This is a genomic window from Herbidospora yilanensis (assembly GCF_001570565.1).
In the GTDB taxonomy this organism is placed as follows: domain Bacteria; phylum Actinomycetota; class Actinomycetes; order Streptosporangiales; family Streptosporangiaceae; genus Herbidospora; species Herbidospora yilanensis.
This window is the reverse complement of record NZ_BBXE01000032.1, coordinates 1-169,798: the sequence shown is the minus strand read 5'-3', so window position 1 is coordinate 169,798 and position 169,798 is coordinate 1. Positions and strand designations below refer to the sequence as shown.

The 169,798-nt window shown below is 70.2% G+C and carries 148 protein-coding genes and 3 pseudogenes; 75 read left to right on the top strand and 76 right to left on the bottom strand.

The window, feature by feature from the left end; genetic code table 11:
* On the top strand, positions 1–3,050 hold a 3,050-nt coding region (locus tag AW273_RS38125), incomplete at its 5' end, for a DUF7824 domain-containing protein (protein ID WP_083950056.1).
* Between the two features lie 637 nt (positions 3,051–3,687).
* Here the strand turns inward: AW273_RS38125 and AW273_RS37480 are convergent.
* Positions 3,688–3,828: a hypothetical protein gene (locus AW273_RS37480; RefSeq protein WP_157556150.1), complete on the bottom strand. Its 141-nt coding sequence runs from the start codon at positions 3,826–3,828 to the stop codon at positions 3,688–3,690.
* A gap of 73 nt (positions 3,829–3,901) precedes the next feature.
* On the opposite strand from AW273_RS37480, the gene AW273_RS25985 reads away from it, so the two are divergent.
* The gene (locus tag AW273_RS25985) at positions 3,902–4,189 is read left to right on the top strand and encodes a hypothetical protein (protein WP_062353300.1); all 288 of its coding nucleotides are present in this window, start codon (positions 3,902–3,904) and stop codon (positions 4,187–4,189) included.
* A gap of 205 nt (positions 4,190–4,394) precedes the next feature.
* Here AW273_RS25985 and AW273_RS25980 read toward each other — a convergent pair whose 3' ends face one another.
* From AW273_RS25980 to AW273_RS25970, 3 genes are all read right to left on the bottom strand, one after another.
* Complete coding sequence (locus AW273_RS25980) at positions 4,395–5,228, bottom strand: alpha/beta fold hydrolase (protein ID WP_063910101.1); 834 nt, start codon at positions 5,226–5,228, stop codon at positions 4,395–4,397.
* The gene (locus tag AW273_RS25975; RefSeq protein WP_062353297.1) at positions 5,225–5,794 is read right to left on the bottom strand and encodes a DJ-1/PfpI family protein; all 570 of its coding nucleotides are present in this window, start codon (positions 5,792–5,794) and stop codon (positions 5,225–5,227) included. The genes AW273_RS25980 and AW273_RS25975 overlap by 4 nt, the downstream gene beginning before the upstream one ends.
* Positions 5,795–5,881: 87 nt before the next feature.
* Positions 5,882–6,592 (bottom strand): GntR family transcriptional regulator, encoded by a 711-nt coding sequence (locus tag AW273_RS25970; protein ID WP_062353294.1) that lies wholly within the window; start codon positions 6,590–6,592, stop codon positions 5,882–5,884.
* Positions 6,593–6,985: 393 nt separating this feature from the next.
* Here AW273_RS25970 and AW273_RS25965 point away from each other — a divergent pair, with 393 nt between their 5' ends.
* The 7 genes from AW273_RS25965 (at position 6,986) to AW273_RS25935 (ending at position 15,208) form a co-directional block, all read left to right on the top strand.
* Positions 6,986–8,383 carry an extracellular solute-binding protein gene (locus tag AW273_RS25965; RefSeq protein ID WP_062353291.1) on the top strand — a complete coding sequence of 466 codons (1,398 nt, stop codon included), beginning with the start codon at positions 6,986–6,988 and terminating at the stop codon, positions 8,381–8,383.
* Positions 8,384–8,412: 29 nt separating this feature from the next.
* Complete coding sequence (locus tag AW273_RS25960) at positions 8,413–9,327, top strand: carbohydrate ABC transporter permease (protein ID WP_063910104.1); 915 nt, start codon at positions 8,413–8,415, stop codon at positions 9,325–9,327.
* On the top strand, positions 9,327–10,238 hold the full coding sequence (locus AW273_RS25955) for a carbohydrate ABC transporter permease (RefSeq protein WP_062353285.1): 912 nt from the start codon (positions 9,327–9,329) through the stop codon (positions 10,236–10,238). Before AW273_RS25960 ends, AW273_RS25955 begins: the two co-directional genes overlap by 1 nt.
* Positions 10,238–11,305 (top strand): ABC transporter ATP-binding protein, encoded by a 1,068-nt coding sequence (locus AW273_RS25950; RefSeq protein ID WP_062353282.1) that lies wholly within the window; start codon positions 10,238–10,240, stop codon positions 11,303–11,305. The genes AW273_RS25955 and AW273_RS25950 overlap by 1 nt, the downstream gene beginning before the upstream one ends.
* On the top strand, positions 11,305–12,381 hold the full coding sequence (locus AW273_RS25945) for an ABC transporter ATP-binding protein (RefSeq protein WP_062353280.1): 1,077 nt from the start codon (positions 11,305–11,307) through the stop codon (positions 12,379–12,381). The genes AW273_RS25950 and AW273_RS25945 overlap by 1 nt, the downstream gene beginning before the upstream one ends.
* A gap of 43 nt (positions 12,382–12,424) precedes the next feature.
* On the top strand, positions 12,425–13,885 hold the full coding sequence (locus AW273_RS25940; RefSeq protein ID WP_062353276.1) for an NAD-dependent succinate-semialdehyde dehydrogenase: 1,461 nt from the start codon (positions 12,425–12,427) through the stop codon (positions 13,883–13,885).
* Between the two features lie 87 nt (positions 13,886–13,972).
* Positions 13,973–15,208, top strand: a complete 1,236-nt coding sequence (locus AW273_RS25935; protein WP_062353273.1) for an iron-containing alcohol dehydrogenase — start codon at positions 13,973–13,975, stop codon at positions 15,206–15,208.
* Positions 15,209–15,223: 15 nt separating this feature from the next.
* On the opposite strand, the gene AW273_RS25930 is transcribed toward AW273_RS25935, so the two are convergent.
* Together AW273_RS25930 and AW273_RS25925 are read right to left on the bottom strand one after the other, a co-directional pair.
* On the bottom strand, positions 15,224–16,543 hold the full coding sequence (locus tag AW273_RS25930) for a hypothetical protein (RefSeq protein WP_062353270.1): 1,320 nt from the start codon (positions 16,541–16,543) through the stop codon (positions 15,224–15,226).
* 243 nt (positions 16,544–16,786) lie between these two features.
* Complete coding sequence (locus AW273_RS25925; RefSeq protein WP_062353266.1) at positions 16,787–18,340, bottom strand: FAD-dependent oxidoreductase; 1,554 nt, start codon at positions 18,338–18,340, stop codon at positions 16,787–16,789.
* A gap of 99 nt (positions 18,341–18,439) precedes the next feature.
* Here AW273_RS25925 and AW273_RS25920 point away from each other — a divergent pair, with 99 nt between their 5' ends.
* The 4 genes from AW273_RS25920 to AW273_RS25905 all read left to right on the top strand — a co-directional run bounded on the left by AW273_RS25920 (position 18,440) and on the right by AW273_RS25905 (position 21,249).
* Positions 18,440–19,096 (top strand): TetR/AcrR family transcriptional regulator, encoded by a 657-nt coding sequence (locus AW273_RS25920; RefSeq protein WP_062353263.1) that lies wholly within the window; start codon positions 18,440–18,442, stop codon positions 19,094–19,096.
* A gap of 66 nt (positions 19,097–19,162) precedes the next feature.
* Complete coding sequence (locus AW273_RS25915) at positions 19,163–19,909, top strand: methyltransferase domain-containing protein (protein WP_062353261.1); 747 nt, start codon at positions 19,163–19,165, stop codon at positions 19,907–19,909.
* Positions 19,910–19,957: 48 nt separating this feature from the next.
* The gene (locus AW273_RS25910) at positions 19,958–20,485 is read left to right on the top strand and encodes an RNA polymerase sigma factor (RefSeq protein ID WP_062353258.1); all 528 of its coding nucleotides are present in this window, start codon (positions 19,958–19,960) and stop codon (positions 20,483–20,485) included.
* Entirely contained in the window at positions 20,482–21,249 is a 768-nt protein-coding gene (locus AW273_RS25905; RefSeq protein ID WP_062353255.1) for a hypothetical protein, read from the top strand. Before AW273_RS25910 ends, AW273_RS25905 begins: the two co-directional genes overlap by 4 nt.
* A gap of 16 nt (positions 21,250–21,265) precedes the next feature.
* Here the strand turns inward: AW273_RS25905 and AW273_RS25900 are convergent, their stop codons facing one another.
* The 3 genes from AW273_RS25900 to AW273_RS25890 all read right to left on the bottom strand — a co-directional run bounded on the left by AW273_RS25900 (position 21,266) and on the right by AW273_RS25890 (position 26,355).
* Entirely contained in the window at positions 21,266–23,506 is a 2,241-nt protein-coding gene (locus tag AW273_RS25900) for a fibronectin type III domain-containing protein (RefSeq protein WP_157556146.1), read from the bottom strand.
* A gap of 180 nt (positions 23,507–23,686) precedes the next feature.
* Positions 23,687–24,334, bottom strand: a complete 648-nt coding sequence (locus AW273_RS25895; protein WP_198168356.1) for a response regulator transcription factor — start codon at positions 24,332–24,334, stop codon at positions 23,687–23,689.
* Entirely contained in the window at positions 24,331–26,355 is a 2,025-nt protein-coding gene (locus AW273_RS25890; protein WP_062353250.1) for a sensor histidine kinase, read from the bottom strand. The genes AW273_RS25895 and AW273_RS25890 overlap by 4 nt, the downstream gene beginning before the upstream one ends.
* Before the next feature lie 122 nt (positions 26,356–26,477).
* Here AW273_RS25890 and AW273_RS25885 point away from each other — a divergent pair, with 122 nt between their 5' ends.
* The 3 genes from AW273_RS25885 (at position 26,478) to AW273_RS25875 (ending at position 28,837) form a co-directional block, all read left to right on the top strand.
* Complete coding sequence (locus AW273_RS25885; RefSeq protein ID WP_062353248.1) at positions 26,478–27,047, top strand: hypothetical protein; 570 nt, start codon at positions 26,478–26,480, stop codon at positions 27,045–27,047.
* Positions 27,048–27,178: 131 nt separating this feature from the next.
* The gene (locus AW273_RS25880) at positions 27,179–28,093 is read left to right on the top strand and encodes a CPBP family intramembrane glutamic endopeptidase (RefSeq protein ID WP_062353246.1); all 915 of its coding nucleotides are present in this window, start codon (positions 27,179–27,181) and stop codon (positions 28,091–28,093) included.
* Between the two features lie 15 nt (positions 28,094–28,108).
* Positions 28,109–28,837, top strand: a complete 729-nt coding sequence (locus tag AW273_RS25875) for a helix-turn-helix domain-containing protein (protein ID WP_062353243.1) — start codon at positions 28,109–28,111, stop codon at positions 28,835–28,837.
* Positions 28,838–29,049: 212 nt separating this feature from the next.
* Here AW273_RS25875 and AW273_RS25870 read toward each other — a convergent pair whose 3' ends face one another.
* A complete protein-coding gene (locus AW273_RS25870) occupies positions 29,050–30,258 on the bottom strand; it encodes an alpha/beta hydrolase family protein (protein ID WP_062353240.1) in 1,209 nt (402 codons plus the stop codon).
* 132 nt (positions 30,259–30,390) lie between these two features.
* Here AW273_RS25870 and AW273_RS25865 point away from each other — a divergent pair, with 132 nt between their 5' ends.
* Both AW273_RS25865 and AW273_RS25860 read left to right on the top strand, forming a co-directional pair.
* Positions 30,391–31,503: a sensor histidine kinase gene (locus AW273_RS25865; protein WP_062353237.1), complete on the top strand. Its 1,113-nt coding sequence runs from the start codon at positions 30,391–30,393 to the stop codon at positions 31,501–31,503.
* Positions 31,500–32,174 carry a response regulator transcription factor gene (locus tag AW273_RS25860; RefSeq protein WP_062353234.1) on the top strand — a complete coding sequence of 225 codons (675 nt, stop codon included), beginning with the start codon at positions 31,500–31,502 and terminating at the stop codon, positions 32,172–32,174. Before AW273_RS25865 ends, AW273_RS25860 begins: the two co-directional genes overlap by 4 nt.
* 30 nt (positions 32,175–32,204) lie before the next feature.
* On the opposite strand, the gene AW273_RS25855 is transcribed toward AW273_RS25860, so the two are convergent.
* Positions 32,205–32,615: a RidA family protein gene (locus tag AW273_RS25855; RefSeq protein WP_062353231.1), complete on the bottom strand. Its 411-nt coding sequence runs from the start codon at positions 32,613–32,615 to the stop codon at positions 32,205–32,207.
* A gap of 377 nt (positions 32,616–32,992) precedes the next feature.
* Complete coding sequence (locus tag AW273_RS37475) at positions 32,993–33,418, bottom strand: hypothetical protein (protein WP_062353227.1); 426 nt, start codon at positions 33,416–33,418, stop codon at positions 32,993–32,995.
* A gap of 593 nt (positions 33,419–34,011) precedes the next feature.
* On the opposite strand from AW273_RS37475, the gene AW273_RS38120 reads away from it, so the two are divergent.
* From AW273_RS38120 to AW273_RS37470, 3 genes are all read left to right on the top strand, one after another.
* Positions 34,012–34,149 (top strand): hypothetical protein, encoded by a 138-nt coding sequence (locus AW273_RS38120; RefSeq protein WP_198168355.1) that lies wholly within the window; start codon positions 34,012–34,014, stop codon positions 34,147–34,149.
* A 319-nt stretch (positions 34,150–34,468) separates the two neighbouring features.
* Positions 34,469–38,731, top strand: coding sequence for a cation-translocating P-type ATPase (locus AW273_RS25845; RefSeq protein ID WP_157556144.1), 4,263 nt, complete (start codon positions 34,469–34,471; stop codon positions 38,729–38,731).
* A 358-nt stretch (positions 38,732–39,089) separates the two neighbouring features.
* Positions 39,090–40,808 (top strand): PQQ-dependent sugar dehydrogenase, encoded by a 1,719-nt coding sequence (locus AW273_RS37470; RefSeq protein ID WP_063910098.1) that lies wholly within the window; start codon positions 39,090–39,092, stop codon positions 40,806–40,808.
* A gap of 253 nt (positions 40,809–41,061) precedes the next feature.
* Here AW273_RS37470 and AW273_RS25835 read toward each other — a convergent pair whose 3' ends face one another.
* A complete protein-coding gene (locus AW273_RS25835; protein WP_232327592.1) occupies positions 41,062–42,672 on the bottom strand; it encodes an MFS transporter in 1,611 nt (536 codons plus the stop codon).
* Between the two features lie 96 nt (positions 42,673–42,768).
* Between AW273_RS25835 and AW273_RS25830 the strand changes: the two genes are divergently transcribed.
* The 3 genes from AW273_RS25830 to AW273_RS25820 all read left to right on the top strand — a co-directional run bounded on the left by AW273_RS25830 (position 42,769) and on the right by AW273_RS25820 (position 45,183).
* Positions 42,769–43,398 (top strand): TetR/AcrR family transcriptional regulator, encoded by a 630-nt coding sequence (locus AW273_RS25830; RefSeq protein ID WP_062353218.1) that lies wholly within the window; start codon positions 42,769–42,771, stop codon positions 43,396–43,398.
* Positions 43,399–43,535: 137 nt separating this feature from the next.
* Positions 43,536–44,390, top strand: a complete 855-nt coding sequence (locus AW273_RS25825; protein WP_062353325.1) for an enoyl-CoA hydratase/isomerase family protein — start codon at positions 43,536–43,538, stop codon at positions 44,388–44,390.
* A 4-nt stretch (positions 44,391–44,394) separates the two neighbouring features.
* Positions 44,395–45,183 (top strand): alpha/beta fold hydrolase, encoded by a 789-nt coding sequence (locus tag AW273_RS25820; protein ID WP_062353215.1) that lies wholly within the window; start codon positions 44,395–44,397, stop codon positions 45,181–45,183.
* 46 nt (positions 45,184–45,229) lie between these two features.
* On the opposite strand, the gene AW273_RS25815 is transcribed toward AW273_RS25820, so the two are convergent.
* The 3 genes from AW273_RS25815 to AW273_RS25805 are packed head-to-tail and all read right to left on the bottom strand — an operon-like array spanning position 45,230 to position 49,005.
* Positions 45,230–46,507 (bottom strand): metal-dependent hydrolase family protein, encoded by a 1,278-nt coding sequence (locus AW273_RS25815; protein WP_232327591.1) that lies wholly within the window; start codon positions 46,505–46,507, stop codon positions 45,230–45,232.
* A complete protein-coding gene (locus AW273_RS25810; protein ID WP_062353209.1) occupies positions 46,501–47,898 on the bottom strand; it encodes an L-serine ammonia-lyase in 1,398 nt (465 codons plus the stop codon). Before AW273_RS25810 ends, AW273_RS25815 begins: the two co-directional genes overlap by 7 nt.
* 51 nt (positions 47,899–47,949) lie before the next feature.
* Positions 47,950–49,005: an Lrp/AsnC family transcriptional regulator gene (locus AW273_RS25805; protein ID WP_062353206.1), complete on the bottom strand. Its 1,056-nt coding sequence runs from the start codon at positions 49,003–49,005 to the stop codon at positions 47,950–47,952.
* A 236-nt stretch (positions 49,006–49,241) separates the two neighbouring features.
* Here AW273_RS25805 and AW273_RS25800 point away from each other — a divergent pair, with 236 nt between their 5' ends.
* A complete protein-coding gene (locus tag AW273_RS25800) occupies positions 49,242–50,696 on the top strand; it encodes an MFS transporter (protein WP_062353203.1) in 1,455 nt (484 codons plus the stop codon).
* Complete coding sequence (locus AW273_RS25795; RefSeq protein WP_062353199.1) at positions 50,693–51,916, top strand: amidohydrolase; 1,224 nt, start codon at positions 50,693–50,695, stop codon at positions 51,914–51,916. Before AW273_RS25800 ends, AW273_RS25795 begins: the two co-directional genes overlap by 4 nt.
* Before the next feature lie 75 nt (positions 51,917–51,991).
* On the opposite strand, the gene AW273_RS25790 is transcribed toward AW273_RS25795, so the two are convergent.
* Positions 51,992–52,939, bottom strand: coding sequence for a helix-turn-helix transcriptional regulator (locus tag AW273_RS25790; RefSeq protein WP_062353196.1), 948 nt, complete (start codon positions 52,937–52,939; stop codon positions 51,992–51,994).
* Positions 52,940–53,001: 62 nt separating this feature from the next.
* Here AW273_RS25790 and AW273_RS25785 point away from each other — a divergent pair, with 62 nt between their 5' ends.
* Entirely contained in the window at positions 53,002–53,943 is a 942-nt protein-coding gene (locus AW273_RS25785) for an alpha/beta fold hydrolase (RefSeq protein WP_062353194.1), read from the top strand.
* 74 nt (positions 53,944–54,017) lie between these two features.
* Here the strand turns inward: AW273_RS25785 and AW273_RS25780 are convergent, their stop codons facing one another.
* A complete protein-coding gene (locus AW273_RS25780) occupies positions 54,018–54,449 on the bottom strand; it encodes a MarR family winged helix-turn-helix transcriptional regulator (protein WP_232327590.1) in 432 nt (143 codons plus the stop codon).
* A gap of 170 nt (positions 54,450–54,619) precedes the next feature.
* Here AW273_RS25780 and AW273_RS25775 point away from each other — a divergent pair, with 170 nt between their 5' ends.
* Entirely contained in the window at positions 54,620–55,606 is a 987-nt protein-coding gene (locus AW273_RS25775) for an NAD-dependent epimerase/dehydratase family protein (protein WP_062353188.1), read from the top strand.
* 102 nt (positions 55,607–55,708) lie between these two features.
* Here the strand turns inward: AW273_RS25775 and AW273_RS25770 are convergent, their stop codons facing one another.
* Genes AW273_RS25770 through AW273_RS25755 form a run of 4 tightly spaced genes read right to left on the bottom strand, consistent with a single transcriptional unit; the run spans position 55,709 to position 57,697 of the window.
* Positions 55,709–56,212: a GNAT family N-acetyltransferase gene (locus AW273_RS25770; protein ID WP_062353185.1), complete on the bottom strand. Its 504-nt coding sequence runs from the start codon at positions 56,210–56,212 to the stop codon at positions 55,709–55,711.
* On the bottom strand, positions 56,209–56,622 hold the full coding sequence (locus AW273_RS25765; protein WP_062353181.1) for an arsenate reductase ArsC: 414 nt from the start codon (positions 56,620–56,622) through the stop codon (positions 56,209–56,211). Before AW273_RS25765 ends, AW273_RS25770 begins: the two co-directional genes overlap by 4 nt.
* Positions 56,619–57,341 (bottom strand): aquaporin, encoded by a 723-nt coding sequence (locus AW273_RS25760; protein WP_063910097.1) that lies wholly within the window; start codon positions 57,339–57,341, stop codon positions 56,619–56,621. The genes AW273_RS25765 and AW273_RS25760 overlap by 4 nt, the downstream gene beginning before the upstream one ends.
* Positions 57,338–57,697, bottom strand: coding sequence for an ArsR/SmtB family transcription factor (locus tag AW273_RS25755; protein WP_062353178.1), 360 nt, complete (start codon positions 57,695–57,697; stop codon positions 57,338–57,340). Before AW273_RS25755 ends, AW273_RS25760 begins: the two co-directional genes overlap by 4 nt.
* A 75-nt stretch (positions 57,698–57,772) precedes the next feature.
* Between AW273_RS25755 and AW273_RS25750 the strand changes: the two genes are divergently transcribed.
* On the top strand, positions 57,773–58,231 hold the full coding sequence (locus AW273_RS25750; protein ID WP_062353175.1) for an ArsI/CadI family heavy metal resistance metalloenzyme: 459 nt from the start codon (positions 57,773–57,775) through the stop codon (positions 58,229–58,231).
* A gap of 7 nt (positions 58,232–58,238) precedes the next feature.
* On the opposite strand, the gene AW273_RS25745 is transcribed toward AW273_RS25750, so the two are convergent.
* The gene (locus tag AW273_RS25745; protein WP_062353172.1) at positions 58,239–59,414 is read right to left on the bottom strand and encodes a cytochrome P450; all 1,176 of its coding nucleotides are present in this window, start codon (positions 59,412–59,414) and stop codon (positions 58,239–58,241) included.
* 91 nt (positions 59,415–59,505) lie between these two features.
* On the opposite strand from AW273_RS25745, the gene AW273_RS25740 reads away from it, so the two are divergent.
* On the top strand, positions 59,506–60,099 hold the full coding sequence (locus tag AW273_RS25740; RefSeq protein WP_062353170.1) for a TetR/AcrR family transcriptional regulator: 594 nt from the start codon (positions 59,506–59,508) through the stop codon (positions 60,097–60,099).
* A gap of 237 nt (positions 60,100–60,336) precedes the next feature.
* On the opposite strand, the gene AW273_RS25735 is transcribed toward AW273_RS25740, so the two are convergent.
* From AW273_RS25735 to AW273_RS25720, 4 genes are read right to left on the bottom strand one after another with little or no spacing between them, the layout of a single operon-like run.
* Positions 60,337–61,161 carry a carbohydrate ABC transporter permease gene (locus AW273_RS25735; protein ID WP_062353167.1) on the bottom strand — a complete coding sequence of 275 codons (825 nt, stop codon included), beginning with the start codon at positions 61,159–61,161 and terminating at the stop codon, positions 60,337–60,339.
* Positions 61,158–62,051, bottom strand: a complete 894-nt coding sequence (locus tag AW273_RS25730) for a carbohydrate ABC transporter permease (protein ID WP_062353164.1) — start codon at positions 62,049–62,051, stop codon at positions 61,158–61,160. Before AW273_RS25730 ends, AW273_RS25735 begins: the two co-directional genes overlap by 4 nt.
* Before the next feature lie 35 nt (positions 62,052–62,086).
* The gene (locus AW273_RS25725) at positions 62,087–63,445 is read right to left on the bottom strand and encodes an ABC transporter substrate-binding protein (protein ID WP_062353161.1); all 1,359 of its coding nucleotides are present in this window, start codon (positions 63,443–63,445) and stop codon (positions 62,087–62,089) included.
* Between the two features lie 9 nt (positions 63,446–63,454).
* Positions 63,455–64,279: an alpha/beta hydrolase gene (locus AW273_RS25720; RefSeq protein ID WP_198168354.1), complete on the bottom strand. Its 825-nt coding sequence runs from the start codon at positions 64,277–64,279 to the stop codon at positions 63,455–63,457.
* 293 nt (positions 64,280–64,572) lie between these two features.
* Between AW273_RS25720 and AW273_RS25715 the strand changes: the two genes are divergently transcribed.
* Positions 64,573–65,208: a TetR/AcrR family transcriptional regulator gene (locus tag AW273_RS25715; RefSeq protein ID WP_062353155.1), complete on the top strand. Its 636-nt coding sequence runs from the start codon at positions 64,573–64,575 to the stop codon at positions 65,206–65,208.
* A gap of 222 nt (positions 65,209–65,430) precedes the next feature.
* Here AW273_RS25715 and AW273_RS25710 read toward each other — a convergent pair whose 3' ends face one another.
* The 11 genes and pseudogenes from AW273_RS25710 to AW273_RS38800 all read right to left on the bottom strand — a co-directional run.
* On the bottom strand, positions 65,431–66,327 hold the full coding sequence (locus AW273_RS25710) for a recombinase family protein (protein ID WP_232327589.1): 897 nt from the start codon (positions 66,325–66,327) through the stop codon (positions 65,431–65,433).
* Between the two features lie 825 nt (positions 66,328–67,152).
* Complete coding sequence (locus AW273_RS25705; RefSeq protein WP_062353152.1) at positions 67,153–67,986, bottom strand: alpha/beta fold hydrolase; 834 nt, start codon at positions 67,984–67,986, stop codon at positions 67,153–67,155.
* 27 nt (positions 67,987–68,013) lie between these two features.
* Positions 68,014–68,436: a DoxX family protein gene (locus AW273_RS25700; protein WP_062353149.1), complete on the bottom strand. Its 423-nt coding sequence runs from the start codon at positions 68,434–68,436 to the stop codon at positions 68,014–68,016.
* Between the two features lie 103 nt (positions 68,437–68,539).
* A complete protein-coding gene (locus tag AW273_RS25695) occupies positions 68,540–69,382 on the bottom strand; it encodes an ABC transporter permease (protein ID WP_062353147.1) in 843 nt (280 codons plus the stop codon).
* Entirely contained in the window at positions 69,379–70,344 is a 966-nt protein-coding gene (locus AW273_RS25690) for an ATP-binding cassette domain-containing protein (protein WP_062353145.1), read from the bottom strand. The genes AW273_RS25695 and AW273_RS25690 overlap by 4 nt, the downstream gene beginning before the upstream one ends.
* A 102-nt stretch (positions 70,345–70,446) precedes the next feature.
* Positions 70,447–71,040: a PadR family transcriptional regulator gene (locus AW273_RS25685; RefSeq protein WP_062353143.1), complete on the bottom strand. Its 594-nt coding sequence runs from the start codon at positions 71,038–71,040 to the stop codon at positions 70,447–70,449.
* A 151-nt stretch (positions 71,041–71,191) separates the two neighbouring features.
* On the bottom strand, positions 71,192–71,440 hold the full coding sequence (locus AW273_RS25680; RefSeq protein WP_157556142.1) for a hypothetical protein: 249 nt from the start codon (positions 71,438–71,440) through the stop codon (positions 71,192–71,194).
* Between the two features lie 416 nt (positions 71,441–71,856).
* Positions 71,857–72,498 (bottom strand): Tn3 family transposase, encoded by a 642-nt coding sequence (locus tag AW273_RS25675; protein WP_198168353.1) that lies wholly within the window; start codon positions 72,496–72,498, stop codon positions 71,857–71,859.
* Between the two features lie 139 nt (positions 72,499–72,637).
* Positions 72,638–73,564: a hypothetical protein gene (locus tag AW273_RS25670; protein WP_157556140.1), complete on the bottom strand. Its 927-nt coding sequence runs from the start codon at positions 73,562–73,564 to the stop codon at positions 72,638–72,640.
* 1,007 nt (positions 73,565–74,571) lie between these two features.
* A complete protein-coding gene (locus AW273_RS25665; RefSeq protein ID WP_157556138.1) occupies positions 74,572–75,957 on the bottom strand; it encodes a Tn3 family transposase in 1,386 nt (461 codons plus the stop codon).
* A 596-nt stretch (positions 75,958–76,553) separates the two neighbouring features.
* Positions 76,554–76,989, bottom strand: a pseudogene (locus AW273_RS38800) (DUF4158 domain-containing protein); the annotation flags it as partial.
* A 242-nt stretch (positions 76,990–77,231) separates the two neighbouring features.
* Here AW273_RS38800 and AW273_RS25650 point away from each other — a divergent pair.
* The 5 genes and pseudogenes from AW273_RS25650 to AW273_RS36570 all read left to right on the top strand — a co-directional run.
* Positions 77,232–77,420, top strand: a complete 189-nt coding sequence (locus AW273_RS25650) for a hypothetical protein (protein ID WP_062353128.1) — start codon at positions 77,232–77,234, stop codon at positions 77,418–77,420.
* 374 nt (positions 77,421–77,794) lie between these two features.
* Positions 77,795–77,926 carry a hypothetical protein gene (locus AW273_RS39200; protein ID WP_269750262.1) on the top strand — a complete coding sequence of 44 codons (132 nt, stop codon included), beginning with the start codon at positions 77,795–77,797 and terminating at the stop codon, positions 77,924–77,926.
* A 475-nt stretch (positions 77,927–78,401) separates the two neighbouring features.
* On the top strand, positions 78,402–79,694 hold the full coding sequence (locus tag AW273_RS39195; protein WP_083950045.1) for a pectate lyase: 1,293 nt from the start codon (positions 78,402–78,404) through the stop codon (positions 79,692–79,694).
* Between the two features lie 36 nt (positions 79,695–79,730).
* Positions 79,731–81,338, top strand: coding sequence for a pectate lyase family protein (locus AW273_RS25640; protein WP_062353125.1), 1,608 nt, complete (start codon positions 79,731–79,733; stop codon positions 81,336–81,338).
* A 156-nt stretch (positions 81,339–81,494) separates the two neighbouring features.
* A pseudogene (locus AW273_RS36570) lies at positions 81,495–81,716 on the top strand (integrase core domain-containing protein); the annotation flags it as partial.
* Here the strand turns inward: AW273_RS36570 and AW273_RS25635 are convergent.
* From AW273_RS25635 to AW273_RS25625, 3 genes are all read right to left on the bottom strand, one after another.
* Positions 81,706–82,257, bottom strand: a complete 552-nt coding sequence (locus AW273_RS25635) for an RICIN domain-containing protein (RefSeq protein ID WP_062353123.1) — start codon at positions 82,255–82,257, stop codon at positions 81,706–81,708. The pseudogene AW273_RS36570 and the gene AW273_RS25635 sit on opposite strands and share 11 nt — an antisense overlap.
* 51 nt (positions 82,258–82,308) lie before the next feature.
* Positions 82,309–85,974, bottom strand: coding sequence for an nSTAND1 domain-containing NTPase (locus AW273_RS25630; protein ID WP_062353119.1), 3,666 nt, complete (start codon positions 85,972–85,974; stop codon positions 82,309–82,311).
* A gap of 152 nt (positions 85,975–86,126) precedes the next feature.
* Positions 86,127–86,906, bottom strand: a complete 780-nt coding sequence (locus AW273_RS25625; protein WP_062353311.1) for a 2-keto-4-pentenoate hydratase — start codon at positions 86,904–86,906, stop codon at positions 86,127–86,129.
* 158 nt (positions 86,907–87,064) lie between these two features.
* Here AW273_RS25625 and AW273_RS25620 point away from each other — a divergent pair, with 158 nt between their 5' ends.
* The gene (locus AW273_RS25620; protein WP_062353116.1) at positions 87,065–88,726 is read left to right on the top strand and encodes an MFS transporter; all 1,662 of its coding nucleotides are present in this window, start codon (positions 87,065–87,067) and stop codon (positions 88,724–88,726) included.
* A complete protein-coding gene (locus AW273_RS25615) occupies positions 88,726–88,923 on the top strand; it encodes a tautomerase family protein (protein WP_062353113.1) in 198 nt (65 codons plus the stop codon). The genes AW273_RS25620 and AW273_RS25615 overlap by 1 nt, the downstream gene beginning before the upstream one ends.
* Before the next feature lie 46 nt (positions 88,924–88,969).
* Here AW273_RS25615 and AW273_RS25610 read toward each other — a convergent pair whose 3' ends face one another.
* Entirely contained in the window at positions 88,970–89,788 is an 819-nt protein-coding gene (locus AW273_RS25610) for an SDR family NAD(P)-dependent oxidoreductase (protein ID WP_232327588.1), read from the bottom strand.
* 48 nt (positions 89,789–89,836) lie between these two features.
* On the opposite strand from AW273_RS25610, the gene AW273_RS25605 reads away from it, so the two are divergent.
* The 7 genes from AW273_RS25605 to AW273_RS25575 all read left to right on the top strand — a co-directional run bounded on the left by AW273_RS25605 (position 89,837) and on the right by AW273_RS25575 (position 96,816).
* Positions 89,837–90,610: an enoyl-CoA hydratase/isomerase family protein gene (locus tag AW273_RS25605; RefSeq protein WP_063910096.1), complete on the top strand. Its 774-nt coding sequence runs from the start codon at positions 89,837–89,839 to the stop codon at positions 90,608–90,610.
* A 90-nt stretch (positions 90,611–90,700) separates the two neighbouring features.
* On the top strand, positions 90,701–92,131 hold the full coding sequence (locus AW273_RS25600) for an aldehyde dehydrogenase (RefSeq protein ID WP_062353107.1): 1,431 nt from the start codon (positions 90,701–90,703) through the stop codon (positions 92,129–92,131).
* A 38-nt stretch (positions 92,132–92,169) separates the two neighbouring features.
* Positions 92,170–92,586: a RidA family protein gene (locus tag AW273_RS25595; RefSeq protein ID WP_062353104.1), complete on the top strand. Its 417-nt coding sequence runs from the start codon at positions 92,170–92,172 to the stop codon at positions 92,584–92,586.
* Entirely contained in the window at positions 92,583–94,151 is a 1,569-nt protein-coding gene (locus AW273_RS25590; RefSeq protein ID WP_062353101.1) for an amidohydrolase, read from the top strand. The genes AW273_RS25595 and AW273_RS25590 overlap by 4 nt, the downstream gene beginning before the upstream one ends.
* A 24-nt stretch (positions 94,152–94,175) precedes the next feature.
* Positions 94,176–94,697: a 3-hydroxyanthranilate 3,4-dioxygenase gene (locus AW273_RS25585; RefSeq protein WP_062353099.1), complete on the top strand. Its 522-nt coding sequence runs from the start codon at positions 94,176–94,178 to the stop codon at positions 94,695–94,697.
* Positions 94,694–95,821 carry an AMP-binding protein gene (locus AW273_RS25580; RefSeq protein ID WP_062353096.1) on the top strand — a complete coding sequence of 376 codons (1,128 nt, stop codon included), beginning with the start codon at positions 94,694–94,696 and terminating at the stop codon, positions 95,819–95,821. Before AW273_RS25585 ends, AW273_RS25580 begins: the two co-directional genes overlap by 4 nt.
* A complete protein-coding gene (locus tag AW273_RS25575; RefSeq protein ID WP_062353093.1) occupies positions 95,818–96,816 on the top strand; it encodes an amidohydrolase family protein in 999 nt (332 codons plus the stop codon). The genes AW273_RS25580 and AW273_RS25575 overlap by 4 nt, the downstream gene beginning before the upstream one ends.
* On the opposite strand, the gene AW273_RS25570 is transcribed toward AW273_RS25575, so the two are convergent.
* Genes AW273_RS25570 through AW273_RS25555 form a run of 4 tightly spaced genes read right to left on the bottom strand, consistent with a single transcriptional unit; the run spans position 96,788 to position 101,161 of the window.
* Positions 96,788–97,609 carry an IclR family transcriptional regulator gene (locus tag AW273_RS25570; protein WP_062353089.1) on the bottom strand — a complete coding sequence of 274 codons (822 nt, stop codon included), beginning with the start codon at positions 97,607–97,609 and terminating at the stop codon, positions 96,788–96,790. The genes AW273_RS25575 and AW273_RS25570 overlap by 29 nt on opposite strands.
* A 20-nt stretch (positions 97,610–97,629) precedes the next feature.
* Entirely contained in the window at positions 97,630–99,006 is a 1,377-nt protein-coding gene (locus AW273_RS25565) for an MFS transporter (protein WP_083950041.1), read from the bottom strand.
* Positions 99,003–100,001 (bottom strand): NADPH:quinone oxidoreductase family protein, encoded by a 999-nt coding sequence (locus AW273_RS25560; protein WP_062353084.1) that lies wholly within the window; start codon positions 99,999–100,001, stop codon positions 99,003–99,005. Before AW273_RS25560 ends, AW273_RS25565 begins: the two co-directional genes overlap by 4 nt.
* Entirely contained in the window at positions 99,998–101,161 is a 1,164-nt protein-coding gene (locus AW273_RS25555; RefSeq protein WP_062353081.1) for a CaiB/BaiF CoA transferase family protein, read from the bottom strand. Before AW273_RS25555 ends, AW273_RS25560 begins: the two co-directional genes overlap by 4 nt.
* Before the next feature lie 118 nt (positions 101,162–101,279).
* Between AW273_RS25555 and AW273_RS25550 the strand changes: the two genes are divergently transcribed.
* Both AW273_RS25550 and AW273_RS25545 read left to right on the top strand, forming a co-directional pair.
* Complete coding sequence (locus AW273_RS25550; RefSeq protein ID WP_198168351.1) at positions 101,280–102,146, top strand: alpha/beta fold hydrolase; 867 nt, start codon at positions 101,280–101,282, stop codon at positions 102,144–102,146.
* Positions 102,139–102,987 carry an alpha/beta hydrolase gene (locus AW273_RS25545; protein ID WP_062353072.1) on the top strand — a complete coding sequence of 283 codons (849 nt, stop codon included), beginning with the start codon at positions 102,139–102,141 and terminating at the stop codon, positions 102,985–102,987. Before AW273_RS25550 ends, AW273_RS25545 begins: the two co-directional genes overlap by 8 nt.
* Here the strand turns inward: AW273_RS25545 and AW273_RS25540 are convergent.
* Genes AW273_RS25540 through AW273_RS25520 form a run of 5 tightly spaced genes read right to left on the bottom strand, consistent with a single transcriptional unit; the run spans position 102,944 to position 108,926 of the window.
* Positions 102,944–104,458, bottom strand: coding sequence for an ATP-binding cassette domain-containing protein (locus tag AW273_RS25540; protein WP_062353069.1), 1,515 nt, complete (start codon positions 104,456–104,458; stop codon positions 102,944–102,946). The two genes, AW273_RS25545 and AW273_RS25540, sit on opposite strands and share 44 nt — an antisense overlap.
* On the bottom strand, positions 104,455–105,261 hold the full coding sequence (locus AW273_RS25535; RefSeq protein ID WP_062353067.1) for an ABC transporter permease: 807 nt from the start codon (positions 105,259–105,261) through the stop codon (positions 104,455–104,457). Before AW273_RS25535 ends, AW273_RS25540 begins: the two co-directional genes overlap by 4 nt.
* Positions 105,258–106,163 carry an ABC transporter permease gene (locus AW273_RS25530; RefSeq protein WP_232327587.1) on the bottom strand — a complete coding sequence of 302 codons (906 nt, stop codon included), beginning with the start codon at positions 106,161–106,163 and terminating at the stop codon, positions 105,258–105,260. The genes AW273_RS25535 and AW273_RS25530 overlap by 4 nt, the downstream gene beginning before the upstream one ends.
* A gap of 13 nt (positions 106,164–106,176) precedes the next feature.
* Complete coding sequence (locus AW273_RS25525; RefSeq protein WP_062353063.1) at positions 106,177–107,355, bottom strand: hypothetical protein; 1,179 nt, start codon at positions 107,353–107,355, stop codon at positions 106,177–106,179.
* Positions 107,352–108,926 carry an ABC transporter substrate-binding protein gene (locus AW273_RS25520; RefSeq protein WP_157556134.1) on the bottom strand — a complete coding sequence of 525 codons (1,575 nt, stop codon included), beginning with the start codon at positions 108,924–108,926 and terminating at the stop codon, positions 107,352–107,354. Before AW273_RS25520 ends, AW273_RS25525 begins: the two co-directional genes overlap by 4 nt.
* A 104-nt stretch (positions 108,927–109,030) precedes the next feature.
* On the opposite strand from AW273_RS25520, the gene AW273_RS25515 reads away from it, so the two are divergent.
* Genes AW273_RS25515 through dmpG form a run of 3 tightly spaced genes read left to right on the top strand, consistent with a single transcriptional unit; the run spans position 109,031 to position 111,683 of the window.
* Positions 109,031–109,822, top strand: a complete 792-nt coding sequence (locus AW273_RS25515) for a 2-keto-4-pentenoate hydratase (RefSeq protein WP_062353059.1) — start codon at positions 109,031–109,033, stop codon at positions 109,820–109,822.
* A complete protein-coding gene (locus tag AW273_RS25510) occupies positions 109,819–110,679 on the top strand; it encodes an acetaldehyde dehydrogenase (acetylating) (RefSeq protein ID WP_062353056.1) in 861 nt (286 codons plus the stop codon). The genes AW273_RS25515 and AW273_RS25510 overlap by 4 nt, the downstream gene beginning before the upstream one ends.
* Complete coding sequence (dmpG, locus tag AW273_RS25505) at positions 110,676–111,683, top strand: 4-hydroxy-2-oxovalerate aldolase (RefSeq protein WP_062353053.1); 1,008 nt, start codon at positions 110,676–110,678, stop codon at positions 111,681–111,683. Before AW273_RS25510 ends, dmpG begins: the two co-directional genes overlap by 4 nt.
* Positions 111,684–111,855: 172 nt before the next feature.
* Here the strand turns inward: dmpG and AW273_RS25500 are convergent, their stop codons facing one another.
* Together AW273_RS25500 and AW273_RS25495 are read right to left on the bottom strand one after the other, a co-directional pair.
* A complete protein-coding gene (locus AW273_RS25500) occupies positions 111,856–112,353 on the bottom strand; it encodes a hypothetical protein (RefSeq protein WP_062353050.1) in 498 nt (165 codons plus the stop codon).
* Between the two features lie 124 nt (positions 112,354–112,477).
* Positions 112,478–115,174 carry an ATP-binding protein gene (locus tag AW273_RS25495; protein WP_198168350.1) on the bottom strand — a complete coding sequence of 899 codons (2,697 nt, stop codon included), beginning with the start codon at positions 115,172–115,174 and terminating at the stop codon, positions 112,478–112,480.
* A gap of 77 nt (positions 115,175–115,251) precedes the next feature.
* Between AW273_RS25495 and AW273_RS25490 the strand changes: the two genes are divergently transcribed.
* Complete coding sequence (locus AW273_RS25490; protein ID WP_062353044.1) at positions 115,252–115,494, top strand: hypothetical protein; 243 nt, start codon at positions 115,252–115,254, stop codon at positions 115,492–115,494.
* 16 nt (positions 115,495–115,510) lie between these two features.
* Here AW273_RS25490 and AW273_RS25485 read toward each other — a convergent pair whose 3' ends face one another.
* Positions 115,511–116,422: a TetR/AcrR family transcriptional regulator C-terminal domain-containing protein gene (locus AW273_RS25485; protein ID WP_062353041.1), complete on the bottom strand. Its 912-nt coding sequence runs from the start codon at positions 116,420–116,422 to the stop codon at positions 115,511–115,513.
* 83 nt (positions 116,423–116,505) lie between these two features.
* On the opposite strand from AW273_RS25485, the gene AW273_RS25480 reads away from it, so the two are divergent.
* Both AW273_RS25480 and AW273_RS25475 read left to right on the top strand, forming a co-directional pair.
* The gene (locus tag AW273_RS25480) at positions 116,506–117,348 is read left to right on the top strand and encodes an alpha/beta fold hydrolase (protein ID WP_062353038.1); all 843 of its coding nucleotides are present in this window, start codon (positions 116,506–116,508) and stop codon (positions 117,346–117,348) included.
* A gap of 260 nt (positions 117,349–117,608) precedes the next feature.
* On the top strand, positions 117,609–121,652 hold the full coding sequence (locus AW273_RS25475; RefSeq protein WP_062353035.1) for an nSTAND1 domain-containing NTPase: 4,044 nt from the start codon (positions 117,609–117,611) through the stop codon (positions 121,650–121,652).
* Here the strand turns inward: AW273_RS25475 and AW273_RS25470 are convergent, their stop codons facing one another.
* Positions 121,653–122,057: a hypothetical protein gene (locus AW273_RS25470; RefSeq protein ID WP_062353031.1), complete on the bottom strand. Its 405-nt coding sequence runs from the start codon at positions 122,055–122,057 to the stop codon at positions 121,653–121,655. It lies immediately after the preceding gene.
* A 458-nt stretch (positions 122,058–122,515) separates the two neighbouring features.
* Here AW273_RS25470 and AW273_RS25465 point away from each other — a divergent pair, with 458 nt between their 5' ends.
* From AW273_RS25465 to AW273_RS25455, 3 genes are all read left to right on the top strand, one after another.
* Positions 122,516–123,013, top strand: a complete 498-nt coding sequence (locus AW273_RS25465; protein WP_198168349.1) for an RICIN domain-containing protein — start codon at positions 122,516–122,518, stop codon at positions 123,011–123,013.
* A gap of 327 nt (positions 123,014–123,340) precedes the next feature.
* Positions 123,341–123,658, top strand: coding sequence for a hypothetical protein (locus tag AW273_RS25460; RefSeq protein ID WP_062353026.1), 318 nt, complete (start codon positions 123,341–123,343; stop codon positions 123,656–123,658).
* Positions 123,659–123,753: 95 nt separating this feature from the next.
* The gene (locus AW273_RS25455; RefSeq protein ID WP_157556132.1) at positions 123,754–124,161 is read left to right on the top strand and encodes a hypothetical protein; all 408 of its coding nucleotides are present in this window, start codon (positions 123,754–123,756) and stop codon (positions 124,159–124,161) included.
* A 374-nt stretch (positions 124,162–124,535) separates the two neighbouring features.
* On the opposite strand, the gene AW273_RS25450 is transcribed toward AW273_RS25455, so the two are convergent.
* On the bottom strand, positions 124,536–126,755 hold the full coding sequence (locus AW273_RS25450; protein ID WP_198168348.1) for an NACHT domain-containing protein: 2,220 nt from the start codon (positions 126,753–126,755) through the stop codon (positions 124,536–124,538).
* A 480-nt stretch (positions 126,756–127,235) separates the two neighbouring features.
* On the opposite strand from AW273_RS25450, the gene AW273_RS25445 reads away from it, so the two are divergent.
* Together AW273_RS25445 and AW273_RS38105 are read left to right on the top strand one after the other, a co-directional pair.
* Positions 127,236–127,715, top strand: coding sequence for a GNAT family protein (locus AW273_RS25445; protein WP_062353017.1), 480 nt, complete (start codon positions 127,236–127,238; stop codon positions 127,713–127,715).
* Between the two features lie 291 nt (positions 127,716–128,006).
* Positions 128,007–128,258 (top strand): alpha/beta hydrolase fold domain-containing protein, encoded by a 252-nt coding sequence (locus tag AW273_RS38105; RefSeq protein WP_198168358.1) that lies wholly within the window; start codon positions 128,007–128,009, stop codon positions 128,256–128,258.
* A 60-nt stretch (positions 128,259–128,318) separates the two neighbouring features.
* Here the strand turns inward: AW273_RS38105 and AW273_RS25440 are convergent, their stop codons facing one another.
* Both AW273_RS25440 and AW273_RS25435 read right to left on the bottom strand, forming a co-directional pair.
* Complete coding sequence (locus AW273_RS25440) at positions 128,319–128,981, bottom strand: response regulator transcription factor (protein ID WP_062353005.1); 663 nt, start codon at positions 128,979–128,981, stop codon at positions 128,319–128,321.
* A complete protein-coding gene (locus tag AW273_RS25435) occupies positions 128,978–130,045 on the bottom strand; it encodes a sensor histidine kinase (RefSeq protein WP_232327586.1) in 1,068 nt (355 codons plus the stop codon). The genes AW273_RS25440 and AW273_RS25435 overlap by 4 nt, the downstream gene beginning before the upstream one ends.
* A gap of 222 nt (positions 130,046–130,267) precedes the next feature.
* On the opposite strand from AW273_RS25435, the gene AW273_RS25430 reads away from it, so the two are divergent.
* On the top strand, positions 130,268–130,723 hold the full coding sequence (locus tag AW273_RS25430) for a hypothetical protein (RefSeq protein WP_062353001.1): 456 nt from the start codon (positions 130,268–130,270) through the stop codon (positions 130,721–130,723).
* Positions 130,724–131,212: 489 nt separating this feature from the next.
* Here the strand turns inward: AW273_RS25430 and AW273_RS25425 are convergent, their stop codons facing one another.
* On the bottom strand, positions 131,213–131,689 hold the full coding sequence (locus AW273_RS25425; RefSeq protein WP_062352998.1) for a nitroreductase/quinone reductase family protein: 477 nt from the start codon (positions 131,687–131,689) through the stop codon (positions 131,213–131,215).
* Entirely contained in the window at positions 131,686–132,465 is a 780-nt protein-coding gene (locus AW273_RS25420) for a glucose 1-dehydrogenase (RefSeq protein ID WP_062352995.1), read from the bottom strand. Before AW273_RS25420 ends, AW273_RS25425 begins: the two co-directional genes overlap by 4 nt.
* A 144-nt stretch (positions 132,466–132,609) precedes the next feature.
* Here AW273_RS25420 and AW273_RS25415 point away from each other — a divergent pair, with 144 nt between their 5' ends.
* Entirely contained in the window at positions 132,610–133,245 is a 636-nt protein-coding gene (locus AW273_RS25415; protein ID WP_062352992.1) for a TetR/AcrR family transcriptional regulator, read from the top strand.
* On the opposite strand, the gene AW273_RS36555 is transcribed toward AW273_RS25415, so the two are convergent.
* A complete protein-coding gene (locus tag AW273_RS36555) occupies positions 133,176–133,481 on the bottom strand; it encodes an FAD-binding protein (RefSeq protein ID WP_083950032.1) in 306 nt (101 codons plus the stop codon). The two genes, AW273_RS25415 and AW273_RS36555, sit on opposite strands and share 70 nt — an antisense overlap.
* A 101-nt stretch (positions 133,482–133,582) precedes the next feature.
* Between AW273_RS36555 and AW273_RS25410 the strand changes: the two genes are divergently transcribed.
* Positions 133,583–134,449 (top strand): leishmanolysin-related zinc metalloendopeptidase, encoded by an 867-nt coding sequence (locus AW273_RS25410; RefSeq protein WP_062352989.1) that lies wholly within the window; start codon positions 133,583–133,585, stop codon positions 134,447–134,449.
* A 99-nt stretch (positions 134,450–134,548) separates the two neighbouring features.
* Here AW273_RS25410 and AW273_RS25405 read toward each other — a convergent pair whose 3' ends face one another.
* Positions 134,549–135,694: a hypothetical protein gene (locus tag AW273_RS25405; protein WP_062352988.1), complete on the bottom strand. Its 1,146-nt coding sequence runs from the start codon at positions 135,692–135,694 to the stop codon at positions 134,549–134,551.
* Between the two features lie 130 nt (positions 135,695–135,824).
* A complete protein-coding gene (locus AW273_RS25400) occupies positions 135,825–137,633 on the bottom strand; it encodes a 3-oxoacyl-[acyl-carrier-protein] synthase III C-terminal domain-containing protein (protein WP_062352986.1) in 1,809 nt (602 codons plus the stop codon).
* Between the two features lie 135 nt (positions 137,634–137,768).
* Between AW273_RS25400 and AW273_RS25395 the strand changes: the two genes are divergently transcribed.
* On the top strand, positions 137,769–138,401 hold the full coding sequence (locus AW273_RS25395) for a pentapeptide repeat-containing protein (RefSeq protein WP_198168346.1): 633 nt from the start codon (positions 137,769–137,771) through the stop codon (positions 138,399–138,401).
* 146 nt (positions 138,402–138,547) lie between these two features.
* Here the strand turns inward: AW273_RS25395 and AW273_RS25390 are convergent, their stop codons facing one another.
* A complete protein-coding gene (locus AW273_RS25390; RefSeq protein WP_062352982.1) occupies positions 138,548–139,252 on the bottom strand; it encodes a winged helix-turn-helix transcriptional regulator in 705 nt (234 codons plus the stop codon).
* 87 nt (positions 139,253–139,339) lie between these two features.
* Between AW273_RS25390 and AW273_RS25385 the strand changes: the two genes are divergently transcribed.
* Positions 139,340–140,506, top strand: coding sequence for an acyl-CoA dehydrogenase family protein (locus AW273_RS25385; RefSeq protein ID WP_063910094.1), 1,167 nt, complete (start codon positions 139,340–139,342; stop codon positions 140,504–140,506).
* Between the two features lie 91 nt (positions 140,507–140,597).
* Here the strand turns inward: AW273_RS25385 and AW273_RS25380 are convergent, their stop codons facing one another.
* The 3 genes from AW273_RS25380 to AW273_RS25370 all read right to left on the bottom strand — a co-directional run bounded on the left by AW273_RS25380 (position 140,598) and on the right by AW273_RS25370 (position 144,228).
* Positions 140,598–141,548, bottom strand: coding sequence for a ferritin-like domain-containing protein (locus AW273_RS25380; RefSeq protein ID WP_062352978.1), 951 nt, complete (start codon positions 141,546–141,548; stop codon positions 140,598–140,600).
* Positions 141,549–141,996: 448 nt separating this feature from the next.
* Entirely contained in the window at positions 141,997–142,350 is a 354-nt protein-coding gene (locus AW273_RS25375; RefSeq protein ID WP_062352975.1) for a hypothetical protein, read from the bottom strand.
* 48 nt (positions 142,351–142,398) lie between these two features.
* Complete coding sequence (locus AW273_RS25370) at positions 142,399–144,228, bottom strand: M48 family metallopeptidase (RefSeq protein ID WP_062352973.1); 1,830 nt, start codon at positions 144,226–144,228, stop codon at positions 142,399–142,401.
* Positions 144,229–144,290: 62 nt separating this feature from the next.
* On the opposite strand from AW273_RS25370, the gene AW273_RS25365 reads away from it, so the two are divergent.
* From AW273_RS25365 to AW273_RS37460, 3 genes are all read left to right on the top strand, one after another.
* Entirely contained in the window at positions 144,291–145,232 is a 942-nt protein-coding gene (locus AW273_RS25365; RefSeq protein WP_062352970.1) for a tetratricopeptide repeat protein, read from the top strand.
* 291 nt (positions 145,233–145,523) lie between these two features.
* Positions 145,524–145,880 carry a NucA/NucB deoxyribonuclease domain-containing protein gene (locus AW273_RS38100; protein ID WP_062352967.1) on the top strand — a complete coding sequence of 119 codons (357 nt, stop codon included), beginning with the start codon at positions 145,524–145,526 and terminating at the stop codon, positions 145,878–145,880.
* 60 nt (positions 145,881–145,940) lie between these two features.
* On the top strand, positions 145,941–146,078 hold the full coding sequence (locus tag AW273_RS37460; RefSeq protein WP_157556130.1) for a hypothetical protein: 138 nt from the start codon (positions 145,941–145,943) through the stop codon (positions 146,076–146,078).
* Positions 146,079–146,385: 307 nt separating this feature from the next.
* On the opposite strand, the gene AW273_RS25355 is transcribed toward AW273_RS37460, so the two are convergent.
* Positions 146,386–147,321: a CU044_5270 family protein gene (locus AW273_RS25355; RefSeq protein WP_062352964.1), complete on the bottom strand. Its 936-nt coding sequence runs from the start codon at positions 147,319–147,321 to the stop codon at positions 146,386–146,388.
* Complete coding sequence (locus AW273_RS25350; RefSeq protein ID WP_062352961.1) at positions 147,321–147,884, bottom strand: RNA polymerase sigma factor; 564 nt, start codon at positions 147,882–147,884, stop codon at positions 147,321–147,323. The genes AW273_RS25355 and AW273_RS25350 overlap by 1 nt, the downstream gene beginning before the upstream one ends.
* A 437-nt stretch (positions 147,885–148,321) precedes the next feature.
* Here AW273_RS25350 and AW273_RS25345 point away from each other — a divergent pair, with 437 nt between their 5' ends.
* Together AW273_RS25345 and AW273_RS25335 are read left to right on the top strand one after the other, a co-directional pair.
* Complete coding sequence (locus AW273_RS25345) at positions 148,322–149,266, top strand: trypsin-like serine peptidase (RefSeq protein ID WP_062352958.1); 945 nt, start codon at positions 148,322–148,324, stop codon at positions 149,264–149,266.
* A 343-nt stretch (positions 149,267–149,609) separates the two neighbouring features.
* On the top strand, positions 149,610–150,008 hold the full coding sequence (locus AW273_RS25335) for a TIGR03618 family F420-dependent PPOX class oxidoreductase (protein ID WP_062352952.1): 399 nt from the start codon (positions 149,610–149,612) through the stop codon (positions 150,006–150,008).
* 4 nt (positions 150,009–150,012) lie between these two features.
* Here AW273_RS25335 and AW273_RS25330 read toward each other — a convergent pair whose 3' ends face one another.
* Both AW273_RS25330 and AW273_RS25325 read right to left on the bottom strand, forming a co-directional pair.
* Positions 150,013–151,167 (bottom strand): GDSL-type esterase/lipase family protein, encoded by a 1,155-nt coding sequence (locus tag AW273_RS25330; RefSeq protein WP_062352949.1) that lies wholly within the window; start codon positions 151,165–151,167, stop codon positions 150,013–150,015.
* Complete coding sequence (locus AW273_RS25325) at positions 151,164–151,751, bottom strand: TetR/AcrR family transcriptional regulator (RefSeq protein ID WP_062352946.1); 588 nt, start codon at positions 151,749–151,751, stop codon at positions 151,164–151,166. The genes AW273_RS25330 and AW273_RS25325 overlap by 4 nt, the downstream gene beginning before the upstream one ends.
* A 313-nt stretch (positions 151,752–152,064) precedes the next feature.
* Between AW273_RS25325 and AW273_RS25320 the strand changes: the two genes are divergently transcribed.
* The 3 genes from AW273_RS25320 to AW273_RS36550 all read left to right on the top strand — a co-directional run bounded on the left by AW273_RS25320 (position 152,065) and on the right by AW273_RS36550 (position 154,505).
* Positions 152,065–153,309 (top strand): hypothetical protein, encoded by a 1,245-nt coding sequence (locus tag AW273_RS25320; RefSeq protein WP_062352943.1) that lies wholly within the window; start codon positions 152,065–152,067, stop codon positions 153,307–153,309.
* 91 nt (positions 153,310–153,400) lie between these two features.
* Complete coding sequence (locus AW273_RS25315) at positions 153,401–154,123, top strand: neutral zinc metallopeptidase (RefSeq protein WP_157556128.1); 723 nt, start codon at positions 153,401–153,403, stop codon at positions 154,121–154,123.
* A 70-nt stretch (positions 154,124–154,193) separates the two neighbouring features.
* Complete coding sequence (locus AW273_RS36550; RefSeq protein ID WP_198168345.1) at positions 154,194–154,505, top strand: pyridoxamine 5'-phosphate oxidase family protein; 312 nt, start codon at positions 154,194–154,196, stop codon at positions 154,503–154,505.
* 76 nt (positions 154,506–154,581) lie between these two features.
* Here the strand turns inward: AW273_RS36550 and AW273_RS25305 are convergent, their stop codons facing one another.
* From AW273_RS25305 to AW273_RS37450, 4 genes and pseudogenes are all read right to left on the bottom strand, one after another.
* Entirely contained in the window at positions 154,582–155,355 is a 774-nt protein-coding gene (locus tag AW273_RS25305) for an IS5/IS1182 family transposase (protein WP_062352938.1), read from the bottom strand.
* Positions 155,356–155,620: 265 nt separating this feature from the next.
* Positions 155,621–156,106 (bottom strand): annotated as a pseudogene (locus tag AW273_RS39385) (RHS repeat-associated core domain-containing protein); the annotation flags it as partial.
* Positions 156,073–156,471 carry a SulP family inorganic anion transporter gene (locus tag AW273_RS25300; protein ID WP_439648642.1) on the bottom strand — a complete coding sequence of 133 codons (399 nt, stop codon included), beginning with the start codon at positions 156,469–156,471 and terminating at the stop codon, positions 156,073–156,075. The pseudogene AW273_RS39385 and the gene AW273_RS25300, both read right to left, overlap by 34 nt.
* A gap of 394 nt (positions 156,472–156,865) precedes the next feature.
* A complete protein-coding gene (locus AW273_RS37450) occupies positions 156,866–157,057 on the bottom strand; it encodes a hypothetical protein (RefSeq protein ID WP_157556126.1) in 192 nt (63 codons plus the stop codon).
* Positions 157,058–157,705: 648 nt separating this feature from the next.
* On the opposite strand from AW273_RS37450, the gene AW273_RS25295 reads away from it, so the two are divergent.
* The 4 genes from AW273_RS25295 to AW273_RS25280 all read left to right on the top strand — a co-directional run bounded on the left by AW273_RS25295 (position 157,706) and on the right by AW273_RS25280 (position 164,002).
* On the top strand, positions 157,706–159,865 hold the full coding sequence (locus AW273_RS25295) for a beta-propeller fold lactonase family protein (RefSeq protein WP_198168344.1): 2,160 nt from the start codon (positions 157,706–157,708) through the stop codon (positions 159,863–159,865).
* A 147-nt stretch (positions 159,866–160,012) separates the two neighbouring features.
* Entirely contained in the window at positions 160,013–161,398 is a 1,386-nt protein-coding gene (locus tag AW273_RS25290; protein WP_062352932.1) for a multicopper oxidase domain-containing protein, read from the top strand.
* Positions 161,399–161,495: 97 nt separating this feature from the next.
* A complete protein-coding gene (locus AW273_RS25285; RefSeq protein ID WP_062352929.1) occupies positions 161,496–162,245 on the top strand; it encodes a YcnI family copper-binding membrane protein in 750 nt (249 codons plus the stop codon).
* A 2-nt stretch (positions 162,246–162,247) separates the two neighbouring features.
* Positions 162,248–164,002, top strand: a complete 1,755-nt coding sequence (locus AW273_RS25280; RefSeq protein WP_062352926.1) for a copper resistance CopC/CopD family protein — start codon at positions 162,248–162,250, stop codon at positions 164,000–164,002.
* Between the two features lie 478 nt (positions 164,003–164,480).
* On the opposite strand, the gene AW273_RS25275 is transcribed toward AW273_RS25280, so the two are convergent.
* A partial coding sequence (locus tag AW273_RS25275; protein ID WP_062352922.1) for a LamG-like jellyroll fold domain-containing protein occupies positions 164,481–169,798 on the bottom strand: 5,318 nt, incomplete at its 5' end.

Sequence of the window (169,798 nt, the reverse complement as noted above, 5' to 3'; positions counted from 1 at the left end):
TTCTGGCGGAGATCTCCCACCTGCTCACCGGCAGGTCGACCACCCGGCTGGCCGAGCGGCTGGTCACGCTCACCGAAGGGGAGCGCGCCGAGCTGGGCGGCCACCTGCCCGGTCTGGTCAAGGACTCGCGCGCCCGCGACGAGCCGCTCGACGCCACCATGGTGCTGCTGGCCGGGGCCGGCGTGATCTACGGCCCGGCCGCCGCCGTGACGTGGATGACCGGCCGCGACGTCACCCGCCGCTGGGCCGCCCCCATCGACGTCGACCTGGTGTGCCGGGTGGCGGCCACCCGGCCGCCGGAGTGGCGGCGCGAGGTCGCCGTCCGGCTGGCCCAGCGGATCCGGCGGCCCGGTGACCGCATCGCGCCGCTGGCCGTGGCGCTGCTGCGCGAGTCCGGCGCGGTGCCGCCCGGCCACGACCCGCTGGTCGCCGCGTGGTTGTCCGAGCCGGGTGTGGCCGACGACCCGCTGGCCCCCGTTCTGCTGCCCCGCGTCTTCGACGCCGACGGCGCGGGCCGCGCCCTCCGGGAGGAGAGGCTGGAGCCCGAGCCGACCCACTGGCTGGCCGCCGCCGTTCGCGAACTGCCCAGAGACCAGGCACTCGACGGGTGCGTGAGCCGTTTCCTGCGCGGCGGCGACGCGCAGGACCTGCGGTTCTTCGTCCGGCTGCACACGCTTCTCGACCCCACGCCCGCCGAGTCGGCGCCCCGCGTGCGCGACTACCTGCGCCTGCTGCCGTCGGCTCCGGGTCCGGTCGCCGAACTGGCCGCCGCGCAGGTACGCACGGCGCTGCCGCTCGACCACGCCGACCTGGTCGAGGCGGTGGAGGCGCTGACCTTCCGCGCCGAGGCCAAGCTCGCCGCTCTGGGGCTGCGCTGGACGGACCAGACGATCCGGGCCATCCCTGAGCGTGCCGGGGATTTCGTCACCGCGCTGACGATGGCGTACGCGCACAAGTCCTTCGACGTGCGCAACCGCGCGGCCGAGCTGACCATGAAGCACGCCGGCCCGCTCGCGGGTCACGCCGAGGCGTTCCTGGCGGCGATCCCCGAACTGCCCGCCGGGCTCGGCTCCGCGCTGGCGACGCAGTTCGGCGGGGAGATCCCGGTCGAGGACCTGCTGGAGCACAAGGAGTTCCCGCCGCTCCCGGAGCCGCCGGAGGCCAAGCCGTTCCCCGAGCCGTCGATCGTGCCCTCCGGCCTCGACGAGTGGATCCGCCTGGAGCGCTGGCTGGCCGCCTTCGTCGCCGGGATCCGCGCCGACCGGGCGGACCTGCGCCGCGAGCTCACGCCCTACGTCGAGCAGCAGTCCCGCTACTGGCAGGGCGGCGACCGGCGCACCAGCGTCGACGCGTGGCAGACGGCGCTGGCCGCCGAGCTGATCTCACCCGGCAGCGTGCCGGTGGTGCCGCCGCTCGGGCCGGAGCGGTTCTGGGAAGGTGAGAGCTACTCGACGCAGGTGCTCGCCGTGACGCGGGGCGCGGAGATCGTTCTGCCGGAACGGGTGCACCGGGGAATCACCTTCAGCTTCGGAAGCCCGCAGCGGGGCCACTACCTGGACGACGACGCCCCCGTGCGGTCCATCTTCGTCACCTGGACGAGCGACGAGGGCCCGTCCATGGCCGAGGCCCGCGAGAACGGCGAGAAGATCCCCTGCTCGAACGGCTGGGTCTCCCTCACCGGGAAACCCGTCGAAGAGCCGGTCGTCGGCGTCGCCGAGATGTCGTGGCACCGTTTCGACGACGACGAAGAGAAGGACGCCGAGGTCGGGGACACGATGCCCGACTTCGTCATGGACGGCGTCTACGACCGGATGGCGGAACTCGGCGTCCACCCCGGCCGGATCGAGGCGATGCGCGCGGGTGGCCCGGTGCCCCCGCCGGGCGACGACGAGCCGTGTGTCGCGGTGACGGTGATCTACTTCCCGGCCCGGCGGCGCTCCTTCCAGCCCGACCCGCTCCCCGAGGCGGAGGAATGGCGGCGGCAGCACCTGCTTCCGCACCCGAACATGCTCTCCCCGCTCCACGACTTCCTGCTGCACCGTTACGCCGAGATCCTCGACGCCCTCCGCGCCGGCACGCTGCCGCCCGTGCTGCTGGCCACCCCCACCTGGTTGCGCGGCCACCTCGACCCCGCCGTGCTGGTCGACCGCCTGGAGACCTGTGCCGCCGCGGGCCGCGAGCCGCCGGAAGCCGACCTGGCCCAGGCGCTGCTCCGGCTCCCGAGGGGCAGCCACCCGGCCGAAGCCGCACGCGCCGCCGCGATCGAGTCGGCCGCCGCACGACAGGTCGCCGCCTGGCTGGCCGGGGAGGGCATGCCCGACCCGGAGTGCGGCGCCGCATGGCCGCAGACGACCGAATCCGGCGAGGGCCGGCTGACGCCCGTGCTCCGGGCCACGCCCACGGGCGTCCGCCTCATCGACGAAGTGGCGCTGCGCCAGCCGTTCGAGTGGACCGACGACGAGAAGGGCGGGGCGATGGCCGCCTGGCCCGCCATGTTGCCGTCCCACCGGGAGGTCGTGGCGGTCAACTTCCTGCCCTTCACGTTCCGCACCTACTGGACCACGAGCGTGGGCCAGCACGAGGTCTCCCGGATGGTCGCCGCCGACGGCCCCCTGGGCGACGCGACGGCGTTGATCGTCGCCTATCTGCTCGGCGCGGAGCCGGCCCAGACGATCCCGCTGGTCCTGCGCATGGCCGCGCGGGGCGACCTGCCCGCCGAGACGATGGGCCGGCAGCTCGCGCTGCTGATCCGCGACACCTGGCTGGAGACCCGGCCCGTGATCAGGGCCCTGACCGATCTGGCCGAGGCGGGCGGCCACCACGAGGTGTGGCGGATGTTGCGCGCCATGCTGCCGGAGTTCTTCGGCGAAGGCCGCCGCATCACCGTCCCGCAGGCCGAACTGGTCGCCTTCGCCACCGAGGTGGCCCGGTGGACGGGTGCGCGCGGGGAGATCCCGGTCGTCGCTGACTTCGCGAAGAGCCGCCGCACGATCCGCTTCGTCCACGAATGCAAGCGCCTCCACGCCCAGCTCACCGGAGCCGGGTCATGACCGCCTAACCACGACGCGCAGTGCTGATGACGGTGGGCGGGGCGACCATCCCAGGCCCGGCGGGGCGGCCACCTGGCTGGCCGACTCCCGCCGGTCAACCGCGCCGGGGCCCACCGGCTGGTGAGGTGCTCTGGCGGTACGGCTCGCGCGCCAGCGTTCGCCGGGACCCTTCGACCTGGTCGGGTTCGCCGTGCTCGACCGGCACCCCACCTGTCGACGTAAAAGAGGTCTCTATTGCGCTCTGGAGCGTCCAGGGGAATCACGCGAGGAAGACGGTCTGTGCCGTCCGGGTGCTGGTCGTCGGCCATCGTCACCGGTGCGGCTATCCGACTTCACCCAACGCGGGGCACATCGGAGCCTCCGTCAGGCCGGGATCGCTTCAACACCGCGATCACGTCCCCCTGATCTCAGATGTCCGTCACGGGTCAAGCCCAGCGTCGGCCGGGCCGTCGAGCGTCGCCACTACGACAGCGATCGAGTTTCCAGCGAACCGGACAGGAAGCCCAAGAATCAAGACACGCCGTTGCCGCACCGTTCCGGCAATGACTCCTGGCGTGTTCTCGTCTGTTGGCGCAGAGAACCAGACGCGAATCGCCGCCGGCGAACAGAACTGACAGTCAGGAGAACTGATGGGAACTCACCACATGCCCAGCCCCAGGCGCGCGCTCAGGGCACGCGCAATGCTCTTCGGGTTGGTATTGGCGGTGCCGACCGTGATCGCCGCATCGCCGGCGTCGGCGACGGCCGCATCGACGACCATCGTCTCCAGTTCGGTCACGACTGCGGCCTGGGTCCCTCGGGTCGTTCCGCTTTACTCCAGCGAGCCGCGCATCAACCTGACTTTCGCTGAAATGCGCAAGGACTTCCTGGATATCTGCGAGACCGAGGACTTCAACGGTTTCGCCTGCATCACCGTGGGAAACGGCGATGGAACACACACCGGCTTCCCCATGTACAAGTGCGGCTGGCGGAAGGTCTACAACTTCATCAACGCGGGCGCTCTCGTGAACAACCAGTACGGCGGCGTAAGGGTGAGACTCTACAACGCTTCACAAACGGAGATCGCGTCCTACGGCAACGGCAGGCACGGCATCCCCAACGAAATCCTGTACGCGACGGAGTGGATCAGCATCTGCTGAACCGGCCTCCTTGGCACGACGACCTACGCCCTCACCCCGCCGGACACCATGTGGGGGCGTAAGTCGTTCGGGCCGACCCTGGCGGATCTACGGCGTCCTCATCCCCGCGCCGCTCCGACTCGGCCCGGCTCGACGACGAGCGCGAGGCCGCTGCCTCGTCGTGGCCCGGTCCGGGGGAGCACGGGCTGCGGACCCGTCGCGGCGATCAGTGGCCGAGGAAGCACGCCAGGAGTCGCCTGAAGTCGTGCGGGTGCTCAAGCGCCGGCACGTGCCCGCATCGGCCCAGCACGTGCAGACGCACATCGGCCAGGTGTTCGAGCAGCGGCACAGCCGCCGTCCCGAGTGGGGTGACGCGATCTTCGGCGCCGTGGACCAGCAGCACGGGCGCGCGGATCCCTGCCAGGGTTTGCGCCGAGAGGGTGAGGTCGTCGGCCCAGCGTGCCCTGGGCGGAGGGAACAACGACGCGAATGCGTCCGCCCCGGCCAGCATCGCGTCCGCACGGGCGGCGACGGCCGACTCGGTCACGAGTGCCTGGTCGAGGACGAGGCGGCTCAACATGTCCCGTGCCCCGAGCGGGCCGGCGGGGGCGGCCCAGATCGCGTCGAGCTCGGCGGACAGCGGCGCCCCGGGGGCGCCCATCGTCGAGACCGCCACGACACGGGTGACCTGCCGGGGACGCGCGGCCGCCAAGGCCAGGGCCACGGCACCGCCCATGGAGTGGCCCACCACGGCGTAGTGCTCAATACCGAGAGCGTCCATCAGGCCCGCGGCCTGCTCCGTCCACAACCGGAGCCCACCTCTGGAGTTCGGCGGGATGGGCGTCTGGCCGAACCCCGCCTGGTCAGGCGCCACCACGTGCAAGGACGTGCCCAGCGCCTGTGCCGTCGCCGCCCAGGCGCCGGATCCGGTCGTGCCGGGGCCGGAGCCGTGCAGCATCAGCACCGCGGGCCCGGTGCCGCCCTCCATGACGTGGACGGGGGAGCCGTCGACTGTGACGGTCCGAAGTGCCGTCACAGTCGACAGGTCCGGTGTGCTCATGCCGACGCGGAGTTGACGGACTTCGAGAAGAGTTCCATCATCGCCCGGCCGAACTTCGGCATGTCCGGCCAGCCGCGGCAGGAGACGAGGTTTCCGTCCACCACGTCGGGAGCGTCGATGACCGTCGCGCCCGCGTTCTCCATGTCACCGGTGATGGGGGGGAAGCACGCCGTCTTCCGGCCCTTCAGCAGTCCGTACACAGCCGGCACCTGCGCGCCGTGGCACACCAGCGCGATCGGGAGGTCGCGCGCGAAGAAGTGCTCGGTGATGCGCCTGACGTCGGGGTCGACCCGGATCCACTCGGGGGCGCGTCCACCGGGGATGATGAGGGCGTCATAACGCTCGACGTCGACCTCGGCCCAGGTCACGTCGACCGGCAACTTCCGGCCGTTCTTCTCCACGTAGGCGTCGGAGTTGGGGTCGAACTCGTGGATGACAAGCTGAATGTCACGCAGCGTCCGGGACGACACGTCGACGTCCCATCCCCCCTCCTGCACGCGATAGTAGGGATACATCGTGTCGAGCTCCTCGGCGGCGTCGCCGGCTAGAAGCAGCGCTCTGGGCACCTACTTCTCCTCGCATCTGGGGCAGGTGAGATGGATCAGATCCAATCCGATCCGGTTGGGTTAGCATTGCTCGGCCCGGCCCGCCCGTCAAGCCTTTGCGGCCATTCCGTGCGCGTCCTCCGCCTCGTCGAACAAGCGCCGGAACCGCTCGCCGGACCGCAGGATGTGTCGCCGCATGGCGTAGGCGGCGGCGTCGGGGTCGCGCGCGGCGATCGCGGCCAGGACGTCCTCGTGCTCGGCCATGGCCAGGTAGGTGACCTGGGTGTCGTGGACGAGCCGGAACAGGTGGACGTGCGTGTGCAGGCGGGCGAGCGCTTCGCGGATGACCTCGTTCTCCGCGCTCTGGGCGATGAGATCGTGGAAGGCGGCGTCGCGTAGCCCGAAGGCGCCGTAGGCCACGGGCCCGTCGCCCCCCTCCAGCTCCGCCATCTCCTCCAGCATCCGCCGCAGCCCGGCCACCTGCGTGGAGGAGGCGCGTTCGGCGGACCTGCGCGCCGCCGCCGGCTCCAGGAGCAGGCGGAGCTCAAGCATGTCCTCGAACCGGTGACGGGTGATCTGAGGGGGAATGCGATAGCCGGCGTGCGGCACCCGCACGACCAGGCCCTCGGCCTCCATACGGTTCAGCGCGTCTCGGATCGGCGTCTGGGAGACCCCCAGCTCTCGCGCCAGGACGTCGATCGTGACGCGGGAGCCGGGCTCGATCCGCAGCGACATCAGCTGGCCGAGCAGCGTGTCGTACACCTCGTCGGCGAGCCGGCCGCGCGATCGGCGCCGCGCGATCGTCGCTTCGTCGTCCATCGTGACCCGAGGTCCTTTCTTGGGTTTTCTGCATCCTGTTGATATCGGTCCAAACTTTGCGGGATGTTGACGCCCCAACCCGGATCGTATAGGAAAGGTGGCGGATGTCACCCATCCTTAACCCAGGCGAAACCGCGCACCTCCGCTCCGATTCGATCAGTCGGAGCACCCCCTGAGCATGCTCGACGTCCTCCTCGGTCCGCCACCTGACCGAATGAGGACCGATGAACCTCTCGACTGATTGAAAGCCCCATTTCCGTCGCGGCGTACCCGTGACGCCGGTCTGCGGGTCAGCCCCTGCGGCAGCCGGCAACACGCCTGAACAACCCCCCAACTGCTCGGCGAAGTACGCAGCAAGGCTCCAGTGGTCTCCCCCCAGAAAGCAGGCAAGATATGCGGTACCCACGGCGAATAGGACAACTGGCGGCGGCGGCCCTGTTGGTGGCCACGTCCCTGACGGCCTGCGGCGGGGACGACGGCGCGAACGCGAACGCGCCCAAGGCGCCGGCGGACATCCCGGAGCTCACCAAAGACCCGTTGACCCTCAGCTTCATCTGGTTCGACTGGCCCCCGGCCAAGGCCCTGGAGGCCTTCGCGAACGCGGAGTACACCAAGGAGCGGTCGAACGTCACCATCAAGGTCAACGTCGTGCCGAACGCGAACTGGCACGACGCCATGTTCACCCAGTTCGCCGCGCACAAGACCGACTTCGACATCCCGATCCTGGACTCGCAGCACATCGGTGAGGCCGTGACCAACGGCAACATCCTCGACATCACCGACTTCGTCAAGAAGAACATCGACGTCAACGCCTACAACCCGTACCTCCTGGCGGCCTACGGCCAGTTCCCCCAGGCGGAGACCGGGCAGCGCGACGAGAACGCCAGCCTGTACGGACTGCCGCTGCTCGGCGACACCTGGACCATGATCTACCGCAAGGACCTGATCGGCGACACGCCGCCGGCGACCTGGGACGAGATGATCGCGGCCGCCCAGAAGTGCCAGACGGAGAACCCCGGCGTCAGCGGGCTGGCCTTCCACCAGGCCAACGGCTCCGATGCCGCGGCCGTCACCTACAACACGGTCAACGGCGTCTACGGCGGCAACCTCTGGGACTCCAAGGCGCGCAAGATCGAGGGCGTCATCAACGACGCCGCGGGCCAGGAGGCGATGGACGTCCTGGTCAACAAGATGAAGCCGCTGACCGCGGCGGGCTCCGGCAACTGGTTCATCGACGAGGTGAACGCGGCGGTCGCCCAGGGCAAGGCCTGCATCGCGTTCAACTGGATCGCCGCGAGCGGCGGCCTGCTCGACCCCGAGCAGTCGACGCTCGGCAAGACGCGCGACGAGATCCTCGGCAAGCTGGGCTTCGCCACCCTGCCGAAGCAGAAGACCGACCTGGTGCCGCTCGGCGGCATGGGCATGCACGTGTCGGCCTACTCCTCCCCGGAGAAGCAGGCGGAGGCGCTGAACTTCATGAAGTGGTTCGAGCAGGCCGACATCCAGAAGAAGTGGGCCGCCGCCGGCGGTGTGCCGGCGCGTACGGACGCCCTGTCGTCGCCCGAGTTCCTCAACGCCGGGCCGTTCAACAAGGTGTACGCCGACTCGGTCTCCCGGATGCGGGACATGTGGAACGTCCCCGAGTACGCGCGTCTCATCGACATCGAGAACACCAACGTGAACGCGGCCCTCAACGGCGCGAAGCCGCCGAAGGACGCGCTGAACGACATCGCCAAGGAGCAGCAGGCCGTCCTCGACTCCGCCGGCAAAAAGGGCGGCGGCGGACTGTGAGTGACCCCGTCTCTCTGACGGACCACCCGGTGCAGGAGGCGTCCGCGACGCCGCCTGCACCGGGGCGGTCCCGCCACCTGAGCGATCGCTGGCTCACGGTGGCCTTCATCTCCCCGGCGCTGCTGCTGCTGCTCGCGATGTCGGTGTTCCCGCTGCTGTGGGCGCTGTACCTGTCGTTCACCGACTACTCGGCCACCCGCGGCGGACCCGCCACCTTCGTCTGGTTCGAGAACTTCACCGCCATCCTGACGTCGGCGCAGGTCCACATGAGGGCCTTCACGACGTTGCTCTACGTGGTCGGCGCGGTCACCCTGCAGACCGTGCTGGGCTTCTCCATCGCCTATCTGATCTCACGGCGCGTGCGCGGGCGGGGAGTGCTCACCACGCTGTTCCTGGTTCCGATGATGCTCTCGCCGGTCGTGGTCGGGCTGTTCTGGCGGTTCATGCTCGACGCGCAGTTCGGCGTGATCAACAGCATGCTCGGGTCGATCGGCCTGGGGCAGGTGGAGTGGCTCACCAAGCAGAACACGGCGCTGATCTCCCTGATCGTGGTCGACACCTGGCAGTGGACGCCGTTCATCATGCTCATCGCGCTCGCCGGCCTCACCGCGGTTCCCAAGTATCTGTACGAGGCCGCCTCGATCGACCGGGCGTCGGAGTGGTTCCGGTTCCGCACCATCACCCTTCCGCTGGTGTGGCCGCTGCTCCTCATCGCGGTGCTGTTCAGGGCCATCGAGGCGTTCCGGCTGTTCGACCTCGTCTACATCCTCACCAGCGGAGGTCCGGGGGTCTCCACCGAGACGCTGTCGTTCCACGTCTACAAGGTGGCGTTCCTGGGCTTCAACACCGGGACCGCCTCGGCGTACGGGATCCTCATGGTCCTGATCGTCATCGTCCTCGCGCAGCTCTACATGCGCTACCTGAACAAGCTGAAGGAGGACTGATGGCCGTCTCCGTCGACAAGGCCGTGTCCCCGGGTCCCGTCAGGGACCACCGGCCCCCCGGGCGGCGCCGCCGGGGCCGGGGCCGCGTGGTGATCGAGGTCGCGGTCCTGGCCGTGCTGGCCGCCGTGATGCTCTTCCCGGTGCTGTGGATGATCGAGACGTCCATCAAGGAGAACCGGGACGTCTACGCGATCCCGGCCAAGTTCTTCGACTTCACGATCACCCTCGACCACTTCAAGGACGTGTTCGTCGCCTCCGGCGGCGGCCCGACGACCTTGTCCGGCTCCTTCCTCAACTCGGTCGTCGTCGCCGGGGTCTCCACGGTGCTGGCCACGGTGCTGGGCGTCCCGGCGGCCTGGGCCTACTCGCGCTTCTCCGTGAAGGCCAAGAAGGACCAGCTGTTCTTCATCCTGTCGACCCGGTTCATGCCGCCCGTGGTGGTGGTGATCCCGATCTTCCTCATGTACCGCCAGGTGGGGCTGTTCGACACCAAGCTCGGCCTGATCCTCATCTACACCGCCTTCAACGTCCCGTTCACGATCTGGATGATGAAGGGGTTCGTCGACGAGGTGCCCGCGGAGTACGAGGACGCCGCCATGCTCGACGGCTACACCCGCTTGCAGGCGTTCTGGAAGTTCACCCTTCCGCTGCTCCTGCCCGGCATCGCCGCGACGGCGGTCTTCGCGCTCATCTTCTCCTGGAACGAGTTCGTGTTCGCCATCTTCCTCACCTCCAGCGACGCCGTGCGGACGGCCCCGCCCGCCATCGCCGGCCTCATCGGCGGAACCACCGTGGACTGGGGTCTCGTGGCGGCCGCCTCCATCGTGTTCGCCCTTCCCGTTCTCGTCTTCTCCTACCTGGTGCGCAAGCACCTCGTCGCCGGTGTGACGCTCGGGGCGGTGCGACGCTGATGGCCGGCATCGAGGTGACCACCCTGCACAAGCGCTATCCCGACGGGACGGTCGCGGTCGAGCACGTGGACCTGTCGATCGGCGACGGCGAGCTCTTCGTGATGCTCGGCCCCTCGGGCTGCGGCAAGACGACCACGCTGCGCGCCATCGCCGGTCTGGAGAGGCAGACGTCGGGCGACATCCACATCGGCGACACGCTGGTCAACGACCTGTCTCCGGGCGAGCGCGACATCGCCATGGTGTTCCAGTTCTACGCGCTCTACCCGCACCTGAGGACCCGCGACAACCTGGCCTTCCCCCTGCGGGCCGAGGGCCTGCCCAAGGCGGAGGTGGAGGAGCGGGTCGCGGAGGCCGCCCGGCTGATGCGGCTCGGCGAGCTCCTGGACCGGCGGCCCCACCGGCTGTCCGGCGGCGAGCAGCAGCGCGTCGCGCTGGCCCGCGCCCTGGTGCGGCGGCCGCGCGCCTTCCTCATGGACGAACCCCTCACCAACCTGGACGCGGAGCTGCGCGCCGACATGCGCACGGAGATCAAGCACCTCCAGGGGGAGCTGGGGACGACGATGGTCTACGTCACCCACGACCAGGTCGAGGCGATGTCGCTCGGTCACCGGATCGCCATCCTCAACAAGGGCCGCGTCGAGCAGATCGGCACGCCGCTGGAGGTCTACGACCGTCCGGCGAGTCTCTTCTGCGCCGCGTTCATCGGCTCCCCGCCGATGAACCTGATCGAGGTGGAGGTGGCCGACGGGAAGCTGCGCAGCAAGAGCGGACTGGCCCTCACGCCGCCGCCGAACGTGCCGCGTGACCGTTCCCTGGTCGCGGGCGTCCGGCCGGAGGCGCTGGAGGTCACCGAACCGGGGGCGGAAGGTTCGGTCCCGGCCCGCGTGGTCTCGGCCGAGTGGCTGGGCGACGAGATCATCTACGTGGTCGACCACGGCGACCAGCGCGACGTACGGGTCCGGATGGAGCCGACGGTCCGTTTCGCCGCTGACGCGCCGGTCGGGCTGCGGCACACCGGCGGGCCCCCGCCGGTCTACGACGTGAGCACGGAAGAGCTGGTGGCCTGATGGGAACCGTGGCAGTACACGGGCTGCGCAAGTCCTTCGGCAAGGTCCAGGCCCTGGACGGGGTGACGCTGGACGTCCCGCACGGCTCGTTCTTCGTCGTGCTCGGCCCCTCCGGCGCCGGCAAGACGACGACCCTGCGGGCGATCGCCGGCCTGGAGAAGCTCGACGCCGGATCGGTGCATCTGGACGGCAAGGACGCGACCGGCGACGCCCCGGCCGACCGCGACCTGGCCATGGTCTTCCAGAGCTATGCCCTCTACCCGCGGCTCACGGCGTACGAGAACATCGCCTCGCCGCTGCGGGCCCGCCGCCGCTCTTCGAGCGAGATCGCCGCCGCCGTCGAGCGGATGTCGGGCCTGCTGCACATCGAACGTCTGCTGCAGCGCCGTCCCGCGCAGATGTCGGGCGGTGAGATGCAGCGTGTCGCCCTGGCCCGTGCGCTGGTCCGCAGCCCGCGCGCGTTCCTCATGGACGAGCCGCTGACCAACCTCGACCTCAAGCTCCGCGTCGAGATGCGCACCGAGCTCACCCGCATCCACCGGAGCCTCGGCGGAACCTTCGTCTACGTGACCAACGACCAGGTCGAGGCCCTGTCCATGGCCGACTACGTCGCGGTCCTGAAGGAGGGGAAGGTGCAACAGGTCGGGACGCCGACCGAGGTGTACGAGCGTCCGGCCAACCAGTGGGTCGCCGGCTTCGTCGGGAGCCCGCCGATCAGCCTGCTCGCCTGTCACGCCGAAGGGGATCGTCTGGTCGGGGCGGACGGCTGGACGTTGCCGCGGCCCCGCTGGACCACGGCCGAGGACGGCCGTCCGCTGATGCTGGGCCTGCGCGCCGAGGACCTGTCCGTCGAGAAGCGTGGGGACACGTCGTTGTCGGGTGAGCTCTACGGCCTCGAACCGCTCGGTGACCGGACCGTGGTGGACGTCCGGGTGGGGACGGAGATCCTCAAGATCAAGGCACGACCCACCGTCACCGGCACGCCGGGCGAGCGGGTGCAGGTCACGGTCGACCTGGACCGCGCGCACCTCTTCGACGCGGGCACCGGGCTGGCGCTGTCCCAGGCCGGTCGCTGAGCCCACGTTGAACATCACCGAGAACACCCCAGGAGGGGACACAGTGAGTGACCCGATGAACGTCCTGGCCCCCGAGCACCGGCGGCTCCGGATCGGCGACGCCTGGCGCGACGCCGCCGGCGGCGCCACGTTCGCCGTCGAGGACCCGGCCACCGGCAAGACCATCGCCGAGGTGGCGGACGCCGACGTCGCCGACGGGCTCGCCGCTCTGGACGCGGCGAGCAAGGCGATGGCGGAGTGGGCGGCGACCCCGCCGCGGAAACGGTCGGAGTTGCTGACCGCGACGTACCGGGCGCTGAAGGAGCGATCCGAGGAGGTCGCCCGGCTGATCACGCTGGAGATGGGCAAGCCGCTCGCCGAGGCCCGGGCAGAGGTGGCCTACGGCGCCGAGTTCTTCCGTTGGTTCGCCGAGGAGGCGGTGCGCGTCGAGGGGCGCTACAACACCGCTCCCAACGGGGGATATCGCATCCTCACCGTGCCGAAGCCGGTCGGACCGTGCGTCTTCGTGACGCCCTGGAACTTCCCGCTGGCCATGGGCGCCCGCAAGATCGCTCCCGCGCTGGCGGCGGGCTGCACGACGATCACCAAGCCGGCCGCCCAGACGCCGCTCACCATGTTGTTCCTGGCCCGCATCATGGAGGAGGCCGGCGTTCCCCCGGGCGTCGTCAACGTCGTGACGACCAAACGTTCCGGCAAGGTGGTCTCGGCACTGCTGGCCGACCGCCGGACCCGCAAGCTTTCGTTCACCGGGTCGACCGAGGTCGGGCGCGTGCTGCTCCGGCAGGCGGCGGACAACGTGCTGCGCACCTCCATGGAACTGGGCGGCAACGCGGCCCTGATCGTGTGCGCCGACGCCGACCTGGACGTCGCGCTCGACGGCGCCATGGTGGCCAAGATGCGCAACATCGGGGAGTCCTGCATCGCGGCCAACCGGATCTACGTCGAGGAGCCGGTGCGCGAGGAGTTCACGGCGCGCTTCGCCGAGCGGATGGGCGCGCTCTCGATGGGCCACGGTCTGGACGACGGCGTGGACGTCGGGGCGTTGATCGACGAGGCCTCGGTCGCCAAGATCGACGAGCTCGTCGCCGACGCGGTCGATCGCGGCGCCCGGGTCCTGGTGGGCGGCGCGCGTCCGGACGGGCCGGGCCACTTCTACCCGCCCACGGTCCTCGTCGACGTGCCGGAAGACGCGCCGATCCTGGAGGAGGAGATCTTCGGCCCGGTGGCGCCGATCATCTCGTTCACGTCCGACGACGAGGTGCTGGCGAAGGCCAACGACACCGAGCACGGCCTGGTCGGATACGTCTTCACCCGTGACCTCCAGCGGGCGCTCCGGTTCGCCGAGGGGCTGGAGACCGGGATGGTCGGCATCAACCGTGGTCTCATCTCGGACCCGTCTGCTCCGTTCGGAGGCGTGAAGCAGTCGGGGATCGGCAAGGAGGGGTCGCACGAGGGCATCCTCGAGTACCTCGACGTCACCTACGCGGCGATCGACCTGCCGTGACCGACCTCGCCGACGCCGTCCCGGTCTCGCAGGCGACCTGGACGTCCGCCCCGCACATCACCGCCGACGTTCCAGAGAGGCACTGACATGCTTGAGACCGTCCGCGGACCACGCCAGTTGATCGTGGGCGAAGGAGTCGCGCAGAACATCCCGCGCGTGGTGGCCGAGTGCGGCTCGCGCGTCCTCGTCGTGACCGACCGGGTTCTTCTGGGACAGCCGGGCGTGGCCGAGATCGTGGCCGGCGTGCGGGAGAAGGTCGAAGTCGTCGGGGTGTTCGCCGACGCGACTCCGGACGTGCCGCTCACCGACGTCGCCCTGGCGGTCTCGGCCGCCGCGGAGGTGGACGCCGACGTGATCCTCGCCATCGGGGGTGGCACGGTGATCGACCTCGCCAAAATCGTCGGCGTCATCCGGCGCCACGGCGGGACGCCGCGCGACTTCTACGGCGAGTCGAAGGTGCCGGGGCCGACGATCCCTCTCGTCGCGGTCCCGACGACGTCGGGCACCGGCTCCGAGCTCACGCCCGTCTCGGTGTTGACCGACCCCGACCGCCTGCTGAAGGTGGGCGTCTCCAGCGTCCACATCGTGCCCGACTTCGCCATCGTCGACCCCGAGCTCACCTACAGCTGCCCTGCGACCGTCTCCGCCTACTCCGGCATCGACGCGTTCTGTCACGCGGTGGAGAGCTACACCGCACGACCCCGGGTCTACGGACCGCGCGACACGGTGGAGCAGGTCTTCCTCGGCCGCAACCCGGTCACCGATCACTACGCGCTCCTGGCCGCGGAGCGGATCGCCCGCAGCCTGCCCCGTGTCGTCAGGGACGGAGGCGACAAGGAGGCGCGCGCGGACATGTCCTACGGGTCGATGCTGGCCGGGATCGCGTTCTCCCACGCGGGCAACGCGGCCCCGCACGCCCTCCAGTACCCCATCGGCGCAGCCACCCACACACCTCACGGCCTGGGCGTCGGGCTGCTGCTGCCCTACGCGCTGGACGCGGCCAAGGACGCCATCAGCGACCGGTTGGCCGTCCTCGCCGAGGTGTGCGGGCTCGACGTGACCGACGCCTCCGACGCCGAGGCCGCGGACCTGTTCCTCACCTGGCTCGACAGGCTCCTCGCCGACATCGGCATCCCCGCCACCTTGGCGGACATCGGCGTGGCACGCGCCGACCTCCCGCGTTTCGCGGAGATGGCCGGTGGCGTCACCCGCTTGATCCAGAACCATCCGGGCCCGACCGACACCGCCAGCCTGACCGCGATCCTCGAAGCGGCCTGGACGGGGGACCGGACCCGGCACGTCCTGACTCCGGAACAGAGGTAGTGCCGGGTCGGTGGTCTACGGCTTGGTCTGGCTCAGCAACCAGCGGAGGATCGAGCCGTTGCCCTCTTCATAGGTGGGGCCGTACGCCGCGTGGTAGTCCGGGAGCGAGAAAGCCGCGTCCTCGTACTCGGTGTACTTCAGCAGGGTGTCGATCTGCTGGGGGGTCTTGCCCCGGGCGGTGTACGCGTTGGTCAGCAGGTTCCGCGTGTTGCGGGCTCCGCTGACGTTCAGCAGGTGGTCGTGCACACCGTGGGTGATCCACAGCGGGATCTCCGCGGTCGCGATGGCCGTCGCCTGCTGGGAGTTGACCGCGAAGCCACCGGTCACCAGCCCGCCGGCCCACATGCCGGGCCGCGCGGCGAACGCGTTCCACAACAACTGGGCGCCGTAGGAGACGGTGGTGGCGTATACCCGCTTCTTGTCGACGGAGAAGTCCTTGAGGAACTGGTCGAGCATCTTGACCAGCAGGTCGGCCTCGGCCGGGCCGCCCACACGCTGGTTCTGGGGCGCGACCACGATCACCTCTTCGTCGCCGCCCGTCCACTCCGGCTGCGACCACGCGGTCGCGGGGATGTCCGCGGCCACCTGGACCAGCAGGTTGTCGCCGTCCCAGCCCATGCCGTGTCCGGGCAGGACGACCATCAGCGGATACGTCTTCGCCGGGTCGTAGTTCTCCGGCAGGTGGTAGTGGTACGGCAACACCATCCCACCGGACAGGAAAGAGCCGTACTCGAAGTCGTCGACCAGCGGGTTGACCGGCTCTCTCGTCATCTTCCGCGGGGTCTCCGGCGTCGCTGCGGCCAGTAGCGGGCCCCGGCCGTTGCCGTTGCCGGGCTGCGCGAACACGTCCTTGAGCTGCGTCACCTGGGTGGGCAGGTCCGGGTTGATCTTCACCGAGCACAGGAACGTCGGGCACTTGGAGACGATCACCGTCCAGCCCGCGTTCTGGTCCGGGTCCAGCTCGATGATGACGTACCGGCCCCGCTGTGAACTGTGGTCGGCACGGGTGGCGACGGCGTTGTTGGTGTAGGTGTGGGTGACCGTACGTTCGGTCAGCTTGGGCAGGTCCCCGATGGGGTTGAACCGGAAGTTGTAGAGCGTGTCCTGCACGGAGAAGGTGGAATTGTCGAGCCGGCGCGGGTTGACGTCCGCGTTGTACTCGACCGCCACCGCGGACACCTTCTGACCGTAGGTGTAGACCGTTGTGATCGGGGTGACGCTCAGGATCGCCGTGTCCGGGTCATGGCCCGGGCCGGCATACGCGCCGGACGCCAGTCCCGAGGTCGTCAGCGTCAGAACCGAGGCGAACGCCACGACCCACTTGCCAATCTTCATCCTGTTTCCATCCTTGGCGTGGTCCGGCAGGGAAGTTACGGTCTGGTCGGAAGGTGCGGCGCCGAGGCCATGGATCCGATGGGATTCTCGGCATGGTCGCAGGGCGATTCGGCAACGGCGCCCGCCTGCCCTGATGGGCGGCTCGTCCGATGGCACCTCCTCCGGGCCGACATTGTTACGCGCATGCTAAATCGTATTAGCGCGTACTATTACGGCCGGTTTCATACATGTCAAGACTCGCGATCAGGTGCGGGTGACTCCGAACCACGACCGCAGGGTCGCCCGGAGGGTTTCGATCTCCGTGGGGCCGGGCCGGGGCGACGAAGAGGCCCAGGCCACATAGCCGTCCGGGCGAAGGAGCAAGGCGGTGGGTGCGGGGAGGTGGGAGCGCGCCGTGACGACGTCGACCTGGTCGTGCCGCAGGGCGGGTGTCTCCGCCAGCGACGCGTCTTCGGTCAGGTCGAGCAGCAGTGGGCGGGCGTTTCTGGTCAGCTCGGCCAGGCGGACCGGTCCGGCCGGGGTGTGCAGGTCCATGTCCGGGGCGAACCGGCCGGTCAGCGGGTGCGCCTCGGGGCGGCCCATGTCGTAGCGCACGTCGGCGCCGGCGAGGAGGCCGGCCAGGCGTTGTACGGTGCTCTGGTCGCGGAGCAGTTCGGTGAACACCTCGCGCAGTCCGGTGACGTCGCCGCCAGGGGCTATCAGGGCCGACTGCGCCTGCGCGTTCAGCACCATACGCCGGGCGGCCGATCGCCGTTCCGTCTCGTAGCTGTCCAGCAGTCCGGGCGGGGCGCTTCCCCGGATCTCGGCGGCGAGTTTCCAGCCGAGATTGACCGCGTCCTGCAGGCCGAGGTTGAGCCCCGGACCGCCTCCCGTGGCGGCGTACACGTGCGCGGCGTCGCCGATCAGGAACACCCGGCCGTCGGCGAACCGTTCGGCGATCCGGGTGTTGCCGCCGGTCAGCCGGCGCAGCACGTGCGGTCCCGGGCCGTCGGGCGGATCGAGGGGCACGTCGACGCCGAGCACGCGGCGGATGCTCGCCCGTAGTTCCTCCAGGCTCATGGGCGCGTCGGTCGCGGGCCTGTCCCATTCGGTGGTGCTGATCAGCGGTGGGTGGCCGGGCATCGGGGCGTACGAGAACCCGCCGTGTTCCGTGCGGAGGGGCAGGAACGGCAGGACGGCGCCGTGGCCGGGCACGTTCAGCGCACCGGTCGCGGGATCGACCCATTCCGCCGGGACCGTCGCGTGCGCCGAGCAGACGGTCATGCGGTCGTAGGTGACGCCGGGGAACGCGATGCCGGAGAGCTTGCGCGTGGTGCTGTGCGCGCCATCGGCGCCGACGAGGTACCTGGCCCGCAATCGGCGGCGCTCGCCCGGGCTCGCGACGTCGACGGTCACCGCGTCGTCGTCCTGCGACAGGCCGACGACCTCGTGTCCCCAGCGGATCTCCACGCCCAGTTCGGCGGCGCGTTCCCGCAGGACCTGCACGATGCGTCGCTGGGGGACCGGCAGGGCGTAGACGGGGCTGTCCCGCAGCAGGCTCAGGTCCAGGCCCATCGCGCCGAACATGAAGTACCCGGAGTTCGGCTGTGGCGGTCGCGGGCTGCCGCTGAGGCGTTCGTGCAGCCCACGGTGGTCGAGCATCCTCACGACCTGGCCGAGCAGCCCGTTGGCCTTCGGTTCCTCGCTGGGCTCGGTCAGCCGTTCCAGCACGATCGGCCGGACCCCGGCCAGGCTCAGTTCGCAGGCCAGCATCAGCCCGTTCGGGCCGCCGCCGGCGATGACGACGTCTGTGATCACGGGTTCTCCTCGGGTTCGTACGTGAAGGGCGAGGACAGGCTAAGCAGAAAGATGCGTACACGCAAATTTGCGTGCACGCAGCTAGGCTATGCTGGGACCGTGACGACGAGGCGGACGGGCCTGCGCGAGCAGAAGAAACAGGCCACCCGGGAGGCACTGCGCGCGGCGGCCCTGCGGCTGGCTCTTGAGCGCGGACCGGACAACGTGCGCGTCGACGACATCGCCGAGGCGGCCGGCGTCTCACCGAGGACGTACAACAACTACTTCTCCAGCCGTGAACAGGCGATCGTCGCCGCCGTCACCAGCGAACGAGAGGCACGGGTCGCGGCGGCGGTGGCCGACCGGCCCGACGGCGTCGGCCTCGCCGACGCCGTCGTCGAGGCCGTCGTGGATCAGTTCACCGCCTCGGCCGAACCCGGCCGGGAGGCGCTGCTGCTGCTGATCACCACCCGCCCCGCGCTGCGCGAGGCGTTCATCGGCACGACGGCCGCGATCGAACATCCCCTCGCCGAAGCCGTCGCCGGGCGTCTCGGCGACGGCGAGCCGCACACCGCACGGGTGCTCGCGGCGAGCGTGGCCGCCGCGGTCCGCGTGGCGCTCGAACAGTGGTTGCGGACGACCGTCTCGTCCGCCACGGCCGGCGGGCTCGTCGTGCCGGCCGGCTCGCTGGCGGACCTTCTGCGCACCACGCTCGCCCCCCTCAGGCCCGCACTCGACGCCGCGGAACAACGCGCACGCCGCCACCGGCAGCAGTGACCTGCCTCAGGAAACGGCCGACCACGTCCGCGGAAGAATCCCCCCATCTCAAGGCAGGAACCGGTCATGGACCTTCCCCGTATCTTCACCATCCGTGAGAGCAGCCACCGGATCCACAACCCGCTGACGGCGGGCAAACTCGCCGCCTTGGGCGCGTCGCTCCACCTCGCCCCCGGGACACGGGCGCTCGACCTGGCCAGCGGCTCCGGCGAGCTGTTGTGCACCTGGGCGCGTGACCACGGGATCACCGGCACCGGAGTCGACATCAGCACGGTCTTCACCGCGCGGGCCCGGGCCCGCGCCGCCGAACTCGGCGTCGCCGACCGAGTCGAGTTCGTCCATGGTGACGCGGCCGGCCATGTCGCGGACCAGCCGGTCGACCTGGCCGCCTGTGTCGGCGCCACGTGGATCGGCGACGGCGTCGCCGGCACGACCGAACTGCTCGGCCGCAGCCTGCGGCCCGGCGGACTGATGCTGATCGGCGAGCCGTTCTGGCGGCGGACCCCTCCGGACGAGGAGACCGCCAAGGCGTGCCACGCCACCTCCATCGCGGATTTCGTGCTCCTCCCCGAACTGATCGAGCGGTTCCAGGAGCTCGGGTACGACGTCGTGGAGATGATGCTGGCCGATCAGGACAGCTGGGACCGCTACGCCGCGGCCCAGTGGCTCAACCTGCGCCGCTGGCTCGACCGGAACCCGGACGACGAACTCGCCCCCGAAGTACGGGCGGAACTCACCACCGAGCCCGTTCAGTACGCACGTTACGGGCGTGAGTATCTGAGCTGGGGGGTCTTCGCCCTCATGAAGCGCTGACACCACGTCCCCTGTAACTTCGCGCGGGATCCGGACACTCATCAGGTTGTGACGGCATTCGACGAGTTCTATCTGGCCCATTACCCGGCGGTGATGGGCTACATCCGACGCCGTACGGCGTTACCCGACGACGCCGCCGACGCGATCGCGGAGACCTTCGCCACCGCGTGGCGCAAACGCGACGCGATTCCCGCCGAAGCCCGCCTGTGGTTGTTCGGCGTGGCCCGGCGGGTGCTGGCCAACCAGCGGCGGGCCGACGACCGGCACACCGCGCTGGCCGAACGGCTGCGCGGCGAACTGGCGACGCGACCGCGCACCGAACCCGACGGTGACACGGCGGCCGTGCGCGCGGCCTTCGCCCGGCTCAGCGACCTCGACCGCGAGGTGTTGTCGCTGGCCGGGTGGGAGGGGCTGACCACCGCCGAGATCGCGACGGTGCTCGGCTGCCCGCAGGGCGTGGCCCGGGTGCGCCTCCACCGGGCGCGCAAACGCCTCGCCCGGCTGCTCGCCGCGGCCGACCTCGATCTGTCCCGCTACGGCTCCCGCGCCGCATCCCTCGCGAAAGGACGCCCATGAACATCGACGAGATGGTGTCCCACATCAACCCGGCGCCTGGCGACGCCCCGGTCACCCCGGGCGCCCTGGCCCTGCTGGAGGAGGTGAAGAGACTGCCCGCGCCGAAGCGCCGCCGGGTCCGGGTGGCCGTGCCGCTCGCGGCCGTCACCGCCGCGGCCGTCACCTGGGCGGCGTGGCCGAGTTCGGCGGCGGCGCTCGACATCCGGCGCGACGGTGACTCCTATGTCGTCACCGTCAACGACCTGACCGCCGACCCGGAGACGTACCGGAACCTGCTGCGTGGCGTCGGCCTGGACATCGACCTGCGGTTCGTGCCCGCCGCGCCGAGCCTGGTCGGCACCGCGGTCCCGGTCGGCGGCCCGGACGCCGCGGACGCGGTCGGCTTCCTGTCGAAGGAGGGCGACTGCGTGCTCACCGACTGCATCGTCGGCCTGCGCATCAAAGTCGGCCATCCGGGCGAGATCGACATCCGGCTCGGCCGGGAGGCCGCCGCCGGAGAGCGGTACGCCATGCCCGGCCAGATCGACGCACCCGGTGAGCCGCTGCACTGCGTCGACTTCCGCGGCCTGCGCTTCGCCGAGGTGAAGGCGCTGCTGGCCGGGAAGGGTGTGCCGAACGTGTCGGCCGCCGGTGGCGCCGCCGAGGACGACTGGTTCGTCCACGACGGCGTCATGTGGGCGGCCGACACGGCGCTGCTGCTGGCCGGGCCGACCAGGGACGTGCCCCAGGACGTCGGCCCGGTGAACACCGGCGGCAGGTGCTGAAAGCCCTGGCGACGGATCAGTTGGCCTGGCCGCCGATGGCCTCGGCGTTGTCGTGGCCGATGATGAAGCCGGTGGTCCAGGCCAGTTCGACCCTTGGCGGCGTCGGAGGCTCGGTCGGGCTGGGGCTGGGGCTGGGGCTCGGGACGGGGTACACCCGGAAGATCCTGATGTCGCCGATCTCGCAGCGGGCCGGGTCATGCGACCAGACCTGGCCCGGCGCGATGGTGCCCAGGTCCTTCACCGGGTTGCTGAACCGGTCGAAGAGCCGGGCGACGAGCATCCGGTCGCCGGTGTTGGTCACGATGACCTTGCTGGCCGCCTTGAAGGGCGCGTTCCGGGTGATCTGCCTCGTCTCGGTGTCCGGCGAGCCGGTGAGGCCGTGGGCGACCAGCGTGTAGGCGACGTGGCCGTCGTTGGTCCCGACGGCGAGCGTGCCTTCCCACAGGTCGGTGTTCTGCTGGGTGAGGGTCTTCAGCACCACGCCGTTCTGCTTGATCTCGAGTTTGGTGGCGCCGGTGACCTTCCAGGTGACCTCGACGTCTCTGGGATCGCAGATGTCGATCACGCGATAGTTGGTGGTGAAGGACTCGATCTCGGGCTCGATGTTGCCCGCCGTGGCCTCGGCGTAGGTTCCGGACTCCACGTGGTCGGGGTGGTAGGGCGTCACGCGGAACAGATACTTGATGCCGGGCCTGAGGCCGGAGAAGGTGTGGGTCATGGTGCCGCCCCGCCCCGGGCTCGCGGGGATCTCGGTGTGCTCGGGCACCTCGCCGTGGCCGCCGACCCGTATGCGGTAGAGCTTGTAGAGCTCTTCGCGGTCGGTGTTGTCCGTCCACTGCCAGGTGATGGACGTGTCCGTCTGGGCGACGATCCTCATGTCGGTCGCGCCGGGCAGGTTGACGTCCTTCGTCTTCGAGCACCACGTGGTTTCGGTCTGACTGGGGCGGTGGTTGTACGCGGTGACGCGGAAGCAGTAGACCGTCGCCTGCTTCAGGCCGGTGAACTGCTTGGACGGCGACTCGGCCGCCATCTCCGAACCGGCCTCCACCCACTGCTCGGAGGTGGCTTCCCGCACGGCGTACCTGTATCCCTCGGCGTTCCCGACCGGCTTCCACCAGAACGTCGCGGTGGACGTCGTGACGTCCTGCTTGACCCACTGCGGTTCGCTGGTCACGGGAGCTGCGATCATGTAGTCCCGGCAGCCGAGTTCCCTGTCGGCGACCGTCCCGGCGGCCAGGTTACGGGCTCTGACACACACGGTCCGCCGGCCGGTGTCGAACACGCCGCCCTTGGGCACGACGAAGTCGAAGCCGTGGTGGTAGCCGTATTCGGGCAGGTCACGGCCGACCTCCTCGCGATACTGGTTCGCGACGGCGGTGTGCACGACCTTCCCGTCGGCGACGACGTCGACCGTCACCGGGCTCGTCTTGGCGTCGTCGTCGACGACCCACCCGACGACCCGCAGATCCACACCGGTACGGATCGACTCGTCCAGCGAACCCCACGGCAGGTGCCGCACCGAATAGGGCTTGCACCCGCTGTCGACGTGGGCGCCCGGACCCTTGTTGATGAAGACCAGGCAGACCCGGTGCTCCCCGTCGGCCGGATCCGCCGGCACCAGGGCGTCGAACCCGTGGTGGTTCCCGTAGCCGGAGTTGTCGTCCCCGACATCGGTTCGCGGCGTGTCGGCCGTGATCGAGCCCAGGAACTTGGTGGTGTCGTACACGTCGATCTGCACCGGGGCAGTGGAGTCGGGGTCGATGACCCAGCCCTTCACCCGCAGCTTGTCACCCTCGCGGGTCACCGACTCCCAAGCCCCGAACGGATCGACCTTGATCGTCTTGGTGACGCAGCCCACCTTCTTGTGCGCCCCTGCGCCGATGTTGCGCACCGTGGCGCAGACCTGGCCGCCGGCCCGAGGCGGGACGAGGCCGTCGAACTTCTGCGACCGGTTCTGGTTGGCCGTCACACTGCCGACATCGGTGCCGTCGACGGAGATGTCGACCGTGACCACCGCGGTGGGGTCGCTGGGGTCGTAGGCGGTACCGACGACCTGGATCCCGTTGAGCTGGCGGATCACCGCGGAGAGACCGCCGACGGGGTCGTGGGACCCCGGCTCCTCCGGGTCACCGGTGCAGATCGGGCGGGTGTCGCCTTCCCTGCAGCCGGGGTCGGCGGCGGCGGGCGTGCCGCCGGTCACCACCAGGGGGGCGAGTATCAGGGCGAAGGACAGGACCGTCCTCGTTAAGCGCCGCACAGAGGCTCCTCCTCGGGCCGTGGGCGGGGCGGAGCGGAACCCCGCCCCTGACTCGAAGATCGTTTCTGATGCGTCTTGGGTCTTGGTTGCGCCTCGTCCGGGTGTCTTGGACCTCGGTTGCAACCCACTGGTCGGCTCGGTGAACCCGCACTGCCGTGGCGGTCGAGCCGCCCCCGGCACCTACGGCTGACGGCCCAGACCCGCCTCCCTGGCCTGGACGATGGCCTGCGCCCGGTCGGCGACCCGGAGTTTGGCGAACACGTTCGACACGTTGTTGCGGACCGTCTTGGGGGCCAGGAACAGGCGCTCGGCGATCTGCCGGTTCGACAACCCGGCCGCGATCAGTTCGAGCACCTCCCGCTCGCGGGTGGTGAGCTGCGGGAACGGCTCCGACTCGGGGACGACCGGCAGGCGGGCGAAGAACCGGGTCACCCGTGAGGCCAGCGCGGGGCCGAAGATGACCTCGCCGCTCGCGACCGCCTTGATGGCGCGCAGGATCTCGGTCTGGTCGGCGCCCTTGACCAGGTAGCCCCGGGCTCCCGCGCGCATCGCGGCGAACACGGTCTCGTCGTCGTCGTGCATCGTCAGCACCAGCACGCCGATCTCGGAGGTCTCCGCGACGATCCGCTGCGTCGCCGTCACGCCGTCCATGACGGGCATGCCGAGGTCCATCACGACCACCTCCGGGCGCAGGCCGAGGGCCTTCTCGACCGCCTCCCTGCCGTCGGCGGCGGTGGCGACCACGTCGACCTCGCCGGTCGAGGCGAGCAGCATGCGCAGCCCGTCGCGGTAGACGGGATGGTCGTCGGCGACCAGCACCCGGGTCACGCGGGCACCGCCAGCGGCAGGACCGCGTGGACCCGCGTCCCGGCGGCGCCGGCGGTGATCGTGCACCGGCCGCCCAGTTCCTCGGCGCGTTCGCGCATGGCCAGCAGGCCCACTCCCGTCACGTCCCCCGTCTGTCCCGCGCGGCCCAGGCCGCGCCCGTCGTCGACGATCTCCACCTCAAGTGTGCCGCCGGTCGCGATCAGCCGCACGTCGCAGCGGCCCGCCCGCGCGTGGCGGGTCACGTTCACCATCGCCTCGCAGCCGATCCGGTAGGCCGCCACCTCGGCCGCCGCCGGCAGCCCGGTCAGGTCTCCCGCCGTCGTGACCACGATCGACAGCGACCCATCGCCGAACCGTTCGGCCGCGTGGCGGAGGGCTCCCGCGAGGCCGAACTGGTCGAGCGCCGGCGGGCGCAGGTCGTGGACCAGCCTGCGCACGTCGGCCAGGACCGTCGACAGGTCGCCGCGCACCTGGCCCAGCGCCTCGCGGGCCAGCGCCGGGTCGCGCTCCATCAGGTTCCCGGCCGCCTCGACCTTCAGCGCCGCCGCCGCCAGCGTCGGGCCGAGACCGTCGTGGAGGTCGCGGCGCAGCCGCCTGCGCTCCTCCTCGACCCCGCCGACCAGGCGTTCGCGGCTCTGCTGCAACTCCTCGGTGAGCGCGGTGGCGCGCACGGCCGCCGCCGCCTGTCGCACCACGTCGGCGAGCAGCCGCTGGTCGGCCTCGGCCAGCCGGGTCCCGGCCCGGGGGACCAGGGTCAGCCGGCCGATCTCCACGTCGCGGTAGGCGAACGGCAACACGACCACCCCCTCGTCACGCCTGGCGCCGTGTTCGACGGCCATCACTCCGCCGCCGGAGCGGTCGAGCTCGACCCGTACATAAGGAGACCGGAACGCCGACGCGACCGCCGAGGCGACCGCGAGCAGCAGCTCCTCCGGGCCCGCGCTCTCCTCCAGGCGGCGGGCCAGCGCCGACACCACGTCGTAGGGCTCGCCGCGCAGCAGGCCGCCGACGCGCTTCTGGATCCACGACCGCAGCGGCGCGTAGAGCACGGCCACCACGCCCGCCGCCAGGACGGCCGCCATCGGCTCCTCGACCAGCGCGCTCATGCCCGCGAAGACCGCCACGTCGACGACGACGACGGCGGCGGCCAGCGCGCCGTAGACCAGCGTCCAGCCGAGGACCGGGTCGATGTCGTAGAGCCGGTAGCGGCCGACCGCGATCAGCACCGCCGCCGCCAGCGCGACGGTCCCCGCCACGAACACCACGTCGGCGGGCAGCCAGCCGGCCACCAGGGGAGCGGCCAGCAGCACCACGTTGAGCAGCCCGGCCAGCAGCATCCACCGCAACTGCGCCCGCCGCTCACGGCCCGCACCCCCGAACCGGACGGCGAACGCCGCCAGCGCCGGCACCAGCGTCACCACGATCAGCACCGGCGCGAGCCCGAACAGCGACCGCCACACGTCGTCGGGCAGGCTGACCAGCGGCGGATCGAGACCGGGCCACGGGCCGCCCGGCTCGACGACATGCCACGGGACGGTCAGGAATACCAGCACCGCGAGCCCGGTCCCGCCCAGGCTCAGCCACGCCGGACGCCGCCAGCGGGCCGACGGCAGCCTCCCGTCGGGGAAGAACAGCAGGATCAGCGGTGGCAGCAGGTTCATCAACGGCCCCAGCCGCGCCCCCGCGTAGAAGGCCGGCGCGGTCAGCGGCAGCGCCCCGCCGTGGCGGGTCAGCGAATAGGCCGCCCACGCCGCCCCCAGCCCGTTGAGCGCGCCGACCAGCCCGCCCCCGAGCAGGATCCACGTCATCGCGTGGCGCGGCAGCCGCAGCGCCAGCACCGCCCCCGCGAGCGCCAGCGCCACCGCCGGCACGGTCGACGACCACGGCGAGAACGAGATCGGCCCCGGCCGGGTCACGGTCCCCGTCTCGATCTCGGCCCACGTCGTCGGCACGGCCGCGATCAGGCAGAACGCCGCGATCGCGAGCGCGGCGACGGTGGAACGCGAGACGGAGGACAACATCCGGACAGCGTGGCACACCTCCGGATCCGCCCGGCAGGGACCGGCGTCCCGGCAAGAACGGGACATCTCTCCGGTCTCCGCTCCCTGGGCGCCCGGGACGCCCGGTCGGGACGGTGGCCTCCATGGAAACCACCCTCACCACACCGGTCCGCACGTCGGGCCTGCTGCTCACTCTCGGCGCCACCGCGTGGGCGATCGGCACGTTCATCGTCGGCGACGACATCTACCAGGGCATCCAGACCCTCGACACGGTCACCGGCATGCTCTTCGTCGTCGGCGTCTTCGCCTGGATCCTGACGGTGTCGAAGAAACGCCTCGCGGGCGACGGGGTGGCGCGCTTCGTCCCGTACGCGCTGATGGTCACGCTGCCCTGCGCGTTCCTGCTGAACGCCCTGTCCTTCGGCTACGCCAGGCACGAGGACTTCCCGCTCTGGCTGGCGATCCTCGACGCGAGCTGGCCGCTCAGCCAGTTGCTCCTGCTGGTGCTCGGCATCGTGATGGCGGCCGGGAAGCGGCTCGACGGGGCGCTGCGCTGGCTGCCGCTGCTGGCGGGGATGTGGTTCCCGGTCACGATGGCCGCCTCGATCGTCGGCGGCGACACCGTCAGCACGATCGTCAGCGGCATCTGGCTGATCGGCACCTTCGGAGCGCTGGGCGTCCTCGTCGCCGCCCAGCCCCACCGACTCCCTTAGGCCGTGACGCCGTCAGCCGGGATGGCTTGGCTGCCAGTGGTGAGCCTCTGGTGACGACTTGAGTGTGCCCCAAGGGCATGGTGTTCGCTCTTGAGCGCGGCAGCCGATTCGAACCTGAGAGGACCGTGCCCATGGATGCGAGGAGTCGCGCGCAAGCCGCGGCATCGAGGCCCCTGACGCGGGAGGGCTCCCGGCCGTTCGGCGCGCACCTGCGCATGAGCTGGTGGAAGGCGCTCGTGGTCGTCATCGTTCCGTCGCTGGCGATGCTGGTCATGCAGATCGTGTTCTACCAGCTCGTCGGCGTCATCGAGGGCAGCGACGATCCGCTGGCGGCCACCTTCACGCCGTTGAAGTTCCTCGCGGTCAACGTGAGCGTGGGCGCGGCGGGTGTGCTGGCGATCGTGCTCCTGGTGTGGATGGCGAAGGTGCCGTGGCGCAGTCTGATCAGCGCGCCGCGGGCGTTCGACCCCCGCCGGTTGACGGAGTATCTTCTCGGCGCGGCGCTGCTGGTGGGCACCGGGATCGGTGTCGTGGCCCTGGTCGCCCCCGACGCGCCGGGCTGGACCGCCTTCGGTGTGAGCGCCACGACGATCGCCATGCTGGTGCTCGTCTTCTTGACCACTCCGATCCAGGCCGCCGGTGAGGAGCTGATGTTCCGCAGCGCCGTGCTGCCCGCCGCCGCATCGTGGGTGCGCGCGGTCCGCCCGGCTCTGGTCGTCGGGCTCGTGGTCGCCGGCCTGGCCTTCGCCGTGATGCACGGGTCGACCGACCCCTGGTTGTTCGGCTACTACCTGGTGTTCGGCATCTGCGCCGGGCTCATGGCGATCATCAGCCGGGGCGTCGAGGCGCCCGTCGCCTTCCACGTCGCCAACAACGTGCTGGCGACGACCGTGAATACACTGATGGCGGACGGCGAGGCGTTCCCTCTCGATCGATCCACCGACACCGGTGACGCGTCCCTGCTGATCCTCGCCGCCGTCAACGTCGGCATGGTCGTCCTGGTCCGGCTGCGCGAGCGGCGTCGCCGGACCCGCCGAACCGCGTGAGGAGGCGAGCAACCCATGACCTGGAGCACCCGTGAGCTGGCCGAGCTCGCGGAGACCACGGTGAAGACGGTGCGCTACTACCACGAGATCGGCCTGCTCGACGAGCCCGACCGCGAACCCAATGGATACAAACGATACGAGGTCCGCCACCTGACGCGGCTTCTGCAGATCAGACGACTGACCGGGCTGGGCGTGCCGCTCACGCAGATCGCCGCGATGGAGACCGGCGCCGAAGGTCAGGCCTCGATCTTCCGGACCATCGACGCCGAACTGGAGGCGACGGTGGAGCGACTCCAGCACATCCGGAGGGTGCTGGCCACGCTGTCCGAGCCGGGCGCGGCGACGGACGTGCCGACCGCGTTCAGCGGCGTCGCGGAGCACCTGCGCGGCAACGATCGCGCGCTCCTCATGATCTACGCCCAGCTGTTCTCCGATGAGTCGATGGACGCCGTACGCCGGACCCTGGAGGCGCGCCCCAACGTCGCACTCGACGAGGAGTTCCGCGACCTGCCCGAGGACGCCGACGACACCACACGGCAGGCCCTCGCCGAGCAGCTCGCACCGTTCATCGACGGAGCGACTTCCGATCACCCGGTCACGCTGGAACTCAAGGCCTCCGCGCCGCGGCAGGCCCGAGCCGCCCTCGGCCACGCTCTCGAAGCCCTCTACAACCGCGCCCAGCTCGACGTGCTGCGCCGGGCACAGATGATCAGCGCGGTGTCCCGGGGGAAACCGGTCGCGTAGGGGCCACCGCTGCGTGCCGGATCCCCCCAAGGCCGACGGATGAGCCACAAGATCGGCTTCTTCGGATCGGCCGCATGGACCTGCCACGGGAAGAGATCGTGCACTGTCGACGCTCACCGCACCGGCGGCCGCGACCGGCGCCGTAGACATCCGGCCGCGACTCGATCGCCTCATGCGGCCCTACCCGGCGGGCTTAACGGAGGCCACCCCGGTCAGGGGATGAGGGCGACCTCGGGGAAGCGGGCGTCGGGGCCGTCGAACAGGCGGGTCGGCCGGCCGCGCAGGTGCAGGTCGAAGAAGGCCCCGACGTAGGCGCGCTGGGCCGCCACCGAACGGCCCGGATCGATCGTGCCCACGAAGTCCGCGAGCGGCACCGTGGGCAGCTTGGCCGCGATCTGCGGCAGCAGTGGTTGCAGGTCGGTGAACGAGCCGTGGGCCGCGCCCGTGAAGCGCAGCTCCCGCTTCCAGCCGGTCGAGGCCCGCCAGAACGACTTCCAGCTCGGCTCGCCGTCCCGTGTCTGGGTTTCCGCCGCCAGTTGCAGGAACGGCTTGGTCACGCCACGGGTGGCCACGGGGCCGACGTAGGCGCCGTCGAGGTTGACGCCCGCGTCCACACGGGCGTCGTCTCGGGACAACTGGGCGGCGACCGACCCGCCCAGCGACTGGCCCAGCACCCCCACCCGCGAGACGTCCGGCGCGCCGAGCATGCCCCGGGGCAGCCCGCCGCCGATCGGGCGGCCCTGGGCCAGGGTGGTGACCTGGTCCAGGACGTGGCGCAGGTCGGCCAGGCGGGCCCGCGAGTGTTCGGCCAGCAGCTTCTCGATGACCTTGGGCGTCAGCTTCGTGGGCAGCGGCAGGGCGCGCACGAGGCGGCGGCCGGGGAACTCCACCTGGTCGGCCTCGTAGGTGTGGTCGACGGTGACGACCAGGTAGCCGCGCGAGGCCAGGTCCTCGACCAGGGCGGTGCCCAGCGTGCGTGGCCCGCCGTCGCCCGAGCCGAACAGCACCACCGGCAGCCGGCCCGCACGCCGCTCGACCGGCGCGCCCACCCGGGCATGGGTGCGGGTGCCGGCCCAGTCGACCGCGCCCTTGGGCACGCCCAGGGGCGGCGCCGAACGGCGATCCCAGTCGGCGGCGGCCAGCGGCGCCATGTGCGGCGCGACCGGCCCGCCGCCGCTCGCCGGGTACCACAGGCTGACCATCAGCTCCCGGTACGGCCGGGCCGCCACCAGCGGATCGGGCCGCGAGCGGTCGACCAGCCGCAGGGCCACGGTCCCGACCGGATATCGGCCGCCGGGCGCGGGCAGGCGCACGCCGATCGGCGTCCCGGCGTCGGCCGAGGCGGCGGGCGGGGAAACCGGGGTCAGCGAGACCGCCAGAGCCAGCACGGCCACCCCTGCGACATTCGTGATGAAGGACATGCGAATGAGGCTGGCAGCCCGGCCTGCCCACGGACGAGCGGCGGAGGTCGCGTCCGCGCGTGCGACTTTCGGATGACGGTCGTCCTCGCGGAGGAGCGGGAGCGAACCCGCACGCCAATTAGGGTGAATCGCATGAAAGCAGGCGACCGTCTCCGAGGGTCGGCAGTCCCCGCGGACGCGCTCCTGGCCGCCGCGCTGTTCCTGACCACGCTCGGACCCGGCCAGGTGCCGTCCGGCCCCCCGTGGCTGCTCGCGCTCCAGACGGCGCTGGTGGCCCCGCTCGCCTGGAGACGGCGCGCCCCGATGGCGGTCCTGGGCGCGATCGGCGTCGCCGCCGCCGTCCAGTGGGGGCTGGACGTGCAACTGCCCGCCGACGCCTCCCTGCTGGTGGCCCTGTACACGGTCGCCGCGCACCGCCCGTGGCGGCACACCCTGTTCGCGGCGCTCGCCCTGGAGGCCGGGGTGCTGCTGGCCGCCGCCCGCTGGGCACCGCCGGGCCGGTTCCCCTTCACGGTGGCCGCGCTGACCGCGATGGCCGCCGCCGCCCTCATGGCCGGTCTGTGGACGCGGGCACGGCGGGCGTACGTGACCTCCCTGGAGCGCGACCGCGAGCAGCGGGCCCGGCTGGCCGTCGCCGGGGAACGCGCGCGGATGACCCGCGACATGCACGACATCGTCACCCACAACCTCTCGGTCATGGTCGCGCTGGCCGACAGCGCCGGCCACGTCCGCCACAGCGCGCCCGGCCAGGCCGCCGTGGCGCTGGAGCACATCGCCGCGACCGGACGCCAGGCCCTGGAGGACATGCGCCGCGCCCTGAACCCGTCCGACGCCGTCTCGGACGAGCTGCTTCAGCCCGCCCCCGGAATAGCCGAACTCGGCCCGCTGGCCGAGCGCATGCGCGCGACCGGCCTGACGACGCGCGTCCGGACGACCGGCGACACCGGCGCGGTGCCCGCCGCCGCCCAGCTCACGATCTACCGGCTGGTCCAGGAGGCGCTGACCAACACGCTGCGGCACGCGCCCGGGGCCCGCGCCGAGGTGCGGATCGACGTGTCACCGGGCCGGGCCGAGGTCGAGGTGACCGACGTCCTCGGCACCCCGGCGTCGGGGACCCGCGACGGGCGCGGGATCACCGGCATGCGCGAACGGGTGGCCGCCTACGGCGGCACTCTGGACGCCGGGCCGGTGACGGGCGGCGGATGGCGGGTGCTGGCCGTGCTGGACCTCGGAGCGCCGCGATGATCCGGCTGCTGGTCGCCGACGACGAGTCGCTGCTGCGGATGGCCTTCCGCATGGTCTTCGACGCCGAGCCGGACATGGAGGTGGCGGGCGAGGCGGCCGACGGCGAGCGGGCGGCCCTGCTCGCGCGGCGATTGCGCCCGGACGTGGTGCTGATGGACGTGCGCATGCCCGGCATGGACGGCATCGAGGCCACCCGCCGGATCGTGCGCGACAGCCCGCGCTCGCCCGTGCTCGTCCTGACCACCTTCGACCTGGACGAGTACGCCTTCGCCGCGCTGAAGGCCGGAGCGGCCGGGTTCCTGCCGAAGAACGCCCGGCCGGAGGAACTGCTGAGCGCGATCCGCGCGGTCGCGGCGGGGGAGGCCGCGCTGTCGCCGAGGGTCACCCGCCGCGTGCTGGAGCGCTTCGCGCCGCAGATGACGCCGCCGCCTGCCCTGCGCGACGACCGGCTGGCACGGCTGACCGCACGCGAGCACGACGTGCTGGCGCAGGTGGCGCGCGGCCTGTCCAACGCCGAGGTCGCCGCGGCGTTGCGGCTGGCCGAGGCGACGGTCAAGACGCACCTGAGCCGCGTCCTGGTCAAGCTCGGCCTGCGTGACCGCGCCCAGGTGGTGGTCTTCGCCTACGAGAGCGGCCTCGTCCGCCCCGCCGCCGACCCGCCGGAGGCCTGACCGAGGACGTCGGCGAAGGGCCGGGTCACCTCAGGAGTCGAGCACAGCGGCGATGGCTTCGATCTCCACGAGCTGGTCTTCATAACCCAGCACTGTGACGCCCATCAACGTGCTGGGAACGTCGTGATCGCCGAAGAAGGCCCGGACCACCTTCCAGACGGTCCCCAGGTCCTGCTGCCTGCTGGACGCCACGAGAACCCTGGTGCTGATGATGTCATGCAGGGATGCACCGGAGTCGGTCAGGGCGGTCTGCATGTTCTCGAGAGCCTTCGCCGCCTGACCTGCGTAGTCTCCAACCGCCGCCGTGGATCCGTCCGTGTTCAGCGGGCAGGCCCCGGCAAGGAAGATCAGGCGAGATCCGGCAGGTGCCGTGGCCGCGTAGGCGTACTCGGCGATGTCGGACAAGGAGGACGAACGGATCAACGTAACTGCACGGCCCATGGTCGTTCCCCTTCGAATCAGGCAAGAACGGGGCCACGATGTCAAAGGATCTTTCGTTACGCCACAGGTTATCCGGCCTGGGAGCATTGTCGCCGAGCCTGCCGTTCAGCCGGTTCGGCGCGGTTTGAGTCCTTCTTGTGGTGGGGGAGGAGAGCGCATGCCTCCCGGTGGCCAGGACGCGTCCCCCGTCGTGGTGGGTTGCGTGGCGGCGATTCTTCTAGCCGGGTAGAGCGCCCGTGCGTACTGCGTGCGTCGCTCGCGCCGAGCGTCGCGGCAGTTTCGGAGTCTCAGCCCTGGGATCGTGAGCACGGTAGATGAACGGGCGATCAGGCCGCGCGAAGGCGGCCTGATCGTTTCGCTCGTGTCTCCGGCAGTGGTCAAGCCTGTCTGCGGGCGCGCCTCGGGCCTTCCTTCGACGCGGCGACCCGCGGTGCCCGCACCCTTGCCGGCGTTGCCGGCTTCTCGGCTGGCTTATCCCTCTTGGCGGCGGCTTTGGCCCGTGCCGCGATCAGCGTGCCAACCCCGATCGCGGCCGCGATCGGCCATTCGATCACACCGACAGCGGCCAGCGCGCCCAGTCCGCCGTAGTAGACGACCTGCTCCACCGACCTCGACCTCACGGCCCGCCGCATGGCGTGACCTGCCTCCTCCTTGTCCAGGTGCGGAAGATGCATGTGCGGCTGGTGCACCTGAAGGCTGACCATCGGCAGGTCGAGCCTGAGCATGTCGTCCTGCTCCTCCGCCACCGAGGTCTTTTCGGTAGGCCCCTTCACAGGCCGGTTCTTGGTTTCGGTGACAGTCATAGCCCTCTCTTTCCCCATCGATTCCCCATCGCCTCAGCACCCTCCCGTCGTCGTGACGGAGAGCACTTGCGGGGTAACCCGTTCGACCAACCGCTGCGAGGATCGCCGTACTCACGGCGTCCCGCTCTGCGGCGGTTCGGGAACCTCGACTTCGCGTCGTTCCCGCCTGGGCCGGAGGGAAGCATGCAGCGGTAACTCTTGAGGTCGTATATGCCGAAATGTCGGGTTCCAGTGACCCGGGCAAGCCTCGAACTGTTGAGGAAGGCGGGCCTCGTGCTCGGCGGCGACATCGGGGAGATCGTCCGCCCGCCGGGTTCCCCTTCGCCGGGCCGGCGGAGCGCGGCCCGGTCGACCTGGTCACCGACAGTGCCGCGTCGGGCGCCGAGCGTGCGAAGGTTTCCCGCGGACTGGGCATCCACCTGGGACATCTAGACTCCAGACGCCACCTCTGGCCGACTGTTCGGCTACCGGCCCGGCGGGCCGGCCGACCAAGAGGTCATCAGAAGTTCATTGAACGGACAGCGGTATGACGCCCATGTCCTTGAAGGTGGACTGTAGGAAGAAATAACACTTTTTGTCGCTGGAGGTACCCAATGTCCGGTTTCCTTGGTTCGATGCTCGCCAAGGCGGCGGTCTTCGCGATCGAGGCGCTCGTCGCCCACCTGGTACAGGTTGTGATCCAGACCGCCACGCGGCGGTTCTCCACGCGGCAGGGATTCGCGACCGCCTGAAGCCGCCCCCGCTCAGATGGCGATTGGCCGGGTGCCCACGTGGCACTGTCGCGAGTTCCCATCCCTCACCCGGACACGATGTCCGCTTCAAGGGCATGGGTGACCAGTGTCATTATTGTGCTAACTCCGGATGATCCGCGAGGTAGAGCGCCTCGCATGCCCTAGCATCAGAGCCTGAATTATCCCCCCGTACGAAGATACTGGCGCCTTGGGGGATCGCGGCATGTACGGGCGGATACTGGCTTTGGCCACCGGAATGCTTAGATGCCTGCCGGTTCCCGAGCTGGTCCGGTGCGAGGCGGACAGGGCTGACGCGAGGGTGGATTCCCCGGTCGCCCCGAGTTGGCGGCGCGGGCGGCGTAGCTGGCGGGCCGGAGCGAATGGCCTGTGCGTCGAAGTACGGGGACTTCACCTGTCCGGCAAGGAGGCCGCGGCCGACGCCCTCGAACAGGACCTCATGGCGACCGACGGGGTGACGCGGACCGAGGTCAACCGGGCTCTGGGATACGTGTTCATAGCGGGTGAGGCACTCGACGAAGACACACTGGTCGCGTTGGTCGAGGCGGTGGAGCGCAAGCACGATCTGGACGGCACGCCGTACGCCAGCGCGGTGACACTGCCGGACGTGCCGACGGTGATGCTCGGATTCGGGGTACGGCTGGCCGGGCTGGGCATGTCGGCGGCCGGCCGACTGGCGGGAGTACGCGGGCTACCCCCGGTCGTGGCGATGCTGGTCACCCTGGCCGACTCCTACCCGTGGCTGCGGAGCGTGGTGGAGCGGCGGCTCGGGGAGCCCGCCACTGACGCCCTCTTCGGGATTTCGACCACGATCGCCAACGTGCTGTCGTTCCGCCCGGTGGGCCAGTTGATCGACACCGCCTCCGCCGGTCTGCTGCTGGCCGAGTCCCGTGCCCACAACCACGCCTGGGCCAGGGCCGCCACCGGCACGGCCACGCACCGATCCGCGCCGTGCGAGCGGCTCAGCCGGCCGGCTCCGCTTCCGCCGGGTCCGATCGAGCGCTACTGCGACCAGGCCATTCCGGTCGCGGTGGGGGCGTACGGGCTGACCGCCATCCTCGCCCGCACTCCGGAGCGTGACCAGGCCCTCCTGGTGGCGGCCGCGCCGAAGGCCGCGCGGCTGGGCCGGGAGGCCTTCGGCGCCGAACTCGGCCGGGGCCTGGCCGAGCGTGACGTGCTGGTGTTCGACCCGCGGGCGCTGCGCCGCATGGACCGGATCGACACCGTGGTCATCGACGCCGACGCGCTGCTGACCGGGCGCTGGACGATCCACCACGTCGACGTGACCGGCGAACTCGGCTCGAACGAGGATCCCGCGGAGGCGCACGCGATCGTCCACGAACTGGTCGATCCGGCCGATCCATGGCAACGGCGCGAGCAGGCGGCCTGGGCCATCGAGCCGAGCCCCACGGGCGACGGTACGCTCACGGTCACCCGGGACGGGCGCCCCGTCGCCCAGGTGATTATGATCGCCGAGCTGCATCCCCTGGCCAGGCCGCTGATCGAGGCGGCCGAATCGGCGGGGACCGTCCTGCTGGCCGGCGGACCCCCGGACGCGGGGGAGCGCCTCGGCGTGACCGGCACCGTCGCGGGCGGCAGACGGCTCGCCGCGGAGGTGCGCGCGCTGCAGGCCGAGGGGCATGGCGTGGCGGTCGCCTCCGCCTCCGGCAGAGCGGCGCTGGCCGCCGCGGATTTCGGCGTCGGCATCGGCTCGGCGGAGCGCAAACGGTGGACCGCCGATGTGAGCTGCGACCTGTCCGGGGCGGTGCTGCTGCTCGGCGCGATCGGCGCGGCCCGGCAGAACAGCAGGCGCAGTGCGCAGCTCGCGTTCGCCGGCTCGTCCTGCGCGGCACTGCTGGCCGTGGCGGTGCCCCAGGGCGTACGCACCGCCTTCGTGTCGGTCAACCTGGCGGCGGTGATCGCCGCCGGGGCGGGTGTCTGGGCGGCCCGGTCGGTGCTCCGCCGTCCCGCGCCGATCCCGTATGACGCCACCGCCTGGCACGCCATGCCGGTACGGGCCGTGCTCAACCGATTGACCACGACCCCCGACGGGCTGCCCGACGGCGAGGCCGAACGCCGCCGGGTCGTCGCCCCTTCCGCCGACGGCTCTCCACGGCTGTTGAGGGTGTTCATCGAGGAACTGGCCAATCCGCTCACTCCGATCCTGGCAGCCGGCGCGGCCGTCTCGGCCCTGGTGGGCTCGGCGGCCGACGCCGCGCTCATCGGCGGCGTGCTCGGGATGAACGCGCTGATCGGCGGTGTGCAGCGGCAGGGCGCCGACCGCGCGCTCCACGATCTGCTGACCACCACCGCCATACGGGCACGACTACGCCGCGCGGGCCAGGTGCGGGAGACGGCCGCGGACCAACTGGTCCCCGGGGACGTGATCGAGCTGGCGGCGGGCGACGCCGTACCGGCCGACTGCCGGCTGATCGAGGCCGACAACCTGGAGGTCGACGAGTCCTCCCTCACCGGGGAGTCGCTGCCGGTGCCCAAGACCGCCCAGCCGGTGGCCGCCGAAGCCGTGGCCGACCGGCATTCCATGGTGTACCAGGGGACGGTCGTCGCGGCCGGATCCGGGGTCTGCGTGGTCGTGGCCACCGGGGCGGCGACCGAGGCCGGACGCAGCGCCCGGACGGCCGCGGACGGTCCGCCGGTCGGGGGCGTGGAAGCCCGGCTGCGCGAGCTCACCCGTCTCGTTCTGCCGTTGTCGGTCGGCGCCGGAGGCGTGCTGATCCTGCTGGACCTGCTGCGCGGTCGTCCGGTCGGCGCGTCGCTCGGGCAGGCGGTGAGCCTGGCGGTGGCCGCCGTGCCCGAAGGACTGCCGTTCGTCGCCACGGCGGCCGAACTGGCGTCGGCGAAACGCCTGTCCAAGCGCGGGGTGCTGGTGCGCAACCCCGGCACGATCGAGACGCTGGGCCGGGTGGACGTGCTCTGCTTCGACAAGACCGGCACTCTCACCGAGGGACGCATCCGGCTGCGCCAGGTCGGCGACGGGCGGGTCCATGAGCCGATCACCCGGCTCACCCCGGAGCTGCGCCGCGTGCTGGTCACCGCCGTACGCGCCTGCCCGGCGGCCGGCGACGTGCTGCCGCACCCGACCGACCGGGCGGTGGTGGACGGCGCGGCGCGCGCCGGGATCGGCACCGCCGCCGACAACGGCGCCTGGCGACTGGTCGATGAGATGCCGTTCGAGCCCGGACGCGGCTACCACGCCACCCTCGGCCGGGTACCCGACGGGCAGGTGCTGAGTGTGAAGGGCGCACCCGAGATCGTGCTGGAGCGGTGCGCGCGCTGGCTGATCGACGGCACGGAGGTCCCGCTCGACGAGAAGACGCGTGCGGAGGTCTACCAGAGGGTGGACCGGCTCGCGCGTCAGGGCTACCGGGTGCTCGCGGTCGCCGAGCGCCCCGCGTCCGACCGCCGCGACCTGGACGAGGCACGCGTCGACGGGCTGACCCTGCTCGGGGTGCTGGGCCTGGCCGATCCGGTCCGGGCGACCGCCGCCCCCGGGGTGGCCCGCCTGCAGCAGGCCGGGGTATGGCCCGTCATCATCACCGGGGACCATCCCAGCACCGCCGAGGCGATCGCGGCCGAGCTCAACATCCTCAACAGCGGGCGGATCGTGACCGGCGCCGAACTCGACGCCATGGACGACCAGGCACTGGCGGAGGTGCTGCCGAGGGTCGCGGTGTTCGCCCGGGTCACCCCCGCCCACAAGGTGCGCATCGTCAAGGCGTTCCGCGACGGCGGCCGGGTGGTGGCGGTCACCGGCGACGGCGCCAACGACGCCCCGGCCATCCGACTCGCCGACGTGGGCATCGCACTCGGCGCCGAGGCGACCCCGGCCGCCCGCGGCGCGGCCGACGTGGTGCTCACCGACGACCGGATCGAGACCATCACCGACGCGATCGCCGAGGGCCGCGCCATGTGGACCTCGGTACGCGACGCCCTGGCCATCCTGCTCGGCGGCAACCTCGGCGAGGTCGCCTACACCGTCGGCGCCGCCGGTACGCTGGGCGGCGCGGCCACCCTCAACGCCCGCCAGTTGTTGCTGGTCAACCTACTCACCGACATGCTGCCCGCGATGGCGGTGGCGGTACGGCCCCCGGCCGGGACCACTGCCGAGCAGTTGCTCGCCGAGGGGCCCGAGGCGTCCCTGGGCAAGCTGCTGGGCCGCGACATCATGCTCCGCGCGGGCGTCACCGCCGCGGCCGCCACCACCGCCGCGCTGATCGACGGCCTGACCGGCCCACGGTGGAACATCAGCACCGTCGCCCTCGTCTCGCTGGTGTCGGCGCAGCTGATGCAGACGATGGCGGTCAGCCGCGGCGACCGCACCGTCCTGGCGGCGGCCGCCGTCTCGCTGGCCGCCCTCGGGCTGATCGTCTCCATCCCGGGCGTGAGCAACGTGTTCGGCTGCCGTCCGCTCGGTCCCAAGGGATGGGTGATCGCCATCGGCTGCGCCGCGGCCGCCACCGCCGTCGGCCTGCTGCTGTCGCGTACCCGGCAGAGCGGCGCCCCGCTCGGCGAACTGCGGTCCGCCGCTCTCACCTCCGGCTGACGATCGGCGTCTCGATGCCGTCCCCCAGCCGGGCCAGGCCGAAGTAGGCGCCGTGCGCCTCCCCGGCGACGGCCGCGGGGCCTCTCGACGCGTATCCCGCGATGGCGCGCTGACCTGCGAGATGAACTCGATCACCCAGATGATCACCGCGCCCGGCCACTCGACGGTGCCGGCTGCGGCAGGGTGCCGCCGACCCATGGTGCCTTGCGCCCGGTCGTGAAAGTTTCCCGTCCCGGGGGCGCGGCGGGCGGTATACGCGCAGATCGGCGAGCGGGCACGCGCCCGACGATTGCCCCGGACGCCGTCGGCGCTTTCGATGGGGATGAGCCGGTAGCCCCCTCCCGCCCCGGAGCGTGCGATGCCCAAGCATCCGTCCTCGGCACTCTCCATCGTCCTTTGCGCCGTGATCGCCGCCACGGCGCTCGTCGTGACCCAGCCTGCCGCCGCGGGCGCGGTGACGGGCGGGTTCGACTTCTCCCGGGCACAGGTGGCCACTGTGGGGCTGCGGGTGCCCTGGGGCATGGCCTTCCTCCCCGACGGCAGCGCGCTCGTCTCCGAACGCGACACCGCGACCATCGCGCGGGTGCGTCCCGGCTCCTCGCCCGTCCAGGTGGCCACGGTCCCGAACGTGTACCCCGGAGGTGAGGGGGGCCTGCTCGGCATCGTGCTCTCTCCCACGTTCGCGCAGGACCAGTTTGTCTACGCGTACATCAGCTCCGCCTCCGACAACCGGGTGGTCCGGTTCCGGCTCGGCGCTCCGTCGAGCCAGCAGGTGATCCTCGCCGGCATCCCCCGGGGCCAGTCGCGCAACGGCGGGCGCATCGCGTTCGGCCCCGACGGCATGCTGTACGTGGCCACGGGCGACGCGGGCTACCCCGCGTACGCCCAGAGTACGAACCTCGGCGGCAAGATCCTGCGCGTCACCCGCGACGGCGCGGTCCCCTCGGGCAACCCGTTCTCCGGCTCACCGGTCTACAGCTACGGCCACAGCAATGTTCAGGGGCTCGCCTGGGACGAGGCCGGCCGGCTGTACGCCACCGAATTCGGCCAGAACTCCACAGACGAGATCAACTACATCCGGCCGGGTCACAACTACGGCTGGCCCGCCTGCGAGGGCATGTGCAGCAGCCCGAGCTACACGAACCCCCTGGTGACCTGGAGCGATACCGAGGCGTCCCCCAGCGGCCTGGCGTACGCCAACAACACGCTCTTCGCCGCGGCCCTCGCCGGTAAGCGCCTGTGGACGGTGCCGGTCAGCGGCGGCAACAGGGTGGGCACTCCGGTTGCCGAGCTGCAAGAACAGCTGGGCCGGCTGCGCACCGTGGCGGTCGGTCCGGACGGCTGGCTCTGGGTGGCGACGAGCAACCGCGACGGCAGGGGGACGGCGGGCCCCGGCGACGACTTGATCATCCGGATCCCGCCCGTCGGCCCATCCGGCCCGTCGCCCTCACCGTCCGGCCCGGGGGTCTCCCCGTCGGCCGGCCCGTCGCCGGGCGGCCCCTCGCCGTGCCCCTCTCCTGCGTTCACCCCTTCGCCGTCACCGTCACCGTCGCCCAGCCCTTCGCCGTCGCCCAGTCCCTCGCCGTCACCCAGTCCCTCGCCCTCACCTAGTCCCTCGCCGTCGCCGTCGCCCAGCCCTTCGCCGTCACCCAGCCCACCGCCCTCGCCTAGCCCATCACCGTGCCCTTCACCAACGCCCAGCCCCTCACCCTCACCCAGTCCCTCGCCCTCACCCAGCCCCTCGCCGTCGCCGTCGCCCAGTCCGTCGCCGTCCGCGGGTACGCGTTCCTGCGAAGCGACGATCCGGTTCTTTCTCCAGTGGACGACGGCCTCCTGGGGCGAACTCACGGTGCGCAACACGGGAACGTCGCCCATCACCTCGTGGACCGTCAGCTTCAAGGTTCCCAACGGGCTGACCTACCTGCAGTTGAACGGCTACAACCTGCCGGGAGCCACGGTGACCGTCACCCAGAACGCCGTACTGCCGCCGGGCAGTTCGGTGACGGTGCCATTCGCGATCGGCTGGTCCGGCGGCACTGTCGCGGCTCCGTCGCCCATCACCTGCACGGCCAGGTAACGCCTCGGCTACGGGATCCGCCGCGCCCGCCCATCCGGGCTCCTTCCCTCCATGGGGTCCGGCTGCTTCGACAACGCCGTCATCGAGCCCGCCTGGGGTCGCGTGCAGGTCGAACTCCGCACGCCACATCCCCCTGGGAATGCGTAGACCTGTCGAATACGAGTCCAGCAATCCGGCTGCACCCGACACGGACGCTGCCGCGGCAGACCTGGTGACGTCCGCATCTCCGAGGCCGCTCTCGTCGCGGGGGGGCTCAGACGGGCTGAGCCGCGTTTCCGCGTGTCGCGCCACGGTCACGTGGCCGGCGGCGGGAGATCGCGAGCGCGACGACGGTCGCGATGGCGAACAGCACGAGCGCCATGAGGATGTAGAGGGAGACTCCCGTCGCGGAGTTCACCGGCTCGCCGTTGCCGGTGAGTGAGGTAGCCCGGAGGATGCTTCCTCCGATGATGTTGAGGATCACCGCGCCGACACCGAGCATCACCTGGACCAGGGCGGCCACGATGCCCTGTTTCTCCTCGGACACCAGTGTCGTCGACAGATTGAAGCCGGAGGTGATCACGGCCCCGGCGGTGAAGCCGAGGAGTCCGGCGGAGATGACGGCGGGGAGGAAGGCGGAGGTGGAGAACAGCAGCCCGAGTGTGGCGAAGGTGCCGATGACCATTCCGCCGGCGAGTGTGCGGGCCGGGCCGATCCGTCCGGCGAGCCAGCCGGCGAGGATCCCGCCTGTCATGGCGCCGAAGGACGGCACGGCGAAGAGCAGGCCGAGCGCACCCGACGCGCCGGCCAGCCCGTACCCCAGCCCTTCGTCCACGGAGGTCTGGGCGATCAGCCCGACCAGTTGAAGGAGCGCCTGGTAGGCGCCGGCGCCGAGCACGACGACCACCAGGGTGGCGACGACGGGGCGAGTGAGCATCCGCAGATCGATGACGGGTTCGGGCAGGCGCAGCGCCGTCAGGACCCATGCGCCGAGGAGGACGATCCCGACGACGAGCAGGGCGATCATGCCGGCGCTCAGCCAGCCCAGGTCATGGCCCAGGCTGATGTACGCCAGGATGCCCGCGAGGCCCGCTCCGAGGAGAACGGCGCCGGTGACGTCCACGCGGCTTCTCACCGTGACCGGCGACTCGGGCAAGAAGACACGGACGGTCAGCGCGGCGAAGAACGCGAGCACGGCGGAGACGACGAAGACCGAGCGGAAACCGTACGCGGCCACGACGATCTCGAAGAGGAAGGGCGAGACGATGCCAAGGACCGCGGAGCCAGAGGTGACGATGCCGACGGACGTCATGCTGACGCGAGGCGGGAAGACCTGGCGGATGAACACGACGGTGATGAACACGGAGCCGACGGCGGCGCCTTGGATCACGCGGCCGGCCAGGAAGATCCCGATGTTGGGGGACAGGAGGCAGACCAGCGCGCCGACGCCGCCCACGAGTAGTGCGAGCACGAGCATTCGGCGTTTGCCGAAGACATCGGCGCTCTTGCCGAGGAGCGGCGCCCACATCGCGCCGGCGAGGATCGCACTGGCGTTGAGCCACGCGCTCTGGTCGGTCCCGAAGAACTCCGACATCTGCGGCAGCACGAGCAATGGTGCGACGATGACCGTGTCAACCAGCGTGTTGGCGACGATTAGGATGGTGATCCACCAGATGATCCGACCGCTCCACCCGCTGCCTGAAGTCTCGGTATCGGAGGGGGTCGCGGGAGTCTGAGTCATGGCCACTTCCCTGAATCTGAGATTCCGGACATTGTCGGCCTGCCCGGCCGGCACCCCTAGCGATTGCAGGAAAATGGCTGTGGTCGGCGACTCGACGCGTGAAGCTGCCGCGATGAAGCGTCTTGCGAACGTTTCGGTCGACATCGTCTCATGATCGTCCGGTCACTACGATCGGGAGTCGCCGACGAGACGCGGAGGGAGAGTCATCGATGCGGCCGTACCGGTCGGCCGGAAACGCAGGTGGGCCGGATCCGCGTCGATGCGACGAGAATGAGCGCAGAACCACAACCGGCACGCCGGCCGGGGGGCCGCACGCGGCTGGTCAGCGAGCGTCTGTGGGCGGCCACGCTCGAGATCCTGGCCGAGAAGGGGGTTGACGGCCTCCAGTACGAGGACCTCGCCGCGCGAGCACAGGTCGCTCGGGCGACGGTCTACCGACGCTGGCCGAATCGAGGGGACCTGTTCCGCGACATACTCGCGCGGTTCGCGGAGACCTTCGTCCCCCTCCGCGACTCCGGTGACATCCACGACGATCTGGTCGCGTTCGTCCATGCCTTCGCCGAGGCCTCCGCCACTCCGGAAGGTCGCGCGGTCCTGCAGATCCTGATGCGGAGGGCCGAGGAGAGCGACGGCCTGCGCGAGATAGGCCTGGAACTCCTTGAGCGGCGCACGGATGACCTGCAACGCCGGCTCGACGCGGCGGCGGCCCTTGGTCAGCTTCCGGCCGTCGACGCGCGTTTCGTGAACATGATGCTCGCCGGACCTGTGCAGTGGTTCCTCGTCCGCCGGACTCGGCCATTCGTCAGAGACGACGCGGACAAGATCGTCGCCATCGTCCTCGCCGGTTTGCGGCATGGAGATGCCGCGTAGGTCTCGAAATCTTCGCGAGCGCATGCTCGGGTGCCGTTCCCTGCGCGCGACGGGATTGAGACCGACTCACCGCAGTTAAAGAGATACTTTGTCTCATTAACGAGCGAGGTCGGCTCGCTTCGGCGAAAGGAGCCATGATGGCGAACGCGTCCAGCTTCGGATGGGCCGGTCACGTGCCCCCCGCGACGCTTGAGGAGTACTCCGAGAAGTACGCGGCGTTCTTCAAGATGTATAGGGAGAACGGGATCATCGAGCTGCGGCTCCACACCGACGGCGGCCCGTACGTCCACAACTGGGCCGCCCACAACGCGTGGAGCCGCGTGTGGCAGGACGTGGGCAACGACCCCGAGAACCACGTGCTCATCATCACCGGCACGGGCGAGACCTGGTTCCAGGGCGACCCGCGACAGACGTGGCCGAAGCCGCTGGTCGAGGAGGAGCCCGACTACATCTTTCAGCAGACGATCGACGCCTGGAAGCTGATCGAGAACTTCGTCAACAACATCGACATCCCCACGATCGCCGCGGTGAACGGGCCGGGCATTCACACCGAGTTCGCGCTCATGTGCGACGTCACCCTGGCCGCCGAGGACGCGGACTTCATGGATCCCCACTTCATGGCCGGCACCGCCCCCGGTGACGGTCTCGCGCTCGCGCTGCAGCACCTCATGGGGAGCAAGCGCGCCGCCTACGCGATCTACGGGGGCAGCTCCATCCCGGCGCCCAAGGCGCTTGAGTACGGGCTCGTGAGCGACGTCCTGCCCCGCGAGGAACTGCTGCCCAAGGCGTGGGAGCTCGCGCGCGACATCATGAAGCGGCCGCGATTCGCACGATGGGCGACGCACAACATCGTCAACCGCCCCTGGCGCAAGCTCGTCGCGGAGGACTTCGGTTTCCACTTCTCGCAGCAGTCGCTCGCGACGGTCGGGTCGAAGGCGTTGATCCCCGACCCTGATCTGGTCGCGGACGCCCGCCGGCGCAGGGTCTGGTGAGACGGTGACCGGAGGTGAGGGCGCGGTCGCCGTTACCAACGGCGGCCGCACTTCCTGCCGGATCGACGGAGCGGGGCCCCCGGTCGTCCTCGTCCACGGACTGCAGATCGGGCAGTCCCTCTTCGACGCGTTCCGCCGTCACCTCACCGACACGTTCACGGTCGTGACGTACGATCAGCGCGATCGGGGTGCCAGCGTCTTCGCCCCGGAGCCGTACACGATCGACGATCTCGCCGACGATCTCGCCGCGCTGATCTCGGCTCTCGGCTTCGGCCGGGCCCACGTCCTGGGCACCTCCTACGGGGGAATGATCGCGCAGGCGTTCGCGCTGCGGCATGCGAATCGGTTGGACCGGCTCGTCCTCGGCTCCACGAATCGGTTTCCCTTCGATCCCGACCGGCTGCCTGACGGCGTCCGCGCCCTTCTCGGGGCGCTCGAAGCGGGCGATCACGCGCGAGCCCGAGATCTTCTGGCTCGGCTCGCCCCCGCCGCCGCGAGATCGGGGGATCCGGAAGAGGAGACGCCGGAGTCCGCGAGCGAGCGGCTCGTGCGGCGGTTCGCCGCCGCACGCGGGTTCGACACGCGTGGCCTCCTCGGCTCCGTCGCGTCGCCGACCCTCGTGGTGCACGGTCGACGGGACGCGACGATACGGGTCGCCGACGTCCTGGCGATGGCGGAGGAGATCCCCGGCGCCGGCGTTCTGCAGCTCGCGGACGCGGGTCACGCGTGGGAGAACGAACGGCCCGCATCGGCCGCCGCGCTGATCGCAGCGTTCCTGACCGGCTCGGATTAGTACCGGGAACGGGTCCCCGGCGGGGACCCGTTCCCGGTACGCGCACTCAGCGGACGCGGGCACCCGCGAGCCACACCTGACGGATCCGGCCGCGAAGGCCTCGGAGATCGAGCAGGTCGCCGTCCACGACGACGATGTCAGCCAGCGCGCCCGGCTCGATGACGCCGAGATCGTCGTGCCCGAGCAGCTTCGCCGCGCTCGACGTCGCGGTTCGCCACGCCTCGATCGCCGACATGGAGGACGCCTCGGTCATGAGCCCCAGCTCGTCCAGGTTGCCGGCGGACGGGCTCCAGTACGGCGGGGTATCCGTGCCCATCGCGACCTTCACGCCGGCGTTGACCGCCAGCGCGAAACTCGCGCGGTGAGCCTCGAGCGCCTCTTGGGCGAGCGCGAGACTTTCGGCCGGTATCGGCACCCCGCCTGCCGCCGCGTCGATGATGGCGCGCGTCGCCGAGAGCGTCGGGACCAGCCAGGCCTCGTGCTTCAGCATGAGGGCGACCGCCTCGTCGTCGAGGTAGTAGCCGTGCTCGATCGAGCGAACCCCGTGACGCAATGCCGCTTTGATGCCCTCGGTCCCCTGCGCGTGAGCGAAGACGTAGGTTTCGGCTGCCGCGGCCTCCGCCACGATGGCCGCGAGCTCGTCGTCACGGAAGTGTGAATGCCGGGGATCGTCTCCCAGCGACATGACCCCGCCAGTCGTAGCGATCTTGATCACGTCGGCGCCGGCGCGCAGGACCTCCCGGACGCCACGCCGAACGCCGCCGGGGCCGTCCACCCCGTCGACGATCGAACGTGGCCGGCCGGGATGTTCGAGCATCATCGGCACCGAGCGTTCTCCGCCCGACGGGAGATGCAGATCGCTGTGCCCTCCGGTCTGCGACAACATCACGATGGCGATCTGCAGCCGCGGCCCCTCGATGAGCTTGTGCTCGATCGCCTGCTTGACGCCGAGGTCGGCCCCCGCGGCGTCCCGCGCGGAGGTGATGCCCTGGTCCAGTAGCAGGGACAGATTGCGACCGGCCTCGAAGTACTGAAGCGAGAAGGCCTGCTGTTCGGTGCGCGCGACGTTCAGATCGCGCGCCATCACGTGGACGTGACAGTCGAACAGGCCCGGAACGACCGACATTCCGGTGCAGTCGATGACCTCGTCGCCGTCCAGGTCCACGCCTATTTCGACGACGCGGTCACCTGCCACGGCGACATCGGCGTCGGAGACGGACGTGCCGTCGAAGACGACGCCGTTCTTGAACACGGTACGGGAGTGCATGTGGGCTCGCTTCTCCTGGACTGATCCGGCTGGGACGTAGGGGGCGTCGATCAGCATTCGACGACGTTGACGGCGAGGCCCCCGCGGGCGGTTTCCTTGTATTTGTCGCTCATATCCGCGCCGGTCTCCCGCATCGTCGCGATGACCTGGTCGAGGGAGACATGGTGTTCGCCGTCCCCCCAGAGCGCCATGTTCGCGGCGTTGATGGCTTTGGCCGCGGCGATGGCGTTGCGTTCGATGCACGGGATCTGGACGAGTCCGCCGATGGGGTCGCAGGTGAGGCCAAGATTGTGTTCCATGGCGATCTCGGCGGCGTTCTCGACCTGCTGGGGGGTGCCCCCGAGGATCTCGGCGAGGCCGGCGGCGGCCATCGACGAGGCGGAGCCCACCTCGCCCTGGCAGCCGACCTCTGCGCCGGAGATGGACGCGTTCGCCTTGTACAGGGTGCCGATCGCCCCGGCGGTGAGCAGGAACCGCTGGACGATGTCGTCTTCGCTCGTGGTCGTTGATCGGCTGGCCGGGGTGTAGTGCAGGGCGTAGTACAGCACGGCGGGGATGATGCCCGCGGCGCCGTTCGTCGGTGCCGTGACGATACGCCCGCCGCTCGCGTTCTCCTCGTTCACGGCGAGGGCGACGAGGTTGACTCGTTGCTGCCAGTACCGGTTGGCGTGGTCGGGGTCTTCCGCGGCGAGACGGGCGGCCCATTCCCCGGCGCGGCGACGTACGCCGAGGCCGCCGGGCAGAACTCCGTCGCGGGCGATCGACGAGCGGACACACGACTCCATGACATCCCACAGACCTCGCAGCAGGTGCCGGATGTCGGTTTCCGAGCGCAGGACCCGTTCGTTCGCCATCATCACCTCGGCGATGCTGAACCCGGTCTCCTCACAGACGGCGAGCAACTCGGCCGCGGTCCGGAACGGAAAGGGCCGGCGCGCCGCCGGCGGTCCGGCGTTCTCCTCGTCACCATCACGCACGACGAAGCCGCCACCGATCGAGTAGTACGTATCCGTGGCGAGCTCCGCGCCGGTGGAGTCGAACGCGGTGAAGGACAACGCGTTGTTGTGCCGGGCGCGGACCGTCAGGGGGCGGAGGATGAAGTCTTCGACGCGGCAGTGGACACGATGACGGCCGCCGAGGGCGACAACGCCTGTCTCTTCGATCACGGCGAGCTTCGCGGTGACCTCCGCCGGGGTCACCGCATCGGGCCGGACTCCCTCCAGCCCGAGGAGCACGGCAGTGAACGTGCCATGTCCGGCACCGGTCGCGGCGAGGGAACCGAAGATCTCCACGCGTACCTCGTGCACCCGATCGATGATCGTCTCGCCGGTGAGACGATCGACGAACTCGGCGGCGGCTCTCATGGGGCCCACCGTGTGTGAACTCGAAGGACCGATACCGATCGTGAAAAGGTCGAACACGCCGACAGTCGGCTCCGGGACAGTCATGAATGACGACCGTACGCACCATGACGGCCCAGATCCATACGATGCAGGTTTCTATCGCAGAGGCGCTCCCGCACGCGTGAAAGACATCAGAAGCGGCACAAAATCGCCGGTTGCGTTCCCGTTCGCGTCGAGGTGGCGGCCCTCCTTCTTGAGCGTCCGCAGCACCAGCGATCGATCCGCGATGGCCACTTCCGGGATGTTCTCCTCGATCGCCACCTCAAGCCTCTGAACGTCCGCCAGCGTCTTCATCCAGACGGAGAGGACGAGATTGCACGGGCCGATCGTCGAGACGGCGAGGCGGACCTCGCTGATGCCGGCGAGGGCGGCCCCCGCCCGAGCGGTCAGCCTGGCGGGGACCCGCAGGAAATACCATGCGTGCACGGGCCAGCCGGAGTGCGCCCGCGCGAGGTCGAGACGAACCACCAGGCGGCCGCCGCTCGCCAGCGAAGCCATGGTCTCCCGCACGCGCCGCTCACTGACGTCGAGAACCCTCGCCATCGAGGCGATGGTCACCCGCCCGTTCACACCGAGCAGTTTCAGGAGCTCACGCTCAAGCCGGGGGTCGATGCGCACCGATTCGGGCGCGTCGGCCGGGACCGTGCGTTTGACCGCGGCGACCTCGGCGGCGCTCAGCGAGCGGAGTCGCCACTGACCCGCGTCGGTGAACGGCGAGGACAGGAGATGCGTCCGCGTCGCCCGGACGCCCTCAAGCCGACGCATCCGGGTCATGACGTACTCGCCGAGGGCGTCCAGGCTCTCGGCGCCCGCGATGACCAGCATGTCGCGGCCGCCTGCGGTGAGGTCGACGGTGAACGCCTCCCGATCGGCCGCCAGCGCCTGAGCGATCTCCAGGGTCGAACCAGGGTGGGATTCCACTTCGAGGATCGCGCAGGGTCCGCGGGCGTTCGCCCCCGGATGCCCGGTGATCCAGGCGAGACCGTCGCCGGACAGGCGTTCCCAGCGGCGGGAGAGCGTCACCGAATCCACCCCCACGATCGGTGCGATCGCCGCCCATCGCGCCCGGGGATGGATCTGAAGCGCGTGGATCAGTCGCCTGTCGATCTCGTCCAGGCCGCGAATCTGCGGATTGTTGTCTTCTTCGTCCATGAACTGTCACCCTAGTGCCGTCGGCGTACGACTATCAGCACATGACTCGCTTGAAATCGCCTGATCACGGCCTCGGCGATACGGTCGGCGCGAGGACGTGGAGAACCTCGGCGGCGCGCTCGTCACGCCGGGCGTGATCGACGCCCGCACCCACCCGAGCGTGACCACCGCGGCCGGTGGCGGCACCGGCTCCACCGTGACGCGCGTCCGTGCACGCGCTGACATTGGAGTCATTGATGATGCGATTCGCCTTCCGCTCCCGATCGCCGTTCGGCGTCGTGGGCTTCCTGGTCGTCATGGAGCTGGGGAGCGGCATGCTGCAGGGGTGGTTCTCGCCTCTGCTCGCGGCGATCGGGCAGCAGTTCTCCGTCAGTGCGGGCTCCCTCAACTGGGTCAACGCGATGTACATGCTGGTCACGGTCGCGTGTGTGCCGATCCTGGCGAAGCTCGGGGACATGTTCGGTCACAAGCGGCTCCTCGTCGCCGCCGCGGCACTCGTCGCCGTCGGCTCGCTGGTCGTCGCTCTCGCGCCGACCTTCGAGTTGTTCCTTCTCGGTCGCGCGCTTCAGGCGCCGCTGGCGGCTTTCCTGCCGCTTGAGTTCGCGATCGTCCGCTCCCGCGACGCGAAGTCGGCAGGCAGGAACATCGGCGTCCTGGTCGGTGCCCTCACTCTCGGCGCGGCCGTGGGCTCGCTCGCCTCTGGCCTGCTGTACGCCTCGACGCAGAACCTGAACGTGGTCCTGCTGTTCCCCGCGATCTTCATCGCCCTGTGCGTTCCAGTGGTGATCTTCCTCGTGCCCGAGACGACCGTACGCAAGACGGGCCGCATCGACTGGGCAGGCGCGATCCTGCTCACTGTCGGTCTCCTCGCCACCCTCACGGGAATCTCCAACGGCGGCGCCTGGGGCTGGCTTGAGGCGAGGACCCTCTCTCTGGTGCTCGGCGGCGCCGCCGTGCTCACGCTCTGGGTGTTCGTGGAGCGCCGGGTGGAGAACCCCCTGGTCGATCTGTCGATGCTGGCGAAGAGCGGCATCGGCCTGCCGATCGTCGTATCCGCACTCTTCGGAGCGCAGACCTACGGCGGGCAGACCGCGAGCTTCCTCTGGCTTCTCAGCGATCCGGCCCGGGAGGGATACGGACTCGGTCTGCCCCCGGCCGGCGCCGGCGCCGTCATCGTGCTCTACGCGATCGCCGCGTTCGCCGGGACGCTGCTGGGCGAACGCCTCGCACGGTGGATCACCCCGCCGAGAGCCGTCGCGCTGGCCGGTGTCGTCGCGGGGGCGAGCTTCGTCCTCATGATCGTCTTCTCCGGGTCGACGGCGATGTTCATCGCCTGGATGGCCATGGGCGGTCTTTCCGCCGGTGTCCTCCTCGCCGTCCTCCCCTCGATCGTGGTGCGCAACGCACCCGCCGATTCCGTGGGCATCGCCTCGGCGTTGTTCAACACCGCGCGCACGGCGGCGGGCGCGGCCGCGGGCGCCGTCTTCGCGCTGGTGATGTCCCTCTTCGTCACCACGCGGAACGTCGAAGGATCGACCGCGGTGAGTTCGACGCCACTGTCGTTCTTCGCCGTCTGGGGGATCTGCCTGGCGATCTCCCTGACGCTCTCCGCCCTGGCCCTGCGGATGCGCGTGGCGAGAGAACCCGACACCGACGAGACATCCACCGCCGAACCGATCGAGGAAAGATGACCACCGCAGCACGCCCCTCCCACCCGGAATCGTCCGACTCCGTCCGGGAGGCGGTCCTCGCCTCCCGGACGGAATGGGAGGAGTCCGCGATCGCACTCAGCCGAGAGATACACCGAGTCCCCGAGATCGCCTTCCAGGAGCGCCACGCGTCGGCCCTCGTCGCGCGAGAGCTCGAGGCCGCGGGCTTCGACGTCGCGATCGGCGCGTATGGACTCGACACCGCGGTCGAGGCGACCTACGGGAGCGGCGACGTGACCGTGGCCATCTGCGCCGAGTACGACGCGCTCCCCGGCATCGGTCACGCGTGTGGTCACAACATCATCGGCGCGGCAGCGGTCGGCGCGGCCATCGCGCTGACGGCCGTCGCCGATCGAATCGGCCTCCGTATCAAGCTGCTCGGCACCCCCGCGGAGGAGCACGGCGGCGGAAAGGTGATCATGCTGGACGCGGGCGCGTGGGACGACGTCACGTTCTCCCTCATGGTGCACGGTGCTCCCGGCGAGGACGTCCGCTGCCTCGATGTCCGCACGCAGGCCGTGTGCCGAATGCACATCATGTTCCAAGGCCGGCCGGGACACGCGGGCGGGCCTACGCCGACCAGCGACAACGCCTCGAACGCGGCGACGATCGCACTCGTCGCCCTCGGTCTGCTCCGCCAGCATCTCCCCGACGGCGTTCGCGCCAACGCGTTCGTCTCCGAGGGCGGGCAGACGACCAATGTCATCCCCGCCGCGGCCGCCGTGCAAGTCGAGGTTCGCGCCGACACCCTTGAGGACCTGCAAGAGACACGACGACGAATTCTCACCTGCTTCGAGGGAGGAGCGACCGCGGCGGGATGCACATGGAGCTGGGATGAGGCGGAGCCGACCTACGCCGACATGCGCCAGGATCCGATCCTGGCGGCCGCATGGGACCGCAGCCTCGCATCGCTCGGCCGCGAAATACACGAACGGCCGCGCCCTCCGGCCGGGTCCACCGACATGGGAAACGTGTCGCACGTGGTGCCGTCGATCCACCCTCTCATCGCGGTCCTCGGGAGTACGTCCTGGCCGCACACCCCCGAGTTCGCCGCAGACGCGACAGGCCCGGCCGCGGAACGCGCCGCCATCGACGGCGCCTTGGCGATGGCTCTCACCGTCGTCGACGTCGTCACGGGACCTCACCTCGGTCAACTCTCACCTGAGGCGTCGCGCGCGGGTCTGGAGCCCACCGGGGCGTGAGCCGGCGGCAGAATGTCACACGCTCGACGGATTCCCCGCGTGGGTTCGCAGGTCACGCCGCGAAGCGCCGGCGCGTCAGCTATATCGCTCGACGAGGGCGTTGCCGATCGAGGCCAGGTGGTCTCGCACACCCGGGGGGCCGGTCACTTCGAGCCATTCGACCAGCCCGGCGAGTTCGCCGGCGAGGGTGTAGTCGTCGTGGCCGCGGATCACGACGTCGATGCGTCCGTCGGTCGTGGTGCCTCCGACTTCGAGTCGGTCGCCGAACCCGATCCGGAGAATGCCCATGGCGTGGGGCGCGCAGACGGCCTGGGCCTCCAGAGGGGTTCGTTTGCGGTCGATCTCGTCGGCGATCTCGTGCCAGCTCTCGGCGAGGTCGAAGTCCTCGGGCCGGTGCACGGGATCGCCGGTCGGGTCGGCGGATGTCACGCGGTCGATCCGGAAGGTCCGTCGGCCGGCCTCGGTGTGGCAGACGAGATACCACACCGGGCCTTTGGCGACGATGCCCAGCGGGTGGACGGTCCTCTCGGTTTCGGCGTCTTTGCCATCGACATAGCCGAGCCGCACCCGGACGCCGCGGATCACCGCGTCCTGGAGGTCGTCGAGGAAACGAGGTGGTCGGTGCTCGACCCGGCTCGACCCCCATCGTCGCGGGTCCATGACCAAGGATGATGCTGCTGCCTCGGCTTGGGCGCGGAAGGGTTCCGGCAGGGCTTGGACGAGTTTGCGCAGGGCTGCTTTCACGGCCGGGGTCGCGGCCGAGGCCGGGCCGGCGACCAGGAACAGGGCGCGGGCCTCACCCGCGGTCAACCCGGACAGGTCGGTACGGGCGCCGCCCACCAGGCGCCAGCCGCCGCCCCGTCCTTGCGTGGAGTACACGGGCACCCCGGCCATGGCCAGGGCGTCGAGGTCGCGGCGGGCGGTGCGCTCGGAGACCTCCAGCTCCCGGGCGACCTCTGCCGCCGTCACCTGCTCGCGCCGTTGCAGCATGAGGAGGACGGCCACCAGCCGGTCGGTTCGCACGCCCGCAAAACTCCCACACAAACCGGTCATGAGGTGACCGATTTCGGCGTCAGGATGGCGACGTGATCTCAACCGATTTCCCCAAGCCAACCCTCATTCCGGTCAACGGGGTGGAACTCGAAGTCTTCGAAGCGGGCCGAGAGAACGCGGGAAGGCCCATCGTGCTCTGCCACGGCTGGCCCGACCACGCCTTCACCTGGCGCCACCAGATGCCCGCCCTCGCCGCGGCCGGCTACCACGTCATCGCCCCGAACCAGCGCGGCTACGGCAACTCCTCCCGCCCGGCCGAGGTGACGGACTACGACATCGAACACCTGTCGGGTGACCTCGTCGCGCTCCTGGACCACTACGGATACCAAGACGCCACCTTCATCGGCCACGACTGGGGCGCGTTCGTCGTCTGGGGCCTGACCCTGCTGCACCCCACCCGTGTGAACAAGGTGATCAACCTGAGCTTGCCCTACCAGGAGCGCGGGGAAAAGCCGTGGATCGAGTCCATGGAGGACATGCTCGGCGGCGACTTCTACTTCGTCCACTTCAACCGGCAGCCGGGCGTCGCCGACGCCGTGTTCGAAGACAACACCGCCCAGTTCCTCCGCAACCTGTACCGGAAGAACCAGCCGCCGCCGGAGCCTCAGCCGGGCATGGCACTGATCAACCTCGCCCGAGCGCGAACACCCCTCGGCGAACCCATCATGAGCGACAACGAACTGGCCATCCTCGTCTCCGCCTTCGAAACATCCGGATTCACCGGCGGTATCAACTGGTACAGGAACCTCGACCGCAACTGGCGTCTCCTGGCGGACGTGGACCCGATCATCCACCGGCCCGCCCTCATGATCTACGGCGACCGGGACCCGGTCGCGAGGTCGGAGAACCTGGCAGAGTTCGTGCCCGACGTGGAAGTGGTCTGCCTGGACTGCGGCCACTGGATCCAGCGGGAAAGACCCGAAGAGACAAACCAGGCCATTCTCACATGGCTGGATAAGCGGGACGACGCCTGACGTCTCGTGATCCCGGCCTGCGAAGACGCCTGGCCACTGAGGATTCTGGGCTCAACGCTCCGGCGACGTCTTCCTCAGCCGCCGGCGGGCGACGCCTCGTCGGCGCTGAGGGTCCGCAGTATGTCGACCAGCGTCGACAACTGCTCGGGGGTGAGTGGCCTGAACAGCTCTTCCGCCGCCAGTTCATAGCCGGCCGTCCAGTCCTGGGCCAGTGCGGCCCCTTGCGCCGTCACTCGAAGGAGGACGGACCGGCGGTCGTCGGCGCTGGTCTGGCGTTCGAGCAGTCCGTCACGGACGAGCGCGTCGACCAGGGTGGAGGCGGTCCCCTGGGCGATGCCGACCGCGAGAGCGAGCTCGGTCAGCCGAACCGGCTGCGAACGTGCCACCTCCACCACCAGGCGTGACCTCGGTGTCGACACCCCGTGCTCGCCCAGACGCTCGTTGAAGTGACGTACGAGCACCTTCGCCGTTCGACTGAACTCGTCGGCGACCTGTGCTGCGGTCACGCTCTTCCTCGCCTGCGGCATCGCCCACCTCCACTTGACGCACCCATCGTACGGGAGGTTACATAGGCGTCGATGCATTGATGTCGAACTATTTGATGACTATGCATCTGGAGGGCATCGACAGCCGGGCGCGCACCAGAAGTGCGTACTCAATTACAAGGAGTGCAAGCATGAAGGTCTTTGTCACCGGCGGCAGCGGTTTCGTCGGCGGCGTTCTCGTCCATCGCCTCCTCGCCGAAGGGCATGAGGTCACGGCGCTTGCCAGATCGGGCTCCAGCATTCAGCGGGTACGCGCGGCCGGAGCCGATGCCGTTCCCGGCGATCTCGCCGAGCTCGGCCGGGCCGGTTCCCCGGCGCCGATCTGGCTCGCCAGGCTGTGCGAGGCCGACGCGGTCGTGCACGTCGCGGCCCACATGGAGTTCTGGGGGCCCGACTCCCTCTTCGAGCAGGCCAATCACGTGCCGACCGTCGCCCTGCACGCCGCGAGCGCCGCGGCCGGGGTGCGGCGCTTCGTGCTCATCAGCGCCGCGTCCGTCTCCACGGGCAGTCAGCGTCGTCCCGTCGTCGACGAGTCGACGCCGGAAGGCCGGCCGAACATCGCCTACAGCCGGGTCAAGCTGGCCACCGAGCGCGCGCTGTTGAAAGCCCACAACGAGAACACCGAGCTGGTCGTGCTCCGGCCTCCGTTCATCTGGGGCCGCGGAATGACGACGATCGACGAACTGGTCAAGGTCGCCGAGACGGGACGGTTCGCCTGGATCGATCACGGCAAGCACATCGTCGACTTCGTGCACGTCGAAAACCTGGCCGGTGCCGCGATCCGCGCGCTCACACGGGGCCGCCACCGCGGGGTGTACTACGTGACGGACGGCACGCCGATGCCCATCCGAGACTTCCTCACCCCCCTGCTGGCGACCCGCGGCGTGGATCTGTCCAAGAGCCGCAGCGTCCCTCTGGCGATCGCGGCGCCCATGGCGGCGATGATGGACCGCACGGCACGCCTGCTCCGCCGCGGAACGGCGCCCCCGCTGACGAGCTGGCTGGTGAGCTTCACCGGCCGTGACCGTTCCTACGACATCACCGCCGCGCGGAGGGAACTGGGCTACTCGCCTGACGTGACGGTGGAGAAAGGTCTGGCGGAGATGAGCTTCTCGTGAGGTGACGACCTCGCCGTGGATACGGTGGCGCCGGTTCCTCTGTTCCCAGGCGCCGCGGAAGAGCAAACTCTGGGTCGGCGTGCTCGACCGGCCCGTCCGGATTCAGGTGATGATCGGGCTGCGGCGCTCGACGAGGACGACGTCGCGCCACACCCCGTGGTGCCGGCCGATGCGCTCCCGAATGCCGATCACGCGGAATCCGGCGCGCTCATGGAGGACCAGGCTGCCGGTGTTCTCGGGGAAGATTCCGGACTGGACGGTCCAGATCCCGGCGGCCTCGGTGGAGGAGACGAGCGCGGCCAGCAGGGCGGAGCCGACGCCGCGGTTGCGGGCCTCGGGGTGGACGTAGACGGAGTGCTCGACGACCCCGGCGTAGGCGCACCGGTCGGAGACCGCGACCGCCGCGACCCAGCCCAGGACGCGCCCGGTCGTGTCGACGGCCACGTGGCGGTGGCCGGGCAGTTTGGCGGCGTCGAACCCGGCCCAGGTGGGAGCCTGGGTCTCGAAGGTGGCCTGACCTTCCTCGATGCCGAGCCGGTAGATGTCCAGCACCTGGTCGGCGTGCCCCGCCGTCATGGCGGCGATCCGCACGGTGTCGCCCGTCATGACGGTTCCCGGAGGAGTTCGCCGATCAGCGCGCGGACGCGGGCCTCGATCTCGTCGCGGATGGGCCGCACGGCGGCGACGCCCTGCCCGGCCGGGTCGGCCAGTCGCCAGTCTTCGTAGCGTTTGCCGGGGAAGATCGGGCAGGCGTCCCCGCAGCCCATCGTGACGACCACGTCGCTGGACTGGACGGCCTCGACGGTGAGCACCTTGGGGATCTCGGCGGAGATGTCGACGCCGGCTTCCTTCATCGCCTCGACCACGGCCGGGTTCACGTGGTCGGCGGGGGCCGATCCGGCCGAGCGGACCTGGATCCGGCCGCCGGCCAGATGGCTCAGGAAGGCGGCGGCCATCTGGGAGCGGCCCGCGTTGTGTACGCAGACGAACAGCACCGACGGAACAGGAGTGGTCACGCGTTTCCTTTGCTGATCAGGGCGGATACGCCGTCTTCCGCCGGCCGGTCCCCGGCGGCGGCCCGGGGGAACAGGATCGCGGCCAGGCCGATGCCGATGAATCCGCCCACCATCTGGGCGGCGACGAAGGGGGCCACCGAGCCGGGGGCGATGCCGGCGTAGGTGTCGGTGAAGGCGCGGCCGATGGTGACGGCGGGGTTGGCGAAGCCGGTGGAGGAGGTGAACCAGTAGGCGGCGCCGATGTAGGCGGCCACCGCCGGTGCGGCGAGCCGACCCCGGTCGGCGCGGGCCAGGCCGGTGACGAGCAGGATCAGCCCGGCGGTGGCGACCGCTTCGGCCAGCCACAGATGGGCGGCGAACCGCTCATGCCCCGACCAGGTGACCGGCGGCAACCCGAACATGGCGTTGGCCAGCACGGCCCCGCCGATGGCCCCGGCGACCTGCGCGCCCACATAGCCGATGGTCTCCGCGGAGGCGCGGCCGTGCCACCAGGCGGCGGCGGTGACCACCGGGTTGAAGTGCGCTCCTGAGACCGGCCCGAACAGGGCGATCAGCACGCCCAGGCCGAGAACCGTGGCCAGGGAGTTGGCCAGCAGCTCGACCCCGCCGTCGCCGCTGAGCCGGTCGGCCTGGACGCCCGAGCCCACCACGACGGCCACCAGGGCCGCCGTGCCGACCGCCTCGGCGGCCAGCCGCCGCCCCAGTCCGGTGCGGTTCACGCCGGGACGGGGGCCTGGAGCAGGCCGGACAGCCGGTTGAGCGCGGCCGGGACGACCCAGTAGTACACCCAGGTGCCGCGCCGTTCCGACCCGACCAGCCCGGCTTCGCGCAGGACCTTGAGGTGGTGGGAGATGGTCGGCTGGGACACCTCGAACGGACCGGTCAGGTCGCACACGCACGCCTCGCCGCCCGCGAAGGAGGCGATCAGCGACAGCAGCCGCAGCCGGACCGGGTCGGCCAGCGCCTTGAACATCCGGGCCAGCTCGGCCGCGTCCTGCTCGCCCAGCGGTTCGCGGACCATCGGCGCGCAGCACTCCTCCGCGGCCTGGACGACCGGCAGTTCTTGTTTCGGCATGCGTCTATGTTGACATTCATCGAATCAGCATGGCAAGTTCCACTGTATCGACATTCGTCAATACAAGGAGACGTCATGTCCCGTGTCCAGCTCGCGCTCCGCGTCGCCGACCTCGAAGGCTCGATCGCCTTCTACACCCGGCTGTTCGGGGTCGAACCGGCCAAGCGCCGCCCCGGCTACGCCAACTTCGCCGTCACCGAGCCCCCGCTCAAGCTGGTCCTGCTGGAAGGCGAGCCAGGCCAGGAGACCGTCATGGACCACCTGGGCGTCGAGGTCGAGACGGGCGAGGAGGTCGCCGCCGCCACCCGGCGCCTGGCGGCGGCGGGGCTGGCCACCTTCACCGAGAACGACACCTCCTGCTGCTACGCCCTGCAGGACAAGGTGTGGGTCCGCGGCCCCGGCGCCGAACCCTGGGAGGTGTACGTGGTCAAGGCCGACGCCGACACCTCGGCGGGCCCCTCCCGTGACGGTGCGGCATGTGTGTGCGGGCCGTCCGCCGGGCGGAGCACGCCGGGTGCCGCCACCTGCTGCTGACGTAAGTTCACCAGGTGACCGGCAGAGCGGTCAGCCCGCCGGTGAGGGTCTTCGGGTCGAAGGTCATCTCTTCCAGTGGGCGTCCCAGCCGCATGGTCGGGAAACGGGTGACGAGCTGGGCGAAGACCACACTCAGCTCGATACGGGCCAGGGGTGCGCCCATGCAGTAGCGCGGGCCGTGGCCGAAGCTCAGGTGGGCCGCCACGGGGCTGCCGGGGTCGAAGCGCTCCGGTTCGGGGTAGGCGGCGGGGTCGTGGTTGGCCGCGCCCGTGTCCAGCAGGACCAGGTCACCGGCGCGTACCGGGACGCCTTCCATGTCGAGGTCGGTACGGGCATAGCGCACCAGGCCGCCGCCGCCCAGGCCGAAGCCGCGCAGGATCTCCTCCACCGTGGCGTCGACGCGGCTGGGGTCGGCGGCCAGGGCCTGCCACTGGCCGGGGGTGGACATCATCCACAGGGTGCCCATGCCGATCGCGGTGACCGTGGTCTCGTGACCGGCGAACAACAACGACATGCCGAGCATGGCGGCCTCGTCGTCGCCGACGCCCTCGGTGGCGGCCAGGCGGGAGATCACGTCGGCGTCCGGGTCGCCTTCGGCGCGTTTGCGGGCGACCAGGTCACGGCCGTACCGGAACAGGTCGGCCAGTCCCTGCTCCGAGCGGGCGCGGTCGGTGACGTCCGCGGCGGCCTGGCTCCAGGCGCGGAACCGGTCGCGGTCGTCGTAGGGCACGCCGAGAAGTTCGCAGATGACGGCGATCGGCAGCGGCAGCGCCAGAGCGCTGTGCAGGTCGGCGGGGGAGCCGGCGGCCTCCATCTCGTCGAGCAGCGATGCGGTGAGGGCCTCGATCCGGGGCCGCAACGCCCGCATGCGCTTGGGGGAGAAGTGGGGCTGCAGCAGGGCACGCATGCGGCGATGGTCGTTCTGCTCGGTGTCGAAGTCGCCGAGCGGGCCGCCGAAAAGGGCCGACTCTCCGCTGCGGGAGGCGCGTTCCGGCTCGGGATGGGCCCGGCCGAAGCGATCGTCGGCGAGCAGCCGGCGTACTTCCTCGTATCCGGTGACGAGCCAGGCGGGGTCGCCGACCGCCGTGGTCACCGCGTGCACCGGACCCTGTTTCTGGAGTTCGCGCAGCTCAGGAGCGCGGCGCAGCGGGCCGTCGGACTGTTTGAACGGAAGTGTGGACATGGGACCTCCCGATAAGTAGACACTCCTTTGTATACTCCGACGTATAAGAATCTAACTTGTACACTTTGGGGGATACAAGAGGAGAATCCGAATGGTCGACCAGGCGGCCCCGGTCCGGCGGTTGCGGCGCGCCGAGCGGCGCGAACAGATCCTCGACGCGGCCACCCGCGCCTTCGCCCGCAACGGGTTCGCCGACACCGGCCTCGACGACATCGCCGCCGAGGCGGAACTGACGCGGGCCATGCTCTACCGGCACTTCGAATCCAAGGCCGACCTCTACCGGGCCGTGCTCGACCGGTCCTGCGCCCGCCTCATCGAGGCCACCGGCTCCGGCGACTACGACGATCGCGCGATCCCCGCGCTGATCGAGGCCGCGAGCGCCGACCCTGACGGGTTCCGGTTGTTGTTCCGCCATGCCGCGCGCGAGCGCGAGTTCCGCGACCTGACGAACTTCATGGCGGTCGCCTCCCGAGAGCTCGCCCATCGCAACCTGGCCCGCGTCATCCCTCCGGGCCCGTGGCTGGAGTGGGCCGCCGACCTGATTCCGGTGCTCACCGTCGAGGCGGTCATCGCCTGGCTCGACGCCGGCCGACCCGATCCCGACCAGGCCGCCGACCGCATCGCCGGGGTGGTGCACGGTGTCATGGCCGCAGCGGGAGCACCCTCGCGACCGACCGCGCCCTGAAGGACCTGACCATTCGGGGTCTTCCTCCAGGCCGACCGGCTGGACAGGACGATGGCACTGATCTCCAAGGGCGACCTCGGCAAGCGGGACTCCGGCGGCGTTCCCCACCACTTCAGCGTGCGGGCCGACGGTAAGGTCGTGCGCTTCGGCGCGTTCAACGCGGGCTTGGCCTGTCGGTTCGTTGAAGCAGTCAGTCGACCAGATGCGATGGGACCTCCAGGTGCGAGACTCGGACGGTCACTTGACGGCTCCTTGCATCAGCGCCTTGACGAAGTTGCGCTGGAAGATCAAGAAGATCACCAGCGAAGGCAGGATGATCAGCAGGGATCCGGCGCAGAGCAGCACGATGTCGGTGCCGTACTGCCCCTGGAAGGCGCCCAGCCCGCCGGCCACGGTGCGCTTCGTCGGGTCGTCGACAAGGACGAGGGGCAGCAGATACTGGTTCCAGCTGGAGAGGAAGAAGAGCACGGATAGTGCGGACCACGCCGGGGTGGCCAGCGGCAGGTGGATGCGGCGGAACGTCTGCCAGGTGTTGGCGCCGTCGACTTTCGCGGCTTCGGCGAGCGCGGGCTCGGTGCCGAGGAAGTGTGCGCGCATCCAGAAGACGCCGAATGGCATGAGCAGTCCGATGAGCGGCAGGATGATCGCCAGCCGCGTCCCGAGCAATCCCATGCTGCGCAGGTCGTAGTACAACGGTGTGATCAGCGCCTCGAACGGCAGGGTGAGTCCGACGAGGAGAAGACCGTAGATCGCCTTACCGAAGGGCACGTTCAGCTGGGCGAGGGCGTAGCCCGCGGCGGTGGCCATCGCGACCGTGGCCGGTACGACGCCGAGCACGATGAGGGTGCTCGAGCGGAACAGCGCGACGAAGTTCGCCGCGCTCCACGCATCGACGAAGTTGTGCCAGTGCGGGTCGCTGGGCCAACTGAGGCCTTGCGGCGTGCTGCCCGGCGGTGCCAGTGCCGTGGTGAACATGCTCAGCAGCGGTACCACGGCGAACAGCATCAGCGCGAGGAGGATCCCGGTGCGCGTTACCCGATGGGCGAGGCCCGATCTGGTCATTTCTCCCTCCCGAGACGCTGGATCGGCCAGATGACCACCAGCACGACGACGGCCAGGAACACCGCGAGCGCCGAGGCCTGGCCGACGTGCTGCTGCAGGAACGTCAACCGGTAGATCTGCACGCCGGGCACCATCGTCTGGTAGCCGGGACCGCCTTGCGTCGCGACCTGGACGACGTCGAAGCTCGCCAGCGCGGCGATGATCGTGAACGTCGTGCACACGACGAGTTCGCGCCGCAACCCGGGCAGCGTCACGGCGAAGAACTCACTGACCCGCCCGGCCCCCTCGAGCCGGGCCGCCTCGTACAGCGCCGGGTCGATCTTGCCGATGCCCGCCAGCAGCAGCACCGTGCAGAAGCCGAGCATGACCCAGACCCCGATCACACCGACCGCGGGCAGGGCGAAAGTGAAGTCGCCGAGCCAGGCCCGCGTGTACCGATCGAGGCCGACCGCGCGCAGGACCTGATTGACCAGGCCGTCCGAGGAGTACATCCACGTCCACGCGATACCGGCCGCGACCAGCGGAAGCACCTGCGGGACGAACAGTACGACCCGGGCGGTGGTGCTGAACGCGCCGGGCTTCAGTTCGCGGATGAACGACGCGGCGACCAGACCGAGCCCGACCGGCAGGACCGTGTAGAACAGGACGAGGACGAACGCGTGCACCACCGATTGCAGTAGCTCCGGCTGGGTGAAGATCGCTTTCCAGTTGTCCAGTCCGGCAGGCGTCGCCGGGCCGATGCCGTCCCAGTCGTAGAACGAGTACTGCACGGACTGGAGCATCGGGAACAGCACGAAGACGCCGTACATGCCGAACGCCGGCACAACCCAGAGCAGCGCGCTCCAACTCCGCCGCCGGCGTGCCGCGGGAACGCTCGACGGGTCGGTCACAGCCGCCGCATCACCCCTGGGTCGGCTCGCCGCGATCATCGCCCGAGATCGCGTTCGTAGTCGGACTGCACCTTGGCCGCGAACGCCTCGGGCGTCGTCTTGCCGGCCAGCAGCAGCTGCGTTTGCGGGACGAGGCTGTTGACGTGGATCGAAGCCGTCGCATCAGCCATGAAGCCGACCAGCCCGTTGCTCTTCAGCAACTCCTGGAACGCGTTGACGGTGGCGGCGACCGCCGACCCCTCGGGCGTGGTCGGAGCCGGCGCGTCGGTCGGGCCCGCCGGTACCAGCCCGCCGAGGGTGACCGTCTCCTGCCGCGCCTGCGGGTCCGTCTGCACGAAGTCCAGGAACGCCGCCGCCACGTCCGCGTTCTGTGACTTCGCCGGAATGCCCAGGTTGGCGGCGGCGGTCATCGCGTACGACGGCCCACCGGCGACGTCGGGCGGGAACAGGAAGAAGCCGAACTGACCGGGTGCGGTCTTGTCGAGGTTCGGGGCCTGCCAGTTGCCGCTCGGGAAGAACACGCCGTTGCCCTTGATGAACTCGGCCGGTGCCCGGGTCTGGTCGATGTCGTTCGCGTCGGCCGGCAGATATCCCGCCTGTCCCCAGCGTTGCAATGTCGTGGCGCCCTTGACCGTCGCCGCGTTGTCGATGCTCGCGCCGGGCTTGGTGTAGTTCCAGTCCTGGACGGCTTGCGCGTCACCGGCGTAGGAGATCATCAGATTCTGCAGCGGATAGACGCTGCCGCCGTCCTTGCCGTTGGTCATGATCGGCTGGAGCCCGGCGTCCTTCGCCTTGGCGAGCAGCTGCTCGAACTCGGCGACGGTCGCCGGTGGCCGCGTCATCCCGAGCCGCTGCGCGAGCGCCTTGTTGTAGTAGACCCCGGTCAGGCCGAAACCGGCACCCGCGGCGTACAACGAGCCCGTCCCCCGTTGTGTGCCGTCCGGGCCGACACGGGTGGAGGCGAACTGCGACTGCGGCCACGCGTTCCACCCATAGGCCTCCGCATACGGGTCGAGGCTGAGCAGCAGGTGGTCCTTGGTCAGGTTGCCGAGCTGCGGCACGCGGACGAGGTCGGGCACGTTGTCCCCGGCGAGAGTGCGCGCGATGGTCGTGGTCAAGGTGGCGTAGTCCTGGTTCTCGACCTTGACGGTCACGTTGCCGTGCTTGGCGTGGAACAGCTTGCCGAGTGCGGTGTAGAACGGGACGTCGACGCCGCTGGTGACGAGCAGCTTCAGGGTGACCGGTTCGCTTCCGATACCGGTGGAGACCGGCTTGGACGGTACCGGGCCGGCTTCGGAGGTGCCGCCGGGTGCGCAGGCGGCCAGCAGCAGGGCGGCCGCCGCGGCGACCCCGGTCGCCCGGAGGTTCCGGCGGTAATGGATCAGCGATCGCACGGGAAGTCCTTAAGGCTCGATGGTGCGGGTTGACTGGAACGCGCGGCGTATCGCGTCGCCTGCCTTGCCGGCGGCGTGGTGCGCGTCGGTCATCACGGCGAACATCTCGAAGAAGCCATGGATCTGCCCCGCGTACTCGATCAGCTCGACCGGCACGCCGGCCGCCCGCAGACGCCGGGCATAGTCCTCGGCCTCGCCACGGAGGAAGTCGTGCTCGGCCGTGATGATCGTCGCGGGCGCGACACCGCGCACGGATTCAGCGTGCAGGGGGGATGCGTACGACGCCGTGCGGTGTGCCGGGTCGGGAACGTACGTCGCCCAGATGTGCTGGAGCCGTCGGTAGGTGTTGGGGCCGAAACCCGGCAGGCCCGCGAAGGTCTCGTACCGCCGCCGGAACGCGACCTTGTAGTCGGTGTTCTCGAAGCTGTCGAGTACCGGGTAGACGAGGAGCTGGGCGGCCAGCCGGACACCTTCGTCACGTGCTTTGAGCGCGACAGCCGCGGCGAGGTTGCCGCCCGAACTGTCTCCGCCGACAGCCACGCTGCCGAAGTTGCGGCGTGCCCATGCGACGGCCGTCCAGGTGTCGTCAAGGCCGGCCGGAAACGGGTGTTCGGGCGCGAGCCGGTAGTCGATGGACAACACCCCGCACCCGGCCCGGTTCGCGAGTTCCCGGGCGACGCCCTCGGCGGTGTCGAGGTCTCCGTGAATCCAGCCGCCGCCGTGTGCCCAGACCAGCACCTCCTGTTCCCCGCCCTTGGGCCGGTAGAGCCGGGCCGGTACGCCGTCCGCGTCGACCGACTCGACGGAGGCGACCGGCGCAGTCTCACCGGTCACGGCCAGCACCTTCGCACGTGCGTCCGCCCGCACGGCCGCGATGTCGGCGGCCCACGGGTCGGGCGATGATCCGGAGTTGTCCAGGAAGGCCTGAACCTGCTTGTGCGGCCGTGGCGGAGTGTCTCCCCCGCGGACGGCCGGGATTCCCCGCCGGGAAGCTGTACTCATTCGATCGGGCCTCTCGCCAAAGTTAAGACTGAGCACTCAGTCGGTTTCGCAGAGGTTACCGAGTGCTCAGTCGGTTTGTCTATGCTTGCCTATGACCCGTTCCGACCATCGTGAGGAGATCAACCGTGTCCCCTGCCCAGAAGCCCAAAACCTCAGCGAAGGGCCTCGAGACACGGGATCGCATCGTCGACGTCGCCGTACGATTCATCGCCCGCAACGGAGCGCGCGGCACGAGCCTCGCCGACATCGCGGCCGAGGCCGGCGTGTCACAGACCGGGCTGCTCTATCACTTCCGCAGCAAGGAGGCCCTGCTCAACGCCGTCATGGATCGGCACCTGGCCTTCTCCGAGCAGTGGCTGTGGGGCGAGGGACCCGACCCCGGCATCAAGATCGTCGACATCATCGCCAAGCACATGGCCAGCTGGCCCAGCCAGCACGACAGCAAGGTGGCCAGCCTGCTCGGCATGAACACCGTCGTCCTCGGCGAAAACGTCAGCCCCGACACCGAACTGCACCAACGGCTGGTCGATGGCTACCGAACAACGATCGACCGCGTGACGGCAACCCTGCGGTCCGCACAGGAACGCGGCGAGATGCGGGAGGACATCGACCCGCAGCTCAAAGCAATGGAGATCATCGCTTTCTGCTCCGGCATCGAGGCCGCGTGGCTGGTGGACCCGAATATCCCGGTCGCCGCGGCAGCCGCCCAATGGGCCGCACAGCAGACCAGGCAGTTAGCGACCGGGCCGGCGACGTCCTGACGACACGCCACCGGGGCCGCGCTGCCGGCGAGCGAGGCCCCACTCTGTTCTCCCGGACTGCGGCCAGTGTGGGTGCCATCAGGGGTCCCGGTAGCAATGAAGAAATTTCCAACGAAGTAGCGCCTGACCTGCGATAACGCGAGAGCCGCCGCCTGGCGTCTCGGTTTGATCACGACGTTGGATCATGGCCAAGGAAGTTCGGGCTCGGGTACCGGCCAGGGATTACGGCCGTTGCTTCGCATCGTCGGCTCCGGCGTCCACCTCGGTGATGCTGGTGTCGTGGTCGCGCAGCATGCGCAGGACGGTCGCGGCCGAGGGGTGACGTCCCTTCTTCTTGCCGCTGGTGATGACGAGCCGGGCGGCGATGTCGCGCAGGCTGAGGTCCTGGCCGCGCAGGTGCAGGGCCATGGACAGCATGTTCTCGTCGGTGACGGCGGCGCCACCGATATGTTTGCCGCGGGCGCGGGCGGATTCGTGGCCTTCCAGGGTGCGGTCGCGGATGTACTCGCGTTCCATCCCCGACAGGGCGGCGAGCACGGTGAACACCACGCCCGAGGGGTCGTGGGAGCCCTGCAGTTCGCCGGTGAGGAACTCCAGGCCGATGCCGGCCGCCTTCAGTTGCTCGGCGAGGGCGGCCAGGTCCAGGCCGCGGCCGAGCCGCTTGTGCTCATGCACCACGAGCGTGACCGCCACCCCGGCCGCGCGCAGTTCCCGGGCCAGGGTGACAGCCTTGTCGAGCTCGGGCCGCACCGTGGCGCGGGTGGAGATCTTCTCGGCGAAGACGCGGGTGACGCCGGCGGCCTTGAGCGCGTCGAGCTGGGTGTCGAGGGATTGGCGGAGCGTGGAGGCGCGGGCGTAGCCGATCCGCGCGTGCCCGGCCGGTTCGGCGTCGGCCGCGACCGGGCGGGGCAGCTCGATCCACAGGGTGCCCGGCTTGCGCAGGGCCGGAGTGGGGACGTTGAGCGCCTTGGCGAACTCTGGCACGAGCCGGAAGCGGGCGGTGTGGTACTGGACGGCCACCTTGCCCCGGCCGGTCCGGCAGGGCGAGCCGGCCGGGGCGGCGCAGGAGGTCATCGGGCAGGCGTGGGCCTCCACGCGGAGGAAGTCGTCGTCGATCACCCCGAGATCGTTTCATAGGAGTGTTTCAGGCTGCCACCCGTTTGCACCGACTCATGAAACGGTGTTCGCCCAGAACGCGTCCGGCTGAAAGCGCTGTTTCATAGATGTTCGCCTATGAAACAGCAGTGCCATCAGCCCGCAGGCATGTCGGCGCCGGCCGACGGCCAGCCGAAGTCGGCCGGCCGGGCGATCGAGGCGGGAACTGCGGTCGGCGGAGGTGGCGGTCACGCTCGTGGTGCACGAGCACAAGCGGCTCGGCCGCGGCCTCGACCTCGCCGCTGTCGCGGGGTCGGACGGCGGCCCGCCGGTCAGCTGCCCTGGAACTGCAGCGCGCGGTTGGACATCCCAGATCGGGCATCCCGTCGGATCGCCGCGTACAGGTCGACCCGGGAACGCGGCTGCGTCATCGGTGGCACTCCTGACGTGAGCACGCCGTGGGCACGACTTTCGGCACCGGGCCACCGCCCGGGAACGGTGACCGCATGCGACCACAGCCCGGAATCACTGGCCCTACCGAGGTGTCTGGTCATGTGCTGCGCAGGGCTTCGGTGGGCGGTACTGAGTCGGCCCGGAGTGCGGGGTACGACCGACGACGGAACCGATGAGCAGCGAGTAGGCCAGGTCGAGTCCCACTGAAGCCCAGGTCAGTACGGCGGCCCGACCTTGCGTGACGAAGACGTTGGTGACGCGCACGCCCAGGATCAGGCCTGTGATGCCGCCGACGACATCAACCTCGACACCACCTGTCCGCCCCGTGTCCCTGGCGCGACGAAGATCTGCTTGCGCGGTGCCTAATCGGTCTTCCCGCAGCACCTCGCGGGCCCCTCAGCGTTCGCTGCTGAAGAACCGTAGCAACAGCGGGCCGACGGTCTGTGGGTCGACGACGTGATCCGGCCCCTCGAGGGTCTCCCGTTGAGCGTGGGGTAGTAGGTCTGCGAGCTCGTCGGCCGCGCGGTCGAAGAAGTCCGAGGGCAGGCCTGCCATGTAGGGGACCGTGATCGGTCCTCCGGTGGTGACCAGGACCGGTTGGGTGACCGTTGCCAGTCGATCGGCCGGCAATTGGTAGCGGTTGAGGAAGACGCTGTCGTGGACCAGCGTGGGCGCGAGGGCGACCGAATCCGCCCAATGCGCCGTCTGCTTGCCTGCCGCTTTCCTGGCCGCGATGTTGTCGTCGGAGGCGCCGGTCACGCGCATGAACAGTTCGAGAACCTCCTCGTCTCGCCCGGCGTCGAAGGCGCGTCGGGTGTCCGCGATGTACTCCTCGAATCGCGGGCGTATGTCGTCCCCGACCACATAGGGCACCTCCCACACGGCGATCGTGTCGATGGCTGACCCAGCCGCGGCGGCTTCCAGCGCCAGCGCGCCACCAGAGGACGCCCCGAACAGGTGTGCCGAGCCGCCTGCCTCCGCGATCAACGCATCCAGGTCCTCGATCTCCCTTTCCACGGCGTAGGGCTCGGTGAAGCCGCTAGCGCCGCGTCCCCGACGGGCATAGTTGTAAACCGTGAAGCGCTCGGCGAGAGCCGGCGCCAAGGGCGCATTCTCCACCCCGTCGTCGAGTCCCCCGCCCACCAGAATGACGGCCGGACCGCTTCCCTTCCGGTCGTAGGCGATGGTGGTGCCATCGTTTGACGTCACGCGAAAGGCCATCTCGTTCATCTCACATCTCCGTTCGAGAGGTTTGTCTCAGCGCCTGAGCAGCGTGCCGACGACGGCCTCGGTGCGCGACCAGCGCGCCTTTGCGATCACGGCCGCCACCACCAGGAATGCCAGCGGATGCCAGGGGCTCTGCTCGAGCACGAATTGATTGGTGATGGTGGCACCCGCCAGCAGCGCGACCAGCCCGAGACCGGCCATGCCCGCCAGTGCCGGGATCAGAAGTCCAACCCCTCCCGCGACCTCCAGCGCTCCGACCAGGTACCGGAGCCACTGGCCAGCCCCGATGTCGGCGAACATGTCCACCATGACCGGGTCGCCGGCGAGCTTCGAGATTCCGCCGCCGGCGATTATCGCCGCCAGCACGACTTGCAGAATCCAGACCCCGATGCTGCTCGCCCGCCCGGGCGTGTGCGCAACGGTTTCCGAGTTGTTCTTGGGGATGGCGCTCATTCGGCTCTCCTTGTCGTGTCCGGGTCTGGTGGCGGTGATGGCGTTGGCCGAGTGGGCCGGGTTGTCGGAGTTGATTTCGACCAAGTGCTCGCGGTAGCGGCATCTACTTCTTGTTGCGGTAGAGGACCATGGTGATGGGACCGAAGACCGCGACGAGAAGTACGGACGAGGCGAGCACCCAGCCGATTTCCCCGGCGGGCACCGAGCCGTGCATCAGGCCGCGTACCACGGTCGCCAGGTGGGTGATCGGGTTGACCTCGACGACCGCCTGCATCCACCCGGGCATCGTCTTCGGGTCCACGAAGATGTTGCTCACGAACGTCAGTGGGAACATCACCATCATGCTGACTCCCGCCACCGAGTTCGGCGTGCGCAGGATCAGGCTGAGCATCGTCCACAGCCACGACAGGCAGAACGAGAACACCAGCAGCAGCGCGACCGACAGCACCACGCCGACGGCGCCACCCTCCGGCCGGAACCCTAGGACCAGTCCGAGCGTGATCACGATCGCCGACCCGATCGAGTAGCGCATCACATCGCCGAGCAGGGCGCCGACCAGCGGCGACGGTCGCCACACCGGAAGTGACCTGAACCTGTCGAACACCCCCTTCTGGATGTCGGTGTTCAGCGTTATGCCGGTGTTCATGGTGATCATGACGTTCGCCTGCACCAGGATGCCGGGCAGCAGGAACTGCAGGTACTCCTGAGTCGACCCGGCGAGCGCGCCACCGAACAGGTAGGTGAACATCAGTGTGAACATGATCGGGAACATGGTCACGTCGACGAGCTGCTCCGGGACGTGTTTGATCTTCAGCAAAGCGCGCCAGCCGAATGTCAACGAGGTGAGCACCGGGCCGGGGCTAGACGGCCGCTCGCCGGCCAGCACACTGCGCAGCGCGTCCTCGGTGACCGGCGCCGACGCCTGCTCCGCGGACGTGGCATTCATGTGGCATCCTCCTGGGGTGTCTCCTCGGCGGCGTGTCCGGTCAGGGCGAGGAACACCTCGTCCAGGCTCGGCTGACCGAGCGCGAACTCGGTGACGTCGATGCCGCTGCGGGATAGCTCGGCCAGGGCGCGGGCGACCCGCTCGGGGTCGGAGATCCGCGCGGACAGCGCGACCGGGTCGGCGGACGGTTCGGCCGGCACGTCGAGAGCGGCGGCAAGGACCCGCTCGGCCTCGGCCCGCTGCTCGGGACTACGGAGGCGTACGTGCAGCGAGCCGGCGCCGACCGATGCCTTGAGCTGGCCGCTGGAGCCCTCGGCGATGACCTTCCCGTGGTCGATCACCGCTATGCGGTCGGCCAGCTGGTCGGCCTCGTCGAGGTACTGCGTGGTCAACAACACGGTCGTGCCTTCGGCGACCAAACCCCTGACGATCTCCCACACCTGGTTCCTGCTGCGCGGGTCGAGCCCGGTGGTCGGCTCGTCGAGGAAGATCAGTTCCGGGGGGACGACCAGGCTCGCTGCGATGTCGATGCGCCGGCGCATCCCGCCGGAGTACTTCTTCACCTGCCGGTCGGCGGCATTGGCGAGGCCAAACGCGTCGAGCAGGTCGGCCGCTCGCCGCCTGCCCCGCGGGCGCGAGTAGCCGAGCAGCCTGGCGAGCAGCAACAGGTTCTCCACCCCGGTGAGATCCTCATCGACCGACGCGAACTGCCCGGTAAGGCTCACCCGGGTCCGTACCGAACGCGCATCACGCACGACGTCGTAGCCGAGCACTTGCGCCTCTCCGGCGTCGGGGCGCAGGAGCGTGGCGAGTATGCGGATCGTGGTGGTCTTGCCCGCCCCGTTCGGGCCGAGCACGCCGTACACGCCACCGGCGCTCACGGCCAGATCCACACCGGCGACCGCGTGGGTCTTGCCGAAGCTCTTCTTCAACCCTCTCGTCTCGATCGCGAGCTTTCCCATGGGTTCGAGTCCTTCTCTCGGTGTTGCGAACGGATTGGTTGAGCTAGTCAAGTTTGACTACTTGGCCAGAGTGCACGAGGAGGAACGTCTAGTCAAGGTTGATTAGAAGCGCATCTTGAGGGGATCGTGGACCGTTCGCCACGAACCCGGATCATCGGCCATGGTGTAGGCGCCCTCAGACAGTCGTTTGCTCAGGCTCTTCGCCCACTCCAGTTCGGTGCGTGCGTGTCCCGCCCACAGTTCGGCCTGATCGCGGACGTGCTCGGGAATGTCGGGGTTCGGGTTCTCCCACCCCTTGGCCTGCCCTACGAGCTCCGCTTCCAGGCGCGCGACCCGCTCGTTAACCTGCGCGATGGCATCTGTCCTGGTCAGCATGGGCAACATGGCGATGGACGCGTTGAGCATGTCCGCGTCGTGGGTGCGCCGCAGACCGTCGCGGACCAGTTCGACCATCTCGTCACGTCCCCGAGCTGTCGCGCGGTACAAAACGCGCTCCGGCCCGGAGTTGCCCGGCTCGGCGTGTTCGGTGAGGAGGCCATCAGCCGCCGCCTTCTTCAGCGCGTGATAAATCGAGCCGGGCTTGATCTTGGCCCAACTCTCCGCACCCCAGCTCTGCAGTTCGGACCGCACCTGGTAGCCATGTGCGCCGCCGGAGAGGTGCACGATACCGAGTACCAGGAGCTTCGTCGCCGACATACGCCCACCTCCGCTCAACCCTCTCGTCTCGATCGCGAACTTTCCCATGGGTTCGAGTCCTTCTCTCGGTGTTGCGAACGGATTGGTAGAGACTATTCCAATTTGACTACTTGGCCAGAGTGCACGAGGAGGAACGTCTAGTCAAGGTTGATTAGAAGCGCATCTTGAGGGGATCGTGGACCGTTCGCCACGAACCCGGATCATCGGCCATGGTGTAGGCGCCCTCAGACAGTCGTTTGCTCAGGCTCTTCGCCCACTCCAGTTTGGTGCGTGCGTGTCCCGCCCGCAGTTCGGCCTGATCGCGGACGTGTTCGGGAATGTCGGGGTTCGGGTTCTCCCACCCCTTGGCCTGCTCTACGAGCTCCGCTTGCGCGCCCGCCAGGGTGGTGTCAACTCCCACCAACACTAGGGTGCCCTCCTGGTCTGGGTGGTGTCAGCACTGACCTACAAGCGGTGCTGGTGGAGACCTCCAAAGCCAACCAACCGAGCGATCCCGTCGCTCACCAGCGTCAATCCCCCGATCCGTCCTTAGCGTAGCTACCCGTCAGTAGAGTCCCGGAGCCCCGGGGGGGGGTGTTGTCGGCGTCGATCAGTACCGCCAGTTTCGCCGTGGCGTTGTCGGTGGTGCTCTCTGCGGCCATGCGCTGCGCCTTTCGACCTGATCGGCTCACGGATGGGTGTCGATCGCCCAGGCCCACTATCGCACCGACGCGATGTCGCCTTCGACCTAGCCCGTTCGCCGCCCGCCCGCTGCCGATGGCCGACACTATCGTCGGCCATCGGCGTAGACCAAGGTTCGCCCGAGGGGTTTGGCCCTTAGGGCGTCAGACCCAGCTCGCGCAGCTGCGCCGGCCGCAACGGCCGCCAGCCGCTGGTGTCGAGCTTGGCCAGTTCCGCCTCCACGTCCACGTTGATGACGCCGAAGAAGTTGATGTTGTCGCTGTGGCCGGGCGAGATGTGCGACAGGATCTCGTCCGGCACGTCCCGACCCTGGGAACGCAGCTCCAGCACCGCCCTGGAATAATATTCGGTCGTCCAGGCGACCACCGCGTTGGTCAGCAGGGTCAGGCACCACGCCTGCTCGGTCTGCTGCTCCAGGTGCGGCCGGGTGATGGTGCCCTGCTGGGCGTAGTGCAGGTCACGGCGGAGCGCGTGCAGGCTCTCGCCCTTGTTGAGCTGGCGGGAGATCTTCCTTCTGAAGACGGGGTCCGACAGGTATTTGGCCAGGTGGACGGTCCTGCGCAGCATGCCCCACTCCTTCAGCGCGGCGGCCAGGGTGTTCTGCCGCGAGGCGGCCGACCACTTGCCGACGATCAGCGAGGCGGTGGCCTGGCCGTACTTCAGCGACCCGGCCATCCGCAGCAGATCCGGCCAGCAACCGGCGATGAGGTCTTCATTCCAGCGCGCGCCCAGCAGCGGCCCGGCGTGCGGGTAGGGGTGTCGGTAAGAGTGGTGCAACCAAGTACATGCGTTGGCGTTATGCCTGTTCAGAGCCTCGCCAGCAAAGGGCGCCGAGCTCAGCCCGGCTGAGCTGGGCGAACGTCACCGCGCGGCGAAGCCCCGGACCGACCGGGCCCGGGGCTCCTGAAGCCGTTTGCTAGCAGTTCACGACGTTGCTGTAACCGAGGATCGCCGGGATCGCCGGGTAGGTGAACCGGATCTGCAGGCACCGCCCCGAGTTGTAGGCGTTCCTGGCGCTGTCGATGACGGTGTAGAAGATCAACGCGACACCTGCCTTGCAGGCGATCTTGACGGGCGCGCTCGGAATCCCGCTGCACAGCTCGGCGGCGCCGGCCGCCGCGCCGATGCCCCAGGCGATGGAGTTGTACGCGTTGATCGTCTCCTGCCGGTTGTACGTGATGCACATCGCCGGGTACCACCCGCCGATGAGACAGCCGGACACCCTCGGGTCGGCGACGATCGGGTAGACCGCGTCCGCGTCCGGCGTGACGACCTGGGTGACGGTGCTGCCGGTCACGACGTACTCCGTGGCGACCTCCTTGCCGTTGGCGTCGACGGCCCACGGGGTGGCGAACGAGGCGACGCCGAGGTCGACGCTGCCGTCGGACTTGAGCTTCGGCGTGACCCCCGCAGGCAGGCCGAGTTCGTAGGTGATCGAGTGGTCGGCGTCGGCCGAGTTCAGCACCGACGCGATGCGCAGCCCGTCGGGCAGGGCGTCCACGACGAACGAGGTGTCCTCACCAGTGACGACGGCGTCGCCGCCCACCAGTTCGGTCGCGCCGGTGGCCGGGAGGTTCACCGCGAGCGGGCCGAGGGTGATGGCCTGGCTCGCGTCGGCCGGGACCTTGAGGTCGCCGAGCGAGGTCGAGACCGACCCCGACGCCGTCAGGCTGGTCTGCTCCGACTCGGCACCCACGGCCACCGCGACGGCGTCGGCCGTCACGGCGGACGCGTCCCGCGCGTCGGCACTGGCACCCGCCGTGAGCAGGGACGGCGCCCACGTCGCCACGGTGACCGACAGCGTCACCGCGAGCGTGGCGAGGACCTTGCTTCCTGTTTTCATCGCTTGCTCCTTAGGAGAGGGACGGCTCCGCCCTGAGCGGTGGGAACGCCGGGCGGGAACCGGTTCCAAGCTCCGGCAACCCGCTATACGCGAGGTATATGCGCAGGTCTCAGAGCCAGCCGCGCGACCTCGCCACGCTGACCGCCTCGGCCCGGTTGCGGGCGCCCGTCTTCCCGATCGCCGACGACGGGTAGCTCCGCACCGTCCCCTGGGTGAGGAGGGGTGTCGGTAAGACTCGTGCAACCAGGTACACGCGATTGAGTTCGCCCGGCTCCGCGACGGTGCTCAGGTGGCGGTGAGGGATCTTTCCCGATCGTCGGGCATCGGTGATCGCACGGGGTCAGTATTGATCCGGATTCGTGGGATTTGCGGCGGCTGGGCTGCCCGCTTCGTGAGAGAGCCGGATGCCGCGTGGTGCGTGTGCTGGACGAGCACGAGCTCGTGGGGAACTGGACGCTGGTCGGGGAGGAGTTTGAGCTGCTGTCAGGTCGGCGGGGCGCGACAAGCTGGGGTTCGCTCTGCTGCTGCGCTTCTACGCGGTGCATGGCCGGTTCCCGGCGGGCCGTGCGGAGATCCCCGATCAGGCGGTCGCCTACGTGGCGCGGTTGGTGGATGTTCCCCCTCAGAGCTGGGGCTGTATGAGTGGGACGGCCGGACGATCAAGGCGCACCGCGGGGACATCGGAAAGTACTTCGGGTTCCGGGAGTGCTCACTCGCGGATGCCGACAAGGCCGCGCACTGGCTGGCCGTCAAGGTGTGCGACAAGGAGCGGCAGGCGGACCGCGACCGGATCCGGCGGATCATCGGGACGGCGCTGCGGCAGGCCGAGCGGTCGCAGACCGCCCACATCTCCAGCCGGCTCCGAGGCGATCCCGCTGCTGCTGGCCCTGATCGCCAAGAGCGCCGACCCGGGCGGAGAAGCCGAATCGCAGGCCGAGGATGACGGGGCGCTGTTCGACGTCGCGGAGGCGGCGGGGCTCAATCGCGTGTACCTGGTTGCACGAGTCTTACCGACACCCCGGGTAGCGCTTGGCGATCTCGGTCGGGGTGTCGTCGCGCACCAGGGTGACCCGGGTCAAGTCCCGCATCCGCGGCGTTAGGGCCTTGCCGACCAGGTCGAACAGCGCAAAGTTGATCAACGTGGCGCCGTGCGTATCCGTTGCGTGCTCGGTGATCGGAAGGTCGGTGGCGTTGCCGAGGAAGTCGTCCAGCACGTAGTGCGCCTCCCGCGCCGTCGGCACGATGATCTTCGTGCCGTACGTGGACCACTGGTCGGAGACGTGAGTGTAGGTGGACAGCACCTGACCGCCGTGAATGACCATGGTCCGGCCGGTCAGCGTCTTGCCACGGACCGGGAAACGCTGGCCGTCCGAGCTGGACATGGTGCCGCCACCGAACACCTTGGCCAGCTCCAGGCCGTAATGGTGGTCGACGATGGCCGTGTTGGCCTCGCGCAGCGTCTCCTCCCGTACGTACCACTCCATCGTCCAGGCCAGCACGTCGTAGGACACCCCGCAGGCCTCCGACATCCGGGCCAGGCCCAGGTTGGTGGACATCGCGATGAGCACGGCCAGGATGTTGCGCTTGGTCTCCGCCGACGTGCTCAGCTTGCGCCCGCCGGCGTGGGTGAAGCAGTCCAGGAAATGCGTGCGCGCGTCCAGCTCGATCAGCAGCGAGGCGATCGGCGCGAACGGCAGCATCGCGGCCAGCTCGTCCTTCAGCGCCTTGGCCTCGGCCGGCACGTCCTCGGCCGACAGCGGCGGCACCACCAGATGCTCGTCCTCATCCAGCCGGACCATGCCGGTGTCGCCCGGAGCGGCACCGGCCAGCGTCGTCTCCAGCTCTTCCAGGGCGGCGTGCAGTTCCTCCTTGCCCTGTTCCAGCGCGTCCGCCGCGTTCGGCGGCTTGCCCACCAGGCGGCAGTACTCGCCGCGCCGCGGCGCCCACTGCTCGGGCGTGTACAGGTAGGTGGCCGGGTCGGCGTAGCGGCGCGAGCCCGGCACGAAGACGTCCCCAGAGCGCAGCCCGTCCCGCAGGCACAAGATCACGCACAGTTCCCAGAAGTGGCGGTAGGCGGTGTCCTCACCGGACTTGCGGGCCTTGGCCAGGTAGTCGGCGTACTTGGCGGGCACGAACCCGGTCGGCGCGCCCGCGGGCACCTTCCGGCCGCCGAGCCGGTTCATCTCCTTCAAGATGGCCACGGCCTCCATCAGCTCGTCGGTGCCCGGTCCGCCCTGGAAGTCGATCGCGGCCAGCACGTTCGGGGTGAACTGGCGCAGATAGGTGTAGGAGGAGTCCAGCTCCGACAACCGGCCGTGATCGCGGGGCAGCGGATTCCACACATCAGAGGTGATCTCCCGCAGCCGCTGCATGCCGATCCGCTCGCGCAGCATCCCGCCCACCTCATCATCGGGGATCGACGGGTCGCCAGCACCGGCAGGATCAGCTCCATCACCAGCTGCCGGGCCTCGCCCTTCTTGGCCCGCTCGACCAGCGCCTCATCCGTCTTGGATTTGGCCCGCGACTCCCGCGCGCTGACGGCCTGGTCGAACAGGGCCACCACCTCATCCAGCTGGTCGACCGCGGCCTGGGCGACAAACGCCAGCAGGATCGGGAACTTGCGCTCCTTGCGCCGCTCCAGCCCCTGGTTGGTCGAACGGCGCGCGACCTGCGCCAGGAACCGGCGCCGCTCGTTCGGCAGCACCGACACATCCATCTGGTGCGCGTCGATCGCGCGCAGCCAGGCCAGCTTGTCGATCGCCGTCTTCACCGAGGTCGCCGACGCGTCCCGGGCCGGGCTGACCAGCCACTCCAGCCGCGTCATCCCCAGCCCCGCGTCCACCACCAGCATCCGTTCCAGATCGGCGCGGAGCTCCTTCGTCAGCAGGTGCCCCACCAGTTGCGAGGTCAGATCGGCGGCGCCCTTGCGGGCCGTGCCGACCATCTTGGCCAAGATGAGCGCGCCGGGCCGGATCACCTTGGCCGCCATCAGATACTCGCGCGCCAGGTTGAACAGCAGCGTCGGCGAGTCGTGCTCCATCGCCCGGTCCAGCAGGAACTGCTCCAGCTCCTTCATCGCCTGGCTGCCCGCCGGGGCGCTCTGCCACTCCAGATACCTGGCCACCTGGCCCAGGTGGTCCGAGCGGGTCTGCTCGCGCTTACCGTACAGCCGCCGGCGCCACGCCCAGCCGCTCCGCGACCCGGGCCACGGCCGCCGACGGTGCCGAGGCCACATCGTCGGGCACGAACCCCAGCCAGGGCAGCGTACAGAGCTGGACCAGCATGCCCAGCCGGTCGACAGGGCCCCGCCCGCTTGGACTCACGAACGCCACGTCAGCCGCCGTCGGCGTGAAATACCGGATCAACTCATCCGCGCTGATCTCCGGGAACGAGCACAGCTGGCCCAGCTGCTCCTCGGAGAACATCTTCTCTGACAATGCACCACTCCACGTGCCGTACCGGACAAAACCGGAACGACCGTAGCGGCAGTGATCATCGGCACGCCACAGAAGGTCAACTCCGCCGTTACCGCAGGTCAGGCGCTACTTCGTTGGAAATTTCTTCATTGCTACCGGGACCCCCATCAACGAACGTGTCACCAGCCCCAACCACGGATGATCACGACTGATTGTGTGCCTGTAATGGCAACTTCGCCGGGATAGATCACTTGACCGGGAACGCGCGCCCTTACCTGGGCCGGGGTCGTCTCCGTCGCGTTCGTGGGCTGGTCGGCGGCGATGACAGGCGGGCCGAACTCGTCCTGGACGCCCTGAAGCGGTTCGGCGACTTCCTCGCCAAGAAGGTGCGGCTCGGAGTCGACCAGTGGGGGAGTGGCGGCAAGGGCGTCGCCGAGTGACCGGCCCGTACTACAAGATGATCGCCGACGAGTTCCCGTACTTTACCCCCTACCCGAGGGGCCAGTACGACGGGGTGCGGACCCTGCTGCCGAACCTGACGGTGGCGCAGCCGCCCGGCCTACGAGTACGCCGAACTGTTCCGCGACCTGACCGACGACGAGCTGATCGCGCTGGCAACTGCGAAGTGCGGACGATCCTGCGCGACCAGCTGATGACCGGCCAGAAGACCCGAGGGCCGAGACGGCACCAGCAGCGTCGCGGCTCTCGAACCAATAGGAAATATACTTTGTAAAGGCGCCGGGCATTTGCCGCAAAACAACCGCCCCCACTAGCAGCTCACCAGCCTGAGAAGACGGCCCGCGTCCCCGGGACCATGCGGCGGGCTGCCAGCCGGGAAGCCAGCGACAACAGCGGAACTGGGGCGGCTATTCCTGCTGCTGGACGGCAGAAGGACCTGCACGCCTACCTGGCCGACCACCTCGGGCAGATCGACGACCAGGAGTGATCGTCTTCGGGTTTCTTGCAAGCGGTTGTTGCAGAAATCGCGACGCGACCAGGCGAAACCTCCTGCGGCAGTTGCAGTTTTACCTGGACGTATTGACGTTTCCTCCATGTAACGCGACTGTGTCTGCAACCGGTTGTTTGGCTGAACAGCCCAAACAACACACTCCTGACCGCTGCGTCGAAGACGCCCCGACCCGCCGGGGACTCGCCTCAAGGAGGTACATCCCGATTCAGGGACAAGCGGCCGGCCCCACCCGTGGCCGCCTGTGCCTTGCCGTGCGCTGCCGCCGGCATTCACCTCACCTCAAGGAGCTCCGGCCGACCCCGCACGCCACCCAGATCGCCGGACCGGGGCCGGGCTTCTCCAATTCACCCCTCAGGTAGCCACCTCCGACCGCACCGAGGCCGCTACCTCTGTTCGCCATGTCCGCAATCCCTCACATTCGCCCCCGCGATCGAGAAAAAGGGAGCTCGTCGTGCACCACAAGGATCATCTCGGCAGGAGAATCGCGGTCGTCCTGACCGCGGGCCTCACCACCGCCTTCGGGCTGGCGGTCGTGCTCGACACGCCCGCCTCGGCGGCGCCGTCCAACGGCGACTACACGCTGGTCAACGCCGGCAGCGGACTGTGCGCCGCGGTACCCGGGCAAAGCACCGGCGACGGTGTCCAGTTGACCCAGAACGCCTGCGCCACCGCGGCAGGACAGGTCTTCACCCTCACCGCCACGGGCAGCGGCTACCAGATCAAGGCCGGCCACAGCGGCAAGTGCGTCGGTGTTCGCGATGCCTCCACCAGCGCCGGCAAGGCGGTCCAGCAGGAGTCATGCACGGGGGCCGCTTCGCAGACCTGGCAGCTCACCGCGTCGGGATCCGACTACCGGGTGGTCAACGCCAACGGCGGCAAGTGCATCAACGTCAAGGACAACTCCACCTCCAGCGGCGCCCTGTTGCAGCAGAACTCCTGCGACTCGGTGGCGACCAAGCAGTGGACGCTGCGGCCCGCCGGCGGCGGCAACCCCAGCCCCAACCCGACTCCCACCGTCACTCCTACCGTGACGCCCACCCCGACTCCGACTCCGACCAGCGGCGGCGGGGACGGCAGCGGCCCCTGGCCCTCCGACACCGGCAGCGTGCACCAGACCACGACCCGCAACGTCGGCACGTTCTTCGACGGCGGCATGAAGCGTTACTACGGCATCGGCGACGGAGGCCAGGGCGAGAGCCAGGACCCGATGTTCGTGGTGGCCAACGGCGGCACCATCCAGAACGTCATCCTCGACGCCCCGGCCGGTGACGGCATCCACTGCGAGGGATCCTGCACCATCCGCAACGTGTGGTGGAACGACGTCGGCGAGGACGCCGCCACGTTCCGGTCCTCCAGTTCCTCCGCCACCTATCTGGTGGACGGCGGCGGCGCCAAGTCCGGTGCCGACAAGGTCTTCCAGCACAACGGCGCCGGCACGGTCACCATCAAGAACTTCCAGGTGCACGGCTCCGGCAAGCTGTACCGGGCGTGCGGCAACTGCTCCACCTCCTACCAGCGCCACGTGGTGATGGACGGCGTCACCGCCCGCTCCACCAAGGTCCTGGCCGGCATCAACTCCAACTGGGGCGACACCGCGCGCTTCAGGCGGATCACCGTCTACGGCAGCACCACCATCTGCGAGCGCTACAAGGGCGTGCCCAAGGGCAGCGAGCCCAGCAAGATCGGCGAAGGGCCCGACGGCACGTACTGCCTGTACTCCGAATCCGACATCACCCGCCGCTAGAGCCGCCGGACAGGCGCTGACGAAAGAGAGACGAGCATGAGACGAACAGCCGTCTTACGATTTCAGGCGGTACTGGTCACGGCGGTCACCGCGGCCGCGGTCGGCGTGGCCGTTCCCATGATGCAGGCGTCGGCGGCGGCCGGCACCGCCACCGGATACGCGAGCGTCAACGGCGGGACCACCGGCGGCGCGGGCGGGCAGACGGTGCGGGCCACCACCGGGACCGCGATCCACGCCGCTCTGTGCGGCCGGGCCAGCAGCAGCACCCCGATCACCATCGAGGTCGAGGGCACCATCAACCACGGCAACACCGGCAAGGTGTCGGGCGCGAGCTGCAACACCGCGGCCGGCGTGATCGAACTCAAGCAGATCAGCAACGTCACGATCATCGGGGTCGGCAACGGCGCCGTCTTCGACCAACTGGGCATCCACATCCGCGAGGCCCGCAACATCGTCATCCGGAACGTGACGGTCCGGAACGTCAAGAAGTCGGGATCGCCCACGTCCAACGGCGGCGACGCCATCTCCATGGAGAGCAGTGTCCGCAACGTCTGGGTCGACCACGTCACCCTGGAGGCCTCGGGCGGGGAGCCGGAGGGGTTCGACGGCCTCTTCGACATGAAGGACGACACCCAGTACGTGACCCTGTCCTACAGCATCCTGCGGAACTCCGGCCGGGGCGGGCTCATCGGGTCGAGCGAGAGCGACCGCTCCAACGGCTTCATCACCTTCCACCACAACCTGTACGAGAACATCGACTCCCGCACGCCCCTGCTGCGTGGCGGCATAGCTCACATCTACAACAACTCCTATGTGAACCTGCACGAGTCCGGCATCAACTCCCGGGCCGGAGCCCGCGCCAAGGTGGAGAACAACCACTTCAAGGACTCCAAGGACGTGCTGGGCACCTTCTACACCAGCGAGGCCGGCTACTGGCAGGTCGGCGGCAACGTCTTCGACAACGTGACCTGGTCAGCCCCCGGCAGCGAGAACCAGCCCGCCGGTCCCAACCCGCAGTCGAACACCACCGTCAGCATCCCCTACTCCTACAGCCTCGACGGGGCGGGCTGCGTCCCGGCCATCGTCCGCCAGACGGCGGGCGCCCAGAAGGGCCTGCAGGTGTCCAACGGCAACTGCGCACCCCAGACACCCACGCCGACACCCACGCCGACACCCACGCCGACACCCACGCCGACACCCACGCCGACACCCACGCCGACACCCACCGGCCCCACGCCGACGGCCAGTCCCACCCCGACGGCCAGCCCCACGCCCGGCGGGAACAACCTCAGCATCGGAGCGGGTTCCGACGGCTCCAGCAAGGGCGGCGGGACGAGCTACGGCAACGTGCGGGACGGCGACATGAGCACCTACTGGTCGCCCGCCGGTTCGACCGGTGACATCTCGATCAAGTGGAGCTCGGCCCGGCAGGTCTCCAGGATCGTCATCCGGGAGGCGGCGGGCTCCACGGGCGTCATCGGATCCTGGCAGACCCTCGACGGCACCACCGGCGCGGTCCTGAAGACCGGCAGCGGAGCGGGCGTCGTCACCTTCGCCCCGACCTCGCTCAGCAAGATCACCTTCAGGATCGTCGGCTCCACCGGCACGCCGAAGGTCGCCGAGTTCGAAACCTACGCCGGCTAGCGGCTCCCGATCGGGAGACCCTGGTCCTGCGGATGCACAACGAGGGCGCCCGCCGCGACGCGGATCGCGAACGTCACGCTACCGGCCCGGTAGCGGTCGTCCGACCACTCCGCCGGGCGCCCTTCCCACGTCGTCGCCGCACTGGACGCCCGGCGGAAGTTCACCCGGCCACATCGCCCCCGGACCAACGGCAAAGCCGAACGCCTCAACCGCACCATGGCCACCGAATGGGCCTACCGCCGGCCTTACGCCAGCAACCAGCACCGCACCCAGGCATTGAAACCCTGGCTGGAGTACTGCGACACCAGCCGCCCTCACTCAGCTTTCGGCGGTAGGCCACCCATCAGCAGACCGTCACCAAGTTCATCTAGGCGTTGATCCACCACACCTGCTCGCCGCCGCCGTGGCAGCGCCACTGGGTGATGTCGGTCCATTCCGCGGTGTGCCGGGCATCCAGGCACTTCTTGCCCGCCAGGTTCTGGAACTCGTAGTAGCCGTCGTCGCGCGGCCAGATCAGCCAGATCTGGTTGGTGCCCTTGTGACACGACCACGTCATCGCGGTCGCGCCGTCCACGCTGGACCAGCCGCCGATCTCCAGGCACGCCTTGGTCTTGCTGTTGATCACGAAGTACTGCCTGGCCACCTCGTTGCCGGCCGCGTCCCTGACCTTGACGAGATCCCAGCGGTCGGAGCCCCAGCCCGAGTTGCAGTTGAGCACCAGCACGTTGCCGCCGTCGACGCCGGGGCCGTTGACGCAGCGCCGGTCCCGGATGTTCCACAGCAGCACGTTGCGCCGTTCGCCAGGCGCCTCCGCGAGGGCCGCCCGGCCCGCCGAGGCGGCGGTGGCCGGGGCGGCGGAGAGGACGAGCCCGGCCGCGGCCGTGGCGAGGGTCAGGGCGGTGGCGGTCAGTCGCTTCATTTCGAGTCTCCCTGCGTCGGGTGATGTCCGGACGACCGTCACATGGGGCGTCTACGCAGGTCGAGGCGCGCGGGATCGTCCGTACAAGCCCGTACAGGACGGACTGGGGGGAAGAGCGGGGAAGTGGTGCGCCCACTCGGCCGGGCCGAGCTCCCCGGCGCGGGCGCAGACCTCGGCGGCCACCTCCTCCGGGTCGAGCCGCCACAGGCGGGCGGTGGCGTCGCCGCTTCCGGTGACCAGCGTGCGGCCGGTCGCGGCGACCGCGTAGAGGGTGTCCGTGTGGGCGGTCAGGATCGTCGGGGTGTACGGCTCGGCCGTGGACCACAACCGCAGGGTGCGATCGGCCCCGGCGGTGGCCAGGGTTGTGCCGTCCGGGGTGAAGACCAGCCCGTTGACGTTCTTGGTGTGGCCGGTCAGAACAGTGAGCCGGCGTGGTCTGCCCGGATCGTGCACGTCCCAGAGCCGCACCGTGTGGTCGGTGCCCGCGGTGGCCAGGGTCCGGCCGTCGGGGGAGAACCGGACCCGCAGCACGCTCGCCGTGTGGCCCCTCAGCGTGGCCAGCGGCCGGGTGAGGTCGGCCGGGTTCCAGAGGTGGACGAGGTGGTCGGCGCCCGCCGTGGCCAGCACCTTCCCCGACGGGGCGTACATCGCGGCCATCACCGGGCCGGCGTGCGGGCGGAATGTGGTCACCGGGCGGGGGTCGCCCGGCGCCGTCACGTCCCAGATCCGGACGGTCTCGTCGGCTCCGGCGCTGACCAGCGTGCGGCCGTCGGGGGAGAAGTCGGCGGAGAAGACGTTGTCGGTGTGGCCCGTCAGCGTGCCCGCCGGGCGGCCGGTGGCCTCCCAGAGGCGGACGGTGAAGTCGAGGCCCGAGGTGGCCAGGTAACGGCCGTCCGCCCGGAAGTCCACCCAGGTCACGCCGTCGGTGTGGCCCTTGAGGGTGGCCAGGAGGGTGCGGTCGGCCACCCGCCACAACTTCGCGGTGCGGTGGCTGCCGGTGGCCAGGAGCGTGCCGTCGGGGCTGAACTCGGCGGCGGTGACCGCGCCGGTGTGGCCGGTGATCACGTCGCCGGGCAGCTCCCAGAGCCGCACCACGTTGTCCTGGCCGCCGCTGACCAGCGTGCGGCCGTCGGGGGAGAAGGCGACGGTGTAGACGACGTCGGTGTGGCCCTCCAGGGTGGCGGGCGCACCCGGCAGGTCCTTGTCCGCGACGTCCCACAGCTTGACCGTGGTGTCGTAACTGCCGGAGGCGACGGTCCGGCCGTCGGGTGAGAACGCGACCGCGACCACACCGTTGCGATGCCCGTCGAGCACGGTCACGCCGTCGCCCCGGAGATCCCACACCCGGACACTGGCGTCGAAGCTGCCGGTGGCCAGGTATCGGCCGTCAGGGCTGAAAGCGGCCGACAGCAGCCGGTCGGTGTGTCCCTTCAGACGCCGCAGCTCGCGGGGGTCCTCGCGGTCGCGCACATCCCACAACACGATCTCGTCCACGCCGTGCCTGGCGGCGAGGGTGTGCCCGTCGGGGCTGAACACCACCGGTCCGGTGTTGCCCTCCTCGCCGTCGATCGTGGTCAGCGAGGACGGGCGGTAGGGATCGGTGACATCCCACAGCCGCACGGTTCCGTCGTAGGACGAGCTGGCGAGGGTGCGGTCGTCGGGGCTGATGGAGATGCGCCGGACGCCCAGGGTGTGACCGGTGAGCGTGGCGATCCTCTTCGGTTCGCGGGGGACGGCGAGGTCCCAGATTCGCAGGGTCGCGTCGTCGGACCCCGTGATCAGATACCGGCCGTCCCGGGTGAAGCCGGCCGCGGTGACACCCTTGGCGTGGCCCGGGATCGTGGAGAGGTGGCGGTGATCACCGCCGTCGTAGAGGCGGATCGTGCCGTCGAGCGCGCCGGACAGGAGCAACCGGCCGTCGTGGCTGAACCCCGCCGCGTACACGGGGAGCGTGTGTCCGGTGAGCCGGGTGTTGTAGGGCACGGCGAAAGAGCTGAGAAGCGAGCCGAGAGCCTCGGGCGCGGGCGTCATCCGGTAGGCCGCCAGGCTGAGCCGCGCGGACAGCGCGGGGTCGGCTGCCCGGAGCGCCGTGGCGTCCTGCGCCACCTTCGCCGAGAAGGCGAGATCGAGCCGGTCCTGCTGCTCCCGCAGGTCCAGCTGTCCCCGGTAGGCGGCGACGCCCGCCCCCGCCGCCAGCAGCACGAGCACGGCCAGCACCGCGACCAGGCGCTGCAATACGCGGGTGCGCCGCCGCTCCGCCGCGTGTTCGTCGTTCTCGCGGCGGGCCGAGGCGTGCAGGAACTCACTGGCCAGTGCGCTCAGGTCGGCCGAGGCGGGCGAGGTCTCCACCCACTCCAGCGCCGAGGCCAGCCGCGTCCCCCGGTAGAGCGCCGCCGGGTCGCGCAGCTCGCGCCGCCACGTCCCGGCCGCCGCCTCCAGCCTGCGCCCGACCACCAGTGCGGCCCGATCGGCCTCCAGCCAGGAGCGCAGCAGCGGCCACGCCGTGAGCAGCGCCTCGTGGCTGATGCGCACGGTGTCGGCCTCCACCGTGATCAGCCGCTGGGCGACGAACCGGTCGAGCACGTCCTCGACGTCGTCCCGCCCCGCCAGCAGTTCGTCGGTGCGCAGGTGGCGGCGGGTGTCGGCGGTGTCGTTGGACACGTGGACGAGATCGAGGAAGAGCCGACGGGCCAGCTCGCGCTGCCGGGCATCCAGCTCGTCGTACACCTTGGCGGCGCTGGCCGCGACCGCGCCGTCGATGCCGCCCGTGTCGCGGTAGTCGGCGATGGTCAGGCGCCGTCCTTTGCTGCGCGACCAGGTGGCGTAGAGGGCGTGGGAGAGCTGCGGCAGCGCCGCCGGGTCGCCGCGCCCGTCGCGCAGCAGCAGCTCGACCAGCCCGTCCTCCAGCTCGATGCGGGCCTTGCGCGCCGGTTCCTGGATGGCCAGCCGCAGTTCGGCCTCTCCCATCGGGCCGACCGCGAGCTGCTCGGCCGCCACGAGTTCGGCGTACCGGAGCAGCTCGCCGTAGAAGTCGGCCCGCAGCCCGAGCACCACGACGACCCCGCCGCGCGCCGCCGCGCACACTCGCGCGATGAACGCGCGCCGCTCCTCTTCGGTCGCCTCGACGGTGAACAGTTCCTCGAACTGGTCGACCACCACCGTCGGCCGCCCGGTGAGCGGCAGGTGGGCGAGCGGCTGAGATCCGGGCGTACCGAGAAGGGTGTTCTCGACCCCGAGCGACGCGACGAGCCCCGCCCTGAGCAACGAGGACTTACCGGAGCCTGAGGCCCCGACCACGACCTGCACCCCACCACCGGCCGCTCGCAGCTCCTCCACCCGGGCGACCAGCACCTCCACGAGCCTGGCCCGTCCGAAGAACCACTCGGCGTCACCGGGTTCGAAACAGTTCAGTCCCTTGTACGGCACCGCCCCAGCGGGCCGCCTCCCGGGCACCCGCCGCACCCGCAGCCAGGCGCTCAACCAGGGATCCGGCGCCACCTCGCAGAAGTCGAGCAGCCGCACGAACAGATCGCGCATCGCCGGGGAGGGCAGCCCCCGCCCGGAGAACCAGTCGCCCAGGGTGCTGTGTGCTCCCTGGACGTCGAGCCGGACCGCGATCTGCCGCACGGTCAGCCCGGTGCGTTCGCGGAGAAGAGTGAGGCCGCGGGCGAATTCCTGGCGGGTGACGATGAGCGCTGGGTCGGGGAGATCATCCACGTGTCCTGATTCTCAGGCCGTCTTCCTCCCCACTCCAGTGCCCGGAACGGCATAGCTGGAGGCACAACTTTCGTGGTGTGTGAGGTTCTGTGTGAGCTCCGCCCGACAGGGTGTTCACCTCGGGCGCCGGAATCGGCCCCGGAACCCCCAGGTCAGGACCACACAGTGAGAGTGCCCAGGTGGGTGAACTCTCCGGTGATCGGGCGGCCCGGTTCCAGCGGGACGGCGTCGGTCATTCCACCGGTGAGGACGATCCAGCCCTCCTCCAGGGCCAGTCCCCGTTCGGCGAGCGAGTTCGCGGCCAGTGCGAGCGCCCGCGCCGGATGGCCTTGGACGGCCGCTCCTGTCGCGGTGTCCACCACCGCGCCCGCCACCCCCAGCACGCACGCCTCCAGCGCGAGGTCCAGCCCGGCGGGGTCCGCCTCCACGTCACCCACGACGAAGCAGGCCGACGACGCGTTGTCGGCGACCACGTCGGCGAGGGTGAACCGGAAGTCGCGGTAGCGGCTGTCGATCACTTCGAGGCCCGCCGACACGCTCCGCACCGCGGCCATCGCGGACGTCGGGGTGACCCCGGGGCCTTCCAGCCGCCGCCCGAGTGTGAAGACGATCTCGGGTTCCACTCTCGGGTGGATGAGCCGGTCGACCGGGACGGGTGTGCCGGCGTCGAGGGCCATGCCGTCGGTGAGCCAGCCCGTGAGCGGCGCGTTCACGCCCATGCGCCGCTGCTTGGCTCGCGAGGTGAGGCCGAGCTTGACCCCGACGATCCTCTCGCCGTCGGCGACCCTGGCCGCCACCAGGTCCGACTGCACCCGGTAGGCGGTGCCGAGGTCGAGGCCGGGCCAGTCGTCGGTGAAGGGGTGGCGCGCGGTGCGGGCCGATTCCGCCGTGCGCAGTTCCTCGACGGCTCTTTCGACCGTCCATGTGTTCATGGTGGCCACCGTGGACGGCTCCGGGCACGAGTTCCACCCGGCATTCCCACACACCGGGAATCGACGTGGTTGCTTCCGTCACCACCGGTCCTACGGTCGCTCCAACCCGCCGTCGAGCCCGTGGCGGGCATAGCACTCCTGGCTGGAGGAATTCGTCGATGAACAAACAGGAATTCAAGGTCGTCGGCGCGTCTGCCGTCGGTACGGCGTTCGAGTGGTACGACTTCTTTCTCTACGGCGCGCTCGTCCCGGTGATCGGCAGCAAGTTCTTCGGCGATTACAGCCCCTCCGCGCAGACCGTGTTCGCGCTGCTGACCTTCGCCGCCGGGTTCATCGTCCGCCCCATCGGCGCGCTGCTGTTCGCCCGGATCACCGACATCCTCGGCCGGAAGATCGTCTTCCTGGTGACGCTGGTGCTGATGGGCCTCTCGACGGTCGTCGTCGGGCTGCTGCCCACCTCCGAGGAGATCGGCATCCTGGCGCCGATCCTGCTGGTGACCTGCCGCATCCTGCAGGGTCTGGCGGTCAGCGGTGAGTTCGGCGCCGCGGTCACCTACGTCTCCGAATACGCCCCGGCGCGGCAGCGCGGCTACTTCATCGGCTGGCTGACGGGCACCACGGCGCTCGCTTTCAGCCTGTCGGTGGGGGTGCAGCTGCTGGTGCAGGCCATCGTGGGCGCGGACGCCTTCGAGGACTGGGGCTGGCGGGTGCCGTTCCTCATCTCCGTCGTGCCGCTCGCGTTCTCGGTGTGGATCCGCAGCAAGCTGAACGAGAGCCCGCTGTTCCAGAAGATGAAGCAGGAGGGCACCCAGACCAAGGCGCCGCTGCGCGAGGCGTTCGGCTCACGGGCCCGGGTCCGCATGGTGGCGATCGTGTTCGTGATGGCGTCGGCGCAGTCGTTCATCGGCTACCTGTCGACCGTCTACATGGTGACCACGATGAGGACCTACCTCAAGGTCGACTCCTTCACCGTCAACGCGATCTTCATGGTGATCCTGCTGATCGGGTTCTTCCTGTGCGTCTTCGCGACCTGGTTGTCCGACCGGATCGGGCGCAAGCCGGTGCTGTTCGCCGGGCTCGGGCTCGCCGCCCTGCTGGTGTTCCCGATCACCGCCGGCGTCATCTCGAACGCCAACCCCGATCTCGCCCGCGCCCAGGACACGGTGTCGGTCACCATCCAGGCCGACCCGGCCGAGTGTTCCTTCCAGTTCAACCCGGCGGGCACCGCGACCTTCACCTCCGACTGCGACGTGGCGCGGAGCGTGCTCCAGTCGAATTCGGTCTCCTTCGACCGGGAGGACGTCACCGGCCCCACCAAGATCATTGTGAACGGCGCCACGGTGACCGGCGGTCCGGCGCTGAAGGACGACCTGTCGGCCGCCCTCAAGACGGCCGGATATCCGGTCGGCGGTTCCGCGAACACCATCAGGATCAGTGGAATCGGTGACTTCTTCAGCGGGCCCGTCATCACCGTGGCGCTGCTGCTGCTCGCCCTGGTCGCGTTCGCGCAGATGGCCCAGGGCCCGGCCTCGGCGGCGATGGCGGAGGTGTTCCCGACCCGCATCCGGGCCACCGCGCTCTCGATCCCCTACCAGTTGGGCGTCGGCGTGTTCGGCGGGCTCCTGCCGGCCACGATGGTCGCGATCGGCGCGGAGATAGGCAGCACCACCGCCGCACTCTGGTATCCGGTCGGCGGGCTGGCGCTGGGCCTGCTGATCCTGCTGTTCACGCTGCCGGAGAGCAAGGGCGTGGACCTCGCCGACGTCCGCATCCCCGGTGACACCGCCGAAGAACCGGCCGTCGTCCGCCAGGACGTCTGATGCCGATCATCGACGTGTCACTGCTGACCGGCCGTACCGAATCGGAACTGCGCGAGATGATCTCGGCCGTGCACGAGGCGGTCGTGCGTTCCCTCGGAGTGCCCTCGGCATCCGTGCGAATCCTGGTACGGGAGGTGCCACCGGCCCGCTGGACCGCGGGCGGCGAGACGATCGCGGAGCAGCGGGCGCGTTCGTGACAAACAGAAAGGCCGGAGCCGTCCAGCGGCTCCGGCCTTTTCACGATCAGTCGCGGAAGTGGGTGCTGCTCCAGCCGCCGTCCACCGGGACGGTGAGGCCGGTGACGAAGTCAGCCTCGTCGGAGGCCAGGAACGCGATCACCCGCGCGACGTCGATCGGCTGCCCGACCCTGGCCAGCGGGCGCGACCTGGTCACCAGGTCGTCGAAGGTCCCCGTCGCGATCCTCGCGGCGGTGGCCGGGGTCTCGATGAGGCCGGGCGCCACCGCGTTCACCCGGATGCCGCGCCTGCCGTAGTCGGCCGCCATCTGGCGGGTGAGGCTGGAGACCGCCCCCTTGGCCGCCGAGTACGGCGCCGACCCCGCGACCCCGGTCAGCGCGAACGCCGAGGACGTGTTGACGATGGCCCCGCCCGCCTCGCCGAACGCGATCACCGCCGCGCGGCTGAGCGCGAACGTCGTGCCGAGGTTGGTCCGCAGGAACGCGTCGAAGTCCTCGTCCGTGGTCTCGGCGGCGGAGCGGTCGCCGGCCCGGCCCGCGATGTTGGCGAGCACGTCCGGCACGCCGACGACCTCGGCGCAGTGGGCGAAGACCCGCTCCGCCGCGCCCGCCGTGGTGAGATCCACGGCCAGCACGGAAACGTCCCGCAGTTCCGACAGGCCCTTCTCGTCGCGGTCCACGGCGAGCACCGCCGCGCCTCGGGCCGCGAACAGCGCGGCGGTCGCGCGTCCGATGCCCGACGCCGCGCCGGTGACGATCGCCGTCTTGCCGCGCAACTGCCCAGTCACCATGTCCTCCAAGAAATCGGTGTACGACCCGATCATGCTCGGCGGCACGCCACCCGCCACCTGCGGGCTTCCGCTCAATGAGAACCGTTCCTGGCAGCCGGGGCCCGCGTCCGGTCGGCTGGGGCCATGGACGTACCTGGACTGCGGCTGACGCACCCCTCCGACGGGATCGTGCTGCTGGAACTCGATCGGCCGCACCGCCGCAACGCGCTGGATCGGGCCCTGCTCGACAGGCTGCCCGGGGTGCTGCGCGGGCTGCACGGCGACACCGATGTGCGGGCCCTGGTGGTGACCGGACGCGGCGGCGCGTTCTGCGCGGGCGGGGACCTGGACGCGATAGGCGACCTGGGGAACGAGACACCCGAAGACGCACGGGAGCGGATGACCCACGAATTCTCCATCGCCGAACTGATCCTGGACTTCCCCGCCCCGACCGTCGCCGCCGTGGACGGCCCGGCCGTCGGCGCCGGGATGGCCCTCGCCCTCGCGTGCGACCTGCGGATCGGCTCACCCGGCGCGCTGTTCGCCAGCACCTTCGTCAAGATGGCGCTGGTCCCCGACTTCGGCGTGCCGTGGCTGCTCACGAGAGCGGTCGGCGCGGCGCGGGCGACGGAACTCGCGGTGTCGGGACGCAAGGTCACGGCGGCGGAGGCCGCCCGGATCGGCCTGCTCGACGTCGTGACGGATGACCCGCTCGCACAGGCTCTCGATCGCGCCGGGCAACTCGCGGCGGCGCCCCCCGAAGCGGCCAGGGCCACCAAACGCCTGATCGCGGCGGCGGCCGAGGGCGGGTTCGCCGACGCGGTGGACCGGGAGATCGCCGAGCAGATCCGGGCGACGAACTCGCCCGGGTTCGCCCTGCGCTGGGCGGAGTGGTCGCACGCGGTACGAGGCCGCTGACCGCGATTCCCGGCGAATGGAAACCGTTCGTTGAGCGTGCGCTGGTCGCACGCCGAAAGTTACCTGCACCGAGACATGAGGAGGACCAGGGTGGAATCGTTCGGGCACGTCATCGCGGGTGAGGAGGTCGCCTCGGCCGATGGGACGGGGTTCGAGTCGGTGGACCCCTGGACGCGGGAGCCGTGGGCCACGGTGGCGCTCGGCTCGGCCGGTGACGCCGACCGCGCCGTACGCGTCGCGCGGTCGGCCTTCGACGAGGGGCCCTGGCCCCGGATGAACTTCGCCGAACGCGGCGCGATCCTGCACCGCCTCGCCGACCTGCTGGAGGAGCACGTCGGTGAACTGGCGGCGGCCGACACCTCGGACATGGGCAAACCGATCACCCAGACGGCGGGCCACGACGTCCCCCGCGCCGCGCGGAACTTCCGGTTCTTCGCCGACCACGCGCAGCTCACCCCCAACGAGACGTTCCCGATGCCGGCCGGGCACCACGCCTTCACCCAGTACGACCCCGCCGGGGTGGTGGCCGCCATCGCGCCGTGGAACTTCCCGCTCATGATGGCGAGCTGGAAGGTCGCGCCCGCGCTGGCCTGGGGGAACACGGTCGTGCTCAAGCCCGCCGAGCAGTCGCCCGCCTCGGCCACCATCCTGGCGCGGCTGGCGCTCGAGGCGGGTCTGCCGCCGGGTGTGCTGAACGTCGTCCACGGATTCGGGCCGGACTCCGTCGGCCAGGCGCTGACCGAGTCGCCGCTGGTCGACCGGATCACCTTCACCGGCGAGTCGACCACCGGCCGCCTGATCTCCCGGGCGGCCGCGGCCAACCTGACCCCGGTGAGCCTGGAACTGGGCGGCAAGGGCGCGAACATCGTCTTCGCCGACGCCGACCTCGACCACGCGGTCCGCTGGTCCATCCAGGCCGTGTTCAGCAACAGCGGGCAGGTGTGCCTGGCCGGAAGCCGGCTCTACGTGCAGCGCGAGGTCTACGACGAGTTCCTCGCCAAGTTCACCGCGGCGGCCGACGCGCTGGTGATCGGCGACCCCAAGGATCCGGCCACCGAGGTCGGCCCGCTGTCCTCGCGGGAGCACTTCACCAAGGTCGCCGGTTACCTCGACATCGCGACCGGGGCCGGCGCGCGGCTGCACACGGGCGGCGTGGGCGAGGGCTGGACCGTCCGGCCGACAGTGGTGGTCGGCGCCGGGCAGCACGACCGGGTCACCCAGGAGGAGATCTTCGGGCCGGTCGTGGTCGTGCTCCCGTTCGACGGCGAGGCGGACGCGGTGGCGTTGGCCAACGACACGCCGTACGGCCTGAACGCCATGTTGTTCACCCGGGACCTCTCCCGCGCCCACCGCGTCGCCCGCGCGCTGCGGGTCGGCACCGTCTGGGCGAACTGCTTCTTCGTCCGGGATCTGCGGGCTCCTTTCGGCGGGGCCAAAAACTCGGGTGTCGGACGTGAAGGCGGTACGTACAGCCGGGAGTTCTTCACCGAGCCCAAAGCCGTCATCATGGAGATCTCGTGACGGGCGTCATCGCACGTCCGACTCGCAAGGAGCAGAGCATGACCGAAATCCGAGCCGTCAGCACCCGCAACGCGCCCACGGTGGGCTTCTCCACGGGGACGGCCGCGCCGCTGTCCCAGGCGATCGTGCACGGCGGCACCATCTACTGCTCGGGCACCGGGCCGCTCGACCCGGAGACCCGCACCATCGTCTCCGACGACTTCGCCGCCCAGGTCAGGCAGACGCTCGCCAACCTGGTCGCGGTCGTCGAGGCGGCGGGCGGCGGCCGGGAGACCATCCTCAAGTGCACCTGCTTCGTGGCCGACGTGGCGAACTTCCCGACCTTCAACGCCGTCTACCGCGAGTTCTTCGAGGGCAACCCGCACTTCCCCGCGCGGACCACGATCATCGCGACCCCGCACCGCACCGGCGTGCAGGTCGAGGTCGAGTGCATCGCCGCCGTCAGGCAGCCATGACCGACCTGATCCTGCTCGGCGGCCGGGTGCTCGTGCCGGACGCGCGCGGCACGGCCGCCGAGGCGATCGCGGTGACCGGCGGCCGGATCTCCGCCGTCGGCACGACCGCCGACGTCGCCCGCCTGGCCGGGCCGTCCACCCGAGTGGTCGACCTGGCGGGCCGGACCGTGATCCCCGGGCTGATCGACTCACACGCCCACTTCGAGAACGCGGGCATGGACGGCCACACCGTGTCGTTCGCGGGTGCGCGCACGCTCGGCGAAGCGCTCGACCGCGTCGCCGCGCTGGCCGCCACCCGCGAGCCTGGCGCCTGGGTGCAGGGACAACCGTGGAACCCCGCGCTCCAGCTCGCGGAAAGGCGCGGGCCGGACCGGCACGAGCTGGACCGCGCGGCGGGTGGACGCCCGGTCTACCTGCCGGAGGGCCACGCCGCGACGGTCAGCACCGCCGCGCTGGAGCGGGCCGGAGTCGACCCCGCCGGGCACGACGGCAGGCTGGTGGAGGGCGCCATGCAGGCCGTCGCCCTGGTGGTGCCGCGGTGGACCCGCCAGGAGCGGGCGGCCCAGCTCACCGCCGCCATGCGGGCGCTCAACCGGCGCGGGATCACCTCCGTCGTGGCGGGCGCGCTGCCGCCGCCCGACGTCGAGTCGATCCGTGAACTGGCCGCGGACGGAAGATCGACTCTCCGGGTGGCCGCGATGGTCATGCCGACCGGCGAGCTCAACCCGTCGATCCCGCTCGCCGACTGGGAGTCGCTGCTGGCCGGCGGGCCGCCCGCGCCCGTCGGCCGCCACTACCTCACCCGTGGAGTCAAACTCCAGGTGGACGGCGGCATGACACTCGGCACCGCGGCCACCCGCGAGCCCTACCTCGGCCGCCCCGGCTACCACGGCGAGCTGTTCACCGACCGCGCCCGGCTGGGTGAGCTGGTCGGCGCGGCGCACCGCGCGGGCTGGCCGGTCGGCACCCATGTGGTGGGCGACGCCGCGATCGACCTCGCGCTCGACGTCTACGAGGCCACCCGGCACCCGGGTCTCCTCCCGGACGTGCTCATCCACGCCAGCCTCATCACCCGCGACCAGATCGCCCGCGCCCGCGCGCTCGGCGTGCAGGTGGCCGCGCAGATCCCGTTCCTGTGGCGCAACCGGAAGGTCATCGCCGGCCATCTCGGCCCGGCCCGCGCCGAGGCCGCCGTGCCGCTGCGCGACCTCGTCGACGGCCTCGGCCCCGACGGCGTCGCGGCCGGCACCGACTATCCGATCAACGACCTCGACCCGTTCCAGAACATCCACGCCATGACGACCAGGCATGACGCGGCGGGCGAGGTCGCCGGGGCCGCGCAGGCGATCAGCCGGGCCGAGGCCCTGCGCCTCTACACCGCCTCGGGCGCCGCGCACACCGGCGAACAGGAGGTGAAGGGCCGGCTCGTCGTGGACGCCCTCGCCGACCTCGCCGTCGTCGACGCCGACCCGCTCACCGCGTCCGGCGACCGGCTCCGGGCGACCGAAGTGCTGATGACCGTCGTCGACGGTCAGATCGTGTACGACACCGGCCGGCTCGGCTGACCGGCAGATTCAGGAGGCAACGAGATGCACCCCAGCCAGATGCCCATCGTCGAACTGCTCAAGGCGACCGTCGAACTCCAGGAGAGCGGCAAGCGGGTCAAGGTGCTGTGGCAGGAGAGCGAGTCACTCGCCTTCCTCGCCCGTGGCCGCGAGTACCGCAGTGAGTTCCACCTCAACCCGAGCGACGAGGTGATGTTCATGGTGCGTGGCTCGATGAACCTGCACTACCGCAAGCCGGAGGGCGGCTCGGACATCGCGGTGATCCCCGAGGGCGGCACCATCTTCACCCCGACCGGCATCGCCCATTCGCCCCGGTTCGCCCCCGACTCGTTCGTGCTGGTCATCGAGCGCCTGCGACGGCCGGGCGAACTCGACCGCTTCCACTGGTTCTGTCCCTCCTGTGATGAGTTCCTGCACGAGGTGGCCGTCCACGTGAGCGATTACCGCACCGACCCGGTGGGCGCCGCCTACCAGCGCTTCTACGGCGACGTCGACGCCCGGACCTGCAAGTCCTGCGGCACGGTCATGCCGGACGAACGCCTGTGACCGCGATCGGCGGGCTGGTCCTCGACGCGCTACGCGCCCGCTCCGACGAGATCGCCTTCCGGCAGGGAAGAACCGAGCTGACCTACCGGCAGGCGGAACGGCTGCTGCTGGACGTGGCGGGGGCCCTGGCCGAATCCGGCCTGCGGCCGGGTGACACGGTGCTCCAGATCCGGCCGAACGATCCGCTCCAGTGGCTGGTGAACGCGGCCTGCTACGTGGCGGGCCTGCGGTCCGCCGCGGTGCCGCCGGGGGCCCTGCGCGGCGATGCGCTGACCGGACGGCTCGACCTCGTCGGGCCGGACGCCGTACTCACCGAGCCGGGCGACCCCGATCTCGACGCGTGGCTACGGGCGCACCCGAAAGTCCGTGTACTGACCGACCGTGACCTGACCGCCGGGCGGGAGCCGCTCACACCTCCTGCCGCGCCCGCGTCGGCGGTGGTGCGCCTGGCATTCACTTCCGGTACCACCGGGCCGGTCAAGGGCGTCGAGCTGACCGGCGGCGCGCTGGGCGCGGTGGCGGCCGCGCTGCGTGACACCCTTCCGTGGCCCCGAAGACCACGCGTGCTCTGCGGGGATTCGGTGTCCGGCGGTTTCGGCAACATGGTGCTGCCGACGCTGATGCTGGGTGGCGCCTTCGTCATCCCGGAAGGCCCCGGCCCCGGCGGGCTGCTGGAGGCCGCCGCCGAGCACCGCCCGACCGTGCTGCTGGCGATGCCTCCCACGCTGCGCGCCCTGCTCGAAGGGCCTCACTGGTCCGGCCTGGAGTTGGTGGTCTACAGCGGCACCTCGCTCACCGCCGCCGAGGTCGACCGCGCGCACGCGCTGTTCGGCGAGGTGCTCTGTGGAGTGTTCGGCCAGGTCGAAGCGCCCAAGACGATCGCATGGACCGGCCCGGCCGACCACCTCCACCCGCTCCGCCGCTTCTCGCTCGGCCGGCCGTTCCCCGGGACGGAGATCCGCCTGGGCGACGGTGGAGAGCTGTGGGTGCGTGGCCCGGCCATCGCGCGCGCCTACGCCTTCCCGCCGGGCACCCCGGTCGTGGACGGGTGGCTGCGCACCGGCGACGTCGTCCGGCGCGACAGCGACGGTTATCTCTACTACGTGAGCCGGGTGGCCCCATGAGCGAGGTCGTCGACGTCCACACCCATGCGTTGCCGACGGCCCTGCTGACCTGGTTGTCCGATCGCGGCCTGGCCGACCTGTCCGGCCTCGCCGACGGCGTCGTCACGATCGACCCGCTGGTGTCCGGGATACCGGCGGGCGCGCCGATCCCGCTGCCGCCCGCCCAGTACGACGTCGCCAAACGGCTGGAAGACCTGCGCAAGACGGGCGTGACCCGCCAGCTCGTGTCATTGCCACCCTTCGTGACGTGCGCCGACGCCACCGACGAGCAGGACCTCCTCGCCGTGGTCCGCCGCGGCAACGACGCGCTCGCCGAGCTCCTCGCCGGGCACCGCGAGGTGCTCGACCCGCTCGGGCAGGTCCCGCTCGGCACCCCCGTCGCCGTTGAAGAGGCCCGTCGCTGCCTGGACGAACTGGAATGCGCCGGCCTCGCCATCGGCACCCGTGGCCTCGGGAGGGAGCTGGACGATCCCGTGCACGAACCGCTCTGGGAGTTCCTCGCGGACCGGCGGGCATTCGTCTTCCTGCACCCCAACAGCGTGCCCGGTGGGTCCCGGCTGGCCGACTACTGGCTGCCCCAGCTCGCGGGCTTCCCGATGGAGACCGCGCTCGCCGTCTCGCGGCTCGTGCTCGGCGGCGTCCTGGAACGGCACGCCCTGCGGTTGTGCCTCGCGCACGGCGGCGGCTGCCTGCCGTCCCTGCTCGGCAGGCTGGACCTGGGCTGGTCGCGCAAGCCGGTGGCCCGCACCACGCCGCACCCGCCGAGCGACTACCTGCGCCGCCTCTACTACGACACCGCCACGTTCTCCACCCCGCTGCTGCGGCGGCTGGTCGAGGACTACGGCGTCGACCACGTGCTCGTCGGCACGGACTACCCCTTCGAACTCGCCGACACCGACCCCGTGGGCGCGGTCGCGGCGCTCGGGCTCGCGCCCGGCGAGGCGGCGGCCATCAGGGCCGGGACGATCACCGCGCTGCTGACCGGATCGTTGTGACCGTGCCGGCGGAGTCGGCCGCGTAGCCCTTGGCGAGCTCGCGCGAGATCGACTTGGCCGCCAGTCGCAACGCGGGCTCCACCGCCGCCAGCGACCGCGTGTGGGTGACGGTGTGCGAGACGACGGAGAGCGCGGCCACCACCCGGCCGTCGGGTCCGTGGACGGGGGCCGCCACGGACACCGTGCCCAGCGACAGCTCCTCGGCGCATCGGGCGATGCCGGTGGCGCGGATCTCCTGGAGCGAGCGCATCAGCAGGCCGGGCATGACGATCGTGTGCGGGGTGTACCGCTTGAGCGTGGCCGCGAGCACGGTCTCCTGGAACTCGCGGGACGCGTGGGCCAGCAGGATCTTGCCGACCCCAGTGGCGTGCAGCGGCGAGCGGCCGCCGACGCGGCTGACCACGTCGACCGAGCGGCGCCCCCAGACCCGCTCGACGTAGAGGACCTCGTCGCCGTCGAGCACCGCCAGGTGGATGTTCTCCTCGGTGGCCTCGTAGAGGTCGTGGATGAACGGCAGTGACACGTCGCGCAGCGTGCGGGGCTGCGGGCACAGGGCGCCCAGCTCCCACATGCGCAGCCCGATCCGGTAGACCCCGTCGCGTTCCTTCTTCAGCGCCCCCAGCTCGACCAGTTCGGCCGCGATGCGGTGGACCGTGGAGACCGGCAGCCCGGTGATGGCGGTCAGCTCGACGAGCCGGAGTGCCGGGCGCTCGGGGGAGAAGGAGTTGAGCAGGGCGAAGACCCGGCTGGACACGCTCTTGCCGGGTTTGTGGGCATCGCGGGGCGGGGCCATGGGGAGAATCATGGGTCGGGTCATCGGTGATCAGCCGTCCGGTTCGCTGAGAATATCGCATCATTTCTGGATCGCCGCAGGTCATGGGCGAGGACGACGACCACGACGGCCGCGACGAAGGTCATCGCCACCGCCAGCGCGCGCACGTCGATGGGGGCGAACACGCCGACCAGCCCGACCGCGAGGATCGCGCCGACATATCTGGCCGACTGGAACAGGCCGCCGACCACACCGGACATGCCGGCGGGCGCCCGCTCGTACATCAGCCGCTGGAGACCGAGGTTGCACAGGCCGTAAGGGACCCCGAGCACGACGCCGTCGACCACGACGGCCCAGACGGGGGTGGCCGGGGTGAAGGTGGTGATCGCGGCGACCCCGGCCAGCAGCATGCCGCCTCCGCCCAGAAGGGTGCGGCCGACGCCGAGCCGGCGCATGAGGGGACCGCCGAGCACGGTCGCGACGACACTGGTGGCCGCGATCGGCATGATCAGCAGCCCCGCCTGGGCCGCGTCGAAGCCGCGCACGTTCTGCAACCACTGCGGCAGGCCATAGAACGCGCCGTAGTAGGCCAGATTGAACAGCACGAACGTGCCCAGCACGAGCACGATCCCGGGGGCGGCGCACAACGCGCGGACGTCCACGAAAGGCCTGGTGGCCCGCCGTTCCCACCACAGGAACCCGGTCCCGGCGGCGAGCACGGCGCACAGGCCGGGAACGGAGATCCCCGGCGCGGCGAGCATCAGATCCAGCAGGCCGACCACCGCCACCGCGAACAGCACGATCCCGGCCGGGTCGATCGCGCGGAGCAGGCCGCCGCGTGCGGGCCGCCGCTCCTCGGGGCCGATGGCGCGCCACGCGATCACCAGTGCCCCCGCCATGATCGGCAGGTTGACCCAGAAGATGGCCTGCCACCCCGCCCACGAGGTCAGCAACCCGCCGAGCACCGGGCCGACCGCCCCGGCGGTCGTGTTGACCGTCGCGACGGCGGCCAGCCCCGTCGTGTCACCGCTCCGCCGGATGACGATCATCGCGCACGGGAACGCGGCCGACACCCCCGCCGCCTGCAGGCCTCGGAAGAACACGAGCAGTGGCAGCGAGGGGGCGACGGCCGCCGCGGCCGAGGCGAGCGCCGCCACCGCCATCCCGGCGGTGAACAGCGTGCGCGGGCCGATCCGGTCGGCCACCCTGCCCAGCACCGGCTGGCAGACGCAGGCGGTCAGGTAGAAGACCGTGACGACCCAGGTTGCCGTGGCGAGCGGCTGCGCGAAGTCACGCTGGATGGGCGCGAGCGCGACGGCGACCATCGAGGAGTTGAGCGGCGCGAGCATCGTGCCCGCGAACAGCGCGGCCAGAGCCAGCCGCGGCCGGAGCATGGCCCCGTCGAGCCGTCGCGTCATCCCGCCGGACCGCCCGCACGAAGCAGCAGCTTGCCCCGGACCCGCCCGTCGGCCAGTTCGCGCAGCGCACGCGGCCCTTCTTCAAGCGGGAGCACGTCGTGGATGTGGTGGCGCAGCCGCCCCGCCCCGGCCCAGTCGAAGATCTCGTGGAGGTTCCGCTCCTGGGCCGCCCGGTCGCGCCGGACGAACTCCCCCCAGAACACTCCGACCACCGAGGCGCCCTTGACCAGCGGGATGTTCAGCGCGACGCGCGGAATGCCCCCCGAGGCGAACCCGACCACGAGATACCTCCCGCCCCACGCGACGGCCCGCACGGCGGACTCCGCGACCGCGCCGCCCACCGGGTCGAACACCACGTCGGCGCCCTCGCCCCCGGTCAGCTCCTTGATCGTGGTCTTGGCGTCGCGGGGGTCGTCGTAGGAGAAGGTCGCGTGCGCGCCGTGCCGCCGGGCCGCCTCGGCCCGCTCCGGTGTCGACGCGCCCGCGATCACCCGAGCGCCGAGAAGCCTGCCCACGTCCACGGCGGCGGAGCCGACCCCGCCCGCCGCGCCGAGCACGGCGAGTGTCTCACCGGCCCGCAGTCCGGCCCGCTGGACGAGCGCGTGATAGGCGGTCGAGTAGGCGACCAGGATCGCCGCGGCCTGCCGGTCGGTGACGTGGGCGGGAAGCAGGCTGACCCTGTCGGCCCTCACCACCACGGCGTCACGGGCGCAGCCGAACTCCTCGTTGCCCGCCACGCGGTCGCCGGGCCGTACGGACAGGACTCCTTCGCCGACGGCCGCGACCGTGCCGGCGTATTCGCTGCCGGGAGAGAACACCGGCTCCGGCTTCACCACATGAGTGCCCGCGATGATCAGGGTGTCGTGGAAGTTCAACCCCACATGGCTGACCGCGACCACCACTTCCCCCGGCCCCGGCTCGGGGGTCGCGACGTCGGCCAGCTCAAGATCTTCGGGCCCGCCGAGCCGGGTGCAGACCAACGCCCGCCCGCTCACGCGAACACCACGCCGGCGGCGAGGAAGCCGTCGACCTCGGCAGCGGAGAACCCGGTCGCGCGCAGCACCTCCACGGTGTGCGCGCCGAGCTCGGGGGGAGCGGTGCGCAGGCCGGGATACTCGCCGTCGTAGCGGACCGGGTGCCGCAGCACCGTCGCCCGCTCCTCTCCCACGGGGAACTCGGCGAGCAGCCCTTCGGCCGCCACCTGCGGATCGTCGCGCACGTCGTCGTAGGAGGCCACCCGCTCGATCCAGAACCCGCGCGGCTCCAGCCGGGCGGCCGCCTCCGCGTAGGTCATCCCGGCGAGCACCCCGGCCAGCGCGGCCGTGTACTCGTCGCGCCGGGCCCGCCGGTCGTATTCAGCCAGCTCCGGGGTCCCGAGCGCGTCGCCGAGGTCGTCCTCGGACCCGTTCAGGGCGATCACGATCGAGGCGTCGAGCAGCCGGTAGACGCCGTAGGGCGCGTCGATCGACCAGCAGGCCGTCTCGGCCGGGCGGCGCACGTCCGTCGCGGTCCTGCGGCCCGAGAAGTACAGCGCGAGCGATTCCGCCTGGAGGTCCAGCCCGGCGCCGAGCAGGCTCGACTCGACCCGCGTGCCCTCGCCGGTGGCCAGTTTCCGCGCGTACGCCGCCAGCACCCCCATCGCGAGCAGCGCCGCGCCGTGCTGGTCGACCACGGGCGTGCCCGCTGCGGTGGGGCGGTCGCCGGTGACGTCCACCAGACCGGTCCTGGCCTGCACGAGCAGGTCGACCCCCGGCTTGCCGGCCATCGGGCCGCGCGCCCCCCAACCGCTGGCCGAGGCGTAGATGATGTCCGGCTTGACGGCGCGCACGGCCTCGTACCCGAGACCGAGTTTCTCCAGCGCGCCGCCCCGGTAGTTCTCCAGCAGCACGTCCGCCTGCTCGATCAGCGGGCGGAGCACAGTGAGGGCGTCCGGGTGCTTGAGGTCGACGGCGATGGAGCGTTTGTTCCGGTTGACCGCCAGGAACGTCACACTGCGCCCGGCGACCCTGATTCCCGCGCTGCCGATCCTGCGCTCCCACGACCCGCCGGGCGGTTCGACCTTGACGACGTCGGCGCCGAGATCGGCCAGGTACTGCGAGGCCGCGGGCCCCTGCACGAAGTGCGAGAAACTCAGCACCCTCATCATGTCGATCATGCAATCTCCCATCGGTAGGAAGACCGTAGGAACAGATGGCCCCCACCCCAACGCCGCGTTCCCACTGAGTGGAAACGCGTCCCCCCTGAGCAGGCCCCGGCCCGCCACCATGGTCGTCATGATCTCTCCGCGAAGGGTCCGGCTCCCGGGTCACGTGATCAACTGCGTGGTCGCCGGGCAGGGACCCCCGGTCCTGCTGCTCCACGGATGGCCGCAGACCGCCCACGCCTGGCGCGAGGTGGTGCCGCTGCTCGCCGGCCGGTACACCGTCGTGGCCCCCGACCTGCCCGGATTCGGGGCCAGTTCGCGGCCCGACGGCGGATGCGACAAACGCACCGTGGCCGCCACCCTGGCCCGGCTGATGACCACCCTCGGCCACGACCGCTACCACGTCGTCGGCCACGACGTCGGCGGCCAGGTCGCCTACCCGCTCGCCGCTCTGCACCCGCAGGCGGTGCGCAGCCTGACGTTCGTCGAGGCGGGCATCCCCGGGCTCGGCGGCAGCCTCGCCGCCGGGAACCCGTTGACCGGCGGGTCCTGGCACTTCGGTTTCAACATGGTTCCCGACCTGCCGGAATTCCTGCTCGCCGGACGTGAGCGCGGCTACCTGGAGTTCATGTTCCGCCGCGACACGATCGGCCTGTACGTGACCGACGCGATCGACGACGCGGCCCTGGACGTCTACGCGCGCGCCCTGGCCGCCCCCGGCGCGGTGCGCGCCACCATGGGCTACTACCGGGCGCTGCCGGCCGACATCGCCGACAACAGGGAACTGTCCGCCGCCGGGCCGCTGCGGACGCCCGCGCTGGTGGTGGGCGCGCGACACGGCGTCGGGCTCGGCTGGCTCGACACGGTCCAGGAGGCCGTGGCCGAGGTGTCGTCGCGCTGGATCGAAGAGTGCGGGCACTACGTGCCGGAGGAGCGCCCCGCCGAACTGGTGCGGCTGCTGACCGACAACTGGCAGGAGGTCGAGCAGGGTGAATGACGTCGTACTGATCCACGGAGCCTGGCACGGCGCCGGGCACCTCGCGGCGCTCGCCGGAGAGCTGACCGCCAGAGGCCACCGCGTCCTGGCCCTCGACCTGCTTGGCCACGGCACCCGGGCCCGCTTTCCGGCGAGCTATCTGAGCAGGGACCTCGCCGCGCTGCGTACCGAAAGGTCCCCGCTCGCCGGCCTGAGCCTCGACGAGGTCGCGGCCGATGTGGTGGCCACGCTGCGCCGCTTCCCCGAGCCGCCGGTCGTGGCCGCGCACAGCATGGGCGGGACGGTCGCCACCCGGGTCGCCGAACTGGCCCCCGAGCTGGTGGCCGCGCTGGTCTACATCACCGCGTTCGTCCCCACCACACGCGGCCCGGCGGGGGCCTACCTGGCGCTGCCGGAGGCGAAGACGGCGCTGGGCGGCGGCCTCTTCGTGGCCGACCCGGGGGTGATCGGCGCCGTGCGCCTCGACCCGCGCAGCACCGACCCCGCCTACCAGGACGAACTGCACGCGGCCTACTTCAGCGACCTCGACCGGCCCGATTTCGAGGCGCTGGCCGCCTCCCTCACCCCCGACCAGCCGCTGTCGTTCCTCTCCACCCCGACCGGGGCCACGGCGGGGCGCTGGGGGAGCGTGCCGCGCACGTACATCCGTACCCTCCACGATCGCGCCCTGCCGATCGAGCTCCAGGACGTGATGATCCGGGATGCCGACGAACTGGCCCCTGTGACCGCGTTCACCCAGGTCACCCTCCACGCGGGGCACGCCGTCTTCGCCGCGGCGCCGGCCGGGGTGGCCGAGGTCATCGGCCGCGCCCCGGGATCGCGGCGAGCAGATCACGGGTGAACGACGCCTCGGGGGAGGCCAGCACGTCGGCGGTCGGGCCGGATTCGACGATCCGGCCGTCCCGCATCACCGCGAGCCGCTCCGCGACGGCCGCCACCACGGCCAGGTCGTGCGAGATGAGCAGCGAGCTCATGCCGCGGCTGTCCCTGAGCCGGCGCAACAGGGCCAGGATCTGCGCCTGCGTCACCGCGTCCAGGGCGGAGACCGGCTCGTCGAGCACGATCAGGTCGGGTGAGGGCGCCAGCGCACGGGCGATGGCGACCCGCTGGCGCTGCCCCCCGGACAGCGCCGAGGGCCGCCGCCGGGCGACCTCGGGCGGCAGCGCGACCTCCTCCAGCAGGCGGCGCACCTGGGCCCTGCGGTCCGCCCCACCGGTGGCGCGCAGCGGTTCGGCGATGATCCGGCCCACGCTCCACAGTGGGTCGAGCGACGTGTAGGGATTCTGCGTGACGAACTGCACCCGCCCGGCCCGCACCGGAGCCCCGTCCAGCAGCACGCTCCCGGCGGTCGGCTCGATCAATGCGGTGATCATGCGGGCGACGGTCGACTTGCCCGACCCCGACGCGCCGACCAGCCCGAACGCGCCCGCCCTGGTCAGGGAGAACGACACACCGTCGACCGCGACCTTGCCGTCAGGAAACACTTTGCGCAGGTCGCGGACCGCCAGCAGCGGCTCGCCCTCGGGCGGCGCGGGCCCGGTCAGCGGCCGGGGCGCCGAGTCGAGAAGCAGTCGGGTGTACGCGGCCTCCGGCCGTCCGAGCACCCGCCCCGCCGGGCCTTCCTCCACCACCCGGCCCTCGGTCATGACGGCCACCCGGTCGGCGCGGTCCGCCGCGACCCCCAGGTCGTGGGTGATCAGCAGGATGCTGGTGCCGTCCCTGACCGCGACCTGCTGAATCAGGTCGAGCACGGTCTTCTGCACCGTGGTGTCGAGCGCGGAGGTCGGCTCGTCGGCGATCAGCAACTCGGGCCGTCCGGCCAGTGCCATGCCCAGCAGCACCCGCTGCCGGAAGCCGCCGGAGAGCTGGTGCGGGTAGCGGCCGAGCACCTCCGCCGGGTCAGGGATGCCCACCCGGGCGAGCGCGTCTTCGAGTGCGTCCCGGCCGGGCCGCGGCGTCCCGGCCAGCCGCAGCGCCTCGGCGAGCTGGGCACGCACGGTCATCAGCGGGTTGAGCGCGGTTCCCGGGTCCTGCGGGACGAACGCGATCCGCCGTCCGCGCAGCCGCCGCCACCCGCGTTCCCGCAGGCCATCGATCCGCTCGCCGCCGAAGGTGATCACACCGCCGGTCGTCGTGGCCGTGTCAGGCAGCAGGCCGGCCAGTGCGTGCGCGAGCGTCGACTTGCCCGACCCCGACTCGCCGACCACCGCCACGATCTGCCCCGCCTCCACCGTGAGATCGGCGCCGGCCACGGCGGGCCGGTCCCGCCCGTAGCGCACGGTCAGGCCGTGGACGGCCAGCAGGGGTGTCATCGTCGCTCCGATCGGGTGCGCAGCACATGTCCGAGGTGGTTGACCGCGAGCACCACGGCGACGATGACCAGACCCGGCACGGTCGTCAGCCACCACGCCGAGGCCAGGTAGGGACGCCCCGCGCTGATCAGCGATCCCCATTCGGGCGCCGGGGGCAGCGCCCCGAAACCGAGGAAACCCAGCGACGCCACGGTCAGGACGGCGTTGCCCAGCTCCAGCGTCGCGAGCGCGGCGAGCGGCCCTGACGCGTTGGGCAGCACGTGGGTCAGCAGAGTCGCGGCCCGTCCGGTCCCGCTCACCGCGGCGGCCTCGACGTATGCCGACCCGCGTACCCGGACGACCTCGGCGCGCATGACGCGGGCGAACACCGCCGCCGCCGACACGCCGACCCCGACGGCCACCTCCCGGGTGCCCGGACCGAGCACCGCCACCACGACCAGGACCAGCAGGAACGACGGCACAGCGAGCAGCACCTCCACCCCGCGCATGATCAGGCCGTCCAGCCGCCCTCCGGCGGTCCCCGCCACCAGCCCGATCATCGCGCCGGTGAGCACCGCGATGCCCACCGCGATGGCGGCGGCCTGGAGCGAGGCGGCCGACCCGTGGACGACTCTGCTGAACAGGTCCCGGCCCAGCTCGTCCGTACCGAACAGATGCCCGGCCCCAGGCGGCAGCAGCCGTTCGCCGAGGTCGCCGCGCACCGGATCGGCGGTCGAGAACAGGCCGGGCGCGAGCGCCGCGACCGCGGCCGCCAGCAGCACCAGGGCGGACGGCAGGACGCCGAGCCGCCGGGCGAACCTCACGCGGCACGCTCCCGCAGCCGGGGGTCCACCAGCGGGTGCGCCACGTCCACGGTGAGCGTGAGCAGCGTGACCGCCGCCGTCGCCGCCACGACCAGGCCCTGCAACAGGGGCAGGTCCCGGGTCGCGACCGCCGACTCGATCAGCCGGCCGAGCCCGTTGCGGGCGAATACCGTCTCCACCACGACCGACCCCGACACCAGCCAGCCGACCAGCAGCGCGGCCATCGTCAGCGCCGGCATGGCGGCGTTGCGCAGCGCGTGCGCCGTCACCGCCCGCGCCCGCGACGCGCCCTTGGCCCGCGCGGTCTCCACATAGGGCTGCCGCATCTCGGCGGTCAGCCGTTCGAGCAGCACCTGCGCCACGAACGCCGACGACGGCACCGCCAGCGTCACGGCGGGCAACACCAGACCACCCCGCGCGGGGAACCACGGCAGCCCGAACGAGAACGCCTGCAACAGCATCAGCCCGAGCCAGAAGGTCGGCACCGACAACGACAGGCCGGGCAGCGCCGCGAGCAGGCGGCGCAGCCACAACCGCCGGGTGTGGGCGGCCGTCCAGGCGATCAGGAAGCCGGCTGGTATCGCCAGCGACAACGCGGCCCCCGCCAGCGCGAACGTGCGCGGCGCCGCCTCGGCGATCGTCGCGCCGACGTCCCGCCCGGTCTGGAACGACGTGCCGAGGTCACCGCGCAGGATGCCGAGGACCCCGTCGGCGTAGCGTTCGGCCACGGGGCGGTCCAGGCCGTATTCGGCGCGCAGCGCGGCCACCTGCGCTTCGTCCCGCGTGTTCTCCGGGCCCATCATGATCCGTACCGGATCGGCGGGAAGAACCGAGAACACGGCGAAAGTCAGCGTGTACGCCGCCAGCACCACCGCCACCGCCTGCAGCAGGCGGCGCGCCACGAACCGGACCATGTCAGCCCCGGATGTCCAGCAGGATCGGCTGCCCGCCGACCTCCTGGCCGGTGTAGAGCACCACGTTGCCCGGCCGGAGCCGTCCGAGCAGCGCGAGGGTCAGGGCGCGCTGACCGCCGGTCGGGATGACGCCGCCCTCGGGCACCGCCACCTCCCCGTCCTGTTTCAGCACCGCGCACCCCGACCAGGCGCCGGCCACAGCGGAACCGGCCGGTCCGTCTCCCGGAGCGGCCGGGCGACCGGCGTACCGGTGGCCGCGCAGCGCGCGCCCGAGATCGGCCGCCCACTCGTGGCCGTCGAAGCCCACCACCAGGCTGAGCGTGCGGGTGGCGCCAGGACCCGCCGGACCGGGCACCAGCCGGTCGGTCAGGCTGACCACCTCGATGTCGCCGAGCTCCCGGGTAGGAGCGGACAGCGGGCCCGAAGCCTCCTCGCCCCCGTACACGAAATAGGCGACGTCCTCGGGGACCAGCGTTCCCTCACGCCGATCCAGCAGGTAGGCCGGGCCGAGAAGATCCCCGTCGAAGGCGATCGGTGGCAGCACCACCGCGCCGCCGTGCTGGAACCCGTAGGCCTCGGCGGCGGGCCTGCCCGTCACGGCCTCGGCCGCGAACCGCACGATCGCCGCATGGGCGATCCTCCTGGTCATCGCCTGGACGGCGAACCAGTCGCGGGCGTCCTGGAGCCTGGTCAGCCCGTCGGCGTCGGCGAGCAGCCGCACCCGCGCCGGGTCGATGAACGGGATGAGGGCGTCCCGCAGCAGGACGAGCTGCCAGAGCCACTCGTTGTAGAGGTTGCGCGCGCCATGCAGGTTCGCACCCCCGATGAGCCGTTCGGCCACCGGGGGAGTCCAGGAGTAGCCCACGCAACTGCTGTGGACGTCCAGCGGTCCCGGCGTGCCGGACGTGGTCCGCACCAGGTCCAGGACCACCTCGGACACCGCGTTCGTGTTCTCGCGCAGCTCGGTCCTGACGTCCTGGTCGACGAGACCGGCGTCCAGGCGCAGCGTCGCGTAGGGACCGGACGTGCTGAGGCTCGCCTCGAGCCCCGCGACGAAGTCGGCCCGGGTGGCCTCGCCGCCGCCGGTGGCGGCGATCGCGGATTCCAGCAGCGTGGCCGCCGCCGCGACGAAGGCCGCGGGGTCCACCGCACGGCCCGTGCCGAAGTCGTTCCAGGTCATGCCCCGACCTCCGCGTCCTGGAAGATGGCCCGTCCCGACGCGTCGAGACGGATGCCGGTCACCTTCTCCGCGATCCCGATCGACGCCGCCTGCTCGAAGAGCGGGATCCCGTGCCCGGCGGACAGGATCGCCTCCGCCGCGTCCGACACGGCTTGGGCGCGCTCGGCGGGGTCGACCACGGTGGCGATGCGGGCGATCGTGCTGTCCACCCCGTCCGGCTTGGCACGCCGCAGCGGGTTCGCGCTCTTCACCGGATACACGCTGGCCAGGACCGAGGGGTCGCCCCGGGTCACCGCCCAGGAGACGAAGTCGTAGTCGCCCTCGCCCTGCCGGGCGCTGTTGGTGGCGTCGTCGAGCGGCGTCGGCTTCAGCTCGATCCCGACCTCGGCGAGTTGCTGCGCCATGAGCTGGTATACCGGGCCGTACACCTCGCTGGCCGAATAGACCAGATTGAACGACAGGCGCTCGGAACCCTTGGCGCGGACGCCGTCCGGGCCGATCTTCCACCCGGCCTCCTCGGCCAGCCTGGCCGCCTCTTCCGGCTTGTACGACAGCGCGGCCGACCGGTTCGCGTAGCCGGGCGTGGTCGTGGCGATCACGTCGGTGGCCGGGCGTTCCCCCGCCGCGAGCAGTGGCGCGAACTTCGTCCGGTCGAGGGCGGCGCCGATCGCCAGCCGGACGGCGGGATCGCGCAACGCGGGCCGCGTCTCGTTGGGCAGCAGCGTGTAGACGATGCCGGGCCGGGTTCCGGACAGCAGCCGGGGACCCGTCTCGCCGAAGGACGCCTGGTCCTGCTGGAGCACCTGGAGGTCGGCGTCGATCTGTCCCGACACGAGGCTGCCGTGCCGCGCGCTCGGATCGGTGACGATGGCGAAGTTCAGCGCCCGCACACGCGGGGCGCCCTGGTTGGTCGCCAGCTTGCTCGGCCAGGCGTATCCGGCGCGTGCGGTGAACCGCACCTCCTCGTTGAAGGCGATCTTGCCGAGCACGTACGGGCCCGAGCCCACGAGCTCGCCCGCGCAGCGCTCATCCGGCGTCTTCTTCAGCGTGGCCGGGGACAACATGCCGATGGTCACCATCGAGGTGGCCTGGAGGAACTGCGCGCTCGGGGCGCCGAACCGCACCTCGAAGGTCCGCGCGTCGATCGCGGTGGACTTCTCGTACCCGGCGAAGTAGCCCGAACCGAGCGCGGACTTCGCACCGAGCCGGAAGATGTCGTCGAAGTTGGCGACGACCGCGGCGGCGTCCAGCGGCGCGCCGTCGCTGAAGGTCACGCCGTCACGCAGGGTGAAGGTGAACCGCTGGGCGTCGTCGTCGACCTTCCAGGACGTCGCGAGCCACGGCACGATCTCGCCGGTCTCCGGGTCCTGGTCGGTGAGCGAGTCGACGAGCTGGCGCGACACGTTGAGGTTGGGGGTCTGCGGGGTCTGATGCGGGTCCAGGCAGCTCACCGGTGCGGCCAGGGCCACGGTGAGGGCGGCCTCGGCAGGCCGGTCGGCGGCGTCAGGGGTGGTCGCGCAGCCCGCGAGCACCATCGCGCCACCCGCGAGAACAGAGGTCAGTCGAAGCACCGCTTCAGTCTGGGAGCCCACCCCTGAGATCACGGAGCTCTCGTTCCCGCTCAACGGAACCCGGGCGTTGAGGGCGGTGCCACCGAGGCGGGACGGTTCCTGACATGGACACACGGGAGCGTGACTCACTCGTCGACGAGTTGCTGACGGCGTACCGGACCCGAGAACCGGTGGAGCCGCCGACCGATCGGTTCGCCGGGCTCACGATCGACGACGCGTACGCGATCCAGCTCGGCCAGATGGACCGGCTGCGCGCGGACGGCGCGGTCGTGAAGGGCCACAAGGTCGGCCTGACCTCCGCCGCGATGCGGCGGCAACTCGGTGTGGACGAGCCCGACTACGGCCACCTCACCGAGGCGATGTTCCACCCGGAGGGCAGCCCGATCGACGTGTCGCGGTTCCTCCAGCCGAGGATCGAGCCGGAGATCGCCTTCGTGCTCTCCCGGCCGCTGCGCGGACCCGGCGTGACCGTCGCCGAGGCCGTGGCCGCGGTGGACTTCGTCCTGCCCGCCCTGGAGATCATCGACTCCCGGGTCAGAGACTGGCGGATCACCCTGCTCGACACGATCGCCGACAACGCCTCCTCCGGCGGCGTGGTGCTGGGCGGCAGGCCCACCCGGCTGTCCGACGTGGACCTTCGCCTGACCGGATGCGTGCTGCGGCGCAACGGCGAGATCGCCGGCACCGGCGCGGGCGCGGCGGTGCTCGGCTCGCCGCTGAACGCCCTCGTCTGGCTGGCCAACACGCTCGGCGCGCACGGCGTCACGCTGGAGGCCGGCCACACGATCCTGCCCGGCTCCCTCACCGCCGCCGTACCGGTGGCCGCCGGCGACGTGATCCAGGCTCAGTTCGCCGGACTCGGCTCGGTGACCGCGACATTCGGGGAGGAACGATGAGGGTGCCCGCCGCCATCGTCGGGCCGGGCAACATCGGCACCGACCTGCTGGTCAAACTGCTCCGCAGTGACGTCCTCGACGTGCGCTACATGGTCGGCGTCGATCCTGCCTCGGAGGGCCTGGCCCGCGCCCGCGCCCTCGGCGTCGAGGCGAGCGCCGGGGGAGTCGACTGGCTGCTGTCCCGGCCGACCCCGCCGGAGATCGTCTTCGAGGCGACCTCGGCCAAGGCCCACCAGGTCAACGCCCCCAGATACGCCGAAGCGGGGATACAGGCGGTCGACCTGACCCCGGCGGCGGTCGGCCCGTTCGTCTGCCCGCCCGTGAACCTGCCGGACCACCTCGACACTCCCAACGTCAACATGATCACCTGCGGCGGCCAGGCCACCATCCCGATCGTCCGCGCGGTGGCCGACGTGACGCCGGTCTCCTACGCCGAGATCGTCGCCTCGATCGCCTCCCGATCGGCCGGTCCGGGCACCCGCGCGAACATCGACGAGTTCACCGAGACCACCGCGCACGCCATCGAACGGGTCGGCGGCGCCGCCCGGGGCAAGGCCATCATCATCCTCAACCCCGCCGATCCCGCGATGATCATGAGGGACACCGTGTACTGCGCGATCGACCCCGACACCGACACCCACGCCGTCGCCGAGTCGATCCACCGCATGGTCAAGGAGGTTCAGACCTACGTGCCCGGCTACACCCTGCGCGCCGAACCGCAGTTCGACGAAGGCCGGGTCGCGGTCTTCCTGGAGGTACGCGGCAACGGTGACCACCTCCCGCCGTGGGCCGGCAACCTGGACATCATGACCGCCGCGGCGGCCCGCGTGGGCGAACTCCTGGCGGTGTCCCGATGACCGTGGACGTCCGGATCACCGACACCACGCTGCGCGACGGCAGCCACGCGATGGCCCACCGCTTCACCGCCGACCAGGTCAGAGCCGTGGTCCACGCCCTGGACACCGCAGGGGTCCAGGTCATCGAGGTGACCCACGGCGACGGACTCGGAGGTTCCTCGTTCAACTACGGCTTCTCCGCCGTCGACGACGTCGAACTGGTCCGGGTGGCCGCGGAGACGGCCTATGAGGCGCGGATCGCGGTCCTGCTCCTGCCCGGCCTCGGCACGGTCGCCGACCTGCGCCGCGCCCACGACGCGGGCGCCACCATCGCCCGGATCGCCACCCACTGCACCGAGGCCGACATCTCGGTCCAGCACTTCGCCGCCGCCCGTGACCTCGGCATGGAAACCGTCGGCTTCCTGATGCTCTCCCACATGAGCACCCCCGAGGCCCTGGCGGCGCAGGCCCGCATCATGGCCGACGCGGGCTGCCAATGCGTCTACGTGGTCGACTCGGCAGGCGCCCTCCTGCCCGACGACACCCGGTCCCGGGTGGCCGCGCTCGTCGCCGAACTCGGCCAGGACGCGCAGGTCGGCCTGCACGGTCATCAGAACCTGTGCCTCGGCGTGGCCAATTCGCTGGTCGCCTACCAGGCGGGCGCCCGGCAGATCGACGGCACGCTGTGCGCACTCGGCGCGGGCGCGGGCAACTCCCCGACCGAGGTGCTGGCCGCGGTGTTCGCGAAGATGGGCGTACAGACAGGCCTCGACGTGCCCGCACTGCTGGACGCGGCGGCGGAGGTGGCGCTGCCCTTCATCCCCCGGCTCCCGTGGGCCGAACGCAACACGATCGTCCAGGGCTACGCGGGCGTCTACTCTTCGTTCTTGCTCCACGCCGAGCGAGCCGAGAAGCGGTACGGCGTGCCGGCCCACGAAATTCTCCGCGAGGTCGGCGCGGCCGGCTACGTCGGCGGCCAGGAGGACATGATCATCGATATCGCGATCCGCCTTTCCACCGTCTAGCGTGCTGCGGCAGAAATTCGTCGGCAATATCGGGCTGACGATTCGAGGATCTCCCCGGCGGTCTGTCGAGACCGTGAGTGCGCTCGCGGCCCTCCAGGTCCGCGCCAGGACGTCGACGCCCGTCCTCGTCGACCCGGCGTCGACACGCTTCCCGCGTGTTCACCGGCGTCGGTCAGAAGGCTGTGTCGGGATAGACGTAGCCTTCCACCCGCACTCGGACATAGCCCGCGCTCTCCGCCGACGCGATGCCCTCCGCCGAGGCTGCGACGAAGTTGTCCTGACGTCCGGGGTGCCGGTATTGGTAGAGCGGCACCATGCCCTGCTGCCGGCTGGTCCAGACGTTGCCCAGGAGACCGTGGGACGTGTAGCCAGCGCTCGTTGCCGAGTCGAGGCCCTCCTTGGTGGCCGTGCTCATGAAGTCGCCTCGCGCGATGTTGTACAGCAGGTAGAGGGATCGCTGGGTACCTGAGTTGTCGGTGCGTTGGGGGAGCAACCACGCCTCTTCGCGACGGATGAGCTCATATCCGGCGGCTTCGGCGACGGAGGTCTGGGTGGCGGTGGCAACGCTGAAGTTGTCCTGCCGGCCCCAGTGATACCAGGTGGCCAGGCTTCGGTAGTCGCTTGCGGCGGCCGGTGGGGCGGTGGCTGCGGCGAGGCCGGTGAGTAGCATGAGCGCGGCTCCGGCCGCGAACGACCTGCGGGGACGTGACATGTGCAACCTCCGGGGGCGTGAGTCCGACGTACCCAGGATCGGATCGCGGCGTTCGCGCGGGCATCGCGGGAAGCACTGATGTTTAAGGCGTCACACCACGCAGGATGAGGTCGCGCCGGGACACCCCCAGCTTCGTGTACACCCGGCTCAGGTGGGTCTCGACCGTTCTGACGGTGACCGACAGCCGCTCGGCGATCTCGGCGTTGCTCAGTCCCTGAGCGGCCAGGGAGGCGGTACGGGTCTCGGCGGGGGTCAGCGACCGGGGGTCGGTGGTGCGGCGGCGGCCGTCGGCGCGGCGCAGTTCCTCGTGCGCCCGTTCGGTGAGCCACCGTGCCCCGGCGCGGGCGGCCGTGGTCGCCGCGTCGGCGAGCATCGGCCTGGCCCGCGCCGGCCGGCCGGTCCGGCGCAGCCAGGCGCCGTAGAGGAGCTGGGTCTCCACCTTCTCCAGGGGGAGTTCGGTGGTGTCGTGCAGGGCGAGCGCGGTCTCGAACTCGGCCTCGGTCACGGAGCGGTCGCGGGCCAGGAGGGCGCGGCCGATCGCCGCCGCGATCCTCGGCCAGGCGCAGGGGAGCCCGGCCGAGACCTCGTCCAGCCGCGAGACCAGGCGCTCGGCGGCCTCACGCCGTCCGATTCTCGTGTACGCCACGATCGCGTCCCGGCCGAAGGGGACCAGGCAGGGTTCGCGGATGCCGGCGCGTTCGGTCGTCTCGTCGAGCAGGTCGAACAGCGCGCACGCTGTGGCGAGGTCGTTCTCGAAGAGGGCGCGGCGGCCCCGGACGTACCAGATCGCGATCAGGGTGCCGACGTCGCTCAGCCTCGACGCGCTGTGCTCGACCTGGGCGCAGCGCCGCTCGCACTCCTCCAGGTCACCCGACAGCAGCAGGAGCCAGGCCTCGCCGGCGGCCACGTAACGCTCCGACATCGGAGCCAGGACCTTGACGGCCCGGGCCTGCGCCACGCTCGCGAAGCCCTCGCTGAGCCGGCCGACGCGTGCCAGGAACTCGGCGTGGGAGGCGTACAGCATGCTCAGCGTGCCGATCGCCCCGGCGCGCTCGGCGGTGGCGATGACCAGGGCGAAGGCCTTCTCGCATGCGGCGAAGCGCTCGGCCCACTTGGCGGCGAAGGCGTGGTTGCTCAGCGCGCCCCAGGTGCCCTGGACGTCGGCCGCCTGGGCCGCCGGGTCGTCCTCGATCTCCCGCGCCGCCCGAGTGACCTCCTCCAGCCCCGCGAGGTCGGCGCCGAGAAAGGCGATGTACCCGTGCATCGAGGTGACCCGGCGGCGGAGAGCCGGATCGACGCCGACCGCGTGCTCCAGGGCACGGGCGGCGAGGGGGAGCGCCCGGCTCCCCTCGGTCAGGTGCCGGAAGTTGGCATGGTCCAGCAGCGCCTCGACGGCGATCGCCGGAACCTGCTCCGCGGCCAGGCCGGCGGCCCGCACGAGGTCACCTTCGCCCTGCCGGTGGTCGCCCGCCTGGTAGGCGGCCCGTCCGGCCATCCACGCCGCCTGCGCGGCGGTCGCCACGTCGGCGGCCTCATGCCGGGAGACGGCCCCCAGCATCGCGACCGCCTCACTCGCCCTGCCGACCGCCATGAGCGCCCGTCCGGCCACCAGTCCCAGGCCCGGCTCGGCGTGATCCCCCGCCAGCCGATGGGCGCCCGCCAGGTAGCGCGCGGCGGTCTCGGTCGCGCCGACGGCCAGCGCGTCGCGCCCGACCCGCTCCAGCACCTCGACGGCCCGCCGGTCGCCGGCCATGTTCCCGCGCAACGCGTGCTCGGCCGCCTCCGCCCGCGAACCCTGCCGCACCAGCAGGCCGAACGCTCGAGTGTGCAGCAGCAATCGGGTGGAGGTCGGCATCTCGTCGTAGAGGATCTGGTGAAACAGCGGATGGACGAATTCGACCCGGCCACCGGGGGTCTCCCGGATGAGACGGCCACGCTGGAGCCCCGCGACCGCCTCGTCAGCCTCCACGAGGTCGAGGTCGGCCAGTTCCATCGCGATCCCCGGCTCGAAGGACAGGCCCAGGACGCTGCCCGCCCGCGCGCAGCGCATCGCCTCGGGCGTCGCCCCGAGGAATCGCCGGACCAGCAGTTCCCTGCGCGCGAGATCGGGCGGCCGCGTCCCCAGCCGGCCCAGGTCGGCACCTGCGGTAAGCAGCCCCGCGGCGTGGTCGAGCAGCAGCGGATTGCCCGCGCACATCGTCTGCAGCGTGCGTACCGTCTCGGCCGGAAACTCATGGCCCGCCCGCCGCGCCAGCAGCGCGGCCGATGACCGCTCGCCCAAGGGCTCAAGCTCGACGGTACGCCCGCAACCGCTCTCCTCCAGATCACGCGCGAGGTCGAGAGCGGCAGGTGGCCACGCCCGCAAGGCCGCCACAACCGCCACCCGAGAGGTGCCCAGGCGACGGCACAGGAACGCCAGGATAGTGAGCGAGTCGGCGTCGGCCCAGTGGAGATCGTCGATGACCAGCACCGCCGGAGCACCCGACCACGACCGCAGCGCCTGCCACACGCGGTAACACCGGCCCGCCATCGTGTCAGCCGACAGATCGTCGACACCAAGGCCGGACAAGGCCTGCGTCATCACGTCAAAGGGCACACCCGACCCGATGGGGGATCCGTAGGCCCGCCCGACGTGAAGACCGGCACCGGCGACCTCGCCGAGCAGCCAGGTCTTCCCCATCCCCGCGTCCCCATGGACGAACACCGCCCCGCCGCGCCCCGCCCGGGCCTCCGCCAGCCGCTCACGAATGGCGTCGGCCGCAACCTTCCGCTCCCGCACAAATTCACAGTGTCGCAAAAAGCAGGAAGGATTCCGTTGCATCGGGTGGCGCGTCAGTCGGGGAGATCGACTGTCCGGTGCTCCTCTCGCAGGCCGGTCGTACCGCTTCCGGACTTCCCTGTACTCACCTCGCCTTCGAGGGCGAGAGCCACGGGTTCCACCGGACCGAGATCAGAACCGCCGAGCTCCCGTTGGTGACCATAATCGCCGACCTGGACCGCAGAGAGCGCGCCGCCGGGGCGATCGTCGGCTCCGCCGTGGGCGACGCGCTCGGCGCCCCCGGTACGCCTCTGCTCTGCATGCCGCCCGGGATCTGGTGACCGAACCGGGGATGGGCTACCCCTTCCAGCCCTGGACGGCCCGGCGGCGGGCGTCGAAGCCGTCGAGGAGGCGTTGGAGGCCGTAGTCGAAGACGGTGTCGAGGTCGAAGGCGAACTCCTCGCTGACGACGTGGCCGAGGCCGGGATGGTCCGGCGAGGCGGCCCAGCGGCGCAGGCCGCCGCCCTGGTGGCGCATCCAGTCGTCGGCGGTCATGCCCGTGTCCTCCTCGGCGCGGGTCTCGGCCAGGCGGACCAGGGCCATGCCGCGAACGTGGCCGAACAGGTTGATGTGCGCGCAGAGCGTGTCGTGGGCGTCGAAGCCCATCGCCCTCAGCGTGGTGAGCGACCATTCGGCGAGGGGCAGCATGTTCGGCATCATCTGGGGGCGGCTGAGTGAGAACACCTCGGCGGCCCAGGGGTGGCGGGCGAAGGCCGTCCAGAACAGGCGGGCGGTGGCTTCCAGGCGGGGGCGCCACTCCGTCAGCGGCATGTCGGGGAGCCGGGCTCCGGCGAAGACGTGGTCGGCCATGCGGAGCGTGAGGTCGTTCCGGTTCGGCACGTGGCGGTAGAGGCCCATCGTCGACACGCCCAGCGACACGGCCACCCTGCGCATCGTGACCAGCGGCAGCCCTTCGGCGTCGGCGATCTCGATCGCCGCCTCGACGATCTCGGTGACCGACAGTCTCGGCCGCGGGCTCTTCGCCGGGGTGCCGCGCCGGCGCACGATGGTGCCGCTGCCGGGGACCGTCTCGACCAGGCCCTCGGCCCTCAGCGCGCCGATCACCTTGGTGGCGGTGGCCATCGCGACGCCCCAGTCGCGGACGATCGCCCTGGTCGACGGCGCGGGTCTGCCCTCCGCGAGGCGGCCGCTCCGGATGTCGGCGGCGATCTCGTCGGCGATCTGCAGATAGCGGGGGCGGTCGGACACCGGCACCTCCAGTGCACTAGTGCGGTCACTGCACTGTACTACTCAGCCTATTGTGTTTTCCTGCTTTTGCGTACGTTGTAAACATGACTCAATTTGCCATGTCGGCGGATGGCACGCCGATCGAGTACTCCACCGTGGGGCAGGGGTCCCACGTCATCGTCGTCCCCGGGGCGCTCGCCCTGGCGGCCGACTTCTCCGGGCTCGCCGGGCTGCTGGCCGACCGGCACACCGTCCACGTCGTGCAGCGGCGCGGCCGTGGCCTCAGCGGGCCGCAGGGGGAGCACTACGGGATCGAGCGGGAATGCGAGGACGTCGAGGCCGTCCGGGCCGCGACCGGGGCGCGGCTGATCTTCGGGCACAGCTTCGGCGGGCTGGTGGCGCTGCGGGCGGCGTGCGGGAACCCGGGGTTCGACGCGGTGGCCGTCTACGAGCCCGGGGCGTCGGTCGGCGGGTCGATCCCGGCCGGCTGGATCGACCGCGCCCGCCGCGAGATCGCCGAAGGGCGGAACCTGGAGGCGTTCCTGACCTTCGTCCAGGGGACCGGCCCCTCGCTGGTCGGACGGCTGCCCCGGTGGTACCTGAAGGCCGTGCTGCGGATGGCGATCCCCCGCGACGAGATGCGGCAGAAGCTCACCCTCATGCCCCAGGCGGTCGCCGAACACACGGAGGTGGGCCGCCTCGACCCTCACGTCGCCGACTACGCCGCCATCCAAGCGGCCACCCTGATCATGCGCGGCAAGGGACGTCCCGGTGACCCGCAGGACCTCGCCCACACCCGCCTGGCCGAGACGATCCCCGACGCCCGCAGGGCGGCCTTCCCCTCCCTCGACCACTTCGCCCCCGAGAAGAAGCCCGGAGCGCTCGCCGACGCGATCCTGACGTTCTTCGCCACGCACGCGCAGCAGGACGCCCAGGTCGAGAGGTGACCCGGGGAGAACGCCGTGGATCCGGCTCGGCGGCGGCCGGGTCCTCCGGACTTTCGGTGGGAGCGGCGTCCTGGCCGTCGGTGGCGAGCTCGGGGTGGCGGGCGCGCATCGCGCTCAGACCGTGCACGTGCCCCGTTCGTTCAGGCCCGATGACCGGGCAGGCCGGACTCTCGTCCGGGCACGGCACTTGATCAACGCCCCGGGGATCGGCTTTGATGGACCGACCCCCGACCGGGGCTGGCCCGACAGGCAGGAGCCGGGTGGAGTTCAATGTCCTGGGAACGTTGCAGGTCATCCGGGACGGGCGTGCGGTCCCTCTCGGGGACGGCCGCAAGCTGCGGCTGACGCTCGCCGTGCTGCTGGCCGGCGCCGGGCGGCCTCATTCGGCCGAGGCGCTGGTCGACGCGGTCTGGGGCGACCGGCCGCCCGCGTCGGCGCGGCACAACCTCTATCTGTACGTCCACCGGCTGCGCCGGATCCTGGGCGACGACGTGCTGACGCGCGGGCCCGGCGGTTACACCCTCCACGCCCCGGCGCTCGACGCCCGCCGGTTCGGTGACCTGACGGCTCAGGGCGTGGCGGCGCTGGCCGCCGGGGAGGCCGAACTGGCCGTCAAGAGACTGAGCGAGGCCCTGAGGACCTGGCGGGGGGAGGCGTTCGAGGGGTTCACCGACTGCCCGCCGGTCTCCGAGGCCGCGCGGGTTCTTGAGGAGGCCCGGCTCGCCGCGGCCGAGTCGTGGGCGGCCGCCATGCTGCGGGCCGGTCGTCCCGGCGACAGCGTCGCGGAGCTCACCGAGCTGGTGCGGCGGCATCCCTTCCGCGAGGGGCTGCGCGGCCGGCTGATGCTGGCGCTCTACCGTTCCGGCCGGCAGGCCGAGGCGCTGGAGAGCTTCCACGAGGCCAGGGAGGTGCTCGACCGGGAGCTCGGCGTCGGGCCGGGCCTCGAACTGCGGCGGCTGCACGAGGCGATGTTGCGGGGGGACGAGGAGCTGATCCCCCTTCCCGCCGACAGCGGCGAGTGCCCGTACCGGGGACTGGCGGCCTTTCAGGCGGCGGACGCCGCCTGGTTCTTCGGACGGGAGGCGCTGCGCGACCGGCTGGTCGAGCTGTCGGACCGGCTGCCGCTCGTGGCGGTGTTCGGCGCTTCGGGCAGCGGCAAGTCGTCGCTGCTGCGGGCCGGGCTGGTCGGGGCGCGGCCGGGCAGCGTGCTGGTCACGCCGGGGGAGCATCCGCTCGCCCAGGTGTCGGCGGAGACCGGCGTCCTGCTGGTCGTCGACCAGTTCGAGGAGGTCTTCACGCTCTGCGCCGACGAGGCGGAGCGGCGCGCGTTCGTGGCCCGGCTGCTGGAGCCCGGGCGGCGGGTCGTGCTGGGTGTGCGGGCCGACTTCCTGGGGCGGCTGACCCGCTATCCCGACCTCGTCGAGGCACTCGGCGGCGAGGCCCAGGTGCTGGTGGGGCCGCCGTCGACGGCCGAGTTGCGGGACATCGTCGTCGGCCCGGCCGCGCGGGCGGGGCTGCGGGTGCAGCCCGAGCTGCTGGCCGAGATCGTCGCCGCCGCCGTCGACGAACCGGGCGGGTTGCCGCTCGTCTCGCACGCCCTCCTGGAGACCTGGCGGGCCCGCGAGGGCACCCTGCTCAGCCTCGACGCCTACCACGGCACCGGCGGCGTCGCCGGTGCCGTCGCCCAGACCGCCGAGCAGGTGTACGCCGGCCTCGGCCCCGAGGAACGCCAGGTCGCCCGGCGCATCTTCCTGCGGCTGTCGGCCCTGGGGGAGGGCACCGAGGACACCCGCCGCCCGGTCTCCTCCGCCGAACTGGTCGGCCTCGCCGCCGAACCGGTGGTCACCGGGGTGCTGCTGCGGCTGGCCGCCGCCCGGCTGGTCACGCTCGGCGACGGTTCCGCCGAGGTCGCGCACGAGGCGCTGATCCGGAACTGGCCCCGGCTGCGTGGCTGGCTCACCGACGACCGCGCGGCGCTGCTGGTGCACCGGGGCGTCACCGACGCCGCCCGGCTCTGGGACGGCCAGGGCCGCGACCCCGGCATGCTCTACCGGGGGGCGCGGCTCTCGTCCGCCCGTACGTGGGCGGAAGAGCACCCCGGCGAGCCGAACGCCCTGGAGACCGCCTTCCTGAACGCGTCCCGGGAGGCCGAGCAGGACGAGATCGTCGCGGTGCGCCGCCGCAACCGGCTGCTCAAGCGGATGGTCGCCGGGATCGCGGCGCTGCTCCTGCTGGCCTTCGTCAGCGGCGGCGTCGCGGTCGGCCAGGGCCGCGAAGCCGAGCGCCAGCAGCACATCGCGGCCTCCGGCCGGTTGTCGCTGACGGCCCGGTTCCTGCTCGACACCGACCCGAGCCTGGCCGGCCTGCTCGCGGTCGCCGCCCACCGCCTCACCGCCGACGCCGAGACCGTCGGCGGGGTGCTGAGCGTCGCGGCGGCGGCCCGGCGGCGCGTCGAGGTCAAGCCTGACGGCTCCGGCGTCTACGCGCTGGCCTTCAGCCCCGACGGCGGGATGATGGCCGCCGCCGGGGTCGACGGCACGGTCGCCGTGTGGGACCGCGACCATCGCCGGATCGCCACGCTGAAAGACCACCTGGGCGAGGTGAACCTCTACGCCAGGACCGTGGCGTTCAGCGGCGACGGGCGCTACCTCGCCTCGACCGCCCGTGCACCGGCCGTGGACAAGGCGCGCGGCTCGATCGTCGTCTGGGACACCACCACGATGAAGGCCGTCTTCACCCGACGGCTCACCGACCTGACCCCCGCCATGGCGTTCTCCACCGACGGCCGCACGGTCGCGGCCGGCCACGACGACGGCACCATCGACCTGTGGACACTGCCCGGCGGCGCCCACCGCACGATCGACACCCGCGGCCCGTCGATCGGCTCCCTGGCCTTCGCCGCGGGGAACTCCCTACTGGTCGCCACCGGGCCCGACGAACCGGTCGTGTGGGACGTCGGCACCGGCCGCCGCCACGCCACGGTGCCCACCCGGCACGTGCACCGGGTGATCGTGTCCGGGGACACGCTGGTCACCGCCTCCGACACCGGCGGCGCCCGGTTCTGGAGACTGACCCGCGACGAGGTCACCGCCGAGTTCACCCTGCCGACGAACGGCCCCTACGCCTGGGAGGTGTCGGCCCCCGCCGGCGACCGGGTCGCGGTGGCCGACGAGGACGGGATGATCACCATCTGGGACCTGACCCGCCGGCAGCCCGTGGAGACCTACCTCGACCGCAGCAGGGCCGAGACCCGGGCCCTGGCCCTCAGCGCCGACGGCTCCCGCCTCGCCTCGGGCGGCATGGGCGCCTCGATCGTGGTGCGCGAGCACGCCGTCCCGCTGTTCGGCGGCCACAGCGGGGCCGTCAACGACCTCCAGATCAGTCCCGACGGGACGACCGCGGCCTCGGCCGGAAGCGACCGCACCGTCCGCCTCTGGGACCTGACCGGACGCCCCCTCGCCGTCCTCGACGGACATTCCGACCAGGTCAGATCGATCGCCTTCAGCCCCGACGGACGGCTGCTGGCGGCCGTCGGCCGCGACCACAGCCTCACCCTGTGGGACGTGCCCACCCGGCGGCGGCTGAGCGAGACCCGTTACGCGGGCACGGGCGCCACCACCAGCGTGGCGTTCGACCCGTCTGGCCGGTCGCTGGTGACGACCGCGCTCACCCGGTTCCGCTGGGACGTCACCGACCCCGCCGAACCGAAGCAGACACCGTTCGACGCGTCCGCGTACCTGTCGACGGTCGTGGCCTACAGCCCGCGCGACCCGCTGCTGGTCTCGGCCGGCCCGTCGGACCTGCTGCTGCTCTGGAACACCGGCACGGACCAGGAGATCTCCCGGGTACGACCGGGCCACGGGTCGATCCTGGACGTCGCCTTCAGCCCCGACGGGGCGACGATCGCCACATCGGGCTCGGACCGTACCGTCAAACTGCACGACCCGGCCGGCCGGACCTTCGACACCTTCACCGGCCACACCGCCCCCGTGCACGCCGTCGCCTTCAGCACCGACGGACGGCTGCTCGCCTCGGCCGGGGAGGACCGCACGATCATCGTGTGGGACCTGGCCAGCCGACGCCCCTTCGCCCGGCTGACCGGTCCCACCCTGCCGATCAAAACCCTCGCCTTCACCCCGGCGGGCGAACTGATCAGCGGCGACGACTCCGGCCGCATCATCCGCTGGCCCCTCGACCCCGCCGAGGCGGTCACCCGGTTGTGCCGGGCGGCCGGACGCGACCTCACCCCCGCCGAGTGGGACACCTACGCCGCCGGGCTCCCCCGTCAGGCGACCTGCGGCTGATCAGCAGGCACGCAGGCCCAGCGTGTAGTTGCCGATGTCGTTGTTGATCGAGCCGTAACGGACGGGCTCGCCGTCCAGACGCAGCTTGTAGCTGCCGTAGAGGCCGGACACCTTGGCGTACCGCGCGTAGCCGTAGGGGACGGACGAATGCCAGAAGTACTGTCCGGTGCCCACGTCCTGGAGCTTGATGGCCAGAGTCTTGCCCCCCAGCGGGCCTGGGCAGTTCGTGGCGATGATCATGAGGTCGTGGGTGGAGGAGTTGGCCGACACCGTTCCCGTCGTGCAGGTGGTCCAGGCCGGCGGGATATAGCAACTCGAACTGGCGGCCATGGCCGGCGGTGCTGCTCCGAGGACGAGCGCCGAGATCGACCCCGCGACGACGGCCAGCTTGTGGATCTTTCGCATTCCGCTCCTTCATGCCGGTTGACCTGACGGGCAGAACGCTGGGCCATCGGGTTATACGCGAGCTATATCGGCTGGTCAGGCCGCTACGAGAGGTTGTCCGAGACGGACGCTTTTGGGGCCGGGCACGGATCATCCGCGGTCCACGACGGTTCGCCACTGCCGCTCGTCCACGGATCGGGATCCTCCAGCGGCACCCGACGGCCGGTGGCCATCGGCACGGGAGCGGCGGGGTCGCGATCGACTCCACAGAGGCATCTGCAGCAGTGCAGCCTGATCGACTTCACGGACGGTCACATCGAGCAGAACGCACATCGGCGTCGTCGCATCGCGTACCGGCCCTGAGGAATTTACCTGCCGTGATTCGTCGACGACCCTGACGGTCACGAGACCGTCAGGAGGTATGTGAAATGCGTTTCCCGCGGAGAACCGCAATGTCCTCAATCGCCGTCATAGTGCTGATGCTCGGTCTGATAGTGCCGTCCGCTCCGGCGTCGGCCGACGTGATCGGCGCGTTCGTCCTCCGCGCCCGGCACAGCGACATGTGCCTGGAAGTGGCCGGTTCCTCCACCGCCAACGGCGCGCCGATCCAGCAGGCTCCCTGCACGAACGCGCCGAACCAGCTCTGGAACATGAACCGGCCGTGCGGCGCCAACTGCTACGTCCAGTGGATCAACCTGAACAGCGGCAAGTGCCTTGAGCTGCTGACCACGCCCACCAGGGTCAACGGTAGCTGGATGATGCAGTGGGACTGCGATTTCGCCAACAGCACCACCCAGCGCTACCAGGTCCTGAAGATCGGCAATCTGGGCACCAAGGACCTGTACAACATCCGCGTCATCTGCTGCCCGGTCCTGTACCTCAACGTCGAGGGCGGCTCGTTGTCCTCGGGTGCCCGGGCGGCGGTGAACAGCTCCTCCGTCGCCAGTTCCTTCCACGCCCAATTCACGCTCGCCTGAGAATTCGCCGAGACCTGGCCGGACGAATCTCGGGCCGAGTGGAGTCCGGTCAGGTGCGGGCGATGAACGTTTCAACGCCGCCGCCGTGCGCGAGCCCTTCTTCGGGGCCGTGTCAGGTCTGGCCGTAGTCGCGGACCGTAACCACAGCCGATCGGGGACGCCGGCAGGGGGTGCGCGCGATGACCGCTTCACGGCGCGACGTCAGCCGGCATCCTCGTCGGAGGTATTGACTTGACCAAGATCTCCAGTAGCCCGCTGGCGGAGCAAAGGATCATGGAATACCAGTGATGCCGGCCCGATACGCGGGCCCTTTTCACTGGAGCACGGATGTCTTCGAAGTCCCGGCTGGGGTTCATCGTTTTGGCGGCTGCGAGTTCCGTCGTCAGTGTGCTGGGCGCTCCGATCCCCGCCCACGCCGCCACCGGCCAGGTGGTCGTGTTCAGCACCGAGTTCACTCCGCTGTCGATTTACAGCGACCCCGCGGGCTGTCACAGACTGCCGCTCGCCAGCCATCAGCTGAACAACCAGACCGACATGCCCGTCCGCGTCTATCTCGATCCGTTCTGCATGACCCAGAGCATCACGATCCAGCCCGGTCACGGCAGCCACGTTCCGCCCCTCACCGGGAGCTTCTCCGTGGACTAGAGGCAACGCCGTTCAATTAGGGCGGTGGTCTGTTCGTCAAGGGCTGATACCCGCAGCTTCGCCTCACCGCGCTGGTGGCGTGCCGGACACGGGTGGTGATCGACACGGGGCGGGTGGGTGAGCTGGAGTACGCGCGCCGGCTGGCTGTGGATCTGCGGGCCGGGATGCTGCTGCCGGGCGACCGGAACTTCGCCGCCGCCGGCGTGCCCGGCCATCGTGCGGCCGCGGCGCCGATCTGCTGGTGCGCTGCAAGTCCGGCCGGTCGCCGCCGCCGCTGCCGCGACGGCTCCACGCTGGCCCGTCTGGGCGCGCTGACCGTCAGGGTCATCGACGCCGAGATCGGCATCCGCACCGTCCACGGCGCCTGCACCGGCCGTTACCGGCTGCTGCCCACTCTCACCGACCCCGGCCTCTACCCGGCCCTGGAACTGGTCCGGCTCTACCACGAGCGCTGGGAGATCGAACTCCGCAGGGAGTCGAGCAGGAGGTCTGGGCCCTGCTGATCGCCTACCAGGCGCTACGGACCGCGATGACCGACGCCACCGATCCCGTCCTCGGGCACCGACCCCGACCGGGCCGCTTTCGCCACCGCTCTGGCCGCCGCACGCGACCAGATCGTCCTGGCGGCCGGTGTCATCACCGGCACTGAGGTCGATCTGGTCGGCACCATCGGCCGCCACGTGCTGGCACAGCTCCTGCCGGCCCGGCGGGTCCGTACCAGCGACCGCGTCGTCAAACGCGCGATCTCCAGATACAACGCACGGGGACCCGCCATCGATCGGACCACCTACAAGGCCACTATCGGCATCACCATGCTCGAAAGCGGTCCATGAACACCACCGGCCCCGCCTTAACTGAACGGCGTTGCCTCTGGACCTCAACCTCCGCTCTTCATCGCGGGGGAGAGGTCTGCGGCCAAGTGATCCTGGAGGTCGGCGTGCCGGAATTGGTAGATGGGCCCGACAGTGCGGAGGAGGCCGAGCCGGTGGGCGTCATCGAGAAACGCCATCAGGTTGCGGGGCAGTTTTCTGCGTAGATTCAGCACACTGAGCGCGACGAGGTAGCTCCAGGACACTCCGCCCGGGTGTTTGAGCCTCAACGCGCTCACGAGTCCGCTCACGAGCCCGATCAAGAGACCGAACAAGAGCCCGGCCGATGGCCCGGCCGGGGGTCCGACCGAGGACCCGATCCAGGGTCCGATCAAAGGTCCGGCCAAGGACCCGACCACGAGCGCGTATGTGGTCGCCCGAAGGAGGACTAGGGTGCGGTCACCGCGCAATGACTTGGCCGGCGTGCTCACGCGATCCAACGGCGCAGGTGATGCCGCCCAGCCGATAAGTCCGATCAAGAAACCGACCAAGAGCCCTCCTGCGAGTCCCCCCACGAGCCCTCCCACGAGCCCATCCACAAGAGCTCCCAGAAGCCCTCCGCTGAGCCCGACCGTGAGCACATTCACCGCGGCGCCCATGACACCGCCCCCGAGCCCGGAAAAGAGCCCGATTCCGATTCCGAGCCCGAGCCCGCCTGTGAGGCGTTTAACCAGTTCTATCCCTCGGTGGTGAAGGGAGAGGTTGGCGTAGCCGGGCTCCAGCAAACTTGGATCTTCTCCACCTCCGCCTACTACCGCGAACCCGAATACGCCCGCGAAAAAGCACCCAAATGTGAGCCCGATCCCCCATCCGAACGCGAGTCCAAGGACAAGCCCGAACCCGAGCCCGAGCATCACCCCCACGGCCGCCGCCGCCGCGAATATGGCCTCTGTACGCACGCCATCATCGAGGGTGTGGCGGGCGAGGTGCCACCAGACGAAGTCGCGAGTGCGGGGGCGGCCGTCGGGGGTACGGGGATGGGTGAGGTGGCAGGCGAGCCAGGTGAGCCAGCGGGTGGCGTCTTGCGGGTTGTGGCGGCGGCGAGGCCGGAATAGGTGCCCGGGGTCGGTGCTGAGGGGTCGCCGGCGTATGAGGGCGGGGATGAGCTGGTCGAGCAGGTGGCCGCGCAGCTGGTCAGGGCCGGGGAAACGGTCGGGGTCCAGCAGCGGCTCCGGATCGGCGCGGCCGTCGATGTAGACGACGCGCAGGAGCCACAGACCCAGGGCGGTCCCGACGACCGCGGCTAGCGTGGCGCTGGGATTCTGTGTGGCGATGTCGGCGGGTGTGGCGCGTAGCGCGGCCAGGGTCTGCTCCCAACCGGCCGGCGGCTGGGGTGGCAGGCATCGCTTCAGGTAGGCCGCGGCGGTCTTCGGGGTGATGGGCTGGGGTTCGATGACCATGGCTGAGGTGAGTACGTCTCCCGCGCCGTCAACGGCGCGGCTGAACTCGGTGGTGCGGCTGGTCACGATCAGCTGATCGGTGTCGGCCAGGGACTGGTTCAGCGCCACGATGACGGCGTGCTGCGCTGCGGGAGGCAGTTCGTCCAGCCCGTCCAGGACCGGCAGGATGTGCCCGCGCGCCGCCAGCGTCTCCGCCGTCCCGGTGGGCAGGTCAGGCGCGCGCAGCGCGGGATAGTCCTGATCGAGCCGGATGGCCAGCCACTGGTGCAGACGGGGGAAGGCCTCGGTATCCCAGCCGGCCACCGACATCAGCACCGGCACCGGTTCGCCGGGATGTGCGGTACGGGTGGCCAGCAGTTCGCGGACCAGCTGGACGGCCAGGGTGGTTTTGCCGGTGCCGGGGCCGCCGAGGATGACCAGGCGGCGGCGGCGCATGCTGCGGAATTTTCCGGTCAGGGTGGCGATGTCGTCGCTGGAGGCGGTCAACCGCTGCACCCCGGGAGTGAGGTTGGCCGGCTGATCCATCACCGCCGCGGTGGCGGTCTGGCGCCAGATCACCGGGATCGGGTCGGGGTCATCCAGCGAGCGCAGTGTCGCTTCGGTCTTCCACTGCTGTTCCACCAGCCCGGCCAGCACGTCTTTTGCGTGGTCGACGTGTGCGGAGGTGACCGCTGGCCGTACCGTCGAGCGCCGTCGCCATAGCCATAAGGGCACCAGCAGCGTCGGGACGACCAGGAGGACGCCGACCAACTGGGCCAGGTTCGCCGCCGTCTGCAGCCCTTCTTCACCGCTCAGGCCCCAGCCGATCAGCGCCAGCAGCCCGGTCACGCCGGCCACTCCGGCCCACCAGGTCAGCGCATACCGCCACGAACCACCCCACCTCGCCATGACCGCATCCTGAACGCTTGAGCGGCAGCCCACCCGCGACAGAAACGAAACTGTGACCAACCCGCATCGCGAGACACGCCACGAACACGACACCGTCGAACGGGCCGGACAACCAGCTTTCATCCAGTTGTCGGCGGCGGCACGTCCATGGGCGCGTTTCCGGAGTGGGCGCTGGCCTGATTGTCATGGGGTCGTCCACGAGATAACCGGAGAGCGGCCCGAAGTCCAGTCGAGGCCGATTGATGGGGACTGGCTGAACCCGGCTCTTGGTCGGGCGATGAAGCTGCGAGGGGTGGGGTCGGAAGATCTGCGGCTGTCATTCGCAGCGAATCGTAGTGCCGGCGCCGCCGCACTGGCCGAGCACGACCCCGGCCGCCGACGACACTGACCTCCCCCCACACCGCCCAGCAGGGTGATCGCATGCCTCGTGACCGAAGCCCCATCCGCGTCCCGCGGGTCTCCCGCCTGCGTTGGTGGTGGACCCGCATCACCACACCCCACGCCCCGCTGCGCTTCGTCTACCACCCGCCCGCACTTCCGGCCGGCCTGCGCGAAATCTACGTCTACGATCCCGGCGACTACGACATCGCCCGCCTCGTCTGGCAGGTCTGCGACGCCTGCCGCTGCGGCAGCATCAACAAGATCTCCATCGACCAGGAATGGCAACGCCAAGGGCTCGGCCGCCGCCTGATCCACCGCGCCCTGCGCGACGGCCCCGCGTACGCCTGGGTCACCTCAGGACAGTCCCCGGAAGCCGAGAAGTTCTTCCCGATCATGAGCATCGAGACGGGAGCGGCATTCACCGCGCACGGCCGGTCGTGTCCCCACACCAAGCTCGACCGGAAAAGCCTCGCCGCCGAACGCATCCCACCGCGCGCGGTCATCGAACACGACATCTGACAACGCCATGGACAACGCCGACCACCAGTCCGCCGCCTCCTCCCCGGCCGAGGCGGCCGCGCCCGACTACACCGTGCCTCAACGTCAAGACTGCTGGCCCAACTGGCTCGGCCGCTGCCCTATTCGCAGTTCCGACCGAGCGAAAATCCGTGAAGCGCTCGAGACCGGGCTACCCGACGGACCACTCACCGTTCCCGGCCCCTTCCTGTGCTACCTCACCATCGACGGCCTGAACCGCATAACCGACCAACGCAAGCTCATCCGGGGCCCACCAGATTTTGATCATGCTCGATCGCTGCTCGGCGGGGTCGCCGGTGGACCCGGTGTCCCGCCGCTCCGGCCCGGCTCGAAGACGCCACCGGCCTTCCGCCCGCCTGCATCGAGGTGGGCCGGCTAGACGTCCTCCGCGATGAGGACCTCGCGTACGCGGCCAACCTGAGCCGCGCGGGCGTCTCGGAGCCCCGCACGAGTTCGATTCGATCGCCTTCAAGGCCGACGTCGCTCACCGCGCTACCGCCGACCGCATCCGAATCGGCGACATAGCCCGCGCCGTCCTCGTCCTAACCCATTTAGTGAGATCACCTCGGTGCTCAACGACAAAAGTCATTCCGGCGTGGAGAGGCCGGAGCGGTGGGCGATGACCGCCAGCTGGGTGCGGTCGCGGGCCTGGAGCTTGGCGAGGAGGCGGCTGACATACGTGCGGGCCGTTGCCGGGCTGATGAACAGGGCCTTGCCGATCTCCTGGTTGCTCTCGCCGAGGCCGACGCGTGCCAGGATCTCGCGTTCGCGTTCGGTCAGGTCGTCGAGGCGCGGGTCGTGGACCTGGGACGAGGGCCGGCCCATTTCGGCCACGCGCTTCATGAGGTGGGCGGTGACGGCGGGGGAGAGCATGTTGCCGCCGGCCGCGACGGTGCGGACCGCCTGGCGGAGGAACTCCGAGTTGATGTCCTTGAGCAGGTAGCCGGCGGCGCCTGCGCGGATGGCCTGGTCGATCTCGCCGGGGTCGTCGAACGTGGTGAGGATCAGCACGCGGACGTGACCTAGCTCTTCGTCGGCGGCGATGCGGGCGGTCGCGTCGATGCCGTCGCCGCCGGGCATGCGGATGTCCATCAGCACGACGTCCGGACTGTGCCGGCGGACCTCCTCGAGAGCGCGTACGCCGTTGTCGGCCTCGGCCACGACCGTGATACCGAGGTCGTTCTCGAGGAGGCTGCGCAATCCGGCGCGGACCAGTTCCTGATCGTCGACCAGCACGACCCGGATCATGCGGCCCCCCCGAGCGGCAGGTGGGCGTCGACGACGAAACCGTCGGCCCCGTGCCGGGTGCGCAACGAACCACCGAGCGCCGTGGCGCGTTCGGTCATGCCGGCGATCCCGTGCCCACCACGCCGCGGTTTGGCGGGCGGGGCGCCGTCGTCGGCGACCGTCACCCGCAGCCGCCCGCCGTTGACCGCGACGAGCACGCTGACCCGGCTCGCCTGAGCGTGACGTACGACGTTGGTCACCGCCTCCTGAATGATCCGGTACGCCGCCGCGTCGATGGTGCGGGGCAGCGTGCCGGACTCCACCTCGACGCGCTCCTCCACGTCGAACCCGGCCGACCGGGCAGTGTCGAGCACCGTCGTGAGGTCGCTCAGCGAGACCGACTTGGGGCCGGCCGACTCGGCCGAGCGCAGCAACCCCACCGTGGTCCGCAGCTCGCGCATCGAGGCCGAGGAGGCCTCCTTGATCCGTTGCAGGGCGGTGTCCAGCGCGGGGTGGCCGGACGGCGCGGCCTCCCGGGCAACCTCGGCGTGCAGGGAGATCACTGAGACCGTGTGGCCGATCGAGTCGTGCAGTTCCCGGGCGATCGCCAGCCGCTCCTCGCGGACCCGGCTCTCCGATTCCTGCTCGTGCTGACGGGCCAGCAGCACCGTCATCTCCCGTTGTTGCCGGCGCTGGACGCGGCGGCTGCGCACGCTGTCGCCCAGCGCGATCGCCATCGCCATGGAGGCCACGTGTGTCGCCAGGTCGTAGCCCAGCACGTAGGAGGCGCTCTGGCCGGAGAGCAGCCGGAAGACGAGCGAGAGCGCGAGCACCGCCGAGGCGGTGACGATCGCCGACGTCAGCCGGCCCGCCTCGGCGGCGGAGAACAACGCGGCGGCCAGCGGGATGCCGACGCCGACGGCCGGATAGCCGCCCACGTAGTATGCGATCAGGCCGAAGGCGCTCACCAGCAGCACCGCACGGGGGTGCTGCCGGCGGGCGAGCATCAGGGCGCCGAGGCCGGCGGCCCAGAGGTAGGCCAGCGCGTCCGGCTCTTTCGTGCCGCCCTGCCGGGACGAGATCACGGCAGTCAGCGTGGCCGCCACCGCTAGGCCGATGACGATGTCCACAAGCCAGGGCGGAAGCCGGCGCGTGCGCCCATCCATGCGCCTAGGCTAGGTCCTCCGGCGGCCCGGCGAGTCCCTGACGATGTAGTCGCGGGGCGACTGTGCGATCGCTTCTCGACGTACGCCAGCCGCGACGCCAGACCGATGGCACGGGCGGCCCGCCCCCCTAGGTTCGAAACCATGGAGAAGCAAGGATCCCGCGCTCTCGGACTGCCATGGATCGCACTGATCGGTCTGGCCCTGCTCGCCGTGCCCCGCGTCGTCCTGCACGACCTGGACGCCATCCAGGAGGGCGACTTCGTCAATCTGCTGCTGGTCTTCGTGCCGCTGCTGGTCTGGGTGGTGGTCGCCGTCATGGCCCGGGTGCCCAAGCCGTTCCTCACGCTGCTCGTGGTCGGCGGTCTCTACGGCATCTTCCTGGCCCTCGGTCACCAGATCCTCTGGGACCGCAGCGTCGGGGACGACGTGACGCTCGGCGGCAACCTCGAGGGCCGATTGTCCCCGGGCGTCGAGGAGTTCGTGATCCGTACGTTCTCGGTGTTCAGCAGCCTTTTCACAGGTCTGCTCGTCGGTGCCGTCACCGGGCTCGTCGCTTGGGGCGCCGGCAAATTACTGCGCAGCAGTACGAAGGTCTGACAAGCGATTTGAGAGAAAGTCGCCCCCAATGCCTGCTCTTCAGAATCGCCGAATCTGTCGCGAATAGAGCGCACGATGCGTGCTGCGCCGGACCGGGACAGCGGCGGCGCGGGCGAACATGGCTTGTTCGTCTGCGGCGAGCGCGGTCTTCGCATCTGGGTGCATCCACGAGTGAAACACGATTCCCACTACGGCTGGTGCACACCGACCTTGGGACCAAGTCCATGCGATGCGGGCCCGGTGGGGGAGGGGAGCGCGGCATCCGGTGATCGGTCTGATGTGTGCTCGGGTGTTCGTCAGACCTCCAGGAACTCCCCGCACCGGCCCGGAGGTACGCCCGCTGAATGCGTACCTTCATGTGGGTCCGGGATCGAGTCAGAAATCTCGCTTATAAATCTACTTAGTAAAGGCGTCGGGCAGAGTGCAGGCTCACCACCACCAGAATCACAACTCTCCACGACAAGCAGGGCTTGTTTGCCAGCGGGGCGATCACGGCCGATGGGGGAAGCTGATGCGCATCAGCCGGCTGTTGGCCCAGTCTTCGAGCCGAGTCGGCCGGATGGTGCCGGGGTCGTGGGGCTGATTGAGATCCGCGACGATCTCCGCCAGCACGGCCTGACGTTCAGCTGGGGCGGTGACCGGCGTGGCCAGTGCGGGCAGATCTGCGCGGATCCCGTTTTTGAGGTGGAAGGTGAAGGAGGGGTTGGCGAGAAGGTTCGCATACCAGTCGGTAGCGCCTCCGCCGGCGCCGCTACACAGGTAGGTGGTGCCCGCAGCTCGGTAGAAGAAGATCTCGATGCGGCGTGGGCGGCCGGTTCGGCGCCCCAGCGTCGTGATGTCGATGATCCGTTCCCTGGTGCCTGCGGCGGGTGTGATCTCGATGGCTCGCCGGATGTGATCGGGCAGGTGCGACAAAGACGCGTCTCGTACGGACTCGTTCGATCCGGTCGTGTCTGGACTGCTCATGCGGTCTCGATCTGAAGGGCGGGCCCGAGGAGGAGTCCACCGTCGATGACGTACTCCGACCCCGTGATGAACGACGCGTCTGATGACGTGAGGAACAGGAGAAGCCGGGTGACGTCGGTCGGCTCTCCAAGCCGGGGGATGGCGAACGGCTCGGGTGAGTAGAAGTCGGCGATCGCCGCGGTGGCGCCGGCTGCTGGTTCTTGGATGAAGGAGGTCGCGATCACGCCGGGGTGGATGGTGTTCACGCGGATGTGGTCCCGGCCGAGCTCCAGCGCTGCCGTTTGGGTGAGACCGCGCACGGCCCACTTGCTGGCGACGTACGGCGCGTAGTGTGCGGTGCCGCCCAGGCCCATTGTCGAGGCGATGTTGACGATGGCTCCCCCTGTTGCGCGGCGCAGAGCAGGGGCGGCGGCCTTGATACCGAGGAAGGTCCCTGTGAGGTTGATGTCGAGGATGCGCGACCACGTGGCCTGGTCCGTCTTCTCGATCGGCGCTGGCGGGTTCTGGACGCCCGCGTTGTTGACGAGCACGTTCAGGGCGCCGAAGGTGCTCTCGGCGGCTAGCACGGCGGCGGACCACGAGCTCTCATCGGTGACGTCGAGGCGGGTGAAGCGAGCACGGGTCCCAAGCTCGGCGGCGAGAGCGGTGCCGCGTTCGGCGTCGATGTCGCCGATCACCACGTTCGCTCCCTCCGCATGAAAGGCACGTACGTGGCTCGAGCCTTGGCCACCGGTCCCACCGGTCACGAGCACGGTCTGGTTGTCGAAGCGGCGCATCGGATGTTCCTTCGGTATGTGGGTGACTGACCGGGGTCATCGGTGATGGACGGCGGCCGATGGTGAGCCGAGTGACTCACCTCTGCGCCGACAGTAGGCGGGTGGCGGTGGCGAGTCAAGCCACTCACCTCGTATACTCGGCCTATGAGCGGGGTCGTGACGACGTATCACCAGCGCATCGCCCAGGAGAAGCGCGCGCTGATCGTGGCGGCCGCGACCGCTTTGTTCCTCGAGTTGGGCTACGACCGGACGTCGCTGGCGCGGATCGCAGAGCGCTCGGGCGTTTCCCGGGCCACCTTGTTCAAGCAGTTCCCGAGCAAGGCTGCCCTGTTCGACGCCATGGTCACCGAGTCCTGGTCAACCGCCGACGAAGAGGATCCTCCGCCGGCAGGCAACGTTGTCGACGGGCTCAGCACCATCGGTCGCCGCTACGCCGAGTTGTTGAGCCGCGCCCAGATGACCGACCTGTTCCGAATCGTCATCGCCGAGCTGCCGCGATTCCCCGAACTCGCCAATGCGCAGTTCTCGCACGGGAAGATGCCCTACTTCGAGTCCGTACGCGGCTACCTCCTAGCCGAGCACGAGGCGGGAACGGTGCGGGTCGAAGACGTGGACCTCGCAGCCACCCAGTTCCTGGGCATGATCTCCAACTACGTCTTCTGGCCGACACTCCTGGTGCCGGGCTGGCAGGTGAGCGCCGAACGCGTCGCTCAGGTGGTCGACGAGGCCGTGCGCACCATCGTCGCCCGATACGCCGCTCCTGCACGGTCTGACATATAGTCGCCCGCGGCCGTGTAGCCGGGGTCGGGGAGAGGGGACCACCCGGCGGGGGCGACCGCGCGCGGTAGGGCGTCCGTGGTCACCCCGACCTCGACCACGCCAGTCTCCCGATCGAGGGCCTGCGTCCGGTTCAGGCCCGTGAGGTCCAGGACGGTGCCGCCGGCGTTGCGGTCCGCGTCGCCGTAGGAGCGGCCGCCTCCGCGGGCGAGGGTGCCGCGGTCACCGGCCTCGCGCACCGGGTCGGCCGCCCGCCCGGATTGTTGAGTAGCGGGCTACTCAAGTCGCCGCCCTTCCGCCGGCGGAGGATCGGGGCACGAGACACATGAAGAGGTGAGCAATGGGCGAGTTTGATTTCCACGTGGCACGCGCCAGCGCGCAGCGTGCACGGGCGGTGGCGGAGACCCGGTCGCCGTTCACCATCGAGGTGCGCTTCCTGGGCGGCCTCAGCGACACCCAGAAGGCGGCGTTCGCCGCCGCGGCCGACCGCTGGGCCCGGGTGATCGTGGGGGACCTGCCCGAGGTCGAGATCCCCGGCCTGCCACGACTCCCGGACGGCCTCACGCCCGGGGAGATCGTCGACGACATCCTCATCCTGGCCCGGGGCGCCGAGATCGACGGCCCCGGCACCCCGCAGGGCAACATCCTGGGCCAGGCCCGGCCGCTCCTGGTACGTTCCGGCACCCGGCTCCCGGCCGTCGGCGAGATGACCTTCGACAGCTTCGACCTGGACCGGATGGAGGAGAACGGCCTGCTCCACGACGTCATCTGCCACGAGATGGGCCACACGCTCGGCTTGGGTGGCGGCATCTGGCAGGAACTCGACCTCGTCCAGGGCCTCGGCACCACCGGCCCGGTGTTCACCGGGGTCCGGGCCGGTCAGGAGTTCGCCGCCCTGCTGTTCAGCACCGACCCGCACGTCGTCCCGGTGGAGAACGTCGGCGGTCCCGGCAGCGTCGGCTCCCACTGGCGCGAGTCGGTGTTCGGCGCGGAACTCATGACCAGCAGGGTCGCCTCCGGCGTCGGCAACCCGATGAGCCGCCTCACGGCCGCCGCCTTGGCCGACATGGGTTACCAGGTCGACATGGCCGCCGGCGAGCCGTATGTGCTGCCGTCGCAGCTCCTGCTCGCCGACCTGCGCGCGGTGGCCCCGGAGACCATGCTGATCTGCGGGGTGTCCGCCGATCAGCCGCCCGTGGTCATCTGAAGGTTCGGGTGGGTTCCTCGTCGGCGAGTTTCGACGCCTGGACGTTCCGCGGCTTCTGGCGTCAGGTGAAGAACAGAGACGGCTCCATCGGGCTGGGTGTCAGCGGCTGCCAGGCCCGATCTGGGCGAAGATCTGCAGGCCCGTCAGCACGATCGGCAGCAGGACGACCGTGGCGAACGCCCCGAACGGCACCGTGCGCAGCCGCATCGGCCTGATCCGGGCGGCGTTGGTCCGGGCGAACTCGGCCACGAGCGGCTGCACCTGGCCGAGGTCGCGCTCGTCGACGTCCGCGAGGAGTTCCGACAGCTCGGCGACGCGGGCCTCCTTGGCCGCCCGCTCGACGGTCCGGAAGCACAGCCACGGCACCAGGGTGTAGACGGGGGCGAGCAGGACGTACAGGAGTATGAGGCCGAGGACGGAGATGGGCACGCTGCTGCCCAGCGCCGCGATCAGGACGGCGATGGCGGTGCCGAGCACGACCAGCGCCCAGTAGGCCGTGCGGTAGACGCGGGCCACCGGGGTCCAGCCGAAGCGGCCGTCGCGGTTGTACCAGTCGGCGCGCAGGTCGGCGGCGAAGTAGAGGGCGACGCTGAAATAGACGGTCAGCACGCCGACCACGTTGAACGTGAAGATCAGCACCATCGCGAGGAACGCCAGCACGGAGTAGATGACCACGCCCAGCGGGTGTTCCGGCCCGGCCCACCAGTTCTGCTTGGCCGTTTCGATCCATGCGGCCTGCTCGGCGGCCGAGACTCCGCGGGGGGCGAAGACGCGGAAGGCGTTCTGGCTCAGGCCGTTGGCGAGCAGTGTCGCGAAGATGAAGCTGCCGACGACGACCGAGCCGGAGAGCACCAGCTTGGTCCGGGCGGTGACGCCGCCGAACTTGTGGTCGAGCCGGTCGAGCGCGGTGCCCTCATCGCCCGCGAGCAGCCGGTCGATGCCGAGCACCCGGGAGAACACGTTCGACCTGGGCACCAGGCGGGGCACGATCGTGCGGGATTCCCGCAACTGCGTGAGGGCGGTCGAGACATGGTGCCAGTTGCGGTGTAGTAACGCGAAACCGGTCACCACCAGGAACCCGCACAGCAGGCTGGTGAAGTCACGGAGCAGCGGGAAATTCGGTTCGGATGCTTTGCCGGAACCGGTCAGCGCATAAGCGACGTCGGCCGGAAAGCGGAAGTCGTCCGGCCGCCCGAAGGTGCCCTCGATGAGGGTGCACGCCACGGTGACCAGGAAGATGACCAACCCGGCGAGGAGGATCCGGCTGATTCCCTTGTCACGTAATCGACCAGGGAATATGGGTATGAATTCGAATGGATCGAACTGCGTGCGTGGTTCGCTCATCTGCTCTCCCGGACGCATGCTAAATGCGTGATCACATCCGATACAACGCCGCGCCGATCTCAATTCCGCTCGCCGCCCCGACGATGACCACGAGATCTCCGGGGGCGGCGTCGAGCGTCGCGAACGCGAACGGCAGCGCCGAGGTGAACAGCTCGGGGTCCGGCATCAGGATGGTGGTGACCTCGTCTTCCGTCACGCCGTGAGCGGCCAGTAATTCGGCCACGACCTGGGGAACGAGCGCGGCGGTGCGGTCGGCGAGCAGCCGGCGGTCGCCCGCGCGCACGAAGCTGCGGCCGTCTTCCTGGACCGCGGTCGCGTGGAAGTCGGCGAGGTGCTCGTCGAAGTGGCGGGAGTGGAAACCGGCGAAACCGCCGTCGCCCGCTTCGAGGAGCAGCGCCGACCCCCGGCGCCTCACGCCGCCGCCGTCTTCGGACGCGGCGACCAGGACCGTCCGCACCGCCCCGGCGCTGATGAGCTCGGCGGCCACCCGGCAGGCGTCGAGGGTGCCCAGGCCGCCGTTGGTGAGGTCGAAGCCGAGGAAGTCGCCCCCGAGGCCGAGTTCGCCCGCCGCGATCGCGGCGACGGCGGGTTCGGCGATCAGGCCGGTGACGTACACCCCGGTGTGGATGAGCAGGTCGGGCTGGTCACGGCCGGTCAGGCAGCCGGTGATCGCCTCGCGGAGCAGCTCGATCGTGGTGGCGCCCTCGGTGGCCAGCCCGACGGCGCCGATGCGGACTCCGCGTAGCGGAGCCGGTGTCGTGGAGGGTGTGGGCCGGGTCGACCCGAGGCCTCCGGCGAGGCGGGCGGGCAGGTCGTCGAGGGTGTAGACGGCGGTGCCGACGGTCACGCCGGAGGCGGCGATCTCGAAGAGCACCCGCTGACCCGACTCGACGCGGCCATCTCTCGCGGCGTCGTAGAGGGCGAGAAGGTGGGCGGTCGTGGACGTGTTGCCCCATGTCGCCAGGTTGTCGATGACGTTGCCCTCGTGCAGGGCGTCGGCGCCGAACGCGCGGTTGGCGTGGCGGATCCCCGCCCTGATGGCGACGGACGAGGTCTGGTGGGGGATGAACCGGTCGACGTCGCCGATGGTCAGGCCGAGCGCGGCGAGCGACTCGGCGGCGTGCGCGATCGACTCGCGGATGCCGACCGCCGCCAGCGCGGCCATCTGGGTCTTCATCACCGCGCCGCCGTGTGGCCGATCGGAGGGCCCGGCCACGCACAGCGCGTGGTGCTCCCCGAGGGTGCGCAGCCCGATGTGCTCCAGTCCGGTGCGGTCGTCGCCGGAGCGGGTCAGCAGGACGGCCGCGCCCGCGTCGCCGAGGGTCAGGCAGGCGATGCGCGAGTCGTGCCTGCCGTCGATCTCGAGCTGAGCTGTGGAGATCAGATGGGAGACGAACTCGCCGCTGACGACCAGCGCGGTGCGTACCCGCCCCGCGCGGATCAGCGCGTCGGCGAGCCAGATGCCGGTGAACGTGCCGGCGCACGCGTTCGTCAGGTCGAACGTCCAGGCGTGCCGGCAGCCGAGCAGATGACGCAGCCGCGTGGCGAGGGCCGGTTCGTAGGTCGCCCTCGAGGGCCCGTCGATCCGCGAGATGCTCGTGTTGATCAGCAGGTCGATCTCCTCGGCCGGGATCGACGACCGTGACAGGCAGTCGAGCCCCGCCCTGGCCGCCAGATCGACCGAGTATTCGCCCTCGCCGGCCACTCGCCGCGAGACGATGCCGGTCATCAGCTCCAACGGCAGGTCGAGCGGCCGAAGGCAGCCGCCGACGACGTCACGGGTGGTGACGGTTCGGGAGGGGGTCGCCACCCCGATGGAGTCGATGACCGTTCGGGCCATTCGTCGACTCTACGTTCCGGGACCGGCCCGGGGGCGGAACATTCCGTTAGCGGTCTCCGTACACCGTCGCCTCAGCTGGAAGGTAAACGAATGGATACACGTGCCGTGCGCGAGACGAGGGTGACGCTGCCGGACTTGGACGACACCGACGTGGACAGGGTCGATTCGCTGGAGGGCGAGGACGGCAAGCTGCGCGACTTCCGGTACGCCGGTGCACGCCTGCGCGAGCTGACCCTGTCGGGGACTCGGCTCATGGACGGGTGCATCACCGGCCTCACGACACAGCGTGCCCGCCTGAACGACCTGACCTTGCACTCGGTGGAGTTCTCCGGCTGTGACCTGGCCAATCTCCATTGGGGCGACAGCAAGTTGTCCCGGGTCACGTTCACCGATTGCAGGATGCTCGGCGCCGTGTGGCAGGAGATCACCTTCGATGACGTGGTTTTCCAAGGGTGCCGGCTCGACCTCGCCACCTTCACCCGCGTACGCACCAGCGGGTCCGTCATCTTCTCGTCGTGCTCACTGCGGGAGGCGCAGTTCGTCGCGGGCGATCTGAGCGGCGGCGTGGCCATCGACGACTGCGATCTCGCGCTGGCCGAGTTCAGTGGAGGCGGGTACCGCGGCCTCGATCTGCGAGGCAACGACTTGTCCGGCATTCGCGGGCTGGGCGCGCTCAGGCACATCATCATCGACCGGCCGCAGCTCCAGGGCCTTGCCGAGGCGTTCGCGGCCGAGATGGAGATCACCATCAGGCCGGCCCGGATGTAGCCCGGTACCACCGGGGGCCGTGCGCGGCGATGACCGAGACCGGCACACCGTTGGCATAGGCGACGGTCGGCGGGTGGCTGCCGCGCGGGATGGCGATGGTCTGCCCGGCGGAGTCCTTGTCGGTCTTGGAGGTGCCGATGCGCGGGTCAGCGCGACGAGTTCACCGCGCCGTCCCGGTGCGGCCGGGGGACCTGGGCGAAGGTGGACAGCCTGAACCACCGGGGCATCTGGCGGCGTAGCGCCTCCGGGCCGTGCACCTCGACGGCTCCGGAGCGGAGGGCGTCGGGCCAGGTGAGGTCGCCACGCCAGATCTCGGTCATCCGCCGCAGGCCCACGGTCACCTTCACCGTCGGCGGGTAGCCGGGATCGTCGTCGCACACGTCGGCGTCGCCGCGGGTGACGACCAGCCACCAGTCACGGGTGTGCGCCGCCACATCGGTGAAGGTGAACTGCACCACCGTGCGCTGTTCGGGCATGGCGTCGTGGTCGACGTTGCGGTGGATGTCCCACAGCAGCAACTGCGGATCGAGGTCCTCGTCGCCCAGCTCGGGGATCCAGCGGATGCCCCACGCGCCCAGGGCTTCGACCACCGGCCGCAGCTCCTGCCCGGCCGGGGTGAGCACGTACAGCACCCGGTTGCCGTCGGGACGGCGTTCCAGGACGCCCGACCGCTCCAGCCGGTTGAGACGGTTGGACAGCAGCGAGGGGGACATCCTCGGCACCCCGCGGCGCAGCTCGTTGAAGTATCGGCTTCCGGTGACCAGTTCCCGGATGATGAGCAGCGTCCAGCGCTCGTCGAGCAGCTCCATCGCCTTGGCCACCGGACAGAACTGTCCATATGAGGATCCCACGACGGTCAGCGTAACTCCGCCCCGAAATCACCTGGTGGTACAAATCTTGTACTAGAGGCGACGGCCCGGCGTTCTTACCGTCGAGCCATGACTCTCGCAATGAGCCCGACCCAGCACGACGCCGACGTCCTCGCGCTGGCTGCCGAGGTCGGCGTGCGGTGCGCGCCGAGCGAGGCGGAACACGACCTGGCCGCGACCTTCGTCGCCGAGGGCTACCGGGTGATGCAGGACCGCGGCTACCTGAGGTTGGCCGTACCCGCGGAGTTCGGCGGCCTGGGCGCCGGGCTCCGTCAGGTCGTGCTGGCCGAGGGCGAACTCGCCCGCCACGCCGGATCGGCCGCCCTGTCCGCGGCCATGCACCTCTACATGACCCTCGTCCAGTGCTGGCGGCACCGTCGAGGTGCGCCGGATGCCCAGGGCGTGCTGCGGCGCGTTGCCGCGGACGGGCTGATCATGGCCACCAGCGGCGGATCGGACTGGGTGTGCCCGACGACCACGGCCGTCGAGGTCGAGGGCGGGTTCCGGTTCACCGGGCGGAAGACGTTCTGCTCGCAGGCGCCGGTCGCCACCGTCATCTCCACCTCTGCGGTGCTCGGGGAACCCGGCCCCGACGCCGAGGTGCTGCACGCGGGGGTAGCGCTGTCCAGCCCCGGCGTCTCGATGGCCGAGACCTGGGACACCCTCGGCATGCGGGGCACCGCCAGCCATGACCTGGTGTTCGAGGACGTGTTCGTCCCTGCCGACAAGATCCTGGGTCGCCGGCCGTACGGGAAGCTCGCGGGGCCGCTGCTGGTCGCGGCCATTCACTTCGCGCCCGTGGTGAGCGCGGTCTACCTGGGCATCGCACGGGGGGCCTACGACGAGGCGCTCCGCGTCCTCGGCGCGCGTGCCGGAGACCCGGCCCCGGCGGCGGTTCGTCAACTGGGGGAGATGGCCGCCCGCCTGCGGGTGGCCTGGTGGGCGCTGCTCGCCGCCGTCGAGGAGGTCGGCGACGACCCGCCGGCGGACGAGCCGACCTTGATCACGTTGATGGTGGCCAAGCGGCACGCCGTGTGCGAGGCGAAGGCCGTCGTCGACCTCGCCCTCGACGTGGTGGGAGGTGCCGCCTTCTTCCGGACCTCTCCGCTGGAACGGGCATACCGGGACGTCCGCGGCGGTCCCTTCCATCCCCTCACCCCCGAGGCGACCTTGGTGCTGACCGGCACCGCCGCCCTGGCCGGGGCATCCGGGGGTCGGGCGGATCATCGAACCTGATCGGCCGTTGCGGGTACGACATCCGTAGATCGTTCGGCGGTAGTGATTGATCACCGCCCGGGTCTGGTGAGTCGGTCGGAAATGTTCGGGTTCATCCCTCCTCCACGTACGCGAAGGCAGGCAGTGCCCCCTTGGCGACCAGGGCCATGGCCTGCGCTTTGACGCCGAACATGGCGGCCACGGCCGAGGCCATCAGCTGCGGGCTGCCGTCGAAGGCCTCCTCCAGGGCCCGCAGCAGCGCGCAGTAGGCCCGGTTGAACTCCTCCGACGAGGCGGTCGTGGTGATCGGGTAGACGCCCGCCGGGTCGACCGTGATCGGGTCGCCCGTCGGGCCGGAATTCGGCGTGTCGCCCCGCTGGTAGCGGCGGCCCGCCTTGAGCTCCAGGAAGCGGTAGTAGTGGGCGACCTCGTCCCGTTCGGGGTGGAAGACGTCCTTGTCGCCGTCCCAGACCTCGTCGCGGGCCATGCCCTCGCCCTGTTCCACGATCTCGTCCAGCGCCGCCAGCCCCGACTTCAGGTCGGTGACCGCGATCAGCCGCCCGGCCGTGTGGCGGAAGTGGCTCGCGCCGATCTGGCGCGAGGGATCGCCGGTGAAGACGGCCTCCTCGCCCAGCCGGGCGCACAAGGCGCGCAGGCCGTTCTCGATCGCGGCGTAGAACTGGCCGATCGTCTCGTAACCCTCAGCCTGCGCGGGAGTGCCGTCAGGGGTGGGCGCTTCGAGACGCAGGAAGTTCTCCAGCGCCTCCGGGCCGAACGGCTCCAGCGACAACTTCAGGTTGCCGTGGGGCAGTGTCCGGGGGAACGGCTTCATGTTCTCGGGCGTGTCGAGGCGGGGCCGGCCGCCCACCGCGTTCAGCAGGTTGGCGGCCAGCGTCAGGTGCAGCATCTCCTCCGCGAACACGCTCCCGACCACTTCGACCGCCTCGGGGTTGCGCTCCGGGTCGAGCGTGTAGAGCGCGCACAGGTAGGGCGGGAGGGTGGCGTGTTCGAGCTCGACCGCCCACTGCAGGTGTTCTCGCAGGTCATCGAGTGTCTCAGGCATCTTCTCCGAACACCTCCCCCTCCTGGAGCACCGTCAGCGCGGTCGTCCATGCATCGGACATGTGATCACTTCCCCTGGTTGTCCTTGAGCCAGTCGAAACAGCCGATCCGGCCGAGGGCCACTCAGCTCACTGCCGAAGTAAGGGGCGTGGACCCTTTCTCATTGCCGGACGTCAGCTAGGACAGGGGAGGGCCAGGAGTTGTGACAAAGCCGCGGAATCTTTTCAGACATCCAGCGACCTGGCGTTATATGACAGGCCGGGCAGCGCTGAGGGCGACCCCGCGTAGCTTCCGCCGGGCGCCGGAGGGGGCGCCCTCTCCGGCGGACAACAGCGCGACATCCGATCGCTCCCCTTCCTTGGAACCCTTATCAACAGCTCCAGCATCGACGCCCAATTCGACGAGGACACCCGCATGAGCCGACGATCACACGGTCGGCCGGGCCGGAGTCATCTGCTTTGAAAAGCCTTGAGCTGCTCTAATGTCAGTTCCTGCGTGTGGGTCGCCTCTGCGCTTGCCGCCCATGCCAGGATCCGCGGATCGGGCTTTTGCCCATGAGGCAGACCGCCGACAGCGGTGTCTCGTCCGTTGGAGTCGATCAGCTTGTGCATGTATTCGGCAAGCGCGTACGGCCCACCGCCGCTGTACCCGACCTCATAGCCGCGGCCCTCGCGCTCGGGCGACAGTGAGAGGGCTCCCAGGGGGGTGCGGATCCAGAACACATGGCTGGTCCGGTCGATAACCGGGCCGGCGAAGACATCGTCGGCACGCAGTCCAAAGGTGTGTAGGTGGTGTATGCCCACTGGTCACGGCGGTGACCTGCGGACCGCCCTGGCGTGGCCCGCGGCGCCCTAGAGACTCTCCAGGATGTCGATCAGGGCGTCCCGGCTGGAGCTGCCGAGCTCCTCGCTCTCCAGGCGTTCCCGCAGCTCGACCGTCCGGCCGTCGTGCAGGGTGAGCTCGGCCCTGAGCGGCACCTTCCGCCTCACGCGGACGCTCTCCACCGTCTCGTACGCGATGAACGGATGACTCCGGGCGAGCTTGTCGGCGGACATGCTCTCCACCAGGTCCCGCATGCGCAGCCTGCCCTTGTTGATCCGGCCGGGTTCGGGCACCAGGACCAGGCCGGCGGTGAGGATGATCACGTCGTGGTCCTCGCCGTCGACCTTCACGTTGGCGAGGCCGCCGATCGTGGCGGCGCCGACGGCGGTGGGGGCGGTGTCGCGCTGGGTGCCGGCGGAGATGTGCACCCCGAGGTGGGTGAGGTGGGCCATCGCCTCGCGCAGGCCGTTCGGGCGCAGGGCGAGCGCGGCGGTCTCCTCCAGCGGAGGCTCGGTTCCGTCCCAGGTCACCAAGGTCGCGGGGCCCGACCAGGAGTGCCGCCACTGGACCACGCCGGACCGGATGGCCGCCAGCGTGAACATGCGCGCCAGCGGTCCGGCGAACAGGTCCGGCAGTTCGCGGCGGGTGGCGGTGGGGAAGAGCGGCTGCGCCACCTCCGCCAGCCGTCCGGCGGCCAGTTGCTCCACGACGGTGGTCAGGTCGGCAGTGGGACGGCCGAGAGCGCGGGCGATGGCCCGGAAGTCCCGGTCCACCTCGTCCTGGAGGTCGGCGGTCAGCGCGGCGGCCGTGTACTCGGGCCACGGCAGCGGCGTGCGGCCCTCGGCGTCCACCACCTGGTCGGCCAGGGCGCGGGTGAGCGCGGGCAGGTCGGCGACGAACGCGTGGGCGGGGCGGGGGTCGACCTGGACCGGCGTGTCGGGCATGGCCCGGATGGCGGCGATGCGGGCGGGCAGCGGGGGGTGGGTGTCCCAGCGGGAGCCGCGTCCCTCGGCCCGTTCGTCGGTCAGGGCCGCGATCTGCTCGGCCCGCGCGTGTGCCATCATCGCGAAGCCGCCGAAGATGTCCTGCGGCACGTACCCGTGCTGCCAGCCCAGCCCCACGTACGCGTGGTGGAAGAAGCCCCAGGCGGCGTCGAGGCCCGGCATGCGGCTGAGGGCGGTCGCGGTGGCCTGCTTGCCGGCGATGAGCACGGCGGCGCGGTCGGCGGCGAACTCCTGGCGGCGGGAGACGGCGTTGTCGGCCAGCACATACAGTCTGCCGTACCCGCGGAAGATCCAGGAGACGGGGTTGCGGCGGCTGGTGCGGTCGAGGGCGGTGGCGATGGCGAGGCGGCCCCGGTAGGAGAGGGCGGCCAGGCGGGTGTCCCGGTTGGAGTAGTGGCCGAGCTCGTGCGCGATCACGGCTTCGAGTTCGGAGACGGTGAGCGCGTGCAGCACGGGCAGGCCGAGCATGAGCCGCCGGGTTCCGCCGATCAGCCCGAGCAGGCGGGTGTCCTCGGTGACGGCGGCGTTGACCTCGGGGACGAGCCAGATCTCGTCCGGCGGGCGGGTGCCGACCTGCCCCGCCAGCCGGGTCACCGTGTGGACCAGCCAGGGGTCGGCGACGCGCAGGCCGGCGGGCGGCTCGGGCTTGTGGCGCACCAGCTGCCAGACGGCGCGGCCCGTGCCGATCGCGGCGGCCGCCACCAGGGGCCAGAGCAGCTTGACGGCGATGAAACCGGCGATGACATTGCTGATCAGGACGGTCAGGGCGATCGCGCCGGCTATCTGGCCGACGCCCACCACGCAAAATCCGGCGAGGAGGGCGAGCGACAGGGTTGCCCGGGCAAAGCCGATCATGGATATCCTTATTGATCAATTGGGGGGTTTCGCACCTTACAAGTTCTTGGGCTGGGATATCGATGAGTTTCCTGTTCGGGCGCAAGAAGGCCGTCGACGTCTGCATGGGCGACCCGGACGCGAACCTGCTCCGGAAGGCGCTGGGCGCCGGGGACTGGCGGACCGCCCGCGACCTGCTCACCGCGCACACCGACCCCGACGTGCGCACCTTCTACTACAAGATCTGCGCCACCGTGGACGGCGTGCAGGACTGGATCGACGAGTGGATCGCGGCCGAGCCGCACTCCCTCGTCCCGCTGCTGGTCAAAGGCGTGCACGGCGTCTCCTGGGCGTGGGACGCGCGCGGGTCCGCCCCCGCCTCGGACACCTCCTCCGCCCAGTTCCGGCGCTTCGCCGAACGGCTGAAGATCGCCGAGGACTGCCTGGACGAGGTGGTCGAGCGGGACCCCGACGAGGTGGTGGCCTGGGCGTCGCTGGTCACCTCGGCGCGCGGGCGGAGCGTCGGGTACGAGGAGACCTGGCGCAGGTTCGACAACGTGCTGCGGATCCATCCGTTCCACGTGGAGGCGTACCAGCAGATGTTGCAGGCGATGTGCGCCAAGTGGATGGGCAGCGACGAGGAGATGTTCACCTTCGCCCGCGAGGCGGTGGCGCAGGCTCCGGAGGGCAGCCCGATCGGGATGCTGATCCCGAGCGCGCACCTGGAGTACCGCATGAGCGACAACCTCGTCGAGTACTTCACGCGCGCCGACGTGGTGGCCGAGCTGCACGCCGCCGCCGACCGGTCGGTCCGGCACCCGGCCTTCCGCCGCCGCCAGGGCTGGCCGCAGGCGCCCAACATGTTCGCGCTGGCCTTCTGCCTGGCCGGCCAGTACGCGGCGGCGGCCGACCAGTTCGACATGATCGGCGATCTCGCGACCAAATGGCCCTGGGAGCTGTTCGGCGATCCCGGCCGCCGCTTCCACGACCTCCGGACGGAGGCGTACCGGAAGGCGCTCCGCTGACCTTCGTCAGTTGTGGTCGCCGAGGAATCGCAGGACGCGGTCGTTGACGGGGACCGGGTCGCCGCCGTTGATCCAGCGCAGGAAACGCGGCATGGCCCAGCAGGCGGTCCAGTGCAACAGCACCGGGATGGTGCGCAGGTACAGTCTCGCGGGGATGCGCCCCAGGGTGCAGGCCGCTCGGCCACGATAAGGCCGCCGTCCGTCTGGGCGGCCGGTACGCATTAGAGCGCCTGGCACAGGACAACCGGCCACCGGCAGACCATCGTCAACGTCATCTGCGCCTACCTGCGCATGCCCTATACGCCACCTGCTCCGGCCAACCCCGAAATCGACCCCGACGAGGCGCCCAGCGGCACCGTCAAGAAGAACCGCGCCAATCCGATCAGCGTCTGCCGCAAGGAATGGCCGTACGTGAAACCGAAGGAGCAGAGGCTGGACTGCGACGAGTTCCCCTTCGCCAGTACGAAGGAAGGCTCGCTCTCGGCCAACGGCAACTTCTCGGTGCGGTACATCGACGCGTCCGACAACCGCAGTTCAGGCAGCCAGCTCGGCGTCTTCTGCCAGCAGACGCGCAGGCTCGGCAACGACCCCTTCTGGGTCTACAGCAACCCGATTCCGGACGACCGTGACGAGCCTCCAGTCCGCTGAGGGCTAACATCGTGGCCCGCCTGGTTTCCGGGCGGGCCACGATGTTGAAAGGGAAAAAAGGTGCACCCCGCCGACGCGAAGTACGCCGAGCTCATGGACGCCGGCCTCCCGGACCAGCTCTGCCTCACCTGGGTCCACGAGCCCGACATCGACGAGGTCGCCCGCCGATTCGGGGCCGACGTCGCGTCGAAGACGTAGGCCGATGTGGACCTCATCGCGGAGCTGGAGGAGGACTACCGGGCCGAGCTGATCCACCTCGTCACGATCGGCGACTGGACGCTCGCCCTCGCGCCCGACTTCGGGTCGAGGTAGCGACGTGCTGAAGGTGGAGCTGGTCAAGCAGCTCAAGGCGGTGGTGCAGAGTGAGCTGTCACCGTGGCAGGGCGCGGGGTACCTCGCCCAAGACGTAACGGCCGATGACATCAAAGCCCTGATCGTCGCGGTACGAGGAGTGGTCGCCGCTTCAGACGCCCTGGTCATCGTCGTCGTTCTCGCTGTGCTGCGATCAGGAACGCTGGCCGGGCTCGTTCACGATCCTGGCTTCCAGTTGCGCGGTCAGGCTTACCATGCCCGCCTTGAAGATCTCCTTACTGCCATCGGCCCGCTCGTAGATCCGGTCCTGCAGCCGCGTCGAGTTGGCGCCCAGATACCTGAAGGTCTGCGGGTCCAGTACAAGAGAGTTTTGTGTTCCGTCGTCGGTGAGGCTGAAGGCGACACCTCGCCGTCCGTCGGCGACGGCCACGTTCTGGGCCACCGTGATGCCCTTGATCGCAGGCAGCGCACGGAAGAGCGCGGCCCGCACCTCAGGGGTGAGCCACTGTTCGGAGAGGAACTGGTTGATCTCCATGAGGAGCATCGCCGGAGGGACGTGGCCGTTCAGTTCCTGCGGCCCCCGGCGGTCTTCGTCAAGGATGCCCGCCTTGATCCTGGCCGTCACCCCAGCCGGGGTGACAGGAGCTTTGGCCAGATCAGCAGGGTTGAAGACCGCGCTGCCCTGGAACATCAGCCTGCCGCCCTCATACCAGGCCGACCGCTTGCCGTCCACACTGGTCCACCGTTCCCAGGTGGCGCGCCGGTCCCGGTCGACGTCGGCCTCGATGCCGGCCAGCTGCAGTTCCTTGGTGTAGAGCCACTGAGCGGGGCCCGGCGCGGGCGTCGGATCGTTCTGGGCCGCGCTGGCGGCACGCTCGCCCAACTCGGCCACACCGGCCACCGGCGCCATGTCCGGCTGGTCCCTGAGCGTCACGACGGTCCCACCGATCGCCAGGGCCAGAGCCGCCGCCATCGCGATCCGCCGGCCGAACCTTCTCGCACCGGACGCGGCCGACTCGCGCGCGGCCTCTGGTTCGTGGATCGCCGTCATCAGCCGCGCCTTGGCAACAGTCGCGGCGCTGCCGGTCATCACCGGGGTGTGCCGGCGAAACTCCTTCAGCTCGTTCACTACAGCTCCTCATCCCCTAGCACGTTCCTGGCCTTCTTTCGCGCCCGGTGCAGCCGTGACCGCACAGTTCCCACAGAGATGTCCAGCGCCCGCGCCACTTCCTCGTAGGACATGTCCTCCCACGCCACCAGCAGCAGCACGTCCCGATGCCCACGGGGCAGCGACGCCAGCGCCCCCGCCAGCTCACGATCCCTGCCCTGCGCCGCCACCCGGCGCGCCACGGTGTCGTCCAGCGCCTCGGGCAGAGGATCTATCCCGGTGCGGCTCAGGGCCCGCAGCAACCGCTCCTCCTGCCGCCGATGTCTGGCGATCAACGTGGTGGCGATCCCGTACAGCCACGGCCTGGCCAGTGCGAACGACGTGTCATACGTCCCGCGCCTGCGAAAGGCCGCCAGGAACGTCTCGGCCACGATGTCGTCGGCGGTTTGCACGCCAAGCCGCCGCGCCGCGTACAGATGGATCTGCAGGGCGTAGCGGTCGAACAGCGCCGCGAACTGCTCCGGGTCACACGCCGAACGACGGATCAGCTCTCCATCGTCGATCTCGACCGTCTCAGCATCCAAAGCCCCTCCTTCGTGAGCAGATGTTTCACCGTGCTGTCTCCCGAAGGTCGTCACCGAGTTCCCGAAGTCTCCTCGCGCTCGTTGTGGCGGGACGGGTCGCCGGCGTAGCCGAGCAGGGGAACTGGACAGTCTGGGCCAGCCCAGGCCTTGGTACGGTCCTGCCGAGCAAGTCACCACATCGATCGTTACAGCCTGCACTTCCCCGAGTACGTCGAGGACGGGCGACGGCTCGGCCGCCAGCGCGCCGACTGACCCCCGGACGCGCGTCGAGGGCCCCACGACAAGGGCGCCGTCCGGCTGGGCGGCCGGTACGCAGTGGAGCGCCTGGCGCAGGACAACCCCCGGGACGAGTTCCGGCCGTTTTCCTTGTCGATGACAAGACCGTCTGCAGCGGACGGCAAGGCGGATCCAAGGCCGGGTTCCTAACGTCCGGTTCCATGAGATCACTTCACCTCCTGCTCGGTGTCCTGGTCGCCGCCGGAACACTCGCCGCCCCGGCGACCGCCGACTCCGGGCCCGGCATAGTCGGCGCCGAGGCCACCGTCACCGAGTCACTCCAGACGTTCTGGACCCCGGAGCGCATCGCGCGAGCCAGGTCACGGGAGCTGCCTGCCGCCGAGCAAAGCGCCGCCCCGGCCCGGCCGGCCGAACCGGCGGGGCGTGAACTGACCGTCCCGGGCTCGGCACCCGCTGGCGGCCCGCAGAAGGGCTTCCTCGCCAATCCCATGGTGGGCCTGATCCTCGGGGAGAACGCGCAGGGACTGTTCGCCTGCTCGGCGAGCGCGGTGGGCGGCCCCGGCCGCAACGTCATCGCGACCGCGGCCCACTGCGTACACGAAGGCCCAGGCGGCACCTGGGCGAGGAACCTCGTTTACCTGCCCTACTACAACTACGGCCCCGACCCCTACTACGGCACCTGGACCGTCGTCGGGACCTACGTCTACAGCCCGTGGATCGAGTCGCGTGACTACACCTACGACTACGCCTTCGCGAGCGTGCTGCCACGCGACGGCCGGGTCCTCGGCGACGTCACGGGATGGAACGGCATGTCCTTCAACCGCACGGGCGTCTACACCGCCGCGTTGTGGGGCTACCCGGCGATCCCGCCGTCCGAGGGCGAATGGCAGTACAACTGCGCCACCACCGTGATCGCCAGCGTCTTCAAGAGGCTGCAGGCGGGCGGCGACTGCGCCACTCTCGCCGCGCCGGGGTCGAGCGGCGGTCCGTGGATGTACGACTACCAGCAGTCCAGAGGCTGGGGTTACGTCACGTCGGTGAACAGTCAGGGAGCCCGGGGCCAGTACGTCCTGGGCCCGTTCTTCGGCGACGCCGCGCGGCGGCTCTGGGAGCACGCCGGCGCCCACGGCGCGACCCTGTCATGACGAGGGCCGGATCGTGAGGTCCATCTACGACAGGCGCCGCTGACTGGGCGTGGCCTTAGGCGTCCTGGGCCGCATAGGGCCGTCGACAGCCCGGCCGGGCGCGATCACCACGGCGGCCGGTCAAGATGTCGAACTTCTCCGCGCGCGGCCGGGCGGTGCATCCGTCGGCGTCGACCCAGTGCCGGAAGCTGGTGCGCTTGTAGCCGTCCCTCTGTTCGGCCGCGACCGGTGGTTCGGCGACGGCCTGCCGCGGCAGCGGTGGCACGACGGCGGCGGGCGCGGTGTGATGTGCCGACCCGGTCGGTCCGGCTGCCGGCCATCGTCCGCACCTTAGCCTGAGGTGATGACGAAGAACTGGGCCGACGTCCGCCAATACTTCCTGCGCGACACGGTCGCCCATGTCGCGACCCTCCTACCCGACGGTGCGCCCCACAGCGTTCCCGTGTGGGTGGGTGTGGAGGGCGACCTGATCGCCTTCTTCTCGCTTGAAGGCTCGCAGAAGGTGAAGAACCTCGAAGCCGACCCCCGCATCGCCCTCTCGGTGACCGGCTCGGACAACCCCCTCGACATGGCCACCGTGCGCGGCCGCGTCGTGCGGCGCGTCGACGGGGACGCGGCCCTGCCGATCGTCGACCGGATCGCCGAGCGATACACCGGCGAGCCGTACGACATCCGCGAGGGTCTGGTGGCCTTCCTCATCCAGCCGGAGGTCTGCTGGGCCCGCGACTACACCGCCGAGTAGGCCCTCACCGTTGTGAGATGAAGGGACCCCCCGGGGCGAAGGCGTAGTCGGCGAACCGCCGGCCGATGAGCTGATGCGTGGCGGTGTCGGGGTGGAGCGCGTCGGGGAGGGGGTGCTCGGCGGCGTCCGCTTCTCCGTAGAGCGCGGTCCCGTCGAGGTAGTGGAGGTTCGGGTCGTCACCACGCCGCTCGACCAGGGAGGCGAGCGCGTCGCGGATCACCCGGAGCGTGAGACGTCCCAGCTCACGGTCTCCGGGCCGGCCGGTCGCGGTGAAGCGGACCTGGTCGGTGCCCAGCGTCGCCGGGTCAACGGCTCCCGGTCCCGGGGTGTCCTCGTGGATGGGGCACAGGATGGGGGAGATCAGCAGAAGCGGTGTGTCGGGGTGTCCGTCGCGGATGGTGTCGAGGAAGCCGTGGACGGCGGGGACGAAGGCCCGCAGCCGCATGGCGTCGAGGTTCACGACGTTGATTCCGAGCTTGACGCTGATCAGGTCTGCCGCGGAGTCACGGATGACGCGGGCGGTGAACGGGTCGACCAGCGCGCTTCCGCCCAGGCCGAGGTTGCGCAGTTCGACGCCGGCGCGTCGGGCCGCGACGACGGGCCAGATCTGAGTGGGTCCGCTCGCGTTCGAGCCGTGGCTGATCGAACTGCCGTGGTGGACCCACAACGGACCCTTCGCGTCGACGGGACGGACGGGCTCGTCCGTCCGCAACTCGACGAGCTCAAGCCCCTCATTGTGCGGCAGCCAGATCTCGATGTCCTTGTCACCGGGGCCCAGACGCTGGAACGACACCGTCTGTGAGGGACCCGGCCGGAACCGCGTCGCCCCCGTTTCGAGGTCGACCTCCACGAGATCGCCGTCGGCCAGTCGCACCCCGGCGACCAGTTCTCCGTCGACCACGAGATCGATCCCTCCGCGCGGCCGATCCGCGCCCCGATAGGCGACCCGGGTGGGATGCACGACCAGCTCGATCGTCCGCGCCACGGTCGTGAACGCGAGACGGGCGCCAGAGGGCTGCGCCTCCATCATCGACAACTGCGGATCCGGGAACTGATCGCGCACCCGACCGGGCAGCCGGTGGAGCCGGACGCCTCGCGGGGTGCGTTCAAGCTCGGCGACCCCCCGGACGAGCCGGTCGTCGAAGGCGGTGATGATCATGGTCGTTCTCCTTCGGAGGGCGCGGGCCAGGCCCGCAGAGCGGCGTCGAGCGCGTCGATGATCCGATGCCAGGAGACGGCGGCGGACGGCCGGCTGTGAGCGAAGCCGCCGTTGCGCTCGATGCGGAGATAGCCGTTGATGGTGCTGCCGATGAACCGCACGGCGTGGACGTGCTCGCTCTCCGGCAGCGGATAGCCGCGGAGGACCGCGGCGGTGAGCGCGACGACGTCGCGCGCGCCCGCCGACCGGGCCGCTTCCTCACCCGCAGGGCGCTGCAACGCCTCCCAACGGCCCGGCGATTCGCGCGCGTAGTCGCGATGCGCGTCGGCCAGCGCCTCAAGGGCTGACCGTTCGGCCCGTCCCGCCACGGCGACCGACACCCGGCTCGCCAGTTCGGTGAGGGCGAGGATCGTCACACCCTCCAGCAACGCGTCGCGGTCCTTCACGTGTGAATACAGGCTGGGGCTCCGCACTCCGAGCCGGCGGGCGACGGCGGACAGCGTGACCGAGTCGAATCCCGTCGCGTCCGCAAGGTCGGCGGCCGCCTCCACGATCGAGGCCACCGTCAAAGGGCTTGCCTTCATGCCATCACCATATACCTAATAGCATTAGGCTTTCCCCTAAGCTCAGTAGGCACCGCGGTCGAGGTGGTCCGGCAGGCGAATTCCATGAGTTCCTCGACTTCAGGGGTATCGGGAACGGTTCCGGTTGGGGCGGGAGCCCAACTGTTCGGCCAGCTTGTCCACCCGGCGGGTCGAGAGCTCCCAGCAGATAGCCCGTCGGTCGACGGCGCCGAGTCCAAGCGGCGCCTCCGGCGACTACTCGGCCACCTCGTTGTCGCCGTCGGCGACGTGGACCGCGGGTGGCTCGACCGGTGACTTCAGCTGGACGTACCCGATGCCCCAGGTCGCGCTCACCTACAGCTCCTCCAAGGTGGACGGGCTGACGGCGTCCACGAACAACCAGCCCAGCGTGGTCGGTGAGGGGTGGGACCTGCAGTCGGGCGGGTTCATCGAGCGCCGTTACCGGTCCTGCGCCGACGACGGCGTCACCCCCAAGACCGGCGACCTGTGCTGGGCGTATGACAACGCGACCGTGACGCTGGCCTGCAAGGCGAGCGAGCTCATCCGCGACGACGGCACCAAGGTCGAGAAGCTGACCAGCACCACCAACGGCGACAACGACGGCGAGCACTGGAAGCTCACCACCATCGACGGCACCCAGTACTTCTTCGGCCTGAACCGGCTGCCCGGCTGGACCAGCGGCAAGCCCGAAACGGCCTCGGCGTGGACGGTCCCCGTCTACGGCGACGACTCCGGCGAGCCGTGCAACGCCCAGGACTGGTGCAGGCAGGCGTGGCGGTGGAACCTCGACTACGTCGTGGACCCCAACGGCAACGCCGCCACGTACTGGTATTCCAAGGAGAGCAACAACTACAACCGCAAACTGTTGACGGTGACGGCCTACGACCGCAGCGGCTACGCGCAGCGCTCCGACACTCTGTTCACCGTCCAGACCCCCGCCCGGGCCGCCTTCGGCATGGCAGAACGTTGCCTGCCCGACGGCAACTTCGACTGCGCCGAGTCGAAGTTCACCACCGCCAACGCGACCAAGTGGCCCGACACCCCGGCCGACCTCAACTGCCCGTCGACGTGCACGGGCAAGAGGTCGCCGAGCTTCTGGACGCGCAAGCGGCTCACCGGCGTGACGACCCAGATGTACTCAGGTTCGGGCACCGACTACGCCGACAAGGTCAGCCCCGCCATGGTCAGCGACCTCAACTACGGCTACGACACCGCCGGCAACATCACCTCGATCACCGACAAGGCGAACACGACCGACTCCCAGTGTTTCCAGTACGACTACCTGCGCCGCCTCACCGAAGCGTGGGCCCAGGGAAGCGAAGGCTGCGCGACCACCCCGGCGCAGTCGGTGGTCGGCGGCCCGGCCCCGTACTGGACGAGCTTCGGCAACGACGTCACCGGCAACCGCACCAGCGAGGTCAGGCACGCCGCCTCGGGTGACACCTCCCGCACCTACTCCTACCCGGCAGCCGGTGCGTCGCGCCCGCACGGCGTGACCGCGATCAGCGGCGGCGACGCCTACACCTACAGTTCCGGCAGCCAGTTCGGCGTCTTTTAGCGCCGCCGAAGAAGATGGTGATTGCGTAGGTGGTGTGAAGGAAATGCGGTTTCCGCATCCATCGCCGGAGGGGCCCGCTACCCTCCCGTACGTGATCATGAACTTAGTCGTGGCGGGCCTCGTGCTGACGACCGGCGCGGCCCACTTCGCGCCCATCAAGGGCGAGCCCACCCTGACCGCCAACCCCATCTACAAGAAGGCCGCCCTCCCCAAGGTCTCCTGCAAGGCCGTCAAGGGCACCACCAAGTCGTCGACCGAGAAGTACATCCAGAAGGTCGTCTCCTGCCTGAACACCGCGTGGAAGGGCGCGATCGACGACTTCCAGCCGGTCAAGGTGATCTTCAAGAAGGACGCCGGCTCCTGCAGCGGCAGCAGCGGCGTCAAGGGCTCGTACGCCGAGATCTGCTACACCTCCATCCAGGTCAGGCTGGCCGACGACTGGATCAAGGCCAGGAGCGACGAGAAGGTGTTCGCGGCCCTCATCCGCACCTGGAACGGCGTGGTCCAGGGCATGACCGGCATCGCCGAGGCCTACTGGGCGCTGCCCAACGACCGCACCGGTGAGGACGTCGCCGAGCAGACCCACCGCTACTTCCTGCAGGGAGACTGCCTCGCCGGGATCTCGGCCCGCAGCCTGGGCCGGAAGATCACCGACTTTTCCAAGGTCATCGCCGTCATGGAGCCCAAGGAGCTGGCCCGCCTCAAGCACAACGGCAAGCCCGCCAACCGCGTCTTCTGGATGAAGAAGGGCTACCAGTCGGGCAAACCGGGCGCCTGTAACACCTGGACGGCGAGCGCGTCCAAGGTCGTCTAGAAAAACCTCTCCGGGCATGTCGAGAACGCGTGAACGGCTCCGTCCTACCTGTCAGACAAGGGAGAAGGACGTGGACGCGAACGACGTCGCCGAGGTGCTCGCCCGGCCGATCGCGCGGCAGTTGCTGAACTCGTCGATCCCGGCGCGCCTGGCCTCCACCGGCCCCGACGGCGCGCCGAGGGTGATCCCCATCGGCTTCTGGTGGGACGGCGCGAACCTGGTCATGGCCACCGTGCCGAAGGCCGCCAAAGTGCCGGCGCTGCGGCACAATCCCCAGATCGCCGCGCACGGCCGCTGGGCGCCCACCTCTCCGGTGGTACTGGGCTACATCTGCGCAATGGATCGCTGGCGCGACAACGTCATGCGCAACGTCGGGCTTTGACGAGAGAAGCAGGCGCGATCCAGGTCAGACAGGCTCAACGCCGTCAGCAGCGGCTTCGCCGTGTCAGTGAGCCTTTTCATCCTCCGGCGACTCGGTGGTTTTGCAGGACGGCGATGGCTTTGACCAGGTGACCGGCTTTGGACGGGCTGCACCGTAACCGGTGCAGGATCCGCCAGCTTTTGAGCTGGGCGTTCGCGCGTTCCCCTGGCCCGCGTAGCCGGGCGTGGGACCGGTTGGCCGCCTTCTGCGGTTCGGCCTTGCCCTTGTATGGAGTGATCACCACTGCCGCTTCCTTGTGGATCCCCTGGTAAGCCTTGTCGGCCAGGGTGAGGATCCCGGCCGCCCGCAAGTGGCGGGGGATGCCCCAGATCCGGGCGGCGGTCAGGTCGTGGGTCTTGCCCGGAAGCGCACCCGACGTCCACACCAGATTGCCGTCGAGACCGGCGATGACCTGGATGTTCATGCCGTGCGTGCGATGTTTGGCCGAGTTGTACGGCCGGTCGGCCCGGACCCGGTCGGTGCGGATGAGGGTGCCGTCCGGGATCAGGTGCCGCAGCCCGTCTCTGACGGCCTTGCGCAGTGCCGCGGCCAGTTTCGGGGAGCGGGCCGACAGCAGTTTCACGGCCTCTTGGACGTATCGCCAGGAGGTCGCGGCCGATACTCCGAAACCGGCTCCGAGCTGGATGAACGTCTCGCCCTTACGCAGGTGGACCAGGACCAGGAGCGCTTGGCGGCCGGGGTTGAGCGCCCGCCACACCGACCCGATCGCCTTACGGTGCCGGCGGATGATCCCGGCCACGTAGTTCAGCCTTGAACGCGACAAATCGACGGAAGCGCGATAGAACAACACCCGAGGCTCCTGGTGGTAGGGCTGTTGATTGTGGTGATCAACCCGTCTACCAGGGGCTTCACTACGTCACGGGGCAAACTCCGACACCGCGATCACGCTGCGACCAGCCGCCCACCACAGGGGATGAAAAGGCTCACTGTTTGTGTTGTCGACTCGCTTCGGGTAAAGGGGCCGTATGGCGGCTGCTCGGTGGGGTTTAGTTCTTGTGAGATGCTCCTTGCGGTGTTCAGCGCTCGTGCCACCCCGCCGATTCCCGGGATCGCACCTAAAATGCCCAGAAGTGGTTCCTCGATGGGGCCGCCCAGGATGCCATCCGAAACCGCCGCTCCTGAACCGCGCCTCTCCTTTCTCTCTTGTGATCATCGAGCGTCTTCTTGTCGGACTTCTGGGCTACGGGGTCCTTGCCTCGTTTGACCCAGTTGTTATCTCGCTGCTGGTAGTGCTTCCGGCACCTCTTGGAGTCCCGCTTGTTGACCGCTGCGGCCTTCTTCTTAAGCTTCTTGTCCTTGGTCTTGTCGGCAAGCCTGTCTAGGTTTCCTGCCCGCTGCTGGCAATAGTCCGGGGAGCACAGGCCGGTCGGGTCGGCGTTGTCGAGCAGGTTATTAACCGCATAACCGTAGGGGTTGAAGCTCTGTGGAGCGGTTCTCGATCCAAGTAGGGGATCGGTGGAGATGAATTTGCCGATGCTCGGGTCGTAGTAGCGCGCGGATAGGTAATTCAGGCCGGTTGGGCTGTCTTCGATCTTTCCGAGGAAGCCGCAGTCGGTGCCAGGGAGGTTGTCGGTGCCCCGGGGCTGCCCGAAGGGTAGGTAAAGTCGGGCACAGTTAGGAAGTCACGGGCGGCCTGCCAGGCCACCACGACGACCATCTCTCCCTCAGCCGGGCTCACGCCGAGTGCGGCGGGGATCTGCTGCAGGCCGATCACGCGGGCGTTGCCGACGGTGAAGCCCTCGACCACGGGAGCCGGCACGAGCGCCATGTACCTACCGGCGCGAGCCAGCGCCAACGCCCGGAGCAGGAGCCCGGTCAGCACCCCGACGGCCAGCACCTCGGATGCGCCGTGCGCGTGCACGATCGGCACCAGCACCACCGTCATGGCCCCCGTCGGGCCCGACACCTGCAGCGCTGAACCGCCGAAGAAGGCGGCCACCGCGGTCGCCAGCCCCGCCTCCGCGCCCCATCCCCGAGGAGATGCCGAATCCGAGGGCCAGGGGGAGTGCGAGGATCGCCACGGTCAGTCCGGCCAGCAAGTCCCTGCGGGGATGACGGCCCATGGCGGCCAGTTCGGCGCGTTCGGGCGGCACCGATCGCAGGCGCGTCCAGCCCGCCCGGATCCGGCTGTTCACGCGCTCGTCTCGGCCTTCTCGTCGCGCGACTCCGCCCGCAGCTCACTCAGCAGTTCGCTCTGCCCTGACGGCTTCTCGGTCGGCAGTTCGCGGGCGGCCCGCAGGAGCCCCGCCACCTGTCCCCCCGCCAGGCGTACACCACGGTGGCCCCGTCTCGCTGAGCGCTCACCAGCCCGGAGCGGCCAGCGGCGTCGACAAGGTTGAGGCCAGCACGTCCAACCCGCGCAGGAGCACACTCTTGACCTGGATTTCGGTGATGGCGACGTGCTCGTCGACGAGGCCGTCCAAGTCGCAGCGTTCGGCCAGCCGCAGCACCGGCTCCAGCCCGGCGTAGGCGATCACATGCTCATCGTCCAAGCGCGCGTGGGTCCTGGCGGCGGCATGAAACAATTCTGCGGATCATGGAAGCGTAGAGAACTCCCATCTTCCCAGTTCACAGGGCACCTCTTTTCATTTCACGGCGACCACGTCCGAATCGGCTCGGTGCATCCGGGCTCAGCGCGGTCCTTCTCCCACGCGGCCTTTGGCGCGCCGTGCGTCCCGTCGCCGGCGACGGAGTAATCGGTGGACCCTGGCCGTTGGCCACGTTACACGGTTTGTTTCGGGGTTGTTGCGTCTGTTGTCAGCTGTTTGTATTTGTCCATCAGCCGCCTGAGCGGCGCAAATCCCGCTCTGGGCGGTTCGACCTGAGCTTGGTGCTGAACCAACCCGATTCACGGACCCCGCCGCGCCACGTTGAGGCGTTCGTAACCGTATTGCGCGTGAGCGCGCGTTCACGGCGAGTTAACTCCGCCTAGTCGCAGCGCGAAACATCCGGCTGGCGTCATCGATCTCACCCCACTTCAGGAGGAGTGCATGCATTCTCCCCCACGCGGCATTCTCGCCGCCCGACGCCGGGCCAATCGACGACGACTGGCTTGGCTACTGACCCCGATCCTGGTTTTCGTAACAATTGGGGTCAATCCTTCCCCGTCCCAGGCGCTTCCGATCGGTGTAGGAACGCCGGTGCAATTCACGCTCACCGACAACCAGGGTGCGTGGTTCGACACCGGTGCGACGCTGTTCGGCACGCGGTCGCTCGGCGTCGCCGTGACGCCGCGGACCAAACTCGCGTCGCTGCCGCTGAGCATCGACACGCTGCTCAACGGTGATCTCGGCGGCGGCCTGCTCAACCTGCCGCTGCTCAACGGCGACGCACCGCTGATCGGCAGCCTCGGTGTGAACGTCAACAGCCTGCTCAACCTCGACCAGCTGAACGCGGCGGTCGACGCGGCGGGCGGCGTGCTCGGATTCCTGAACCCAACGATCCAGCGTGCCAAGACGCAGATCAACCAGCTCAGCCAGCAGCTGTCGACGGTGCCGGACAGCAGCGCCGTCCCGCTCGGCAGCCTGCCCGTGGGGCTCGACCTGATGCGCACGCTCAACGAGGTCGCCGCGCTGGCGCCCAAGGACCTGAGCCTCACGCCGAAGGCGAAGTTCGCGGTGGCGGCACCGGCGGCCGCCTCGGCCCACTCGGTGACCAGCCTGATCTGGCCGGTCGGCGCGCAGCCGCTCGACCAGAACAGCGCGTTCATCGGCAACGTCGAGACCAGCCTGGCCGAGCCGGGCCTGTACGCGTGGCTCTGCAAGATCCACCCGTACATGCTCGGCGCTGTGGTCGTGGACGACCCGCTCACGCCCGGCCTGGACTTCGGCAAGAAGCTCAACGTCAACATCAAGGGCGGCATCGTCGTGCCCAGCTCGGCCGACGTGGTGCAGCAGCTCGTGCAGAAGTTCTTCCGGATCACCGCGCCCGACAACTGGCAGGTCTTCAGCAACACGCAGACCAAGAACTGGAACCCCTACTACCCGCCCGCGCCGATCCTGCAGTACGACGCGAACGAGCAGCCGGTGATCATCCCGAGCCTCGACGCGTACTACAACAGCAAGTTCAACGAGGGCGTCACGCTGCCCGCGCTCACCCAGCGGCCGAGCGTGCCCGGCGTCGGTGAGCTCTGGGTCGACACCCAGATGGAGCAGTACGCCGGCAAGGTCAAGTCCGGCGCGGCCACCAAGGTCGACGTGCAGAACTGGACCGTAGACCGGAAGGTGGCGCTACCACAGATCAACCTCAACAACCCGCACAATATGTGGTCGGACCGCGATGGAAAGTACATCTATCAGACGGAATGGTTCTCCGACCGCCTGACCGTGTTCGACCGGACCACGGGCAAGCTCGTGCGAACTATCCAGGTCGGCCCGGACCCATCTCATGTGATGACCCGGACCGACACCGACCAGCTCCACGTCGCCATCAACGCCGGCAACGCGGTGGTCGAACTGAGTCCGGGTGCCACGCAGATCGACAGACGCATCCTGGTGCAGGGTCCCGGCAAGACACCGGCCCACCCGCACGCGCACTGGATGAGCGCCGACGGGCGCACCATGGTCACGCCGAACGTCAACCACAACGACTCGACGATCGTCGACGTGCCGTCGGGCTCGATCCAGGAGGTGCAGACCGAGCAGTTGCCCATCGCGACCGGCATGATGCCGGACTCCTCGAAGTACTACGTGGCCAACTTCCTCGGCCAGAGCGTCTCCTGCATCTCGCTGGACGGGCCGGCGTGCCACAGCGACAGCGGCACGAGCGTCGGCTACAAGGCCATCAACCTGTGGGCGAACTACGACATGGTGACCGGGGCGACGACCGGGAGCTCCGGCGGCCTGCCGATCCAGATCCCGGTCAGCCCTGATGGCACCGTGGCGTTCGTGGCGAACACGCTCACGAGCAACATCGCCGTCATCGACACCAAGACCGACAAGGTCATCAAGTACCTGCCGTGCGACTCCGGCTGTCACGGCATCAACTTCGGCGCCAAGCGCGGCGGCGGCTACTACGCCTACGTGTCGAGCAAGTTCGCCAACACCCTCGCCGTGATCGACCCCGACCCCAACGGCGACGGCAACCCCGCCGACTCCACAATCGTCGGCAAGATGGTTCTCGACTCGGCCGCGGGCACCACGGTGGATGACATCGTGACCGGCTACAACGGCATGGGCGGGCAGGGCGTCTTGGCCTACCCGATCGTCTACAACGGCTGGGTGCAGAACGCCACGCCGGAGATGGCGAACCAGCTCACGTGTGTCCAGCTCAACCCCATCAACCCGGGGGTCTGCGAGTAACTGCGGGCCCGCGCTGCGGGAGAGGGACCGTGAAGCGGACGGTCCCTCCCCCTGACCAGGGCCCCCGATCGCGCACCACCCACGCCGGTCCATTCGGCCGCCGACACGTGGGCGCGTGCATTCCACAGTAGACGAGGAAGTACACCCATGCCTGATACGACCGCGCCGGAGCCCTTCGCGGCCCTCCGGCGTGCCCTCTCCGACGCCTCGCCACCGGTACGACGGCTGATGCTGATCGGCGTGATCGCGCTCTCGATGCTGGTCTCCGGCGCGGCACTGTTCGCGCCGAAGGCCGCGAACAGTGCCACGAACCACACGATCGTGATCAAGAACTTCGCGTTCACGCCGGACGTGCTCACGCTGGCACCCGGCGACACGGTCACGTTCGTCAACCAGGAGACAGACGGTACCGTCCACGCCATCCGCGGCGACTTCACCTCCCCGGACCTGCCGCCCGGGGCAAGCTTCATGGTCACCGTCACCACCGCCGGCTCGTACAACTACTACTGCAGTCTCCACCCGTACATGACCGGCATCATCAACGCCGGAACGGCACCGCCGTCGCCGTCCCGGTCGCCGAGCGCGAGCCCGTCGCCGTCCCGGTCACCGAGCGCGAGCCCGTCGCCGAGTGGCAGCCCGGGCACGAGCCCGAGCCCGAGCCCGAGCGCCACCCCGACGACGACGCCACCGCCCGGCTCCGAGCCCTGCGACAAGCCGGTCCTCGGCGCCGACCAGGGCGACGGCACCCGGCTGGCCGCCTACGATCTGGTCGGCACCGTCAAGGTGTTCAAGCTGTGCATGTCGCAGACCGACTGGGAGGTCTCGCCCGGGGTGGTGAAGCTGGCGTACACATTCAACGGCATAGTGCCCGGCCCCACCATCAAGGTCAACGAGGGCGACCGGGTGCGGGTCATCGTGCAGAACGACCTGCCGGAGCACACGGCGGTGCACTGGCACGGCATGCAACTGCCGAACGCGCAGGACGGCGTGCCGGACATCACCCAGCCGCACATCATGCCCGGCCAGACCTACACGTACGAGTGGACCGCCAAGTCGTCCGGCACGCACTGGTACCACTCGCACATGGGTGGCGGCCAGGTCGGCCGGGGCCTCTACGGCGCGCTCCTGGTGACCCCGACGCTGGGCGACATCGCCGCCGACAAGCACTACACCATCGAGATCGGCGACGGTTCCAACGGGTTCACCCTCAACGGCAAGTCGTACCCGGCGACCGTGCCACTGACGGCGGCGGTCAACCAGAAGGTCCACGTCCGGCTGATCGGCACGGGCCCCGAGATGATCCACCCGATGCACCTGCATGGGGTGCCGTTCCAGGTCGTGGCCCAAGACGGCAACAAGCTCGCGTCACCCTACACCGTGGACACGCTCAACGTCGGCGTCGGACAGACGTACGACATCGTGTTCCAGCCCAAAGAGCCCGGGAAGTGGATGCTGCACTGCCACATCTTCTCTCACTCCGAGGGACCCCACGGCATGGTCGGCCTCGTGACGATCGTCAATGTAACGCCGTAATCGCCGGCTGAACCCGCCTCCGAACCCGTGCCGGTCAGCCGTGAACGCACCTGACCGGCACGGGCTCCACATACCGATACGCGCAAGGAGTCCGTGCATGAAGCTCATCCGTGCCGTCACCGCGACGCTCGTGGCCGGCGTCGCCGTCCTGCTCGCCTCCGCCTTGCCGGCGTGGGCTCACGTCACCGTTTCCCCCTCGGTCGCCACCGCCGGCGGCTACGGCACGTTCGCGTTCAAGGTGCCCAACGAGCGCCCGGACGCGAAAACGATCCGCGTCGAGGTCGTCTTCCCGGAGAACGCCCAGCTCACCAGCGCCTCCCTGCGCCCCGTCCCGGGCTGGACGGCCACTGTCGCCACCCGGCAACTGCCGAACGCCGCGTCCGCCGCGTCCGCCGGGTCCGACGACGAGGCCGCCCACAAGGCCGTCACGGGCATCGTGTGGGAGGGCGGCGCCATCAAGCCCGGCGAGTTCCAGCTCTTCGAGGTGTCCCTCGGTCCGCTGCCCACCACGCCCGGCCAGCTCGTGTTCAAGGCGCTGCAGACCTACAGCGGCGGTGAGGTCGTCCGCTGGATCGACGTCCCGGAGGCCGGCGCGCCACGGCCCGAACACCCGGCGCCGGTGATCGACGTCAAGCCGGCGGACGCGCAGGCCAACGCGCCCGCCGCGGCCATCCCCACCCCCACCACCACCACCGACGACGACGGTGTCGCTCGCCTGCTCGGCTTGGCCGGCCTCGCGCTCGGCGCCCTCGCGCTGCTGACGGCGGCCGCGACCTGGCTGCGTCCGCGCACCCCGGTGCCGGCCTCCGCGCCGCTCGCGGAGGCGGACACCGCCGGGCGGCTCTAGCCATGACCCGCACCAGGACGCGCGGCACGGGGCTCGCCGTCCTCCTCGCAGGGTTCGCCACCGCCGTGTCCCTCGTGGTGGCGAGCCCTGCCTGGGCGCACGCGGAACTGGTCAACGCCGTGCCGGCCAACGGCCAGATCTACCAGGACTCCCCTCGGACGCTGCTGCTGCAGTTCACCGACCCGGTGACCGTGCCGCCGGACGGCGTGCGGCTGTTCGGCCCGGACGGCGCCCGCATCGGCATCGGCGCACCGGTCCACCGCGTGGGCGACGACACGTCGGTGGAGGCCCCGCTGAACGGGAAACTAGCCGACGGCGTCTACACCGTCTCGTGGCGGGTGGTGTCCTCCGACAGCCACCCGGTGCAGGGCGCCTACACGTTCACCGTCGGTACGCCGGGCAGCCAACCGGCCGGCGTCACGCCCCCGGGCGATCGTTCCGGCGATGCCGCGACGGCGTACGGCGCCGCCCGGTGGGCCGCGTTCGCAGGGTTCGCCGTGCTGCTCGGCACCGCGTTCTACCTGGCGTGGTGCTGGCCGGCCGGTGCGCGGCGACGGTCGGCCCGGCGGGCGTTGTGGGCCGGCTGGGGCGCCAGCCTCGCCGCCGCGATCGCCTCCGGCCTGTTGTACGGGCCGTACCTGGCCGACGGCGATGTGGCGAGCGCCTTCGACCCGCGGCTGCTGTCCACGACGTGGGCCACCGGCCTGGGCCGTGCCCTCGGGGTTCGCGTCGCTCTGCTGCTCGCCGCGGCGCCCGCGCTCGTCTGGCTGCTGAACCGCTACCCGGACGCGCCGGACCGCCGCACGCGGTGGACGGCCGCGGCGGCGGTGCTCGCGGCCGCCGCGGCGCTCGCCGTGACCTGGAGCATCGCGAACCACAGCGTGACGGGCGAGGCCGGCGGGTTCGCCGTGCCGGTCGACGTCGTGCACCTCGTCGCCGGCTCGGTCTGGCTCGGGGGTCTCGTCGCGCTCGCCGTGACGCACGTGCCGACCCGCGACGCCGTCACCCTGCGCGTGGCGGTGCCCCGGTTCTCGCACACGGCGCTGGTGTGCGTGGCGCTCATCGCCGCCACCGGGCTGTTCCAGGCATGGCGGCAGGTCGGGTCGCCGCCGGCGCTGTTCGCCACCGCGTACGGCCGGGTTCTGCTGGTGAAGGTCGCCCTCGTGGTCGTGCTGGTCGCGTTCGGCGCCGCCGCCCGCGGATGGGTCGCCCGCCACTACGGCGCGGTCGGCAACCGGCGCCGCGGCGGCCCTGACCCGCACCAGCTCTACGCGTTCTACCGGCGGCTGCTGGCCGAGATGGGGGTGGGCGCCGTCGTGCTCGGCCTGTCCGCCGCGTTGGTCGCCATGGAGCCGGCCCGCTCGACGGCGGCGACCGCGAATACGGCGGCGCCCGCGAATCGAGCGGCGCCGGTGCCGGCCGTACCCATACCCGTGCCGTTCTCGGCCGGCTCCGGCCCCGCCTCGCGCGGTGCGGTGCTGCTCACGGTATTTCCGCCCAAGGTGGGGCCGGCGCAGCTGCACCTGTCGGTGCTCGACCCGAACGGCGCGCCGCTCAACGTGCCGGAGGTGCACGCCGCCATGACCCTCACAGACCGGGACCTCGGGCCGATCCCGGTGGAGCTCCAGGGCGCCGACGGGCACTACATCGGCCAGCTGAACCTGCCGTTACCGGGTCGCTGGCAGGCCGTTCTCACGGTCCGCACCACGGAGACGGACCAGGCCACGGTTCGCGTCGTGGTCGACGTGAGCGCCTGAAGGGCGGATTCGGACAAACCACGCGGCACGCGGGCCGAGATCGACTCGGCGGTCGCGGACGCGCAGTGCCGGGCCGAGACCGGCTACTCGGGCTGGGAACCGAATACGTGAGAAAGGGGCCATGACCCGATCTTGGTAGTGCTTTCCCGCAGGTCGACGCCGGTTTCTGGTCAGGTGATGCTGTGCGGGTGAGAAGCTCAGGGGCTGATGGCCAGGACCTGCAGCACCGCCGCGACCCGGGCGAAGCTCCGGGGGTCGAGGATGGCGCCCTCGCGGCGGATGTCGTCCTCGTCCAGCAGCGGGATCGGCCGGTTTCACCGCCTGGACCTGCAGCCGCCATAACCTCAGCCATCAAAGCTCTCTGGCTGAATTTGGCTAGTGGAGCTCACTGTACGCCCGGCTCGCGGAACCCGCCCCGGACGGGGTGAGGGCGGCGAACGAACCGCCCTCACCCCGGTTGCCCCTCAGGGGTTATTCATCAGGCAGGGGGAATGGGGCCGATGATGTTGGCTCCGATTCCGTCGATCGTGCAGGTGGCGTGATCGAGCTCTGGCAACTCATCCGGAAGCGGATCGGTGACGACGACGCCGGGGGCGCCGCCCAGCGGCGCCGTTCGCCCGTCCGGAATGATGGCGACCCAGAACGAGAAACGGTCACGGATTCGGTGACGCTGGTAGAACACGCTCGTCCGCGACCCCGAAGAGCAGTTGTCCGCGCCCTTGATGGTGCGCACGGAATAGTCCCAGCTCGGGTTCGCCGCCCCCTCGACCGTTGAGGCGAAGGGGAATTCGTCGCAGTGGCCCTTGTAGGCCGGCCACATCTTCCGGCACATCGGGATCGACACCTTGCGGTTGTTGTTGATGGTGGTCGTGTCCCGCGTGCGGTGCAGGCAGGCGGGGGTCTGACCCTGCGTGCAGCCGGGATTCTGCCAGCTGAACTGGCCGGGGATGCGCTTGGCCGTTCCTTTGTCCGGATTGGTGTTGCCGGGGTAGTAGAGCGCGTCGAGCCAGTGCGCGGCCGACTCCTTCACCTTGGCCTCGTTGCCGTCGAGGATGAAGACCGGACGCACGGTGTTGACGATGCAGCCACCGGTGTAGGCCTTGATCCAGTCGGCGCTGTCGCAGATGAAGTGCTGCACCCACTCCTTACCCTTGAAGCTCGGATTGAGGGTCTTGAAGCTGTCCATCAGTTCTGGGTTGTGGGTGTACTTGATGGATGGCTTGAGGCTGCACGTGTTGCCCTTGTCCGGGCTCGTCGACCGCACGTTCTCGGGCACGCTCAGCTTGATCTCGATCGGTCCGCGGGCGCGCCACTGGGCGACCGTGAGCTCCTTGCCGTACCCCCACGGCTTGGTCACGCCGTCGGTGTCGACGAACGTGGCGGCACAGTCCGCCGACTCGCCCAGGCTGACCCGGAACGCGCGGTCGTCCCAGTCCTCATCGAGGAGGTGGATGTCGGTGACGCCGAGTTCGACCTTGATGTCCCGGCTGCTGTAACCGGTGGGGCCGTTTCTGGCGGCCCTTGGGGTGGCGGCGTTGTGGCCCTTGCCGACGTGGCTGTTCAGCACGATCGTCAGCCGGCCGTACCAGTTGGTGTCGCTCAGCAGCGGGGTGTCGTCGTTGACGCTGGAGTCCTCGTCGCGTTCGCCGATCCACATGGCGTAGCACATGCTGTACGAGTTCTTGGAGTACCAGCCTCGCCGGTGCATCGAACCGGCCAGGTCCGGTCGGTTGATATCGGCGATGGCGGTCTGGCACTGCGCCGCGGTCACGTGCTCGTAGGGGAACTTCTTGGCGGCGGCGAGGTTGCGGACCTCCTGCTTGGCCACGGCAGGGCGGACGGGCGGCGTGATGGAGACCGGTTGCCAGGCCGACCATTCACCGGTCGTGGTCCTGGCCCGCCAGCGTGTCTCCTGTCGATTGGTGAGCAGACCGGACGGCATGCTCGCCTCGGCGGTGGTGCTCCCCGCGGCTTCGACCGTGCCGGACCAGATCGGCTTCTGGTGCTTCGCCGACTTGGACGGCTTGGGGGCGACCTCGAACTCGACCTTCGCCCGGTGGTCCTGCGGGCCGGTCAGCCAGGCGCTGAGCCGGGGCGCGCCGGTGGTGCCGGACACCGCCAGTTTCGCGATGGCCCCTGCGGGGCCGGCCGACTTCGCGGTTGTTCCCGGCTGCGCGAGGGTGCCCGACCAGGGCGGGGCCGCGCCGATCTGGGTGGCCATGTCGGCCTGGATCTGGGCAGGGCTCTGGGCCAGGTTGTAGACGCGGACCTCGTCGATGAGGCCGCTGAAGTACTCGCCCCAGATGGTGTTGGCGCCGATGTGCAGGTCGCCGTCGACGTCCAGCAGACTGCCGGTGGCGGGGACCTGGCTGATCGGGGTGCCGTCGACGTACAGGCGGGCGGTGGTGCCGTCGTAGGTGACGGCCACATGACGCCAGGCGTTGGTGGGCAACGCCGTTTCGCCGTTGACCTTCATCACGTCCTCGAGGTCGGTGGCCAGCCAGGCGGAGGGGACGATCGTGTTGGAGGCGTACAGGCCGTATGACAACATCCCGATCTGTGGGTCGTCCTTCATCAGGATGGTGCGCCAGCTTGTGAGGTTCGTGGGTCTGATCCAGGCCGACAGCGTCAGGCCGGTCGTCAGGCCCAGTGACGGGGAGTCGGCGACGGTGACCATGCTGGAGGTGCCGTTGAACGACAACGCCTTGCCGTGCCGGCCCGCATTGCTCCAGCCGGTGTCCAGCGCCAAGCCGGTGTTGACCTGGCCGGAGGAGTCGCCGATCGTGGTGCCGGTCCCTTCCTCCATGCCGTAGGCCGCCACCAATCCCGGGACGGGCGTCGAGGTCGGGGTGGGCGATGGGGATGGCGATGGGGACGGACTGGGCGACGGGGACGGCCCGGGGGTCGTGCCGCCGATCTGGGTGGCCATGTCGGCCTGGATCTGGGCGGGGGTCTGGACGACGTTGTACACGCGGACCTCGTCGATGAGGCCGCTGAAGTACTCGCCCCAGATGGTGTTGGCGCCGATGCGCAGGTCGCCGTCGACGTCCAGCAGGCTGCCCGTCGTGGCGGCCTGGCTGACCAGAGCGCCGTCGACGTAGAGGCGGGCGCTGCTGCCGTTGTAGGTGACGGCGACATGCCGCCACGTGGCGGTGGGCAACGGCGCGAGGCCGTCGACCGTCACCCGTCCCGTGGTCTCCGCGGAGAACCAGCCGGACGGGACGGTGCCGTTGGAGGCGTACAGGCCGTAGGAAAGCTGCTCGTTGTCGGTCTTCATCATGATGGTGCGCCAATTGGCGACGGTCGCTGGTCTGACCCAGGCCGACAACGTCGCGGCCGTCGTCAGGCGGAGCGACGGGGAGTCGGCGACGCTGACCACGCTGGTGCTGCCGTCGAACGACAACGCCTTGCCGTACCGGCCGCCGGTGACCCAGGTGGTGCCCTGTGCCAGGCCCGTGTTGCCCTGGCCCGAGGAGTCTCCGATCGTGGTGCCGGCGCCCTCCTCCATGCCGTAGGCCGCCACCAGGCCGACGCCGTTGGTGGTGAATGACCAGGTGTCCGGCGTCATGACATTTCCTGCGGCGTCCTTCGCGCCGCTCACCGTCACGGTGTATCTGGTGCCGCGCGCGAGGGCCTGCGCGGGAGTGAAGGTCAGCACCGTGTTCGCCGCGTCCATCGCCGTGGTGCCCGCGACCGCGGCGCCCGCCGGGTTCTTCACCGAGAGCAGGGCCTCCTGTACGGCCTCGCTGAACATGACCTGCACCGGGGTGGTGGCGGCGACCCCGGTGGCGTTCCGGGCCGGGACGGCCTGCACGATCGTCGGCGCGGTGCTCTCCGCGATCGTGGTGAACGACCAGACGTGCGGAGCCGCCATGACGTTGCCTGCGGCGTCCTTCGCGCCGCTCACTTCGGCGGTGTACCGGATGTTGGCGGCCAGCGCCGCGCCGGGCGTGAAGATGAGCACCCGGCCGTTGTCGTCCGTGGTGGTCGTGCCCGTGACGGGGCTGCCGTTGGGGTTTTTCACCACGATCACGGCGTCGGTGACGGGCTCGCCGAACCCGGCGCGCACCGGCTCGCCGACCGGCGTGCCGATCGCGTCGGCCTCCGGGTAGGTGCCGTCCACCGTGGGCGGCGAGGTGTCGGGGCCGGTCGGCGGCTCGGGGTCGGGGTCGGTCGGATGCACCGCCTCGATCGCGTCGAGCCACTCCTCCGCGCTCATGTCATCGGGTACGCCCACGCCCAGCGCGGAGTCCTCCATGACGTAGTCCGGCGATTCCTCACGCTGCCGCAACGCCTGCGTTTCGGTGATCTCCGGGGCCGTGGGCCGCGTGTCGGCGCCGAACTCGTTGTCCCGGGCGTCGCCGATCGTGGGGTTGTCGAAGTAGGGCAGGAAGATGCCCTTGGTCTCGGCCGGGGGCGCGGGCTCCTCGTACTTGACGAACAGGTGCGGCGGGTGGCCGTCGGAGTCGGTGTAGTTGGCCGAGCGGAACTCCCGCCAGTTGACGACGCCGCCCTCGGCCAGTGCGCTGATGCGCAGGCCGTGGTTGGGCTGACCGGCGCCCCAGGCCCGGACGATGTCCTCGATGGTGTAGAAGACGTCCTGGGCATGAAGGTTGCCGGAGCAGTGATCGCCCACGGCGCTGCCCTTGACGCCCTGCCCGGCCGTGGTCACGGACGGCTGGGCGCTCCAGCTGAGCGTGTTGACGCTCCACGTGCTGGTGATCCGTCGCACCACGATGTCGCCTGCCTGGTCGCCGCAGGCGTGGGAGCGGTAGTTCCACGGACGCAGGTCGGCGTTGAGGATCGGGCGGCCCATGAACGGCGCGCCGGTCAGGTCGAAGCGCAGGTAGCTGCGCCAGACCGTGCTCGGGTCGTTGGTCGCACCGTTGGAGATGGCGTTGCCGCCGTTGCCGACAAGCAGCTTGAACATGCCCTGGTTGGGACCGCCGGTGCCCCAGGTCTTGTTGTTGATGAACGTGTCGTCGGGGTAGCCGGCGCCATACCAGTCCGATTCGGCCGCGGTCAGTGTCACCGGGTAGGTGACCCGCGGGTCGGCGAGGAAGGCCGCTTCCGGGGACAGCACCAGGGCGGGGCCGCCCGGCCGGTTCTCGATGGAGGTGGCCGCCGCGCCGACGTGGCCGGAACCGGGGGTCTGGGCCGCCGTGGCGTCCAGCATCCGTACCGTGGCCAGGTCGGTGACCTGCTTGTCGCCCGTCAGCACGGCCGCTTTGCCCGTGATGGTCTTTCCGTAGCGCATGCCGTCGGGCAGGACGGCCGGCACCGGTAGTTTCAACGGCCCGGCCGGTCGTTCCCGGATCACGATCTCCTGGCGGAAGCCGGTCGCGGTCACCGTGACCACCAGATCGACGGCGGGGCCGTAGGCCGATTCGTACACGGCCCTGTTGCCTGTCAGCTTCGGCGCGGGCAGGATGCCCGGTGCGGCGATCCGCACCTCTCCGGCCTTGTCCTTCGCGGTGCCGAGCGTCTTCCCCCTGGCGGTCAGGAGGGTGGCGTCGCCGCCGTCGGACAGGCTGATGTCCAGCGCTGTCATCCGGGGCCTGACCACCCCGTTCCCCGCGATCAGCGTCGTGTCGACGCCCTTCCAGGCGCCGTCGCGCTTGACCCGGACGGGCCGGCTGTAGACGTAGGTGCCCAGGGTCTTTCCGTCGGGGTTGGCGACGGTGGTGGAGTTCTCCGTGTGGAGACTCTCGATCTCGATCGGCTTCTGCTGCCGTCCCGCCTGCTGCTTGGCCGCCTTGACCGGGTCGGCGGCAGGGACGGGGGCGGGAACGGGGG

Coding starts and splice junctions, on each gene's coding strand:
- AW273_RS25985 (WP_062353300.1), top strand. CDS start 3,902: ATGCGCAAGGACTTCCTGGATATCTGCGAGACCGAGGACTTCAACGGT.
- AW273_RS25980 (WP_063910101.1), bottom strand. CDS start 5,228: ATGAGCACACCGGACCTGTCGACTGTGACGGCACTTCGGACCGTCACA.
- AW273_RS25970 (WP_062353294.1), bottom strand. CDS start 6,592: ATGGACGACGAAGCGACGATCGCGCGGCGCCGATCGCGCGGCCGGCTC.
- AW273_RS25965 (WP_062353291.1), top strand. CDS start 6,986: ATGCGGTACCCACGGCGAATAGGACAACTGGCGGCGGCGGCCCTGTTG.
- AW273_RS25955 (WP_062353285.1), top strand. CDS start 9,327: ATGGCCGTCTCCGTCGACAAGGCCGTGTCCCCGGGTCCCGTCAGGGAC.
- AW273_RS25950 (WP_062353282.1), top strand. CDS start 10,238: ATGGCCGGCATCGAGGTGACCACCCTGCACAAGCGCTATCCCGACGGG.
- AW273_RS25945 (WP_062353280.1), top strand. CDS start 11,305: ATGGGAACCGTGGCAGTACACGGGCTGCGCAAGTCCTTCGGCAAGGTC.
- AW273_RS25935 (WP_062353273.1), top strand. CDS start 13,973: ATGCTTGAGACCGTCCGCGGACCACGCCAGTTGATCGTGGGCGAAGGA.
- AW273_RS25930 (WP_062353270.1), bottom strand. CDS start 16,543: ATGAAGATTGGCAAGTGGGTCGTGGCGTTCGCCTCGGTTCTGACGCTG.
- AW273_RS25915 (WP_062353261.1), top strand. CDS start 19,163: ATGGACCTTCCCCGTATCTTCACCATCCGTGAGAGCAGCCACCGGATC.
- AW273_RS25905 (WP_062353255.1), top strand. CDS start 20,482: ATGAACATCGACGAGATGGTGTCCCACATCAACCCGGCGCCTGGCGAC.
- AW273_RS25890 (WP_062353250.1), bottom strand. CDS start 26,355: ATGTTGTCCTCCGTCTCGCGTTCCACCGTCGCCGCGCTCGCGATCGCG.
- AW273_RS25885 (WP_062353248.1), top strand. CDS start 26,478: ATGGAAACCACCCTCACCACACCGGTCCGCACGTCGGGCCTGCTGCTC.
- AW273_RS25880 (WP_062353246.1), top strand. CDS start 27,179: ATGGATGCGAGGAGTCGCGCGCAAGCCGCGGCATCGAGGCCCCTGACG.
- AW273_RS25875 (WP_062353243.1), top strand. CDS start 28,109: ATGACCTGGAGCACCCGTGAGCTGGCCGAGCTCGCGGAGACCACGGTG.
- AW273_RS25870 (WP_062353240.1), bottom strand. CDS start 30,258: ATGTCCTTCATCACGAATGTCGCAGGGGTGGCCGTGCTGGCTCTGGCG.
- AW273_RS25865 (WP_062353237.1), top strand. CDS start 30,391: ATGAAAGCAGGCGACCGTCTCCGAGGGTCGGCAGTCCCCGCGGACGCG.
- AW273_RS25860 (WP_062353234.1), top strand. CDS start 31,500: ATGATCCGGCTGCTGGTCGCCGACGACGAGTCGCTGCTGCGGATGGCC.
- AW273_RS25855 (WP_062353231.1), bottom strand. CDS start 32,615: ATGGGCCGTGCAGTTACGTTGATCCGTTCGTCCTCCTTGTCCGACATC.
- AW273_RS37475 (WP_062353227.1), bottom strand. CDS start 33,418: ATGACTGTCACCGAAACCAAGAACCGGCCTGTGAAGGGGCCTACCGAA.
- AW273_RS38120 (WP_198168355.1), top strand. CDS start 34,012: ATGTCCGGTTTCCTTGGTTCGATGCTCGCCAAGGCGGCGGTCTTCGCG.
- AW273_RS37470 (WP_063910098.1), top strand. CDS start 39,090: ATGCCCAAGCATCCGTCCTCGGCACTCTCCATCGTCCTTTGCGCCGTG.
- AW273_RS25835 (WP_232327592.1), bottom strand. CDS start 42,672: ATGTCGACCGAAACGTTCGCAAGACGCTTCATCGCGGCAGCTTCACGC.
- AW273_RS25825 (WP_062353325.1), top strand. CDS start 43,536: ATGGCGAACGCGTCCAGCTTCGGATGGGCCGGTCACGTGCCCCCCGCG.
- AW273_RS25815 (WP_232327591.1), bottom strand. CDS start 46,507: ATGCTGATCGACGCCCCCTACGTCCCAGCCGGATCAGTCCAGGAGAAG.
- AW273_RS25810 (WP_062353209.1), bottom strand. CDS start 47,898: ATGACTGTCCCGGAGCCGACTGTCGGCGTGTTCGACCTTTTCACGATC.
- AW273_RS25805 (WP_062353206.1), bottom strand. CDS start 49,005: ATGGACGAAGAAGACAACAATCCGCAGATTCGCGGCCTGGACGAGATC.
- AW273_RS25800 (WP_062353203.1), top strand. CDS start 49,242: ATGATGCGATTCGCCTTCCGCTCCCGATCGCCGTTCGGCGTCGTGGGC.
- AW273_RS25795 (WP_062353199.1), top strand. CDS start 50,693: ATGACCACCGCAGCACGCCCCTCCCACCCGGAATCGTCCGACTCCGTC.
- AW273_RS25775 (WP_062353188.1), top strand. CDS start 54,620: ATGAAGGTCTTTGTCACCGGCGGCAGCGGTTTCGTCGGCGGCGTTCTC.
- AW273_RS25770 (WP_062353185.1), bottom strand. CDS start 56,212: ATGACGGGCGACACCGTGCGGATCGCCGCCATGACGGCGGGGCACGCC.
- AW273_RS25755 (WP_062353178.1), bottom strand. CDS start 57,697: ATGCCGAAACAAGAACTGCCGGTCGTCCAGGCCGCGGAGGAGTGCTGC.
- AW273_RS25750 (WP_062353175.1), top strand. CDS start 57,773: ATGTCCCGTGTCCAGCTCGCGCTCCGCGTCGCCGACCTCGAAGGCTCG.
- AW273_RS25745 (WP_062353172.1), bottom strand. CDS start 59,414: ATGTCCACACTTCCGTTCAAACAGTCCGACGGCCCGCTGCGCCGCGCT.
- AW273_RS25740 (WP_062353170.1), top strand. CDS start 59,506: ATGGTCGACCAGGCGGCCCCGGTCCGGCGGTTGCGGCGCGCCGAGCGG.
- AW273_RS25735 (WP_062353167.1), bottom strand. CDS start 61,161: ATGACCAGATCGGGCCTCGCCCATCGGGTAACGCGCACCGGGATCCTC.
- AW273_RS25705 (WP_062353152.1), bottom strand. CDS start 67,986: ATGAACGAGATGGCCTTTCGCGTGACGTCAAACGATGGCACCACCATC.
- AW273_RS25700 (WP_062353149.1), bottom strand. CDS start 68,436: ATGAGCGCCATCCCCAAGAACAACTCGGAAACCGTTGCGCACACGCCC.
- AW273_RS25695 (WP_062353147.1), bottom strand. CDS start 69,382: ATGAATGCCACGTCCGCGGAGCAGGCGTCGGCGCCGGTCACCGAGGAC.
- AW273_RS25690 (WP_062353145.1), bottom strand. CDS start 70,344: ATGGGAAAGCTCGCGATCGAGACGAGAGGGTTGAAGAAGAGCTTCGGC.
- AW273_RS25685 (WP_062353143.1), bottom strand. CDS start 71,040: ATGTCGGCGACGAAGCTCCTGGTACTCGGTATCGTGCACCTCTCCGGC.
- AW273_RS25670 (WP_157556140.1), bottom strand. CDS start 73,564: ATGAAAACAGGAAGCAAGGTCCTCGCCACGCTCGCGGTGACGCTGTCG.
- AW273_RS25665 (WP_157556138.1), bottom strand. CDS start 75,957: ATGCTGCGCGAGCGGATCGGCATGCAGCGGCTGCGGGAGATCACCTCT.
- AW273_RS39200 (WP_269750262.1), top strand. CDS start 77,795: ATGCGGCGGGCTGCCAGCCGGGAAGCCAGCGACAACAGCGGAACTGGG.
- AW273_RS25640 (WP_062353125.1), top strand. CDS start 79,731: ATGAGACGAACAGCCGTCTTACGATTTCAGGCGGTACTGGTCACGGCG.
- AW273_RS25635 (WP_062353123.1), bottom strand. CDS start 82,257: ATGAAGCGACTGACCGCCACCGCCCTGACCCTCGCCACGGCCGCGGCC.
- AW273_RS25625 (WP_062353311.1), bottom strand. CDS start 86,906: ATGAACACATGGACGGTCGAAAGAGCCGTCGAGGAACTGCGCACGGCG.
- AW273_RS25620 (WP_062353116.1), top strand. CDS start 87,065: ATGAACAAACAGGAATTCAAGGTCGTCGGCGCGTCTGCCGTCGGTACG.
- AW273_RS25615 (WP_062353113.1), top strand. CDS start 88,726: ATGCCGATCATCGACGTGTCACTGCTGACCGGCCGTACCGAATCGGAA.
- AW273_RS25605 (WP_063910096.1), top strand. CDS start 89,837: ATGGACGTACCTGGACTGCGGCTGACGCACCCCTCCGACGGGATCGTG.
- AW273_RS25595 (WP_062353104.1), top strand. CDS start 92,170: ATGACCGAAATCCGAGCCGTCAGCACCCGCAACGCGCCCACGGTGGGC.
- AW273_RS25590 (WP_062353101.1), top strand. CDS start 92,583: ATGACCGACCTGATCCTGCTCGGCGGCCGGGTGCTCGTGCCGGACGCG.
- AW273_RS25585 (WP_062353099.1), top strand. CDS start 94,176: ATGCACCCCAGCCAGATGCCCATCGTCGAACTGCTCAAGGCGACCGTC.
- AW273_RS25575 (WP_062353093.1), top strand. CDS start 95,818: ATGAGCGAGGTCGTCGACGTCCACACCCATGCGTTGCCGACGGCCCTG.
- AW273_RS25570 (WP_062353089.1), bottom strand. CDS start 97,609: ATGGCCCCGCCCCGCGATGCCCACAAACCCGGCAAGAGCGTGTCCAGC.
- AW273_RS25565 (WP_083950041.1), bottom strand. CDS start 99,006: ATGACGCGACGGCTCGACGGGGCCATGCTCCGGCCGCGGCTGGCTCTG.
- AW273_RS25555 (WP_062353081.1), bottom strand. CDS start 101,161: ATGATCGACATGATGAGGGTGCTGAGTTTCTCGCACTTCGTGCAGGGG.
- AW273_RS25550 (WP_198168351.1), top strand. CDS start 101,280: ATGATCTCTCCGCGAAGGGTCCGGCTCCCGGGTCACGTGATCAACTGC.
- AW273_RS25540 (WP_062353069.1), bottom strand. CDS start 104,458: ATGACACCCCTGCTGGCCGTCCACGGCCTGACCGTGCGCTACGGGCGG.
- AW273_RS25525 (WP_062353063.1), bottom strand. CDS start 107,355: ATGACCTGGAACGACTTCGGCACGGGCCGTGCGGTGGACCCCGCGGCC.
- AW273_RS25515 (WP_062353059.1), top strand. CDS start 109,031: ATGGACACACGGGAGCGTGACTCACTCGTCGACGAGTTGCTGACGGCG.
- AW273_RS25510 (WP_062353056.1), top strand. CDS start 109,819: ATGAGGGTGCCCGCCGCCATCGTCGGGCCGGGCAACATCGGCACCGAC.
- dmpG (WP_062353053.1), top strand. CDS start 110,676: ATGACCGTGGACGTCCGGATCACCGACACCACGCTGCGCGACGGCAGC.
- AW273_RS25500 (WP_062353050.1), bottom strand. CDS start 112,353: ATGCTACTCACCGGCCTCGCCGCAGCCACCGCCCCACCGGCCGCCGCA.
- AW273_RS25480 (WP_062353038.1), top strand. CDS start 116,506: ATGACTCAATTTGCCATGTCGGCGGATGGCACGCCGATCGAGTACTCC.
- AW273_RS25470 (WP_062353031.1), bottom strand. CDS start 122,057: ATGCGAAAGATCCACAAGCTGGCCGTCGTCGCGGGGTCGATCTCGGCG.
- AW273_RS25465 (WP_198168349.1), top strand. CDS start 122,516: ATGCTCGGTCTGATAGTGCCGTCCGCTCCGGCGTCGGCCGACGTGATC.
- AW273_RS25460 (WP_062353026.1), top strand. CDS start 123,341: ATGTCTTCGAAGTCCCGGCTGGGGTTCATCGTTTTGGCGGCTGCGAGT.
- AW273_RS25445 (WP_062353017.1), top strand. CDS start 127,236: ATGCCTCGTGACCGAAGCCCCATCCGCGTCCCGCGGGTCTCCCGCCTG.
- AW273_RS25440 (WP_062353005.1), bottom strand. CDS start 128,981: ATGATCCGGGTCGTGCTGGTCGACGATCAGGAACTGGTCCGCGCCGGA.
- AW273_RS25430 (WP_062353001.1), top strand. CDS start 130,268: ATGGAGAAGCAAGGATCCCGCGCTCTCGGACTGCCATGGATCGCACTG.
- AW273_RS25425 (WP_062352998.1), bottom strand. CDS start 131,689: ATGAGCAGTCCAGACACGACCGGATCGAACGAGTCCGTACGAGACGCG.
- AW273_RS25420 (WP_062352995.1), bottom strand. CDS start 132,465: ATGCGCCGCTTCGACAACCAGACCGTGCTCGTGACCGGTGGGACCGGT.
- AW273_RS25415 (WP_062352992.1), top strand. CDS start 132,610: ATGAGCGGGGTCGTGACGACGTATCACCAGCGCATCGCCCAGGAGAAG.
- AW273_RS25410 (WP_062352989.1), top strand. CDS start 133,583: ATGGGCGAGTTTGATTTCCACGTGGCACGCGCCAGCGCGCAGCGTGCA.
- AW273_RS25400 (WP_062352986.1), bottom strand. CDS start 137,633: ATGGCCCGAACGGTCATCGACTCCATCGGGGTGGCGACCCCCTCCCGA.
- AW273_RS25385 (WP_063910094.1), top strand. CDS start 139,340: ATGACTCTCGCAATGAGCCCGACCCAGCACGACGCCGACGTCCTCGCG.
- AW273_RS25380 (WP_062352978.1), bottom strand. CDS start 141,548: ATGCCTGAGACACTCGATGACCTGCGAGAACACCTGCAGTGGGCGGTC.
- AW273_RS25370 (WP_062352973.1), bottom strand. CDS start 144,228: ATGATCGGCTTTGCCCGGGCAACCCTGTCGCTCGCCCTCCTCGCCGGA.
- AW273_RS25365 (WP_062352970.1), top strand. CDS start 144,291: ATGAGTTTCCTGTTCGGGCGCAAGAAGGCCGTCGACGTCTGCATGGGC.
- AW273_RS38100 (WP_062352967.1), top strand. CDS start 145,524: ATGCCCTATACGCCACCTGCTCCGGCCAACCCCGAAATCGACCCCGAC.
- AW273_RS25345 (WP_062352958.1), top strand. CDS start 148,322: ATGAGATCACTTCACCTCCTGCTCGGTGTCCTGGTCGCCGCCGGAACA.
- AW273_RS25335 (WP_062352952.1), top strand. CDS start 149,610: ATGACGAAGAACTGGGCCGACGTCCGCCAATACTTCCTGCGCGACACG.
- AW273_RS25330 (WP_062352949.1), bottom strand. CDS start 151,167: ATGATCATCACCGCCTTCGACGACCGGCTCGTCCGGGGGGTCGCCGAG.
- AW273_RS25325 (WP_062352946.1), bottom strand. CDS start 151,751: ATGAAGGCAAGCCCTTTGACGGTGGCCTCGATCGTGGAGGCGGCCGCC.
- AW273_RS25320 (WP_062352943.1), top strand. CDS start 152,065: ATGCCCCAGGTCGCGCTCACCTACAGCTCCTCCAAGGTGGACGGGCTG.
- AW273_RS25290 (WP_062352932.1), top strand. CDS start 160,013: ATGCCTGATACGACCGCGCCGGAGCCCTTCGCGGCCCTCCGGCGTGCC.
- AW273_RS25285 (WP_062352929.1), top strand. CDS start 161,496: ATGAAGCTCATCCGTGCCGTCACCGCGACGCTCGTGGCCGGCGTCGCC.
- AW273_RS25280 (WP_062352926.1), top strand. CDS start 162,248: ATGACCCGCACCAGGACGCGCGGCACGGGGCTCGCCGTCCTCCTCGCA.